General features: G+C 60.5%; 206 protein-coding genes, 1 tRNA gene and 1 riboswitch (2 of these 208 running past the window's edge). Of the genes, 108 read left to right on the forward strand and 99 right to left on the reverse strand.

All coding sequences use genetic code 11. The features are described from left to right. From tuf to RF819_RS08490, 7 genes are all read right to left on the reverse strand, one after another. A protein-coding gene (gene tuf, locus RF819_RS08460; RefSeq protein WP_078364579.1) for an elongation factor Tu crosses the window boundary here: on the reverse strand, window positions 1–1,155 show its 5' portion. Its footprint begins 36 nt before the window's first position; the window shows 1,155 of its 1,191 coding nt (coding positions 1–1,155); the start codon lies at window positions 1,153–1,155; its stop codon lies beyond the left edge, outside the window. Between the two features lie 112 nt (window positions 1,156–1,267). Beyond that, on the reverse strand, window positions 1,268–3,370 hold the full coding sequence (gene fusA / locus RF819_RS08465) for an elongation factor G (protein WP_078364580.1): 2,103 nt from the start codon (window positions 3,368–3,370) through the stop codon (window positions 1,268–1,270). A 163-nt stretch (window positions 3,371–3,533) separates the two neighbouring features. Then, a complete protein-coding gene (gene rpsG / locus RF819_RS08470; protein WP_075585502.1) occupies window positions 3,534–4,007 on the reverse strand; it encodes a 30S ribosomal protein S7 in 474 nt (157 codons plus the stop codon). A 152-nt stretch (window positions 4,008–4,159) separates the two neighbouring features. Continuing rightward, entirely contained in the window at window positions 4,160–4,537 is a 378-nt protein-coding gene (gene rpsL, locus RF819_RS08475) for a 30S ribosomal protein S12 (protein WP_078364581.1), read from the reverse strand. 129 nt (window positions 4,538–4,666) lie between these two features. Then, window positions 4,667–5,812: a D-alanyl-D-alanine carboxypeptidase family protein gene (locus tag RF819_RS08480; RefSeq protein WP_078364582.1), complete on the reverse strand. Its 1,146-nt coding sequence runs from the start codon at window positions 5,810–5,812 to the stop codon at window positions 4,667–4,669. Between the two features lie 106 nt (window positions 5,813–5,918). Then, window positions 5,919–6,296, reverse strand: coding sequence for a (2Fe-2S) ferredoxin domain-containing protein (locus RF819_RS08485; protein WP_078364583.1), 378 nt, complete (start codon window positions 6,294–6,296; stop codon window positions 5,919–5,921). A 9-nt stretch (window positions 6,297–6,305) separates the two neighbouring features. Continuing rightward, window positions 6,306–7,406, reverse strand: coding sequence for a VanZ family protein (locus RF819_RS08490; RefSeq protein ID WP_078364584.1), 1,101 nt, complete (start codon window positions 7,404–7,406; stop codon window positions 6,306–6,308). 254 nt (window positions 7,407–7,660) lie between these two features. On the opposite strand from RF819_RS08490, the gene hemB reads away from it, so the two are divergent. The 5 genes from hemB to gshB all read left to right on the forward strand — a co-directional run bounded on the left by hemB (window position 7,661) and on the right by gshB (window position 13,215). Next, window positions 7,661–8,674, forward strand: coding sequence for a porphobilinogen synthase (gene hemB, locus RF819_RS08495; protein ID WP_078364585.1), 1,014 nt, complete (start codon window positions 7,661–7,663; stop codon window positions 8,672–8,674). Between the two features lie 59 nt (window positions 8,675–8,733). Next, window positions 8,734–9,870 carry a magnesium transporter CorA family protein gene (locus RF819_RS08500; protein ID WP_078364586.1) on the forward strand — a complete coding sequence of 379 codons (1,137 nt, stop codon included), beginning with the start codon at window positions 8,734–8,736 and terminating at the stop codon, window positions 9,868–9,870. 19 nt (window positions 9,871–9,889) lie between these two features. Further along, window positions 9,890–10,786 (forward strand): alpha/beta fold hydrolase, encoded by an 897-nt coding sequence (locus RF819_RS08505; RefSeq protein WP_078364587.1) that lies wholly within the window; start codon window positions 9,890–9,892, stop codon window positions 10,784–10,786. A 180-nt stretch (window positions 10,787–10,966) separates the two neighbouring features. After that, on the forward strand, window positions 10,967–12,181 hold the full coding sequence (locus tag RF819_RS08510; RefSeq protein WP_078364588.1) for a benzoate/H(+) symporter BenE family transporter: 1,215 nt from the start codon (window positions 10,967–10,969) through the stop codon (window positions 12,179–12,181). Window positions 12,182–12,252: 71 nt separating this feature from the next. After that, entirely contained in the window at window positions 12,253–13,215 is a 963-nt protein-coding gene (gene gshB / locus RF819_RS08515) for a glutathione synthase (RefSeq protein WP_078366852.1), read from the forward strand. Window positions 13,216–13,260: 45 nt separating this feature from the next. Here gshB and RF819_RS08520 read toward each other — a convergent pair whose 3' ends face one another. Next, window positions 13,261–14,190 carry a class II glutamine amidotransferase gene (locus RF819_RS08520; RefSeq protein WP_078364589.1) on the reverse strand — a complete coding sequence of 310 codons (930 nt, stop codon included), beginning with the start codon at window positions 14,188–14,190 and terminating at the stop codon, window positions 13,261–13,263. A 237-nt stretch (window positions 14,191–14,427) separates the two neighbouring features. Here RF819_RS08520 and RF819_RS08525 point away from each other — a divergent pair, with 237 nt between their 5' ends. Continuing rightward, the gene (locus tag RF819_RS08525) at window positions 14,428–16,383 is read left to right on the forward strand and encodes a type IV pilus assembly protein FimV (RefSeq protein WP_078364590.1); all 1,956 of its coding nucleotides are present in this window, start codon (window positions 14,428–14,430) and stop codon (window positions 16,381–16,383) included. A gap of 95 nt (window positions 16,384–16,478) precedes the next feature. Here RF819_RS08525 and RF819_RS08530 read toward each other — a convergent pair whose 3' ends face one another. Next, the gene (locus RF819_RS08530) at window positions 16,479–16,712 is read right to left on the reverse strand and encodes a cysteine-rich CWC family protein (protein WP_078364591.1); all 234 of its coding nucleotides are present in this window, start codon (window positions 16,710–16,712) and stop codon (window positions 16,479–16,481) included. 149 nt (window positions 16,713–16,861) lie between these two features. Here RF819_RS08530 and RF819_RS21295 point away from each other — a divergent pair, with 149 nt between their 5' ends. Beyond that, the gene (locus RF819_RS21295) at window positions 16,862–17,128 is read left to right on the forward strand and encodes a hypothetical protein (protein ID WP_078364592.1); all 267 of its coding nucleotides are present in this window, start codon (window positions 16,862–16,864) and stop codon (window positions 17,126–17,128) included. Between the two features lie 57 nt (window positions 17,129–17,185). Here RF819_RS21295 and RF819_RS08540 read toward each other — a convergent pair whose 3' ends face one another. Beyond that, window positions 17,186–19,414, reverse strand: a complete 2,229-nt coding sequence (locus RF819_RS08540) for a malate synthase G (protein WP_078364593.1) — start codon at window positions 19,412–19,414, stop codon at window positions 17,186–17,188. A gap of 276 nt (window positions 19,415–19,690) precedes the next feature. Here RF819_RS08540 and RF819_RS08545 point away from each other — a divergent pair, with 276 nt between their 5' ends. Together RF819_RS08545 and RF819_RS08550 are read left to right on the forward strand one after the other, a co-directional pair. Beyond that, complete coding sequence (locus RF819_RS08545) at window positions 19,691–20,908, forward strand: CaiB/BaiF CoA transferase family protein (protein WP_078364594.1); 1,218 nt, start codon at window positions 19,691–19,693, stop codon at window positions 20,906–20,908. Between the two features lie 18 nt (window positions 20,909–20,926). Then, window positions 20,927–21,850, forward strand: a complete 924-nt coding sequence (locus RF819_RS08550; RefSeq protein ID WP_078364595.1) for a LysR family transcriptional regulator — start codon at window positions 20,927–20,929, stop codon at window positions 21,848–21,850. A gap of 121 nt (window positions 21,851–21,971) precedes the next feature. Here RF819_RS08550 and RF819_RS08555 read toward each other — a convergent pair whose 3' ends face one another. The 3 genes from RF819_RS08555 to RF819_RS08565 all read right to left on the reverse strand — a co-directional run bounded on the left by RF819_RS08555 (window position 21,972) and on the right by RF819_RS08565 (window position 26,781). Next, window positions 21,972–23,840 (reverse strand): potassium transporter Kup, encoded by a 1,869-nt coding sequence (locus RF819_RS08555; RefSeq protein ID WP_078364596.1) that lies wholly within the window; start codon window positions 23,838–23,840, stop codon window positions 21,972–21,974. A 152-nt stretch (window positions 23,841–23,992) separates the two neighbouring features. Then, entirely contained in the window at window positions 23,993–25,288 is a 1,296-nt protein-coding gene (gene gshA, locus RF819_RS08560; RefSeq protein WP_078364597.1) for a glutamate--cysteine ligase, read from the reverse strand. Between the two features lie 158 nt (window positions 25,289–25,446). Next, window positions 25,447–26,781, reverse strand: coding sequence for a glutamate-5-semialdehyde dehydrogenase (locus RF819_RS08565; protein WP_078364598.1), 1,335 nt, complete (start codon window positions 26,779–26,781; stop codon window positions 25,447–25,449). A gap of 263 nt (window positions 26,782–27,044) precedes the next feature. Between RF819_RS08565 and yajC the strand changes: the two genes are divergently transcribed. From yajC to RF819_RS08585, 4 genes are read left to right on the forward strand one after another with little or no spacing between them, the layout of a single operon-like run. Then, window positions 27,045–27,377 (forward strand): preprotein translocase subunit YajC, encoded by a 333-nt coding sequence (gene yajC, locus RF819_RS08570; RefSeq protein ID WP_078364599.1) that lies wholly within the window; start codon window positions 27,045–27,047, stop codon window positions 27,375–27,377. A 50-nt stretch (window positions 27,378–27,427) separates the two neighbouring features. Next, window positions 27,428–29,308 carry a protein translocase subunit SecD gene (gene secD, locus RF819_RS08575; RefSeq protein WP_078364600.1) on the forward strand — a complete coding sequence of 627 codons (1,881 nt, stop codon included), beginning with the start codon at window positions 27,428–27,430 and terminating at the stop codon, window positions 29,306–29,308. An 11-nt stretch (window positions 29,309–29,319) separates the two neighbouring features. After that, window positions 29,320–30,276, forward strand: coding sequence for a protein translocase subunit SecF (gene secF, locus RF819_RS08580; RefSeq protein ID WP_078364601.1), 957 nt, complete (start codon window positions 29,320–29,322; stop codon window positions 30,274–30,276). 15 nt (window positions 30,277–30,291) lie between these two features. After that, window positions 30,292–32,736, forward strand: coding sequence for a DUF1631 family protein (locus RF819_RS08585; RefSeq protein WP_078364602.1), 2,445 nt, complete (start codon window positions 30,292–30,294; stop codon window positions 32,734–32,736). Between the two features lie 5 nt (window positions 32,737–32,741). Here the strand turns inward: RF819_RS08585 and RF819_RS08590 are convergent, their stop codons facing one another. The 3 genes from RF819_RS08590 to RF819_RS08600 are packed head-to-tail and all read right to left on the reverse strand — an operon-like array spanning window position 32,742 to window position 35,758. After that, the gene (locus tag RF819_RS08590; RefSeq protein WP_078364603.1) at window positions 32,742–33,218 is read right to left on the reverse strand and encodes a Smg family protein; all 477 of its coding nucleotides are present in this window, start codon (window positions 33,216–33,218) and stop codon (window positions 32,742–32,744) included. 60 nt (window positions 33,219–33,278) lie between these two features. Then, window positions 33,279–34,502 carry a DNA-processing protein DprA gene (gene dprA / locus RF819_RS08595; protein ID WP_078364604.1) on the reverse strand — a complete coding sequence of 408 codons (1,224 nt, stop codon included), beginning with the start codon at window positions 34,500–34,502 and terminating at the stop codon, window positions 33,279–33,281. Window positions 34,503–34,549: 47 nt separating this feature from the next. Further along, complete coding sequence (locus RF819_RS08600; protein WP_078364605.1) at window positions 34,550–35,758, reverse strand: LysM peptidoglycan-binding domain-containing protein; 1,209 nt, start codon at window positions 35,756–35,758, stop codon at window positions 34,550–34,552. 129 nt (window positions 35,759–35,887) lie between these two features. Between RF819_RS08600 and def the strand changes: the two genes are divergently transcribed. The 9 genes from def to RF819_RS08650 all read left to right on the forward strand — a co-directional run bounded on the left by def (window position 35,888) and on the right by RF819_RS08650 (window position 46,603). Then, window positions 35,888–36,409 carry a peptide deformylase gene (gene def, locus RF819_RS08605; protein ID WP_078364606.1) on the forward strand — a complete coding sequence of 174 codons (522 nt, stop codon included), beginning with the start codon at window positions 35,888–35,890 and terminating at the stop codon, window positions 36,407–36,409. After that, entirely contained in the window at window positions 36,406–37,365 is a 960-nt protein-coding gene (gene fmt, locus RF819_RS08610) for a methionyl-tRNA formyltransferase (protein WP_078364607.1), read from the forward strand. The genes def and fmt overlap by 4 nt, the downstream gene beginning before the upstream one ends. Window positions 37,366–37,374: 9 nt before the next feature. Continuing rightward, the gene (locus RF819_RS08615) at window positions 37,375–38,118 is read left to right on the forward strand and encodes an AzlC family ABC transporter permease (RefSeq protein ID WP_078364608.1); all 744 of its coding nucleotides are present in this window, start codon (window positions 37,375–37,377) and stop codon (window positions 38,116–38,118) included. Beyond that, window positions 38,115–38,465, forward strand: coding sequence for an AzlD domain-containing protein (locus RF819_RS08620; RefSeq protein ID WP_078364609.1), 351 nt, complete (start codon window positions 38,115–38,117; stop codon window positions 38,463–38,465). The genes RF819_RS08615 and RF819_RS08620 overlap by 4 nt, the downstream gene beginning before the upstream one ends. A 140-nt stretch (window positions 38,466–38,605) precedes the next feature. Beyond that, window positions 38,606–40,132, forward strand: a complete 1,527-nt coding sequence (locus RF819_RS08625; protein WP_078364610.1) for a methyl-accepting chemotaxis protein — start codon at window positions 38,606–38,608, stop codon at window positions 40,130–40,132. A gap of 360 nt (window positions 40,133–40,492) precedes the next feature. Next, window positions 40,493–42,388, forward strand: a complete 1,896-nt coding sequence (locus tag RF819_RS08630; protein ID WP_078364611.1) for a phosphoenolpyruvate carboxykinase (GTP) — start codon at window positions 40,493–40,495, stop codon at window positions 42,386–42,388. Between the two features lie 451 nt (window positions 42,389–42,839). Next, entirely contained in the window at window positions 42,840–43,919 is a 1,080-nt protein-coding gene (fbaA, locus tag RF819_RS08635; RefSeq protein WP_078364612.1) for a class II fructose-bisphosphate aldolase, read from the forward strand. Between the two features lie 205 nt (window positions 43,920–44,124). Continuing rightward, on the forward strand, window positions 44,125–45,189 hold the full coding sequence (gene fba, locus RF819_RS08640) for a class II fructose-bisphosphate aldolase (protein ID WP_078364613.1): 1,065 nt from the start codon (window positions 44,125–44,127) through the stop codon (window positions 45,187–45,189). 493 nt (window positions 45,190–45,682) lie between these two features. Next, the gene (locus RF819_RS08650) at window positions 45,683–46,603 is read left to right on the forward strand and encodes a phosphoribosylaminoimidazolesuccinocarboxamide synthase (protein ID WP_078364615.1); all 921 of its coding nucleotides are present in this window, start codon (window positions 45,683–45,685) and stop codon (window positions 46,601–46,603) included. Between the two features lie 88 nt (window positions 46,604–46,691). Here RF819_RS08650 and RF819_RS08655 read toward each other — a convergent pair whose 3' ends face one another. Then, window positions 46,692–47,198, reverse strand: a complete 507-nt coding sequence (locus RF819_RS08655; RefSeq protein WP_078364616.1) for a threonine/serine exporter family protein — start codon at window positions 47,196–47,198, stop codon at window positions 46,692–46,694. Between the two features lie 3 nt (window positions 47,199–47,201). Next, on the reverse strand, window positions 47,202–47,972 hold the full coding sequence (locus tag RF819_RS08660; protein WP_078364617.1) for a threonine/serine exporter family protein: 771 nt from the start codon (window positions 47,970–47,972) through the stop codon (window positions 47,202–47,204). A gap of 160 nt (window positions 47,973–48,132) precedes the next feature. Between RF819_RS08660 and RF819_RS08665 the strand changes: the two genes are divergently transcribed. Further along, on the forward strand, window positions 48,133–48,714 hold the full coding sequence (locus RF819_RS08665; protein WP_078366853.1) for a DJ-1/PfpI family protein: 582 nt from the start codon (window positions 48,133–48,135) through the stop codon (window positions 48,712–48,714). A 134-nt stretch (window positions 48,715–48,848) separates the two neighbouring features. Continuing rightward, the gene (locus RF819_RS08670) at window positions 48,849–49,244 is read left to right on the forward strand and encodes a ribbon-helix-helix domain-containing protein (protein WP_078364618.1); all 396 of its coding nucleotides are present in this window, start codon (window positions 48,849–48,851) and stop codon (window positions 49,242–49,244) included. 24 nt (window positions 49,245–49,268) lie between these two features. Here RF819_RS08670 and RF819_RS08675 read toward each other — a convergent pair whose 3' ends face one another. Next, window positions 49,269–49,724, reverse strand: coding sequence for a PAS domain-containing protein (locus tag RF819_RS08675; protein ID WP_078364619.1), 456 nt, complete (start codon window positions 49,722–49,724; stop codon window positions 49,269–49,271). Window positions 49,725–49,860: 136 nt separating this feature from the next. Next, window positions 49,861–50,817 (reverse strand): thioredoxin, encoded by a 957-nt coding sequence (gene trxA / locus RF819_RS08680; protein WP_078364620.1) that lies wholly within the window; start codon window positions 50,815–50,817, stop codon window positions 49,861–49,863. 49 nt (window positions 50,818–50,866) lie between these two features. Here trxA and purE point away from each other — a divergent pair, with 49 nt between their 5' ends. Genes purE through RF819_RS08695 form a run of 3 tightly spaced genes read left to right on the forward strand, consistent with a single transcriptional unit; the run spans window position 50,867 to window position 53,602 of the window. Beyond that, a complete protein-coding gene (purE, locus tag RF819_RS08685; RefSeq protein ID WP_078364621.1) occupies window positions 50,867–51,361 on the forward strand; it encodes a 5-(carboxyamino)imidazole ribonucleotide mutase in 495 nt (164 codons plus the stop codon). Next, window positions 51,358–52,563: a 5-(carboxyamino)imidazole ribonucleotide synthase gene (locus tag RF819_RS08690; protein ID WP_078364622.1), complete on the forward strand. Its 1,206-nt coding sequence runs from the start codon at window positions 51,358–51,360 to the stop codon at window positions 52,561–52,563. The genes purE and RF819_RS08690 overlap by 4 nt, the downstream gene beginning before the upstream one ends. Before the next feature lie 28 nt (window positions 52,564–52,591). After that, entirely contained in the window at window positions 52,592–53,602 is a 1,011-nt protein-coding gene (locus tag RF819_RS08695; RefSeq protein WP_078364623.1) for an L-threonylcarbamoyladenylate synthase, read from the forward strand. Between the two features lie 13 nt (window positions 53,603–53,615). Here RF819_RS08695 and RF819_RS08700 read toward each other — a convergent pair whose 3' ends face one another. Together RF819_RS08700 and dacB are read right to left on the reverse strand one after the other, a co-directional pair. Continuing rightward, window positions 53,616–53,870 (reverse strand): SemiSWEET transporter, encoded by a 255-nt coding sequence (locus RF819_RS08700; protein ID WP_078364624.1) that lies wholly within the window; start codon window positions 53,868–53,870, stop codon window positions 53,616–53,618. 65 nt (window positions 53,871–53,935) lie between these two features. After that, window positions 53,936–55,429 carry a D-alanyl-D-alanine carboxypeptidase/D-alanyl-D-alanine endopeptidase gene (gene dacB, locus RF819_RS08705; protein ID WP_078364625.1) on the reverse strand — a complete coding sequence of 498 codons (1,494 nt, stop codon included), beginning with the start codon at window positions 55,427–55,429 and terminating at the stop codon, window positions 53,936–53,938. A 34-nt stretch (window positions 55,430–55,463) separates the two neighbouring features. Between dacB and RF819_RS08710 the strand changes: the two genes are divergently transcribed. Genes RF819_RS08710 through RF819_RS08725 form a run of 4 tightly spaced genes read left to right on the forward strand, consistent with a single transcriptional unit; the run spans window position 55,464 to window position 58,747 of the window. Further along, window positions 55,464–56,495 (forward strand): DMT family transporter, encoded by a 1,032-nt coding sequence (locus tag RF819_RS08710; protein ID WP_143541643.1) that lies wholly within the window; start codon window positions 55,464–55,466, stop codon window positions 56,493–56,495. Between the two features lie 16 nt (window positions 56,496–56,511). Next, window positions 56,512–57,210, forward strand: coding sequence for a tRNA (adenosine(37)-N6)-threonylcarbamoyltransferase complex dimerization subunit type 1 TsaB (tsaB, locus tag RF819_RS08715; RefSeq protein ID WP_078364627.1), 699 nt, complete (start codon window positions 56,512–56,514; stop codon window positions 57,208–57,210). A gap of 7 nt (window positions 57,211–57,217) precedes the next feature. Further along, window positions 57,218–57,697 (forward strand): ribosomal protein S18-alanine N-acetyltransferase, encoded by a 480-nt coding sequence (gene rimI, locus RF819_RS08720; RefSeq protein ID WP_078364628.1) that lies wholly within the window; start codon window positions 57,218–57,220, stop codon window positions 57,695–57,697. A gap of 45 nt (window positions 57,698–57,742) precedes the next feature. Continuing rightward, window positions 57,743–58,747, forward strand: coding sequence for a uracil-DNA glycosylase (locus RF819_RS08725; RefSeq protein WP_078364629.1), 1,005 nt, complete (start codon window positions 57,743–57,745; stop codon window positions 58,745–58,747). Window positions 58,748–58,761: 14 nt separating this feature from the next. Here RF819_RS08725 and RF819_RS08730 read toward each other — a convergent pair whose 3' ends face one another. After that, window positions 58,762–59,712 (reverse strand): cation diffusion facilitator family transporter, encoded by a 951-nt coding sequence (locus RF819_RS08730; protein ID WP_078364630.1) that lies wholly within the window; start codon window positions 59,710–59,712, stop codon window positions 58,762–58,764. Between the two features lie 71 nt (window positions 59,713–59,783). On the opposite strand from RF819_RS08730, the gene pyrF reads away from it, so the two are divergent. Further along, complete coding sequence (gene pyrF / locus RF819_RS08735; RefSeq protein WP_078364631.1) at window positions 59,784–60,644, forward strand: orotidine-5'-phosphate decarboxylase; 861 nt, start codon at window positions 59,784–59,786, stop codon at window positions 60,642–60,644. Window positions 60,645–60,701: 57 nt separating this feature from the next. Here pyrF and RF819_RS08740 read toward each other — a convergent pair whose 3' ends face one another. From RF819_RS08740 to RF819_RS08760, 5 genes are all read right to left on the reverse strand, one after another. Continuing rightward, complete coding sequence (locus tag RF819_RS08740; protein WP_078364632.1) at window positions 60,702–62,624, reverse strand: methyl-accepting chemotaxis protein; 1,923 nt, start codon at window positions 62,622–62,624, stop codon at window positions 60,702–60,704. A gap of 190 nt (window positions 62,625–62,814) precedes the next feature. After that, window positions 62,815–64,767, reverse strand: a complete 1,953-nt coding sequence (locus tag RF819_RS08745) for an acyl CoA:acetate/3-ketoacid CoA transferase (protein WP_078364633.1) — start codon at window positions 64,765–64,767, stop codon at window positions 62,815–62,817. Window positions 64,768–64,881: 114 nt separating this feature from the next. After that, window positions 64,882–68,010, reverse strand: a complete 3,129-nt coding sequence (locus RF819_RS08750; protein ID WP_078364634.1) for an excinuclease ABC subunit UvrA — start codon at window positions 68,008–68,010, stop codon at window positions 64,882–64,884. A 128-nt stretch (window positions 68,011–68,138) separates the two neighbouring features. Beyond that, a complete protein-coding gene (locus RF819_RS08755; RefSeq protein WP_078364635.1) occupies window positions 68,139–68,432 on the reverse strand; it encodes a hemerythrin family protein in 294 nt (97 codons plus the stop codon). Between the two features lie 66 nt (window positions 68,433–68,498). Beyond that, on the reverse strand, window positions 68,499–68,783 hold the full coding sequence (locus tag RF819_RS08760; RefSeq protein ID WP_143541644.1) for a CC/Se motif family (seleno)protein: 285 nt from the start codon (window positions 68,781–68,783) through the stop codon (window positions 68,499–68,501). A gap of 338 nt (window positions 68,784–69,121) precedes the next feature. Here RF819_RS08760 and RF819_RS08765 point away from each other — a divergent pair, with 338 nt between their 5' ends. From RF819_RS08765 to RF819_RS08800, 8 genes are all read left to right on the forward strand, one after another. Further along, window positions 69,122–70,351, forward strand: coding sequence for an MFS transporter (locus tag RF819_RS08765; protein WP_200224272.1), 1,230 nt, complete (start codon window positions 69,122–69,124; stop codon window positions 70,349–70,351). Between the two features lie 54 nt (window positions 70,352–70,405). Next, window positions 70,406–70,933: a single-stranded DNA-binding protein gene (ssb, locus tag RF819_RS08770; protein ID WP_078364637.1), complete on the forward strand. Its 528-nt coding sequence runs from the start codon at window positions 70,406–70,408 to the stop codon at window positions 70,931–70,933. 250 nt (window positions 70,934–71,183) lie between these two features. Further along, on the forward strand, window positions 71,184–72,479 hold the full coding sequence (locus RF819_RS08775) for a solute carrier family 23 protein (RefSeq protein WP_078364638.1): 1,296 nt from the start codon (window positions 71,184–71,186) through the stop codon (window positions 72,477–72,479). 192 nt (window positions 72,480–72,671) lie between these two features. After that, window positions 72,672–73,775 carry an efflux RND transporter periplasmic adaptor subunit gene (locus tag RF819_RS08780; protein WP_078364639.1) on the forward strand — a complete coding sequence of 368 codons (1,104 nt, stop codon included), beginning with the start codon at window positions 72,672–72,674 and terminating at the stop codon, window positions 73,773–73,775. Window position 73,776: 1 nt separating this feature from the next. After that, window positions 73,777–77,061 carry an efflux RND transporter permease subunit gene (locus tag RF819_RS08785; RefSeq protein ID WP_078366855.1) on the forward strand — a complete coding sequence of 1,095 codons (3,285 nt, stop codon included), beginning with the start codon at window positions 73,777–73,779 and terminating at the stop codon, window positions 77,059–77,061. A gap of 33 nt (window positions 77,062–77,094) precedes the next feature. Beyond that, the gene (locus RF819_RS08790; RefSeq protein ID WP_078364640.1) at window positions 77,095–78,381 is read left to right on the forward strand and encodes an NAD(P)/FAD-dependent oxidoreductase; all 1,287 of its coding nucleotides are present in this window, start codon (window positions 77,095–77,097) and stop codon (window positions 78,379–78,381) included. Between the two features lie 20 nt (window positions 78,382–78,401). Continuing rightward, entirely contained in the window at window positions 78,402–78,608 is a 207-nt protein-coding gene (locus RF819_RS08795) for a YgaP family membrane protein (RefSeq protein WP_078364641.1), read from the forward strand. Between the two features lie 98 nt (window positions 78,609–78,706). Beyond that, the gene (locus tag RF819_RS08800; RefSeq protein ID WP_078364642.1) at window positions 78,707–78,997 is read left to right on the forward strand and encodes a metal-sensing transcriptional repressor; all 291 of its coding nucleotides are present in this window, start codon (window positions 78,707–78,709) and stop codon (window positions 78,995–78,997) included. A gap of 70 nt (window positions 78,998–79,067) precedes the next feature. Here RF819_RS08800 and mnmA read toward each other — a convergent pair whose 3' ends face one another. The 3 genes from mnmA to RF819_RS08815 all read right to left on the reverse strand — a co-directional run bounded on the left by mnmA (window position 79,068) and on the right by RF819_RS08815 (window position 81,659). Continuing rightward, window positions 79,068–80,189, reverse strand: coding sequence for a tRNA 2-thiouridine(34) synthase MnmA (gene mnmA / locus RF819_RS08805; RefSeq protein WP_078364643.1), 1,122 nt, complete (start codon window positions 80,187–80,189; stop codon window positions 79,068–79,070). Beyond that, entirely contained in the window at window positions 80,186–80,686 is a 501-nt protein-coding gene (locus RF819_RS08810; RefSeq protein ID WP_078364644.1) for an NUDIX hydrolase, read from the reverse strand. Before RF819_RS08810 ends, mnmA begins: the two co-directional genes overlap by 4 nt. A 79-nt stretch (window positions 80,687–80,765) precedes the next feature. Then, complete coding sequence (locus tag RF819_RS08815; RefSeq protein ID WP_078364645.1) at window positions 80,766–81,659, reverse strand: AraC family transcriptional regulator; 894 nt, start codon at window positions 81,657–81,659, stop codon at window positions 80,766–80,768. A 139-nt stretch (window positions 81,660–81,798) separates the two neighbouring features. Between RF819_RS08815 and RF819_RS08820 the strand changes: the two genes are divergently transcribed. From RF819_RS08820 to RF819_RS08840, 5 genes are all read left to right on the forward strand, one after another. Beyond that, window positions 81,799–82,554 (forward strand): SDR family NAD(P)-dependent oxidoreductase, encoded by a 756-nt coding sequence (locus tag RF819_RS08820; RefSeq protein ID WP_078364646.1) that lies wholly within the window; start codon window positions 81,799–81,801, stop codon window positions 82,552–82,554. Window positions 82,555–82,821: 267 nt separating this feature from the next. Beyond that, a complete protein-coding gene (locus RF819_RS08825; protein ID WP_078364647.1) occupies window positions 82,822–84,474 on the forward strand; it encodes a Re/Si-specific NAD(P)(+) transhydrogenase subunit alpha in 1,653 nt (550 codons plus the stop codon). Between the two features lie 13 nt (window positions 84,475–84,487). After that, window positions 84,488–85,906: a Re/Si-specific NAD(P)(+) transhydrogenase subunit beta gene (pntB, locus tag RF819_RS08830; protein ID WP_078364648.1), complete on the forward strand. Its 1,419-nt coding sequence runs from the start codon at window positions 84,488–84,490 to the stop codon at window positions 85,904–85,906. Between the two features lie 164 nt (window positions 85,907–86,070). Further along, the gene (locus RF819_RS08835; protein ID WP_078364649.1) at window positions 86,071–87,744 is read left to right on the forward strand and encodes a long-chain-fatty-acid--CoA ligase; all 1,674 of its coding nucleotides are present in this window, start codon (window positions 86,071–86,073) and stop codon (window positions 87,742–87,744) included. Window positions 87,745–87,754: 10 nt separating this feature from the next. Then, window positions 87,755–88,516 carry a 5'-methylthioadenosine/adenosylhomocysteine nucleosidase gene (locus tag RF819_RS08840; protein ID WP_078364650.1) on the forward strand — a complete coding sequence of 254 codons (762 nt, stop codon included), beginning with the start codon at window positions 87,755–87,757 and terminating at the stop codon, window positions 88,514–88,516. 39 nt (window positions 88,517–88,555) lie between these two features. On the opposite strand, the gene corA is transcribed toward RF819_RS08840, so the two are convergent. Continuing rightward, a complete protein-coding gene (corA, locus tag RF819_RS08845; RefSeq protein WP_078364651.1) occupies window positions 88,556–89,542 on the reverse strand; it encodes a magnesium/cobalt transporter CorA in 987 nt (328 codons plus the stop codon). Window positions 89,543–89,870: 328 nt separating this feature from the next. On the opposite strand from corA, the gene hpf reads away from it, so the two are divergent. The 3 genes from hpf (at window position 89,871) to hprK (ending at window position 91,709) form a co-directional block, all read left to right on the forward strand. Beyond that, a complete protein-coding gene (gene hpf, locus RF819_RS08850; RefSeq protein ID WP_078364652.1) occupies window positions 89,871–90,200 on the forward strand; it encodes a ribosome hibernation-promoting factor, HPF/YfiA family in 330 nt (109 codons plus the stop codon). 81 nt (window positions 90,201–90,281) lie between these two features. Further along, the gene (locus tag RF819_RS08855; RefSeq protein ID WP_078364653.1) at window positions 90,282–90,749 is read left to right on the forward strand and encodes a PTS sugar transporter subunit IIA; all 468 of its coding nucleotides are present in this window, start codon (window positions 90,282–90,284) and stop codon (window positions 90,747–90,749) included. A gap of 9 nt (window positions 90,750–90,758) precedes the next feature. Next, entirely contained in the window at window positions 90,759–91,709 is a 951-nt protein-coding gene (gene hprK, locus RF819_RS08860; RefSeq protein ID WP_078364654.1) for an HPr(Ser) kinase/phosphatase, read from the forward strand. Here hprK and fur read toward each other — a convergent pair whose 3' ends face one another. Further along, entirely contained in the window at window positions 91,710–92,147 is a 438-nt protein-coding gene (gene fur / locus RF819_RS08865; RefSeq protein WP_078364655.1) for a ferric iron uptake transcriptional regulator, read from the reverse strand. It abuts the gene before it with no gap. 100 nt (window positions 92,148–92,247) lie between these two features. Here fur and RF819_RS08870 point away from each other — a divergent pair, with 100 nt between their 5' ends. From RF819_RS08870 to RF819_RS08895, 6 genes are all read left to right on the forward strand, one after another. Further along, window positions 92,248–92,799 carry an outer membrane protein assembly factor BamE gene (locus tag RF819_RS08870; protein ID WP_078364656.1) on the forward strand — a complete coding sequence of 184 codons (552 nt, stop codon included), beginning with the start codon at window positions 92,248–92,250 and terminating at the stop codon, window positions 92,797–92,799. Between the two features lie 9 nt (window positions 92,800–92,808). Continuing rightward, a complete protein-coding gene (gene dapB, locus RF819_RS08875) occupies window positions 92,809–93,624 on the forward strand; it encodes a 4-hydroxy-tetrahydrodipicolinate reductase (RefSeq protein ID WP_078364657.1) in 816 nt (271 codons plus the stop codon). Then, entirely contained in the window at window positions 93,621–94,271 is a 651-nt protein-coding gene (locus tag RF819_RS08880; RefSeq protein ID WP_078364658.1) for a MotA/TolQ/ExbB proton channel family protein, read from the forward strand. Before dapB ends, RF819_RS08880 begins: the two co-directional genes overlap by 4 nt. Before the next feature lie 16 nt (window positions 94,272–94,287). Next, on the forward strand, window positions 94,288–94,758 hold the full coding sequence (locus tag RF819_RS08885; protein ID WP_078364659.1) for an ExbD/TolR family protein: 471 nt from the start codon (window positions 94,288–94,290) through the stop codon (window positions 94,756–94,758). Window positions 94,759–94,867: 109 nt separating this feature from the next. Continuing rightward, window positions 94,868–97,567, forward strand: coding sequence for a leucine--tRNA ligase (gene leuS, locus RF819_RS08890; protein ID WP_078364660.1), 2,700 nt, complete (start codon window positions 94,868–94,870; stop codon window positions 97,565–97,567). Window positions 97,568–97,630: 63 nt separating this feature from the next. After that, window positions 97,631–98,128, forward strand: coding sequence for an LPS-assembly lipoprotein LptE (locus RF819_RS08895; protein WP_078366856.1), 498 nt, complete (start codon window positions 97,631–97,633; stop codon window positions 98,126–98,128). Here RF819_RS08895 and RF819_RS08900 read toward each other — a convergent pair. Next, window positions 98,112–99,227 carry an ornithine cyclodeaminase gene (locus RF819_RS08900; RefSeq protein WP_078364661.1) on the reverse strand — a complete coding sequence of 372 codons (1,116 nt, stop codon included), beginning with the start codon at window positions 99,225–99,227 and terminating at the stop codon, window positions 98,112–98,114. The two genes, RF819_RS08895 and RF819_RS08900, sit on opposite strands and share 17 nt — an antisense overlap. A 135-nt stretch (window positions 99,228–99,362) precedes the next feature. Here RF819_RS08900 and RF819_RS08905 point away from each other — a divergent pair, with 135 nt between their 5' ends. The 3 genes from RF819_RS08905 (at window position 99,363) to holA (ending at window position 102,632) form a co-directional block, all read left to right on the forward strand. Next, window positions 99,363–99,788: an Lrp/AsnC family transcriptional regulator gene (locus tag RF819_RS08905; protein ID WP_078364662.1), complete on the forward strand. Its 426-nt coding sequence runs from the start codon at window positions 99,363–99,365 to the stop codon at window positions 99,786–99,788. A 156-nt stretch (window positions 99,789–99,944) separates the two neighbouring features. Next, on the forward strand, window positions 99,945–101,540 hold the full coding sequence (locus tag RF819_RS21885; protein WP_078364663.1) for a methyl-accepting chemotaxis protein: 1,596 nt from the start codon (window positions 99,945–99,947) through the stop codon (window positions 101,538–101,540). 9 nt (window positions 101,541–101,549) lie between these two features. After that, on the forward strand, window positions 101,550–102,632 hold the full coding sequence (holA, locus tag RF819_RS08915) for a DNA polymerase III subunit delta (RefSeq protein WP_078364664.1): 1,083 nt from the start codon (window positions 101,550–101,552) through the stop codon (window positions 102,630–102,632). Between the two features lie 75 nt (window positions 102,633–102,707). Here holA and RF819_RS08920 read toward each other — a convergent pair whose 3' ends face one another. The 4 genes from RF819_RS08920 to RF819_RS08935 are packed head-to-tail and all read right to left on the reverse strand — an operon-like array spanning window position 102,708 to window position 109,767. After that, window positions 102,708–103,658: a chemotaxis protein gene (locus tag RF819_RS08920; protein WP_078364665.1), complete on the reverse strand. Its 951-nt coding sequence runs from the start codon at window positions 103,656–103,658 to the stop codon at window positions 102,708–102,710. A 57-nt stretch (window positions 103,659–103,715) separates the two neighbouring features. Continuing rightward, window positions 103,716–104,894, reverse strand: a complete 1,179-nt coding sequence (gene mltA, locus RF819_RS08925) for a murein transglycosylase A (protein ID WP_200224278.1) — start codon at window positions 104,892–104,894, stop codon at window positions 103,716–103,718. Then, complete coding sequence (locus RF819_RS08930; RefSeq protein WP_078364667.1) at window positions 104,891–105,724, reverse strand: carbon-nitrogen hydrolase family protein; 834 nt, start codon at window positions 105,722–105,724, stop codon at window positions 104,891–104,893. Before RF819_RS08930 ends, mltA begins: the two co-directional genes overlap by 4 nt. Then, window positions 105,721–109,767: a YhdP family protein gene (locus tag RF819_RS08935; RefSeq protein WP_242473087.1), complete on the reverse strand. Its 4,047-nt coding sequence runs from the start codon at window positions 109,765–109,767 to the stop codon at window positions 105,721–105,723. Before RF819_RS08935 ends, RF819_RS08930 begins: the two co-directional genes overlap by 4 nt. A 53-nt stretch (window positions 109,768–109,820) precedes the next feature. On the opposite strand from RF819_RS08935, the gene glnE reads away from it, so the two are divergent. After that, window positions 109,821–112,520: a bifunctional [glutamate--ammonia ligase]-adenylyl-L-tyrosine phosphorylase/[glutamate--ammonia-ligase] adenylyltransferase gene (gene glnE / locus RF819_RS08940; protein WP_078364669.1), complete on the forward strand. Its 2,700-nt coding sequence runs from the start codon at window positions 109,821–109,823 to the stop codon at window positions 112,518–112,520. 83 nt (window positions 112,521–112,603) lie between these two features. Further along, window positions 112,604–113,068, forward strand: coding sequence for a c-type cytochrome (locus RF819_RS08945; RefSeq protein ID WP_143541645.1), 465 nt, complete (start codon window positions 112,604–112,606; stop codon window positions 113,066–113,068). Window positions 113,069–113,158: 90 nt separating this feature from the next. On the opposite strand, the gene rfaE2 is transcribed toward RF819_RS08945, so the two are convergent. Beyond that, window positions 113,159–113,683 (reverse strand): D-glycero-beta-D-manno-heptose 1-phosphate adenylyltransferase, encoded by a 525-nt coding sequence (gene rfaE2, locus RF819_RS08950; RefSeq protein WP_078364671.1) that lies wholly within the window; start codon window positions 113,681–113,683, stop codon window positions 113,159–113,161. A gap of 85 nt (window positions 113,684–113,768) precedes the next feature. Between rfaE2 and RF819_RS08955 the strand changes: the two genes are divergently transcribed. The 3 genes from RF819_RS08955 (at window position 113,769) to RF819_RS08965 (ending at window position 117,347) form a co-directional block, all read left to right on the forward strand. After that, window positions 113,769–115,004 carry an HD-GYP domain-containing protein gene (locus RF819_RS08955; RefSeq protein ID WP_242473090.1) on the forward strand — a complete coding sequence of 412 codons (1,236 nt, stop codon included), beginning with the start codon at window positions 113,769–113,771 and terminating at the stop codon, window positions 115,002–115,004. A gap of 154 nt (window positions 115,005–115,158) precedes the next feature. After that, on the forward strand, window positions 115,159–116,565 hold the full coding sequence (gene mnmE / locus RF819_RS08960; protein WP_244899885.1) for a tRNA uridine-5-carboxymethylaminomethyl(34) synthesis GTPase MnmE: 1,407 nt from the start codon (window positions 115,159–115,161) through the stop codon (window positions 116,563–116,565). 77 nt (window positions 116,566–116,642) lie between these two features. Further along, on the forward strand, window positions 116,643–117,347 hold the full coding sequence (locus RF819_RS08965; RefSeq protein WP_078364672.1) for a hypothetical protein: 705 nt from the start codon (window positions 116,643–116,645) through the stop codon (window positions 117,345–117,347). Between the two features lie 14 nt (window positions 117,348–117,361). Here RF819_RS08965 and RF819_RS08970 read toward each other — a convergent pair whose 3' ends face one another. Further along, a complete protein-coding gene (locus RF819_RS08970; RefSeq protein WP_078364673.1) occupies window positions 117,362–117,916 on the reverse strand; it encodes an adenine phosphoribosyltransferase in 555 nt (184 codons plus the stop codon). Between the two features lie 69 nt (window positions 117,917–117,985). After that, complete coding sequence (locus tag RF819_RS08975) at window positions 117,986–119,971, reverse strand: monovalent cation:proton antiporter family protein (RefSeq protein WP_078364674.1); 1,986 nt, start codon at window positions 119,969–119,971, stop codon at window positions 117,986–117,988. Between the two features lie 58 nt (window positions 119,972–120,029). On the opposite strand from RF819_RS08975, the gene RF819_RS08980 reads away from it, so the two are divergent. The 4 genes from RF819_RS08980 to RF819_RS08995 are packed head-to-tail and all read left to right on the forward strand — an operon-like array spanning window position 120,030 to window position 122,976. After that, window positions 120,030–121,031 carry a KpsF/GutQ family sugar-phosphate isomerase gene (locus RF819_RS08980; protein WP_078364675.1) on the forward strand — a complete coding sequence of 334 codons (1,002 nt, stop codon included), beginning with the start codon at window positions 120,030–120,032 and terminating at the stop codon, window positions 121,029–121,031. Further along, window positions 121,031–121,576 carry a KdsC family phosphatase gene (locus RF819_RS08985; RefSeq protein WP_078364676.1) on the forward strand — a complete coding sequence of 182 codons (546 nt, stop codon included), beginning with the start codon at window positions 121,031–121,033 and terminating at the stop codon, window positions 121,574–121,576. Before RF819_RS08980 ends, RF819_RS08985 begins: the two co-directional genes overlap by 1 nt. Then, window positions 121,573–122,187, forward strand: coding sequence for an LPS export ABC transporter periplasmic protein LptC (gene lptC, locus RF819_RS08990; protein ID WP_078364677.1), 615 nt, complete (start codon window positions 121,573–121,575; stop codon window positions 122,185–122,187). Before RF819_RS08985 ends, lptC begins: the two co-directional genes overlap by 4 nt. 12 nt (window positions 122,188–122,199) lie before the next feature. Beyond that, window positions 122,200–122,976, forward strand: coding sequence for an SDR family oxidoreductase (locus RF819_RS08995; protein ID WP_078364678.1), 777 nt, complete (start codon window positions 122,200–122,202; stop codon window positions 122,974–122,976). 75 nt (window positions 122,977–123,051) lie between these two features. Here RF819_RS08995 and RF819_RS09000 read toward each other — a convergent pair whose 3' ends face one another. Next, the gene (locus RF819_RS09000; protein ID WP_078364679.1) at window positions 123,052–123,444 is read right to left on the reverse strand and encodes an RNA recognition motif domain-containing protein; all 393 of its coding nucleotides are present in this window, start codon (window positions 123,442–123,444) and stop codon (window positions 123,052–123,054) included. A gap of 233 nt (window positions 123,445–123,677) precedes the next feature. After that, window positions 123,678–124,808 (reverse strand): patatin-like phospholipase family protein, encoded by a 1,131-nt coding sequence (locus RF819_RS09005; protein WP_078364680.1) that lies wholly within the window; start codon window positions 124,806–124,808, stop codon window positions 123,678–123,680. Window positions 124,809–125,021: 213 nt separating this feature from the next. Between RF819_RS09005 and RF819_RS09010 the strand changes: the two genes are divergently transcribed. Both RF819_RS09010 and RF819_RS09015 read left to right on the forward strand, forming a co-directional pair. After that, entirely contained in the window at window positions 125,022–125,939 is a 918-nt protein-coding gene (locus RF819_RS09010; protein ID WP_078364681.1) for a phosphate/phosphite/phosphonate ABC transporter substrate-binding protein, read from the forward strand. Beyond that, complete coding sequence (locus RF819_RS09015; RefSeq protein WP_078364682.1) at window positions 125,939–128,473, forward strand: diguanylate cyclase domain-containing protein; 2,535 nt, start codon at window positions 125,939–125,941, stop codon at window positions 128,471–128,473. The genes RF819_RS09010 and RF819_RS09015 overlap by 1 nt, the downstream gene beginning before the upstream one ends. Here RF819_RS09015 and RF819_RS09020 read toward each other — a convergent pair. Beyond that, entirely contained in the window at window positions 128,460–129,893 is a 1,434-nt protein-coding gene (locus RF819_RS09020; protein WP_242473092.1) for a Do family serine endopeptidase, read from the reverse strand. The genes RF819_RS09015 and RF819_RS09020 overlap by 14 nt on opposite strands. Before the next feature lie 273 nt (window positions 129,894–130,166). Continuing rightward, window positions 130,167–130,364, forward strand: a riboswitch (yybP-ykoY riboswitch). Here RF819_RS09020 and RF819_RS09025 point away from each other — a divergent pair. Next, window positions 130,365–130,922, forward strand: coding sequence for a TMEM165/GDT1 family protein (locus RF819_RS09025; protein WP_078366860.1), 558 nt, complete (start codon window positions 130,365–130,367; stop codon window positions 130,920–130,922). Between the two features lie 83 nt (window positions 130,923–131,005). Here the strand turns inward: RF819_RS09025 and hyi are convergent, their stop codons facing one another. From hyi to RF819_RS09040, 3 genes are read right to left on the reverse strand one after another with little or no spacing between them, the layout of a single operon-like run. After that, window positions 131,006–131,782 carry a hydroxypyruvate isomerase gene (gene hyi / locus RF819_RS09030; protein WP_078364683.1) on the reverse strand — a complete coding sequence of 259 codons (777 nt, stop codon included), beginning with the start codon at window positions 131,780–131,782 and terminating at the stop codon, window positions 131,006–131,008. 17 nt (window positions 131,783–131,799) lie between these two features. Then, window positions 131,800–134,655 carry a bifunctional diguanylate cyclase/phosphodiesterase gene (locus tag RF819_RS09035; protein WP_078364684.1) on the reverse strand — a complete coding sequence of 952 codons (2,856 nt, stop codon included), beginning with the start codon at window positions 134,653–134,655 and terminating at the stop codon, window positions 131,800–131,802. A gap of 1 nt (window position 134,656) precedes the next feature. Beyond that, window positions 134,657–135,640: an ABC transporter substrate-binding protein gene (locus RF819_RS09040; RefSeq protein ID WP_158081249.1), complete on the reverse strand. Its 984-nt coding sequence runs from the start codon at window positions 135,638–135,640 to the stop codon at window positions 134,657–134,659. A 340-nt stretch (window positions 135,641–135,980) separates the two neighbouring features. Between RF819_RS09040 and metX the strand changes: the two genes are divergently transcribed. The 4 genes from metX to chrA all read left to right on the forward strand — a co-directional run bounded on the left by metX (window position 135,981) and on the right by chrA (window position 140,408). Further along, entirely contained in the window at window positions 135,981–137,147 is a 1,167-nt protein-coding gene (metX, locus tag RF819_RS09045; RefSeq protein WP_078364686.1) for a homoserine O-succinyltransferase MetX, read from the forward strand. After that, window positions 137,144–137,725 (forward strand): methionine biosynthesis protein MetW, encoded by a 582-nt coding sequence (metW, locus tag RF819_RS09050; protein WP_078364687.1) that lies wholly within the window; start codon window positions 137,144–137,146, stop codon window positions 137,723–137,725. Before metX ends, metW begins: the two co-directional genes overlap by 4 nt. Window positions 137,726–137,855: 130 nt before the next feature. Further along, complete coding sequence (locus RF819_RS09055; RefSeq protein WP_078364688.1) at window positions 137,856–138,977, forward strand: alkene reductase; 1,122 nt, start codon at window positions 137,856–137,858, stop codon at window positions 138,975–138,977. Window positions 138,978–139,010: 33 nt separating this feature from the next. Further along, entirely contained in the window at window positions 139,011–140,408 is a 1,398-nt protein-coding gene (chrA, locus tag RF819_RS09060) for a chromate efflux transporter (RefSeq protein WP_078364689.1), read from the forward strand. 25 nt (window positions 140,409–140,433) lie between these two features. On the opposite strand, the gene RF819_RS09065 is transcribed toward chrA, so the two are convergent. Further along, window positions 140,434–141,171 carry a TerC family protein gene (locus RF819_RS09065; protein WP_078364690.1) on the reverse strand — a complete coding sequence of 246 codons (738 nt, stop codon included), beginning with the start codon at window positions 141,169–141,171 and terminating at the stop codon, window positions 140,434–140,436. Between the two features lie 268 nt (window positions 141,172–141,439). Here RF819_RS09065 and RF819_RS09070 point away from each other — a divergent pair, with 268 nt between their 5' ends. Genes RF819_RS09070 through RF819_RS09080 form a run of 3 tightly spaced genes read left to right on the forward strand, consistent with a single transcriptional unit; the run spans window position 141,440 to window position 144,788 of the window. Beyond that, window positions 141,440–142,816 (forward strand): aspartate aminotransferase family protein, encoded by a 1,377-nt coding sequence (locus RF819_RS09070; RefSeq protein WP_078364691.1) that lies wholly within the window; start codon window positions 141,440–141,442, stop codon window positions 142,814–142,816. Next, window positions 142,816–143,883: a GNAT family N-acetyltransferase gene (locus RF819_RS09075; protein ID WP_078364692.1), complete on the forward strand. Its 1,068-nt coding sequence runs from the start codon at window positions 142,816–142,818 to the stop codon at window positions 143,881–143,883. The genes RF819_RS09070 and RF819_RS09075 overlap by 1 nt, the downstream gene beginning before the upstream one ends. Then, on the forward strand, window positions 143,880–144,788 hold the full coding sequence (locus tag RF819_RS09080; protein ID WP_078366861.1) for an arginase family protein: 909 nt from the start codon (window positions 143,880–143,882) through the stop codon (window positions 144,786–144,788). Before RF819_RS09075 ends, RF819_RS09080 begins: the two co-directional genes overlap by 4 nt. 49 nt (window positions 144,789–144,837) lie before the next feature. On the opposite strand, the gene RF819_RS09085 is transcribed toward RF819_RS09080, so the two are convergent. From RF819_RS09085 to RF819_RS09125, 9 genes are read right to left on the reverse strand one after another with little or no spacing between them, the layout of a single operon-like run. Further along, a complete protein-coding gene (locus RF819_RS09085; protein ID WP_078364693.1) occupies window positions 144,838–146,067 on the reverse strand; it encodes a DegT/DnrJ/EryC1/StrS family aminotransferase in 1,230 nt (409 codons plus the stop codon). Further along, window positions 146,054–146,461, reverse strand: coding sequence for a DMT family transporter (locus tag RF819_RS09090; protein WP_078364694.1), 408 nt, complete (start codon window positions 146,459–146,461; stop codon window positions 146,054–146,056). Before RF819_RS09090 ends, RF819_RS09085 begins: the two co-directional genes overlap by 14 nt. Then, entirely contained in the window at window positions 146,458–146,820 is a 363-nt protein-coding gene (locus tag RF819_RS09095) for an EamA family transporter (RefSeq protein ID WP_242473094.1), read from the reverse strand. Before RF819_RS09095 ends, RF819_RS09090 begins: the two co-directional genes overlap by 4 nt. A 23-nt stretch (window positions 146,821–146,843) precedes the next feature. Then, complete coding sequence (locus RF819_RS09100) at window positions 146,844–147,749, reverse strand: alpha/beta hydrolase (RefSeq protein WP_078364696.1); 906 nt, start codon at window positions 147,747–147,749, stop codon at window positions 146,844–146,846. Then, complete coding sequence (locus RF819_RS09105) at window positions 147,746–148,486, reverse strand: MtnX-like HAD-IB family phosphatase (protein ID WP_078364697.1); 741 nt, start codon at window positions 148,484–148,486, stop codon at window positions 147,746–147,748. The genes RF819_RS09100 and RF819_RS09105 overlap by 4 nt, the downstream gene beginning before the upstream one ends. After that, on the reverse strand, window positions 148,479–149,390 hold the full coding sequence (locus tag RF819_RS09110) for an HlyD family secretion protein (RefSeq protein WP_078364698.1): 912 nt from the start codon (window positions 149,388–149,390) through the stop codon (window positions 148,479–148,481). Before RF819_RS09110 ends, RF819_RS09105 begins: the two co-directional genes overlap by 8 nt. Then, entirely contained in the window at window positions 149,387–150,139 is a 753-nt protein-coding gene (locus tag RF819_RS09115; RefSeq protein WP_078364699.1) for an ABC transporter ATP-binding protein, read from the reverse strand. The genes RF819_RS09110 and RF819_RS09115 overlap by 4 nt, the downstream gene beginning before the upstream one ends. Then, entirely contained in the window at window positions 150,136–151,269 is a 1,134-nt protein-coding gene (locus tag RF819_RS09120; RefSeq protein ID WP_078364700.1) for an ABC transporter permease, read from the reverse strand. The genes RF819_RS09115 and RF819_RS09120 overlap by 4 nt, the downstream gene beginning before the upstream one ends. Further along, a complete protein-coding gene (locus RF819_RS09125) occupies window positions 151,266–152,717 on the reverse strand; it encodes an efflux transporter outer membrane subunit (RefSeq protein WP_078364701.1) in 1,452 nt (483 codons plus the stop codon). Before RF819_RS09125 ends, RF819_RS09120 begins: the two co-directional genes overlap by 4 nt. A gap of 189 nt (window positions 152,718–152,906) precedes the next feature. Between RF819_RS09125 and RF819_RS09130 the strand changes: the two genes are divergently transcribed. Further along, on the forward strand, window positions 152,907–153,632 hold the full coding sequence (locus RF819_RS09130; RefSeq protein WP_078364702.1) for a response regulator: 726 nt from the start codon (window positions 152,907–152,909) through the stop codon (window positions 153,630–153,632). A 15-nt stretch (window positions 153,633–153,647) separates the two neighbouring features. Continuing rightward, window positions 153,648–154,820 (forward strand): sensor histidine kinase, encoded by a 1,173-nt coding sequence (locus RF819_RS09135; RefSeq protein ID WP_242473098.1) that lies wholly within the window; start codon window positions 153,648–153,650, stop codon window positions 154,818–154,820. 70 nt (window positions 154,821–154,890) lie between these two features. On the opposite strand, the gene RF819_RS09140 is transcribed toward RF819_RS09135, so the two are convergent. Further along, window positions 154,891–155,394 carry a GNAT family N-acetyltransferase gene (locus RF819_RS09140; protein WP_078364703.1) on the reverse strand — a complete coding sequence of 168 codons (504 nt, stop codon included), beginning with the start codon at window positions 155,392–155,394 and terminating at the stop codon, window positions 154,891–154,893. Then, entirely contained in the window at window positions 155,391–155,876 is a 486-nt protein-coding gene (locus tag RF819_RS09145; protein WP_078364704.1) for a bacteriohemerythrin, read from the reverse strand. Before RF819_RS09145 ends, RF819_RS09140 begins: the two co-directional genes overlap by 4 nt. Window positions 155,877–155,907: 31 nt before the next feature. On the opposite strand from RF819_RS09145, the gene RF819_RS21690 reads away from it, so the two are divergent. After that, window positions 155,908–156,471 carry a hypothetical protein gene (locus tag RF819_RS21690; protein WP_242473108.1) on the forward strand — a complete coding sequence of 188 codons (564 nt, stop codon included), beginning with the start codon at window positions 155,908–155,910 and terminating at the stop codon, window positions 156,469–156,471. A 74-nt stretch (window positions 156,472–156,545) separates the two neighbouring features. Here the strand turns inward: RF819_RS21690 and RF819_RS09155 are convergent, their stop codons facing one another. The 3 genes from RF819_RS09155 to RF819_RS09165 all read right to left on the reverse strand — a co-directional run bounded on the left by RF819_RS09155 (window position 156,546) and on the right by RF819_RS09165 (window position 159,481). Next, window positions 156,546–157,439 (reverse strand): D-hexose-6-phosphate mutarotase, encoded by an 894-nt coding sequence (locus RF819_RS09155; RefSeq protein ID WP_078364705.1) that lies wholly within the window; start codon window positions 157,437–157,439, stop codon window positions 156,546–156,548. Between the two features lie 46 nt (window positions 157,440–157,485). Beyond that, the gene (locus RF819_RS09160) at window positions 157,486–158,454 is read right to left on the reverse strand and encodes an alpha/beta fold hydrolase (protein WP_078364706.1); all 969 of its coding nucleotides are present in this window, start codon (window positions 158,452–158,454) and stop codon (window positions 157,486–157,488) included. A 112-nt stretch (window positions 158,455–158,566) separates the two neighbouring features. Continuing rightward, complete coding sequence (locus RF819_RS09165) at window positions 158,567–159,481, reverse strand: LysR family transcriptional regulator (RefSeq protein ID WP_200224285.1); 915 nt, start codon at window positions 159,479–159,481, stop codon at window positions 158,567–158,569. A gap of 100 nt (window positions 159,482–159,581) precedes the next feature. Between RF819_RS09165 and RF819_RS09170 the strand changes: the two genes are divergently transcribed. The 3 genes from RF819_RS09170 to RF819_RS09180 all read left to right on the forward strand — a co-directional run bounded on the left by RF819_RS09170 (window position 159,582) and on the right by RF819_RS09180 (window position 164,138). Further along, window positions 159,582–160,472: a DMT family transporter gene (locus tag RF819_RS09170; protein ID WP_078364707.1), complete on the forward strand. Its 891-nt coding sequence runs from the start codon at window positions 159,582–159,584 to the stop codon at window positions 160,470–160,472. A 111-nt stretch (window positions 160,473–160,583) separates the two neighbouring features. Then, window positions 160,584–162,608 carry a methyl-accepting chemotaxis protein gene (locus RF819_RS21890; protein WP_078364708.1) on the forward strand — a complete coding sequence of 675 codons (2,025 nt, stop codon included), beginning with the start codon at window positions 160,584–160,586 and terminating at the stop codon, window positions 162,606–162,608. 21 nt (window positions 162,609–162,629) lie between these two features. After that, on the forward strand, window positions 162,630–164,138 hold the full coding sequence (locus RF819_RS09180; protein WP_078364709.1) for a M20/M25/M40 family metallo-hydrolase: 1,509 nt from the start codon (window positions 162,630–162,632) through the stop codon (window positions 164,136–164,138). Between the two features lie 114 nt (window positions 164,139–164,252). On the opposite strand, the gene RF819_RS09185 is transcribed toward RF819_RS09180, so the two are convergent. The 7 genes from RF819_RS09185 to RF819_RS09215 all read right to left on the reverse strand — a co-directional run bounded on the left by RF819_RS09185 (window position 164,253) and on the right by RF819_RS09215 (window position 172,466). Continuing rightward, window positions 164,253–165,371 carry a sensor domain-containing diguanylate cyclase gene (locus RF819_RS09185; RefSeq protein ID WP_143541647.1) on the reverse strand — a complete coding sequence of 373 codons (1,119 nt, stop codon included), beginning with the start codon at window positions 165,369–165,371 and terminating at the stop codon, window positions 164,253–164,255. Between the two features lie 75 nt (window positions 165,372–165,446). Beyond that, window positions 165,447–166,775 (reverse strand): ferredoxin reductase family protein, encoded by a 1,329-nt coding sequence (locus RF819_RS09190; RefSeq protein ID WP_078364711.1) that lies wholly within the window; start codon window positions 166,773–166,775, stop codon window positions 165,447–165,449. A 137-nt stretch (window positions 166,776–166,912) separates the two neighbouring features. Then, window positions 166,913–167,416, reverse strand: a complete 504-nt coding sequence (locus tag RF819_RS09195; protein WP_078364712.1) for a cupin domain-containing protein — start codon at window positions 167,414–167,416, stop codon at window positions 166,913–166,915. Window positions 167,417–167,427: 11 nt separating this feature from the next. Continuing rightward, entirely contained in the window at window positions 167,428–168,450 is a 1,023-nt protein-coding gene (locus RF819_RS09200) for an LLM class flavin-dependent oxidoreductase (RefSeq protein WP_078364713.1), read from the reverse strand. 288 nt (window positions 168,451–168,738) lie between these two features. Continuing rightward, window positions 168,739–169,791, reverse strand: a complete 1,053-nt coding sequence (uxuA, locus tag RF819_RS09205) for a mannonate dehydratase (RefSeq protein WP_078364714.1) — start codon at window positions 169,789–169,791, stop codon at window positions 168,739–168,741. A 43-nt stretch (window positions 169,792–169,834) separates the two neighbouring features. Then, complete coding sequence (locus RF819_RS09210; RefSeq protein WP_158081250.1) at window positions 169,835–171,298, reverse strand: mannitol dehydrogenase family protein; 1,464 nt, start codon at window positions 171,296–171,298, stop codon at window positions 169,835–169,837. Between the two features lie 256 nt (window positions 171,299–171,554). Beyond that, entirely contained in the window at window positions 171,555–172,466 is a 912-nt protein-coding gene (locus RF819_RS09215) for a LysR family transcriptional regulator (RefSeq protein WP_143541648.1), read from the reverse strand. Window positions 172,467–172,731: 265 nt separating this feature from the next. Here RF819_RS09215 and RF819_RS09220 point away from each other — a divergent pair, with 265 nt between their 5' ends. Together RF819_RS09220 and RF819_RS09225 are read left to right on the forward strand one after the other, a co-directional pair. Then, a complete protein-coding gene (locus tag RF819_RS09220; RefSeq protein WP_078364717.1) occupies window positions 172,732–173,775 on the forward strand; it encodes a ribonuclease T2 family protein in 1,044 nt (347 codons plus the stop codon). Window positions 173,776–173,842: 67 nt separating this feature from the next. Then, window positions 173,843–175,567 (forward strand): phospholipase D-like domain-containing protein, encoded by a 1,725-nt coding sequence (locus tag RF819_RS09225; RefSeq protein WP_143541650.1) that lies wholly within the window; start codon window positions 173,843–173,845, stop codon window positions 175,565–175,567. Window positions 175,568–175,742: 175 nt separating this feature from the next. On the opposite strand, the gene RF819_RS09230 is transcribed toward RF819_RS09225, so the two are convergent. Together RF819_RS09230 and RF819_RS09235 are read right to left on the reverse strand one after the other, a co-directional pair. Continuing rightward, the gene (locus RF819_RS09230; RefSeq protein ID WP_078364719.1) at window positions 175,743–176,171 is read right to left on the reverse strand and encodes a CopD family protein; all 429 of its coding nucleotides are present in this window, start codon (window positions 176,169–176,171) and stop codon (window positions 175,743–175,745) included. Further along, complete coding sequence (locus RF819_RS09235; RefSeq protein WP_143541651.1) at window positions 176,168–176,524, reverse strand: DUF3817 domain-containing protein; 357 nt, start codon at window positions 176,522–176,524, stop codon at window positions 176,168–176,170. The genes RF819_RS09230 and RF819_RS09235 overlap by 4 nt, the downstream gene beginning before the upstream one ends. A 190-nt stretch (window positions 176,525–176,714) precedes the next feature. Here RF819_RS09235 and RF819_RS09240 point away from each other — a divergent pair, with 190 nt between their 5' ends. Then, on the forward strand, window positions 176,715–177,665 hold the full coding sequence (locus RF819_RS09240; RefSeq protein WP_078364720.1) for a GlxA family transcriptional regulator: 951 nt from the start codon (window positions 176,715–176,717) through the stop codon (window positions 177,663–177,665). Between the two features lie 334 nt (window positions 177,666–177,999). On the opposite strand, the gene RF819_RS09245 is transcribed toward RF819_RS09240, so the two are convergent. The 3 genes from RF819_RS09245 to RF819_RS09255 are packed head-to-tail and all read right to left on the reverse strand — an operon-like array spanning window position 178,000 to window position 179,043. After that, on the reverse strand, window positions 178,000–178,254 hold the full coding sequence (locus RF819_RS09245) for a hypothetical protein (RefSeq protein ID WP_200224191.1): 255 nt from the start codon (window positions 178,252–178,254) through the stop codon (window positions 178,000–178,002). Next, window positions 178,244–178,513, reverse strand: a complete 270-nt coding sequence (locus RF819_RS09250) for a hypothetical protein (protein WP_078364722.1) — start codon at window positions 178,511–178,513, stop codon at window positions 178,244–178,246. Before RF819_RS09250 ends, RF819_RS09245 begins: the two co-directional genes overlap by 11 nt. Window positions 178,514–178,518: 5 nt before the next feature. Next, complete coding sequence (locus RF819_RS09255; RefSeq protein ID WP_242472940.1) at window positions 178,519–179,043, reverse strand: DUF6641 family protein; 525 nt, start codon at window positions 179,041–179,043, stop codon at window positions 178,519–178,521. Between the two features lie 95 nt (window positions 179,044–179,138). Between RF819_RS09255 and RF819_RS09260 the strand changes: the two genes are divergently transcribed. Both RF819_RS09260 and RF819_RS09265 read left to right on the forward strand, forming a co-directional pair. Continuing rightward, window positions 179,139–179,726 carry a hypothetical protein gene (locus RF819_RS09260; protein WP_078364724.1) on the forward strand — a complete coding sequence of 196 codons (588 nt, stop codon included), beginning with the start codon at window positions 179,139–179,141 and terminating at the stop codon, window positions 179,724–179,726. 381 nt (window positions 179,727–180,107) lie between these two features. Next, complete coding sequence (locus RF819_RS09265; RefSeq protein ID WP_078364725.1) at window positions 180,108–180,674, forward strand: tyrosine-type recombinase/integrase; 567 nt, start codon at window positions 180,108–180,110, stop codon at window positions 180,672–180,674. Window positions 180,675–181,117: 443 nt separating this feature from the next. Here the strand turns inward: RF819_RS09265 and RF819_RS20965 are convergent, their stop codons facing one another. The 4 genes from RF819_RS20965 to RF819_RS20985 all read right to left on the reverse strand — a co-directional run bounded on the left by RF819_RS20965 (window position 181,118) and on the right by RF819_RS20985 (window position 184,047). After that, complete coding sequence (locus RF819_RS20965; RefSeq protein WP_143541652.1) at window positions 181,118–181,819, reverse strand: hypothetical protein; 702 nt, start codon at window positions 181,817–181,819, stop codon at window positions 181,118–181,120. Window positions 181,820–181,959: 140 nt separating this feature from the next. Then, complete coding sequence (locus tag RF819_RS20975) at window positions 181,960–182,577, reverse strand: hypothetical protein (protein WP_143541653.1); 618 nt, start codon at window positions 182,575–182,577, stop codon at window positions 181,960–181,962. Window positions 182,578–182,616: 39 nt separating this feature from the next. Next, window positions 182,617–183,504: a tetratricopeptide repeat protein gene (locus RF819_RS20980; RefSeq protein ID WP_143541654.1), complete on the reverse strand. Its 888-nt coding sequence runs from the start codon at window positions 183,502–183,504 to the stop codon at window positions 182,617–182,619. A 105-nt stretch (window positions 183,505–183,609) separates the two neighbouring features. After that, window positions 183,610–184,047, reverse strand: coding sequence for a hypothetical protein (locus RF819_RS20985; RefSeq protein ID WP_143541655.1), 438 nt, complete (start codon window positions 184,045–184,047; stop codon window positions 183,610–183,612). Between the two features lie 320 nt (window positions 184,048–184,367). Here RF819_RS20985 and RF819_RS09280 point away from each other — a divergent pair, with 320 nt between their 5' ends. Further along, entirely contained in the window at window positions 184,368–184,724 is a 357-nt protein-coding gene (locus RF819_RS09280) for a hypothetical protein (RefSeq protein WP_143541656.1), read from the forward strand. A gap of 59 nt (window positions 184,725–184,783) precedes the next feature. Here RF819_RS09280 and RF819_RS20990 read toward each other — a convergent pair whose 3' ends face one another. Further along, window positions 184,784–185,359 (reverse strand): hypothetical protein, encoded by a 576-nt coding sequence (locus tag RF819_RS20990; RefSeq protein WP_143541657.1) that lies wholly within the window; start codon window positions 185,357–185,359, stop codon window positions 184,784–184,786. Between the two features lie 308 nt (window positions 185,360–185,667). Beyond that, window positions 185,668–186,642, reverse strand: coding sequence for a hypothetical protein (locus RF819_RS09290; protein ID WP_078364730.1), 975 nt, complete (start codon window positions 186,640–186,642; stop codon window positions 185,668–185,670). A gap of 128 nt (window positions 186,643–186,770) precedes the next feature. On the opposite strand from RF819_RS09290, the gene RF819_RS09295 reads away from it, so the two are divergent. Together RF819_RS09295 and RF819_RS09300 are read left to right on the forward strand one after the other, a co-directional pair. After that, window positions 186,771–187,736 (forward strand): hypothetical protein, encoded by a 966-nt coding sequence (locus RF819_RS09295; protein ID WP_078364731.1) that lies wholly within the window; start codon window positions 186,771–186,773, stop codon window positions 187,734–187,736. 86 nt (window positions 187,737–187,822) lie between these two features. Beyond that, window positions 187,823–188,524 (forward strand): AAA family ATPase, encoded by a 702-nt coding sequence (locus RF819_RS09300; RefSeq protein ID WP_078364732.1) that lies wholly within the window; start codon window positions 187,823–187,825, stop codon window positions 188,522–188,524. A 132-nt stretch (window positions 188,525–188,656) separates the two neighbouring features. Here the strand turns inward: RF819_RS09300 and RF819_RS09305 are convergent, their stop codons facing one another. Together RF819_RS09305 and RF819_RS09310 are read right to left on the reverse strand one after the other, a co-directional pair. Then, window positions 188,657–190,063 carry a phage integrase SAM-like domain-containing protein gene (locus RF819_RS09305; protein ID WP_143541658.1) on the reverse strand — a complete coding sequence of 469 codons (1,407 nt, stop codon included), beginning with the start codon at window positions 190,061–190,063 and terminating at the stop codon, window positions 188,657–188,659. A gap of 148 nt (window positions 190,064–190,211) precedes the next feature. Continuing rightward, window positions 190,212–190,286 (reverse strand) — tRNA-Ala (locus tag RF819_RS09310). Window positions 190,287–190,544: 258 nt separating this feature from the next. Between RF819_RS09310 and ubiU the strand changes: the two genes are divergently transcribed. The 6 genes from ubiU to RF819_RS09340 all read left to right on the forward strand — a co-directional run bounded on the left by ubiU (window position 190,545) and on the right by RF819_RS09340 (window position 199,150). Continuing rightward, complete coding sequence (ubiU, locus tag RF819_RS09315) at window positions 190,545–191,543, forward strand: ubiquinone anaerobic biosynthesis protein UbiU (protein ID WP_143541821.1); 999 nt, start codon at window positions 190,545–190,547, stop codon at window positions 191,541–191,543. 130 nt (window positions 191,544–191,673) lie between these two features. After that, window positions 191,674–192,579: a U32 family peptidase gene (locus tag RF819_RS09320; RefSeq protein ID WP_078364735.1), complete on the forward strand. Its 906-nt coding sequence runs from the start codon at window positions 191,674–191,676 to the stop codon at window positions 192,577–192,579. Between the two features lie 30 nt (window positions 192,580–192,609). After that, a complete protein-coding gene (gene ubiT / locus RF819_RS09325; protein WP_078364736.1) occupies window positions 192,610–193,104 on the forward strand; it encodes a ubiquinone anaerobic biosynthesis accessory factor UbiT in 495 nt (164 codons plus the stop codon). A 4-nt stretch (window positions 193,105–193,108) separates the two neighbouring features. Beyond that, window positions 193,109–193,696: a UbiX family flavin prenyltransferase gene (locus RF819_RS09330; protein ID WP_078364737.1), complete on the forward strand. Its 588-nt coding sequence runs from the start codon at window positions 193,109–193,111 to the stop codon at window positions 193,694–193,696. A gap of 52 nt (window positions 193,697–193,748) precedes the next feature. After that, a complete protein-coding gene (gene ubiD / locus RF819_RS09335) occupies window positions 193,749–195,233 on the forward strand; it encodes a 4-hydroxy-3-polyprenylbenzoate decarboxylase (protein WP_078364738.1) in 1,485 nt (494 codons plus the stop codon). Window positions 195,234–195,442: 209 nt separating this feature from the next. After that, complete coding sequence (locus RF819_RS09340) at window positions 195,443–199,150, forward strand: HsdM family class I SAM-dependent methyltransferase (RefSeq protein ID WP_078364739.1); 3,708 nt, start codon at window positions 195,443–195,445, stop codon at window positions 199,148–199,150. Window positions 199,151–199,422: 272 nt separating this feature from the next. Here RF819_RS09340 and RF819_RS09345 read toward each other — a convergent pair whose 3' ends face one another. Then, on the reverse strand, window positions 199,423–199,860 hold the full coding sequence (locus tag RF819_RS09345) for a hypothetical protein (protein ID WP_078364740.1): 438 nt from the start codon (window positions 199,858–199,860) through the stop codon (window positions 199,423–199,425). A gap of 201 nt (window positions 199,861–200,061) precedes the next feature. Here RF819_RS09345 and RF819_RS09350 point away from each other — a divergent pair, with 201 nt between their 5' ends. Then, the gene (locus RF819_RS09350) at window positions 200,062–200,460 is read left to right on the forward strand and encodes a hypothetical protein (protein WP_143541659.1); all 399 of its coding nucleotides are present in this window, start codon (window positions 200,062–200,064) and stop codon (window positions 200,458–200,460) included. A 3-nt stretch (window positions 200,461–200,463) separates the two neighbouring features. Here RF819_RS09350 and RF819_RS09355 read toward each other — a convergent pair whose 3' ends face one another. Further along, window positions 200,464–200,793: a hypothetical protein gene (locus tag RF819_RS09355; protein ID WP_078364742.1), complete on the reverse strand. Its 330-nt coding sequence runs from the start codon at window positions 200,791–200,793 to the stop codon at window positions 200,464–200,466. Window positions 200,794–201,058: 265 nt separating this feature from the next. Here RF819_RS09355 and RF819_RS09360 point away from each other — a divergent pair, with 265 nt between their 5' ends. Continuing rightward, complete coding sequence (locus RF819_RS09360) at window positions 201,059–201,673, forward strand: bactofilin family protein (protein WP_078364743.1); 615 nt, start codon at window positions 201,059–201,061, stop codon at window positions 201,671–201,673. 33 nt (window positions 201,674–201,706) lie between these two features. On the opposite strand, the gene RF819_RS09365 is transcribed toward RF819_RS09360, so the two are convergent. Together RF819_RS09365 and RF819_RS09370 are read right to left on the reverse strand one after the other, a co-directional pair. Beyond that, complete coding sequence (locus tag RF819_RS09365; RefSeq protein WP_078364744.1) at window positions 201,707–203,044, reverse strand: ABC1 kinase family protein; 1,338 nt, start codon at window positions 203,042–203,044, stop codon at window positions 201,707–201,709. After that, a complete protein-coding gene (locus RF819_RS09370; protein ID WP_078364745.1) occupies window positions 203,025–205,160 on the reverse strand; it encodes a dehydrogenase in 2,136 nt (711 codons plus the stop codon). The genes RF819_RS09365 and RF819_RS09370 overlap by 20 nt, the downstream gene beginning before the upstream one ends. Window positions 205,161–205,282: 122 nt before the next feature. On the opposite strand from RF819_RS09370, the gene RF819_RS09375 reads away from it, so the two are divergent. Next, on the forward strand, window positions 205,283–206,563 hold the full coding sequence (locus RF819_RS09375; RefSeq protein ID WP_078364746.1) for an iron-containing alcohol dehydrogenase: 1,281 nt from the start codon (window positions 205,283–205,285) through the stop codon (window positions 206,561–206,563). 40 nt (window positions 206,564–206,603) lie between these two features. Here the strand turns inward: RF819_RS09375 and RF819_RS09380 are convergent, their stop codons facing one another. The 3 genes from RF819_RS09380 to RF819_RS09390 all read right to left on the reverse strand — a co-directional run bounded on the left by RF819_RS09380 (window position 206,604) and on the right by RF819_RS09390 (window position 210,508). After that, window positions 206,604–208,322, reverse strand: a complete 1,719-nt coding sequence (locus tag RF819_RS09380) for a cation:proton antiporter domain-containing protein (protein ID WP_078364747.1) — start codon at window positions 208,320–208,322, stop codon at window positions 206,604–206,606. A 184-nt stretch (window positions 208,323–208,506) separates the two neighbouring features. Further along, window positions 208,507–209,268, reverse strand: a complete 762-nt coding sequence (locus tag RF819_RS09385) for a 16S rRNA (uracil(1498)-N(3))-methyltransferase (RefSeq protein ID WP_078364748.1) — start codon at window positions 209,266–209,268, stop codon at window positions 208,507–208,509. 67 nt (window positions 209,269–209,335) lie between these two features. Continuing rightward, entirely contained in the window at window positions 209,336–210,508 is a 1,173-nt protein-coding gene (locus tag RF819_RS09390) for an aminoglycoside phosphotransferase family protein (protein WP_078364749.1), read from the reverse strand. A gap of 69 nt (window positions 210,509–210,577) precedes the next feature. Here RF819_RS09390 and RF819_RS09395 point away from each other — a divergent pair, with 69 nt between their 5' ends. The 3 genes from RF819_RS09395 to rsmA are packed head-to-tail and all read left to right on the forward strand — an operon-like array spanning window position 210,578 to window position 215,186. After that, on the forward strand, window positions 210,578–213,007 hold the full coding sequence (locus tag RF819_RS09395; RefSeq protein WP_244899887.1) for an LPS-assembly protein LptD: 2,430 nt from the start codon (window positions 210,578–210,580) through the stop codon (window positions 213,005–213,007). 10 nt (window positions 213,008–213,017) lie between these two features. Then, window positions 213,018–214,379 (forward strand): peptidylprolyl isomerase, encoded by a 1,362-nt coding sequence (locus RF819_RS09400; protein WP_078364750.1) that lies wholly within the window; start codon window positions 213,018–213,020, stop codon window positions 214,377–214,379. A 39-nt stretch (window positions 214,380–214,418) separates the two neighbouring features. Then, a complete protein-coding gene (gene rsmA, locus RF819_RS09405; RefSeq protein ID WP_078364751.1) occupies window positions 214,419–215,186 on the forward strand; it encodes a 16S rRNA (adenine(1518)-N(6)/adenine(1519)-N(6))-dimethyltransferase RsmA in 768 nt (255 codons plus the stop codon). Between the two features lie 237 nt (window positions 215,187–215,423). Here the strand turns inward: rsmA and RF819_RS09415 are convergent, their stop codons facing one another. The 3 genes from RF819_RS09415 to RF819_RS09425 form a co-directional block, all read right to left on the reverse strand. Next, window positions 215,424–215,873, reverse strand: a complete 450-nt coding sequence (locus RF819_RS09415; protein ID WP_242472942.1) for a barstar family protein — start codon at window positions 215,871–215,873, stop codon at window positions 215,424–215,426. 33 nt (window positions 215,874–215,906) lie between these two features. Beyond that, window positions 215,907–216,299: a guanyl-specific ribonuclease gene (locus RF819_RS09420; RefSeq protein ID WP_078364754.1), complete on the reverse strand. Its 393-nt coding sequence runs from the start codon at window positions 216,297–216,299 to the stop codon at window positions 215,907–215,909. Between the two features lie 163 nt (window positions 216,300–216,462). After that, on the reverse strand, window positions 216,463–218,766 hold the full coding sequence (locus RF819_RS09425) for an NADP-dependent malic enzyme (RefSeq protein ID WP_078364755.1): 2,304 nt from the start codon (window positions 218,764–218,766) through the stop codon (window positions 216,463–216,465). 262 nt (window positions 218,767–219,028) lie between these two features. Between RF819_RS09425 and pip the strand changes: the two genes are divergently transcribed. Further along, a complete protein-coding gene (gene pip, locus RF819_RS09430) occupies window positions 219,029–220,009 on the forward strand; it encodes a prolyl aminopeptidase (RefSeq protein WP_244899889.1) in 981 nt (326 codons plus the stop codon). 33 nt (window positions 220,010–220,042) lie between these two features. On the opposite strand, the gene RF819_RS09435 is transcribed toward pip, so the two are convergent. The 5 genes from RF819_RS09435 to RF819_RS09455 form a co-directional block, all read right to left on the reverse strand. After that, the gene (locus tag RF819_RS09435; RefSeq protein ID WP_078364756.1) at window positions 220,043–220,483 is read right to left on the reverse strand and encodes a hypothetical protein; all 441 of its coding nucleotides are present in this window, start codon (window positions 220,481–220,483) and stop codon (window positions 220,043–220,045) included. 80 nt (window positions 220,484–220,563) lie between these two features. Continuing rightward, window positions 220,564–221,931 (reverse strand): glutamine synthetase family protein, encoded by a 1,368-nt coding sequence (locus tag RF819_RS09440; protein ID WP_078364757.1) that lies wholly within the window; start codon window positions 221,929–221,931, stop codon window positions 220,564–220,566. Between the two features lie 65 nt (window positions 221,932–221,996). Further along, complete coding sequence (locus RF819_RS09445) at window positions 221,997–223,391, reverse strand: aminopeptidase P N-terminal domain-containing protein (RefSeq protein WP_078364758.1); 1,395 nt, start codon at window positions 223,389–223,391, stop codon at window positions 221,997–221,999. Window positions 223,392–223,447: 56 nt separating this feature from the next. Continuing rightward, window positions 223,448–224,290, reverse strand: coding sequence for a nucleotidyltransferase family protein (locus tag RF819_RS09450; protein WP_425319140.1), 843 nt, complete (start codon window positions 224,288–224,290; stop codon window positions 223,448–223,450). Between the two features lie 79 nt (window positions 224,291–224,369). Next, the gene (locus RF819_RS09455) at window positions 224,370–224,669 is read right to left on the reverse strand and encodes an EF-hand domain-containing protein (protein WP_078364759.1); all 300 of its coding nucleotides are present in this window, start codon (window positions 224,667–224,669) and stop codon (window positions 224,370–224,372) included. A 220-nt stretch (window positions 224,670–224,889) separates the two neighbouring features. Here RF819_RS09455 and RF819_RS09460 point away from each other — a divergent pair, with 220 nt between their 5' ends. Next, entirely contained in the window at window positions 224,890–225,900 is a 1,011-nt protein-coding gene (locus RF819_RS09460; protein ID WP_078366869.1) for an SPFH domain-containing protein, read from the forward strand. Window positions 225,901–225,916: 16 nt separating this feature from the next. On the opposite strand, the gene RF819_RS09465 is transcribed toward RF819_RS09460, so the two are convergent. Further along, window positions 225,917–226,432: a CIA30 family protein gene (locus tag RF819_RS09465; RefSeq protein ID WP_200224485.1), complete on the reverse strand. Its 516-nt coding sequence runs from the start codon at window positions 226,430–226,432 to the stop codon at window positions 225,917–225,919. Between the two features lie 22 nt (window positions 226,433–226,454). Here RF819_RS09465 and greB point away from each other — a divergent pair, with 22 nt between their 5' ends. Beyond that, window positions 226,455–227,009 carry a transcription elongation factor GreB gene (greB, locus tag RF819_RS09470; RefSeq protein WP_078364760.1) on the forward strand — a complete coding sequence of 185 codons (555 nt, stop codon included), beginning with the start codon at window positions 226,455–226,457 and terminating at the stop codon, window positions 227,007–227,009. A gap of 133 nt (window positions 227,010–227,142) precedes the next feature. Here the strand turns inward: greB and RF819_RS09475 are convergent, their stop codons facing one another. Continuing rightward, window positions 227,143–227,616, reverse strand: a complete 474-nt coding sequence (locus tag RF819_RS09475; protein WP_078364761.1) for a MarR family winged helix-turn-helix transcriptional regulator — start codon at window positions 227,614–227,616, stop codon at window positions 227,143–227,145. Window positions 227,617–227,650: 34 nt separating this feature from the next. Between RF819_RS09475 and RF819_RS09480 the strand changes: the two genes are divergently transcribed. The 3 genes from RF819_RS09480 to ppk1 form a co-directional block, all read left to right on the forward strand. Then, complete coding sequence (locus RF819_RS09480) at window positions 227,651–228,394, forward strand: siderophore-interacting protein (protein WP_078364762.1); 744 nt, start codon at window positions 227,651–227,653, stop codon at window positions 228,392–228,394. A 136-nt stretch (window positions 228,395–228,530) separates the two neighbouring features. Beyond that, a complete protein-coding gene (locus RF819_RS09485) occupies window positions 228,531–229,031 on the forward strand; it encodes a GNAT family N-acetyltransferase (RefSeq protein WP_078364763.1) in 501 nt (166 codons plus the stop codon). Window positions 229,032–229,117: 86 nt separating this feature from the next. After that, window positions 229,118–229,455 carry the 5' end (the start) of a polyphosphate kinase 1 gene (gene ppk1 / locus RF819_RS09490; protein WP_078364764.1) on the forward strand. It continues 1,831 nt past the right edge of the window, so only the first 338 of its 2,169 coding nucleotides appear in the window; it begins with the start codon at window positions 229,118–229,120; the stop codon falls past the right edge of the window.

Raw genomic sequence — 229,455 nt, forward strand, 5'->3', positions numbered from 1 at the left:
GGTCTTGCCACCTTCACGGATAGCAAAGCGCAGACCTTCTTCCATGGCGATCGGGGCAATCAGCTTCACAGTGATCGACACGTTGTCACCAGGCATCACCATTTCTTTGCCTTCTGGCAGTTCGATGGCACCAGTCACGTCGGTCGTACGGAAGTAGAACTGAGGACGGTAGTTGCTGAAGAACGGGGTGTGACGGCCACCTTCATCCTTGGACAACACATAGACCTCACCCGTGAAGTGGGTGTGCGGCTTGATCGAACCCGGCTTGCACAGCACTTGACCACGCTGCACGTCTTCGCGCTTGGTACCGCGCAGCAAGATGCCAACGTTATCGCCCGCTTGACCTTGGTCGAGCAGTTTGCGGAACATTTCAACACCGGTGCAGGTGGTCTTCTGGGTGTCATGGATACCGACGATTTCGATTTCTTCGCCGACTTTGATGATGCCGCGCTCAATACGACCGGTCACCACAGTACCACGACCCGAAATGGAGAACACGTCTTCCACGGGCATCAGGAAGGCACCGTCCACAGCGCGCTCAGGCGTGGGGATGTAGCTGTCCAGTGCGTCAGCGAGCTTGAAGATGGAGCCTTCACCGAGGTCACCCTTGTCGCCTTCCATGGCGAGCTTGGCAGAACCATGGATGATGGGGGTGTCGTCGCCCGGGAAGTCATACTTGTCCAGGAGTTCGCGCACTTCCATTTCAACGAGTTCAAGCAGTTCAGCGTCATCCACCATGTCGCACTTGTTCAAGTAGACGATGATGTAAGGCACACCCACCTGGCGAGCCAGCAGGATGTGCTCACGGGTCTGGGGCATGGGACCGTCAGCAGCGGAACACACCAGAATGGCGCCGTCCATTTGGGCTGCACCGGTGATCATGTTTTTCACATAGTCAGCGTGTCCAGGGCAATCCACGTGGGCGTAGTGACGTGCAGCGGTTTCGTACTCAACGTGAGCGGTGTTGATGGTGATACCACGGGCCTTTTCTTCGGGCGCTGCATCGATCTGGTCGTAAGCCTTGGCTTGACCGCCAAATTTAGCCGCCAGCACGGTGGTGATGGCCGCAGTCAGGGTGGTTTTGCCGTGGTCAACGTGACCAATGGTGCCCACGTTGACGTGGGGCTTGGTACGTGTGAATTTTTCTTTTGCCATTTTTCAGTTCCTTAAAAGAGCAATGCCCGTGGATTGGTTTAATGTTTGCATGCCGTCACGAAATCCCTCGCCACGGGCAACGAGGGGTGCGACATCGCAGACAGATTCTTTTTTACTTGGCGCGAGCTGCCATGATGGCTTCAGACACGTTACGCGGTGCTTCCGTGTAATGCTTGAACTCCATCGTGTAAGTCGCACGTCCTTGAGACATGGAGCGCAGAGTGGTTGAGTAACCAAACATTTCAGACAGCGGCACTTCAGCCTTGATGGCCTTGCCACCACCGACCATGTCTTCCATGCCTTGCACCATGCCACGGCGTGAGGACAAATCGCCCATCACGTTACCTGCATAGTCCTCAGGGGTTTCCACTTCCACAGCCATCATGGGCTCAAGAATCACCGGACCAGCCTTGCGGCAACCTTCCTTGAAGCCAAAGATAGCAGCCATCTTGAACGCGAGTTCGTTCGAGTCCACATCATGGTACGAACCGAAGTGCAGGGTAACTTTGACATCGACCACCGGGTAGCCAGCCAACACACCTTGGGTAACAGCTTCGTGGATACCCTTTTCAACAGCGGGAATGTACTCACGAGGAACCACACCACCCTTGATCGCGTCGACAAACTCAATGCCCTTACCGGCTTCGTTGGGTTCAATCTTCAGCACCACGTGACCGTACTGACCCTTACCACCGGACTGACGCACAAATTTGCCTTCAGCATCTTCAATGGTTTTGCGGATGGTTTCGCGGTAGGCGACCTGCGGCTTACCCACGTTGGCTTCCACACCGAATTCACGCTTCATACGATCCACAATGATTTCCAAGTGGAGCTCACCCATACCACCAATCAAGGTCTGCCCGGACTCTTCGTCGGTCTTGACGCGGAATGACGGATCTTCCTGAGCCAAACGCTGCAAGGCAATACCCATCTTTTCCTGGTCAGCCTTGGTCTTGGGCTCAACAGCCTGCGTGATCACCGGCTCAGGGAACACCATGCGCTCCAACATAATGACCGCGCTTGGATCACACAGGGTTTCACCAGTGGTCACATCTTTCAAGCCAATGCACGCAGCAATGTCGCCAGCAACAATTTCGCTGACTTCTTCGCGCTTGTTGGCGTGCATTTGCACGATACGGCCAATACGCTCTTTCTTGCCGCGCACCGGGTTGTAAACCGTGTCACCCTTGGTCAGCACGCCTGAATAAACGCGCACAAACGTCAATTGCCCGACAAACGGATCGGTCATCAACTTGAAGGCCAAGGCAGAGAATTTTTCGTTGTCATCCGCCTTACGGGTGGTTTCTTTCTCTTCATCATCAAAACCAACCACCGGTGGCACGTCCAGCGGCGATGGCATGAGTTCAATCACCGCATCAAGCATGCGCTGAACACCCTTGTTCTTGAACGCAGTGCCACACAACATCGGCTGAATCTCACAAGCGATTGTGCGTGTACGCAAGCCAAAGGTGATCTCTGCTTCAGTCAAATCACCTTCTTCAAGGTATTTGTTCATCAACTCTTCGTTGGCTTCTGCTGCGGCCTCAACCATTTTTTCACGCCACTCTTTGGCCTTCGCCAGCAAGTCAGCAGGAATTTCTTCGTAGTTGAATTTCATGCCCTGAGACGCCTCATCCCAGATGATGGCTTTCATCTTGCGCAGATCAACCACACCCGTGAAACCTTCTTCAGCACCAATCGGAATCACGATCGGCACAGGATTGGCCTTCAGACGCAGCTTCATCTGGTCAACAACCTTGAAGAAGTTGGCACCCGTGCGGTCCATCTTGTTCACAAAGGCCAGACGTGGCACCTTGTACTTGTTGGCTTGGCGCCACACGGTTTCAGACTGAGGCTGAACACCACCCACAGCGCAGTACACCATGCAGGCACCGTCGAGCACACGCATGGAGCGCTCAACTTCAATCGTGAAGTCCACGTGGCCGGGGGTATCAATGATGTTGATGCGGTGCTCTTGGAAAGAGGACTCCATCCCCTTCCAGAAGCAGGTGGTCGCAGCCGAGGTGATCGTGATGCCACGCTCTTGCTCTTGCTCCATCCAATCCATGGTGGCCGCACCATCGTGCACTTCACCAATCTTGTGGTTCACACCGGTGTAAAAAAGAATACGCTCGGTGGTGGTGGTTTTACCAGCGTCAATGTGAGCAGAAATACCGATGTTGCGATAACGCTCAATGGGGGTATGGCGGGCCATGATGGATCCTTGGTTGATCTATATTTTCAAACTACTACGCCGCTGAAGGCTTTTGACCTCAGCGGCGCAGGGAGCAGCTTTCAAACCGGACAGCCTTGCAAGTGACACAAAGAACACAAGCACAGACTGCAGCGACGCATGAAAACCGCGCAGTAACCGCTGATTAGAAGCGGAAGTGAGAGAAAGCCTTGTTGGCTTCAGCCATGCGGTGAACTTCGTCACGCTTTTTCATGGCACCACCACGGCCTTCGGTGGCCTCCAGCAACTCATTAGCCAGACGCAGAGCCATGGATTTTTCACCACGCTTGCGTGCAGCTTCCTTGATCCAGCGCATGGACAAGGCCAAGCGACGAACAGGACGCACTTCCACTGGCACTTGGTAGTTAGCACCACCCACGCGGCGGGACTTCACTTCAACCAGCGGCTTGACGTTGTTGATGGCCACAGTAAACGCTTCGAGAGCGTCTTTATCGGGGTGCTTCTTGGCGATTTGCTCCAGGGCACCATAAATGATGCGCTCAGCAACCGCTTTTTTGCCGCCTTCCATGATCACGTTCATGAATTTGGACAGCTCGACATTGCCGAATTTAGGATCCGGCAGGATTTCACGTTTAGGGACTTCGCGACGACGTGGCATTTTTTCACCTCTATTGCTTCAGTTGGTGTTTCAACAACACCGCGAGAGTTAACAAATAAGACTCTCACTTACTCGACCCGAACCTTGGGTCACTACGTTTGTCGACTGCGCCACGCAGCAACAAACACCTTTTATACAAACAAACCGAAAGCTTATTTAGCCTTAGGACGTTTTGCACCGTATTTGGAACGCGACTGCTTGCGGTCTTTCACGCCTTGCAAATCGAGCGAACCGCGCACGATGTGATAACGCACACCAGGCAAATCCTTGACACGACCGCCACGAACCAGCACCACGCTGTGTTCCTGCAAGTTGTGGCCTTCACCGCCGATGTAAGAAATCACCTCAAACCCATTGGTCAAGCGCACTTTGGCAACTTTACGCAAAGCCGAGTTGGGCTTCTTGGGGGTGGTGGTGTAAACGCGGGTGCAAACACCGCGGCGTTGTGGAGAATTTTCCATCGCCGGGCTTTTGGACTTGATCGTTTCGACCGCGCGCCCCTGACGAATTAACTGATTGATGGTTGGCACCTGAGCCTCCTAAAAACTAAACGTCCCTAAACGCTTAAGAAAACATGAAAATAACGAGAACGTGAACCCCTTCGGAAATTCCGAAAAGCCCGCTACTATATCAGGTAGCCTTGGCGAGGGCAATGGACTTTATTTGATCCACAGCCGCACGGCATCCCACGCGCGGCCAATCACCCCCGCCTGCTCCACTTCTTGCAGGGCCAGCAGCGGCACCTCCGCCACCAATTGCCCCTGGCTGCTGACTTTGAGCACCCCGACAGCCTGCCATTTGGTCAATGGCGCCACCAGCGGCTCGGGACGCGCCACATCGGTGGACAATTTGGCAGTGCTACCAGCGGGCACAGCCACAATGATCGGCCGCGGTTGCCCCAGCCCAACCGTGGACTGGGTCCCCTTCCAGATGGCTGGCGTCACCACCGCCTGGTTGCCATCAAACAACTTGACCACCTCAAAGGCGGTGTACCCCCAGTTCAGCAGTTTTTGCGACTCGTTGGCGCGGGCGTTTTCGCTGGCCGTCCCCAACATCACCGACAAGAGGCGCCGACTGCCAATACCAGCCACATCACGGTGCGCCGTGGCAATCAGGCAATAACCAGCCGCATCGGTGTGCCCGGTTTTTAAGCCATCCACCGTAGGATCGCGAAACAGCAGGGAATTGCGGTTGTTGTCATTGGCCGCAGGTGTGCCTGGGTAGCGGTAATGTTTGATCGCGTAGTAGTGCACATAGTCCGGAAAATCACGCATCAGTCGCATGGCCAGCACACTCAAATCACGCGCTGTGGTGGTGTGGCCCGCTTCGGTCAGACCTTCCGGGTTCTTGTAACTGGTGGACTTCATGCCAAGGATCTTGGCCTGTTCGTTCATCATTTGCACAAAACGCTCAACATTGCCACCCACACCTTCGGCCAGCGCCATGGTGGCGTCGTTGCCACTTTGCACAATCATGCCCTTGATCAGGTCTTCCACCGGCACCTGCATCTTCGGGTCAATGAACATACGCGACCCCGGCATTTTCCAAGCGCGTTCGCTCACCGGCAGGGTTTGTTTGAGGTCGATTTTTTTGTTGCGCAGGGCATCAAACACCAGGTAAGCCGTCATCAGCTTGGTCAAAGACGCCGGCTCCACCGGCATGTCAATGTCTTTCTGCGCCAGGATCTGGTTCGCCGTCACATCCAGCAGAACATACGAGCGAGCAGCAATCTCAGGGGCTTGCGGGGTTTGTGCCGCAGCCGTCAGTGCCACCCAGGCAACCAGAGTCAAGAAGATTTTTTTCATGAGGGGTAAGGCGTCGACCCATCCACAGGCAGGTTACTAACTATAGTTAATATAGCTATGAGCCCTTTATACATAAGGGCTAGAGCACAATATGTCTTAAAACGAATCAGTGCCCCACGTCTGGCGGCACCAGCAGTCGCTCGACCACCTGCCCGTGTTTCAGATGGGATTCCACAATCTCTTCAATGTCAGCCTTGTCCACATAGCTGTACCAGACCGCCTCAGGGTAAACCACCGCCACCGGCCCCGCAGCACAACGGTCCAGACAGCCCGCCTTGTTCACCCGTACCTGACCTGGGCCCGCCAGCCCGGCCGTTTTCACCAACACCTTGCAGTGCTCAAAAGCGCCTTGGGCGTCAAACTGCGCGCAGCTGGTCTGGCCATTGCTTCGCTCGTTGGTGCAGAAAAAAATGTGCCGCTGAAAATAACTGGCGGCGGGCGCCTGCGTGGCAGCGGCAGCCTCTGGGGAAGTGGGATGTGTCATGCCCGAATTTTAGTTGCGCGGCTCTTTTCCCCACACCCGACTCAGCACATACAGCAGCGTCGCAAAAGGCCACAACCAACCCAGCCACTGCGCCAGCCCGTGAAAGCGGATGAACCGGCCCTGCTCCCACATGAACAAGGTCTGCTCAAAATAGGGGTCGGTCGAGGTCTGGTTGATCAGGCTCAGATCAACACCCAGCGCCAATACCGCCAGGGCGGCAGCAGCGCGCGGCGGCACGGCCAACAGCACCGCCAGCAACACCAAGGCGACCACTAAGGCACCCCGCACCGACTCACTCAACCAGACCCAGGCGTGCTCTGGCCCAAAACTCAGCGTTGCACTCAAACTGGTCACCCCCACACCCAACATCACCATCCAGATCAGGAACCACAGGCGCTTGCCAGCCTGAGCCATGATGCAGTACCCCAACAGACCCGGAACCAGCACCCCCAGCAACACACACAGCCATTCGGTCACCGGCCACAGCGGCTGCAACTCAATGTCGCGCACCGGCAACCACTCAAGAAAAGGACTGTCGGCCAGCAAGTCAGCCAGCGTGGCCTCCAGGCGTTCCATCACCTGCCCCAAACCAAACGGCACCGTGGTCGGAAACAGCAAGGCCAGGGGCCACAGCGCCAACAACACCAAGGCACCGCGTGCGTCCGGCACAAACCAGCAGGCCCGAAACCGGCTCCAACGTTGCAGCATCCCCAGTTTTTCCAGACCCCAGGCTGCCAACGCACCCAGTGCCGCGCCGGAAATGTTCAAGACCAAATCCAGGTTGGACGGCACCCGCGCGGGCAAGTAGATTTGCAGGGTTTCCATGGCCATCGACAAAACGGCGGCGGTTGGCGCCGCCAGCCACACGGCCCAGCGCAGGTGGCCGGTGCGCAGAGCGCCCAGGGTCATGAAAAACCCCAGCGGCATATAACCCAGCACATTGGAGATGACATCAAACGCGGTCCAGTACCTGGGCCAGGGTGCCGTCAGGAACAACCAGGCTGACACCCCCTGGTCGCGCCAACCCACAAACGGGTACAGGCTGGCGTAAACGATCAGGCCAACATACACCGCCGCCAGGGGCCAGGCCGAGGTTTTGTGTGCAGGCATGCTGATATCACAGGAAAGGGGTCGGGGTCATGCGGCCAGTTTAGGAGAGAACACAGAGCGGCCAAAAAAAAACCCCAGCACAAGGGCTGGGGTGGTAAGCCTATTTGCTGTCACACATCAAGGCCCCGCTCAGGGAGGAAAAGCGGGGGGCAGTAAACTGCCCGGGTCGTAATTTAACAAAATTTTTTCCTTGTTTCAAGTCAAGCACGAAATAATGTCTTTACGACGACAAAATCAAGCAAAGGAATTTAAAAATGACCCCTTACGCGCCTTTTCCCCTTGGCCGTGCGCGCCGTCTGCGCCGCGACAGTTTCACCCGCAACCTGGTCCGTGAACATGCGGTGACGGCCAATGATTTGATTTACCCGGTGTTTGTGGTGGATGGCACACAACAGCGCCAGGCGGTGTTGTCGATGCCCGGTGTGGAACGCCTGAGCCTGGACCTGCTGCTGCCGGTGGCAGAAGACTGCGTGAAGCTGGGCATCCCGGTGATGGCCTTGTTCCCGGTGATTGACCAATCCTTAAAAACCCCTGACGGCCGTGAAGCCCTCAACCCCGACGGCCTGGTGCCACGTGTGGTGCAGGCCCTCAAGAAAGAGTTTCCCGAGCTCGGCATCATGTGTGACGTGGCGCTGGACCCCTTCACCAGCCATGGCCAGGACGGCCTGATTGACCCGGACCCGGCCGAAGACGGCTACATCATGAACGACGCCACGGTGGAGGTGCTGGTCAAACAGGCGCTGACCCAAGCTGGTGCAGGTGCCGACATCGTGGCGCCCAGCGACATGATGGACGGTCGCATTGGCGCGATCCGCCAGGCGCTCGAAGCCAACCACTTCGTCCACACCCGCATCATGGCCTACAGCGCCAAATACGCCTCGGCCTTTTACGGCCCGTTCCGTGACGCGGTGGGCTCGTCGGGCAACCTCGGCAAGAGCAACAAAAAGGTCTACCAGATGGACCCCGGCAACAGCAACGAAGCCCTGCGCGAAGTGGCGCTAGACATTGCCGAAGGCGCCGACATGGTGATGGTCAAACCCGGCATGCCTTATTTGGACGTGGTGCGCCGGGTCAAGGACGAGTTCCAGATCCCGACCTTCGCCTACCAGGTGTCCGGTGAATACGCGATGCTCAAGGCCGCCGCACAAAACGGCTGGCTCGACCACGACGCCGTCATGCTGGAGAGCCTGCTCGCCTTCAAACGTGCTGGCGCCGACGGTGTGCTCACCTACTTTGCCCGCGACGCTGCTCGCTTGCTCAAGAAATAAGAGCTACTGGCCCTTTATCCATAAGGGCTAGACGGCTTTTTCTTATACAACTACTGGGCATGCGCATCTTTGCCATCCACGCGGGCAGCGTGACGGAGAACCTCGGCACCACGCTGGAGGAGTTGCGCCTGCCCGCACCCGGCTTTCTGTGGCTCAGCTGCAACCGCGCCGAATTCGAGCAGATGCAACACAGACTGCAAGCCACACTGCAGCGTCTGTGTGGCCTGCAGTTGCTGAACCTGCATGTCTCTGATCTGCTGAACCAGCAGTTGCCCTCGCGCTTTGACTACACCTCGCAATACGACATGCTGGTGTTTCGCCGTCTGGCAGAAAGCCAGGTCGATGCGACCTTGGCGCCAGCTGCGCCACGCAGCAGCAAGCGCAGCGGGCCACCCCTGCTGCGGCGCATCGACACCCGGGCCGTCGGGCTGGTGGTGTTTGACCAGCTCTTGCTCAGTGTGCACCCGGACGACTGCAGCCAGCGCGACAGTTATGCCCAACGCCTGCTGGCCGCAGGTGGCAACCCGGCCCCAGCCGCTCTGCCCGAAGGCCACACAGCGGGCGCACGTGATTTGCCCGGCAGCCCGGCCGATTTGATGCTACGCCTCGTCAACCACATGGTCGACGGTTTCCTGGCCTTGCGCCGTGAACTCAGCCACCAGCTCGACCACTGGCAAACCGAGCTGATCGACCCCAAAACCCGTTTCACCAACTGGCGCACCGTGCTCGACGCGCGCCAGACCCTGCACCAGCTCGACGAAATCTGCGACGACCAGCGCAGCGCCATTCAGGACTGGATCGAAGCGCTGAAAACCTGGCCGCAGAGTGAAGGCCACCTGGGCCAGCAAGAGCGCGACCTGCTGCAGGTGCGCAGCCGCGATGTGCTGGAGCACATTGACCGGGTGGTGCACCATGTCAGCCAGCTGGAACGCAATGCCGAGACCGCAGTGCAGATCCACTTCAATGCGCAGAGCCACCGCACCAACGAGATCATGCGCACCCTGACCGTGCTGACGGCGGTGTTCCTGCCGCTGAACCTGATTGCCGGCATTTTTGGCATGAACTTCGACTTCATTCCGCTGTTGCACCGCGCCTATGGCTTTTGGCTGGCCATGGGCTCGATGGGCCTCATCGCGCTGGGCCTGATCGTCTTTTTTTGGCGCAAGCGTTACCTGGACCGCTCGGCGGCGCGCTAGTTTGTTGCTTGTTTTGCCCATGTGGATCCTGCTCCTGAGCCTGTGGCTGTTGTGGACCCCCGATCTGGACCGGGCCGACCTGGAACGCCGTTACCTGGCCGCCCCGGGTGACCTGGTTGAGGTGCAGGGCATGAAGCTGCATGTGCGCGACAGCGGCCCGCGTGAAGCGCCAGCGGTGCTGATGCTCCACGGTTTTGGCGGCAGCCTGCAGACCTGGGACGCCTGGGCACACGCTTTGTCAGGGTCGTTGCGGGTGATTCGGCTGGACCTGCCCGGCAGCGGCCTGAGTGCGCCTGATCAAACCGGCGACTACAGCGATGGCCGCTCCATCACGCTGATCCTGGCGCTGATGGACCAGCTGCAGCTCAAGCGCGCCAGCCTGGTCGGCCACTCGATGGGCGGGCGCATCGCCTGGACCCTGGCCGCCACCCACCCGCAGCGGGTCGACAAACTGGTGCTGGTGGCACCCGATGGTTTTACCAGCCCGGGCGAAGCCTATGGCGAGAAGCCGGAGGTGCCAGTCACGCTGCAACTGATGCGCTTCACCCTGCCCAAATGGCTGCTGCGTTTGAACCTGGCGCCCGCTTACGCCAACACCAGCACGCTGACCGATGCACGAACCACGCTGTACCACGACCTGATGCTGGCGCCCGGTTCGCGCCAGGCGCTGATGGCCCGGTTGCAACAACGGGTGCTGGTGGACCCTCGGCCATTGCTGCAAAGCATCAGTGCCCCCACACTGCTGGTCTGGGGCAAGCAAGATGCAATGATCCCGTTCACCAACGCGGCCGATTACAGCCAAGCCATGCCACACAGCCAACTGCTGGCGCTAGAGGCGGTGGGCCACCTGCCGCAAGAAGAGACGCCCGAACAGTCCTTGCCCGCAGTGCGCGACTTTCTGACTCAAAAACCATAGCTTTCAGCCCAGACAAATCAAGGGCAAAGTCGAATTTTTCTCTATAAAGATGTATCTTGTGCTGGCCCATGTGAGGGGAGGCATAAAAGGCTGTCTTGAGGGCTGGCACAAGGCCAGCCGCAGCCCGGCTTGGCGGCTGCGCAGGCAATGTAAGAATCAGGCCTTATCCATAGGCCCGCCATGCAGTTTTTCAAAGACCTTTCCCCCAGTGCTTTCACCGCCGGTTTTGTCGCCGTCCTGGTCGGTTTCACCAGTTCGGTGGCCATCGTGTTCCAAGCCGCGCTGGCCTTTGGCGCCACCCCCGAACACATCACCTCCTGGATGTGGGCGTTGGGCCTGGGCATGGGTTTTTGCAGCGCAGTGCCCTCGCTGATCCTGAAAAAGCCGGTGATGGTGGCCTGGAGCACACCCGGCGCAGCAGTGCTGGCCACCGCAGGTGTGGCGGGAGGTTTCAGCATGGCGGAGGCGGTGGGCGCTTTCATGCTGTGTGCGGCACTGATCACGCTGGTGGGCGCCACCGGCTGGTTTGAGCGCGCCATGAACCACTTGCCCATGGCCATCGCTTCGGGCTTGCTGGCCGGGGTGTTGGCGCGCTTTGGCATGCAGGCCTTCACCGCAGCACAAACCAATTTGCCGCTGGTGTTGATCATGCTGCTGACCTACTTGGTGGGCAAACGCTTGCTGGCCCGTTACGCGGTGCCTGTGACCTTGCTGGTTGCTATTGCCTATGTAGCTATGACCTCAGGATTCACGGGGGCTAGCGTGCAATTTGGCTTGGCAATGCCGGTGTTCACCCAGCCGCAGTTCAGCTGGAGTGCGGCCATCAGCCTGGCGCTGCCGCTGTTTGTGGTGACCATGGCCTCCCAAAACCTGCCGGGGGTGGCGGTGATCAACGCCGCGGGTTATGGCCGCACGGCGGAGCAGCGCGGCATCCCGGTGTCGGGGGTGATCACGCTGACCGGTCTGGTCACGCTGGTGCTGGCGCCGTTTGGGGGTTATGCGCTGAACCTGGCCGCCATCACCGCCGCCATTTGTATGGGCCGCGAGGTGCACCCGGACCCGGACAAACGCTACACCGCAGCGGTGTCGTGTGGCCTGTTGTACATCCTGATCGGCATTTTTGGCACCGCCATCACCGGCGCCCTCACCGCCTTCCCCAAGGAGCTCATCGCGGCGATTGCCGGCCTGGCCTTGCTCGGCACCATTGGCTCGGCGCTGACGACGGCGCTGCGCGACGACTTCCACCGCGAGGCGGCGCTGATCACCTTTTTGGTCACCCTGAGCGGCGTGGTGATTGGTGGTGTGGGTTCGGCGTTTTGGGGGGTGATTGCCGGGGCGCTGGCACTGTTGGTGCAAAGGGCGGGAAAATCGCACTTTGACCTGCCGCCGCGCTGATCCTTGCAGCTCACCGCAGTCTCGTTTTGCGTCCCAGGCCCGATATGGCCCACCCAGAAAGTGATGTTTCCATGAAGTTGTTGTTTGTTGCCGACCCGCTCGAATCGTTCAAGATTTACAAGGACACCACCTTTGCCATGATGCGTGAGGCACAAAAGCGCGGCCACAGCATCAGCACTTGTGAGCCCACAGACATCCTGTGGCAACGTGGTGCCCCCGTGACCGCCAGCGTGCGCCACATCACGCTGACCGGCCAGAGCCCGGACTGGTTCACCGAAGCGCCACAAGCGGCCGATGCGCTACCGCTGGCTCTGAAGGACTTTGACGCCATCGTGATGCGCAAGGACCCGCCGTTTGACAGCGAGTTTTTCTACGCCACCCATTTGCTGGAGCAGGCCGAGCGCGAAGGCGCCCGGGTCTTCAACAAACCCCGCGCGCTGCGCGACCACCCGGAAAAACTGGCGATTCTGGAGTGGCCGCAGTTCATTGGCCCCACGCTGGTCACGCGTGACGCCCAGGCCATCCGGCGCTTCCATGCCGAACACAAAGACATCATCCTCAAACCCCTGGACGGCATGGGCGGCATGGGCATTTTCCGCGTCAAGGAAGATGGCCTGAATCTGGGCGCCATCATTGAAACCCTCAACAAGGACGGTGCCGAGACGGTGATGGTGCAGGCCTTTTTGCCAGCGATTGCCCAGGGTGACAAACGCGTGCTGGTGATTGGTGGCCAGCCGGTTCCCTACAGCCTGGCGCGTATTCCGCAGGGTGGTGAGGTGCGTGGCAACCTGGCCGCCGGTGGCAAGGGGGTGGCCCAGCCTTTGACCGAGCGAGATCGCGAGATTGCCCAAGCCATTGGCCCGGTGCTGGCCGCACGTGGTTTGCTGCTGATCGGGCTCGACGTGATTGGGGACCACCTCACCGAGATCAACGTCACCAGCCCGACCTGTTTTCAGGAGATTTTTGACCAGACCGGCTTTGACGTGCCTGCCATGTTTGTGGACGCCCTGGAAGCCGCCTGCGCCACTGCTTGACACACGCAGCGGGTGCTGGTGCAGGTTGCCTGTACCCGTCGGTGCTCAGGTCGTGGTCGCCATCCTGGTGCAGGCGCTTGAGGCCGCACAGGCCCGTTGGCACTGGGGCGCCGGTCCTTCGGGCACCACCGGCACCGGACCCAGCGGGTCGGTGATCGGCGCCGGGCGGGGTGGTGCAGCGCACTGGCAACTGCAATGTGCCAAGGTGCCATCCACAAACACCTTGAGTTCACCCGGGGTAAAGACCGTCCAGTCCTCATCGGTGGTTAAGGGTTCGGTCACGATGATGGCCAGACGGTCCTGCGGGCTGTTGAGCTGCGCCAGGTTCACCGTCACATCATCGTCTTTCAGGTGCACCTCATGGAACGGGTGGGCACGCAGCACGTAACACAGCTTGGTGGTGGCATGTGCCCACAGCGCCTGGCCGTTGCTGAGCAAAAAGTTGAAGGTGCCGTGTTTGGAGATCTGCGGCACCAGCTCCTGCAGGGTGCGCGTGAGCTCATCGACCGAAGGCACGTCGGCATGCGATTTGTCCAGCTCCTGCATCAGCCAGCAGAAGGCGCGCTCACTGTCGGTGTTGCCAACCGGCTTGAAATGGCCGTGCAGGTAGGGGTTGAAGTTTTTCAGGTCACCGTTGTGGGCAAACACCCAGTAGCGCCCCCACAACTCGCGCACAAAGGGGTGGGTGTTTTCCAGCGTGACCTGGCCCACCGTGGCCTTGCGCACATGGGCCACCACGTTGTGGCTCTTGATCGGGTAATTCTTGAGCATCTGCGCAATCGGCGAGGTGGCGGCGCTTTGTTTGTCGACAAAATGCCGCACACCTTTGCTCGGCAAGTCACCGTCACTCTCAAAAAACGCTATACCCCAGCCGTCGCCATGGTGATCGGTGCAGCCGCCGCGTTGTGAAAACCCGGTAAAACTCAGCGTCAGGCTGGCTGGCAAATGGCTGTTCATTCCGAGAAGTTGGCACATGGTGAGTGTTCTGGCAGCTGGGTACTGGCAAGCGAAATGTTGCACTGAGGCCCAAAGCTTATAGATTTCCTGCTATGTTTTGTTTGAAAGGGGCAAGATGGCAGAAAATAAAGCTGTCTTGCGAGTATGCTTTCAGGGTATCCGCTTGGGCTTCATTTTGTCAGATCAGCTGGTACACCTGTGCCGGTCACCGGGTCCTTTTCGATGCGTCAATCAACACAACGTGGAACAGCTGTCTTGAAGAACAGAGTCAGTTATTTTGTTGCCTTGATGGCAGTCTTGACAGGTGCGGCAGCACCAGGCCACGCGTTCACCCTGGGTGACTTGCGCGGCAGCGCGGTGGTTGGCCGTTCCCTGGATGTGTCTATTCCGGTGTTGCCCGGCTCCGGTGAAGAAGCTCTGGCGTCCTGTCTGTCGGCCGAGGTTCTGTTTGCCGACGTTCAGCAGTTGAACCCCTCTGTGACCGTGACACCTGTCACCACCGGGCCAGTTCCGATGGCCGTGGTTCGCATCAGATCCAGTGCCGCGGTTGACGAGCCCGTGGTGTCCGTGGTGCTTCGCGCCACCTGTGGTGCCGCCACGTCTCGCCGCTACGTGCTGTTGTCCGACTTTCCTGCACCCGACCTGCCCAAGGCAAGCGCCGCACCCGTCGCTGACGCCACCACACATGCAGCCCCCCCGTTGAAGGCAGCACAGGCTGACACCAGCACCTCAACATCGTCAGCAACTGCGTCCCCCGTGGTGCAAGAGGCCGCACCGGCCAGAGCACCGGTTGTTGGCAAGGTCGCCCCCAAACCGGTGGTTAAAAAACCAGCCGCGCCGATCAAGCGGGTGGCTGCGCCAGAGCCGGTTGCCGCCAAGCCGGTCCTGAAACTCGATACACAGCCGGCTTTGCCCGCACAGGTGCAAGCAGCGCCGCCCGCGAGCTTGCCGGCGTCTGCCCCCGCATCGGCACCTGCAGCGGCCCCCAGCGATGAAGTTGTGCAACAGGCCCTGCTCATTCAGGCCTTGCAGAATGATGTCAAAACCCTCAAAGACCTGGCGGTGATCAATCAGGCCAGCTTGGCGGAGTTCCAGTCCAAGCTGCGCCAAGCCGAGGCCGAACGTGTACCGATGACCTGGTTTTACCTGGTGGTGGGGCTGCTGCTGGCCTCGCTCGGTGCACTGACGTGGGTGCTGCGCAAACAACAGAAGGCCCAACAGGGTGACTGGTGGCAACACGCCCAGAAAGACGCCTCCGAAACACTGGTGATCACACCCGCCTCCACCATTCAACCTTCGGCACCGGTGTCTGAGTTTGACAAGTTCGTCAACCAGCAGGCCGCACCACTTGCCGCTGCGGCGCCCAGCACCCAACCCGAGGTGGACCCCGATCACGACGTGGACATTGATCTGGACAGCCTGGCACCGTCCAAAGAACCCACCACCTCGACCGAACCGCTGGCCGTGGTGCCGGTGGATGGGTTTGGCAGCGGCCACAACATCAATGTGGAGAGCATCTCCGACATTCGCCAGCAAGCCGAGTTTTTTGTGTCCCTGGGGCAGACGGATCGTGCACTCAACATCCTGCGCCGCCAGATCATGGAAAGCACCGAGCCCAATCCGCTGGTCTACCTGGACCTGCTGACGCTCTACCATGCGCAGGGTTTGAAAGCCGATTTCCGCGAGTTGCGGGTGGCCTTCAGACAGTTCTTCAATGTGTCTGTACCCGATTTCCCGGCCTACAACAACGAAGGCCGGGACCTGTTGGCCTACGCCGAACCACTGGCCGTGCTGACCCGGTTCTGGCCCAACATCGAAGCCATCGCTTTTCTGGAAGCCTGCATCTTCCACAACGACGCCGCCCCGATGCAACTGTCGTTTGACCTGGCTGCGTTCCGTGACCTGCTGATGCTGCACGCGGTAGCTGAAAAAGTCACCTCGGACTCGCCCTGGAAGATGACCTCACACGGCGGCCTGGGTGCTTCCAGTGCAGCGGCGGAAATGGCCGAACTGGCCATGACCATGCGCGGTCAATTTGATGAGGCCCCTGCAGGTGCCAGCCCCCTGGACGCCATGGACAGCCGGGGCGACAGCGGCCCGCTGACACTGGATCTCTCCGAGGTCAGAGCGCCGGTGCAAAGTCTGGACCTGGACCTTGACCTGGATGCACCGGGGCAGACCCAAGCTCCCCGCAACTCAGGCCTGGTGTAAACACCAACAGCAGAGAGGCACGGTCGGCGCTCTGCGCATCGACCATCCAGTACCACCGCCTTTCCCGCCAGTGATGGCACCCTGATCTGGCCTGTTCACACCTGTTTTTTCGTGGCACACGTGGCGCAGACACAGGCCAGGTGTTGGCCTGCGGCAGGAATGCTGTCGAGCAGGCCCTGGCTGAACGTGACCTGGGTGCACCAGCACAGCGCTTGCTCCTGACCGGTGACACGCTGCGCCTCCATCGCGCACTGGTTGGGTTGACCGCAGAGCGGGCACAAGGAGGCGTCGGTTGGGGTGGGGTTGGCGGCACTGTTGCTTAGCGACATGGCTATCGTTCCTTGGAAGGACTGTGTTGGTCGAGTGTACCGTTGGGTCCCAGTCGATTTCACTGGCTGCGATGGTGAGGGGCTTGTCTAAAGTGACGGTACTGCTAAGCAAGCAGCTATTTTTAGATCACCCAATGAAAGGAAAACCTATGTCAACCGTAAACGCACAACGCGTCTCTTTGATGCGAGACAACTCGACAACTTGTCGGCCCAGCGATGGTCATCTGCAAGAGTTGGAAGTAGACCTGACCAAGTACGTCAGAGTTGCGGAACACGCGGGGGAGCTGAAAAGCAATGATCAAGTGTTTCCCTTTGGCAAGCCTCTGGAAAATGTTGTGAAAGCTGGGAACAGTATTTACGAAAAAAACGGCACGCCTAAGTGCCGTTTTTCGCTTACAAGCCAAATCAGGCCCTAGCCCTTTTTATAAAAGGGCTGCCAGCTACTGATTAAATAGTAATTGCCGGTTGCAGCATCAAGCCGCCGCCTTCACCTTCAGCCGCCAGCCATGCAACAGTGGCTCGGTGTAACCACTCGGTTGGGCCAGGCCTTTAAACACCAGGTCACACGCTGCCTGGTAGGCTTTGGAGGTGTCAAAGTGGCCCGCCATCGGTTGGTACACCGGGTCACCGGCGTTTTGCGCGTCCACCACGGCGGCCATGCGTTCAAAGGTTTCTTTGACTTGGGCTTGGGTGACCACACCATGGTGTAACCAGTTGGCCATGTGTTGGCTGCTGATCCGCAGCGTGGCGCGGTCTTCCATCAGGCCGATGTTGTGGATGTCGGGCACCTTGGAGCAGCCCACGCCCTGGTCCACCCAACGCACCACATACCCCAGGATGCCCTGGGCGTTGTTGTCGAGTTCCTGCTGTTTCTCGGCCGCACTCCAGGTGGGTGTGGCGGCCACCGGGATGTGCAGCAGACCAGCCAGCAGCGCGTCATGTTCACTCTGCGCGTCGCGCTTGGCGTGGGTTTTCTCGATGTCTTTTTGCACATCGCTGACCAACACCTGGTGGTAGTGCAGCGCATGCAGGGTGGCGCCGGTGGGGCTGGGCACCCAGGCGGTGTTGGCGCCGGCTTTGGGGTGAGCGATTTTTTGCTCGAGCATGGCTTTCATGAGGTCGGGCATGGCCCACATGCCTTTGCCGATTTGTGCCTTGCCACGCAGGCCACATTGCAGACCCACCAGCACGTTGTTGCGCTCGTAGGCGTGGATCCAGGTGCTGGCTTTCATGTCAGCTTTGCGAACCATCGGGCCGGCCAACATGGCGCTGTGCATTTCGTCGCCGGTGCGGTCCAGGAAGCCGGTGTTGATGAAGGCGACGCGGCTGGCGGCTGCCGCAATGCAGGCTTTGAGGTTGACGCTGGTGCGGCGCTCTTCGTCCATGATGCCGAGTTTGACGGTGCTATCAGGCAGGCCCAGCAGCTTTTCGACGCGGCCAAACAGCTCGCTGGCAAAGGCCACTTCCGCCGGGCCATGCATCTTGGGTTTGACGATGTAGACCGAGCCCTTGCGCGAGTTGCGGATGGCGTCCTTCTTGGTCTTGGCCAGGTCGTGCAGGGCGATGGTGGTGGTGACCACCGCGTCCAAAATGCCTTCGGGGATTTCGCGCACCGCTCCCGCCTTGTCGGTGTACAGGATGGCCGGATTCGTCATCAGGTGACCCACATTGCGCACAAACATCAGGCTGCGGCCATGCAGGCGCACCTTCTTCTTGCCGTCGGGCGCGGTATAGAGGCGGTCTGGGTTGAGACCACGGGTGAAGGTTTTGCTGCCTTTGGCGACTTCTTCGGTGAGTGTGCCTTTGAGGATGCCGAGCCAGTTGCTGTACGCCAGCACCTTGTCGTCCGCATCCACCGCAGCGACCGAGTCTTCCAGGTCGAGGATGGTGGAGAGGGCAGCCTCAACCACCAGGTCAGCCACACCGGCTGGGTCGCTGGCGCCAATGGGTGTGGCGCGGTTGATGATCAGGTCCAGATGCAGCCCGTGGTGCACGAACAAGACGCTGGCCGGCGCTTTGGCATCACCTTGATAGCCCACCAGTTGGTCGTGGTCGGCCAGGCCGGTGGTGCTGCCGTCAGCGAGTTTGACGGCCAGCTTGCCACCCTTGACGCTGTAGGCCACCGAATCGATGTGAGAGCCTTTTCTGAGCGGGGCGCAGCGGTCCAGCACATAACGTGCGTACTCGATGACTTTGGCGCCGCGTTTGGGGTTGTAGCCACCCTTTTTGCCGACTTTTTGACAGCCTTTGGCCTCGTCGATCACATCGGTGCCGTACAGCGCGTCGTACAGGCTGCCCCAGCGGGCGTTGGCGGCGTTGAGTGCGTAGCGGGCGTTGAGGATCGGCACCACCAACTGCGGGCCCGCCTGTTTGGCCAATTCGCTGTCCACATGGCTGGTGGTGATGCAGGTTTTGGAGGGTACCGGCACCAGGTAACCGATGCGCTCCAGAAAGGCACGGTAGACGGGCATGTTGGTGATCGGGCCGGGGTGGGCGGTGTGCCAGGCATCCAGCTCGGTCTGCAAACGGTCACGCTCCTTGAGCAAGGCGATGTTTTTGGGTGCCAGGTCGGCCACGATGCCATCCAGCCCTTTCCAGAACTTGGCGGGCGTGATGCCGGTGCCAGGCAAAACCTGTTGTTCAACGAACTGGCACAAGTTGGCTGCAACTTGCAGGCGGTGTTTGATGATGCGTTGGGTCATGGTGGTACGTATCCGTTGATGAAGCCAAAGAAAAGAAAACCTCAACAGGGCAAGCGCGGTTTGGAGTCGTCATCGGCCGGTGCGGCCTGCTCGCGTCGACCAGAGCCAACATCCTCTGGTTTTGCCAACATTTGTTGCATTTTAGTGAGGCAAACGACCGAATTAAACGCCTGCCCGGGCACGCAGTTGTGACAAAAAGAGAGGTAATCCATCGGATAAACACGGGTTTGGGAAATAATCTGCCGCTCATCACCCCCAACGTCACCCCACAGCCCCATGACACCTTCTCCCGATACCGCCCCAACATCTTCCCGGCTACCCCTGTCTGGCCTGCGTGTGGTGGAGTTCACCCACATGGTGATGGGCCCGACCTGCGGCATGGTGCTGGCCGACATGGGGGCCGAGGTGATCAAGGTCGAGCCCATCGAAGGCGACCGCACCCGCCACCTGCTGGGCGCCGGTGCGGGTTTTTTCCCGATGTTCAACCGCAACAAAAAAAGCATCGCGATCAACCTGCACCATGCCGAAGGCGCGGCTGTGGCACGCCAATTGGCCCAGACTGCGGATGTGGTGCTGGAGAACTTCAAACCCGACACCATGGCCAAGTACGGGCTGGACTACGCAGCGCTGTCGCAGGTCAACCCGAAACTTATTTATGTGAGCCACAAGGGGTTTCTGCCCGGCCCGTACGAACACCGCACCGCGCTGGACGAGGTGGTGCAGATGATGGGGGGACTTGCCTACATGACCGGCCGCCCGGGTGACCCGTTACGCGCAGGCACCAGTGTCAACGACATCATGGGTGGCATGTTTGGCGCGATTGGCGCCTTGGGTGCGCTGATCCAGCGCGGCATCACCGGTCGCGGCCAAGAGGTGCAAAGTGCACTGTTTGAGAACAATGTGTTTCTGGTGGGCCAGCACATGCTGCAGTACGCCATGACCGGCCAGGCCGCTGCACCGATGCCTGCGCGCATTTCGCCTTGGGGTGTCTATGATGTGTTCACCGCCGGGGATGGTGAGCAGATATTCATCTCTGCCGTGAGTGATGCCCAATGGCGCACGTTTTGCCAGGTGTTTGAGCTGAGCGATCTGTTGGCCGACCCGCGCTACGCCAGCAACAACGACCGCGTGCGTGAACGCACGAGCCTGATGCCGGTGCTGCGTGAACGCCTGGCGCGTTACTCCGCCGCACAAATTGCCCAGATGATGGAGGCCAACAAGCTGCCCTACGCCCCCATTCGCAAGCCCGAAGAGTTGTTTGACGACGAACACCTGCTGGCCACCGGTGGCCTGGCCGACATCACCCTGCCCGACGGCGCGCGTGCTGGCCAGACCAGCAAGGCCACCTTGTTTCCGTTCACGATGGACGGCCAGCGCCTGGGGGTGCGCCTGAGCCCGCCGACGCTGGGCGCCCACACCCACGAGTTGCTGAACGGGCTCGGTTTGGATGACCACCAGGTGCAGGCGTTGCGCGATGCCGGTGTGGTGGCCTGAGCCTGAGGCCGACGCCGGATGAGCAAACTCAAACAACTCGAAACCTTTGTCACCGTGGCCGCACGCGGTGGACTGACCGCCGCCGCCCGGGCCGAAGGGGTGGCACCAGCCATCATTGGCCGGCGCATCGATGCACTCGAAGAACGCCTGGGTGTCAAGCTGCTGGTGCGCACCACCCGGCGTGTCACCCTCACGCAGGAAGGCAGCGCGTTTCTGGAGGACTGCCAGCGCCTGCTGACCGATCTGGACAACGCCGAGGCCAGTGTCTCGGCCAGGGGCGTACGGGCTACCGGCCACCTCAACATCACCGCCCCGGCGGGTTTTGGGCGACGCCATGTGGCGCCGCTGGTGCCGCGTTTTCGTGAGTTGCACCCCGATGTGACGCTGTCGCTCAATCTCAATGACCGGGTGGTGGACCTGGCTGCAGAAGGTTTTGACTGCGCGGTACGCGTGGGTGACTTGCCCGACTCGAGCCTGGTGAGTGTGCGCCTGGCCGACAATCGCCGCCTGTGTGTGGCCGCGCCCCTGTACCTCAAGCGCCACGGTTTACCCCAAACACCGCAGGATCTGGCCCGGTTTGACTGTCTGACCCTCTCCAGCGATGCGTCTCAGACCCGTGGCTGGGCGTTTTCACAAGCCACCAAAGACGGCACCGAGGTGGTCTACCTGAAGCCGGGCGGGCCGCTGAGCTGCTCGGATGGTCAGGTCTTGTTCGACTGGTGTCTGGCAGGTTACGGCATCGCCTGGCGCAGCACCTGGGAGGTGCAGGCCGAGGTGGCTTCGGGTCTGCTGGTGCCGGTGCTGGAGGATTTTGCTGCGCCACCCAATGGCATTTATGCGGTGTTTCCGCAGCGCAAACACTTGCCGCTGCGGGTGCGCCTGTGGGTGGACTACCTTAAACAACAGTTTTCGCGCAAAGCCTATTGGCAAGGCGCGGCTTGACACAGCCGCCTCAAACCAACTTAAAACCATAGCACCAGGCCCTTACATAATAAGGGCTTAAGCGGCTTTTTATGCAAAACGCCCGACCCAGGCTCGCACCAACGGCCTGGGCCAACCCCACTCAGATTTCGATCTTGGACCCGAGCTCCACCACCGCATTGCTGGGCAGGTTCAGGAAACCGGCCGCACCGCTGGCGTTCAGGTGCATCTGGGCGAAGAGTTTTTCTCGCCAAGGCGCCATGCCGCTGCCCAGCGTGGGGGTGACGGTGTCGCGGCTCAGGAAATAGCTGGTGGTCATCGGGTCCAGATCACAGCCTCGGCCCTTGATGCTTTGCAGCGCCTTGGGCAGGTCCGGGTCGTTTTTGAAGCCGTAATTGACAATCACCTGCCAGCAGTCATGCCCGAGTGATTCGATGGCCAGGCGTTTGTCCAGACCGATCCACGGCACCTCCTGGCTCACCACGGTGACAAACAGGTTGGTCTCATGCAGCACCTTGTTGTGCTTGAGGTTGTGCAACATCGCGTTGGGCACGGTGCCGGTTTCGGCGGTCAGAAACACCGCGGTGCCGGGCACACGGGTCGGCGGGCTGACAAATACCGCCTCCAGAAAACTGGTCAGATCGATGGCTTCGGCCTTGATCTTGGCTTTGAGCAGGCGCCGACCGTCTTTCCAGGTCAGCATGATGGTGTAGATGCCCCCGGCAATCAGCAGCGGGAACCAGCCGCCGTCCACCAGCTTGAGCATGTTGGAGGTGAAAAACGCCATGTCCACCACAAAAAACGCGCCGGTGGCCGCCAGGCACAAGAGCAGCGGGTAGTGCCAGGCGTAACGGATGACAAAAAACGTCAGCACGGTGGTGATCAGCATGTCCAGCGTGACCGCAATGCCATACGCCGCCGCCAGATTGCTGGACGACTTGAACAACACCACGGCCAGCACAATCATCACAAACAGGCCCCAGTTCACAAAGGGCATGTAGATCTGGCCGGTGTCCTTGACGCTGGTGTGCAAAACCTGGAAGCGCGGCAGATAACCGAGCTGGATGACCTGTTTGGTGACCGAAAACGCCCCGGTGATCAGCGCCTGTGAGGCAATCACCGTGGCCAGGGTGGCCAGGCCCACCAGTGGCAACAGGGCCCAGTCCGGCGCCATGTTGTAAAACGGGTTTTTGACCGCCGAGGGATCACTCAGCAGCAAGGCGCCTTGGCCGAAATAATTGAGCGTCAGCGCGGGCATCACCACCGTGAACCAGGCCAGACGGATCGGCTTTTTGCCAAAGTGACCCATGTCAGCGTAGAGCGCCTCGCCCCCTGTCACACACAGCACCACCGCACCCAAGATCAGAAAGGTGATCATCGGGTTGGACCAGGCAAAGCCCAGCGCATAGTGCGGGCTCAGTGCCCACAGAATCTCAGGGTTGTGCCAGATGTGGGACACCCCCAGCACCGCAATGGTGGCAAACCACAACAGCGTGATCGGGCCAAAAAACTTGCCGATGTCGGCCGTGCCACGCTTTTGCACAAAAAACAGGGCAAACAGAATCACCAGGGTCAGCGGGATCACCGCTTTTTTCAGGGCGGGTGAGACCACCTCCAGACCTTCCACCGCCGACAACACCGACACCGCCGGGGTGATCACCCCGTCGCCATAAAACAGGCAGGTGCCAAATATGCCCACATACAGCAGCACCCGGCGCAGTTTGGGTTTGTCCACCACCGATTGGGAGGCCAGCGCCAGCATCGCCACCAGACCACCTTCGCCGTTGTTGTCAGCGCGCAGCACCAGCGACACATACTTCAGCGAGATGATGACGGTGAGGGTCCAGAAAAAGATCGACAGGACACCCATCACGTTGTCCGTGGTGAAAGGAACGTGGCCAGCGCCAAACACTTCCTTGACGGCATACAGCACGCTGGTGCCGATGTCGCCATACACCACACCGATGGCGCCCAAGGTGAGCGCACGCAAAGTCGTTTTAGAGGTTACCAAGAATCACCAAGCCCCGGAATCATCAGGCTCCATGTCATAACAGGGCGCCATTTTGCGTCAGAAAGGCCTCTGGGTTCTGATACCCATCCAGCAGCCACTTGATCCAGGACAAGCCCAAGCCCCGACTTGTGGCCTGAAACCAACACCCAACGCTAGTCGTAGACCTCGGCTTCTGGGTCGGTGGCTTCGAGTTCGTAACTGGCCGCCAGCATCGCCAGGCGGCCCACCACGCCATACATATAGAAACGGTTGGGCAGGCTGACCCCGGGTTTCATACCGGGCTGGGGCAACTGGGTGCTGTGCTCGAACGCCAGCGGGGCATAGTCCGAGCCCGGCGCGTTGAGCGCCTCGTCCACCCCGCGCCCCGCATGCACGCGGTAGTAGCCGCCCACCACGTAACGGTCCATGGTGTAGATCACCGGTTCGGCCACGGCGTCGTTGACACGCTCTTGTGTCATCACCCCCTCTTGCACCATGAAACCATGCGGCATCAGCGGTGTCTTGCGCTCTTTGACCAGGGTATGGACCCGTTCACTCAAAGCCTGCATGTCCTTGGTATCACGCACGGTGACGATGCCCAGTTCATGGGTGCCGTGGTCGGCCTTGACGACCACAAACGGTTTTTCCTTGATGCCGTATTCCTTGTACTTGCGCCGCACGCGGGTCAACACCAGGTCCACCTGGCCACGCAGGCAGTCCAGCCCGCTGTCTTGCGACAGATCGACCGCCTCACACTTCTCGAACAAGGGGTTGATCAGCCAGGGGTCAACCCCCATGAGTTTGCCCAGCCGTTTGGCCACTTCTTCGTAGGCCTTGAAGTGGTTGCTTTTGCGCCGGATCGGCCAGCCCGCATGCAAGGGGGGCAGCAGGTACTGCTCAAAAATTTCTTCCAAAATGCCAGGCACGCCGGCGCCCAGGTCGTTGTTGAGCAGGATGGTGCAGGGGTCAAAGTCTTTGAGACCCAGGCGACGTTTGCCGCGAGTCACCGGCTCCAGGGTGACAGACGCACCACTTGGCAGATCCAGGGTGATGGTTTTCTTGAGGGCCGGGTCAATCGAGCCCAAGCGCACATTCAGGCCCGCCATGTTGAAAATGCGCGTGAGCTGAACCAGGTTTTCGAGATACTGAACGCTGTGCGGGCCATTGGTGGGCACCACCAGCAGGTTGCGCGCTTCGGGGCAGATTTTTTCGATCGCAGCCATGGCCGCCTGCACCGCCAGCGGCAGCATTTCCGGGGTGAGGTTGTTCCAGGCGCTGGGAAACAACCGGGTGCTCACCGGAGAGAGCTTGAAACCCGCGTTGCGGATGTCCACCGAGCTGTAAAACGGTGGGGTGTGCTCCATCCATTCCAGGCGGAACCAGCGCTCGATGGCGGGCATGGAGTCCAGCACACGCTGCTCTAACTCGTTGATGGGGCCCGTCAATGCGGTAATAAGGTGAGGAACCATGGACGACCTTGCGAAATAGTTGCTTTGATTCTAGGTCGGGGCGTTGTCGCTCCAACCTCCCTGACCTGACAATCTGTCTGGCACCGCGTCAGAGTGCACGGATGCGCAATAGTTCCACCACCGTCAGCCAGACACGCCTGGCTTGACGGCGCATGAGCTCACGAGCGCACTTCTCCCTGGCCCAGCACCACGTACTTGAGCGAGGTCAGGCCTTCGATGCCAACCGGGCCACGCGCGTGGAACTTGTCGGTGCTGATGCCAATTTCGGCGCCCAGGCCATACTCAAAACCATCTGCAAAGCGGGTGCTGGTGTTGACCATGACACTGGCCGAATCGACTTCGCGCAAAAACGCTTGCGCGTGCACATGGTCACGCGTCAGGATGGCATCGGTGTGGTGGCTGCTGTACTGATTGATATGGCGAATAGCCTCGTCCACCCCGGCCACCAGCTTGATGCTGATGATGGGTGCCAGATACTCTTCAAACCAGTCGGCCTCGGTGGCAGGGGTCAGCTTGAAAACTTCTTCATTCATAGCACCCTGCCCTTTATCCATCAGGGCTGAGGCACGATTTTCCTTGTAACTCTGGAGCAAGGCCAGGGACTCGGGGCAACAGCGCATCTCCACCCCTTTGGCCGCATAGATGGCCGCGATTTTGGGCAGGAAGTCCACCGCCACACCGCGCGCCACCAAAAGACTCTCGGTGGCATTGCAGGGGCTGTATTTGTTGGTCTTGGCGTTGTCGGCCACCTTGACGGCTTGGACGATGTCACACGGGTCATCCACATAGGTGTGGCAGTTGCCGTCCAGGTGTTTGATGACCGGCACCTTGGCCTCGCGGCTGATGCGCTCGATCAGCCCCTTGCCGCCACGCGGGATGATCACATCCACATACTGCGGCATGGCGATCAGCTGGCCCACCACCTCGCGGTCGGTGGTTTGCACCAGCTGCACTGCGTTCTCTGGCAAACCGGATTCAGCCAAGGCCTGCTGCACCAGCCGTGCCAGCGCTTTGTTGGAGTCAATCGCCTCGGAGCCACCGCGCAGGATGCAGGCATTGCCACTCTTGATGCTGAGCGACGCCGCTTCAATCGTCACATTCGGACGGCTCTCGAAGATCATGCCAAACACGCCAATCGGCACCCGCATCTGGCCAACCCGGATACCGCTGGGTTGCTCCTTCATCCCGATGACCTCGCCAATCACATCGGCCATGGCGGCCAGCTGCTCGCAGCCCTGGGCGCAGGTTTCGATCACCTTGGGTGTGAGTTTGAGCCGGTCCACCATCGGCGCTGCCAGCCCGGCCGCCATCGCGCGCGCGATGTCTTTGGCATTGTCGATCTGCAACGTCTCCACATTGCTGCGCAGCAGCGCCGCCAGTTTTTTGAGTGCAGCGTTTTTGCTAACTGCTGAGGCTTTTGCCATCAGGGCTGAGGCCTGTTTTGCTTGAATACCCAGGGTCTGGGTGTGCTCAGAAAGGGTGATCTCGTTCATGAGGCTATTTTGGCACGCTGCTTTGCCAACATCCAGCCTGCAGACCACAAGCTGGCGCGCGGCAAGACCGGGCCCAAAACCCGGCAACAGGCCATCACCCTGCGCTGCACGGGATACCGTTGTGTGTCATGGGGAGTCTGGCCCGGCGAAGGTTGGCCGCTTTGTGATGGCCGCATACAATGAGAAGTTGTCCTTGGACGGTCGCTCTGGGTGCTCTGCCTGGGCGGTTTGTTTATCAATTCATTGAACATCTGGAGTTATCTGTGTTTATTTCTTCTGCATTTGCGCAAACCGCGCCCGCCGCTGCCGCTTCGGGTGACATGCAATCGACCCTGATGGGCATGTTGCCACTGGTCCTGATGTTTGTGGTGTTGTACTTTGTGATGATTCGCCCGCAAATGAAAAAGGCCAAAGAGCACAAAAACATGGTGGAGTCGCTGGCCAAAGGGGACGAAGTGGTCACCGCCGGTGGTTTGCTGGGCAAAGTGAGCAAGCTGAACGAAGGTTTCATCAGCGTTGAGATCGCCAACAGCGTTGAAGTGCAACTCCAGCGCAGCTCCGTGGTGCAAGTCTTGCCCAAGGGCACCATCAAATAAGCCGTCTTGAAGCTGGCCCTGGCCAGCGTTTTGTTATCTGAAGGGCGGTCATGAATCGTTACCCGGTCTGGAAATACGTGATCATCGTGATCGCGCTGGTGGTTGGTGGGCTGTATGCGCTACCCAACTTTTTTGGTGAGTCCCCGGCGGTGCAGGTGTCTGCCGCCAAGACACTGGTCAAGGTGGATACCAACACCTTGGCCCAAGTGGAGGCGGCTTTGAAAGCAGCCGGGATCACGGTGGACCAAGTTGTGCTGGACGGCACATCGATCAAGGTGCGCCTCAATGACACCGACGCCCAACTCAAGGCCAAGGACGCCATTCAAAAAGCCCTGTTGCCCGATCCCAGCAACCCCGCTTATGTGGTGGCCTTGAACTTGGTCTCGCGTTCACCGGCGTGGCTCACGGGGCTGCATGCAGCGCCGATGTACCTCGGGCTGGACCTGCGCGGTGGTGTGCACTTCATGCTGCAGGTGGACATGCAGGCGGCTTTGAGCAAACGCGCCGAGTCGCTCTCGGGTGACCTTCGCACCAGCTTGCGTGAGAAGAACATCCGCCACAGCGGCATCAACCGCGAAGGCCAGACCATCGAGGTCAAGTTCCGTGACGCGGCCACCCGCACCCAGGCACAAGCGGTGTTCCAGGACCAGTTCACCGATTTACAAACCGCCGAGTCCGCCGACGGCGTGGATTTCAAACTGACCGCGTCCATCAAGCCCGATGCCGCCCGGCGCATCCAGGACCAGGCCCTCAAACAGAACATCACCACACTGCACAACCGGATCAACGAGTTGGGTGTGGCTGAACCGGTGATCCAGCAGCAAGGTCTGGACCGCATCGTGGTGCAACTGCCGGGCGTGCAGGACACGGCCAAAGCCAAAGACATTCTGGGGCGCACCGCGACCCTGGAAGTGCGCATGGTGGACGAAAGTGCGGAGGCGCGCGGCGCTGAAGCCGGTACCGGCATGGTGCCGTTTGGCTCGGAGCGTTACCTGGAACGCAGCGGCCAGCCCGTCATTGTGAAAAAGCAGGTCATCTTGACCGGTGAAAACCTCACCGACGCCCAACCCGGCTTTGATGGCCAGACGCAGGAACCCACGGTCAACCTGAACCTCGACGCCAAAGGCACCCGGATCTTCCGCGACGTGACCCGTGAAAACGTGGGCAAACGCATGGCGATCCTGCTGTTTGAAAAAGGCAAGGGCGAAGTGGTCACCGCGCCGGTGATCCGCACCGAAATTGGCGGCGGTCGGGTACAAATCTCGGGCCGAATGACCACGATGGAAGCCAACGACACCGCGCTGCTGCTGCGCGCTGGCTCCTTGGCCGCGCCGATGGAAATCATCGAAGAAACCACCATTGGGCCCAGCCTGGGCGCCGAGAACATTGCCAAAGGCTTCCACAGCGTCGCCTGGGGCTTCCTGGCGGTGGCGGTGTTCATGTGTATCTACTACATGCTGTTTGGTGTTTTTTCGAGCATTGCGCTGGCATTTAACCTGTTGCTGCTCGTGGCGCTGCTGTCCATGTTGCAAGCCACCCTGACCTTGCCAGGCATGGCGGCCATGGCCCTGGTGCTGGGTATGGCAATTGACTCCAACGTGCTGATCAACGAACGTATCCGCGAGGAACTGCGCAACGGCGCCTCACCCCAGGCGGCGATCCACACCGGTTACGACCGCGCCTGGGCCACCATTTTTGACTCCAACATCACCACCCTGATTGCGGGCCTGGCTTTGCTGGCCTTCGGCTCGGGGCCGGTGCGGGGGTTTGCCGTTGTGCACTGTTTGGGTATCATGACCAGCATGTTCTCAGGCGTCTTCTTCTCCCGTGGCTTGGTGAACCTCTGGTATGGGCGCAAGAATCGGCTCAAGAGTGTCTCCATCGGTACCATCTGGCGGCCTGAATCTGGCGCCACCATCAAAGCGGAATAAGGGAGAACACGATGGAGTTTTTCAGAATCAAGCGTGACATCCCGTTCATGCGCCATGCCCTGGTGTTCAACGCGGTGTCCTTGGTCACCTTTTTGGCCGCCGTTTTCTTCCTGTTTTCCCGTGGTCTGCATTTGTCGGTGGAATTCACCGGCGGCACCCTGCTGGAAGTCACTTACGCCCAGCCTGCCGACGTGGCTGTGGTGCGCGACACGGTGGCCAAACTGGGTTTTGCCGATGTTCAGGTGCAAAACTACGGTACCGCCCGTGATGTCCTGATCCGTCTACCCGCCCAAAAGGGCGTTAGTTCGGCACAACAAAGCGCCCAGGTGATGACCGCGTTGAAGGCGGTGGATGCCAGCGCCAGCATGCGGCGTACCGAGTTTGTGGGTCCACAGGTGGGAGATGAACTGGCTGCCGACGGACTCAAGGCACTGGCCTTTGTGGTGGTGGGGATCATGATTTACCTGGCCATCCGCTTCGAGTGGAAGTTTGCGGTGGCGGCGATCATTGCCAATTTGCATGATGTGATCATCATCATGGGCTTTTTTGCCTTCTTCCAGTGGGAGTTCTCCCTGCCTGTGCTGGCTGCGGTGTTGGCGGTGCTGGGCTACTCGGTCAACGAGTCGGTGGTGATTTTTGACCGGATTCGTGAGAACTTCCGTCGTTATCGCAAGATGAACACGGTGGAAATCATCAACAACGCCATCACCTCCACCATCAGCCGGACCATCATCACCCACGGGTCGACCCAGATGATGGTGCTGTCCATGCTGCTGTTTGGCGGCGCCACATTGCACTACTTTGCGCTGGCGCTGACCATCGGTATCTTGTTTGGTATCTACTCCTCGGTGTTTGTGGCGGCATCGATTGCCATGTGGCTGGGCATCCAGCGCGAAGACCTGGTCAAGGGCACCGTGGTCAAGAAAGACACCGACCCGAACGATCCCAACGCAGGAGCCACGGTCTAAGCCGTTGTTTTGAGCATGGCCACCACAGCGCAGACGCCCTCGCAAATGCAGTTGTCTGCACGAGTGCGCCAGCGCCTGGTGGCTCAGACCGGGGCGTCCCTCAGCAGCTTGCTGACCAAGGTGCAGGAGCGTTTGACGCAACTGATGGACGAGGTGGCGCCATCACGTGAGATGCAAGTACGCCGGGATGCCTGGATGGCTTTTCAACGCCAGAAGACGCGTTGGCTCGATGGCACCCTCTCTGCCTGGGAGTCGGCGCTGCTTGCTGACAAAAAAGCAGCCCGACCATCGGGCCGGGTTGCGCTGGCCGCCGATTTTGAGCTGCAGGGCACGGATGAGGTGGAGAACAAGATCATCGCATCCCGCATGGCGCTGAACCTGATGGAAAAAGGCGCCGAGCCGGTCAATGACCTGCGCAAGCGACTCAAGTACCTCAACAACAACCAGGCCTTGTCAACCCGAGACATTGTTCACCCGGAGGTCTTGTTCTTCTTGCTGGTGGAGCAGTGGGAGGCAGCGGGGTTGTCGCGCGAAGCCTTGCAACTGGTGTCGGCAGTGGTGCAGCGCCATCTCAACGAACACCTCGAGAAAGCCTACACAGCGTGCAATGAGGAGCTCATCAAGCTGGGTGTGCTGCCGGTGATTGAGTTTGGTGCCCCCACCAGCGCATCTTCTTTCGAAGACGAGCGCGAACCCCACCTACAAGTGCCCGCTCCTCCGCCTGCACCTGCCCCGAATCAACAACGCCGCGCCTCCGATCAGCCCGGGGGGGCCAACCCCGCAGAACAGCGGCGCAGCGGTGGTGTGCGGATAGGTTCACCCGCTGGACGGGTTGGCGGCATCTATGGGCGCGCCCAAGGTCTGATGGAGCAGGTGGGCCGTTTACTCAGCGGTGCGTTTCTGGAGACCCCACCCGCCGCAGGAGGCATAAGCGGCGCGTCTGCTTATGCCGCCCAAGGGTTTGTGGGGGCTGAGAGGTACCCCGGGCAGGGCGTGGTCAGCGGCCCCGGTGGGATGATCTTGCCCGCATCGGGCGCGGGTGCTGTGCGGCTGGCCTATGCCGGACCATCTGCGCCTCTGATGATGGCCTTGGCGCAGCAACCCCGGCTGCAGGATGTGCAGTTTGTCACCACGGACGGTGGCAGGCAGGTTGTGTACCCGGTGGCAGTGGCCCAGGTTGCCACCGAGTTGCGGCAGTTGTCCAGCGAACTCAAGGGCAAAGCCGAAACCGACAATGAAAAAGCCATCATCGAGTTGGTGGCCTTGATGTTTCAGTCGATCCTGCAGGAGGATCGCATTCCGCCCGGTGCACGGGTCTGGTTTGCGCGGCTGCAAATGCCGGTCTTGCGCATCGCCCTGGCCGACCCCGACTTCTTCAGCAAGCTAGACCACCCGGCGCGTCAGCTGATTGACCACATGGGCTCGTGTGTGCTGGGCTTTGACTCCAGTGGCATCAGCACCGACGCGCTGGAGACCGAAATCAAGCGTGTGGTTCAGGTGGTGGAGCAGTACCCCGAGACGGGTGACCGGGTCTACCGGCGGGTGTACGAGGAGTTTCAGCAGTTCCTGAAAAAACACCTGGCCAAAAAACCATCGGCGCAAAAGGTGATGGGGGTGGCCGAACAGCTGGAGCAGAAGGAAACGCTGGCGATCCAGTACACCATTGAGCTGCGTGACCAGCTCAAGGACATGCCGGTGCGTGAAGAAATCCGATCCTTTTTGTTCAAGGTCTGGACCGAGGTGCTGGCGGTGTCCACGGTGCGCCAGGGCAAACAGCATGAGGAAACCCTGCTGCTGAAAAAGACCGCCACCGACCTGATCTGGGCGGCCAGCGCCAAACCCAACCGGGCCGACCGCACCAAGGTGATTGCCGGTCTGGCAGCCCTGTTGCAGAACCTGCGCGACGGCATGAGCCGACTGGGCATCGTGCGTGGTGCCCAGGAAGTGCACATCAAGATCATCAGCGACACCCTGGCCGATGCTTTCATGGCCAAAACCGAAACCGTCGCCGATGCGCAGATCCAGGCTCTGGCCAAACGGTTGGCCGAGCTGGACGACTACATCAGCGACGACGGTGGTGAAGAGCTGCCGCTGGACACCGAAAACATCGAGGAACTGCTGGGCTTTGAAGCGTCCGAGCTGGATGTGGTCAGCGAAGGCGGTGAGACCGCCAGCGAGGACATGGCCGAGTGGGCACGTGAACTGGCGCTGGGTTCGTGGTTTGCCCTCAACTACAAGGACGTCACGGTGCAGGTGCAGTATGTCTGGCGCAGCCCTCTGGGTCACCTGCATTTGTTCTCCAACAATGTAGGCCACAGCTACCTGTTCCAGACGGTGCGACTGGCCGCCTATTTGCAGGCCAGCCTGCTGACACCGCAGGAAGACGAGCCCTTGACAGCACGGGCGACCCGCTCGGCGCTGGATGAAATTCGCGCCCATCCGCAGCGCCTGCTGGGCTGAAGCCCTCAGTTCGCCAGGCGCGTGCTCTGGTGATCGCAGAGTTCGTCCAACACCAGCACATCGGGCGTGCGGCGCAGACCCCAGAACACCATCAGCACAATCAGCTTGAGGTCGTCCACACCGATGGGCCCCGGGCCGGCGGCGGTGACCCGGTCCATCACCAGCTCCAGCTCCAAGGTGGGCAACGCGCCCACCGACACCAGAAAAGCCAGAAACCCCCAACCGGCTACGCCGAGCCGGCGCTTTTCTGGCGCAGACAACACCCGCACCGCGGCGGCACCGGGCAGCGGGGGTACGCCCGCCACAGGGGTTTCGGGCAGCTGCCGCGCAGCAAATCTCAAGTCCTCCAGCCACAACAACGCGGCGTCGACTTCGCTGGGGGCAAAGCCCTGGGTGTTCAAGCTGCGGTGCAAAGCCAGCAGTTCAGGGCATGCATCGCTGTCAAGGTAGTTGTCGTAAACAAACGCGAGGACTTCAAACATGGCCTCAATATACCGCCGCCCGAGCACCCCAAACCCTCAAACTGGGCCGGGAATCAGACCTCAGTCGCCCTGGCGTTGAAAGAGGCCACCCGCCAGCCGCGCCACCAAGCCGTCCAGCTCCAAACCCATCAACTGGGCTTGTAAATCGGCGGTGGCAAGCCCGGTGCGGGCTTGCAAGGCCTCCAACCCAACCGGGTCAAAGCCCATGGCCATGAGCAGCGGTGAATTCTGAGAAAAATCGGCCTCAGCCCTCATATCTTCTGGGTCAGTAGCTGCAACTGTTGTAGCTATTGGCAAACGACCCGGCCACTGTAACTCCTCCAGCACATCATGCGCCGACTCGACCAATTTGGCGCCCTGTTTGATCAGCGCATGGCAACCACGGGACTGCGCGGCGTGAATCGACCCGGGAATGGCAAACACCTCGCGCCCCTGTTCGGCCGTGAGGCGCGCGGTGATCAGCGAGCCCGATTGCAGCGCGGCCTCCACCACCAGTGTGCCCTGCGCCAGCCCGGCAATCAAGCGGTTGCGTTTGGGGAAATTGGCTGTGAGCGGCGGGGTACCCAGCGGGTACTCACTCAGCAGCAGCCCGTGCTGGGCAATGCGGTGCGCCAAATCCCGGTGCCCCCGGGGGTAAACACGGTCCAAGCCAGTGCCCACCACCGCCACGGTGACAGCCTGGTGGCTGGCACTGGCGCCGTCCAGCGCACCTTCGTGGGCGGCCCCGTCAATGCCTAGCGCCAGACCACTGACCACCGTCAGACCGGCCTGGGCAAACGATTTGGCAAACAGGCGCGCGTTGGCCGCACCTTGGGGTGTGGGGTTGCGGCTGCCCACCATGGCCAGGCTGCTGCTGGTGTCGATGGTGTTGCAAGTTGCTATGCTTTCAGAAGCTGTCTGCCCTTTGTCCAAAAGGGCTGGAGGCCTATTTTCCTTGAACGCTGCGTTGCCCAGCAGGTACAGCATCAACGGCGGGTCGTCCAGGTTCAGCAAGGCGTTAGGGTACAGCGCGTCACCCAGTGTGGCGACCCGGCGGCGTAGGCCGTGTTCTGCGTCTTGCTGCAGCCAAGACCAGGTGCGCTCCAGCAGTTCCGCCAATTGGGTCGGTTCGCTGCCCAGTGCCTGGGCTCGGGCCGGGCTCACCACCTGTTTCAAGGCGGCGCTGCTTTGTTCAAAAATCGCCTGCGGCAGGCCAAAGGCAGCCAGCAGTTTGCGGGCGCTGTCGTTGCCCACGCCCGGGGTCAGGCTCAGTCGCAGCCAGGCAGCTAGTTCGTCACGTTCCACAACATTGCTGGGGTTTGTGGCTCAAGCCAGAGGGCCAGTGGTGGCTGTTAACGCGGGTTGACGAGCCGGTCACCCACCTTGACACCGCTGACAATGTCCAGCACCAAGCCATAGGACAGCTTGTCGAAGGTACGAAACACCATCAGCAAGCCGTTGCGCTCATCGGGCAGCTTGATGTTGGTCAGCGCCTGATCGGTCTTGTCAACCATGCGGGCACCACTTTGCAAAATGGCCAGCACATGCCCATTTTCCAGCCCGTCCAGGCTACCTTTGTTGATGATCACCACCTGGTTTTGCGCCGCATTGACCACGCCCGTGCCGTAAATCGAGACGATGCGTGCGTCCACCGGTTTGGCCGGGGCATGGGGCGCATAGTTCACCAGCTGCCGGGGTGGCTCGGGCAAGAGGCGGTCGCCGACGCGGATTTCTTCCTTCACATCCACAATGTCGAAGGTCGCTGGAATCACCTCTGAAGGAGCGTCGACCGCTGACGGGGCAGAGGTCTGCGTCCCTTCGCTGCGTGACAGCAAAGCTCTGCCCAGGTAAGGCGCCTCAAAACCCAGCACTTCTCCAGTCACCGGGTCTTTGAGCGGCTTGGTGTCGCGGAAGATGCGGTAGGCTTTTTGTTTCTGCGTCGGGTCGTCCGTCAGGTCGCCCGAGCTGCTGCGCACATAAGCGCGGTCACCGCGGGTCAGGAACACCCGGCCATCCTGGGCGGCCACAATGCGTGGCGCCTGGTTCATGGTCTGATCGTCCACCACAATGCCCTCGGACAGGAAGGGTTCGATCAGGTGGTTTTGCACCGTGGGCAAGGCGTTGTCAACCACGCCTTCCATCCGCGTGCGTGGGGACAAACGCACTGTGGGGATGCCGCCGTCGCTGTTGGCCTGGGTACTCAGCCTGGCGCGGCCATTCGCGGTATCCAGATACAGCGTCTGCCCCGGATAAATCAGGTGTGGGTTGCGAATGTCAGCCTGGTTGATGCCCCACAGCTCGGGCCAGCGCCAGGGTGAGGTCAGGAACAGGCCGGAAATGGACCACAAGGTATCCCCTGACTGGATCGTGTAACGCTGCGGCGCATCAGGCCGCAAATCGGTCAGGGCCACCCCGGCGTGTGCGACTTGGTCGGCGGTGGCACGCTGCTGGGCTGTGATGGGGAAGTTCTGCGCCTGGGCAGCCCCGGCGGCCAGCCAGCCAAACGCCAGCGTGACACAAGCCAGAGGGGGGAGTGCTGCTCGAAGGAAAGTGTGCGGCATGTGGTTCGTACCTTGTTGTATCGCGTGAGATTTTGCGCCCAAGCCCTTGATTGGACAACGATTCTCACCCGGCGATTGTGCAACCAGTCAAAAATATAGCGAAAATAACGACATCGCAGGACACATACTATGGCATTACTGACAATTATTTGCTACCCAGACACCCGGCTGCACACGGTGGCCAAACCCGTGGCGGCGGTGGATGACCGCATCCAGACACTGGTCGACGACATGCTGGAAACCATGTACGAGGCCAACGGCGTGGGGCTGGCCGCTACCCAGGTCGATGTGCATGAACGGGTCATTGTCCTGGACACCTCCGAGGGGCGCGACAGCCCGCTGGTGGTGATCAACCCCACACTGGTCTGGACCAGCCCGGAAACCCACCTCAACGAAGAAGGCTGCCTGTCGGTGCCCGGCATTTACGATGGTGTGGTCCGTCATGATGCGGTCAAGGTCGAGGCGCTGGACCGTGACGGTACATCCCGCGTGATCGAAGCCGATGGCCTGCTGGCGGTGTGCCTGCAACACGAGATGGACCACCTGATGGGCAAGGTGTTTGTCGAGTACTTGTCACCACTCAAGCGCAACCGCATCAAGACCAAATTGCTCAAAGCGCAGCGCGAAGGCCGCGTTGCCAAGTTGGTTTGAAGCTGGTTTTTGCCGGTACGCCGGAGTTTGCCGCCGTTGCGCTGGCTCAGTTGCTGGCGGCGGGTCACCAGATCAGCTTGGTGCTGACCCAGCCGGACCGCCCGGCCGGGCGCGGCCTCAAATTACAAGCATCCCCGGTCAAACAGCTGGCCTTGCAACATGGCATCCCCGTGGCCCAGCCGCGTAGCCTGCGTCTGGATGGCAAATACCCCGATGAGGCCCAAGCGGCAAAAGATCTGCTGCAAGCCGCACAAGCCGATGCAATGGTGGTGGCGGCCTACGGACTGATCCTGCCGCAGTGGGTGCTGGATCTGCCCCGACACGGCTGCTTCAACATCCACGGCTCCTTGCTGCCACGCTGGCGTGGTGCGGCGCCGATCCACCGCGCCATCGAGGCCGGGGATGCGCAAACCGGCATCACCATCATGCAGATGGACGCCGGGCTCGACACCGGCGACATGCTTCTGGCACAGGCGCTGCCGATTTTGGCCACCGACACCACCGGCAGCCTGCACGACCAGCTGGCAAACCTGGGTGGGGTGTTGATGGTGCAGGCACTGCAGTTGTTGCAGCAAGGCGCACTCCAGCCGGTGCCCCAGCCCACTGAAGGTATCACCTACGCGACCAAGGTCGAGAAGGCCGAGGCGGTGATCGACTGGTGCCAGAGCGCAGAAACCATCACGCGGCGGGTGCGGGCGTTCAACCCGGCGCCTGGCGCCAGCACCGTGCTGGGGGGTGAATCACTCAAGGTGTGGGCGGCTTGCCCCGGCCCGGGCCAACCCTTGGCCGACCAGGCTTGTGGACAAATTGTGGCGCTAGCCCAGGACCACATTGCTGTAGCTGCTATGGATTCCATTGTCCACATCACCGAATTACAACGCGCCGGTGGCAAACGCCTGAGCGTGGCCGACTTCCTGCGCGGGGTGCCGCTGCAGCCTGGCACACTGCTGGGTTAGGTCCCGCCCGTGTTTTTTAAACCCTCCTTGTTCCGGCACCCCGAATTTCGGGTGGGGGTGATGGATGCGCTGGGGGCGGCGCCGGGTTTGGCCGCCTGGGCGCTGATGACCGGTGTGGCCATGGTGAACTCGGGGCTGAGCACCTTTGAGTCCTTGTTGATGGGCCTGATTGTGTTTGCCGGCAGTTCGCAGCTGGCCGCCATTCCGCTGATCGCCGCTGGCGCACCCGCCTGGGTGGTGCTGGCCACCGGCTGGTGTGTCAATTTGCGCTTTGTGGTGTTCAGCGCCCACATGCGTCCCTATCTGATGCATTTGCCACTGCGTGAGCGGCTGCTCACCGGTTATCTGCTGACCGACCTGAGTTATGTGCAGTTCACCCGGCGCTACCCGCAGCATGGCAACAGCCCAGAGCAGCTGCAGGCACAGCAGGCCTATCTGGCGGGCAACTGCGGGCTCAGCTGGGCCTCATGGGAGAGTTTCACGGTGCTGGGCATTGTGCTGGCGGGCCTGATCCCGGCGAGCTGGGGTCTGGGTTTTGCCGGTATTTTGGCGCTGCTCGGGGTCTTGTTGTCGCTGGCATCGAGCCCGCTGCGCTGGGTCAGCGCCGGTGTGGCCGGGGCGGCAGCGGTGGCAGCATTTGCCCTGCCCTTCAAACTCAACATCCTGGTGGCGATTGCCGCTGCGGTGGCCATGAGCCTGATGCTGGAGGCAGCCCACCGAGCCAAAAACACCCGGGTAGAGTCCGCGCCATGAACGCCGAAACCGATCTCTGGACGGTGCTGGTGATCCTCGGCCTGACGGTCATCACGGTGCTGACACGTTCGCTGTTTTTCCTCTCGAGCCGCCCCTGGCAGTTGCCCGGCTGGATGCAGCGCGGTTTGCAATATGCACCAATTGCAGCCCTGGCGGCGGTGATTGTTCCCGAACTGGTCATGACCCAGGGTGAGTTCATCCACAGCTGGCAAGACGCCCGGCTGTTTGCCGCGCTGGCAGGTACGGCCTGGTTTCTGACACACAAGACCCAGCGGCAGGCGGTGCTGGGCACGATTGTGGTGGGCATGCTGGTGTACCTGCCGCTGCATTTGCTTTTGGGTTGGTAGAAGCCCTGACGGCGCCGCAACGGGGCGGCCCCTAGAATGGACTGAGCCCCTCTGACACCCACCGCTGGCTTGTACAGACGTGTTTCTGGGGCTGGCTCTGAGGCCCAACCGCCTGTCTCAGGCTGATCTGAAAGAAGCCCATGAATCTGTTGTCGCCGGGAATCACATTGCTCAGGCCCTTGTCGGCCCGGTGGCGCTTTTGGGTGTTGCCGATCCCGATGCTGCTGGTAGGGCTGGTCATGGGATTCATGTGGTTGACAGCTTCGGCGCCCCACGCACCAGAAAGCGCGGTGTTGGTTTGGCTGGTGCTGGCAGGTTTGGCCATCTGGCTGTATTTGCAGCTGGCCTACGTCAGCCTCATGGGTGGCGAGGCCCAACACATGGATAGCGCCATGACCCGGGTGTCACACGGAGACCTGTCGCAAGCGGCCTCTGGCAAGGAGCCGTCCTTGGGCGGATTTGGCCAACAGTTGCAGCAGATGGTCACCAACATGTCGAGCATGGTGGCCAACATCCGCACCGCGGCCGTGTTGCTGGGGGACACCGGCAAAACCCTGGTCGAAGACACCCGCGGCCTGGCAGAACGTGCGCAGGCCCAAGGCCAGCACCTTCAGCAGACCTCGGTCCACGTCAAACATGTCAGCGAAACGGTGGCGCGAAACGCCCAGGCGGCGCAGCAGGTCAGCCAGATGACGGCCAGCCTGCACCAGGAAGCCGATTCGGCCGGTAAAAAGATGACCGAGGCCATGCAGAGCATGGGCCCGCTGGAGGTGACCTCCAAACGCATGTCCGAGATCATCGGGGTGATCGACGGTATTGCCTTCCAGACCAATTTGCTGGCGCTCAATGCCGCGGTGGAGGCGGCACGCGCCGGTGAACAAGGCCGGGGTTTTGCCGTGGTGGCGGCCGAGGTGCGCAACCTGGCCAAACGCAGCCAGGACGCGGCCGCTGAAATCCGTGACCTGATTGCCGAGTCGTCCCAACGCGTGGGTGAAACGGTGCATGGCATCAAACAGATCAACGACAGCATGGCCAGCCTGATCTCCGGCATTGGCGGCATTGCCACCAACATCAATGTCATGGCCGAGGGCAGTGCCTCACAAAGTGCTGCGCTGGAAGAAGTGGTGCACGCGGTGGGCGACCTCGACGTGCTGACCCAGGAGAACGCGGTGCTGGTCAGCCGCGCCGGTGTCAACGCTGAGCGCCTGATCAACCAGGCCTCGATCCTGGAGGTCTCGGTCGGTGACATCCGCTTGCACCAGGGCACCGCCGACCAGGCACGCCAGATGACGCTCAACGCCCTGGCGCACCTGCGCCAGGTGGGCTACGCCCAGGCGGTGCGCGACTTCCATGACCGCAGCAAACCCTTCATTGACCGCGACCTCTACATCTTCATTTTTGACCGGGCCGGGATCTACCAGGTGCACGGCGCTTTGCCCGAAAAAGACAACACCGACTTGCGTGTGATTCCCGGTCTGGACGCGGAAAAACTGATTGCCGATGCCTGGGCGGTGTGTGACAGGGAACAGGGTGGCTGGGTCAATTACGTGATCACCAACCCGGTCAGCCGCGAAACCCAGGCCAAGACCTCGTACGTGGTGCCGCTGGACCAGCAGCACCTGTTGGGTTGCGGCTGTTATCTGAACTCGGAATGGCTCAACGTCTGACCCGGCTGGCCCACACCGAGACAGCCAGGTAAGCACAGCCTGCTGCTGTCAAGCTTTCTAAAAGCATTTATATAGCAACATGCCCTTTATTTATAAGGGCCAGAGGCCAAAACCGCTCAAAATCTCAGGCTCCTTGGTCTCACACGGATACCCTCTCCTGCTGGCGTTTTCCGTTCCATTCGACTGCATTTGCAGCCGCGCCGTGTCTACGCTGCGGCTTGCGTCAATCTGCTGAAAAATATTTTTGTCAAATGCAGTTAACAAAAATCAGTTTCCTTGCGTTTGAACAGTTTCAGGTAAGGTGAAACGCTCACAATAAGTTTTGCTTGATGCAATGAAACGGTTTTACCAGGAGGTTCAATGAACGCCGAAACGCAGCATGACTTATCCCGCAATGCCCCCGCTTATGTGCGCAACCAAGGTTTGATTTCCTGGGTGGCAGAGATCGCCGCCCTGACCCGCCCCGACGCCGTGTACTGGTGTGATGGCTCGGAAGAGGAATACACCCGCCTGTGCCAGCTGCTGGTGGACGCAGGCACTTTCAAGAAGCTCAATCCGGTCAAACGGCCCAACAGCTTTCTGGCCTGCAGTGACCCCAGCGACGTGGCCCGGGTCGAAGACCGCACCTTCATCTGCTCCGACAAGAAGGAAAACGCCGGCCCCACCAACAACTGGATGGCTCCGGCCGAAATGCGTGCGCTGCTGCAGACCGGCCAGGCCGACGGCACCAAAGCCCTGTTTGACGGTTGTATGCAAGGCCGGACCATGTATGTGATCCCGTTCAGCATGGGGCCGCTGGGCAGCCCGATTGCGCACATCGGCATCGAACTCTCTGACAGCGCCTATGTGGCGGTCAACATGAAGATCATGACGCGCATGGGCAAAGCCGTCTACGACGTGCTGGGTGCCGACGGTGAGTTCGTCCCCTGTGTCCACAGCGTGGGTGCGCCTTTGACACCTGGTCAAAAAGATGTGACCTGGCCGTGCAACACCAACAAATACATCGTCCACTACCCCGAAACCCGTGAAATCTGGAGCTTTGGCTCGGGCTACGGTGGCAATGCGCTGCTCGGCAAAAAATGTTTTGCGCTGCGCATCGCCTCCAACATGGCGCGTGACGAAGGCTGGCTGGCCGAACACATGATGATTCTGGGTGCCACCAACCCCGAAGGCAAAAAACACTATGTGGCGGCGGCTTTCCCAAGCGCCTGTGGCAAAACCAACTTTGCCATGCTGGTGCCACCCGCTGGTTTTGAAGGCTGGAAGATCACCACCGTGGGTGACGACATCGCCTGGATCAAGCCCGGTGCGGACGGCAAGTTGTACGCGATCAATCCAGAAGCAGGGTATTTCGGCGTGGCGCCGGGCACCAACATGTTGACCAACCCCAACTGCATGTTGTGCCTGGACAAAAACGTGATCTACACCAACGTCGCCCTGACCGATGATGGGGATGTCTGGTGGGAAGGCCTGGAATACGACACCCCCGGCAAGGCCCTGCCATCGCATTTGATCGACTGGAAAGGCAACGATTGGACACCCGAGATCGCCAAGGCCACAGGTGCCAAGGCAGCGCACCCGAACTCGCGCTTCACGGTGTCGGCCACCAACAACCCGGCACTCGACCCCGAGTGGGATAACCCCGCAGGTGTGCCGATCGACGCCTTCATGTTCGGTGGTCGCCGTGCCAACACGGTGCCGCTGGTGACCGAAGCGCGCAGCTGGGTCGACGGTGTCTACATGGCCGCCACCATGGGTTCGGAAACCACCGCAGCGGCGGTTGGCCAAGCCGGTGTGGTGCGGCGTGATCCGTTTGCCATGTTGCCGTTCACCGGCTACAACATGAGTGACTACTTCCAGCACTGGCTGACCCTGGGTGCCGAGCTCGAAGCCAAAGGTGTCAAGCTGCCCAAGATCTACACCACCAACTGGTTCCGCAAGGATGCGGATGGCAAGTTTGCCTGGCCGGGTTACGGTGAGAACATGCGTGTGCTCAAGTGGATTCTGGACCGTCTGGACGGCACGGCACCCGCAGGGGAAGAGTACTTCTTCGGCCTCACGCCCACCTACTCGGCCATCAACTGGAAAGGCCTGGACTTCTCTGAAGCGCAGTTCAAGACCGTCACCAGCATCGACAAGGCCGCCTGGAAAGACGAGATGGCCTTGCATAATGAACTCTTTGCCAAACTGGCCTACCACCTGCCCAAGGCCTTGACCGACACCAAGGCGCGTATCGAGGCCGAACTGGCCGCCTGATGGCCCGGGGCGACCCGGGGTCAGCCGTCACAAAGCCACCGCGAGGTGGCTTTTTTGTTGGTGCGGACGCAGGGCAGCACGGACCGGGGCCAGCAGGCTGTTTCTGCGCACCGAACCCTGGTTCAGGGACATTCATGAAAACGATTACATTAAAGTTTGATGTTGGTTAAGCTTTGCTTTGGCCAGACCACGACAATCAGCGCGCAAGTGCAGATTTTTTGATATGTGACTTGCTGGAAATCATGTGGAGCGGGGTGGCGTCAAGCAGATGCCAACCCGTTGTTGCCCTTGTCAAATTTGTCCAAAATGACCGCTGCACACTGTTTTACCTCCGCCAGACGGCCCTGCGCCGCACCGGGTCGCCCAGAGACGCGCGACTTGCTGGGGTTGACCGTGTCAGCATGGCCCCGGTTTTTTCTTCCTCAACTCAACTAACTGAAAAGGATCGTCAATGTCTCAAAAAATTCTCGACGTGGTTCAACCTGGCGTGGTGTCGGGTGACGATGTGCAAAAAATCTTCGCCATTTGCAAAGCCAACAAGTTTGCGTTGCCCGCCGTGAACGTCATCAGCACCGACTCCGTCAACGCGGTGCTGGAAGCGGCGGCCAAGGTCAAGTCCCCGGTGGTGATCCAGTTCTCCAACGGTGGTGCGGGGTTTGTGGCCGGTAAAGGTTTGAAGCTCGACGGCCAGCAAGCCGCCATTCTGGGTGGCATTTCTGGTGCCAAACACGTGCACCTGATGGCCCAAGCCTACGGTGTACCAGTGATTTTGCACACCGACCATGCCGCCAAAAAGCTGCTGCCCTGGATTGACGGCCTGCTCGACGCCGGTGAAAAACACTTTGCCGAAACCGGCAAACCGCTGTTCAGCTCCCACATGCTCGACCTGTCGGAAGAGTCGCTCAAGGAAAACATCGAAATCTGCGGCAAGTACCTGGCCCGCATGGCCAAGATGGGCATGACGCTGGAGATTGAACTTGGCGTCACCGGTGGCGAAGAAGACGGCGTGGACAACAGCGGCCTGGACCACTCCCTGCTCTACACCCAGCCCGAAGACGTGGCTTATGCCTACGAAGAGCTCAGCAAGATCAGCCACCGCTTCACCATTGCCGCCTCGTTCGGCAATGTGCACGGTGTCTACAAACCGGGCAACGTCAAGCTCACCCCCAAGATCCTCGACAACTCGCAAAAGTTTGTCTCGGAAAAATACAAAGTCGCGCCCAACACGCTGGACTTTGTGTTCCACGGTGGTTCGGGCTCCAGCGCCGACGAGATCAAGGAAGCCATCAGCTACGGCGTGGTCAAGATGAACATCGACACCGACACCCAATGGGCCACCTGGGCAGGTGTGATGGGTTTCTACAAAAAGAACGAAGGCTACCTGCAAGGCCAGATCGGCAACCCCGACGGTGAGGACAAACCCAACAAGAAGTTCTATGACCCACGCGTCTGGCAACGTGCCGGCCAGCTCGGCATGATCGGCCGCCTGGAGCAGGCCTTCCAGGAACTCAATGCGGTGAACACCCTGTAAGCCACAGGCATTCGCGTTCAGAGCACAAGGCCGATGGAAACATCGGCCTTTTTTCATGGAGCTGATCAGGGTCAGGACTGTCGCTGGCCCATGTCTTGCCAGCCATCCGTCACGGAGCGGTCAGACCTAGGGTTTACTGTAAGGGTTTTGTGTGCTTTTGTATTTCAAAATACACAATTGTCAAAACCTTACCAAGGACACCACCATGGCACTTGTTTCTATGCGCGAACTGCTGGACCACGCGGCGGTCAACGGCTACGGCATCCCGGCGTTTAATGTGAACAACCTGGAGCAGGTCCAGGCCGTGATGTCCGCCGCCGACGAGGTGGGTGCCCCGGTGATCCTGCAAGCCAGCGCCGGTGCCCGCAAGTACGCGGGTGAGCCGTTCATCAAACACCTGATCCAGGCCGCCATCGAGAGTTACCCGCACATTCCGCTGGTGATGCACCAGGACCATGGCCAGAACCCGGGCGTCTGCCAGGGCGCGATCAACCTGGGCTTCAGCTCGGTCATGATGGACGGCAGCCTGGAAGGTGACGGCAAAACCATCGCGAGTTTTGAATACAACGTCGACGTCACCCGCAAGGTGGTCGACATGGCCCACGCCGTGGGAGTCACGGTCGAAGGTGAACTCGGTTGCCTGGGCAGCCTGGAAACCATGAAGGGTGACAAGGAAGACGGTCACGGGACAGATGCCACCATGACGCGCGAGCAGATGCTCACCAACCCCGAACAAGCCGCCGAGTTTGTCAAACGCACCCAACTCGACGCGCTGGCGATTGCGATTGGCACCAGCCACGGCGCCTACAAGTTCAGCCGCCAGCCCACCGGCGACATCCTCGCGATCGACCGCGTGATGGAAATCCACGCCCGCCTGCCCAACACACACTTGGTGATGCATGGCTCCAGCAGCGTGCCGCAGGCCTACTTGGCCACGATCAACCAGTACGGCGGCAAGATGAAGGAAACCTATGGCGTGCCGGTGGCAGAGATCCAGAAAGCCATCCAGTACGGTGTGCGCAAGATCAACATCGACACCGACATCCGCCTGGCCATGACCGCGGCGGTGCGCCAATTCCTGTTTGAGAACCCCGACAAGTTCGACGCGCGCGACTGGCTTAAACCGGCCCGCGAAGCCGCCAAACAACTGTGCAAACAGCGTTACCTCGAATTCGGCTGTGAAGGCCAGGCCGCCAAGATCAAAGGCGACAACCTGACGGTGGTGGCCGCCAGATACGCACGTGGTGAGCTGGCGCAGGTGGTCAACTGAGTCGACTTCAGCGCTGCGGGCAAGCCACCTGCGGGTGGCTTTTTCGTATAGAAAATGTGCTTCTACCCCTTTGATATAAAGGGGATAAAGCTATTGAATGCATAGTATTTGGATGGCAGTGGCCGGGCCATTGGGACTCGCCTCAGACGCGCTTCGCTTTGCGACATCGGCGCACCCCAATGGCCCAACCACTGCTGGCGGCGCTTCAGATCACGGCCCCGGCATTCGCAGCCAGAGAACCCAAGCCGGTCTCGGGCCATGTCAGCCAAGGCAGTGGGCCGATGTCGCAAAGCGCAGCGCGTCTGAGGCCTGCGGCCTTGGCTGACATGGCCCACCACACCGGTCAGCGCCCCCTGAACGGTTTGTGGTCTTCAAAATCAAAGCGGGGGCCAGCACATCCGATCAATCACACGCCGCCAGCGTAAAAAATTCGGCCCATTGAACCTAAACTCACCCCTTGGCTTGATTGACTTTTTTGACTGGCACCCATTCCATGACCACCCCTGCAGAAACCACCGTTCACACCTCTTCCCTGACCTCGCTGACCCTGCTGGCACGCGGCAAGGTGCGCGACAACTATGCGGTGGGGGACGACCGCATCCTGATGGTGGCCAGCGACCGCATCAGCGCCTTTGACGTGATCATGGGCCAGCCGATTCCTGGCAAAGGTGTGCTGCTGACCCAGATGGCGCTGTTCTGGTTTGACAAACTCGGCCCCAAGGGCCTGAACCTGTGCCCGATCCACCTCACCGGCGAGGCGCCTGAGAGTGTGGTGACCGCAGCGGAAGTACCGCAAGTCACCGGCCGCTCGATGTTGGTCAAGCGCCTCAAACCGATTCCGGTGGAGGCCGTGGTGCGTGGTTACCTGGCTGGCAGCGGCTGGAAGGAATACCAGGCCAGCCAGTCGGTGTGTGGTGTGCCCCTGCCCACAGGTTTGAAGAACGCCAGCAAATTGCCCGAACCCATCTACACCCCCGCCGCCAAGGCCGAGATGGGCGAGCATGATGAAAACATCACCTTTGAGAAAACCGTCGAGATGATCGGCGTTGACTTGGCCACACGCATCCGCGACATCAGCATCGCCATCTACAAGGCCGCCAGCGAGATCGCCGCGACCAAAGGCATCATCATTGCCGACACCAAGTTTGAATTTGGCCTGGACAAGGACGGCACCTTGGTGCTGATGGACGAGGTGCTGACCCCCGACTCCTCGCGTTACTGGCCGGCCGAGAGTTATGTGGAAGGTGTCAACCCGCCCAGCTACGACAAACAGTTTTTGCGCGACTGGCTGGAGACCGCCCAAGTCGGTGGTCGGCTCTGGAGCAAAACCCCGCCCGCACCGCATCTGCCACGTGAGGTCATTGACAAAACCTCGGCCAAATACCAGGAAGCGCTGACCCGGTTGACCAGCTGAGTGATGCATGAAATCAGCCTCCAGCCCTTATGCTGATTGGGCTGGCAGCTACGGTTTTAAAGGTGAAGGGCTGGTCAGAGACCAGCCCTTATTCCATCTCCACTTCCAGATTTTCATCGGGCTGCAAACGTTTGATGGTCTGTTTGCGTGAGATCAGCATCGGGATCGCCACCCCCACCGACAGCGCCAGCATCACAAAAAACGCCGACAAACCGTTGTTGACCGTGGCAAAAAAGATCTTGCTGTAGATCACCGGGTCTTTTTCGACGGTGAGCTCGATCATGCCCACCATGGCCTGGTAGGCAAAAAAGCCGGGAATCATCGGGATCACCGCCGGAATCGCAAAAATCATCGGCGGCGCCTTGCGCTGGTGCGCCGCCAGCACACTGAGCAGCCCAATCAACGCCGCACCGGCCAAGGTGGCCAGGGCCGCCACCGCACCCTGCTGCAACAGGCCGATTTTGAGCAGCCCGCCCAGAGCGGCGATCACAAAAATGGTGCCCAGCGTGCGCCGCGGCACGTTGAACAAGACCGCAAAACCGATGGCGGCACAACCCAGCCAGATGCCTTTTTCGAGAAACAACAAGGTATTCATGGCTCAGAACTTGTAGGCCACCAGGGCAACCGTCAGCCCCAGGGCAATGGCAAACGCCATGATCATCACATTGACACCACGCACGATGCCGTTGAGGGTGTGGCCATCCATCAGGTCAGAAATCGCATGGATCATCGGCACACCCGGAATCAGGAACAACACCGAGGTGGAAAACGCGTGGCTGTAGACCTCGTCAGGGTGGAAGTGGAAATAGACACCGGCCACCAGCGCGGCGGTGGCCGCAGCAAAAAAGATCGAGACGTAAAAATTGAACTTGAGCTTGATCGCTTCCTGGCGCACATACAGGCCACAAAACGAGGCCACAAACACCGCCAGCATTTCGGTCAGGTTGCCGCCAAACAGCCGACAGAACGAGGCACCGGCCAGCGCCACCAAGAGCAGCACCAGGTACCTGGGGTACAGCGGTTTGCGGTTGAGCATTTTGAGCTCCTCGGCAATCCGCGCCACAGACCACTTTTCCAGCACGATCTGCCAGCTCATGGTGCTGATGTCAGAGATCAGGTTGAAATTGAGGTGCATGCCGGGCATCCACTTGACACTGGTGAACACCTTGTTGCTGTCCGGGTAGGTCAGGGTCAACATCAGCGCGTGGTTGGTGATCAGCAGATCGGGCACACAGGCAAAGGCATTGGCGATGCGCTCCACGGTGATTTTGATGCGCTCGGTATTGGCGCCCGAGACCATCAGCATCACACCAATGTCCAGCAACAGTTCGCCCAGTTCATCGTAGTCGGATCGGTGGCTCGTGGGCATGGGTGGTTACAAGTGGCTGCTGGTTGAAGAAAGCGGCGCATTTTACGTGCCAGGTGAACCGCAGCCCGCCAAACAGACGCGGCTGTCACAACCCGCTACCACCACAAGCGCAGCAGCCCACCCAACAATGCACGGGCCGACCAACCAACAGGAGACCAACATGGCAGCCAAAAAGATACTGATGATCTGTGGTGACTACTGCGAAGACTACGAAACCATGGTGCCGTTCCAGGTGCTGCTGACCGTGGGCCACACGGTGCATGCGGTGTGCCCGGACAAAAAGGCAGGTGAGCAGATCAAAACCGCCATCCACGACTTTGAAGGCGCGCAGACCTACAGCGAAAAGCCGGGCCACAACTTCAGCCTGAATGCCACGTTTGCCGATATCCAGGCGCAGGACTACGACGCGCTGGTGATCCCTGGTGGCCGTGGCCCCGAGTACCTGCGCACCTACCCGGCGGTGGTGGCTATGGTGCAGCACTTTTTCAGTGCCAACAAACCGGTGGCCGCGATCTGTCACGGTGCACAACTGCTGGCCGGGGCAGACGTGCTCAAAGGGCGCAGCTGCTCGGCCTACCCGGCCTGCCGTTACGAGGTGGAGCGCGCAGGCGGCACCTATGCCGACATTGCCATCGACGGCGCCTTCACCGAGGGCAACCTGGTCAGCGCCCCGGCCTGGCCCGCCCACCCGGCTTGGATGGCACAGTTTCTGGCCCTGCTGGGCACCCGGATCACGCTGTAAAACGATAGGCGGTCCAAGTTGGACGGTGGAGAAGAGCCCACACAACCTGCCTGGGCCGCCCCTGGTTTGCCCGGATTGACGCCCACCCACACGGTCGGCATGCTGACTCGCACCACCACCTCTCGGAGTCGCCCATGTGCCAGGTCTTTGTCAGCGCTGATCCGCATCTGTACCAAAGCCGCGCACGCTCGGTGCGCCTGCACGGCGTGGCCACCAGCATCCGCCTCGAAAACCTGTTCTGGAATGTGTTGGATACCATCGCCCGGCGTGATGGCCTGGGTGTGCCGCAGCTGTGCACCAAACTCTATGACGAACTGATCGAGGCACGCGGCCAGGTGGACAACTTTGCGTCGTTTCTGCGTGTGTGTTGCGGACGTTACCTGGCGCTGCAACTCTCGGGCGGCATCCCGAGCGACGTGTCGATCCCGATTGCCAGCCTGAACGCGCAGCGGGTGTTGGCCACCGAGCACTGGCCGATGGCCATGCTGGCCGCCGTGCCTGCCAGCGCGGCCCAGGTGCGGGCCGCCTAGACCCAACACGAGACCTGCGCGCGCTCAGCGCGGCGCGAGCCGGTGGCGCGGCGTGGTGTCGGTGTGGGTGATCAACACGCCGGTATCCCCCTCCCACAACACCGGTGTCACCGTCATGGTGAACCAGACTTGGGCGTCGGGAGTGTGGCAGGGGTAGGTCAGGCTGAAGGCCTCGATGTCGCCGGACAACACATCGCGAATGCCCTGCACCGCCCGGCTGGTGTGTTTGTGCGGGCTGTGGCCACGTGAGGCCAGTTCCAGCTCGTTAAAGGCCTGCCCCGTGGCACCTGGGTCGGGCTGCGGGCCATAGGCCAGGCGGTATTGCCGCCAAGCCAGGTTGGTCATCACAATCTTGCCCTGTGCATCCAGCACCACCGCTTCGTCGGACAAGCCGTCCAGCATGGCGCGCAAGATTGCCTTGGGATCTTGGTGCTTGTCCGCAGCAGGCGGAAGTTTGACATCAGAAACCGGTACGTTCACGACAGATGCCCTTTACGGGTGAATCAACCCGAATTCATTCTATCGACCGAATATGTACGCCAGCTGACGTCCCGGCGCTGCCTTGCGCCCTGCTTGAGCACACAGGGTAGCCCGGCAAGCGGCCACCCGGCGCGTCTCAGTTGAGCATCATGCTCAGGCGTCGGCGGTAGGTCGAGACCAGGGCGGCCTGCGGGTCTTCGGGGGCAGCCACCTTGCCCAGCACCTCGATGCTGGGGGTGGTTTTGCCCGGCGCCGGTGCCGCGATTTTGGGTTTGGGCGGGGTGAGCAATTCCAGAATCGCCACCATGGCCTTGCGCGGGGCCTCGTCAGCCCACTTCTTGTCGCGCATGATGATTTCCAGCAGCTCGTCCATGGCGGCGGTCCATTCACCCACCGCCATCAACAAGCGGGCTTTGGCAAAACGGATGTCAAAGTCGCGCTTGTTGGCCGCAATCCGTTCGTCAAATTGCGCCTCATCCCACATCGCATAAGGGCTGGTAGCTATGAATTTGATGGCATTGAGCCACTGTGACAGCGCCTCGAAACGCAGCTTGCGCGGGATCTCGGCCAGCTTGGGCGCCAGCGCAGCCTCAGCTTCCTCGTGACCACCGAGCTGGATCAGCAGGCGCACATAGTCGTAACGGGTGTCGTCGTTGCCGGGGTCAGCGGCCAGTGCATCACCCAGTTTTTCGAGCGCGGCCTGGGCGTCGCCCGACTCCAGCAGCGCCATGGCTTCGTCGGCCTCGGCCTCGCCAATTTCCTCTGCCTCGCTGGGCAGGTGTTTGTCCAGAAAGGCCTTGATCTGGGCAGGTGTCTGGGCACCGGTGAAACCGTCCACCGGTTTGCCGCCCAACATCAGGATGCAGGTCGGGATGCTGCGGATGCCAAAGGCACCGGCCAGCTGCTGCTCGTCGTCGGCGTTGATCTTGGCCAGGGTGAAGCGGCCCTGGTAGTCTTCTTCAAGCTGCTCCAGCGCCGGCCCCATGGTCTTGCACGGGCCGCACCAGGGCGCCCAGAAGTCGATCAGGATCGGCTGGGTCATGGAGGCGGCAATCACCTCGGTTTCGAAGTTTTGCAGGGTAATGTCAATCATGGCGGTGGGGGGCTTGGGGGTTGAACGGGGTCAAACGTAAAATTCGGGGATGAAAAACATCCAAATCGGTGTGCTCATGGGTTCCAGCTCGGATTGGGACACCATGCAACACGCAGTCCATATTCTCCAACAGTTCGGTGTGCCGCACGAGTACCGTGTGGTGTCTGCCCACAGGATGCCTGATGACATGTTTGCCTACGCGCAAGACGCGGTGGGCCGTGGCCTCAAAGCCATCATCGCCGGCGCCGGTGGTGCGGCGCACCTGCCGGGCATGCTGGCGGCCAAAACCACGGTGCCGGTGCTCGGTGTGCCGGTGGCCTCCAAACACCTCAGCGGGGTGGACTCCTTGCACAGCATCGTGCAGATGCCCAAGGGCATTCCGGTGGCCACCTTTGCCATCGGCGCTGCGGGCGCGGCCAACGCCGCGCTGTTTGCGGTGGCCATGCTGGCCAACAACGACATCGTGCTGCGCGCCCGCCTGGAGGATTTCCGCGCCGAACAAACCCAGACGGCGCGCGACATGACGCTGCCGCCCACACCATGAGCCAGCCCCATTGTTTGCCGGGCAGCACCGGCTGGAGTGACAACGGACAACCCGCCACTCTGGGCGTGATGGGGGGTGGCCAGCTCGGGCGCATGTTTGTGCACGCGGCGCAGAGCATGGGCTACTTCACCGTGGTGCTCGACCCCGACACCAGCAGCCCGGCCGGACTGGTGAGCCACCAACACATCCAGCGGGATTACCTGGACACACAGGGCCTGGCAAAGCTGGTGCAACACTGTGCGGCTGTCACCACCGAGTTCGAAAACGTGCCCGCCGCCGCCCTGGCCACCCTGGCCGCGACCCGGCCGACCGCACCAAATGCCGAAGCGGTGGCGATTGCGCAGGACCGCATCCAGGAGAAAGCCCACCTGGCACGCAGCGGGGTGCCGGTGGCGCCTTATGCGGTGATCGAGAACGCGGCCGACCTGGCGACGGTGGCCGACAGCCTGCTGCCCGGTATTTTGAAAACCGCCCGCCTCGGTTACGACGGCAAGGGCCAACTGCGCGTGAGCAACCGGGCCGAGTTGGCCAGCGCCTGGGACGCCCTCAAACACGTGCCCTGTGTGCTGGAGCAGATGCTGCCGCTGGCCGACGAGTGTTCGGTGATTGTGGCGCGTGGCTGGGATGGCGCTTGTGTCCACTTTGCGCCGCAGCGCAACCTGCACCGCCAGGGCATTCTGGCGGTAACCCAGGCTTATGAAGGAAATCTGCCTCCAGCCCTTGTTGATAAAGCGGTAACAGCTACCAAAAAAATAGCTGATGAGCTGAACTACGTCGGTGTGTTGTGTGTCGAATTTTTTGTGCTGGCCGAGGGTTCGCCCGAATCTGCCGCACTCGGTGGCCTGGTGGTCAACGAGATGGCGCCGCGCCCGCACAACAGCGGCCACTATACGCTGGACGCATGTGACCAGTCGCAGTTTGACCTGCAGGTGCGCACCCTGGCCGGTCTGCCGCTGGTGCAGCCGCGCCACCACAGCGCCGCCGTGATGCTCAACCTGCTCGGCGACCTGTGGGTGAATGGATGCATCCCGCCCTGGGATACGGTGCTAGCCTTGCCCGGGGTGCATTTGCACCTGTACGGCAAGTTACAGGCCAAACCCGGGCGCAAGATGGGCCACCTGACCGTGACCGCTGCAACGGCGGCTGAGGCCAATGCGGTGGCCTTGGAGGCTGCCCGCCTGCTGGGGATCGAGGCATTTTGAAGCGACTCCAGAGGACAAGGGGGCGCCTGTGATCCTGCCCGGCAACAACGCACCATCTATAGCAAAAGCAGCAGACAGCATCAGGGCTGGCAGGCTGTTGGGCTTGCCTACCGAGACGGTCTATGGGCTGGCAGCCGACGCCGACAACGACGCTGCGGTGGCGCAAATTTTTGTCGCCAAGGGTCGCCCAGCCGACCACCCGCTGATCGTGCATGTCGCGGATGCAGCGGCGACAGCCCATTACGCGGCAGACACTCCCGACTTCGCGCAAAAACTCATGGCGGCCTTCTGGCCCGGCCCGCTGACCCTGATCCTGCCGCGCCAACCCGGTGTGGCCCAGGCCGCCGCCGGTGGCAACCCCACCGTGGGCCTGCGCTGCCCGTCACACCCGGTGGCGCAAGCGCTGTTGCAAGCCTGCGCGACACAAGGGGTGTGGGGTGTGGCCGCGCCGAGCGCCAACAAGTTTGGCCGCGTCAGCCCCACCACTGCAGCCCATGTGGCGGGTGAGTTTGGGGAGGAGCTGCTGATTCTGGACGGTGGCGCCTGCAGCGTGGGCATCGAGTCCACCATCATCGACTGCAGCCGGGGCCAGCCGGTGCTGCTGCGCCCGGGCGCCATCACGCCGGAACAGGTACAAGCGGCTTGCGGCCTCAAAGTGCTCCAAAAAGAAGAGCTATCAACCCTTGAAAAACAAGCGCCCAAGGCCTCTGGCACCTTGGACTCGCACTACGCACCCCGGGCTCGGGTGCGCCTGATGGATGCGGCGGCCATGGACCAAGGAGCCCCCTTGATGCTGGCGGAGGCGAGTTCTGCGGCTGGCCCGGTGTTGGGCATCTGGTCCCACAAGCCGCTGGCCTTGTCTGATACCCGCTGCCTGTGGCAGGCCATGCCGGTGGATGCGGCACAAGCGGCCCAGCAGCTGTTTGCCACGCTGCGTGCGCTGGATGCCCAAGGGGTGTCTCAGATCTGGGTGCAGACCCCACCGGCCACGCCCGAGTGGGACGGTGTGCGCGACCGGCTACAGCGCGCCGCGTATTGAGCGCCAGCGGCGCTCAGCGGTAGCGCAGCTTCATCCCCAGGATCATCGCGGCCAACGACACCGTGATGGCATTGGAGATCACGATCGGCCAGGCGTCCATCAGCAGGCCATAGACCAGCCAACACGCCACACCCGTGGTGAACACGCAGTACATGCCCAGCGAGATGCCGCTGACATCTTTGGTGCGGAAGGTGTGCCAGGCCTGGGGTAAAAAACTGATGGTGGTCAGCGTGGCGGCGACCGAGCCAATGATGTCAATCAAAGTCATGGGAATGGGGTTTAAGGGAAAACCCGATTGTCGGTCAAGCATGTGTCCATTTGTGTCGGCTCTGCTCAACGTCCCAAGGTGGTGTTGCCGGATGTGCCAGCCTCTGCCGCCGCCCAGTCCACCACCGCCTCCAACACCGGCCGCGCGGCGGCCGCATTGGGGTGGTTGACGATGGCCACCAGCGTCAGATGGCGGCCGTTGCTGCCATGCACATACCCGGCCACAGCCTGCACATCCCGCAGGCTGCCGGTTTTGAGGTGAGCGCTGGCCAGCGCGGCACGGCTGCGTTTGAGGGTGCCGTCCAGACCCACCAACGGCAGCGAGGCCATCAGCTCGGGCATGTAGGGCGACAGGTAAGCCACCTGCAGCATCCGGCCCAGAGCGGCAGCGCTGATGCGTGCCTGGCGCGACAGCCCGGCGCCGTTCTCGATTTGCGGCACCGCCAGCGCCTGGGTGGCGGTGCCTGCCAGCGCAATGCGGCGCTGCCACCAGCCCCGCAGCACCTCACGCGCGGCCTCAAAGCTGGCCGGGCTGCTTGCGTCGGCTTGGCGCGCCAGTGTCAGAAACAGCTGCTGCGCCATCACGTTGTTGCTGAACTTGTTGATGTCGCGGATCACCTCGGCCAGCGTGGGTGAACTCACCCAAAAACTCGGGCTGGTGGCCGGGGCGCGGCCATCCAACACGCGGCCATCGAGCTTGCCACCCTGGTTGCGCCACAGGCCTTCGATCGCGCGGGCGGCGTAGCTGGGCGGGTCGATGTAGGCCACCGGCCAGAGCTTTTCACCACAGCCCATCGGGTAACCGCCCGCCAAACGGATGCGGGTCGGGTCAGAAAAATCCGCTTGCAGACCACCACGGTAGTCCCCGCAGCCATCTGCGCTGGCACTGCCGAGCAGCGGCACGCTGCTGGGCATCTGCACCCCGGCCAGCGGCGGGTCGATCTGCACCCGCGCCACCCGGTTGGCCGGGTCGGGGGTGAAGGTCATCAGGATGGACTTGAAGTTGACCAGCAGCGCCTCGGGGCTGGCGTTGTAGGGGCGCAGCGGCTCACCGTCAAAGTCGCCCGGCTGGCTGATGGGTGGGGCAAAAGCGCTGCGGTCGAGCACGATGTCACCCGCAATCCGCTGCACCCCCAGGCCTTGCACCCGGCGCAGCAGCAGCCAGAGTTTTTCGAGCGTCAGCGCAGGGTCACCCTGGCCAGCGATCACCAGGTTGCCCTTGAGCACACCGTTGACCACCGGGCCATCCAGCCACACCGGGGTGCGCCAGGTGTAGGCCGGGCCGAGCAGGTCCAGTGCGGCGGTGGTGGTCACCAGTTTCATGACCGAGGCCGGGTTGACCAGCACCTCGGCCCGGTGACTCAGACGTGGCGCCGAGAGGCCGTTGGCATCCACCACCAGCAGGCTGATGGCATCGGGTGGCAGCTGGGCACGCGCCAGAGCGCTGCTGATCGGCTCGGGCAACGCCTGGGCGCCAGCGACCAGCGCGCTGAGACCAAGCCAGAGGGGTAACAAACAGCGGGCCAGTTGGTGGCGGCAGAGTGAGGGTGGTCGGGTCATGGGCGGATTATCCGGGCCACGGATAATGCCGCTCATGACCGATGCCCCCCACCCTCTTCTGGCCCGTTTTTCCTCCCGCACGGTAGGCATTGCTGCGGCCGTGATCACGGTGCTGATCTGGACCTCGTTCATTGTGATTGCACGGGCCTCGAACGACCCGGCTCGTGGTGGCCTGCTGACTCCGTTTGACATCGCCTACTGCCGCATTGTGGGCGCCTGCCTGATCCTGCTGCCCCTGGGGGCCTGGCTGGTGCACCAGGACCGCGCCCGAGGTATTCGCGGCTCGTCCTGGCTGCGCATCTCGCCCTTGCCGGGCCACATCACCATCAAGACCGGCTTTTTTGGCGGACTGCTCTACGCCTTGCTGGCCTACAGCGCCTTTGTGTATGCACCGGCGGTACACGCCTCGGTGCTGATGCCGGGCAGCCTGCCGCTGTGGACGGCCTTGCTGGCGATGTGGCTGCTGTCTGACCGGATCACGCCGGCGCGCGCTGCGGGTCTGGCGCTGATTGTGCTTGGCGACCTGCTGGTGGGCGGCCTGAGCCTGCTGCAGGTGTTTGAAGGCGGATCGGTCTGGATCGGTGACCTGCTGTTCATGACAGCGGCCATGTGCTGGGCCTGTTACAGCGTGCTGGCGCGCCACTACCGGCTCGACGCGGTGCGCGCCACCATCGCCATCACCACCTTTGCTTGTGTGGCCTATTTGCCGATGTACACCGCGATGGCCTTGACCGGTGTGGTCAAGTCGCAGCTGTTCCATGCGCCCTGGCGCGACCTGCTGTTCCAGGCGGCTTTTCAGGGCTGGGGTTCGGTGGTGATCTCGGGCGTGACCTTCACCCAGATGATTCGCCACTTTGGCCCGGTGCGCTCGACCATGATCACCGCCTTGGTGCCGGGGCTCTCGGCCCTGAGCGCGGTGCTGCTGCTCGGTGAACCGCTGCACTGGAACCTGGCAGCGGGCCTGCTGCTGGTGACCGGCGGCATTTTGTTCGGGGTGCGTGCGGCAGCACCGAACCCTTCTAAAAACATAGCTGTGAAGCCAGTATCCAAAAGGGCTGGTGGTTGATTTGATGGATAGACACATGAACCTCTTGGCCCTGGACACCAGTACCGAACAGATGTCGATCGCTGTGCAGCGCGCTGGTGTGACCGCGCCCTGGCAGCACAGTGCCGCCGGTGGCGCCCACAGCTCCACACACCTGATTCCAGAGATCCAACAGCTGCTGGCGCAGGCCGATCTGTCTTTTGACCAGCTCGACGCGATTGTGTTTGGCGCCGGGCCGGGCTCGTTCACCGGGCTGCGTACCGCCTGTTCGGTGGCGCAGGGCCTGGCTTTTGGGGCAAATGTGCCGGTGCTGCCGGTGGACACGCTGCTGGCCGTGGCCGAAGAAGCGCGTTGGCAGCTGTCGGGTGCGAGCGGCTTGGTGGTCACCAGCCTGCTCGACGCACGCATGGACGAGCTGTACACCGCCAGCTACATTTTTGAGAGTGATGTGTGGCGACAGATCAAGGGCTGCAGCCTGATCAAGCCGGAGAGCCTGGGCTGGGATGGCGTGGGTGTGCTGGCGGGCAATGGGTTTGCCGCCTATGGTGCGCGCCTGCCCGATGGCCCCGGTCTGCGCCTGCTGGCGCTGCCCACCGCAACGGCCATGCTGCGGCTGGCGCCGGCCTTGCTGGCCGCTGGCGGCGCGGTGCCGGCAGCACAGGCGCTGCCCACCTACATCCGCGACAAGGTGGCGCAGACCACGCTGGAACGCGCGGCCGCCAAATCTGCGACCTGAACCCGCCATGAACGCCCAACTGCAGCCTGTGGAAGTGCGCTTTGAGCCGATGCGTGAGGCCGACCTCGACGCGGTGCTGGCGCTGGAGCAACAGGCCTACAGCCATCCCTGGCAGCGGCGCCACTTTGCCGACTGTCTGGCCGGGGGCTACCAGGCGCAGATGCTGCTGGCGGGCGACACCCTGCTGGGCTACTTTGTCGCCATGCAAGGTTTTGAGGAGGTGCACTTGCTCAACCTGGCGGTGGCACCTGGCCACCAGCGCCAGGGCTGGGCCAAGGTGATGCTCGACGCGCTGGTGTTGTGGGCGCGTGGCCAGGGCCTGCAATGGGTCTGGCTGGAGGCGCGCGCCAGCAACACCCGCGCGGTGCAGGTTTACAAGGCGCACGGCTTTCGGTATGTGGGCCTGCGCAAGCAGTATTACCCGGCGGAACTCGGCCAGCGTGAAGACGCGCTGGTGATGAGCCTCAAGCTCGAAACCACGCCGTGAGGGCTTGGCCACAGCCCGGTCGGCCCAGTCGGTGAAAATCAGCCCATGAGCCTTGACCTTGATACCCGCCAACGCGCCATGCTGGCCGAGATGGGGGTGCACGTCTGGTGGCCCGACAACACGGCCCCCGATGAGGTGCTGGCCCAGGCGGCCGCAGCCGATTTACAGGCCGACAGTGACCGCCACCACGATCTTGAAAATATAGCACCCAGCCCAGACAGTGAAAGGGCTGGAGGCCAAAATCATTCACAAGCTGCGGCGCCACAGCCCAGCCTGCCCACGCAGACCAGCAGCCGGTCTGCGCCACCCAGCACAACGGCCCTACCCGCCGCGCCCGAGCAGTTGGCAGATCAGCGGCCCCCCGCCCGAGCGCGCCAGGCCCCGAGCGGCCCCGCCCCCACTGCGCTGACCCCGCTTGCGCCCGGCATCGAAACCATGGACTGGCCCACGCTGCAGGCCACGGTGGCTGCCTGTCAGGCATGCGCCATGTGCCTGGGCCGACGTGGCCCGGTGCTGGCTGCCCCACCAGACAGCCTGCGGGCCGACTGGCTGGTGCTCGGTGAACCACCTGATGACGCACAAGAGCGCGCTGGCGAACCCTTTGTGGACGACGCGGGCCTGTTACTCGACAACATGCTCAAAGCGGTGGGGGTGCAACGCCACCAAACAGGCCTAGCCGAAGAGAACAACCCGGCCCAGACCGCCTACCTGAGCCTGGTGCTCAAGTGCCGCCCGGTGGTGCCCACCACGCCCGACGCGCAGGCGCTGACCGACTGCGCGCATTACCTGCGCCGCGAAATCGCGCTGGTGCAGCCCAAGGTGATTTTGGCCATGGGTCGGCTGGCGATGCAGGTGCTGCTGAGCCAGGACCACCCACAAGGCCTCAAGTTGCCACTGGGCAAGTTGCGCGGGCAAGTCTGGCATTACCAGGGGGTGCCGGTGGTGGTGACCTACCCACCTGCCTACCTGCTGCGTAACCCGCTGGACAAGGCCCGCGCCTGGGAAGATTTGTGCCTGGCGGCCGAGGTGGCACAGGCCCCGAACCGCTGAGGGGTCAAACCGCCTCAGGCGCCGGGTGCCTGGGTGTGGTCCAGGTCCGGGCGGTGGTAGGGGTCGACGTGGGTCAGCAGGTGCAACACGCGGTGGTGCTGCATCACGCGCTGCTGCGCGGCCACGGTGATGTCGTGCGCCTGCTCCACCGTCAGGGTGGCCAGCACCTCCAGATGGGCGTCCACCACAATCATGTCGCCCATCATGCGGGTGCGGATGTCGTGCACACCACTCACACCGGGGGTTTGCTGCAGGGTCTGGCGGATGGCCTGCAGTTCGGCGTCGTCCACCGCGCGATCCATCAGGTCGTGCAAGGCGGTCCAGCCAAAACTCCAGCCCATGCGCGTGACCATGAAACCCACCAGCGCGGCCGCAATCGGGTCAAAAATCGGATAACCGGCCAGGTTGCCGATGATGCCCACCCCCACCACCAGCGAGGACGCCGCATCCGACCGGGCATGCCAGGCATTGGCCACCAGCATGCTGCTTTTGACCTTTTTGGCCACCAGCAACATGTAGCGAAACAGCAGCTCCTTGGCTGTGAGCGCCCCGAGCGCCACCCAAAGCGCACCGATGTGCACCGTGGCAATCAAGTCGGGGTTTTGCAATTTGCTGGCCGCCGACCACAACATGCCCAACCCCACCACCAACAGCAGCAGCCCCAACACCAAAGAGGCCGCGTTCTCAAAACGCTGGTGGCCATAAGGGTGGTCGGCGTCAGCGGCTTTCTGGCTGTGGTGGTTGGCAAACAACACCACAAAATCGGCCACCAGGTCTGAGAGCGAATGCAGACCATCGGCCACCAAGGCCTGCGATTTGCTCAGCACCCCGGCCACGATCTGGAGCGTGCTCAACACCAGATTGACACCCACACTGACCCAGGTGCTGCGCGAGGCCGCACGCGCACGCTCGGCGTTGTTGTACTGGGGCAGGTCCTGGGGGTCGGAAATCGGGTCGTGTTGCATGGGGCACCAAGGGGGCGAAACGAGGGGCAGTTTAGGCGCTTTGTGGCCAAGGCATTCTTACAATGTCGGGCATGAACTTCCTTGACCAACTGGGCGCGGCAGAGCGCCAGAACCAATCTCTGCTGTGTGTCGGTCTGGACCCGGACCCGGCGCGGTTTCCGGCGCACCTCAAAAACGATGCCAGCAAGATCTACGACTTTTGCGCCGCCATCGTCGACGCCACCGCCGATCTGGTAATTGCCTTCAAACCCCAAATTGCCTACTTTGCCGCCCACCGCGCCGAAGCCCAGCTGGAGCAGTTGATGGCCCACATGCGCCGCACCGCACCGCAGGTGCCGATCATTCTGGACGCCAAACGTGGCGACATCGGCAGCACCGCCGAGCAATACGCCATCGAGGCGTTTGAGCGTTACGGCGCCGATGCGGTCACGCTGTCGCCCTTCATGGGGTTGGATTCGGTGCAACCGTATCTGAAGTACCACGGCAAGGGTGCGTTTTTGCTGTGCCGCACCTCCAACCCCGGTGGCGACGATTTCCAGAACCAGCGCCTGGCCAGTGTGCCGGGGCAGCCGCTGCTGTATGAACACATTGCGCGACTGGCGCAAGGCCACTGGAATATCAACGGCCAGCTCGGTCTGGTGGTGGGCGCCACCTACCCGGCAGAAATTGAGCGGGTGCGGGCGCTGGCACCGAGCCTGCCGCTGCTGATTCCGGGGGTGGGGGCACAAGGTGGGGACGCATTGGCCACGGTCAAGGCGGGCTGGCGCAACCAACGCGCCGCAGACGGCACGGCACAGACCACCGGGCCGATCATCGTCAACTCCTCACGGGCCATTTTGTATGCCAGCGCTGGCGGCGACTTTGCAACGGCAGCACGGGCCGAGGCATTCAAAACCCGCGATGTATTGCGGGCCGCTTGCCAAGCCGCATAAGCTCTTTAATCTATAGCTATCAGCCCTTTTAGAAAAAGGGCTAGAGACCAAAATAGCTCACAACTTGAAGACCGACACGGTGTCCACCAGACCCTGAGACTGCTGGCTCAGGCTGGTGGCGGCCGCGGCAATTTCTTCCACCAGCGCCGCGTTTTGCTGGGTGGTTTTGTCCATCTGGGCGACGGCTTCCACCACCTGGGCCACACCGTCGGCCTGCTCTTTGCTGGAGCTGCTGATCTCCCCCACGATCTGGCTCACCTCGCGGATGCTGGCCACCACCTCGTCCATGGTGCTGCCGGCCTGATCGACCAACTGCGTGCCGTGCTCCACCCGCTGCACACTGGCGCTGATCAGGCCCTTGATCTCTTTGGCGGCCTCGGCGCTGCGCCCGGCCAGCGAGCGCACCTCACTGGCCACCACCGCAAAGCCCCGGCCCTGTTCACCAGCGCGCGCCGCTTCCACTGCGGCGTTCAAGGCCAAGATGTTGGTCTGGAAGGCGATGCCGTCGATCACACCGATGATGTCGGCTATACGCTGCGACGACTCGTTGATGTCTTTCATGGTGTGCACCACCTGGCCCACCACGTCACCCCCCTTCACCGCCACGGCGCTGGCCGCTTGTGCCAGCTGGTTGGCGCGTTGTGCACTGACCGCGTTTTGCTGCACGGCGGCGCCCAGCTCTTCCATGCTGGCCGAGGTCTGTTCCAGTGCGCTGGCCTGAGACTCGGTGCGGCTGGAGAGGTCGTTGTCACCCTGGGCAATTTCGACACTGGCGGTGGCCACCGCCTCGGAGCCTTGGCGCACCTGCTGCACCACATGGGCCAGCTTGTCGCGCATGCTGGCCAGTGCCTGCATCAGCTGACCGAGCTCGTTGTCGCCATACGCCTGCACCTTGACCCGCAGATCCCCCTGGGAGACCGCATGGGCCAGTTGCAATGCATCGTTCACCGGTTCGGTGATGCTGCGGATGAAGGCCCAGGACAACCACACCGCCGCCAGCAAACCGCAAAGCAGCAGCAGCGCCACAACGCCCAGGATGCGGGATTCGGTCTGCAGGCGCGCCTGGAGCTCGCCCACCATGGTCTGCATGGCCAGGCTGTTGAACGCAAACAGGCCGTCGATGGTCTGGGTAAAGGCATCAAAATAGGCCACGGCTGGCATGTTCAGCTCAGTCGCATTGATGACGCCGTCGTTGGCCAGCGCCAGGGTTTTATCCACGGCGGCGCGGTTGGCCTCGGAAGGGGCTTGCAAGGCCACCTGCATGCGCGGGTTGACACTTGTGGCAATCCCCACCTGGCGGAACATGCTGGCCTGCAGCTCCAGGGCGCGTTTGCTCAGCGCACGCAGGGTGGCTTTGCCCTCGGGTGGTGCAGTCGCCTTGGTCAAAAAGCCGCTGCCCATGGCGCGCATGATGCCTAGGTTCTCTGCCAGCCAGGGCATGTCGACCATGGTGGCGCGTACCAGCGCGTAGGTGTCGGCATGGGGTTCCAGACTCAGGCCAAATTCGTCGAGCAGTTCCTCACCAAGTTGCAGCTGGGCGGTGATGATCTGGGTGTGGCGCTGGGTGCTCTCGGCGACGTTGATGCTGCGGCCCGCCACACTTTGCTCCAGTGTGACCCAGCTTTGCTTGAGGTCGGCCCAGCGCTTTTGCAAAGCGGGCGAAACGCCAGCGGTGGCGAATTCACCCTCCATGGCACTGATCGCGGTATTGAGTTTGTCGCGCAGGGCCGGGCGGCGGGCGGCCAGTTCCTCGTTGCCATTGAGCATGCTGGCCGACATGCCGCGATGGGTCTGGCTGAACTGGATCACCTTGTTGAGCGCCACCAAGGGGCCGGTGCCCAGCAGCTCACGCTGCGCCACCTGGATGTCGGAGAAGGACCGTTTGAAGTACAAACCCGTCGGTATGGCCACCATCACCAGGGCCACCAGCCCGAGGATCAGGAACTTGTGGGCGAGCTTCATGTGTTGCAGCAGCGGCATGGGCGTCTCCTGAAAAGCGATGGAGTGACAGCGTCTCGATGCATCATACGGACAAGCGACCAAGTGCGCCAGAGCCCGTGCGTCAGAGCAAGAAATGAAGAGAAAAATAGGTGTAAACCCTTATAAATAAAGGGCAAACAGCTATCAAAAATGGAACAAGCCGCACCCCGCCAGGGAGTACGGCAACCACTCAGTCAGGCGATGCAGCAGGGTTGTCCAGCGCCAGCCGCGCTTTCAAAAAGCCACCCGTGCCGTAACGCGTGACCTGGCTGTAAAAACGCTGCGTCAAGCCCTGCACCATGCTGGAATAGGCATCAAGCAGGGTGGGCGGGATGCTGAAACTGTCGTAATTCACCACCACCGCCACCCGGTGGCCCAGCGGCGCCAGCAGATCACTGACCTGCGCCTCGATCTCGTTGATGTCATCCAGGCTGTCGATGGACAGCCCCTCAAAATTGATGAACAGCAGCCGCTGCTCGGCATTGAGTTCCAGACGCTGAGCCAGCGGTGTGCTCAGCAGGCGTTCACGCAGGCCCAGCGGCTCGGGGTGGAACAGCGCGGCCTCCATCAATTTCAGGTGTGGGCTGATGGCAGGGACAAAGTCCATCTGCTCCAGTACATCACGCTGCAGGTCCACACCGGGCGCGATCTCGATCAGCTCCAGCGCGGGCGCCTCAAAGCTGCCGATCAGGCGCAGCACACAACGCTCGGTCACATACAGCACCTGCTGGCCGCGCCGGATCGCCTCACGCGCACTGAAGGTGCGGTGCTCCACCTGGGGCACAAACTTGCGCTGCGTGCCTTCACACTCGATCCACAGGCGCCCCTCGGCCACCTGGGTGACCAGCTCACCGGCGGTGAAGCTGCCGACAAACACCACTTTTTTGGCGTTCTGGCTGATGTTGATGAAACCACCGGCACCGGCCAGGCGCCCACCAAACCGGCTCACGTTGAGATTGCCCTGGGCGTCGGCCTGCGCCAACCCCAGAAAAGCAACATCGAGCCCGCCGCCATCGTAAAAGTCGAACTGGTTGGGCTGGTCGATGATGGCCTGGGCGTTGATGGCGGCGCCAAAACTCAGGCCACCGGCTGGTACACCACCAATCACGCCGGGCTCGGCGGTCAGGGTCAGCAGGTCAAACACCTTTTCTTCGGCGGCCACAGTGGCCACACCCTCAGGCATGCCAATGCCCAGATTCACCACGCTGTTGGGGCGCAACTCCAGCGCAGCACGCCGGGCGATGACCTTGCGCTCGTTCAGGGGCATCGGCAGCATGCGGTCCAGCGGCACCCGGATCTCACCCGAGTAGGCCGGGTTGTAGGCCTCGACAAAGGTCTGCATGTGGTAGGCCGGGTCGCTGGCCACCACCACCGCGTCCACCAGCACACCAGGCACCTTGACGCTGCGCGCGTGCAGGGTGTTGCGCTCGGCCAGGCGCTCCACCTGCGCAATCACGATGCCGCCGCTGTTGCGCGCCGCCATGGCAATCGCCAGCGCCTCGAGTGTGAGCGCTTCACGCTCCATGCTCAGGTTGCCGTCGGGGTCGGCGGTGGTGGCGCGGATGATGCCCACGTGGATGGGCAGCGCCTTGTAAAACAGATAGTCGCGCCCGTCGATGCTCATACGCTGCACCAGGTCGGCCGTGGTGCGGCTGTTGATCTTGCCGCCGCCGTGAACCGGGTCGACAAAGGTGTCCAGGCCAACATGGGTCAGGGTGCCGGGTTTGCCAGCCGCGATGTCGCGAAACAGATGGGTGATCACGCCCTGGGGCAGGTTGTAGGCCTCGATCTGGTTGTCTATGGCCATCTGCTGCAGCTTGGGCACCAGGCCCCAGTGCCCGCCAATCACCCGTGCCACCAGCCCCGGGTGGGCCAGGTGGTTGAGCCCACGGTGCTGGCCGTCGCCCTGGCCGGCGGCGTAGATCAGGCTCAGGTTCTGCGGCGCACCCAGGCCGGTGTCGGTCTGCGCCTGCAAAAAACGTTGCTCCAGCGCCACCGCAATCTCTTCGGCAAAACCGATGCCGACAAAACCACCGGTGGCTACGGTGTCGCCGTCGTGGATCAGCCGGACAGCTTCTGCCGCGCTGACGACCTTGTTGCGCCGTGCCTGGTGACTGTGCAGCTCATCGATTCGCGTGTGCATGGCAGGCTCCTGCAAAAGTCAAACGGCGGGTCCGTGGCGCCAGGTCAGTCCATAACGCCGCAGCAATGATCGATGTGGATGCTGGCACAACTTGTGGCCAGCATCAAGCCGTGCTTACAGCAGTCGCGCCAGATAACGCCCGGTGTGGCTGGCCGGGTTGGCCGCCAGCGTCTCAGGGGTGCCCACACCTACCACGGTGCCACCGCCGCTGCCGCCCTCGGGCCCCATGTCGATCAGCCAGTCGGCGGTTTTGATCACGTCCAGGTTGTGTTCAATCACCACAATCGTGTTGCCCGCGTCGCGTAACTGGTGCAACACCTGCAGAAGCAGCTTGATGTCGGCAAAGTGCAGGCCGGTGGTGGGTTCGTCCAGGATGTAGAGCGTGCGTCCGGTGTCGCGTTTGCTGAGTTCGAGCGCGAGCTTGACGCGTTGCGCCTCACCACCTGACAAGGTGGTGGCGGCTTGGCCGAGACGGATGTAACTCAGGCCCACGTCCAACAGGGTGTGCAATTTGCGCTCGATGGTCGGCACGGCCTTGAAAAATTCGTGGGCGGCTTCGACGGTGAGGTCCAGTATCTGCGCGATGTTTTTGCCCTTGTAGAGCACTTCCAGGGTTTCGCGGTTGTAGCGTTTGCCCTGGCAGACGTCGCAGGGCACATACACGTCGGGCAGGAAGTGCATCTCAACCTTGACCATGCCGTCGCCCTCGCAGGCCTCACAGCGCCCGCCGCCGCTGGCCTGGCTGACGTTGAAACTGAAACGCCCCGGGCCGTAACCGCGTTCACGTGCGGTCGGCACCTCGGCCATCAGCTCGCGAATCGGGGTGAACAAGCCGGTGTAGGTGGCCGGGTTGGAACGCGGTGTGCGGCCAATCGGCGACTGGTCGACGTTGATCACCTTGTCAAAATACTCGATGCCTTCGATGCTCTCGTGTTCTGACGGCTCGTCGTGCGCGCGGTAGATGGTGCGCGCCACCGCTTTGTAGAGTGTGTCGTTGACCAGGGTGGACTTGCCCGAACCCGACACCCCGGTGACGCAGGTGAACAGGCCGACCGGGAAGGCGACGTCCACGTTTTTGAGGTTGTGGCCACTCGCGCCAATGACTTTGAGCGCCTGCAAATCACCCAGCGTGGCGTTGTGCTGCGCCTCCCGTTCGGCGCGCCGTTGTGCCGCCGGGCTAGGCGCAAAACGGCTGGGTTTGCCAGCGTTGAAGGCTTTGGGAGCTTGGGTCGGCAGCCAGGCGGTGCGCTGCACCGGCACATCAATGTTCAGCGTGTGGGCCAGGTACTGGCCGGTCAGGGACTGGGTGTTGGCTTGGACCTCGTCAAACGTGCCCTGCGCCATGACCCGCCCGCCATGCACACCAGCGCCGGGGCCGAGGTCGATGATGTGGTCGGCGGCACGCATCATGTCTTCGTCATGCTCGACCACCAGCACGCTGTTGCCGATGTCGCGCAGATGTTTCAGGGTGTCGATCAGGCGGTCGTTATCGCGCTGGTGCAGGCCGATGCTGGGCTCATCCAACACATACATGACACCGGTCAGGCCCGAGCCGATCTGGCTGGCCAGCCGGATGCGCTGGCTCTCGCCACCACTCAAGGTTTCGGCGCTGCGGTCCAGGCTCAGGTAGGTCAGGCCCACGTCGTTGAGGAACTTCAGGCGCAGGCTGATTTCACGCACCACCTTGGCGGCAATGTCGCCCTTGGCGCCGGTCATGCTGAGGCTGCTGAAGTAGGCAAAACACTCGGCCAGGGTCTGGTGGCTCAGTTCAAAAATGGCACGGGCTTGTGCACCCTCACCAATCTTGACGTGGCGCGCCTCGGTGCGCAGGCGGCTGCCGCCACACACCGGGCAAGGCTGGGTGCTTTTGTAACGCGCCAGGTCTTCGCGCACCACCGACGAGTCGGTCTCGTGGTAACGCCGCTGCATGTTGGGGATGATGCCCTCGAACGGGTGCTTCTTGCTGACCTTTTTGCCCGCATTGGCGCCAGAGTCCAGGGTGTAGGCGAACTTGATCTCTTCCTCACCGGAGCCCTGCAACACCGCCTGCTGCACATGGGGAGGTAGGTCTTCAAACGCCTGGTCAATGTCAAACTTGTAGTGCGCGGCCAGGCTCTCGAGCATCGCAAAGTAGTAGGCGTTGCGCCGGTCCCAGCCCTTGATGGCGCCGCTGGCCAGGCTCAAGGTCGGGAAGGCCACCACCCGGGTCGGGTCAAAAAATTCCTGCTGGCCCAGACCGTCACAACTCGGGCAGGCGCCCACCGGTGAGTTGAACGAGAACAGCCGCGGCTCCAGTTCAGCAATCGAGTAGTTGCACACCGGGCAGGCGAACTTGGCGTTGAAAACATGCTCTTTTGGCTTGTAGCCCTTATCGGATAAGGGCTGGGCGCTATCCATTTCTAGAACAATGGCGCGGCCATTGGCAAGCCGCAGCGCGGCCTCGAAACTCTCAGCCAGGCGTTGTTTGAGCGCGGCATAGTCGGCGTGGGCGGCCTGCACCGCCGCGTCAATCTCTGGCGCGTCACCCGCCACCGGGTCGACGGGCAAGCTGCTGGGTGGCGGGGCGTGGCGCACCTTGATGCGGTCGATCACCACGTCGATGTCGTGTTTTTCGGTTTTTTTCAGCGCCGGCAACTGGTCAAACTCATAGGCCTGACCGTTGATGCGAAAACGCACATACCCCTGCGCCTGCATGTCGGCAAACACCTCCAAGAACTCACCCTTCTTCTCGCGCGCCAGCGGCGCCAGCACCATCAGCCGGGTGCCTTCGGGCAGGGCCAGCGTGGTATCGACCATCTGGCTCACGGTTTGCGATTGCAGCGGCACATGGTGGTCCGGGCAATAGGGTGTGCCGGCGCGGGCGAACAGCAGGCGCAGGTAGTCGTGGATTTCGGTCACCGTGCCCACCGTGGAGCGCGGGTTGTGGCTGGTGGCTTTTTGCTCGATGCTGATGGCGGGTGACAGGCCTTCGATCATGTCGACATCAGGCTTGTCCATCAGCTGCAGAAACTGGCGTGCGTAGGTGGACAGGCTTTCCACGTAACGTCGCTGGCCCTCGGCGTACAAGGTGTCAAACGCCAGGCTGGACTTGCCTGAGCCGCTCAGACCCGTGATCACCACCAGCTGGTTGCGCGGGATGTCGAGGTCGATGTTCTTGAGGTTGTGGGTGCGCGCACCACGGATGCTGATGTGCTGGTGCTGCAGGGCCTTGGCAAGGTACTTGCCATCTTCAGGTGTGTTCAAAGCGGTGACTGCTCAAAAAATAGCTGGTGAAGATGCACCAGGAAACCCGCCATGATAGTGAAGTCTGGCTCGCCCGTCTCTTGCCGTGTGCTGGATCAAAGCGGGCTGCCCCGGGCCTTGAGTACGGCTCAGTGGCCGCCGAGGTAAGCGGCGAACTTGCGGTCTTCGATCAGCAGATGCTGCGCGGTGAACTCAAACACCACAAAGTGCAGCAGTTCGGTGGTGTCAAGCTGGTCGCGGGCATAACGCGCTCGCAGCAGTTGAGCGCGCTCCAGCAGTTGCTGATGCCGCGCCGCATGCGCGGCGCACCCTGGAAACTCCGAACGCGCCAGGACGGCCTCTTCGTCCTGCATGTGTTGTGCCGAGAGGGCCACAAAGGCGTCGATCTTCGCAGCGATGTCGTCCTTCGCGGCACCACTCATTATGTCAACCCGCGATGATAGTGACATCGGGGTTGGCGCTTCAGTCGCGCTGACCCCGGCCCACGCTCACACCAGTTTCCAGCCGTCAATGGCCAGGAACTTTCGGCCCAGCACTTTCCTCGCACGAATCGACAGCGGCAGCATGCTGGGAAAATCGTGTGGCACAAAGACATCGGCACCCTGGATCTGCTGCAAGCTGTGCTGATCAGGGACACGTGGTTTGCCCAAACGCACCGACGGGCAGGGCGTGATTTCGATGCAGCAGCCGTGCACGGTTTGCGGCACATCAATGACAACAGACTGCCTGCGTTCGGCAATGAGTTCAAGAGCGTCTTTTGAGAGGGTCAGCATGGTCTTCATGTCAAATAAGGTGATTGTCCGGGCAGCGTGGCGGTGTGGCAACACGCTGCCACCGATGGCAGACCCGCAGTACGAGGCGGGTGCCGGGCTGTGAAGGTGTCATCTTAGACAAGCCGTGACCTTGGGTGGCCATCTTTCTGCCAGCGGCAAGCCGCCACGCTTGTGCGGTTATCTAGACGTGGCGAACGGTTGCGCGCCGCCCACCAGCTGACGCACTGACAGGCCAAGTTCGTCTGGTGGCGCGGCCAAAGATCCGTGACAATGCCGCGCCATGGCTTGCCCTGGCAGGCGAATGATGTTTCAAACCGAGCTGCCCCTGCCATCCCAACATGCCACCCACCTTGTCACCCACCGCCACCAGCGCTTTGACACGTGCTGAATGGCGTGCCAACTTGTCTCTGGCGTCGATTTTTGGCCTGCGCATGCTGGGCCTGTTCATGGTGGTGCCGGTGTTTGCCCATGAAGCCGCGCAGTACCCCGGCGGTGACAACACCGGCCTGATCGGGTTGACGCTGGGGATTTATGGCCTGACCCAGGCGGCGCTGCAGTTTGTTTATGGCCTGGCCTCGGACCGTTTTGGCCGCAAGCCGGTGATCATCGCCGGGCTGCTGGTGTTTGCCGCGGGCAGCACGGTGGCGGCGCTGGCGCCGTCGCTGTTGTGGCTGTCGGTGGGGCGCGCGCTGCAGGGTGCCGGTGCGGTGTCGGCGGCGGTCACCGCCTTGCTGGCCGATCAAACACGGGACGAGGTACGCACCAAGTCGATGGCTTTGCTGGGCGCCAGCATGGGGCTCACCTTTGCGCTGTCGCTGGTGGTGGCGCCGTTGCTGGCGGCCTGGGGCGGGCTGGTCGCGATCTTTGCACTGACCGCGCTGCTGTCGCTGCTGGGCATCGCGGCGGTGCTGTGGTGGGTACCGCCCGAACCGTTGCAGCACCGCCACCAGCAAGAAGGTCGGGTGCTGGATGTGCTGCGCCTGCCCGAGCTGCTGCGCCTGAACTACGGCGGCTTTGTGATGCACGGGGTGCAGCTCGCCATGTGGCTGGCGGTGCCGTCGATGCTGGTGGAGGCCGGTTTGCCCCAGGCGCGGCATTGGCAGCTTTACCTGCCGGTGCTGGTTGGCTCGTTTGTGGTGATGGGTGGCAGCTTTTTTCAGCTCGAGAAGCGAGGTTATGTGCGTGCCGCGTTTTTGACCGCGGTGGCGCTGATGGCGCTGGTGCAGCTGGGTTTATGGTGGCAAATTGGCCTCCAGCCCTCTATCTACTTGCTCGGATTGCTACTGTTTTTATTCTTCTATGGATTCAATGTGCTGGAAGCCTGCCTACCCAGCATGGTGTCCAGGCTGGCACCACTGAGCGCACGCGGTGCGGCCATCGGGGTCTACAACACCATGCAGTCGATTGGTTTTTTTGCCGGCGGGCTGCTGGGGGGCTGGGCCATGCAATGGGGCGGGCCGCACGCCCTGTTTACTGGCTGTGGTGTCTTGATGATGCTGTGGTTGTGGCTGGCCTGGCCGATGAGGATGGCGCAAACCAAGACGCTGGAGGCCCCGGCCAATCCCTGATAAAGTGCGCGTTTTCAGGCAGCGTGGCCTGACTCTCAATATGGAAAGCAAACTATGGCCTCGGTAAACAAAGTGATTCTGGTGGGTAATTTGGGCCGTGACCCGGAAGTGCGTTATCTGCCCAGCGGAGATCCGGTGGCCAACGTCACCATCGCCACCAGCAGCCGTTACAAGAGCAAATCCGGCGAAATGGTCGAAGAAACCGAATGGCACCGCGTGACCTTTTTTGGCCGCCTGGCCGAAATCGCCAGCCAGTACCTCAAAAAAGGCCGTCCGGTGTATGTGGAGGGGCGCATCAAGACCCGCAAATACACGGACAAGGATGGCCAGGAAAAATACGCCACCGACATCATCGCCAATGAAATGCAACTGCTCGGTGGCCGCGAAGGCATGGGTGGCCCCGCTGGTGAAGACGATGGCTACGGCGGCGATGCTGGCGACAATTACAACAGCCGCCCGGCTCCGGCACCACGTCCCAGTGCCCCACGCCCCAGCGCTCCAGCACCGCGCCCGGCACCCGCCCCGGCCCCAAGCCGCCCAGCCAGTGGCTTTGATGACATGGATGACGATATTCCGTTCTAAATAGTACTTTTTGACACAGTAGTGATCTCAAAAAGCCCGCATTGCGGGCTTTTTGCTGTCCGAAAAACATGCTTTCCTGCTGCGAAAATACGATGTCTGTAGAAGCAAGACGCTATCGACGGAACCCTGAATCAGGGTTCTGCCAGCCCGCCATCACCAACCCATCATCTTTCAAAACCATGCCGCTTTATTGGCGACAGCGCACGCTGTCGCCCGCATAGGCGAGCGCACGACAACAACAAGGAAACCCATGAGCCTTTTGAACTGGACCGAAAAATCAACCGAGGTGCTGCAGCAAGGCGGCGTCATCGCCCCCGATGAACGCCTGCCCTGGCCCCAGACCACCGTGATGGGCATGCAGCACGTGATTGCCATGTTTGGCGCGACCGTGCTGGCGCCAATTCTGATGGGCTTTGACCCGAATCTGGCCATTCTGATGAGTGGCATCGGCACCCTGATCTTTTTTCTGGTGACCGGCGGCAAGGTGCCGAGTTACCTGGGCTCCAGCTTCGCCTTCATCGGGGTGGTGATTGCCGCCACCGGTTATGCCGGCAAGGGGCTCAACACCAACATGGGTGTGGCGCTGGGCGGCATCATTGCCTGCGGCGCGCTCTACACCGTCATTGGTGTGCTGGTGCAATTGGTGGGCACCCGCTGGATCGAGAAGCTGATGCCGCCGGTGGTGACCGGTGCGGTGGTGGCGGTGATCGGGTTGAACCTGGCCTCGGTGCCCATCAAGAACATGGCAGCCAACAATTTCGAGAGCTGGATGCAGGCGGTGACTTTCCTGTGTGTGGCGCTGGTGGCGGTATTCACGCGCGGCATGGTGCAGCGGCTGCTGATTCTGGTGGGCCTGATCGTGGCCAGTCTGGTGTACGCGGTGCTGACCAATGGGCTGGGGCTGGGCAAACCAATGGATTTGTCGAGCCTGTTCAATGCTGCCTGGGTGGGTATGCCCTCGTTTACCGCGCCGGTGTTTGACGCCAAAGCGATGCTGATGATTGCCCCGGTGGCCATCATCCTGGTGGCGGAAAACCTGGGCCACCTGAAAGCGGTGACCGCGATGACCGGCAAGAACCTGGATGTGTACATGGGCCGCGCCTTCATCGGCGACGGTGTGGCCACCATGGTCAGTGGCGCCGCCGGTGGCACCGGTGTCACCACCTATGCCGAGAACATCGGTGTCATGGCCGCCACCAAGATCTACTCCACCGCCATGTTTCTGGTGGCCGCTTTGTTGGCGGTGGTGCTGGGTTTCAGCCCCAAGTTTGGCGCCATCATCCAGACCATTCCGCTGCCGGTGATGGGTGGTGTGAGCATTGTGGTGTTTGGCCTGATTGCGGTGGCCGGTGCACGCATCTGGGTCGAAAACAAGGTCGACTTTGCCGACAACAAAAACCTGATCGTTGCGGCCATCACGCTGGTGCTGGGCACCGGTGACTTCACGCTGAAATTTGGCGACTTTGCCCTGGGTGGCATCGGTACCGCCACTTTTGGCGCGATTGTGTTGTACGCCTTGCTGAACCGCAGTTCGCGCAGCGCCTGAACCAAGCGCAAACCTCGGGCCTGCACCGCTGCAAGCCCGAGACCTGTCAACAAGCCCCGAGTGATCGGGGCTTTTTTTTGCCTGATGGACAGATGCTGGACGGGTCGGGTCGGGTGCTGCGTGCACTTGGGTGTTTGTGGCATTTTTTTTAACTTCCTCATATACTCCCCACCGTATTTCGAAGGAAACTCCATGTCCATCTCTTTTCCATGGTTCTGCGTCAAACCGATCAGATCGTGCAGGTGCTGCCTGGTTGTAGCGGGTCTGTTGTTGGCTGCCCAGGTTGGGGCTCAAACCCCGATTCAGGTTCCGGTGGCAGCGGTGCAGTTGCAAGCGGTGGGTCAAGGCTTCGAGATGGACGCGGTGGTGCAGCCCGTCAAACAGGCCACACTGTCGGCGCAGACCTCCGGTCGGCTGCTGTCCCTGCTGGTCAAAGCGGGTGATCAGGTGAAAACCGGCCAGCTGCTGGCCACCATCAATGACAGCGAAACCCAGGCCGAGGTGCAGGGCAGCCAGGCCCAGGTGGCGCAGGCGCAGGCCCAGTTGCACAACGCTCAGGCCAACTATGACCGCACGCGCGATCTGTTGCGCCAGGGTTTCATCAGCGCAGCGGCCATGGACACAGCCGAGGCCCAGCTCAGGTCAGCGCGGGCGGCACTTGACCAGGCGGCAGCGGGTGTCCGCCAAGCCCATGTGTCGCAGGGTTTCACCCGTGTGACCGCGCCTTTTGAGGGCCGTGTGTTGCAGACCGAGGCCGAGGTGGGCGACTTGGCGCAGCCGGGCAAGACCTTGCTGACGCTGTATGCCCCGCTGCCGCTGCGGGTGGAGGTGCAAGTACCGGTGTCGCGTTCAGGTGCACTCACATCCAGCAGCCAGATCGAGGTTCAGTTGCCAGCGGCCGACGGTGCCCTGCGCTGGATTCGCCCGGCACGTGTTGACCGTCTACCGGGCGCCGACCCGGTGTCGCAGACCATCGAATGGCGGCTGGAGCTGCCAGCACAAGCGGCTACAGGGCTGACGCCTGGGCAACAGGTCCGGGTGCGTTTTGCCGCTGGCCAGAAGCAACGCCTGATGGTGCCCGCTGCGGCGGTGTTGCGCCGTGGTGAGCTGACGGCGGTTTACACGCTCAGTGGCACCACTTTTGTGCTGAAAGCGGTACGGCTGGGGACCGACCACGGGCCACAGGGGTTTGAAGTGCTGGCGGGTTTGCAGGACAAAGACCTGGTGGCGCTGGACCCGGTGAAAGCCGGACTGAACGGTGCGCGTGCCCTACCCGCAGGCGCCCCGGCGCAGTGAGATGACCATGTCAAACCCTGAACCCTTGGGTATTTCCGGGCGCCTGGCGCGGGCCTTTCAGCACAACGCCATCACCCCGTTGCTGGCCTTGTTGGCGGTGTTGCTGGGCTTGTTTGCGGTGCTGGTGACCCCGCGTGAGGAAGAGCCACAGATCAATGTGACCATGGCCAATGTGCTGATCCCGTTCCCCGGGGCCAGCAGTGTCGACGTGCAAAACATGGTGGCGCTACCCGCTGAGCAGGTGCTCAGCCAGATCGCCGACATCGAACACACCTATTCGGTCGCGCGCCCGGGCATGGCGGTGCTCACGGTGCAGTTCAAGGTCGGCGTGCCCAGAACCGAAGCCTTGGTGCGTCTGTACGACGTGCTCAACGCGCATCAGGACTGGTTGCCAAGCAACCTGGGCACCCTGAGCCCAATGGTCAAACCCAAGGGCATTGACGACGTACCGGTGCTGGCGCTCACCTTGTGGAGCCACGATTCGCTGCCGGCAGTGGACCTGGAGCGCACCGCCCACGCGGTGGAGGCTGAACTCAAACGCGTGCCAGGCACCCGTGAAGTGCAAACCATTGGTGGGCCGGGTCGGGCGGTGTTTGTCTGGCTGGACCCGGCGCGGCTGCGCGAACGCGGTGTGGACGTGTTGTCGCTCAAGGCACTGCTGGCCGGGGCCAATGCCAGCCAACCGTCCGGCTCGGTGATCCAGAGCGACGTCGCCAATGGCCAGATGCTCCAGGTGGAAACCGGTGAGTTCTTGCGCTCGGTCGAGGACGTGGGCGATTTGGTGGTGGGTGTCAGCAAAGGCGCACCTGTGTTTCTGCGCGAGGTGGCGCGTCTTGAGGTGGGTGCCCAACTGCCTCAGCGTTACGTCTGGTTCACGCCGGGCGCCGCCAGCACCTCAGCTGGCACGGCAGAGCCTGCTGCTGCGGGCTCGGTGCACCCGGCGGTCACCCTCACCGTCACCAAAAAACCGGGTACCAACGCGGTGGATGTGACCCAGGCCGTGCGGGCCCGGGTGGCAGAGCTGCAAAACACGGTGATCCCTGCCAACATCAGCACCAGCATCACCCGCGACTACGGTGAAACCGCAGCGGAAAAGGCCAACAAACTGATCCAGAAGCTGGTGTTTGCCACCGGATCGGTGATCCTGCTGGTTGGGTTTGCACTGGGCCGCCGTGAGGCGGTAATTGTGGGCACGGCGGTGATCCTGACCTTGGCGGCCACCTTGTTTGCCTCCTGGGCCTGGGGTTTCACCTTGAACCGGGTATCGCTGTTTGCCTTGATCTTCTCCATTGGCATTCTGGTCGACGACGCCATTGTGGTGGTGGAGAACATCCACCGTCACCAGCAGCTGGAGCCCACGGCAACCCTGCACCAAATCATTCCTCAGGCGGTGGATGAGGTGGGTGGCCCGACCATTCTGGCCACACTGACCGTGATTGCGGCCTTGTTGCCGATGGCCTTTGTGAGCGGGCTGATGGGCCCGTACATGAGCCCGATCCCGATCAACGCGAGTTTGGGTATGGCCATTTCGCTGGGTATTGCCTTCACAGTGACACCCTGGCTGGCATTAACACTGATGCGCCCGTCGGGACACGGGCCGGAGGCAGGCCACAACCCAAACACCAGTACAAGCGCCAAGCTGCAGCGCTTTTTTGCCCGGGTGTTGACGCCGTTTCTCGACAGTGCACGCCAACGTTGGTTGCTGTTGGTCGGCATCCTGGTGGCACTGGCTTTGTCGGTGGGTTTGGCGATGGTGCAGTGGGTGGTGCTCAAGATGCTACCCTTTGACAACAAGAGCGAGTTTCAGGTGCTCGTAGAAATGCCCGCAGGCACCCCGCTGGAAAACACCGCAGCCACCTTGCAGGAACTGGGCGCTTATCTGGCGCAGCAGCCCGAGGTGTTGAACCTGCAGGCCTACGCGGGCACCGCCTCGCCGATCACCTTCAACGGGCTGGTGCGCCAGTATTACCTGCGCTCCGATGCCGAGCTCGGTGATTTGCAGGTCAACCTGGTCGACAAACACCACCGTGATGAACAAAGCCACGCGATTGCCCAACGCCTGCGCCCGGCGCTGGAGAAGATCGGGCAGCGTCACAACGCCGTGATCCAGGTGGTGGAAGTGCCACCCGGCCCGCCGGTGATGTCGCCCCTGGTGGCCGAGGTGTATGGTCCGGACGAAGCGGGTCGCCAGGCTTTGGCGGCCCGGGTGGCCAAAGCCTTTGCGGCGACGCCCGACATTGTGGGGGTGGACACCTCGTTGCAGGTCAATGCGCCGCGCGCTTATCTGCGGGTACGCCGCCAGCGCGCCGAGTCGCTGGGTATTTCGGTGGCGACCGTGGCGCAAACCGCCGCAGTGGCACTCAGTGGGGCAGATGCGGCCTACCTGCACGATGGCCAGAGCAAGTACCCGGTGCCGGTGCGCCTGCAGTTGCCACTGCAAGACCAGGTGGACCTGGCAGCGGTACTGGCTTTGCCCCTGCGAGCCAGCAATGGCCAGTTGGTGCCCTTGTCAGAACTGGTGCAGGTGGAACACGGTCTGATCGACCAGCCGCTCTACACCAAAGACCTGCAGCCACTCAGTTATGTGTTTGGCGACATGGCGGGCCAATTGGATTCACCGCTCTACGGGCTGTTCGCCATCCGGGACAAGCTGCAGGCAGCAGCCCTGCCCGGTACGGGTGAGGTGGGTGAGTACTGGATCAGCCAGCCCAGTGACCCGTACCGGCAATACGCCATCAAGTGGGACGGTGAGTCCCAGATCACCTACGAGACTTTCCGCGACATGGGCACGGCGTACGGCGTCGGTCTGATCCTGATCTACCTGCTGGTGGTGGTCCAGTTCAAGAGTTACCTCGCGCCGCTGGTGATCATGGCGCCGATTCCGCTGACCATCATTGGTGTCATGCCCGGGCATGCCTTGCTGGGTGCGCAGTTCACGGCCACCTCGATGATTGGCATGATTGCGCTGGCCGGGATCATTGTGCGCAACTCAATCTTGCTGGTGGATTTCATCGAGCTGCAGCTCACGCAGGGCATCGCGTTCAAAGACGCCGTGGTGGCCTCGGCCGCTGTGCGCGCCCAGCCGATTTTGCTCACCGGCCTGGCCGCCATGATCGGCGCGTTTTTTATCCTGGACGACCCGATCTTCAACGGGCTGGCAATTTCCTTGATTTTTGGCATTCTGGTGTCCACCGTGCTGACCCTGGTGGTGATACCTGTCCTGTATTACGCGCTGTTTCGGCGTCGTATCCAAGCGCACACAGATGCGCTGGTTTCTCTCGACTGATGTTCATCATTCCCCATAAAACAGGAGACAAACATGGCCCATATCATCATCATGGGGGCAGGCATTGGCGGCATGCCCGCCGCTTACGAACTGCGCGAAATGCTGCCCCCGGAGCACCGCATCACGGTGCTCAACATCACCCCCTACTTCCAATTTGTGCCGAGCAACCCCTGGGTGGCGGTCGGTTGGCGGCAACGCGAAGAAGTGACCTTGCCGATTGCTCCGTACCTGACACGCAAAAAAATCGGGTTTGTTGCCCAAGCTGTGACACACATCGACCCAGTGGCGAACCAACTGACCCTAGCCGACGGTGACAAGCTGGACTACGACTATCTGGTGATTGCCACCGGCCCCAAACTGGCGTTTGACGAGGTGCCCGGGGCGGGCCCGCTGTCGTCTGGCGGCGGGGGCTTCACCCATTCAATTTGCCATGTGGACCATGCGCAGGCTTTTTTTGCCGACTACGAAAAATTCCTGGCCAACCCCGGGCCGATTGTGGTGGGCGCCATGCCGGGAGCCAGCTGTTTTGGTCCGGCCTACGAATTTGCCATGGTGCTCGACACCGACCTGCGTCGGCGCAAGCTGCGCCACAAGGTGCCCATGACCTATGTCACCAGTGAACCCTACATCGGCCACCTGGGTCTGGGGGGGGTGGGCGACAGCAAGTCGATGCTGGAGTCCGAATTCCGCAACCGCGACATCAAGTGGGTCACCAACGCCCGGACCACCAGCGTCGAGGTCGACAAGATGCAGGTGACCCAACTCGATGACCTGGGCAATGCGGTCAAAGAGCATGCCATTGGCTTCAAGCTGGCGATGATGTTGCCCGCCTTCAAGGGGGTGGATGCGGTGGCGGCGGTGCCCCAACTGTGCAATCCGCGCGGCATGGTGCTGATCGACGAATTCCAGCGCAGCAAGGCCTACCGCAACATCTTCTCAGCCGGGGTGTGTGTGGCGATTCCGCCGGTCGAGGTGACCCCGGTGCCCACCGGCTGCCCCAAGACCGGCTACATGATCGAGAGCATGATGACCGCCATCTGCCACAACATCAGCAACGAGCTGGCAGGCAAGCCGGTGACCGGCAAAGGCACCTGGAACGCGGTGTGCCTGGCCGACATGGGCGACACCGGCGCCGCGTTTGTGGCCCTGCCGCAGATCCCACCGCGCAATGTGAACTGGTTCAAAAAAGGCAAGTGGGTGCACCTGGCCAAGATTGCGTATGAAAAGTACTTCATGCGCAAGCTCAAAAAAGGCACCTCCGAGCCCATTTACGAGAAATACATCATGGGTCTGCTCGGCATCAACCGGCTGGACAACTGATTTTTTACAAGGAGAGTGAGATGACGGTACAACGCTACATCATGGTGTTTGCGGGCCTGTTTGTGATGCTGTCGCTGGCCTTCGGGGTCGAGGGCAGCCCGCTGTTTGTCAGCAAATGGGCGCTGGCTTTCACCGCGTTTGTTGGTGCCAACCTGTTCCAGTCGGGCTTCACCAACTTCTGCCCGCTGGGCATCATCTTGAAGAAGCTGGGTGTGCCGGAGGCTTGAATCGGCCATGCACGCTAGACTGGATGGCAGCGTCCGGCAGCCGGGCCTGGTGTCCGCCCGTGGCGACGCTCAGCATTGGTCAACGAGGAAACACATTCATGACGGTATTAACAAACGAGACGGCACGCACTGATGTGATCAATCGGCTGCGCCGTGCCGAAGGACAACTTCGCGGTGTGCAGCGCATGGTCGAAGAGGGTGAGAGCTGCCTGAAGATCAGCCAACAACTCTCTGCCGTGCGCAAGGCGCTGGACAGCACCTACCTGCGCATGACCCTGTGTTACATGGAACAGGAGTTGCAACAGCAGATCCCGGCAGAACAGATGCAGACACCGGCCATGGAAAGCCTGCTCAAGGACATGGAAGGCCTGCTCGCCAGGATTGGCTAAGCTTACATAAAAAAAATAGCCATCCAGCCCTTATATAACAAGGGCGGATAGCTATGAATAACAGAGTATTTTAAGGCGCCTTGGCGTGGTCGATGATGCCGCCACCCAGGCACACCTCGCCGTCGTACAACACCGCTGACTGGCCTGGCGTCACCGCCCACTGCGCCTGGCTGAAGCTCAGCGCAAACTGCTCACCCGACACATCACTTAACTCACACGGCGCATCCGCCTGGCGGTAACGCGTCTTGGCGGCGAGCGCCTGCGGCCGCGGCGCGTGCCCGGCGACCCAACTGGCTTGCCCGGCTTGTAAGGTCATCGACTGCAGCCAGGGGTGATCGTGCCCCTGCACCACCCACAAGGTGTTGCCCGGCACATCCTTGCGCGCCACAAACCAAGGCGCATGGTCACCACCGCCACGCTGCGCCCCTTTGGCCTTGAGACCACCAATGCCCAGGCCCTGGCGCTGGCCCAGGGTGTAAAAGCTCAGGCCCACATGCTGACCAATGGTCTGGCCCTTGTCGTTCTTGATCGGGCCGGGTTCTTTGGCGATGTAGCGGTTCAAAAAGTCCCGGAACGGCCGCTCACCAATAAAACAGATACCGGTGGAGTCTTTCTTCTTGGCGTTCGGCAGGCCAATCTCGAGCGCGATGCGCCGCACCTCGGTCTTGAGCAGCTCACCCACCGGGAACATCGTTTTGGACAGTTGCGCTTGCGTCAGACGGTGCAAAAAGTAGCTTTGGTCTTTGGACGGGTCCAGCCCTTTGAGCAGTTCATGCAAGCCGCTGACCGGGTTCTGCCGCACCCGAGCGTAGTGGCCAGTGGCGATTTTGTCGGCACCCAGGCGCATCGCATGGTCCAGAAAGGCTTTGAACTTGATCTCGGCGTTGCACAGGATGTCGGGGTTGGGCGTGCGCCCGGCGCTGTACTCGCGCAAAAAGTCGGCAAACACCCGGTCGCGGTAGTCGGCGGCAAAGTTGACGTGTTCGATCTCGATGCCAATCACATCGGCCACGGCGGCGGCGTCGACAAAGTCCTCGTTGGATGAGCAGTAACCGGTGTCGTCGTCGTCTTCCCAGTTTTTCATGAAGATGCCGAGCACCTCATGGCCTTGCTGTTTGAGCAACCAAGCGGTCACGGCGGAGTCGACCCCGCCGCTGAGACCCACCACCACGCGCTGAGGTTTTGTGCTCATGCTGCACCCAACATGATGACGCTGGCATCGGTGTGGATCAGGTCCAGCGGAAAACGCTGGCCACGTAAATAGTCTTCCATACATTGCAGTAGCAGCGGGCTGCGGTGGCGCGCGGCGCTGGCGCGGATCTCGTCGGGGGTGAGCCACAACGTGCGCACAATGCCGGTGTCCAGTTGCCGCTCTGGCACCAACGCGCCCAAGGAACCCGCAAAAGCGAAGCGCAGATAGGTCACATCCTGCGCATCTTCCGTGCCATTGGCGGCACGCTGAGAACGCGACATGTAGACACCCACCAGATGGGTCGGGGTGAACAGGTGCCTGGTTTCTTCCAGCGTCTCACGCTGGCAGCCCTGCACCAAGGATTCACCTTCGTCCAGGTGCCCGGCCGGGTTGTTGATGCGCAGGCCCTCGGGCGTGTGTTCTTCCACCAGCAAAAACTTGCCGTCTTGTTCAATGATTGCCGCCACGGTGGCGTTGGGTTTCCATCTGTCAGTCATGCCCAAATTATCCGGGAAGCCGCCACGGGTTGGGGCATGTCGGTGGTGGCGCAAAGTCCAATGGCCTTTGAGGTTCTCCTCAGGCCATCGATGCCAGTCTCAAATTGACCGTTCTGACCTCTCGTGCTGGCGACATGCCGAACAGGCGGCCATAGTCGCGCGTGAACTGAGGAACGCTCTCATAACCCACGCTGTGCGCAGCTTGGGCCACCATCAGACCATCCGCCAACAACCTCCGCCGCGCTTCGATGAGCCGTAGTCGCTTTTGCAATTGAATCGGCGTCACCGAAGTGATGGCGCGGAAGTGTTCGTGAAACGTCGAGACGCTCATGCCAGCCACTGCTGCGAGTTCTTCAACGTGCAGAACCTGGTCATAGTTGTTGCGGATGCAGCTTATAGCCCGGCCGATACGTTGTGCATGGCTGTCTACCACCCCGAGCGCCCTGATATCCCCCGCATGCTGGCCAGTGAGCAGCCAGAAATGCAGTTCGCGCAGTAACTGCGCCTGCAAAAGGGTTAGTGAAGCTGGACGTTCGAGCAAGGCCATCAAGCGCAAGGCGCAGTCTGCGACTTCCGGCCCCGTCGGGTCAACCCGCACGGGCTGACCCATGGTGAAGGGCGCCGCGCCCATCTCCATCACCAGGCCCTCTAGGATGGCGATGTCCAACTCGAAGACGATGGAAACGTAGGGCGCCGCCACATTGGCGCGGATGATTTCGCTGACCGTCGGCGCGTCTGTCGTGATGAGCAGCGATTCACCCGCGCCAAACTCCACCGCCTGGTGTCCCATCGTTACACGCTTACGACCTTGCAGTACCAGAGCAACCAGAGGCCTGTTGATGGCGTACTGCATGGCACCGGGTACCGTCTCGCGAATGACGGTTACGCCGGGGATGGGCGTGCGTGCAACGCCATCACGATCAGCATTCGAGTCGGCGAACCGGAAAGCAATGTCGAGAAGCCTATTGGTCATGAACTCAGTTTATGCCAGGGATTGCGGTCGCGGCGCTCGGTCGGACTTTTTGGCAAGAATTGCCGATTTACGCGCAATTCCTCTGCGAGTCTTGACCTAAAAATTCATGGTCTTCAACATGAACTTTCGAGGAACCAAAATGAGCACAATTTCTTTGATCACGGGCGGCAGCCGCGGGCTGGGTCGCAACACCGCATTGAGCATCGCCCGGCAGGGCGGCGACGTCATCCTGACATACCGCACTGGTGCTGACGATGCACAAGCCGTCGTGGCCGAAATCGAACGCATGGACCGCCGGGCTGTTGCCCTGCAGCTCGACGTCTCCAGCATTTCAGGCTTTCCAGCTTTTGCCAACGCCGTCCAAGCTGCCCTGAAAGACCGATGGGGACGTTCAAGCTTCGACCACCTTATTAACAACGCAGGCCACGGCGAAATGGCCAGTTTCGCTGAAACGAGTGAGGCGCAATTTGACAGTCTGTTCAATGTGCATGTGAAGGGAGTTTTCTTCCTGACGCAGACGCTGCTGCCGCTGCTGGCAGACAAGGGGCGCATCATCAATTTCTCATCCGGTCTGACTCGCGTATCGTTCCCAGGCTTCTCCGCCTATTCGGCCGCAAAGGGGGCGGTGGAAATCCTAACCCTCTACTTGGCCAAGGAACTCGGCAGTCGTGGCATTACTGCCAACGCCGTGGCGCCGGGCGCAATTGAAACCGATTTCCTGGGTGGCGCTGTGCGCGACACCCCGGGCTACAACGAAGCCTTTGCCAACATAACGGCACTGGGGCGGGTCGGACTCCCAGAGGACATCGGTCCCATGGTGGCCAGCCTGCTTCGACAAGACAACCATTGGGTGACTGCACAGCGCATCGAGGTTTCCGGGGGGCAAAGCATCTGAGCATGCGACGATGGTGCTGAGCTGGCAGGTCGCGCGAGTTGTGGGCAATTTGGCACCAAAGCAGAGTGAGCTTTTTTACTGAAGGCTCGCGGAACGCCCCCTCGAGTGCCTGCTTTCGATCGTAACGAAAGACGGCTTTGGGTTGGCTGGCACCCATGGGGCCATGCTGTGGGAGCTGGTTCGTCCAAAAACTGTTGTAAGCTCAGCCGATTGCCTAAGAGCCATGTGTTGGCTTTGCTTTTTGGCACAGAATTAAGGAGTTATTCCATGCAAAGTGATATTGCCACTGCTGCCCAGGCGGGTCAGTCCGTGGAGTCAGGGTTGCCCGAATCTGCGAGCTTGGCGCAGTCTATCGGTGTGCCCTGCGAAATTTTTCCAGGCGAAAAACGGGTCGCTACCGTGCCCGAGGTGGTGGCCAAGCTGATCAAACTCGGCTTTACCGTGGCGGTCCAGTCTGGTGCGGGTGCAGCTGCCAATATCAGCGACGCTGATTACCAAGCTGCCGGTGCCAGCATCGTGGCAGACGCAAGCCAACTGTGGTCGACCGCCGACATCGTGTTCAAGGTCCGCCCACCGACGGCGGATGAAGTGGCCCTGATGCGTGAAGGTGGCACCTTGATCAGCTTCATCTGGCCCGCTCAGAACCCTGAGTTGATGCAACTGCTCACCGCCAAGAAGACGACGGTGCTCGCCATCGACGCCTTGCCCCGCACGCTGAGCCGTGCCCAGAAGATGGACGCCCTGACGTCCCAGGCCGGTGTGGCAGGCTACCGCGCTGTCATCGAAGCGGCCAATGCCTTTGGCCGTTTCTTCAACGGCCAGATCACGGCTGCGGGCAAAGTGCCCCCCGCCAAGGTCTTCATCGCCGGGGCCGGTGTGGCCGGGCTGGCTGCCATCGGCACAGCAGCCGGTCTGGGCGCCATTGTGCGCGCCAATGACACCCGCGCCGAAGTGGCCGACCAGGTGGTCTCGCTCGGTGGCGAATTTGTCAAGGTCGATTACGAGGAAGAAGGCTCAGGCGGCGGCGGTTACGCCAAGGTCATGAGTGAGGGCTTCCAGCAAGCCCAGCGCGAGATGTACGCCAAGCAGGCCAAAGAGGTGGACATCATCATCACCACCGCGCTGATCCCCGGCAAACCCGCGCCCAAGCTGATCACCGCCGAGATGGTGCGCAGCATGAAGCCCGGCAGTGTCATTGTTGACATGGCGGCCGAACAAGGTGGCAACTGCGAGCTGACCGAACCTGGCCAGTCCGTGGTGAAACATGGTGTGACCATTGTTGGCTTCACCGATCTGGTCTCACGCTTGGCCATGCAGTCGTCCACGCTCTACGCCACCAACCTGTTCCGCTTGTCTGAAGAACTGTGCAAGACCAAGGATGGCGTGATCAACGTCAACATGGACGACGACGCCATCCGCGGCCTGACGGTCACCAAGGACGGTGCCATCACCTGGCCAGCGCCTGCGCCCAAGCAAGCAGCGGCCCCAGCAGCCAAGCCCGCCGCAGCGCCTGCGGCCAAAAAAGCCCATGGCCACGGCGAAGCCAGTGCCCCCATGGCAGGCAACAAGCTGGCCATCCTGTTTGGTGTGGCGGCAGCGCTGTTCTGGCTGATTGGTGCCAACGCACCCAAGGAGTTCATGTCGCACTTCACTGTGTTTGTGCTGGCGTGTTTTGTCGGTTACATGGTGGTCTGGAATGTGAAACCCGCCTTGCACACCCCGCTGATGAGTGTGACCAATGCGATTTCCAGCATCATCGCGATTGGTGCGCTGGTGCAGATTTCACCGATTGCAGGTGCGACAGATCGGCCCGACAGCCTGATCACCTGGGTGGCAGCGGCGGGCATTGTGCTCACCGCGATCAATATGTTCGGCGGCTTTGCCGTGACCCAGCGCATGCTGGCGATGTTCCGCAAATAAGAAGGGGCCAGAGATGTCTTCAAGTTTGGCCACGGTTGCTTACATTGGCGCAACCATTCTTTTTGTTCTGAGCCTGGGCGGCCTGTCCAACCAGACCACCGCGCTGCGCGGCAACCTTTACGGCATGGTCGGCATGACGCTGGCGGTGTTGGCCACGGTGTTTGGCCCCCAAGTCACCGCCGCCGGTTTGCCGTGGATCATTGGCGCCATGGTGCTGGGTGGCGGCATTGGTTTGTACGCCGCACGCACGGTGCAGATGACCCAGATGCCCGAGCTGGTGGCCTTGATGCACAGCATGGTCGGTCTGGCCGCGATGCTCGTGGGTTTTGCCACCTTCATCGACCCGACGGCCAGCGCCGGTTTTGAAGGTGCGGCCAAAACCATCCACGAACTGGAGATCTACATCGGCATCTTCATTGGCGCCGTCACCTTTGCCGGTTCGGTGATCGCCTTTGGCAAGCTGTCGGGTCGGGTCAGCGGTAACCCGGTGTTGCTGCCGGGACGGCACTGGCTCAATCTGGCCGGTCTGCTGGTGGTGATCTACTTTGGTGGCGTCTTCATGCAGGCCCACGACGTGCAGGCAGGCATGCTGCCGGTGATTGTGATGACCATTGTGGCGCTGCTGTTTGGCGTGCACATGGTGATGGCCATTGGTGGCGCCGACATGCCGGTGGTGGTGTCGATGCTCAACAGCTACTCCGGTTGGGCGGCAGCGGCCACCGGCTTCATGTTGTCCAACGACTTGCTGATTGTGGTGGGCGCCCTGGTGGGCTCCAGCGGTGCGATTCTGTCCTACATCATGTGCAACGCCATGAACCGCAGCTTCATCAGCGTGATTGCCGGTGGTTTTGGCACCACCAGCACACCCAAGCCCGCCGCTGGCGGCGCAGCGCAGCCAGCCGGTGAAGTCACCCCGGTGACGGCGCTGGAAACGGCCGAGCTGTTGCGCGAAGCCAAGTCCGTGATCATTGTGCCGGGCTACGGCATGGCGGTGGCGCAGGCCCAGCACACGGTGTTCGAGATCACCAAGTTCCTGCGTGAAAAAGGTGTCAACGTGCGTTTTGGCATCCACCCGGTGGCCGGACGTATGCCGGGCCACATGAATGTGCTGCTGGCCGAAGCCAAGGTGCCCTACGACATCGTGTTCGAGATGGATGAACTCAACGAGGACTTCCCCGACACCGATGTCACCATGGTGATTGGCGCCAACGACATCGTCAACCCGAGTGCCCAGGACGACCCGAGCAGCCCGATTGCCGGTATGCCGGTGCTCGAGGTCTGGAAGGCCAAGACCTCCATCGTCATGAAACGCAGCATGGCTTCTGGTTACGCGGGTGTTGACAACCCCTTGTTCTACAAGGACAACAACCGCATGTTGTTTGGCGACGCCAAGAAAATGCTCGACGAGGTGCTGACCGCACTCAAAGCCTGAGCGTCCACCCGCCAAGCCCTGCTGACAGGGCTGTATACGCTGCCCCAGCCCCCAAGTCCGTCCTGCGGATTTGGGGGCTTTTCCCTAATTAGGGAAAACACAGACGGTGGCAGCGGCCCCGCGAGTGAGAATCCTGCATCACTTCAGAATCCGGAGACTTCCCCATGACCGACCGCATCTGGCTGCAAAGCTACCCCCCGGGTGTTCCCGCAGACATTGACGAGGGCCGTTACAGCTCCCTGGTTGAGCTGATGGAAGAAAGCTTCAGCAAATACGCCAAACGCAGCGCCTACAGCTTCCTGGGCAAGGAGCTGAGCTACGCCGAGGTGGACGAGATCAGCCAGACCTTTGGCGCCTACCTGCAAAGCCTGGGGCTGGTGCGTGGTGACCGGGTCGCCGTCATGATGCCCAATGTGCTGCAGTATCCGGCGGTGGTGGTGGCCATCCTGCGTGCTGGCTTCACACTGGTGAATGTCAACCCGCTCTACACCCCGCGTGAACTGGAGCACCAGCTCAAGGATTCGGGTGCCAAGGTCATTGTCATTCTGGAAAACTTCGCCGCCACACTGGAAAAATGTGTGGCCAAAACCCCGATCAAACACGTGGTGTTGTGTGCCATGGGGGACCAGTTGGGCCTGCTCAAGGGCACCCTGGTGAACTACGTGGTGCGCAACGTCAAAAAGATGGTGCCTGCCTACAACCTGCCCGACGCGGTGCGCTTCAACGCCGCCATGGCCCAGGCCAGCGGCAGCAGCTTCAAGAAAGTCACGGTCAAGGCGGACGATGTGGCGGTGTTGCAGTACACCGGCGGCACCACGGGTGTGGCCAAAGGGGCTGTGCTGTTACATCGCAACCTGGTCGCCAATGTGTTGCAGGCCGATGCCTGCTTCCAGCCCGCGCTGAGCCGGATTGCAAGCGGGGAGCAAATCAATTCGGTGTGCGCACTACCGCTCTACCACATCTTCGCCTTCACCGTGGGCATGATGTTTTCACTGCGGCTGGGTGGCAAACTGATCCTGATCCCCAACCCGCGCGACTTCCCGGCGGTGCTGGCCGAGCTGGCCAAACACAAGGTGCATGTGCTGCCGGCGGTCAACACCTTGTTCAACGGGCTGGCCAACCACCCGGACTTCGGCAAGGTCGACTGGTCCCACCTGGTGGTGTCGGCCGGTGGCGGCACCGCAGTGCAAAGTGCGGTGGCCAAGCTCTGGTTTGAGAAGACCGGCTGCGCCATCTGTGAAGGTTATGGCTTGAGTGAAACCTCGCCGATTGCCACCTGCAACCCGGTCAATGTGACCGAGTATTCCGGTGCGATTGGGGTGCCGGTGCCCAGTACCTGGCTCAAGTTGCTTGATGATGATGGCAACGAGTCGGCCCCGGGTCAACCCGGCGAAATCGCCATCAAGGGCCCGCAGGTGATGGCCGGTTACTGGCAGCGCCCGGAAGAAACCGCACAAGTCATGACACCCGACGGCTACTTCAAGTCGGGTGACATCGGTGTCATGGACGCACGTGGCTACTTCAAGATTGTGGACCGCAAGAAGGACATGATTCTGGTGAGTGGTTTCAACGTCTACCCCAACGAGGTCGAGGACGTGGTGTCGCAGATGCCCGGCGTGCTGGAGTGTGCCTGTGTGGGTGTGCCCGACGACAAGTCGGGTGAGGCCGTCAAACTGGTCATTGTCAAGAAAGACGCCAACCTGACCGAGGTGGATGTGCGCGCCTACTGCAAGGAAAACATGACCGGCTACAAACACCCCAAGGTGGTGGAGTTCCGCACCGAGTTGCCCAAAACCCCGGTGGGTAAAATCCTGCGGCGCGAATTGCGCAACACCTGAAGGATCTCCGTTGACAACACTTGCCATCGTCAGTGCCCTGCTGGACGAACAAAAAGGACTGCTAGACCAACTGCAACACCCCACAAAGCGGGAGCGTGCCGGGCGAACCTTCTGGTGCGGCCAGTGGGCAGGCCACGAGGTGGTGCTGGTGTTGTCCAAGGTTGGCAAGGTGGCCGCAGCCAGCACAACAGCCACCTTGATTGAAGCCTTTGGTGTCGAGCGGGTGTTGTTCACCGGCGTCGCCGGTGGCATTGGGGACGGTGTCAAGGTGGGCGACGTGGTGGTGGCCGACGCCTTCATCCAGCATGACATGGACTCCGGCCCGCTGTTCCCCCGCTTTGAAATCCCGCTCTATGGCCGCGCCACCCTGGACTGTGATGCGGCCCTGTCTGCTCTGTTGCTTGAAGCAGTTCACGCTGGATTGGCGGGGGTTGGTGACCATTTTCACCGTGATAGCTTGCTGGCATATGCGGCGGTGCACAGCGGGCTGATTGCCAGTGGTGACCAGTTTGTGTGCGATCCCTTGACGGTGCACAAGATCCGCACCGACTTGCAGTCGGCGGGCCATCAAGCACTGGCGGTGGAGATGGAGGGTGCCGCCGTGGCCCAGGTGTGTTTTGACTATGGCATCCCGTTTGCGGCGATGCGCACCATCTCCGACCGGGCGGATGCCGACGCCCACATGGACTTCTCGGCCTTTGTGCAGCAGGTGGCCAGTCCTTATGCCTTGGCGGTGGTGTCGCAGTTCATGCAATCACTACCCAAAAGATAGCTATCAGCCCTTACGAAATAAGGGCTAGAGGCCAATTTCTTATTTAAGCCAGCCGCGTTTCCTGAAGTACCACATCGGGCCCAAGGCACTGGCCACCATGAGCGCCAGGGCGTACGGGTAACCCAAGGACCAGTCCAGCTCGGGCATGAACTTGAAGTTCATGCCATACAGGCTGGCAATCAGGGTCGGCGGCAGCAGCGCCACACTCGCCACCGAAAAGATCTTGATGATCTTGTTCTGGTTGATGTTGATGAAACCCACGGTGGCGTCCATCAAGAAGTTGATCTTGTCGAACAGAAACGCGGTGTGGGAGTCAAGCGAGTCCATGTCGCGCAAAATCTGCCGTGCCTCCTCAAACTGCTCGCCGTTGAGCATCTTGCTGCGCACCATGAAACTCACCGCACGGCGGGTGTCCATCACATTGCGACGGATGCGCCCGCTCATGTCTTCGTGGCGGGCAATCGCACCCAGCACCTCACCTGCCAGCGCATCGGTGAGGTCGCCTGAGAGCACTTTCTGGCTGACTTTTTCCAACTCGTCGTAAATTTCTTCGAGGGTGTCAGCAGAGTACTCGGCATCGGCGTCAAACAGCTTGAGCAACACCTCTTTGGCATCCTCAATCAGCCCCGGTGCGCGCCGGGCCCGCATACGCAGCAGCCGGAACACCGGCACGTCTTCGTCGTGGATCGAGAACAACACACCCTTGCTTTTGAGTTCCTCGTTGTCGGTGTTCAGGATAAAGGCCACCCGCACCGTGTGCGGCTCGGCATCGTCGGCTACCAAAAAGTCGCTGCGGATATGCAGCTCACCGTTGTCTTCCTTGTAGAAGCGGGCCGACTCCTCGATGTCCTCGTCCATCGCATCTTCGGGAATCGACAGGCCGTAATACTGTTTGATCCAGCGCTTTTCTTCGGGTGTCGGGGATTCGAGGTCAACCCAGATGGGTTGGAAACGCGACAACTCTTCCAGGGATTCGATTTCTTCCTGGAACAGGCGGCCATTGGCAAGGGTGAAGATATTGAGCATGCGCTCACTCCCAAAATAAACAAAGCATCAGCGAGGGGGGATTGGGTTGGCTTCCAACCCCTGATGCATGTTTTGGGGTCGAAAGCTACCGACTAGGGTAGGTTTCCAAGAGGGGCTTCCGGTTGTTAAGAACCTTAGGATTATGGCATCGGGAAGTGCACCAGAACAAGGCGAACGCCGCAAACCCTGACACCGTTGCAGTGCAGCATGGAAATAGTTGCAATAAGCCAATCTGCGGGGCATAGTGTCATCAAGGATTCAAATTTGTTCCCCCTGTCGTTGGCCAACTTGACCGCGACTCTCTCAACCAAGCTGTAGGAGACTCCTTATGAATTTGACAATCAGTGGACACCACCTGGAAGTGACTCCCGCGTTACGGTCTTACGTCACCAACAAGCTCGACCGGATCAAACGCCATTTCGACCAGGTGGTGGATGTCAAAGTTCTGCTGACCCTTGAAAACCTCAAAGAAAAGGAGCGTCGACAAAAAGCTGAGTGCAATATTCATATCAAAGGCATCGAACTGTTTGCGGAAAGCGCCCACTCCGACCTGTATGCGGCGGTGGATGAGCTGGTGGACAAACTGGACCGTCAGGTGGTGCGCCACAAAGACCGCTTGCAATCCCACCATCACGATGCCGCCAAGCGCCTGATGTAATTTAAACTCTGGCAAGCCGCCCGCTGGTGCGTGCGGCTTTTTTTGCGTCCAATTTTTCCGGGCGCATAATTTGGGCCAATCATGAACCGACTCGCGTCTATCCTCACGACTGAACATGTGCTTGTTCAGGTGGACATATCCAGCAAGAAAAGAGCTTTTGAAGAAGCAGGCCTGCTGTTCGAGAACCTCCATGGCCTGAGCCGCGCTCTGGTCACGGACAGCCTGTTTTCGCGCGAACGCCTGGGTTCCACCGGTCTGGGCCACGGTGTGGCCATTCCGCATGGCCGTATCAAGGGCCTGAAATCACCGATGGCTGCGGTGTTTCAGTTGGCACGTCCGATTGCTTTTGAAGCGCCGGACGAATTGCCTGTGGGGCTGATGATTTTTTTGCTGGTGCCCGAAGCAGCCACGCAGAAACACCTGGAAATCCTGTCTGAAATCGCTGAGATGCTCAGTGATACAGAGCTGCGCGAAAAGCTGATGACCAGCCCGACGGTGACCGACCTGCATGGGCTGATCACAGGTTGGCAGTCGGTCCAGTCCAACTAAGCCAGCACCTTGAAACCCACTGTCATCAGTGCGGATGTCCTCTTTGAGGCGTTTCGCGCAAACCTGCGCTGGGAATGGGTGGCCGGGCTGGGCGCGTCCGAGCGCCGTTTTGATGAACTGGCGGTCCGTGCGGCGCGCTCCGGTGCCGATCTGGTGGGTTACCTCAACTACATCCACCCCTATCGGGTACAAATTCTGGGTGAACGCGAAGTCGCCTACCTGTCGGATGCCACACCCGAAGACGGTTTGCGGCGCATTGCCCGCATCGTCACGCTGGAGCCGCCGGTCCTGATCCTGGCCGATGGTCAAGCCGCACCGGAAGCGCTGATGTCGATGTGTGAGCGCGCCCAGATCCCGATGTTTGCCACCCAGGGCTCCTCGGCCTTTGTGATTGATGTGCTGCGGGCCTACCTGTCCAAACACTTTGCCGACCGCTGCACCATGCACGGCGTGTTCATGGACATTCTGGGCCTGGGAGTCATGATCACCGGCGAGTCTGGCCTGGGCAAGAGTGAGTTGGGGCTGGAGCTGATTTCACGCGGCAACGGTCTGGTGGCTGACGATGCGGTGGATCTGTACCGCATCAACCAGGACACGATTGAGGGGCGCTGCCCTGAACTGCTGCTCAATTTGTTGGAAGTGCGCGGCATCGGGCTGCTCGACATCCGCTGCATTTTTGGTGAGACCGCGGTGCGGCGCAAAAAGCGGCTACAACTGATTGTGCATCTGGTACGCCGCGAAACCATGGAGCGCGATTACGAGCGCATTCCCTACGAACCCCTGACCCAGGACGTGCTGGACGTGCCGGTGCGCAAGGTGGTGATTCAGGTGGTGGCTGGACGCAACATCGCGGTGCTGGTGGAGGCAGCGGTGCGCAACACCATCTTGCAGATCCGCGGTGTGGACACCTACAAGGAGTTTGTGGAGCGCCACCGCAAAGCGATGGAAGAATCGCCTTAATTAACGCGTTTTGCTGCGGTGCTCGCAGGCGCTGCCTCGGGTGCAGTGTGCGTACAGGCTCAGGGCGTGGTCGGCAATCGCAAAGCCTTTTTCCTTGGCGACAGCGTTTTGGCGCTGCTCGATCTGGGGGTCAAAAAACTCTTCGACACGGCCACAGTCCAGGCACACCAGATGGTCGTGGTGCTGGCCCTCGTTGAGTTCATACACCGCCTTGCCACTCTCAAAATGGCTGCGTGTCAGGATCTCGGCCTGCTCAAACTGCGACAACACCCGGTACACCGTGGCCAGGCCCACATCGGATTGTTCTTCCAGTAGCACCCTGAACACGTCTTCCGCCGTCATGTGGCGTCGGGTGCCCTTTTGGAAAATTTCGAGGATCTTCAGCCGAGGCAAAGTGGCCTTCAGGCCGGTGCTTTTAAGTTCGTCAATCTTGCTCATACAGAGGTTCCGGTTTCGCGCGCAGGTGCGTCTGGGCTGGGGGTCATGGTTGAAAACGCTGCCAGTACAATGCAAGCATCATATCGTTGCGGCCTGTCCTATGTTTGATTCCATTGTTCGTTGTGTCTGCTGGAGTGCACTTGGGGCCGCTGGCGTGATGCTTTCCGGGTGTGGCACGCTTGACAGCACCAGCAACCGGGTGGCCAGTCTCGTCAGACCCTACAAGATCGATATTGTCCAGGGTAATTTTGTGTCGAGTGAGCAATTGGCAGCCCTCAAAGAGGGAATGCCACGTGGCCAGGTCAAAAATATCCTTGGCACACCGTTGCTCACCGACATTTTCCACGCAGACCGTTGGGACTATGTCTTCACCTTCAAGCGCCAGGGGGTGGAACCCCAGGCCCGCAAGGTGACGGTGTTCTTCAAAGACGATCTGCTGGTACGTATCGTGGCCGACCCTTTGCCCACGGAAGCCGAGTTTGTGGCATCGATGGACTCAGATCGCAAGGCTGCGCCAGTACCCGTGCTGGAGATGTCACCGGAAAGCCTGAAAGCAGCCACCCCGGTCAAAACGACCCCTGCGGCAGAACCCACCAAGCCGGTCGCAGCACCGCCTGCAAGCTACCCGCCACTTGAAGACAGCGTGCGTTAACGAGGCCCCATGAGCGACTTACATCTCCACCGTATTTGTGTGGCCGGTGCCAGCGGCCGCATGGGCCGCATGCTGGTTGAGGCCATCACCCAGGCTGAGGACTGCCAACTCAGCGGTGCCCTGGATGTATCGGTTTGCCCGGCAGTCGGCCTGGACCCGGCCGCATTTTTGGGCAAAAGCAGCGGCATCAGCATCACCGCCGATTTGCCCACAGGCTTGAGCAACAGCGATGTGCTGATTGATTTCACGCGGCCAGAAGGCACGCTAGCCCATTTGGCGGTGTGCCGTGAACTGGGTGTGAATCTGGTCATTGGGACCACCGGTTTTACCGATGCCCAGAAGGCCGAGATCAGCGCCGCCGCCAAAGACATCGCCATTGTGTTTGCACCCAATATGAGTGTGGGTGTGAATGTGACCCTCAAACTGCTGGAGATGGCGGCCAAGGCCCTGTCCACCGGCTACGACATCGAGATCATCGAAGCGCACCACCGCCACAAGGTCGATGCGCCTTCCGGCACCGCACTCAAAATGGGTGAAGTCATTGCCGGCGCCCTTGGGCGTGACCTCAAAGACTGTGCTGTGTATGCACGTGAAGGTGTCACCGGTGAGCGCGACCCGTCCAGCATCGGTTTCGCCACCATCCGTGGTGGCGACATTGTGGGTGACCACACCGTGCTGTTTGCCGGTACTGGCGAGCGCATCGAGATCAGCCATAAATCTTCCAGCCGCGTCAGTTATGCACAGGGCAGCCTGCGCGCCGTGCGTTTTCTGGCCGGTCGTACCTCCGGCCTGTTTGACATGGCTGACGTGCTCAATCTGAAATGAACCTGGCACAGTTTTTCTGGCAGGGAGACGCCTTGGCACGAGGTGTGGCCCTGTTGCTGCTAGCCATGTCGGTCAGCAGCTGGGTGGTGATTCTGTGGAAAACCTGGTTGCTGCACCGCGCCAGCCGTGACGTGGATCGTTGTATCGCTGCCTTCTGGCAAGCGGGCAATATCGATGATGCACGCCAGACCATCAAGGCTTTTGACCGCGAAGCCCTTGTCGCGCCTATGGTGGACGCTATAAAAATCGAGACAACCCCAACCCTGGCCGGAGCCGGCGGTCTGCAAACCCAATTGACCCGTGTGTTGCGCAACGCCCTGCACCAGGCGCTGACCAAGTTGCAACACGGCCAGGTTCTGCTGGCCACCGTGGGTGCTACCGCCCCTTTTGTGGGGCTGCTGGGCACGGTGTGGGGCATCTATCACGCGCTGATTGGTATTGCGACAGCTGGGCAGGTCACCATCGACAAAATTTCCGGCCCGGTGGGTGAGTCGCTGATCATGACTGCAGCGGGTCTGGCGGTCGCCATTCCGGCGGTGCTGGCCTACAACGTGCTGGGGCGTTCGGTCGCGCGTATCGAGGCCGAACTCGAAGGTTTTGCCCGAGACCTGCGTGAACTGGTGGGCTACACCAGCACGCCCCTTTGAGCACGGGCTGATAACCATGTCCTTTGGTCGTCTGGATCGCAGCTCGGGTGCACAACCCATGAGCGACATCAACATGACGCCGCTGATCGATGTGATGCTGGTGCTGGTGGTGATCTTTATCATCACCGCGCCCTTGCTGGCCAGCTCCATCAAACTGGATCTGCCCAAAACCGACGCCGCCAAACCCAGCGAGGTGCCACAGGCTGTGCGTGTGGTGGTGGACGCTGCGGGCCAAGCGTTTGTGAATGATCGCCCGGTGTCGCAGGACGAACTGGCCCAGCAGTTTGCAACAGCGCAGCATGCCAACCCCGACACCGAGGTGCAGTTGCGTGCCGACAAGACGGTGCCTTACGGCCGTATTGTGGAGATCATGGGTGCAGCGCAAAAGGTCGGGCTGAACCGAATTGGTTTTGTCGCGGATGCCACGCCGACCAGCACCACATCACCTGCGGTGGCGCCCGCCGGGGGCGCACCAGGCAAACCCTAAAATCGGAGTCGTTTCGCCACATGCGCTGCGCACGTGTGGCAACCTCCGACACCTCTGTTTCAGTCACTTCCCGCCCAAGCGGCGTATCCCGCCGCCAAGATAGATCGCCATGCAAGACAAATACAACCACCTTGAGGTAGAACCCGCCGCCCAGGCCCATTGGCAGTCCAGCGACGCCTACCGCGTTTCAGAAAACGCGCTGGACGTCAACGGCCAGCCCAAGAAAAAGTTCTATGCCTGCTCGATGCTGCCCTACCCGAGTGGCAAATTGCACATGGGCCATGTGCGCAACTACACCATCAACGACATGCTCACGCGCCAGTTGCGCATGCAGGGCTATAACGTGCTGATGCCCATGGGCTGGGACGCTTTTGGCTTGCCTGCTGAAAACGCGGCGCTCAAAAACGGCGTGCCACCAGCCAAGTGGACGTTTGAGAACATCGCCTACATGAAGCAGCAGATGCAGGCCATGGGCTTGGCCATCGACTGGAGCCGCGAGGTGGCCACCTGCACACCTGAGTACTACAAGTGGAACCAGTGGCTGTTTCTGAAGATGCTCGAAAAAGGCATTGCCTACCGCAAGACCCAGATCGTTAACTGGGATCCGGTCGACATGACGGTGCTGGCCAACGAGCAGGTGATCGACGGCAAGGGCTGGCGCACCGGGGCTACTGTAGAGAAACGCGAGATTCCGGGGTATTACCTGGCGATCACCGACTACGCCGACGAGTTGCTGGCCAATGTCACCGGCGACAAGATGCCGGGCTGGCCTGAGCGCGTCAAGCTGATGCAGGAGAACTGGATTGGCAAGAGCGAAGGTGTGCGTTTTGCCTTCCTACACGACATCCAGGGTGCCGACGGCAAACTCATTGGTGGCGGGCGCATGTATGTGTTCACCACCCGCGCCGACACCATCATGGGCGTGACCTTTTGCGCGGTGGCCGCTGAACACCCGCTGGCTGTGCACGCCGCCGCCAGCAATCCAGCGCTGGCGGCCTTCATCGAAGAATGCAAAAAGGGTGGCACGACCGAGGCTGAACTGGCTTTGAAAGAAAAGGTCGGCATGCCCACCGGCTTGTTTGTCACCCACCCGCTGACCGGCAAGCAGGTCGAGGTGTGGGTTGGCAACTATGTGCTGATGAGTTATGGCGACGGCGCGGTGATGGGTGTGCCAGCGCATGACGAGCGCGATTTCGCGTTTGCACTGAAATACGCGTTGCCGATCCAGCAAGTGGTGAGCGTGGGGCAGCAGGTGTTCGACAACCAGGTCTGGCACGACTGGTACGCCGACAAAGGCGCAGGCATTGCCATCCACTCGGGCAAGTACGACGGGCTGGCCTTCAAGGACTGCGTCGCAGCCGTCGCAGCCGATCTGGCCGCGTTGAGTCTGGGTGAGAAAAAAGTCACCTGGCGCCTGCGTGACTGGGGCGTGAGCCGCCAGCGTTATTGGGGCACACCGATCCCGATCATCCACTGCGAGGACCACGGTGCGGTGCCGGTGCCCGAAAAGGATTTGCCGGTGGTGCTGCCCGACGATCTGGTGCCCGACGGCTCGGGCAACCCACTCAACAAATGTGAAGCTTTCCACGCTGGTGTCACCTGCCCGATCTGCGGCAAAGCGGCGCGGCGCGAAACCGACACCATGGACACCTTTGTCGACAGCTCCTGGTACTTCATGCGCTACTGCGATCCAACCAATGCGGACAAGATGGTGGCCGACGGTGCGGACTACTGGATGCCGATGGACCAGTACATCGGTGGCATCGAACACGCCATCCTGCATTTGCTGTACGCCCGCTTCTGGACCAAGGTGATGCGTGACCTGGGTCTGGTGAAAGTCGATGAGCCTTTCACCAAGCTGCTGACCCAAGGCATGGTGCTCAACCACATCTACAGCCGCCGCAACGACAAAGGTGGCAAAGATTACTTCTGGCCGAGCGACGTGGAGCATGTGTTTGACGACGCAGGCAAGGTCATTGGTGCACGCCTGATCAACGTCGTCGACGATCTGCCAGTGGGCACACCCATCGACTACGAAGGTGTGGGCACCATGTCCAAGTCCAAGAACAACGGTGTCGACCCGCAGGACCTGATCGAAAAATACGGCGCCGATACCGCCCGCTTGTACACCATGTTCACCGCGCCGCCCGAGGCCACACTGGAGTGGAACGACGCCGCGGTGGAGGGCAGCTACCGCTTCCTGCGCCGCGTCTGGAACTTTGGCGTCAAGTTGACCACTATGGATTTGGAAGCTGCTCGCTCAATATCCACAAGGGCTACAGGCCTGAATGATGTGGAATTCGGGAAAGAGGCCAAGGCTCTGCGGCTGGAGATCCACACCGTGCTCAAACAGGTGGACTACGACTACCAGCGCATGCAGTACAACACCGTGGTGTCGGGCGCCATGAAGATGATCAACGCGCTGGAAGACTTCAGGGCGGTGGAAACCGCGGGTGCCCAGGTGGCGCTGATCGAAGGTTTTGGCATCCTGCTACGCTGCCTGTACCCGGCCACGCCCCACATCACCCACGCCTTGTGGTCACAGCTGGGTTATGCCGGTGCCCTGGGTGATCTGCTCGATGCGCCCTGGCCGAAGGTCGATCCCAACGCCCTGACCAAGGACGAGATCGAACTGATGCTGCAGGTCAACGGCAAGCTGCGTGGCTCCTTGGTGGTCAGCAGCAGCGCCGACAAGGCGACGATTGAGCAAGCGGCCATCGCCCATGAGATGTTCCAAAAACTGGCCAATGGTGCGGCACCCAAAAAAGTGATTGTGGTGCCGGGCCGGCTGGTCAATCTGGTGGTGTAAGGAGTTCCCATGAAACCTGCTGAGTTCACATCAACACCTTCCTCTCCAACACAGGCTGCAGGCCTGTCGCGACGCAGTGTGGGCGCAGCCTTGCTGGCAGCCGGTCTGCTGGCCGGTTGTGGCTTCAGCCTGCGTGGTCAGCAGAACTTTGTCTTCACCAGCATCGCCATCCAGCCCAACCCGGGCAGCGCGCTGGTGCAGGAGCTGCGCCGCTCTTTCAAGAATGCGGTGCGGGTGCTGGAGGCAGATGCGCCGCTGACACAGGCCCAGGTGGTGCTCAAGGTGCTGGGTGAACAGCGCGAAAAAGTGGTGGTGGGTCTGAGCTCATCCGGCCAGGTGCGGGAGTTGCAACTGCGGCTGGTTGTGAAGTTCAGGCTGGACACCCCACAAGGTGACGAGCTGATCACCGACACAGAGATTTCGCAGCAGCGTGACGTCAGTTACAACGAGTCCGCCGCGCTGGCCAAGGAAACCGAAATCGCCTTGTTGTACCGCGACATGCAAAGTGACGTCGCGCAGCAAATCCAGCGCCGGCTGGCGGCCATCAAAAAGCTTCCGTAACGGCGGCGGCATCCACGCTGCGCCCGGGCACAGCGGCGGTCGGCCGGATCAGCTGGTACAGGTCCTTGGGGTCGCTCAACTGCGCCATCAGGGCAATGGGGGCACCCAGTTGCAGCGCCTGTGCCTGGGTATACAGGTAACGCAGCGCAGAAAAGTCTTCCATCGCAAAACCGACCGAGTCAAACAGGGTGATTTGGGTGGTGTTGTCACGCCCCACGGTCTGTCCAGACAACACGCGCCACAGCTCGATCACAGCAAAGTCAGAAGGCAGGTGCTGCAGGTCACCCTCGATGCGGGTTTGCGGCTCAAATTCCACAAACACCTTGGCTGCCCGCAACACATCGGCGTGGATTTCGGTCTTGCCCGGGCAATCGCCACCGACGCCGTTGATGTGCATACCGGCTTCCAGCATGTCGGTCGTGATGATGGCCGCGTTGGTTTTGTCGGCGGTGATGGTGGTCACGATGTCCGCACCGCGCACCGCTTCCCTGACACTCGCGCAGCGCGTCAGGCGCAGACCAGCAGCATCCGGGTTGGCCCGCAGGTTGGCCATCAGCTTGGCCGTGGCCTGGGGGTCAATGTCGTACAGGCGGATGTCGGTGATGTCGAGCAGGTGGTGGAAGGCCAGTGCCTGGAACTCACTTTGGGCGCCGTTGCCAATCAGCGCCATCACCCGGCTATCGGGGCGGGCCAGCGCACGGGCCGCCACCACCGAGGTGGCGGCGGTGCGTAGCGCGGTGGTCAAGGTCATCTCGCTGAGCAGCAACGGCTCGCCCGTGGCCACATCGGCCAACACACCAAACGCCATCACCGTGGGCAGGCCTTTGGCCGTGTTCTTGGGGTGGCCGTTGACGTACTTGAACGCGTAGCGGCTGGCATCGGCAATCGGCATCAGTTCGATCACACCATCAAGTGAGTGGCTCGCCACACGCGGCGCCTTGTCAAAACTGTTCCAGCGCAAAAAATCCTGGTGGATACACGCAGCCAAACCTTGCAGCGTGGTGGCAAAACCTTGGCGGCTGATGAGTGCGGCCACGTCCTGCGGGCTGAGGAACAGCGGGTTGCTGTGGTGGTTCAAGGGGGTGATGGGGCTGGTCATGACGGGTCTCTTGGGATGGGCCAAATTCTGGAAACAGATAAGAACGAGTTTGCCCGTGCATGCAAACAATAACAATCGTCAACTTTGTATAGAAATCGTCACATAATTGCCGTTTTGACAGACTTTGTTGCCACTATGGATGAAATTGACCAACAACTGCTGTCGCTGCTGCGACAGGACGCACGGCTCTCTGTGGCGGCGCTGGCGCTCAAGTTGAAGGTGTCGCGCGGCACCGTGACCAACCGCATCCGCAAGCTCGAAGACGACGGTGTGATCGTGGGTTACACCGTGCGGTTGCGCCCGGACGTGCAACACGACCAGATCACGGCCTGGATGAGCATCGCCGTGGATGGCAACCAGACCCGTGCGGTGATTGCCGCCTTGCTGGGTGAGCCCGGTGTGGCCACCTTGCATGACACCAATGGCCGCTGGGATTTGCTGGCCGAGTTGCGTGCCGAGAGTCTGCAGGAATTGGCCAAGGTGCTGGAACGCATCCGCCTGCTCAAAGGCATCAGCAACACCGAAACCAGCATCCATCTGGAAACCTACCGCCTGTCTTGATCCAGATTCGGCAGTTGCGCGCTTCTTTGACGCAGGTGGGTCGATGGCAAAGGCAATGTCACTATGATGGATGGGCGAAGTCAGCCGCTCAAGTGCTGCGTTGTGACCCAGAGTGGATGACCCCTTTGATTGGCATCGACAACAGGAATAAGAGACATGGTAAATCTGCACAACTTGAAAATTTCGACGCGTCTGTCCGTGGCCTTTGGGCTGCTGATTGCCCTTTTGGTGGTCATTGTCAGCATCGCGTTGTTGCAGATGAAGACCATGCACGCGGTGACGCTGGACATTGCCGAGCAGCAATTGCCGGATGTGGAACTGGTCAATCGCATCAAGATCAACTTCTCCAACCTGCGCATTGACGAGACCCAGCACGTCATGAACCAGGAGGAAAACGGCATGGCCAAGACCGAGCAGGCCATGAAGGAGCGCATGGGCGCCATCAAAACCGACATAGCGTCCTACAAACAACGCCTGACAGGGGCCGAGCAACAGCAGCAGATCCAGGCGCTGGAGGCGGAGTGGCAGAACTACACCACCATCCATCTGCAGATTGTGGACCTGTCCACCAAGCGCGAAAAGTTCACCGCCAGAAGGCTGCTGGAGGGTGACTCCAACGCCTCTTTTGCACGCCTCAACACCTCTTTGAACCAGCTGGGCAGCCTGACACATGACGCAGCCACCGCTGCCACGCAGGCCAGTGGCGCGACCTACGCCAACGCCCGCTACGCCATGCTGGGTGCGCTGCTGGTCTGTGTGTTGCTGGCCGTGGGCGCGGCGGTCTGGCTGATTCGCTCAGTCACTCTGCCGCTGCATGACGCCATTGAGGTCGCCAGCAGGATTGCCGCCGGTGATTTGTCACACGACATTGCGATTGACTCCAGCAACGAAACCGGGCGCCTGCTGCAAGCCTTGCAACGCATGCAAACCAGCTTGCTGGCCATTGTGGAGCAGGTCCGGGAAGGCTCTGGCAACGTGGCCAACGCCAGTGCAGAAATCGCCCAAGGCAACCAGGACTTGAGCGACCGGACCGAGCACCAGGCCAACGCCTTGCAGGTCACCGCATCGTCCATGCACACCTTGGAGTCCACCGTGCGCCAAAACGCCGACAACGCCAGGCAGGCCAATGAACTGGCCCTGACGGCATCGTCTGTCGCCATCAAAGGGGGGGGCGTTGTTGGTGAGGTGGTTGAAACCATGAAAGGCATCAACCAGTCCTCGCGCCAGATCGCCGACATCATCCAGGTGATTGACGGCATTGCGTTTCAAACCAATATTCTGGCGCTCAACGCGGCGGTCGAGGCAGCACGTGCCGGGGAACAAGGCCGTGGTTTTGCGGTGGTGGCGTCCGAGGTGCGCTCCCTGGCGGGCCGCTCCGCCGAGGCCGCCAAGGAGATCAAACAGCTGATTGGTGCCAGTGTGCAGCGGGTCGAGCAGGGCACCGAGCTGGTGGACCGCGCCGGTGCCACCATGTCAGAAATTGTGGCGGCGATTCAGCATGTGTCCGACATTGTGCGCGACATCAGCGCGGCCAGCTCAGCACAAAGCCAAGGGGTGTCACAGGTGGGTGAAGCGATTGGCCAGATGGACCAGACCACCCATCAAAATGCCGCCCTGGTTGAACAAATGGCCGCATCGGCCAACAGCTTGAGAAGCCAGGCCAATGCCCTGGTGGAGGTGGTGGCCGTGTTCAAGCTCGATACCACCACGCGCCAGCCGCGCGCTGGGCAACTGGCGCTGCTGGAAGGCTAAACTGCTTGCATGCAACTCAGCCCGCCCCAGTTATCTGCCCACCTGAACAAGGGGCTAAAAAGCCTCTACACCCTGCATGGTGACGAGCCGCTGCTGATCACCGAGGCGCTGGACGCGATCCGCGCAGCTGCCCGCACCCAGGGTTTTACCGAGCGCACGTCTCACACCGTCAGCGGCGCCAACTTTGACTGGAGTGAGGTGCTGGCCGCCTGCGGGTCGCTGAGCCTGTTTGCTGACAAACAGATCATCGAAATTCGTATACCCAGCGGTAAACCCGGCAAAGACGGCAGTGTGGCGCTGCAGCAACTGGTGGAGCAATCACGTGGCAATGACAGCACCCTGACCCTGGTGGTTCTGCCCCGGCTCGACAAGCTGACCAAAAGCAGCGCCTGGTTTGTGGCGCTGGAGAGTGGCATCACGCTCGAAGTTAACCCGGTCGAGCGTGCTGCCTTGCCGCAGTGGATCGCCCAGCGTCTGGCCGCTCAGGGTCAACGTGTGGTCGCGGGTGAAGAAGGCCAACGCACGCTGCAGTTTTTTGCGGACCGGGTCGAAGGCAACCTGCTGGCCGCGCACCAGGAGATCCAGAAGCTGGCGCTGCTGCACCCGGCGGGCGAGCTGCGTTTTGAACAGATCGAGTCGGCGGTGCTCAATGTCGCACGTTATGACGTGTTCAAGCTGTCCGAGGCGGTGTTGGCCGGTCAGGCAGCGCGGGTGCAACGGATGCTGGATGGTCTTCAGGCCGAGGGTGAGGCCGAGGTGCTGGTGCACTACACCCTGGGCGAGGACATCCGCGCGCTCAAGCGGGTCAAGGATGCCATCAACCGGGGCAGCCCGCTGCCGATGGCGCTGCGTGAACAACGGGTCTGGGGCAACAAGGAGCGTTTGTTCGAGCGCGTGTTGCCACGCCTGAGTGATGCCGATCTGGCGCAGCTGCTGCACAGCGCACACCTGGTGGATGGCATTGTCAAGGGTTTGAAACAAGCCGACTGGCCCAGCGCGCCCTGGCAGGCGTTGGCGCGGCTGGCCATGATGCTGTGTGGGCTGTGCGCCGTGGTACCCGGCAAAGCCGCTGCCGGGCAGCGGAGAATCTAAGGACAAATTGCCTTCAAGCCCTTACCCCGATTGGGGAAGAAGCTATGAATATAAAAGCAGTTGGCAAACGCGATGTCAGCGCTGCAACACCTTGCGGATGGCCTGCGCCAGCTCTTCAGCAACAAATTTGGCCACATACCCGTCGGCACCGACTTTGCGCACATGGTCTTCGTTGGTGGCGCCCGTGAGTGAGGAGTGGATCACCACCGGGAGTTTGCTGAAGCGCGGGTCCTGCTTGATGTTGCGGGTTAGGGTAAAACCATCCATCTCGGGCATTTCCAGGTCGGTCAGCACCATCGCCACCTTGTCACGGATGGTTTGACCCTGCGCCTCGGCCTCTGAGGCCATGGCCTTGAGCCGGTCCCAGGCTTCCTGACCGGACTTGGTCATGATGTAGGACACATCCATGGCCTTCAAACCCTGCTCGATCATCATGCGAGCCACCGCCGAGTCGTCGGCGGCCAGCACCACGGTACCAGGGGGCAAATGCAACTTGCCGGTGATTTCGACATCTTCGGAATGTTGTTCAGGGAACACATCGCGCAAAATCTGCTCCACGTCCAGCACCTGGGCCAGCCGGGTGTTCTCGGCGGCGCCATCCAGACGCGCAATGCTGGTCACCAGACCACCACCACGGCCTTCCGCCGACAGCACCTGCTTCCACTCCAGGCGCACAATTTCGTTGACCTCTTCCACCGCAAACGCTTGCGTGGTGCGGGCAAACTCGGTCACCAGCAGGATGCCAAGGCCCTTGGTCGGGTTGGTGCCCACGAGGTAAGGGAGGTTGATCACAGTGATCATCTGCCCACGGATGTTGGCCACCCCCATCACCGACGGTGGCGAGTTCACCATGGCGGTGATCTCGGGCATCACCAGAATCTCGCGCACCTTGAACACGTTGATGCCAAACAGTTCACGCCGGTCCGTGCCGGGTGCCTCCCCCAAACGAAACAGCAGCAGCTCAAACATGCTGTTGCTCGCCAGATTGGTGCGTTCGTCAATGTCTCGCATGGTTGATTTGTTCATGGTGTGTCTTCTGTGAAGTGGATCCGGCACTGAGCGTGGATGTTAACGTCATTGACACTATTTTGGCCAGAGCACCCAAAGTCGCACAGGTTGCTTGAGTCGCCCCGCCAACTCACCCGCTTCCTCACCCCAGCCCGCAAAATAGTCTGCACGCGTTGGACCCACAATGGCACCACCAGTATCTTGCGCCAGCACCAGCCGCTGCAAGGACAGATTCGGCCCCTCAGAGGCCAGCCAGACCGGGGTGCCATAGGGAATGCTGAGCGGGTCCACCGCGATCGAGCGCCCTGGGGTCAGGGGAACACCCTGCGCACCACGTGGGCCAAAAGCCGCATCAAAGTCATTCAAAGTCTCTTCCTTGAAAAACACCAGACGCGGGTTTTGCCACAACAACTCGGCCTGGCGTTGCGGGTTCTGGGTCAGCCAAGCGCGAATGCCTGGCCAGGAGGCATCGCGCACCTCGCCCTGGTCCAGCAGCCAGCGGCCGATGCTCTGATACGGCTGCCCGTTGTGCGCCGCAAAAGCCAGACGCACCAGGCGCTGACGGCCATCGGGCTCGGTCACACGCAGGCGCCCCGAGCCCTGGATCTGCAACAACATCGCCTCAACCGGATCAGCCAAGTACAACAACTCGCGCCCGCGCAAAGCCGCCTGTGGCTGCGCCAAGGTGTCGGCGTCCTTGCGGCTGAACCAGGGTTTGCCCGGAACCAAGCCGACCGGGGGCTGGTACAGCGGGGTGGTGAAACCCTCACCTGGCAAGCGACGTGCGGCAAACTCGGGCTCGAAATAGGCTGTCAGCAAACCCGGTGTTGCGCCCCCCTGCAGCGGCTCCACCCGGTAGGGCTGCAAACGCGACAGCAACCAGCTGCGCTGGGCCTCAGCGTCGCCAATGCTCAAACGCCGCACCTCGGGGCACAACGGCGCAAACACCGGCCCCGGACGCTCACAACTTTTGAGCCAGGCGTTCCAGGCTTCATGCAGCGCGTCTTGTTCCAAACCAGGCAGCTCAGACCAGGCCACAGGCACCCAGCGGCTGTTGCGCTGCATCAACACGGGGCCGGACGGCGCTGCTTCCGGCGCTGCGCTGCGGGCGGCGGGCGCGACGGATGGACTGGTCGGCGACACGCCGTCGGTGCGGTAGCCGGGGCTGGACAGGGGCACGCCGCCGCAGGCCACCAACAAAGCCAGCACGCCAACACTTGTGACGGCCCGCAAGAGAGACGAGGCAGTCGTCATAAAACGCGATGCGCCAGGGCGGGCAAACGGCTGCGGCATGCGGTCAAAAGTTCAAAGTCGAGCTCCGTCAGCACCACCCCAGCTTGCTGCGCGCGTTGCGCCAGCACCTGGCCCCACGGATCGATCAGCATCGCCTGGCCCCAGGTCTGGCGCCCGTTGTGATGCTGGCCACCTTGCGCGGCAGCCGCCACAAATGCCAGGTTTTCGATGGCACGGGCGCGCAGCAGCACCTCCCAATGCGCCTGACCGGTGGTGTAGGTGAAGGCGCTGGGCGCCAGCAGCAGGTGCACCCCGGCGTCGGCATAGGCCCGGTACAGCTCCGGGAACCGCATGTCGTAACACACACTCATCCCAATGCGCCAGACATGCCCATCGCGCGAATCCAGATCAAACGTCACCGGCTCGCTGCCAGCCTCCAGCACCGCCGACTCGTCATACCGTTCGGTGCCATTGTCAAAACGGAAAAGATGGATTTTGTGATAGCGCGCCATGCAGGCACCATCAGGGGAAAAGGCCAAACTGGCGTTAAAAACCCGCTCAGGGGCGGTGGCAACATCAGCACCATCGGCTCGCAGCGGGATCGTCCCGCCCACCAGCCACAAACCTTCGGCCCGGGCGGTTTCTGCCAGAAACTGCTGCAGCGGCCCCTGGCCAAAAGGCTCGGCGATGCCCAGCTTGTCGGCGTCATGTTGGCCCATCAGGCAAAAGTACTCCGGCAACACCGCCAGTTCGGCGCCACCCAGGGCAGCCTGGTGCAGCAAGTCCGCGGCTTGCGCCAGATTGCTTGAGAGACTGGTGGACGACACCATCTGGATCACGGCAACTTTCATGGGGTTTTCTCCTTGGGCAGCGCGCTGGCGCTGCTGATTTTGGTGACTCTGGGGTCGGCCCAGGAGCCGTCGATGCGAAATTGCTGGGTATTGGACTCGATCAGTGGGCGCCTCAACACCATCTGTGCCAGAAAGGTGCCCAGGCCAACGGCAGGGTTGATCACCGTGGCAATCAAGGAGGCGGTGCCGGCGTTGATCTCGGGCACCACCACCACCCGCAGGTCCTGGGTCTCCAGATCGATGTTGGCCGAACCCTCCATCAACACCGCCGCATTCACACCTTTCATCTGCAGGTTGTTGGTGCGGGCAATGCCTTGGTCCACCGTGACATCACCGCGCAAAAAGTCAAAGGCAAAACCTTCGCTGAACACATCCCGGAAATCCAGCGTCAGGCGCCGGGGCAGGGCCTGCAAGCTCAACACGCCCAGCAACTTGGCCAGGCCGGGGTCGGCTTTGAGAAACTGTCCGGAGGCCACATTCACCGTGAACGCCCCGCCCAGGCTCGGGTAATCCGGCTTGAGTGGTGAGCCCATCCAGGACACCTGTCCCTCCATCTTGCCGCTGGCCTGGCGCACCACGTCCTTCATGCCAAAGCGGCTGAGCAGCTTGCCACCGTCGTTCATGTCGAGTTTGAAACTCAGCACGGTTCGACTGCGCTGCGCGCTGCTGGCCGAACCACCTCGCCCGGGCGCCGGGGCCAGAGCATTGATGCGCGCCCAGTTCCCCGAGGTGGTCAAGGTCGCCTCCGGGGTGATCAGGTTGAGCTTGTTGAGCCGCCACTCGGTCGTGGCGCCGGCGGCGCGATTGACAGCGTCGACCTCCAGACGCCCGAGGCGCTTGCCACGCAACTCAAACTCATCCACCACCACGTCCAGTGCGGGCATGCTGGCGGGCTGGGCATCCATCAAAGCCTCCAGCTCGGTAGCGGCACCTGGCGCGATGGTCAGGCGCGACAGCCGGGCATACACCCGCCCGCCGCTGCTGGCCACCGTGGCCGCGCTGGCCTGGCGGTATTCGAGGTAACCCGCCAACTCGGTCGCCTCGACATTACCGCGCCAGACCTGGTCTTCCCGACGGGCATCCAGCGTCACCCGGTTGAAGCTGCGCCCACCGGCGGTCAGGACACCGGTGCGTACCGCCAGCACTGTGGGCACATAGGCCATGTCCACGGCAGCACTGCCCCCTGTGGCCGCAGGCGATTTGCCAAGGAGCGGTTGCAACACATCCCCCCAAGTATCAGCATTGAGCTGCGTGAGGTTGACGTTGGCGCTGACGCCCTGTGAGGGCAGCGCGGGTGAGGTCGCTGCATCGGGCCCCACCAACACCAGCCCCCGCAGCACCCGTGGTTCGGCGCGGCTCACATCACGCTCGTAGGTCAAGCGGCCAAGCCCTTCCAGGCTCAGGCTCAGGCGGTCGCGCGCGGCGGCAGCACCGGACTCACCGCTGAACATGCCAGACTGGTAGCGCAGCGGCAGGCGGGTCTGCGCCTCTTTGGCCAGCGGGGCTGGCAGGGTCGAGGCCAGACCCTGCAAACTGCTGGTCACCAGCACATCCGGGGCGCCAGCACGCCAGCCCACGGAGGCGTTGTAGGCGGCACTGCCAGTGACGTTTTGCGCCAGGCGCGAGACAAAACCCAGTTCACTGGCCTGGCGCATTCCTTCGGCGCTGGCCACCCCGGTGATGCGCAAGCTGGTGGGTACACCACGTGCAGTGGCCTCGGCCACTGCCCCGGGCAACAACACCAGGCCACCGTCCAGCCGCGCGTCACCGCCCAACAAACGCGCCTGAACCCCCGAAAGGCTGAGCCCGCTTTGGGTGTAATTCACCACACCGCGAGCACGTGTGAGTTTGGGCGTGTCGGGTGAGATCTGCACATCATTGCCCGGCAGTGACACACTGCCCGCCACTTGCGACTTGTTGATGTCGGCAATGGGCAAATCCAGCTTGAGTTTGAAGTCTGCATTGCCAGAGGCCACCGCACCCGCCAACGCATGGCCCGTCAAATCCGCCAGCGCCGAGCTGTTCACCACCCGCAAAGCGTCTTTGAGCGGACCTTTCATCTCGGCATGGACCTCCACGCGGGTCTTTTGCAGATCGTTGATGCTCACCTCGGCTTGCGAAATGTGTAGCGCGCTGCCCTCACCCAGCTTGGCCTGTGCGCCTTTGACATGCAATTGCATGCCATTGAAAAGCAATTGCCCGCTGAGTTCGGTCAAGATCGGCCAGGGCAGCTCTTTGGGGCCTTGCAGGCTTCTGGGCAGATAGGCCAGCCGAGCTTGGCTGACATCGGCACTGATCCTGAACTCGCCCTGGGCAGGCCGTGTGGCGGGTATGTCATTGATGTCGCCTTTGATGGCAAACTGCACATTTCGGGCATGGCCAGCCAGTACCGCATCACGCACATAGTTACGCGCCTGGGCATCAATCACCAGGGGCAGATAGCGGTACACGCGATGCCCCTCGGCACGGCTCAAGCTGGCCTGCAGATCAAGCACACCGGGAAAGCGGCTGCGCCCCACCGAGCTAGCAGGGTCACTGGTGTGCCATTTGATGCGCGCCTGGCCTTCTGCATCTGCGTTGCTGAACTTGGCATTGGCCACATCCACAGATATCTGCTCGCCCGCCAGCTGCCACGACACATCCGCACTCAACTGGTCAATCGGTATCACCCCGTCCTGGAAATACGCAGGCACAGCCACACTGCCGTGCACCACCGAAACCTTGGCACGCCCAGTATCCTGGTCAAAGTCCAGATCGGCATCGAGCCCCTGAACACCCGGCGCATCATCAACAGCGGCCAACGCCAGTTGCCGCAAGCGGCCCTTGGCCCGGTAGGACACGGGTGCAGTCACCGGCCCCTGCCAGCTGGCCGTGAGTGATTCAACCCGGCCCTGCGGTGCATAACGCACCAAGCCTTCGCGCAACTTGGCGTCCAGCGGCAGCCGGTCCGCAATCTGCGCCAACGCGGCCAGATCCAGCTGGTCAGCTTGCAACTCGCCATGTGCCGCGATGTTGTCCAGGGCACCCTGGGACAGCAAGCGGACATTGCCGCCCGGCCAATGCATCCCCTCTGAAGTGTCAAACACCAGCGACTCGGTCGCCACCTCAAAACCATCCGCCCACACCCGCCCGGTCAAGCGGCCCCGCACCTGCCGCAGCGACAACAGCTGCAATTCAGCCCCGAGCTTGACCGACACCTGCGCCAAAGCCAGGTCAGTCGTGACCCGGGTCACCTGGCCCTGTTTGACCTCGCCCCAGGCACGTATCGCCCCCCGGCCTTGCTGCAAATCAAAACCGAGGTCCGCAAAACGGCGCAGTTCGGACAGGTCAACCCGCCCAGAAGACGCAAACAGCTGGCCATCCCAGTCCTGCCAGCGCCCGTTGTCACGCGCCAGCAAAGGCTGCACAAACTGGCCCTGTACCGTGAATCGCTCACCCCAGGCCAGCGGCGGCGTCATGTCGATGCGCAGGTCATGGTGTCGCCCGCTGTTGCGGGCAACAAAACTCACCTGTTGCAAGGCTACCGGCTCGGTGTGCCGCATCTCGTCGGTCCAGCGCACCGTGCCACCTTGAATCGCCAGTTCCCGTTGGGAGAAGAGCCAGTTCAAGCTGTCCTGGTTGGCGCCGCCTGCGCCAGACACATCGAGCCCCGCCACCGTGAGACGACCACTGGTATCACGTCGGATGTCAAGCTGGGGCTGGTCGATGTAGAGCTGCTCAAACCCCAGATGCCAGACCGAGCGCGGCGACAGGCTCACCAGCACACGCGGCAGACGCAGGGCCACCCGGCCGGCAGCATCAAGCATCTCCACGTCGCGCAGTTCCAGCGAAGGCATCAAACCGCTGGAGTGGGCCGAGACCGCACCCACGCGCACCGGAACCCCCAGCGCCTTGCTGGCCTGGGCCTGCAGCTGCGGGCGGAAATCGCCGATTCGCGGCACAATCCACCAATGAAGCGTGGCCCAGGTCGCGCCAAACAACAGCCAGACCAGCACCGCGACGATCAACAGGCCACGCGTCAGGGCGGACCAGGTTCTCAGCAAAGTGAAAGTCGGGGGAGACAAATTTTTTGGATAAGAAGTTGCACAGCAGAATTATGACCCGCGCCTCCCTGGCTCTGCATTCCCGCTTTGCGCAGCGTGTACATCGCCGGTTTGAACAGCAACTGCCCCTGCTGGCGCCGGGCCTGCCCACACCGGAACACCTCCAGGCCACCTTTGATGCCTTGAAAAGCGCGGGACAGGACACCGGCAGTGCCTTGCGCATCACTCGGGCGCTGGTGCTCGAGCGCCTGCTGTGCCTGGACTGCGACGCCCAGGCCAGCCTGCCCAAGGTCACCCAGGCCATGACCGACCTGGCGGAATTTGCCCTGAACCAGGCGCTGACCGAGGTCTTGGCCACCCTGGACCAGACCTATGGCGCACCGATGGCGGCCAGCGGCCAGCGGGCCGAAGTGTGGATTGTGGGCATGGGCAAGCTGGGGGCGCGCGAGCTCAACGTCTCCAGCGACATCGACCTGATCTACATCTACGACGAAGACGGAGACACCGCTGGCGACGCGCTGGGACGCAACCGCATCACCAACCACGAGTATTTCGGCAAGGTGGTGCGTGCCGTCTACGGGCTGGTGGGGGATGTCACCGAATACGGCTTTGTGTTCCGGGTCGATCTGGCGCTGCGCCCCAACGGCAACTCGGGCCCGGCCGCAGTCTCGCTCGACGCTCTGGAGCAGTACCTGCATGTCCAGGGGCGCGAGTGGGAGCGTTTTGCCTGGCTCAAGAGCCGGGTGGTAGCGCCCCGGGCCAGCGTCGAGCGCGGTGCCATCCAGCCGCTGCGCCAGGTGGTGATGCCTTTTGTGTTCCGCCGGTATCTCGATTACAGCGTGTTTGACGCGCTGCGCCTGTTGCACCACCAGATTCGCAACCACGCCAGCAAACGCAGCGCGGGCCGCCCCGAACGGGCCAACGACGTGAAGCTCTCGCGCGGCGGCATCCGCGAGATCGAGTTCATCGTGCAGCTGCTGCAGGTGGTGCGTGGTGGCCAGTTTCCCGAGCTGCGCACCCGGCCGACCTTGAGCGCCTTGTCGCGCCTGGTCAAGGCCCAGCTGATGCAAAGCGACACCGCCCAGGCACTGGCGCAGGCCTATGTGTTCCTGCGCCAGGTGGAACACCGCATCCAGTACCTGGACGACCAGCAAACCCACATCCTGCCCACACAGGATGCCGATCTGGCCTGGATTGCCAGCACCATGGGCCTGGACTCGGCCCAGACCCTGCTCACACAGCTCGACAGCCACCGGGAGCTGGTGGCACAAGAATTTGACAAGTTACTCGGTGGCGGCGCGCCCGAATGCAAAGGTTGCCACGCTGGCAAAACACCCGAGGTAACAGCCAGCATGACCGAGCTGCTGCCCCAGCTCGGCGAGGACTTTCGCCAGCGCCTGACGGCCTGGGTCGAGCACCCGCGGGTGCTGGCCCTGCGCGAGGAAGCCCGCACCCGGCTGATGCGCCTGCTGTCGCGTACCGCGCAATGGGTGCGCGAAGGACGGGTGACCGAGGCCGCCGCCGTGGGACTGGTGGACTGGATGGAGCCCTTGCTGCGTCGCGAAAGTTACCTGGCCTTGCTGCTGGAGCGGCCCAATGTGCACAAACGCCTGCTGCGTCTGCTGGGCGCCGCGCGCTGGCCGGCGCGTTATCTGCTCTTGCACCCCGGTGTGATCGATGAGCTGGCGGTCTCGACCATGCTCGAAGCGCGTTTTGACGCCGCGGTGTTTGAGGCCGAGCTCGACCACCGCCGCTTGACGCTGCAGACCGCTGGTGAAGACGACGAGGAAGCCCTGCTCAACCTGCTGCGCCGGGCGCACCATGCCGAAACATTTCGCACCCTGGCGCGTGACATAGAGGGCAAGCTCAGCGTCGAACAGGTCGCCGATGACCTCAGTGCGCTGGCCGATGCGGTGTTGCGCACCACCACCCGCTGGTGCTGGAGCCGACTCAAGAAGACCCACCGCGAACAGCCCCAGTTCGGCATCATTGCTTACGGCAAACTGGGTGGCAAGGAGCTGGGCTACGGCAGTGACCTGGACTTGGTGTTTGTGTTTGACGATGACGATGAGCGCGCGTCCGAGGTCTACGCCAACCTGGTGCGCAAGCTGATCAACTGGCTGACGGTGAAAACCGGCGAAGGTGACCTGTACGAGATTGACACCGCGCTGCGCCCCAATGGCAATGCCGGCCTGCTGATCACCTCTTTCTCCTCCTACGCCAACTACCAGCAGCAGCGTGGCTCCAACACCGCCTGGACCTGGGAGCACCAGGCCATCACCCGCGCCCGCTGTGTGCTCGGTGACGCCGCCTTGCACAGCCGCTTTGAGGCCGTTCGCGCGGCCGTCATCAGCGCCGAGCGTGATGTCGAGGCCTTGCGCACCGAGATCAGCGCCATGCGCGCCCGGGTGGCCAGCGCCCACCCGATCCGCCCGGGTAAATTTGATGTCAAGTTCAGCCCTGGCGGCATGATGGACGCCGAGTTTGTGATGCAGTTCCTGGTGTTGTCGCAGTCCGGTACTCATCCGGAGCTGATGGTCAATGCGGGCAACATTGCCTTGCTGGAACGCGCCGAGGTGCTGGGCCTGTTACCCGCTGGCATCGGCCACGCGGCGGCCAGCGCCTACCGCACCCTGCGCGTGCTGCAACACCGGGCACGGCTCAACGAAGAGTCACCCCAAGTCGGCCCCGACGAATTACAGACGGAACGCCAAGCGATCCTGGCCTTGTGGCAGGCCGTCTTCGACCACTGAACCCTTTTGCGAGCGGGCCAGCGGCCTTGAACGGCTGGCGCCCGCTCTGCCCTCCAACCTCCAACCTCCAACGGCACACGCCCATGTCCAAACACTTCCCTATCACGCTGTCGCTGCTGGCTTGCACCTTGTTGCTGGGCGCCTGCAGCGACGCGGCCAAAGACACCCATCCGCAGCAACTTGTCAGCCAACGTGTTGCCATTTTCAAAAAGATGACCCAGACGCTGGAGCCTTTGGGCCTGGTCGCGCGTGGCCACAAGGACTACGTCAAACCGGTCTTTGTCGAGGGTGCCCAGGCGCTCAAAGACCTGTCCGGCCAACCCTGGGCCTTTTTCACGGCCGATGGCAACTACCCGCCCACGCGTGCCAAGCCTGAGGCCTGGAGCCAAGCAGCCGAATTCAAACAAGCACAGGACAGCTACCTGGCCAACGTCGACAAGCTGGTGGCCGTGGCTGGCAGCGCGGACCTGCCAAGCATCAGCGCCGCCGTGAATGACGTGGAAAAAAGCTGCAAAAGCTGCCACCAGCAGTTTCGCAACGAACGCTGAGCACACCCTGCAGACCGAGCCAGGGCACGAGCCACAATAGCTATCTAATAAGTAGCTATCAGCCCTTTATGAATAAGGGCCAGAGGCATATTAGGATGTGCTTCTGATTTTCTTCACGAGCGCGGTGGTGGAGTAGCCGTGCACAAAGGGCAGCGCCAGCGCCCGCCCGCCGTAAGCTTTCACCACCTGGGTCTCGGCCAGGGTCTCCATGTCGTAGTCGCCGCCCTTGACCAGGATGTCCGGGCGCACCAGCCGGATCAGTTCCAGCGGGGTGTCTTCGTCAAACCAGGTCACCAGTGAGCTGCTGGCCAGCGCCGCGATCACACAGGCGCGATCGACCTCGTTGTTGAGCGGGCGGTCCGGCCCTTTGCCGAGCCGTTTGGCCGAGGCATCGGTATTGAGCGCCACCACCAGGCTGCCACCCAGCGCACGCGCCTGCTCCAGGTACATCACATGGCCGCGGTGCAACACGTCGAACACCCCGTTGGTGAACACCAGCGGGCGTGGCAATCGCGCCAGACACGGCAACAGCTGGTCGGGCCGGCACAGTTTGTGGGTCAGTGCCCCGGGCGTCAGGGCATCGTCAAAAGCAGGAACAGAATGGGTTTGTGGCATGTATTGGATGCTATCAGGCACTGACTCTGGTTTATCCTCCCGGCACCTGCGCCACTGTGGCCTGCTGGGCATAATCAAAGCCGCTATGAACCTGGTCCCTGTCACCACCGATTCGATCCTTGTCGGGCAACCCTTGCCATGTGCCTTACTTGACCAGAATGGGGTGCTGCTGGCCAGCCCGGGCTTCATGGTGGGCAGCCGCCAGGAGCTGGAGGTCATGGTTGGCCAACGCAGCCAGATCTACATCGATGCAGACCAGGCTGAGAACCTGCGCCGCAGCTACGTCAGCCGGCTCAACAACCTGGTGCTGGAGGACCGCTCGCTGGGGCAAATTGCCGAGGTTCAGGTCTCCCCCTACGACGCCAGGCCAAGCAAGAGTGTTGATCTCGACAACGACGAGGCCGACTGGCTGTACCTGCAGCACCAGGCCCATGCCCTGCTGCGCGACCAACAGGGCGACACTTTTCTGCCACGGCTGGAGCGCCTGCAAAACGATCTGGAGCGCGAAACCCTGCGCAACCCTGATGCGGCCCTGTTTGCGCTGATCCACCTCTCGGGCAGCGAAATCCGGCACTACAGCGCCACCCACGCGATGCTGGTCTGCGTGATGTGTTGCCTGGCCGCACGTGATGTGCTGCGCTGGCCAGCAGCCCACGTGCGAGCGCTGAGCAGTGCGGCCCTGACCATGAACATCAGCATGACCGAGCTGCAGGACCGCTTGGCTGCGCAAAAAGAACCCCCCAATCCGGCCCAGTTGAAACTCATCCACAGCCATGCGCCGCGTTCGGTGGACCTGTTGCAGCAGATGGGCATCTCAGATGCACTGTGGCTGGAGGCGGTGCTCAACCACGGCACCAAATCCCCCGGACCGCTGGCACCACGCAGCGACGGCCAGCGCCTGGCGCGCCTGATCCAGCGTGCCGACATGTTTGCCGCCCGCATGTCGCCGCGTGTCACCCGTGCACCGGAAGCTCCCGGCGTGGCCATGCAATCCTGTTATTTTGATGAAAACAAACAAATCGACGAGGCCGGTGCGGCGCTGATCAAGGCGGTCGGCATTTATTCCCCCGGCACCTACGTCAAACTGAGCTCGCAGGAGGTGGCGCTGGTCATCAAGCGTGGCCTCAACACCACCATGCCCAAGGTGGCGGTGCTGATCAACCGCCACGGTATGCCCACAGGTGAACCGATTGTGCGCGACACCAGCCAGGCCGAGTACCGCATCACCAGCAGTGTGCCTTTTCGCGAGGTCAAGGTGACCCACACCCTGGAGCGGCTGATGTCCCTGACACGCCAGGTGATGGCAGAACGCCCCTGGTAAATGCCTTGGGGCTTGCAGCGCCGCAGGCCAAATACTCCTGAAAACATAGCTATTGCCGCCTGACCAACAAGGGCCAAGGCCTCAAAAGGCTTGTAAAGACCGTACACTTCAGGCCCCTTGGCCCAGCGGCCATCCACCACAGAAAGAACACACCGTGACCCTGCCACGCCACCAGGACCCGATTGCCGCCATTGCCACCGCCCCGGGCCGGGGTGCGGTCGGCATCGTGCGAGTCAGCGGGCGCGGTCTTCAGCCGCTGGTGTTGGCCCTGTGTGGCAAAGCCTTGCGCCCGCGCGAAGCCAGTTACACCGGGTTTCTGGACGGCCAGGGTGTGGCGATTGACCATGGGCTGGCGCTGTACTTTCCGGCGCCGCACTCTTTCACCGGCGAGGACGTGCTGGAGTTGCAGGCGCATGGCGGCCCGGTGGTGTTGCAGCTGCTGCTGGCGCGCTGCCTGGAGGCCGCCGCACAGCCGCAGCCCGACGGCCAACCGACACTGGCGCATCTGCGCCTGGCGCTGCCGGGTGAATTCTCGGAGCGCGCCTTCCTCAACGACAAGATCGACCTGGCCCAGGCCGAGGCGATTGCCGACCTGATCGACGCCAGCACCGAAGCCGCCGCGCGCAGCGCCAGCCGATCCCTGGCCGGCGCCTTCTCGCACGAGATCCACCAACTGCGTGACGCGCTGATCCACCTGCGCATGCTGGTGGAGGCGACGCTGGATTTCCCGGAAGAAGAAATTGACTTCCTGCGCCAATCGGACGCGCAGGGTCAGCTCACACAACTGCAACAGCGTTTGGCTCAGGTGTTGGCCAAAACACGCCAGGGCGCCCTGTTGCGCGAAGGCATCAAGGTGGTGATCGCCGGGCAGCCCAACGCTGGCAAGTCCTCCCTGCTCAATGCCTTGGCTGGTGCCGAGCTGGCCATCGTCACTGCGGTGGCGGGCACCACACGCGACAAGGTGCAGCAAACCATCCAGATCGATGGGGTGCCCTTGCATGTGATCGACACCGCCGGCTTGCGCGAGAGTGACGACGAGGTCGAAAAAATCGGGATTGAGCGCGCTTGGCACGCCATTGGCGAGGCCGATGCGGTTTTGTTCCTGCACGACTTGACCCGGCTGGATACTACAGAATACAGAGCTGCTGACGCAGACATCACCAGGGCCATGGCCGAAAAACTGCCACACACTGTGACGGTGATTGATGTCTGGAACAAGCTCGACAGCGCACCCGACAAGGCGCCCGCGCACGGCATCGCGCTGTCGGCCAAAACCGGTGCCGGGCTCGATGCGCTGCGCCAGCAGTTGCTGGCATTGGCCGGTTGGCAACCCGGCGCCGAGGGCTTGTTCACCGCCCGCGCACGCCATGTTCAGGCCTTGCAGCAAGTGCAAGGCCATCTGGAACTGTGCGACCAACACCTGGCCCAGCAGGCCCAGGCGCTGGATGTGCTGGCCGAAGAGCTGCGGCTGGCACAAAATGCCCTCAACAGCATCACCGGAGAATTCAGTGCCGATGATTTGCTGGGTGTCATATTTTCGAGTTTTTGCATTGGAAAATAACCGGGCGTCAGGCCGCCAAACAGCGGACTGACCGAGAATGCCAGCTCCTATCGGCTCGACTGCTCAAGAGGTTCACCATGTCCGTATTCAGTTGGTTGTTTGGCAAGTCCGCGCCAGAGCCCACCGCAGATGCGCCCGCTGCGACCAAGAGCACAGCACCCAGGTCTGTGCCCGGACCGAACTCGGTGGACCCGCTGGCCGACCTCAAACACCAGCGCCACGAACGGCGTGAGAACCTGTACGACGTGGTGCGCAATGTCATGTTGCGCAGCGAGGTGCTGGCCTCGCACTACAAGTTCAAGGTGCTGTCACTCGACGCACGCGGCCGCCAGTTTTTGGTGATGATTGACTTGCTGGGTGACCAGGTGCTGGCCCCAGGCCGCTGGAATGCGGTGGAGCAGCTGATGGCCATGACGGCAGCGCAGCGTTACGACCTGCAGGTCAAGGCGGTGTACTGGCGGCTGGTGCCGCACACGGCGGCAGAGGCGGCTCAACTCAGAGAGGCGCCGATGCGGGAGCCCGCGCGACCCACGGCAGCCGCTGCCACGGCTACACCAGCGCGTCCAGGTTTTGATCCGATCGACAACGACGAGGTGCTGGCCTTCAAAAAAGCCATCTCCGAGGCCTCACCTGGCACACCCGCAGACGTCAAACCCGGTCAGGTGCTGACCTCAGGGCCGCGCAAACCGGCGCCACCCCCCGGTTATGAAGACACCCAGCTGCTGGAGCCGGACGATGTGGCCTCACCGCTGAGCCGCACCCAATTCGGCGGGCTGGACTGACCGCGAGCCCGGCCTCAAACCCCTTCGAAATTCACCAGCGTGAACAGTGGCAAGCCGCTGGCACGCAGCTTGGCTGAACCGCCCAGTTCAGGCAGGTCCACAATGGCGGCGCCTTCCATGACCTCGGCGCCAAGTTTTTCCAGCAGTTTTTTGCCCGCCATCATGGTGCCGCCGGTGGCGATCAGGTCGTCGATCAGCAACACGCGGTGGCCAACCTTGACCGCATCCACATGCAACTCCACGGTGGCGCTGCCGTATTCCAGTTCGTAGGTTTCTTCCACCGTGGTGAAGGGCAGTTTGCCTTTTTTGCGGATCGGCACAAACCCCACACCCAGCTCGTAGGCAATCACCGAGCCGATGATGAACCCACGCGCGTCCAGCCCGGCCACCACGTCGGGGCGCAAAGCGGGGTCCATGTAGCGGTGCACAAAGGCGTCGATCAGTACCCGAAACACCTTGGCATCCTGCAGCAGCGGCGTGATGTCGCGAAACTGCACGCCGGGTGCTGGCCAGTCCATCACGGTACGGATGTGCTCACGAAGGTATTGGTTGACGCTGGTGTTGTACATAAAAACGACAGAGTTGGAAGATCAACCTCTATTGTGCATGGCGCTGTGGCCATGCCAGTTTGGGCAACATCAACCTTTGAGCAGTTTGAGCTCGGTCTGGCTGATGGCATCGGCCTTGCCGGAAATCACCAGGGTGTCACCCGCCACCAACACCAGTTCATCGGTAAGGGGCATGATCTGACCGGACTGGCGGCGCAGGCTCACCAGCCGGGTGTCGAGCACATCCAACGACAAGTCACCGACGGTCTGGCCGATGGATTTGGCATGGGCAGGCAATTGCAGGGTGCTCAGGCGCTCCAGCTGCGCCTCGTCGGCGTCCCCATCGTCGGCACCGCGGAAAAAACCGCGCAGCAGGCTGTAGCGGGCATCACGCTGCTCGCGCACGATGCGGATCACGCGGCGCATCGGGACACCCACCAACGCCAGCGCGTGGCTGGCCAGCATCAAGGAGCCTTCAATGGTTTCGGGCACCACCTCGGTGGCACCGGCTTTTTGCAACAGCTCCAGGTCGTGGTCGTCCTGGGTACGGATCACCACCGGCACCTGCGGTGCATGCTCCTGAATGTGTGACAGCACCTTCAGGGCGCTGGCAGTTTCCAGATAGGTCACCACCACCGCGCTGGCACGCGCCAGGCCCGCAGCCATCAAGGCTTGCAATCGCCCGGCGTCCCCAAACACCACCGAATCCCCCGCCGCTGCGGCTTGACGCACCCGGTCCGGGTCCAGGTCAAGCGCCATGTAGGCGATGTGCTCCTTGTCGAGCATACGCGCCAGATTCTGGCCACAGCGGCCGTAGCCGCAGATGATGACGTGTTTGTTGGCCTTGATGGCTTTGCGGGCGATGGTGGTCATCTGCACCGACTCCATCAACCATTCGTTGCTGACCAGGCGCATCACGATGGCGCCGCTGCGCATGATGATGAAGGGTGTGGCCAGCATCGATAACACCATGGCGGCCAGAATCGGGTTGAGCAGCTCCGGCGGCACCAGGTTGTTGTTTTGCGCCAGTGTCAGCAGCACAAAACCGAACTCACCGGCTTGCGCCAGATACAGGCCGGTGCGCAAGGACACCCCGGCACTGGCACCAAAACCTTTGGTGATCAGGGTGATCATCGCGGCCTTGAATAACACCGGCAGCGTCACCAGAATCAGCACCAGTGGCCAGCGCTCCAGCACCAGGCGCCAATCCAGCATCATGCCGATGCTGATGAAAAACAGACCCAGCAACACATCGTGGAAAGGGCGGATGTCGGTCTCCACCTGGTGCTTGTACTGCGTCTCCGAGATCAGCATGCCCGCAATGAACGCCCCCAGAGCCAGGCTCAGACCCGCCAGCTCGGTCAACCAGGCCAGGCCCAGCGTCACCAGCAGCAGATTCAGCACAAATAACTCTTCACTCTTGCGCCGTGCCACCTGGGTCAACCACCAGCGCATCACACGCGGCCCGCCCACCAGCAGCAGGGTGATCAGAACCCCAGCCTTGAACAGCGCCCAGGTCAGGGTCTCCGCCATCTGTTCGGGTGAGGCACTGAGCGCCGGAATCAGCACCAACAGGGGCACCACCGCCAAATCCTGGAACAGCAGCACACCCATGATCCGCTTGCCATGTTCGCTCTCCATTTCGATGCGTTCGGACATCAGCTTCACCACAATCGCGGTGCTGCTCATGGCCATCGCACTCGACAGGGCCAGGGCTGTTTTCCAGTCCATGCCCCACTGGCTGGGCGCCAGCTTCGCCAACACCATGCTCGCGGCGGTGGTGACCAGCATGGTCAGTGTCACCTGGAACATCCCCAGGCCAAACACATGCTGGCGCATGGTGCGCAGCTTGGGCAGGTTGAACTCCAGACCAATCACAAACATCAGGAACACCACACCAAACTCGCCCAGGTGGCGCACACCATCGGCATTTTTGGCCAGCGCCAGCGCGTTCGGGCCAATCACCACACCCACGGCCAGGTAGCCCAGCATCGGTGGCAGTTTCAGCGAACGGCACACCACCACACCGAGTACGGCGGCCAGCAGGTAAAGAAGGGTTAGATCAAGCGGATTCACCCCTGGATACTAACAAGCGATTTTGGGATGAACCCCGGCTGGCCGATAAAATGCGAGCATGAACAACCTGCCCACCTCTGCGCCATCTTTTGACGCTGACCGCGTCCTGATGCTGGCCCGAGACACCCTGGATGTGGAAGCCGCCGCAGTGCTGCGCCTCAAGCAACATCTGGGTGACAACTTTGTCAAAGCGGTCCAGCTGGTGCTGGCCAGCCCCGGACGCGTGGTGGTCATGGGCATGGGTAAAAGTGGTCACATTGGGCGCAAGATTGTGGCCACACTCGCCTCCACCGGCACACCGGCCATGTTTGTGCACCCGGCCGAGGCCAGCCATGGTGACCTGGGCATGATCCAGCCGCTGGATGTGGTGCTGGCGATTTCCAACAGTGGCGAGTCCGACGAGCTCAACGTGATCCTGCCGATGATCAAGCGCCTGGGCATCCCATTGCTGGCCATGGCGGGCAGCGCCACATCGACCCTGGCACGCCATGCCACCGTCTTCTTGAACAGCAGCGTTGAAAAGGAAGCCTGCCCGCTGAACCTGGCCCCCACTGCCAGCACCACCGCCCAGCTCGCGCTGGGTGATGCGCTGGCCGTCGCCCTGCTGGACGCTCGCGGTTTTAAGGCAGAGGACTTTGCCCGCTCCCACCCCGGCGGCGCTCTGGGGCGCAAGCTACTGACCCATGTGCGGGATGTGATGCGCACGGGTGACCAGATCCCCAAGGTCGGCCTGACGGCCAGTTTCAGCGAACTGATGCGCGAGATGAGCGCCAAGGGCCTGGGTGCCGCCGCCGTGATGGACGAGACCAGCCAAGTGCGCGGCATCTTCACCGACGGCGACCTGCGCCGACTGGTGGAAAAAGGCATCGATTTGCGCCAGACCACTGCGGGGCAGGTGATGCACCTGAACCCGCAGACGGTCAGTGTGGATGCACTGGCGGTGGAGGCCGCCGAGCTGATGGAGTTGCGCCGTATCACCAGCGTGCTGGTGCTCGATCACAACGGCCAGCTGTGTGGTGTGCTCAACAGCAACGACCTGATGCGAGCCAAGGTGATCTGATGGCACCGGCCCTGAACTTCCCCCCCGAACTGCTGCTCCAGGCACAAGGCATCCGCGTGGTCTTTCTGGACGTGGATGGTGTGTTGACCGACGGTGGCCTGTATTTTTCGGAAGGCGGCGAAACCCTCAAACGCTTCAACACGCTCGATGGCCATGGCCTGAAACTGCTGCAGCGCGCAGGCATCACCCCGGCGGTGATCACCGGCCGCGACTCCAAACCCTTGCGCCTGCGGCTGGCCGCACTGGGCATCGAACACGCGGTGTTCGGCACCGAGGACAAACGCCCTGCTGCCGAGGCCATCCTGCAGACCCTGGGACTGGACTGGACACAAGCGGCCGCCATGGGTGACGACTGGCCAGACCTGCCGGTGATGACGCGCTGCGCCTTCGCCTGTGCGCCCGCCAATGCCCAGGCCGAAGTGCTCGCGCGGGCCCACCATGTCACACAGCGGTGTGGGGGCGAGGGCGCGGTGCGCGAGCTGTGTGACCTGTTGCTGGTGGCCAGTGGGCGGTATGCCCAGCTGTTGCAAGCCTATTTGCCATGAACAGGCTGCGCTGGGCCTGGGACCGTTTGGCCTTGTACCTGCCGGTGCTGCTGATGGGGCTGCTGGCGGGCGCCACCTACTGGCTGGTGCGCAGCACCCCCAGCCCTGGCGCCGTGGCAGCGGCCACAGCGCCTCAGCATGAGCCCGACTACTTCATGCGCAAGTTTTCTGTCAAAACCTTTGATGCCACGGGACAGCTCAAGAGCGAGGTCAAAGGGACCGAGGCGCGGCACTACCCCGATACCGACACCCTGGAGATCGACCAGGTGATCATCCGTTCTTTTGATCAGGAGGGGCGTTTGACCACGGCCACCGCCCGCAGCGCGCTGAGCAATGGGGATGGCTCCGAAGTCACCCTGATCGGCAACGCCAAGGTACTACGGGCAGCCACCGTCAGCGCCACCGGCAAGGAACAACCCACACTGACCTTCAGTGGCGAGCATTTGCACGCGTTCATCAACACCGAGCAGGTCAGCTCGAACCAGCCGGTTGTCCTGACACGCGGCCAGGACACCTTCACCGCCGACAACATGGCCTACGACAACCAAACGCGTGTGATTCAACTCGACGGGCGAGTCAAAGGTGTGCTGATTCCCAGCCCCAAACGCTGATTGAATACCCACATGGCACCTCTCGTCCTGATCACCGGCGCCTCCAGCGGTTTGGGCCAGGCCTTGGCCCTGCACTACGCACGAGCGGGCTGGCGACTGGCCCTGGTTGCACGCCGGGGAGACAGCATCAAATCATGGCTTACCCCTGATGTAATAAGCGCAGATAGATATCAAATATATAGCACCGATGTAACAGATACCCAGGCGATGCAACGCATGGTACACGACTGCCTGGCACGCCAGGGTGTGCCCGATGTGGTGATAGCCAACGCAGGCATCAGCATCGGTGTGGATTCGTCACGCCCCGAAGACCTGGATGTCATAGCGCGCATTCTGGCCACCAACGTGATGGGCACAGCGGCCACCCTCGGGCCGTTCATTCCCGCCATGGTGGCACGCGGCTCCGGCACACTGGTGGGCATCGGCAGTGTGGCTGGCATCCGGGGTCTGCCCGGCCACGGGGGTTACTGCGCCAGCAAAGCTGCGGTCATCAGTTATTGCGAAAGCCTGCGCGGTGAGTTGCGCAACACAGGCGTCAAGGTCGTGACCCTGTGCCCGGGCTATGTCGCCACACCACTGACACAGAACAATGGCTACACCATGCCCTTTTTGATGCAACCTGAGGTTTTTGCAGACAAAGCGTTCAAAGCCATTCAGGCGGGCTGCAGCTACCAGGTGATCCCGTGGCAAATGGGTGTGGTGGCCAAGCTGCTGCGCCTGCTGCCCAACGCCCTGTTTGACAAGGCTTTCGCCGGACGCCCGCGCAAACCGCGCAGCAACAGCGTCTGAACCGCGCAGCAAAAACAAAAGGGTCCCGAGGGACCCTTTGTTGTCAGACCGAAGCCTGAACCAAGCAGCAAGTGCTTAGTAGCTGCTACGGCCACCGCCGTAACCACCACCACCACCACCGCCGTAACCACCACCACCGCCGCCGCCAGAGCGACCGCCACCACCGTAGCCGCCACCGCCGCCGCCGAAGCCGCCGCCACCAGAGCGAGGAGCACGGGGTTCCATCGGACGGGCTTCGTTGACCACCAGGCCACGACCACCGAATTGTTGGCCGTTCATGGCGTTGATGGCTGTTTGTGCTTCAGCATCGCTACCCATTTCGACGAAACCGAAACCTTTGGAGCGGCCGGTGTCACGTTCCATCATGACTTTGGCGCTGGTAACGGTACCGTGTTGGGAGAATGCCTGTTGCAGGTCATCGTCACGGAAGGAATAAGGCAGATTGCCTACGTAAAGTTTGTTGCCCATGAAAGGACTCCTCAAAATAACTCAAAACGCGATGGAGTCCATGACCGCTGCAACCAAACCCCTGGAGACTTAGAGAAGACGCGTAACTGGCATTCACCGCAAACCCATACCACTCCATGAAGAAGCAATATGGCGAGGATCATACGTCAAGTTACCGTTTTTCAAACTATTTTTTCATCAGTGCTTGAAATGGCCTCAATCTGTCGCCCCGATACCACTTTGTAAGTTACCCATCAGTTGTTTTGAGTGCGACGCTCACGCACAACTGGCACACGCAAATCATCGAGGTAGTCCTGCGCAATATTGACACCCGAACGCACGCCCAGGTCACCCGCATGCTGGGCCAGCCAATGGTGGGCGTGGCTTTGCCCGAGATCGTGCAAGGCATTGATCAGTGGCGCATCGGTCGCCAATTTGGTGGCCGCGCCAAGCTGCTCCAGCACCTCACCACCGTCAATGCGGTGCAGCAAAACGTCCTTGTAGTGCTCAGGGTTGAGTTTGCCCTCCTTGAGCAGGCGTTTGACAAAATCGATGGCGCGCATTTCGGCCATCAGCGCGGCATTGAAGGTGATTTCGTTGAGGCGATCCATGATGTCCACCGCGCTGGTGGGCAATTTGTCGCGCCGGATCGGGTTGATCTGCACCAGCAGAATGTCACGGCTGCTGCATTGGTAGATCAGGGGGTGAATCGCCGGGTTGCCGACGTAGCCACCGTCCCAGTAGAACTCACCGTCAATCTCCACCGCCTGGAACATCATGGGCAGGCAGGCCGAGGCCATCACCGCGCTGGCGGTGAGGCGCTCACCAGAAAACACTTCAGCCTTGCCAGTGCTCACCTTGGTGGCCACCACAAAGACTTTGAGATCCTGAAAAGCAGCCAGTCGCTCAAAGTCAATCTGGCGTTCGACAAAATCCTTCAGCGGATTGATGTCCAGCGGGTTGCTTTGGTAGGGTGACATCGAGCCTGACCAGGCACGTGCCATCGCATCCGCCCATTGCCCGGTGGGTGAGCTGTCCAGGCCGGTCAAACCGAACATCAGGTCAAACGGCGCGCGCTGCGCCTGGCTGAGAGCCCCCATGGCCACAATGCCGCTCCAGAAATTGGCCAGTGACTCGCGCGCGGCTTCACGCGCGGTGACGCTGGAGCGCCCCTGGGCCTGCGCCAGACCGTGCGCCAAGGCCACCGCGTTCATGGCCCCTGCACTGGTGCCGCTGATGCCTTCGATGTCGATGCGCGGGTCTTGCAACAGCACATCCAGCACGCCCCAGGTGAAGGCGCCGTGCGAGCCGCCGCCTTGCAGACCCAGGTTGATGCGGTGGGTGTGTGCCCCAACCGCGGGCTGGTGATCAGGATGTTTGTACATGGCTTGAGCTTAGCAGACCCTCTGTCAGACACGTCGCACAGACCATCAAAGGCACGTCAAGACGCTATTGAATACAAAGCATCACATCCTTTATTTACATGGACTTCAAGGGCATTGACCACATAACCACGCGCCAGCGCTTTCGCATTCCGGGTGGCGGTGCTAAAGTTGTAACAAACAGACGAGATTGACAAAACCGGCAGGTGGGGACACATGAAGTACTTGCAGCAACTGGTCAAAGGGGGCGCAGCACTGGTGGCAGTTTTGCTGAGTGCCTGCCAGCCTGCCTCAGGAGATCTGCCCCTGCGCTACAGCCAATCGTTGTCCCCGTCGGAGCTGCCCGTCTATCGGCTGGCGGTGTATCCGCTCTACAACCCCCGCTTGCTGGCTGCTGCCTACCAGCCACTGGTGGATCACCTCAACACCCAGTTGCCCGCAGCCCGGTTGGAGCTGGAGGCGTCACGCGACTACCCCAGCTTCGAAAACAAGTACACCCTGCGTGAACCGGCCTTTCTGCTGCCCAATCCCTGGCAGACCTTGCAGGCCATGGCACACGGTTACCGGGTGATTGCCATGGCAGGTGATCCCAAAGACTTCCGGGGTCTGGTGGTGGTGCGCCGCGACAGCGGCATCAAGGTGCCGAGCGACCTGAAGGGCAAGGCCGTGAGTTACCCCGCACCCACGGCGCTGGCGGCATGTGTCATGCCGCAGTACTTCCTGCACACCCAAGGCATTGACGTCCAGCATGACCTGCAGAACCTGTTTGTTGGCTCACAAGAGTCCGCCATCATGAACGTTTACCTCGGTCAGACAGCGGCGGGTGCCACCTCGCCACCGCCTTGGCGACTGTTCCAGCGCGACCATCCCCAAGAGGCAGGCCAGCTTCAGGTGATGTGGGAAACCGAGCCGCTGGCCAACAACTCGGTGATGGTGCGAGACGACGTGCCCGAGCAGGTCTGGCAGCCTGTGCTGGCAAACCTGCTGGCACTGTCGCACACCACGGCAGGGCAAGCCGTGTTGGCCGGTATGTCTATTGACCGCTTCCGCACAGCGGACCAGCACAGTTATGAGGTGGTGGCCCGTTATGTCAGAGACTTCGAACTGGCCGTGCGGCCCATAGAGAGCCGCTGATGCAAGACCCCCTGCACCGCCTGCTGCTGGGCAGTCTGCGCCGCCAACTGGTGACGGGCACGGTGCTCAGTGTTGCCCTGATGCTGTCTGCCTTGGTCTGGGATCTGACACGCCGCCAGCAAGAAACGCTGCTTGCCGAACAGGCTAACCAGGCCATGGGCATGGCCAATAGCACAGCCATGGCGGGAAAGCTCTGGCTGGCGTCCCGCGATGTCGGCGGGCTACAGGACCTGGTGCAGAGCTTGTCCAACGCCCCGGAGCTGCGTTACGCCATGGTGCTTGACCGCCGTGGCCAGGTGCTGGCCCACACCGAACCAGGGCGACGCGGCCACTACCTGACAGACCTGCCATCCAGCCCTCAGCTCCAGGTGCAACGTTTTGAAAACCATCTGGTGGATGTGTTCAGCCCGGTGATGCTCAACAACCGCCCCATCGGCTGGGTGCGGGTGGGTCTAGCGGGCGAGGCCTTGCAAGAGCGCCTGTCACAACTCACACGGACGGGGGTGTTCCATGTGCTGCTGGGTACCCTGATGGCTGCGGTGTTTTCAGTGTTGGCCAGCGCACTGCTCATGCGTCGCGGGGCGCCCGCCAGCGGACTTGCCCATGGGGCACAGCCGGGCCACACCGCGCAGCACGACCAGGACAACAGCGGGGCGTTTGAACGCGTGATGCTGGACTCGGTGGCGGCCGGGGTGGCGGTGATTGATCACCAAGGCACCATCCTGTCAGTGAACGAACAATGGCGGCGTTTTGCCCTGGGCAACAGCCCTCAGCCCGGCCAAGCGGCGCCACACACCGACGTCGGCACCAACTACCTGCAAGCCCGTGGCATCGCACAGACCAGTGCCAATCCGTCTTTGGCACTGGTACGCGAGGGTGTTGAGTCGGTACTGGCAGGTCGATCAACCCAGTTCTGTCTGGACTACCCCGCCGCGTCACCCGACCAGCAGCGCTGGTTCAGCATGGTCGTGCGGCCGGTGCACTTGCCCACCCACAGCGGCGCGGTGATCACCTATACCGACATCAGCACCATCAAGCTGACCGAACGCCTGGAGCAGTTTCGCGGCCATATCCTGGAGCTGATGACGGGGGATGCCAGCCTGGCAGATCTGTTGCACGCGATGGTGCTAGGGGTGGAGCAGCTGCACCCGGCCATGCTGTGCAGCATTGTTCTGCTCGATGACCAGGGGGTGCATCTGGCGCGCTCCATCGCACCGAGCCTGCCTGATTTTTACAACCAGGCGCTGGTTGGCCTGGCCATTGGTGTTGGCCAGGGCTCGTGTGGCACCGCCGCCGCCACCGCTGAACGTGTCATCGTGGAAGACATCGCCACCCATCCCTACTGGGCCAACTACAAGGCACTGGCTTTGCAAGCGGGGCTGCGCGCCTGCTGGTCGCAGCCAGTGCTGTCCTCCAGCGGGCGGGTGCTGGGGACTTTCGCCATCTACCACCGCCAGGTCCATTCACCCGCGCCCCATGACATTGCCCTGATCGAGCAGTCTGCCCGCTTGGTCAGTATCGCCCTGGACCAAAAAGCCACCCAGGACGCTTTGCGGGCCAGCGAAGACATGTTCCGCACCTTGTTCGAGACCTTGCCCACCGGCGTCCTCTATGAGAATCTCGACGGTGTCATCACCTCGGCCAACCCGGCGGCGCAGCGCCTGCTGGGCCTGACCTTGGACCAGCTGCAAGGCACCGCCTCCACCGACCCACGCTGGCATGCCATCCACGAAGACGGCAGTGATTTCCCCGGTGATCAGCACCCCATTTCGAGGGCGCTCAGGACCGGCCAACCGGTGCGCAACGTGATCATGGGCATTGCCGTGCCTGAACGCGATTACGTCTGGCTGCTGGTCAGTGCCATGCCCTTGTTCAAAGACGGCAAGCTGGCGCAGGCCTATGTGGTGTTTGAGGACGTGACCGACCGCCATGAGATGGAGCAGCATGTCAGACACATGGCGTTTTATGACGCACTGACACAGCTGCCCAATCGGCGACTGCTCACCGACCGGCTCACCCAGGCCATCACCGCCAGCCGGCGCAGCGGTTGTTATGGCGCCATGATGTACATCGACCTGGACAACTTCAAACCGCTCAATGACCGGCATGGCCACGAGTTGGGTGACCTGTTGTTGAACGAGCTGGCTCGCCGCCTCAAAGCCTGCGTGCGTGAGGTCGACACGGTGGCGCGTATCGGTGGTGATGAATTTGTGGTCATGCTGACGGATTTGGCGCCTGATCCCGCCGCATCCTGCGCACAGGCCCAGCTTGTTGCGGCCAAGATACTGGCGAGCCTGTCCGAGCCCTATGTGCTGACCTTCTGCGACACCGGCGACCAGACCCGCGATGTGGGACACCGCTGCACCGCCAGCATTGGCGTGACCCTGTTCTCGCACCGCGACACCAGCCAGGAGCAGATCTTGCAACGGGCAGATACCGCGATGTACCAGGCCAAGGGCGAAGGTCGCAATCGGGTGCGTTTCTTTGAAGGGGTTGGAGGTCTGCCGCTGGGTGATGCGACTAAGCCAGCCTGAGTGCCAGGTAGATCTTGACACCATCGCGCAGCACCAGCAGGGCCACCGACTTGCCAGCCTGTTGTGTCGCCGCGTCGACCTGGGCCAAGGTGCTCACGGTCTGGCCGTTGATCGCCAGCAGCAGATCACCGGGTTGAACACCTGCCCGGTCGGCCGCAGCAGCCACCCCCTCAATCAACAAACCCGTGTCGCTGCTGGGTCCGGGTTTGTCAGCCACTTTCGGCTGACGCAACAGCAGACCGAGCCGGTCCACCGGTCTCGGTGCGACGGTGGCGCTGGCTACCGACTGGGTCACCGGCACGGTCGCATCACCCAGCTGGACCTGCACCGTGCGCGTGGCGCCCTTGCGCCACACATCCAGTTCCATGCGTTCCCCGGGCTGCGCCAAACTCACGCTGGCAGAAAGGTCGCCTGAAAACTCGATCACTTTGCCGTTGACCGCCAGCACCACATCGCTGTCCTGCAGACCCGCCCGTTCAGCCGCGCTGCCTTTTTCCACATTGAGCACCAGCGCCCCGGCCGGTTTGCCCAGTTTGAAAGCTTCCGCCAGTGTTTGGTTGACATCCTGCACCTCCACCCCCAGCTTGGCGTGACGTACCTTGCCGGTGCTCAGGATCTGCTGTTGGATACGCTGCGCCACCGCCATCGGAATGGCAAAGGACAAGCCCTGATACCCCCCGGTTTTGGTAAAGATCTGCGAGTTGATGCCAATGACTTCGCCCCGCATATTGATCAGCGGCCCACCCGAATTGCCCGGGTTGACGGCCGCATCGGTTTGGATGAACGAGACCGAACCGTCCCCCGGCAAGGAGCGCCGGGTGGCGCTGATGACCCCCGCCGTGACCGTGCTCTCAAAACCGAAGGGGGAGCCGATGGCCAGCACCCATTCACCGACCTGCGGCGGGGTCGACGAGGTGGTGGGGGCAACCTTCAAATCACGGGCTTCGATTTTCAGCACCGCGATGTCGGTGCGCTTGTCCGTGCCCAGAACCTTGGCCATGAACTCTCTGCGGTCCGTCAGTTTGACCACCACCTCTTCCGCATCACTCACCACATGGGCGTTGGTCAGGATCACACCATCCGCGCTGACGATGAAACCGGAACCCTCTCCACGCACAGGAATGTTCAACTGCGACGGCAAACCACCAAAACGTTTCTGAAACCCGCGCAGGAAGTCACTCACCGCGTCATCCTCCTGGGTACTTTCCGCCTCATTGCCTGGGTCCTTTGCGGCGGCGCCCGCTGTCGACACCTTGCGGGTTCCGCGCACACTGATGTTCACCACGGTCGGCGAAAACTGCGCCACGATGCTGGTCATGTCGGGCAGCGCCGTGGTCCGTGGCCCAGCCTGGGCAGCGGCGGGCAGGCTCTGGGCGTAGCTGGCCTGGATGGCCCCCAAACCAGTCAAACACGCCAACATGAGGCGCAGCATCACCCTCGATGGGTGCAGTGGGAAACAACGCAAGACATTCAAAATAGATCCATTCACAGTGAAGGAGAGACAGGACGGGGCACCGAGACACGCCGCATCCAAAGTCCGCGATGATCGCCCATGCCCCACCCTGTGTCATGTCGCGGTGGTGAAGTCAACGTAAAGTTGGCACGTGTTGACAGGGCCATCCCTGCGCAACAGCCACCTGCAACAGGTCCAAAGGATACCCAGGATGGGTGCCAGCACGATACCCCTACAATGCGCGCTGTCATTGGGGAGTAGCCGCCCTTCTTCACTGAGAGGGGCTTGCGTCAACAGACTTGTCTGGCCAGCAACGGCCAACATGGCGCAAGCAGAGTCCTGCAACAGGATTTTGGCGAGACCTTTGGCTGCGCGCCTCCGTTTTTGGCCGGGGATGCCGCGCAGTCATTGGTTTTGTTTGTCCGGCCGGAGACCCTCATGGAAGCTTTTCTTGTATCCACCGGCATCGTCGCCCTTGCCGAGATGGGTGACAAAACCCAACTGTTGGCCCTCATTCTGGCGGCGCGTTTTCGCCAGCCCTGGCCGATTGTTCTGGGCATTTTTGTCGCTACCCTGTTCAACCACGCCCTGGCCGGAGCTGCCGGAGCCTGGGTGACCACCGTGCTCGGGCCGGACATGCTGCGCTGGGTGCTGGGTGGCTCGTTCATCGCGATGGCCGTCTGGATGCTGATCCCCGACAAGATCGATGACAGTGACACCCCCGCCAAACCACGTTTTGGGGTGTTTGGCACCACGGTGGTGGCGTTTTTTCTGGCCGAGATGGGTGACAAGACCCAGATCGCCACGGTGATGCTGGCCGCGCAATACCAGGCCTACTACTGGGTGATTGCTGGCACCACGGTGGGCATGATGCTGGCCAATGCGCCGGTGGTCTGGCTCGGTGAACGCATGACACGCCTGGTGCCATTACGTGTGGTGCATGTGGTCTCAGCGCTGATTTTTGCGGGCTTGGGCCTGTGGGCGCTGCTGGGGTGATGTTGGTGCGCTGAAACGTCACTTATACGTCAAAAGTGCCTCTAGCCCTTATGAAACAAGGGCAAACAGCTATCAAATCAGAATCACCTGGGGTTTTGCAACCAGCCCAGTCCGGCTTCGGTCTGGGCCAGCGGGTGGTACTCACAGCCGATCCAGCCGCTGTAGCCAATGTGGTCAAGGTGCTTGAACAGGTAGGCGAAATTGATCTCGCCGGTGCCGGGTTCGTGGCGGCCCGGGTTGTCGGCCAGTTGCATGTGGCCAATACGCGCCAGGTGCCGTTGTAGTGTGGCCGCCAGCTCACCTTCCATGCGTTGGGCATGGTAGATGTCGTACTGGACAAAGGCATTGTCAGCGCCCAGCTCATCCAGAATCGCCACGGCTTGGGCCGTGTGGTTCACCACAAAGCCCGGCATGTCAAAGTGATTGATCGGCTCCAGCAGCATCTTGAGCCCAGCCGCTTTGAACTCGCCCGCGCAGTAACGCAGGTTCTCCACCAGGGTCTGATGGACCAGCGCTTCATTCACACCTGCGGGCGCTTTGCCAGCCAGGCAGTTGAGTTGTGACACACCCAGGACCTGGGCGTAACAGATGCCGGTGGCCACACTGGCGCGAAACGCCTCATGGCGGCCCGGGTGGCAGGCCAGGCCCCGGTCACCCGCGTCCCAGTCACCCGCAGGCAGGTTGTGCAACACCAGCTGCAGGCCACACGCGTCGAGTCGCGCCTTGATCTCGGCGGCAGGCCAGGCATAGGGAAACAAAAACTCCACCGCGGTGAACCCGGCACGCGCCGCCCGCTCGAAGCGATCCAGAAACGGCACCTCGGTGAACAGGAACGTCAGGTTGGCAGCAAATCGGGGCATGGTGCGTCTGAAGGTGGCTACTGGGGCGCCAGCTGCGACGGTTTGGCAAAGGCCTCAAACCACTCGTGGTGCTCTTGCGGCCGGTGAAAGTGGTAGCCCTGAAACCGGTTGCAGCCGCGACTTTTCAAGAACTCAAACTGCGCTGCGGTCTCCACACCCTCGGCCACCACACTCAGATGCAGGTGTTGTGCCATGGCCAGCATGGTCTCGACCAGCGCCACATCGTTGGGGTCTTCTGGCAGGTCCTGGACAAAACTCTTGTCGATCTTGAGCTCGTACAGCGGCAGGCGCTTGAGGTAGGACAACGACGAATACCCGGTGCCAAAGTCGTCGATCGAAAAACGGATGCCCAGCGCCGCCAGTTCGGCCATACGGCCCATGGTCTCGGTCATGTGCTCCACCAGCAGACCTTCGGTGATTTCCAGCGTCAGGTGGGTCGGGTCGGCCCCGGTTTGTTTGAGAATGTCGCGAATGCGGGCCACAAAGTTCGGCTGGGCAAACTGCAAGGGGCTGACGTTGACGGCGATGTGCAGGCTGTGCCCGGCTGCCTCCAACCGCGCCAATACCTGGCAGCTCTGCTGCAGCACCCAATCGCCCAGCGGCAGGATCAGACGCGACTCTTCGGCCAGCGGGATGAAGGTGGCCGGTGCCACCAGGCCACGCGTCGGGTGGCGCCAGCGCACCAGCGCCTCGGCACCAATGACCACACCGTCGGCATTCACCTGCGACTGCAGAAACAGCTCAAAAGCCTGCTGCGCCACCGCCTCACGCAGTTCCTGCTCCAAGGCGTAACGCTGGGTCACGGTTTGCTGCATGTCGACCTGGAAGAAGGAGATCTGATTGCGACCACGTTCCTTGGCGCGGTACATGGCGATGTCGGCCTCGCGCATCAGGTCGTCCACCGACTCGTTGTGTTTGGGAAACAGCGTGACCCCCATGCTGGCGGCGGTGTGGTAGCTGGTGCCGTCGATCAGGATCGGCCCCTCCAGCGCCAGCCGGATCTTGTCAGCCACCGCACGCGCCAATGTGGCAGCACCGTCGGACTCGGCCGCCAGCGCGGGCAGCAGCACCACAAACTCGTCACCGCCCAGACGCGCCACCGTGTCCTCCTGGCGCAAGTAGAACTGCAAGCGGCCTGCCACTTCCTGCAGCACCGCATCCCCCAGCGCATGGCCATACACATCGTTGAGGCGCTTGAAATGGTCCAGATCGACAAACATCAGCGCACCCACACGCTGGTTGCGCCGCGCCGCCGCCGCCGCCTGGGTCAGCCGGTCCTGAAACAGCGCGCGGTTGGGCAGACCGGTGAGGGCATCGTGGTAGGCCAGATGCGCTACCTGGGCCTCGGCCTGCTTGACCTGGCTGATGTCCAGGCAATGTCCGATGTAGCCCAGAAACCGGCCCTGGCTGTCATAACGCGGGCTGCCCTGGTCCAGAATCCAGCGGTACTCGCCGCTGGCATGGCGCAGGCGGTACTCCATGGCAAAGGCCTCACGCGCCTCAAAAGCCGCCACATAGGTGGTGAAGCAGTGTTCCAAATCGTCCGGGTGCACGCCCTCGGCCCAGCCGTCACCCAGCTCCTGGGCCAGCGTGCGGCCGGTAAAGGCCAGCCAGACGCTGTTGAAATAATTGCATTTTTTGTCCAGCCCTGCGGTCCAGACCAACGCCTGTCCGGTGTTGGCCAGGGTGCGGTAATGCTGCTCGCTGTCGGCCAGCGCGCGGCGCATGCGGTACTGCTCGGTCACGTCCTGAAACACCAACACCACCCCCTCGATCACGCCCCGGGCGTTGCGGATTGGCGCGGCCGAGTCGGCCACATCGCGCCGGGTGCCATCTCGCGCAATCAGCACCGTGTGGTTGGCCAGCCCCAGCACCGTACCCTCGGTTAACACCCGTTTCACCGGGATCTCGGCGGGCTGGCCGGTGATCTCGCTCTCGATCACAAACACATCCGAGATCGGCAGCCCGCGCGCCTCTGCCAGCGCCCAGCCGGTGAAACGTTCTGCGGCCGGGTTCATCAGGGTGATGCGAGCGCGGGCGTCGGTAGCGATCAGGCCATCACCAATCGAGTGCAGGGTGATGCTCATGCGCTCCTCGCTGGTGATCAGTGCTTTCTGGGCGTCTTCGATGGCTTGCGCCATGTCGTTGAAGTCACGCGCCAAGGCGGCAATTTCGAGCGGCCCCTGCACCACAGCGCGGCTGCTCAGCTGCCCCTGTTTGAGGCAACCTGCCGCGTCTGCCAGTGCTTGCAAAGGCTGGGCGACAAACCGGCGCAGCAACAGGCCCACGGCCAGCAGCACCAGCAGGGCCAGCACCAGCCAGGGCAGACGCGACAACAAGGTCTCGTAGCGGGCCTGCTGCCAGGCCAGGTCCAGGTCCATCTCCAAAAACACCGAACCCCAGCGCGAACTGCGCACCTCGTTGCTGGCGGCAGGCAACTCAAACGGCTGCAGCACAGCCAGACGCAGCCCTTCCTCCTCGGTGCGAACCTGGGGCAGCCGCCCGGCAATCACCTGCAGGCGCCAGCCATCGTCAAAGTCGGGCAGCAGGCTTTTGGCGACACTGCCGACCCAGGCCTTGCGGTGGGCCATGAGCACCCGGCCCTGCTCGTCGAGGATCAGCACCGCCAGCACCCGCGGGTCGGTGCTGGTCTGCGCCAGATCGGAGGCCACCATCGCGGTGCTGTTTTGCAAGCCTTGTTCTGCCATACGGGCCAGATGGGAGACATGGTCCAGCGCATCCTGGCGTGCCGTCTGGGTCAGGTTGGTTTGACGTGTGCTCAGGCTGTGCCAAGTGGCAAAGCTGCTGAAAATCAACAACAGGCTGGCCAGCGCCAGTGGCAAGGCCCATTTCAGACTCCAGGGAAAACGCATCTCAAGCTCTCCAATCAGTCGCAGGCAAAAACCGTCCATCCATCACACCGTCGAGCACGGGCACCTGTTTGAGCAGCCCGGAGCGCTGCATCAGGGTCGCCACCGACTGCGCCATCGGTCGCAGTCCCGGTGCCGCCGCATCGAGCAACCGGCGGTTGTCGTCCAGGTTCATCAGGTGCACCCCCTTGAGCGCCGCCGTGAACTCCAACGCGCTGATGCCCTGCGCAGGGGCCATCAAGGCGGCAGACTGTGCGGCCGAGTTTTGCAACACCCCAAGCGCCTGAAAATAACCGACCAGCAGCTGTTTGAACACCTCGGGCGAGGCGGCCAGCGCACTGGCTCGCACCGCCAACACATCCATGATCACACCCGGAAAACGCCGGCTGTCGATCAAGCGGTGGGCCCCCTGGCGGGCCAGCTGGCTGGCATAAGGCTCAAAACACACCACCGCGTCCACCGCACCGCTGGCATAGGCAGCCAGTTGCGCGGCGCCAGCCAGCGGCAGCTTGATGACATCGTCAGGGCGCAGGCCGGCCGCATCCAGCGTGCGCGACAACAGCAGCGCACCGGTGGCGGTTTCTTCCACCGCCACACGCTGCCCGCGCAGTTGCTCCACGCGGGTGATGCCCGGGCGCGCCATCACCACATCGGCTCCGGCCGACTCGTCAAACACCATGATCACCCGCAGGTCGAGCTGACCCTCGCGCGCCACCAGCCATTCGTCAAGCGTGAGGGTGGCCGCCTCGACCTGGTCAGAGGCCAGCGCCAGCAGGCTGTCGGAGGCGGTGGTCAGCTCCAGCAAACGCAGGCTGGGGTTGTTGAAATGCCCCAGCTCGCGCGCCAGCAACAAGCCGGTGTAACCCACCCAAGGGTTGGTCGCCACCCGCACCAGCGGCTCAGCGCGCTCACAGGCACCCAAACCCACCAGCGACAGCCCGAGCGCACTGGCCAAAAGCTGGCGGCGGTCCGGGTGCAAAACAGGCATGGCGCTCCTCTCTATGGGCTGCTGGGTGGGTGAAGCGTGTGGGCTGAGAACCATGCTACCTCAGGCGCTTGGACGTTCTGGGTAAACACAGAGGCAAAGTACGAGAAAAAACTACAAAGACAGGAGCTGTCAGCCCTTTTATCAAAAGGGCGAGAGGCCTATTTGGCATCCAACATCACAAAGACTGGCCTGGCACGGCACACGACCAAGCCGGGCTGACCGGACGGTCTGGTTATACTGTTGTTGCGCCGATTTGCCAGAATTGCGGGCGCTTAACAAATACCGCTAAAGATGTCAGCCAACCCGGTTTTGCCTTTAGCGATACCGGGTTTTTTCATTCATGCAACTGATCGCTACCCCCCAGTCGATGTCATTTGCGGCCGCCTTGCCCCTGCAAAGCGGCGCCAGTCTGCGCAACTACGCGCTCAGCTTTGAGACCTACGGCACACTCAACGCGGACAAGTCCAACGCGGTGCTGGTCTGCCACGCGCTCAACGCATCACACCATGTGGCCGGGGTTTACGCAGGCCAGGCCAAGTCCGAGGGCTGGTGGGACAACATGATTGGCCCAGGCAAGCCGCTGGATACCAACAAGTTTTTTGTCATCGGGGTCAACAACCTGGGCTCCTGTTTTGGCTCGACCGGGCCGATGCACATCAACCCCGACACCGGCCAGGTCTATGGCGCAGACTTCCCGGTGGTCACCGTCGAGGACTGGGTCAACGCCCAGGCCCGGCTGCTCGACGCCTTGGGCATTGAGACCCTGGCCGCGGTGATGGGTGGCAGCCTGGGCGGCATGCAGACGCTGAGCTGGACACTGCAGTACCCCGACCGGGTGCGCCACGCGCTGGTGATTGCCAGCGCGCCCAACCTGACGGCTGAGAACATCGCCTTCAACGAGGTGGCGCGGCGCGCCATCGTGACCGACCCCGACTTCCACGGCGGGCACTTTTACCAGCACGGCACGGTGCCCAAACGCGGCCTGCGTATTGCCCGCATGATCGGCCACATCACCTACCTCAGTGACGATGTGATGAACGAGAAGTTTGGCCGCCAGTTGCGCGACGCGGTGCTGGCGCAGGCCAACAACACCGCTGGCGACCTGGATGCCGGTGCCTACAAATACAGCACGCAAGACGTCGAGTTCCAGATCGAGAGTTACCTGCGTTACCAGGGTGACAAGTTTGCCGAGTACTTTGACGCCAACACCTACCTGCTGATCACCCGGGCGCTGGACTACTTTGACCCGGCACGTGCCTACGGTGGCAACCTGAGCCTGGCGCTGGGGCGTGCCAAAGCCAAGTTCCTGCTCGTGAGTTTCACCACCGACTGGCGCTTTTCACCCAAACGCAGCCGCGAGATCGTCAAGGCCTTGCTCGACAACCAGCGCGACGTGACTTACGCCGAGATCAGCGCACGCCATGGCCACGATGCCTTTTTGCTCGATGACCCTCGCTACATGGACGTTGTTCGCTCTTATTTTGAAAGCATGGAGGTGTCAGCATGAGTGTCAGTGTGGTTGGCCAGGCCTTGGCCGAACTGGTGCCTGCGGGCTCGCGCGTGCTCGACTTGGGCTGTGGTGACGGCGCCCTGCTGGCGCATTTACAAGCCACCCGTGGCTGCACCGGCTACGGTATCGAGATTGACGACGCCAATGTGCTGGCCTGCGTGCAGCGCGGTGTCAACGTCATCCAGCTCAACCTGGACGAAGGTCTGTCGATGTTTGAGGACGCCTCGTTTGACGTGGTGTTACAGATCGACACCCTGCAGAACCTGCGCAACGCCGAGGTGATGCTGCGCGAGACAGTGCGTGTTGGCCAGCTCGGCATCGTCGCCTTCCCCAACTTTGCCCATTGGCCCAACCGCCTGAGTGTGCTGCGCGGGCGCATGCCGGTGACCCGGCGCCTGCCCTACCAGTGGTACAACACGCCCAACATCCGCGTTGGCACCCATGCTGATCTGGGCTTGCTGGCACGCGCCTGTGGCCTGAAGGTGGTCGACAGCTTTGGCATCCAGGACGGTGAGGTGTTACGTTTTGCACCCAACTTGCTGGCGGGCACCTCGGTCTACAAACTCACGCGATAACCCTCTGTGCCAGTTGGTGGCCTGGCGCACTGGCGCAAGCGACCATCTTGGCTCAAAATGGCTTGACCAAGGCAACCCGGTCTATTGTTTGGCGGGTTGTTCCAACTTTTATCTTGCTGGACCATTTGCCATGCCACACACCCACGCCACCTTGTTCAATCCCGTGCACGCCGGTGACCTGCACCTGGCCAACCGCATCGTCATGGCGCCGCTCACCCGCAACCGCGCACCGGACGCCATCCCGACCCCGCTGATGGCCGAGTACTACGCCCAGCGCGCCAGCGCCGGGCTGATCATCACCGAGGCCACCGCGATCAGCCACCAAGGCCAGGGTTATGCCGACGTGCCCGGCCTGTACGGCAGCGAGCAGATCGACGGCTGGAAGCAGGTCACCAAACGTGTCCACGCCGCCGGCGGCAAGATCGTGGTGCAGCTCTGGCATGTCGGGCGCATCTCCCACACCCGCCTGCAACCCAACAGCGGTGCACCGGTAGCCCCGTCAGCGATCCGCGCCAATGCCAAGACGGTCTTGATCCAGGACGGTGTGCCGACCTTTGTCGACACCTCAGAGCCGCGTGCCTTACAAGCCTATGAGTTGCCAGACATCGTGCACACCTACGCCGCCGCCGCCCGCAACGCGGTGGAAACCGCTGGTTTTGACGGGGTGGAGATCCACGCCGCCAACGGCTACCTGCTCGACCAATTCCTGAAGAGCGGCTCCAACATCCGCCGCGATGACTTTGGCGGCAGCATCGAGAACCGCGCCCGGTTATTGCTCGAAGTGGTGCGCGCCGTCACCGGGGCCATTGGCGCCGGGCGCGTGGGCATCCGCCTGTCGCCGGTGACACCGGCCAACGACGCGTTTGACCCTGACCCGCAGCCGCTGTTTGACTACCTGGTGCGCGAACTGGCGGGCTTCGGGCTGGCCTATGTGCACATCATCGAAGGCGCCACCGGTGGCCCGCGCGAGCTCTCAGACCGCCCGTTTGACTACACCGGCCTGCGCCGTGCCTACCGTGCGGCCGGTGGCAAAGGTGCCTGGATGGTCAACAACGGCCTGGACAAGGCTCTGGCCGAACAAGCGGTGCGTGAGGGCGCCGATCTGGTCGCTTTTGGCCGCGCCTACATTGCCAACCCCGACCTGGTGGAGCGCCTGCGCCACGGTAGCTCGCTCAATGAAGGTGACCGCAACACCTATTACGGTGGTGGTGCCAAGGGTTACACCGACTACCCCACACTCGAACAAAGCTGAGCGCAACGGCGACCTCGCCCGCCAACAACGTCCATGGGGCAGCATGATCACCAAGCCACACCCGTTGGCCAGGTGCCGTTTGGCGAGGCCTGGCGCTTCTGGCTCAAACTCGGCTTCATCAGTTTTGGAGGACCGGCCGGGCAGATTGCGCTGATGCACCGCACGCTGGTCGAGGACAAACGTTGGATCTCCGAGGCGCGTTTTCTGCACGCGCTGAACTACTGCATGCTTTTACCCGGCCCCGAGGCGCAACAACTGGCCACCTACCTCGGCTGGCTGATGCATCGCACTTGGGGTGGTGTGCTGGCGGGGCTGCTGTTTGTGCTGCCCTCGCTGGCCATCCTGATGGGGCTGAGCTGGGTCTATGTGGCTTTTGGCACCTTGCCTTGGGTGGCGGGCCTGCTGTATGGCATCAAACCCGCCGTGGCGGCGATTGTGCTGCAGGCGGTGCACCGCATGGGCAGCCGCACATTAAATAACCCGGCGCAAGCACCCGTGTTGTGGGCGGTAGCTGCTATGAGTTTTGTTGCTGTGGCGTGGCTCAACATCCCCTTCCCGTGGGTGGTGCTGGTGGCGGCCCTGACCGGCTGGCTGGGCCAGCGCTGGGGACTTGCCGAGTTTGCCAAAACGCCAAGCCACGGCGGCACGGCGCAGGCCAAGGTCGCACCAGCGCAAGTCGACACCGCTTATCTGATCAATGACCACACACCCACACCCGAACACGCCCGTTTCAGGCCCTGGCGACTGGCCCGGGTGCTGCTGACAGGTGGAGCGTTGTGGCTGCTACCGATGGCGCTGCTGCTGGCCTGGCAGGGCTGGGGCGGCACGCTGGCGCAGATGGGCTGGTTTTTCAGCAAAGCCGCGCTGCTGACCTTTGGTGGCGCCTACGCGGTGTTGCCCTATGTGTACCAGGGCGCCGTGAGTCACTTTGGCTGGCTCAGCGGCCCGCAGATGATGGACGGCCTGGCCCTGGGTGAGACCACGCCCGGCCCGCTGATCATGGTGGTGGCTTTTGTGGGTTTTCTGGGTGGTTGGAGCCAACAGGTGCTGGGTCCGCAGGCGCTGCTGCTGGGCGCCGTGTTGGCAGCCACGGTGGTGACCTGGTTCACTTTTTTGCCGTCTTTTATCTTCATCCTGGCCGGTGGCCCGCTGGTGGAATCGACCCACGGCAAGCAACACTTCACCGCGCCCTTGACCGCCATCACTGCCGCCGTGGTGGGGGTGATGGCCAGCCTGGCCCTGCTTTTTATTCTGCATGTGGCCCAGGGCAGCGGAACCACGGACCTGTTTGGCTTGGGCATCGACCTACCCGCCTTGGCCCTGGCGGGTGTGGCCGCGCTGGCCCTGTTGCGCTACAAGCAAGGAATGCTCAAGGTGATGGCCGTTTGCGCATTGGCCGGGCTGGCTTGGAAGTTGGCAGGCTGCTGCTGACCAACCGCCGAGCCAGCCGGTTAGCTTAACCGCGTGCCTGGCGCTTGGTGCGCGCGCGGATGTTGAGCGCCTCCACCGCCAACGAGAACAACATGGCCACGTAGACATAGGCTTTGGGCACATGCACGTCAAAGGCTTCGGCCACCAAGAGCGTGCCCACCATGGTCAGGAAGGCCAGTGCCAGCACCTTGATCGACGGGTGCCGGTCAACAAACTCGCCAATCGGCTTGGCGGCAAACATCATCACCGCCACTGAGGCGATCACCGCCGCCACCATCACGCCGATGTTGTCGACCATGCCCACGGCCGTGATCACAGAGTCCAGCGAAAACACGATGTCGACCACACCAATTTGCACAATCGTGCCCCAGAAAATCCCGCTACCGGCTTTGACAGTGTCGACACCGGACTGGGCCTCATCACTCTCGTGGGCTTCCACTTCCATGTAAATCTCGTGCGAGGCCTTGTAAAGCAGGAACAGGCCACCTCCCAGCAAAATCAGGTCACGGCCGCTGATCTCCTGCCCCAGCACGGTCAGCAGTGGCTCGGTCAGTGTCATCACCCAGGCCAGGCTGAACAGCAGCGCAATCCGCGACACCATGGCAAAAGCCAGACCCAGACGACGCGCCAGGTCACGCTTCTCGGGCGGCAGGCGCCCGACCAGGATGCTGATGAAAATGATGTTGTCGATGCCCAGCACAATCTCCAGTGCGGCAAGCATGAAGAAGGCAATCCAGGTGTTCGGGTCGGTGAGTAATTCCATGGGGGTGGGTCGCAGAGGCTAAAACTGGTGGAGTCTAGCGATGCGTTCAAAAGCCCCATGAGCTATGTGTTTTGTGGTCGCAGCTCCGCTGGCCCATCTGGTCATCGCGACAAGTTACAGAATTTGTCAAGCATATTCAGTGGGCTCCACGATTTACACACAAATACTCAATGCTAAGTCAAGGTTTGGGTTGCAAACTGGCATGTGCTAGCGTGTTCTGGATCGTCAGACGCTAGGTATGTGTGTAACCCCCTGGAGTCCTTCTGACATGAGTAACGACAACGCTCAGCTGCTGGCTGATGAAGCGAAATACTGTTCTTTCGGTGATACCGTGCATTACGTCAATCCACCCAAGATTTTTGATGGCTGCGAAGGCAGCTACATGTTTGATGCCGAGGGAACGCCATATCTCGACTTGCAGATGTGGTATTCGGCCGTCAACTTTGGCTACAAAAACAAACGCCTGGAAGAGGTCATGATCCGCCAGCTGCAGACCTTGCCGCAGGTGGCCAGCCAATACCTTCACCCCACCAAGATTGAGTTGGCCAAGTTCATTGCACAAGATGCCCAGGCCAAGTGGGGCAGTGCAGGCCGCGTGCATTTCAATGTGGGCGGCGCGCAGGCTATTGAGGATTCACTCAAGGTGGTGCGCAACGCCTCCAACGGCAAAAGCCTGATGTTCGCTTTTGAAGGGGGTTACCATGGCCGCACGCTGGGAGCCTCCAGCATCACCTCAAGCTACCGTTACCGCCGTCGTTTTGGTCATTTTGGTGACCGCGCACAGTTCCTTCCCTTCCCCTACCCGTTCCGCCGTCCCAAGGGCATGACCTCAGAGGAGTACTCAGAGTCGCTGGTTAAGGAGTTCGCTCGTAAGTTCGAGAATGAGTACCACGCCATCTGGGACCCCAAGACCAACCAGTGCGAGTACGCCGCCTTTTACGTGGAGCCGATCCAGGGCACAGGCGGCTACGTGGTGCCACCAGCCAACTTCTTCAAGGGGCTGAAAAAAGTGCTCGATGAGCACGGCGTGTTGCTGGTGGTTGATGAAATCCAAATGGGTTTCTGGCGCACTGGCAAGCTGTGGTCGATTGAGAATTTTGGCGTCAAGCCTGATGTGCTGGTGTTTGCCAAGGCGCTGACCAATGGGCTCAATGCTCTATCGGGTCTTTGGGCGCGTGAAGAGCTGATCAACCCTGCGATTTTCCCACCAGGCTCGACACATTCCACATTTGCAGCCAACCCCTTGGGCACGGCACTGGGTTTGGAGGTGATGAAGATGACGCACGAAGTTGACTTTGGTGCCCAGGTGTGCGACAGCGGCGCGTACTTCCTCGATGGCCTCAAGCAGCTGCAAAAACGCCACAAGGAAATTGGCGACGTGGACGGCATGGGGCTGGCGCTGCGCGCCGAGATTTGTACCGAGGACGGTTTCACGCCGAACCGCGCCTTGCTCGACAAGATGGTGGACATCGGGCTGGAGGGCAAGCTGGAGTACCAGGGCCAAAAGCGGGGTCTGGTGCTTGACGTCGGTGGTTACTACAAGAACGTCATCACCTTGGCGCCGTCTTTGATGATCACGCGCCCCGAGATCGATGAGGCGCTGGTGCTGCTGGACCAGCTCATCACGCGCGCCAAGCGCAGCTGATGCTCTGGCGCAATCAGTTAGAACCGGACGCGCTGGTCAGGCACTTTGGCGCACACCCGCCGCAAGGGTTTTCTTTGCTGCAGGGTTTGCCGGTGCCAGCCTTCATAGCCCCGTTCGATTTGCTCACCACCGCCGATGAGGCACTCAAAACCAAGGTGTCAGGGCTGCCACTTTATGAACGGTGGTCGCGCTGGCTGAGTGTGAAAACAGGCTTTGTCGGCAGCACGGTGACGGAGTACAGCCCTTTGCCGCTGGCCGGGCCCTCACCGCAGGCTCTGGCTGAGGCGGTCCGCCAAGGCTTGGGGCAACGTTTTGCATTGGCTATTGTCAAAGACATCCCCCACCAGTCGCCACTGTTGAGTGATGCCGACAACCACTACGCCCAAGCGCTGGTGGAGGCTGGCGAAGCACAGGGTTTTGTGACGGTAGAAGGCCAAGCACTGGCCTTTGTGCGTATTGACTTTGACCACCTGGACGTGTACCTGTCGCGCTTGTCCGCCAGCCGACGCCAGAACCTGCGACGCAAGCTGCGCAGCCGTTCCAGCATGCAGGTGCGGCACTTGCCGACGGGCCCGGCCTTTGCAGACGAGGCCTTGGTCGATACGTATTACGCGCTGTACGAGTCTGTATACGCACAAAGTGAGGTCCATTTTGATCGACTCACACGCAGTTTTTTGGCGGCCTTGCTGCGCGACGAGACCAGCCGGGGAATGGTCTTTGAGTACCGGCGGCAAGATACACAGGCACTGCTGGGCTGGAACCTGTGTTACATACATGACGGACGTCTGGTGGACAAGTACATCGGTCTGGCTTACCCGGCCGCTCGTGAGACCAATCTTTATTTTGTGAGCTGGATGGAAAACCTGCAGTACGCCATCCAGAACGGGCTGACACATTACGTGGCGGGTTGGACGGACCCCGAGGTCAAACGCAGTCTGGGGGCTCAGTTCACCTTCACCCGCCACCTGGTGTATGTGCGCCAGCCTGTGCTCAGGGCGCTGGCGAGGCGTTTTGTGGGTCGGTTTGAGAGTGACCGCCAATGGCGCGGTGGCGCGGGAGTGCCATGAACACGCCGGTGCTTGCGCCTGTGGTGCTGGATCTGGACGGCTCGGTCGGGCCGCTGCCTGGCGAGTTGCGTCTGGCGCTGGCCTCCGATTGGCAGGAGGCCGTACGCTTTGGCTGCAGTTTGGCGCGCCTGCGACAGTTTTCCGCTGAGCTGCAGTCCCGACTGCCCGCGTTCACCGAGCACGGCACGGTTTTCACAGGCAGCGGAGACTTTCACCATCTCAGCTGGCCGCTGATCGAGCGCTGTATTACGGCACGCAGGTGCACGTCACAACACCCATTGCGCGTGCTGGTCTTGGACAACCACCCGGACAACATGCGGTTTCCGCTGGGTGTGCACTGCGGCTCCTGGGTGCGTCGGGTAGCGATGTTGCCTCAGGTCTCACATGTCCATGTGGTTGGTATCACCTCGCGCGATATCGGCTTTGGCCATGCCTGGGAGAACTACTTGGCACCACTGCGGGCTGGGCGGCTGACTTACTGGAGTGTCGGGGTGGAAACGGGCTGGGCACGCTGGCTGGGACTGCAGCAGCAGTTCCGCTGCTTCCCCGATGCAGAAGCGCTCACCAGCGCCGTGTCTCACATGCTGTCGACCAACTTGCAAGCCACCTATCTCAGTATCGACAAGGACGTTTTCGACCCGTCCGTGGTGCGCACCAACTGGGACCAGGGTGTGTTGCAAGCGCCTCATGTCTTTGCCATGATGTCTGCCCTGCGTGGCCAGTTGGCAGGCAGTGACGTGACCGGCGACGTGTCTGCTTATCGCTATCGCACGGTGTGGAAGCGCTGCTTGAGCGCGGGTGATGGCCAGCAGACCGCAGAGATGGATGCCGCCTTGCCTGAATGGCAGGTGAAGCAAGGCGCGTTCAATCGGGAGCTGTTAAGGCAGTTGGAAAGGGCCGTCTGAACTTGGCGCGCCCAGTGGGGTGGTACGCCAACGGACTTGACCGATGGGTTTACCTGACATCAAGCACCTGCTCCAGCGCTGTGCACAGCCGCTCGAAACTCTCAGCATCCAACCAAGGACTGTTGCTGATGGACAGCACCCGTGCTGCAAAGCTGCGCGCATGGGGCAGGTCAGCAGGGGCTGTGGCGGGCACTACAGCGGCATAACGCGCGTAGTCTGCAAGCACATGCGCAAATGGCACAGACACACCGAGACCTGCGCCCCATAAACGCGCCAACGCAGCATCTCTTCGCGCCGCATCAGGCAGCAGAACCAAGATGGACGGCCAGGTTCCTTGGGCTGCGGGAACGCCTGCGCTGTCGTCTAGCACAGTAAGCGAGGAGATGCCGCGCAGCCTCGGCACGCGCTGCTGTGCTCTTGACTCGCTGTCCTCCAGCCAGGCTGGCAAGCGTGCCAGCGCCCGAACGCCCACAGCCTGGCGCCAGCGACCAACACGGTGCAAAGGAATGTTTTGCGAAAAATCGTCGCCCGCTGCGGCAATGCGGTCATTGTGTGCCAATGCACGGCGCAAAGGCCAACCATAGGCCCAGCGCAGCCCTCTCGGGTGGTACAGCGCGGTGTAGGCGAGCAGTTCGATAGAACGGCGAAGCTCCCAAACAAAGCTGGGCCGCACGATGGCACGCGCGGTGCGCTCGCAAGCAGCTCGCAAATCGGCGTCTGCCACAACCAAAGCGCCGCCTTCAAAAATGCTCAACCCCTTGCCAACGGCAAGGCTGAAAAAGACGATGTCACTGCCTGTGCCGACGCTGGCGCCCCCCACACGCGCACCCAAGGCCTGGGCGGCATCTTCGATCACCCACGCACCCTCCGCATGGGCCAGCGCACGTGCGGGTGCGGCATCAACCACACGCCCTGCAAGGTGTGTCGGCAACACGGCCAGTGTGCGCGGCCCACAGAGCGTTGCAAGAATCACTGGGTCCATGTCCAGGGCGTTGGGCATGAGCTCGCACATACGCAGCCTCAGGCCACAGTGCGCCACCGCCATGGCCACCAAAGGGCAGGTGTAGGCAGGCACAATCACTTCGGTGCGCTCGGGCGCCAGTGTGTGCAGTGTCGTGAGCGCCACGACGAGAGCGGCAGTGCCAGAGCACTCCACTTGCACCGACGAGACGCCAAGAAAACGCCCCAACATACCGGCCAAGTCCGAAGATCCACTAGCCCAAAGGTCGGTGAAAAACACGGGTAGACCAGCAGTAGGTGGCGCCTCAAGTGCCATCATGCAAGTGTGCGTTTGGTTCGGGCGCTGCGTCTGCTTCACTGCGTGCCAGGCAGGCGATACCCGCCAAGATCAGTGTTGCACCCGTCACCTGTGGCCAACCAATGTGCTCGCCAAATAACCAGGCTGACAGGATGAGCACCGTCACGACTTCCAGGTGAGATGCCGCAAATGCCGGACCAATCGGGGCATGCTCCAGCAAGGTCATCCAGGTAAAGAAGGCCCCCACGTAGCCCGCGAAGGCCCCATAGATCCACGGCTGCCCAAAAACACGCCACAACCAGGCCGAGGAAAACTCCAAAGGCAGGGCAGAATCACCTGCCAACTTGAAGCTCAGCTGTGCCAGCGTGTCGAAGGCCACAAGCGCCAGAAAACCCACAGCGTAAAAGCGTTTCATGCGCGCACCCCCACGATGGCCACCCCTGCGGAGACAAGCAAAATGCCAATCACGCGCAAACGCGATAACTTTTCCCGAAACAGGAAGCGCCCCGCGACCATCACCACCACGATGTTGATGGAGCCCAGAAGCACACCGTCGGACAGTGGCACCAGCGACAAGAAGGCCAGCCACACCAGGAACTCGGCGACATAACAGCTCACGCCAATCCACAGCCAGGGGCGCCGCATCATCCACACCCAACGTGCCAAGCCCGTCCCCGCACGGGAATCGACGGAGGCTGCTGCCTTGAAGGCCAACTGCCCAGCCGTGTCTACGAGCATGTTCAATGCCCACAACACAGCGACCAGGGGGGGCATGCTACTTTCTGTGCCGCCGAGGTTCATGCCAAACCTTGATTGGACAGTTTCTCGGCAAACGCCACGACATGTGCCAGCACTGTGCGGCGTTCACGATCAATCGTGATCATGTGGTAGCTGTCCTCCAGAAGCACAAGCTCCACAGGCGCGTGGCGCACACCCCGAACTATGGTGTGTGCATTCTCGGTCGAGGCAATATCGTCACGGCGTGCATGGATCACGAGACAAGGCGAACGCACGCGGCCCAGGTGTTTGCGCACATGTGCAGCCAGAGACCTCATCTCGATCACCGACCACCAAGGATTGCCTGGCAAGCCTGCGGCAGCACTGTCGACTGAGTACATCTGCGCAACGACACGTTCGCGCAGAGCGACATCCTTGATGCCATAGGGTGGCTGCTCCATGAACACGCTGTGGCGCCCTATGCCCAAGGCTTTGAAAAGGGGTAAAAGGAACGACAGCCGCGTGTAAAACGGGATGCTCCAACCGTCGTAGTGAAAGGTGGTGGAGAGGGCGATCACGCCAGCCACCTGCTGGGGACAGTCTTCGGCCAGCGCGAGCGCCAGCACAGCCCCCATGGACAGGCCGCAGACCAGCACCGGTCGACCCGTGACTTGCTCCAACTGGTTGGCGCCGCGCCTGACACTGGCCAGCCAGTCTTGCCAGCGGGTGGCCACGAGATCGTCTTGGGAGCCGCAGTGACCCGCCAGTTGCACGGCCAGAACGGTGAAGCCCACACGGTGCAATCCTTTGGCCAGCAAGCGCATTTCGTTGGGGGTCCCTGTCAGACCATGGACCAACAACACGCCTGTGGTGGCGTTGGGCCCATGGCCATGCAACAGGTACTCATGAGCGATGTCTGCGCTGGGCACCTGGGCAGGTTCACACGTATTTCGGCTGGCTTCAAAGGCCATGACTGCGGTGTTCATACAGCGACCTCCATGGGCTGCGGGAGCAGCGCCAGAGCTTCAGAAAAATCGGAGAAAGCGGCGTGAGGAATATGCTTGGCCACGCAGTGGTCGATCAGCTTGTATTTAGCCAACACAAAATCGGCTTTACCAGAAACACAGAAATCTGAACTGCCATCGCCCACAAAAAGCACACGCACATGGTGCGCCTGCTGCTGCTCAGCCAGGCGTTCACATTTGCAGTTGCCGCTGGCGCGCAAACAATGTGCACTGGCCCAGGGCGACTGCAGCTGCCAACTGCGCGGGCCGGTTTGAAGCAACCGGTTGGCAATCACAGGCAGGTCTGCCAGGCCATGTCTCTGAAGCACAGAATGGATGGCGTAGTCGATGCCATCACTCACCACCTGCACCAGCATGCCACGTTCACGCGCAGCCTGTACAAAGTCACCAAAGTAGGGGTCAACAACAATGGTTGAGAGATGGGCGTCGAGCTCTTCACGGTCCATGTCAAGCAGGGCCACCTGGCCTTTCATACACTCGCGCGAGCCAATTTCACCGCGCTCCCAGGCGTCCTCCAGGGCTTGCCAACCAGGTCGACCAAAGCGTTGCAACAACGAGTCCGTGACGTCGATCGTGCTGATGGTGCCGTCAAAGTCACACTGCACGATCCAAGCCGAGTCCCCAGAGGGCTGCCGGTTTGGCTGCTGGGCACGGTGACAGACATCGACCACAGACCAGGATGTGTTGCTTCTACTCATGAAAACTGACCCTCACATTTTGTCCAATACGTGCAGTGGGCGCCTGGTCAAAGTCCAAGACACACTCGATCACGCGCACCGGTCCCCGCTGGGTGTCATCTTGCAGGCGCCCATTGCCCAACACAGGGCTCATACGCACCACCCTTGCTGGCGGTAACGCTTCAGATAGGCTGTCGCCATCGGTGGTGACATGAGCTCGCAAACCCACATGCACCTGCGTGGCGTAGCTCTCGTTGAGTTCGGCGCGCACGATGAGGGGGCGACGGGGCAACAGTGTGATGACGGGCTGTGCCACAACGCGCTGGCCTGCTTGTGTGTTGACACGCACGACCGTGCCACTTTCGGGTGCGCGCAACTCCAGTCTGGCGTTTTGAGCGCGCAATAACATCAGTCGGCTTTGCGTGACATTGGCCTCGGCCTGAGATACGGTGAACTCTGCCTCCGCGTCGTGCAACAACTGTTGGGCGTCTTCGGCGCGCTGGGGCTCGGCAGCCCCTGCTGCTGCTGCCTCGGACAGTCGAGCCGCGGAACGTCGCAGTGCAGGAAGGCGCTGCGAGCGCGCTTGGAGTTTGGCACGGGCCAGTTTCAGTTCAGACTCGGCCACGGCCAACTCGGCTGCTGCGGCATTGCCCACCAGACGCAGCAGCAACTGTCCGGGTTGCACCTCCTGCCCTTCCTGCACGGCCAGAGTCTGCACCACGCCATCTTGCGCAGGTGATAGCTCCAACAACCCACCTTGCACGTCAATCTTGCCTCGGGCCATGGCAACCTCGCGCGGGCTGGATGCTGTTGCAGCGGTCGCTGTAGACGGAGCCGGTTTGGCGTTACACCCCAAGAGCAGCAGCATGGCGGCTAGCGAGGGCAGACACCTGCGGGTCAGCTGGGTCGTCAAGAGGTATTTCATGGGGCATTCATCTCAGGGGAGGAGTTTGGTTGGCGCCAGTCCTTGCGGATGACACCGTCTTCCATGCTCAGTACGCGGTCGGCATGCCGCACCAATCGAGGGTCATGGCTGACACACAGCACCGTGGTGCCGTGCACTCGAGCAATGCGGTGCAAAATATTGATGACGCGCTGGCCACTTTCGGCATCTAAAGCGCTCGTCGGTTCATCGGCAAACAACAGTTGAGGCTGTTTGGCAATGGCCCGAGCAATGGCCACTCGCTGTTTTTCGCCACCAGACAACTCTGCCGGACGCATGTGAGCCCGGTGCGACATATCCACCTCGTCGAGTGCGCGCTGAGCCCGTCTTTCACTCTCTTTGTCACCCAAGCCAAGGTAACCCAGTGGCAGCTGCACCTGCTCCAGCGCTGTGAGTGCCGGAAACAGGTTGAAACCCTGAAAGACGAAGCCAGTGTGGTGCAGCCGAAAACGCTCCAGCGCACGGGTACTGAACTGTCCGAGGTCTTCGCCGAGCGCCATCGCTTGACCTGCGTCGGGGCTTTGTAGCCCCGACAACAAAGACAGCAGCGTGCTCTTGCCACAGCCCGACGGGCCTGAAATAAGCGTCAGTTCCGCAGGATAGATGGCGACCGAGAGACCATGCAGCACGGGGACGGTCATCAGTCCTGAAACGAACGATTTGTACAACCGGGTTGCCTGCAGGCTGGGGGCCATCGCAATAGGAGGGTCGGAGGACAAGGTGTTTTTCATCGCAAAAGCAAAGCAGGTTCAGCGCGCAGCAAACCCCGAACAGCGAAGATGCCGGAGAACAAGGCCACAAGACCGATCAGCAAGGCGCATGCCACAGCCACAGCGGGGGTCATGGCCACAGGTACACCATAGACAGAGGCCAGACCAAGCAGAGCGGCGCTGGCAACTCCTGCGAGCACCAAGCCCAGGCCACCAATCCAGCACGCCTGCTCGATTACCAGCCGCGCCAAGGCAGCACGGCTGGCCCCCAGTGCGTTCAGCACAGCGTACTCACGTGCGGTGCCTGCAACGACAGCCATCAGCGATTGGCTGGTGACGACCGTGCCCACCAGACAGACAACAATGGCCATGAAGAGCACAGCCACCCCAGCGCCGGTATCAAACATCCAATAGTGCTGTGAGCGCAGAGCGAACTGCTCTGCCGTCCAGACTTCAAACGGCCCAAATCCTGCGCTGCCCTCTTGGGCCAAGTGGGCTTGCGTGGCTTGTGCAGGGCCGAGTGTTCGCGCAACCAGGTAAGTGGTGCCAGACGCAGCGTCGACTCCGCCAATCTTGCGGGCGGTGTCCAGTGAGGCCAGCACGTTGATGCCACCCAAGCCGCGTAGCCCATCGACGGCGGCCACAACACGTACGCGGTGGCCGTTGATCCAGGCGGTCTGGTCAACCTGGACCCCAAGGGCATCCAGATCTGCCCAATCCACAAGGACGGCGCCTGGTTCACGCAACGCCTCGCGCTGCCAGCGGGTGATGAGGCGCGCAAACAGCATGCCGTCAGGTGCCGTACGGATACCAGAGAGATAGACGGAAATGCCCCCCTCTCCAGCCCGCGCACTGTGCCAGTCGCCATCCACCCATTGATAGGGTTCCACCGCAGCGATAGAGGGATCCATGCGCAGACGCACTTCGACATCGGGACTAATGGTGCGCCCAAAGTTCACGCTTTGAGTACCTGGGTAGCCAGTCCAGAGGTCTGCGGTGGAGGCCTTCACATAGATCGCCGCACTGTCAAAGATGCCAAGTACCAGCGCCGCTTGCACCACCAACAGCAGGCCCGAGAAGCCCACAGCAAATACAGCGGGTACAAAACGACGCCATTCATAAACCAGTGTTTTGCGTGCGAGTGGAATCATGGCAATGTCGCGGCGTGGGCTGGGTCTTCTGACTCAGACTTTGGTAGCGGAGCTCCACCCAAGGCCTTGTAAAGCGCAACGAAGGCCAGCGCACGTGCGCTCAGGGCCATATCCAGCTCTGCCAGTGATTGCTGTTGGGCGCGCTGACGTGCCAGTGTGTCGTACTCGCTGGTCAAGCCCAGCCGGGCCTGTGTTTGCGCAGCTGTTGTGCGCTCACCCAACAAAGTGGCAGCTTGGGTCAGAGCATCAACACGAACTTGTTGGGCCGACAGTGCAGCAAGCGCTCCTTCAGTTTCTGCAATGCCATGGTGGACAGCACGACGGTAGTTGATCAGCGCTGCGTTCAGGTTTTCTTGCCGGATATCCACCTGAGTGCGGCGACGCCCCCAGTCAAAAAGCGGGATGTCGATGATCGGGCCGATCGCGGGTGCGTTGTCACTCCTGGTGCGAAAGTTGCGCGTGATGTTGTAGGCGTAGAGAAAAGACCCCCCAAGTGTGATGCGAGGGTAAAGCTCAGAGCGCGCCAACCCCAGTGCAGCAGCAGCCCTGTGCACCTCCGCCTCAGCAGCATGAACATCTGGCCGGGTACGCAACAAGTCAGCGGGCACCTGCGCCAGCGCGAACGGCGCCAGTGCGGGGAGAATGTGGTTGACGGGGGTTTGGTGCCAGACTGGGTCGAGGGAGGTGCGACCCAACAGCACAGCCAGCGCCTGGGCTGCGTTGGCACTCGCCAGTTGCAGCAAGGCCTGTGTTGCACGCACCTGCTCGATCCGCAACCGCGCTTGGGTGACCTCATCTGCACTGCCCTGATGTGTGCGAACACGCACCTCGGCCAGCGATAACGCACGCTCATCCAGAGCGGCCATCCGCTGCAGGTGAACGAGCTGCTGCTGGGCGGCACGCAAGTCCAGGTAGTTGCGTACAACGTCTGCGACAACCGACACACGCACACCTTGCGTGTCGGCACCCGCAGCCGCAGCGACGGCCTGGGCTGCTTGCCGCGCACTTTGGGCTGCCCCAAAGAGGCCCAACTCCCAGACCATGTCGATGCTGGCGTGAAAGTAGGTGTCGGTGGCTGATATGTCTTGAAGGGTTTGTATATTGGCGCTCAGCGAGGGCAAATACTGTGCAGCAGTGCGGCCGGACGCCAGCCGGGCTTCACGCAATCGGCTCTGACTCAGCGCCAGATCCAGGTTGCTGGTATTGGCCTCTTGCACCAGGGCGTCCAGCACGGGATCGTTGAAGGCTTTCCACCAATTGCGCAGATCAACCACCGGCGCATCCGTGGGGGCGGGTTGCGTCCAGGCAGAAGGGACGGACGCAGTAGCCGTCGGAGTCGATACATCCGCGCTAGGCAATGCACAGCCCGTCAAAAGAGTGGACAACGTGGCATAGGCCACAAATAAGGGGTTGCGGTTCACGCGCAGACAAGTTGGATATAACGCCATACCTTGCTAAGGAGATGCCGTCGTGTGGATAAGCTTGTATTTAAGCCGATGAAATTTGCGCAGTGATGAACGCTTCATGGAGATCGTGTGGAGGAGCTGGGGATCGTGGGTCCTCATAGATAATTGACCGCGCCAGTGCCGTTTTGGGAATCACGCGCCGTGGTTTTGGCGATTTGTCTTTGGACTCTCATGAACAGTTCCTCCTCTTTGCCTAGTCCGTTGGTTCTCGTTGTTGAGGATGAACCAGGCATATCCAGCATCTTGATGGCATACCTTGAACGTGATGGCCTGCGTGCCCAGCATTCCGGCAACGGGTTGGAGGCTTTGCGGATGTTCCGGCAGCTGCGGCCCGACATGGTGCTGCTGGACATTCATATCCCCGGCATGGACGGTTTGGATGTTTTGCGAGCGATCCGCGAAGAGGGGCAAACACCGGTCATCATGGTGACTGCACTGGCCGACGATATCGACAAGCTGCTGGGCTTGCGTTTGGGGGCAGACGATTACGTGGTCAAGCCCTTCAGTCCGCCCGAGGTGGTAGCGCGAGTGCGAGCCGTGCTACGACGCGCTCAGCCCCCGTCGGATGCCAAAGCTGCACAGCCAATCCGCGCGGGGCGCATCGAAATCAATCAGGAAGCCCACGAGGCGCTGGCCTATACGGAGGATGGCCGGGCTGTGCCACTGCCCCTCACGCTGACAGAATTCCGTTTGCTGGCTTGTCTGGCTGCACAACCCAGGCGCTGTTTCTCAAGATCTCATTTGATTGAAAACTGCCTGCCCGAAAGCGACGCGCTGGATCGCGTGATCGACTCACATTTGTCCAAACTGCGCCGCAAGCTGCAGCAGGCCGGACAGGGTGATTTGATTGAGACGGTGCGGGGTGTGGGGTATCGGCTGTGGCCTGGTGAACACTGAGCGAGTTGGGTCGCCATGAAATCACTGAAAGATTCTTTTTTTGGCCGCATCTGGGTTCGGCTCGGCTTGTACATTGCCGGGACCTTGCTGGCGACGATGGCCCTCTTGGCTGCAAGCCTGATGGTGTTCGAAGAGATTCAGTATCGCGATTTCTACCGGAGCCTGCCAAGTGCCGTGCGTGCAGAGATAGATGAGTTGAACGAAAAAGGTCAGGAAGAAAGCCCTGAGGCCATGGTTATCTACGGCCAATACTGGCGAGGTGACATCTGGTTCAGTGAAAAATGGTCGCTCGCCCTCGGTCTGTTGATCTGCCTGCCTTTTGGCTTGGGGGTTGGTTTTTTTGTCTCGCGCCTGTTTTCGTACCCTTTGGCCTCCATGGCCGAGGTTGCCACCCGCGTTGCCGCCGGCGACTTCACCATGCGTGCTCAGCCTGGCCGCTACAGAGGCGAAATGGCGGACATGCTGACCCATTTCAACCAGATGATCGACTCCTTGGAAAACATGGCGCGTGAGCGCAGAGCGACCACAGCATCGATCTCGCACGAGTTGCGCACGCCGCTGGCCGTGTTGCGTGCCCGCCTGTATGCCATTTGTGACGGCGTCATCGAGGTCGACGCCAAGGAATCCAGCTTGCTGCTTGACCAAGTCGAGTATCTGGGGCGCTTGGTGGGAGACTTGCAGACCTTGTCGATGGCAGAGGCGGGCCGCCTGTCACTCAAGATGGCGCCTCTGGACTTGATCGCGCTGACACGTGGCGCATTGGCCAGTTATGCGGATCGCATTGCGCAATATCACATGAGCTTGCAACTGCATCTGCCAGATGACTCTACCAAGGCCATCGTGAACGTAGATCCTGATCGCATGCGGCAGATTCTTTTCAACCTGCTGGAAAACGCGCTGCGACACGCCAAACAAGGCGGCTGGCTTGGTGTGGAAGTGACCGTCGATGATGCAGCTGATGAGGTGGTTATGCGTGTGAGTGACGCTGGCCCCGGCATGTCTGAAGACATGCTGGCGCGGCCCTTTCAGCGGTTTCCGCATGCACCAGGTCATGCCGGTGAGGGTCTGGGGTTGGGGTTGTCCATCGTTCAGGCATTGGTGGGGCGCCAGCATGGCACGGTCCAGGTCCACAATCGACCGGAAGGTGGAACGTGTTTTACAGTGCGCTTTCCTTCTGCTTTGGCGTAGCGGCGCAGTGGTTACCCAGTGTCCGCACCCTCAAACGAGGTTCTGGTCGCACCTCGACACGTCGCGCCGATCAGTCGGGTAGCCAGGCCCGCAAATCCAGCTCCAGAAACAGGGTGCCTTCAATCGGGTTGAACACATACCCGGGCACCGGCACAAAACCCATGGAGGCGTAGAGGGCCCGCGCGGCGCTCATGCTCGGCAGCGTGTCCAGGCGGATGGCGCGGTAACCGGCCTCTTTCGCCACCGTGCAGATCACCTGCGCCAGCCGCCGCCCCAGCTGCTGGCCACGTGCCACCGGGCGCAGGTACAGGCGCTTCATTTCACACAGACCATCTTCCAACGGGCGCAGACCCACACAACCCAGCGCCTGGCCATCGGCCCAAGCCAGCAGCAGACGACCCTGGGGTGCGGCGTAAGCGCCGGGCAAACCGGCCAGCTCCGCCTCAAAATTCTGGAAACACAGGCTGACACCCAGGCTGGCCTGGTACTCACGCAGCATCTCGCGCGCCAGACTCAGGTGTTCTGGGAAGCGGGCGTCGCAGATGTCGGCCACAGGCAGCAGCGTTGTGCTCATTTGTGTCCAAAAAAGCGTGCAAAAAAACCGCCTGGTTTGGGTGCAGCTGCCTGATGCACCACCGGGCTGCTGTGCACCGGCTGGCTGGTGAGCCATTTACCAAAGCGCAGGTCATGCGTCATGATGTGGCCAATCAACCATTTGTTCAGAAACTTTCGCATCTCCTGCACCCGATCTTCGGACCAGGCCTGGTCACTGCCCAAAAACTCGGCCACTTGCGCGGCAAACTCTTCGTGCAATTTCAGATGCTGCTCAAAGGCCGGGTAGCCGCTTTTTTCCATCAGCGCCTGCTCGTTGGAAAAATGGGTGACCACATAGTTCAGCAGTTCGTCCACCGTGTGGTCGACCGAAGCCAGGTTGAGCGCGCGCACCAGGGTGAACAGCTGTCGGTGCTCCTGATCGACTTGGTCGATGCCGATTTTGAACCCGTCGCGCCATTCGATCACGAACGGCGCTCTCGTGGGAGTTGTCTCTGGTGCCATGCGGTATTGCCCCTTCCAACGAACACGTGTGATGGGCAAATCCTACATCAGACACCAAGGGTTTCCCCAAACCATCGGGGTGAAACCGCTGGGCGCCTCAAACCAAGCGCCTGCAGAGGAGCAAAGATCTACATGGGGACTGTTCAAATCAAGCGGGCAGGGCCAGAATCTGTGGCCAAACGAGACCACTTATGGTTCTGGTGTCGTTGCCAACCTGATTCGCCTGATCTTTATGTCACCACTTGAAGCCAGAAAAATCATTGGTGCGCTCGCCAATGGCATTGACCCCGAAACGGGAGAGATCCTCCCCGCTCAGAGTGCGATCAACAGTCCGCAGGTGGTTCGTGCACTCTTCGTCGCCGTTCAGGCCCTTGACAAGGCAGTCAAGCGCGCTGAACGCGATGAAGCACTTCCTGGCAACGCGGGACGCTCCTGGTCAGACACTGAAGATAGCGAACTTCTCAAGGCCTTTGACGCAGGAGCACAAGTCAAAGCAATCGCGGCGAAGCATGGTCGCACTCTGGGCGCCATCACTTCTCGTCTTGTCCGGCTCGGAAGAATCACTGACCGTGCGGAAATAGCTTCCGGGTCTTAAAAAACCGCGCAACCAGGACCCATTAGGTCTTCAAGGAGATGGCGCGATGAGCGCCAATCTCTCAGCCCCTTCCTTTATTCCACCGAAATCGTCGCTGCCAGTGTGTGCACGCCGCCAGCCGGGATGCTGATGGTGTCTGGGCCCGCGTTGCAGGTTTCCACACACAACATCTGGCGGTGTTCACCAGCAGCCATGTCGACGATGTTTTTTTCCTTTTCTGACCAGGGGTTCCAGACCACGGTGCTGGCGCTGCCCTGTTTGGTTATGCGGATGCGGCGGCCTGTCACGCCGTCCACAATCACGCTGTCGGCGGTGGTGTCGGTGTAGATGCGGTCGGTTTCGCCGGTGAACACCACGTCGCCCTCTTGCTGGCAGACGGCAAAGTTCTGTACCTTGTTAATGTAGCTGCCACCGGCCAAGCCCTGCACCGTGGTCTGGTGGATGTCGCTGGTGGCAAAGTAGGTGTGCAAAGCCTGGTTGATGCTCAACGGTGTCGCGCCTGTGTTGCGGGTGGTCAGTGCGATGGTGAGCGTGCTGCCGACGGTGACGACCAGCTCCAGGTCAAAAGCAAAATCCCACAGCGCGCGGGTGCTGGCGTCGTCGCTGATGCCCAGACGCAGCACCAGCTGGCCGCTAGCGTCCAACTCGGCACCACGCACTTGCCAGACCATGGTGCGCACAAAACCATGCATGGGCTTGTCGGCCAACGGGCCAAACCAGGGCCAGCACAGTGGCACACCGCCACGCACGGGTTTGCCCAGTTCAAAAATCGCCGCTTTGGAGACCCAGATCACCGGCGCCTGCCCGGCGGGCTGCCAGCTCAGCACATGGGCGCCGTGCAACGCGACGCTGGCGGTGGCCAGCGAGGTGCTGATTTCGGCCACCGGCAGGCCGGGGATGGCTTCGGTGAAACGCAGGGCATTGGGCACAGCGAAGTTGGTGTTCAGGGTGTTGAGCGTTTGTGTCATGGTAAAGACCTGGGTTGAGTAAATTTACAAAAAGAGAGCATCAAGCTCAATGGTTATAAGGGCCAGAGGCCGAAATGCTTTGACAACGGGCCAGAATGGCCTGGGCCAACTGGGGCAGCAGCGCGGGCGAGAGGTCGTGCCCCATGCCCTCCACCACCAGCAATTTGGCACCGGGGATGTGGTCCGCCGTGTCCTGGCCGCCGGGCAGGGGCACCAGCGGGTCGTCGCGGCCATGGATGACCAGGGTGGGTGCGGTGATGCGGCGCAGCAAGGGGCGGCGGTCACCACTGGCGATGATGGCCATCACCTGGCGCGTCAGGCCAGCGGGTTCATAGGCGCGCCGGATGCCGCGACCAACCCGCTCGCGCAACGCTGCGTCAGACTCACGGAACACCGGGCTGCCGATGGTGCGCACGATGCGCACCTGGTTGTCGATCACCGATTCGATGTCCTTGGGCCGCGCCGGGCGGCTCACCACCACACGGCGCACATGCAACGCGGGTTGTTGCAGGCGCGGGTGGCCACTGGTGGACATGATGGAGGTCAGGCTCAGCACCCGTTGCGGGTGCGCAGCGGCCAGCACCTGGCCAATCATGCCGCCCATCGACACCCCAACGATGTGGGCCTGCTGGATCTGCAGCGCATCCATCACCCCCAATGTGTCCAACGCCATGTCGTGCAAGGTGTAGGGCGAAGGCACCGGCAGCTTGAGCACCGAGGCGGCAATGGTGCGCAGCAAGTCAAACCGCCCATGGGCCGGGGCACGGGCCGACAGGCCGCAGTCGCGGTTGTCAAAACGCACCACGCGGTAGCCGCCTGCCACCAGGGCCTGGCACAAGCTGTCGGGCCAGGCCACGAGCTGCAAGCCCAAACCCATGATCAGCACCATGGCCGGATGCGCCGGGTTGCCCAGCACCTCGTAATGGATGGGCCAGGCGCCGCTGGTGCGGCCTTCGACAGGCGCCAGCGGGGCCAAAGCGGCAGCACACGAGGGGTTGGGGTGGGGTGAGTTCATTTTCGAAACGTCGTTCCGGATTTTACGGCGTCGCCGTGGGGGTCAACAGGTCGCGTGATGCTACCCACTCTATAGCTATGGGTCCTTTGAATATAAGGGCTAACAGCCATTTTTACCCAAAATCTGCGGCGAGGCCAGCCACCACAAAGTCGATCCAGACACGCAACTTGGGCGCCAGATAACGGTTAGGCGGGTACAGCAGCCAGGCCGTCCCGGCGTAGTCGGTGACATGGGTCCAGTCGTCCAGCACCGACACCAGTTGCCCACTGGCCAGCGCCTGGCGTGTTGTGAAGTCGGGCAGGCTGGCCAGGCCCAGGTGCTGCAAGGCGCCGTCAAGCCGTACCTCGCTGTGGTTCGCGACATAACGACCAGACACACGCACCGTCACCTCGTCGCCGCCCTGGCGAAAGCGCCAGTGGCGGTCGCGTTCGTCTTCGCCCAGGTACAGGCAGCTGTGCTGGGCCAGATCACGCGGGTGCACCGGTGTGCCGTGGGTGCGCAGGTAGTTGGGGCTGGCGCACACCCGGTGATGCACCGGCATCAGCGGGCGCCCGGCCAGGCCGGGTGGTGGCGCGTCGGTGAGCCGGATCGCCAGGTCCACCGCCTCCTCAAACAAGTCCACCACCCGGTCGGTGATGATCAGTTGCACGTCCACCTCGGGGTAACGCGCCAGAAAGACCGGCATCAGCGGGTGAATAACTTGGCGGCCAAAGGCCTTGGGCATGCTGATACGCACCAGCCCACGCGGTGTGGCGCTTTGGGTGTCGCTGAGCGCCATCACCTCGCGCGCGGCAGCCACCAGGGTTTGACAGCGGCTGTAGGCGGCGCTGCCAGCCTCGGTCAGGCGCAGCTTGCGGGTGCTGCGCTCGAGCAGGCGCACGTGCAAAGCGGCCTCCAGCCGGGCCACCTGGCGGCTCACCGCCGACGGTGTCACACCCAGATGCCGCGCCGCCGCCGAGAAGCTGCCCGCGTCCACCACACAGGCAAAGACGGCCATGTCGGTGAGGTTCTCAAGCGGGGTATTCATGCGTTTGAAGCACAGCTGATGTTCTGAATCACATGATTATCACGATGTAAGAAGCAATCTAGCATCCCACCTCTGTTTCAACAACTGTCACAAGCCTTCCATGACCACCCTGCCCCTCCAACAACCCGCGCACCTGCTGCGCCTGTCCGACCTGACCCTGCTGGTCGTGGCCATGGTCTGGGGCACCAGCTATGGCGTGGCCAAAGGAGCGCTGGCCTTTTACCCGGTGCTGGGTTTTCTGGCGCTGCGTTTTGGCCTGACCTTTGTGCTGCTGTTGTCCAGCTTGCTGCGCGCCAGCGCCCAACAGCGCCGCGACGCCTGGCGCAGCGGGCTACCACTGGGGGGCTGGTTGCTGGCGATTTTTCTGTGTGAGACCTTTGGTGTGGCGCACACCCAGGCCAGCAATGCGGCCTTGCTGATCAGCCTGTGTGTGGTGATGACACCGTTTGCCCAGTGGTGGCTGCTGGGCCAGCGCCCGGCGCCCGCGCTGTTTGGCTTTGCTGCGGTCTCGCTGCTCGGGGCTGCGCTGCTCAGCGGCGGTTTGACCGGCGGCCTGGCCTGGGGTGATGGCCTGATGCTGGGCGCGGCGGTGTTGCGCGCCATTCTGGTCTGCCAGACCAGCCGGCTCACGCGCCAAAGCAGCGCCACCAGCCTGCAGCTCACCGCCGTGCAGTCCGGCGTGATCTGCCTTGGTTGCCTGCTGCTGGCGCTACTGACACGCGGCGGGTTGCCCGATTTGCCCAGCCAAATGGTCTTCTGGCAGGGCACGCTGTACTTGGTGCTGGGCTGCACCGTGTTTGCCTTTTTTGCGCAGAATTGGGCGCTCAAACACAGCGCGCCCAGCCGGGTGGCTTTGCTCACCAGCAGCGAACCTGCCTTTGGTGCGCTGTTTGCAGTGTGGTGGCTCGGAGAGTCGCTCAGCCCCCTGGGCTGGCTGGGGGCGGCATTGATTGTGCTGGCAGCGTTGTGGACCACGTGGCGGCGCCACTGATCACCCACAAGCGCCGGGCACAGATCAGGTGGGCCCATCTGGCACATAATTTGCGCGGCACTCGGCCTTGGCATGGGGAGGCGTCCTCCCCTCAAACTTTCTGGAGCAACCATGGGCTTGAAGACACACAAGAAACAATCGGTCGCTCGCCGCCTGGCGTTGCTGTCCTTGACCGGTCTGACCCTGGTTCTGATGCTGGTGGCCATGACCATCGGGGTCATTGAATGGCGCAGCGTGCATGGCCTGATGCGCCAGTCGGTCGGTGAGAAGCTGCAGGGCATTGTGGCGGTGGCCGATGCCTCCGAGCACACCAACCGCGAGATGGCGGTGCGCAACTTCACCCGGTTTCGCAACGAGTTTGACCCGGCACTCACCTACAACAAAGACACCAGTGAACTGCTGAGTTTTGGCGTGCCGGTGAACGGTGACTTCAGCTCGGTGGACCGCTTCAACAAGGACACCGGCGGTGTGGCCACCGTGTTTTCACGCAAGGGGGATGACTTTGAGCGCGTCACCACCTCGCTGAAAAAGCAGGATGGTGAGCGGGCCATGGGCACCCTGCTGGACCGCAAACACCCGGCCTACGCCCTGGCCATGGCGGGCCAGACCTACACCGGCCCGGCGCTGCTGTTTGGCAAGCCCTACATGACACATTACGAGCCGGTCAAAGACAGCAGCGGGCAGGTGATTGGCATCTTCTTCATCGGCCAGGACATCGGCCTGCAGCAGGCCGCGCTGGAGAAACAGATCATCGAGACCCGTTTTTTTGACAGCGGTGGCGCCTACCTGATCGAGGTCAGCGGCCCTGCCGCCGAGGCACGTTTTGTGGTGCACCCCACCGCCAGCGGCAAAAAGCTGAGCGAGCTGTCCCCCCAGGCCGAGGGCTTTGTGACCGAACTCATGACAAGCCCAGACGGTTATCTGCCGCAAGCCCTGCCCCTGCTCAACGGCGCCACCGATCAGCGCTGGGTGATGGTGCGCAAGCTGGAGCTGGGCAAACGCTGGCTGGTGGCCGAGGTCAGTGCGTCCGAGGCCATGGCCCAGTACTGGACCAACATGAGCCTGATATGGGCGCTGCTGGCCGCCACCGCGCTGCTGCTGGGCCTGGGGCTGTACCTGCTGGTGCGGCGCACGGTGAGCCAGCCACTGCACGAACTGGCCACGGCGGTGCTGGCGGTGGCGCAAGGGGATCTGACGCGCACCTTTGAGAGCAACCGGCGTGACGAGATTGGTGAACTGGTGACCGAAACCGAAGGCATGCGACTGCGTTATTTGCAGGCGCTGCAACAGGTACGCCACGCGGCCGAGAACATTGGCACCGCCAGTTCCGAGATCGCCAGCGGCAACCAGGACCTGAGCCAGCGCACCGAACAGACCGCCAGCAACCTGCAACGCACCGCTTCCAGCATGACGCAGCTGACCGGGGCGGTGCAGCAGTCGGCCGCCGCAGCACACCAGGCCAACCAGCTGGCGGCGTCGGCCGCATCGGTGGCAGCACGCGGCGGGGTGGTGGTGGGTGAGGTGGTCAGCACCATGGACGAGATCAACCAGAGCTCGCGCCGGATTGCCGACATCATCAGTGTGATCGACAGCATCGCGTTCCAGACCAACATCCTGGCACTCAACGCGGCGGTGGAAGCCGCCCGCGCCGGCGAACAGGGACGTGGGTTTGCGGTGGTGGCCACCGAAGTACGTAGCCTGGCCGGGCGCAGCGCGGAGGCCGCGCGTGAGATCAAGGCGCTGATCACGGCCTCGGTCGACAAGGTCGAGTCAGGCTCGCGGCTGGTGCAAAACGCCGGTGACACCATGCGCGAGATCGTTGACTCGGTGCAGCGGGTGAGTGACATCATTGGCGAGATCAGCGCCGCAGCGGCTGAGCAGTCACAAGGCATCAGCAGTGTCAATGTCGCAGTCGGTGAACTGGACCAGATGACGCAGCAGAATGCCGCCCTGGTCGAACAATCGGCCGCAGCGGCCGAGAGCCTGCGTGACCAGGCACAACGGCTGGAACAGGCGGTGTCGGTGTTTAAACTGGCGCACCTGGCCACGCTGAGCCAAACCGCTCTGGCCGCGCAGGCGCCTGCGCCCCGTTTGGGCCAGCCACATTTTCAAGCCCTGGGTCATACTCGCGGCTGATATTTCTGAGGAACTTTGGACATGAATGCACCCGTCAGCACCACTCTTTTGAACACACCCCAGGCCTTGGACCAGGTCAGCCGCGCCTGGGACCAGGACATTGTCAAACAGCTCAGCGACTACATCGCGATCCCCGCCAAGTCACCGATGTTTGACCCTGACTGGGCGCAGCATGGGTTCATCGACACCGTGGTGCGCAACGCTTTTGAATGGGTGCAGGCGCAAAAGGTGCCCGGCTTGCAGATCGAGATCGTGCGCCTGCCCGGACGCACACCAGTGCTGTTTTTTGAATTGGCCGCATCGCAAGGCGCTACACAATCACAAGCACCAAACCCTGATAACACCAGGGCTAGCGGCCAAACTGTCATGTTTTACGGGCATCTGGACAAACAGCCCGAGTTCACCGGCTGGCGTGCCGACCTGGGGCCGTGGACTCCCAAATACCTGGAAGGCAAGTTGTATGGCCGCGGTGGCGCCGACGACGGTTACGCCATCTACGCGGCGGTGGCAGCGATCCAGGCGCTGCAAAGCCAGCAGGTTGCCCACCCGCGCATCGTGGGCTTGGTAGAGACCTGCGAAGAGAGTGGCTCGCGTGACTTGCTGCCCTACATCGACGCGCTCAAACCCCGCCTGGGCGAGGTTGGCCTGGTGATCTGCCTGGACTCGGGCGCGGGCAATTACGACCAGCTCTGGCTCACCAACAGCCTGCGTGGCATGGCCAGTGGGGTGCTCAAGGTTGAGGTGCTGACCGAAGGCGTGCATTCGGGTGACGCCAGCGGCCTGGTGCCGTCGAGCTTTCGCATCCTGCGCCACGTACTGGATCGGCTCGAAGACAGCGCCACCGGCCGCTTGTTGCCCGCGCAGTTCCACTGCGAGGTGCCAGCGGACCGGCTGGTCCAGGCGCAGGCTACGGCAAACATCCTGGGTGACGAGATCTACAAACGTTTCCCCTGGGCGCATGCCGACTGCGGTGGCGCCTCACAAAGCATGCTGCCCACCACCACCGACCCGCTGCAGGCGTTGCTGAACCGCACCTGGCTGCCGACCCTGAGCGTGACCGGTGTCGAGGGGATGCCCGACCTGCAAAACGCGGGCAATGTGCTGCGCCCCTACACCGCCTTCAAACTGTCCTTGCGCCTGCCCCCTCTGGTGGACGCTGCCAGCGCGGTGGCCGACCTCAAAACCCTGCTCGAAGACAACGCGCCCTACCGGGCCAAGGTCACCTTTGACCACGCGGCCGGCGCCACCGGCTGGAACGCCCCGAGCACCGCACCGTGGTTCGAGCAGGCGCTCAACGCCGCCTCACAGAGCTGTTTTGGCGCACCCTGCGGCTACATCGGCCAGGGCGGCACCATACCGCTCATGAACATGTTGTCCATGGGTTTCCCGAAAGCCCAGATGATGGTCTGTGGTGTGCTCGGCCCCAAGAGCAACGCCCACGGGCCCAACGAGTTTTTGCATGTGCCCTATGCCAAAAAACTCACGGCGGCGGTGGCGCAGGTGATTGCGGCGGCGGCCTACGCGGCCTGAGGGAAGCCAAACCAGCCTGGGGTACTTTCCCAGGCTGAAGCATGTTTGATGCCTCCAGCCCTTATGCCATAAGGGATAGCAGCTATCAAACCAATAGGGTTTGATGGCACAGACTCAGGCAACCTCGACGCGGTTGCGTCCGGCGCGTTTGGCGCGGTACAGCGCCTGATCAGCCGCTTGCACCAGGCTGTAAAAATCCACGCCATGGTCGGCAAACGTGGCCACACCGATGGACAGCGTCGCCATGACCGGGCGGCCCGCCAGTGCCAGCGGACTCAGCTCGTAACGCTGGCGCAGCTCTTCGGCCACCGCCTTGGCCACCACGGCATCTGCGGCCACCAGCACCAGCAAAAACTCCTCGCCACCGTAACGGAACAACATGTCGCTGTCGCGCGTGCGCTCCAGCAGCAAGCGGGCGGTTTCACGCAACACATCGTCGCCCACCTGGTGCCCATAGCTGTCGTTGATGCGCTTGAAATAGTCAATATCAATCATCAGCAGGCTCAGTGGCTGCCCATCGCGGGCGCAGCGTGCCAGCTCCCGCTCCATGACGTCGCTCAGGTGGTGCCGGTTGAACAAGCCTGTCAACGCATCACGGCGTACCTGCTCGCGCAATTGGGTCTGCAGGCTCTGGATCTCGGCCAACTGTTGTTGCAAGGCCAGCTCTTTGGTTTGTAACTCCTGGCGGGTGTCACGCAGCCGCATCGAGCGTTTCTGGCTGTCCAGAGACACAAAAAACAGATACAGAGAGACCGAGACAATAGCCAGCGCCGTCACCCAGGGATCGGTCTGGGGCTGCAGTGTCCAGCCGGTGATCGACCCGGCCAACGCACAGCCCACGGCCAACAAACTCAGCGCCTCCAGCCAACCGCGTGTACCGCGGTACAGGGTGAGGTTCAGCAAACAGCCGATCACCATGACAAAGCTGATCCAAAGCGGGAAATGCAGCACCGCGATCCACGCGCCAAGACTCAGCGCATCCAGATACATGTGTCTGATTTCTGCCGCCATCGGGTCGGCGGCGCGCCGGGCAAGCCAGAAGGCCAGCTGGGGGTACACCGCAAAGTGCGCCACCAACACCAGCCAGAGCAGCGGGCTTCGGTCTTGCGGAGCCACGTGCAAACCAACCACCACCAGCAACATGGCATAACCCAGGCTGCGGTGGCGGTGGTTGACATGCACTGCCCAGTGGGTCTTGCCCCTTGGCGCAGCGGTGGGCGTTATTTCTGGCAAGTGCAACAAGGTATTTGGGGGGGGAAGGGGTGATTCTGTCAGGTGCCTGGGGCTGGCAGATCATGACCCAGAACCTCAGCGCAAGTCAAACAACTCGTCGTGAAAGTTTTTACCGGACAAGCCGCGTGTCGCAAAGTCGGTCTTGAGCGCCTGGCCAAATTTGGCGGGGCCACAAAACCAGATGTCACCCAGGCGCCAGTCGGGCACCAGCGCGCAGATGCTTTGCGCGGTGAGTCTGCCGTCCTGGGCCTCCACCAGCACATGCAGCGTCACCCGGGCTTCACGTGCGAGCAGCTTGAGTTTGTGGATGGCCAGGTGGTAGGGTGAGGCGGTGGCGTAGAACAGGTCGATGGGTTTGGCCTGCGGTGCCAGCACCAGCTCTTCCAGCCGGGCGACAAAGGGCGTGATGCCAATGCCACCACCGACCCAGATCTGGCGTTCACAGTCGCTGTCAAAGTTGAACTGGCCGTAAGGCCCTTCGATGTGGACCGGGTCACCCAGCTTGAGGCGGCTGGGCAGCAGCGTGGTGTAGTCACCCAACCCCTTGATCAGAAACACCATATGGCCGTCCCCCGTCCAGGCGGATGAGATGGTGAAGGGGTGTGCGCCCTCCACCTTATCAAAGCGGACAAACACAAACTGCCCGCTCTGATGGCCCGACCAGCGACCCTGGAGCTGCACGCCCACCTCCAGCACCCGCACGGGCTTGTGGGTATTGACCAGCGTCACCACACCCAGCACCCGTCGGCTCAGGCCAACCCGCCGCAACAGAATCACCACCGCAGCCAGGCTGCCACCCAGCATCAGCAACGCCATCACCGGGCCCATCAGTTGCCCCCAGTAACTGAACTTCATCAACACCATGGCATGGACCACCAGAAACAGGTAAGCCACGGCCAGCCAGCGGTGGGTTTTGAAAAATAGGTGGTACGGAAACCACTTGACCAGCGCCAGCACCATCAGCAACACGGCGGCGTAAAAAGCCCACTCACCCACACCCTCGGCCAGGCCGCGCTGGCTTTGCAGGAATTTGAAAATCGGGTTTGCAGGCTCGGGCGCGCGCTCATGCGCGTGGCGCTCCAGATAACCCAGGTTGGTCAGCCAGCTAGGGCTTTGTTTACACAACCAGTGCAGCGTGACCCACACCAGGCCGCTGATACCCAGCCATTTGTGCAGGCGGTACATCTTGTCCAGGCCACCGAAAAACGGCTCCAGCATCAGTGGTCGTGCGGCCAGCATCAGCGCCACACTCATCACGCCCATACCCATGATGCCGGTGAAGTTGATCAAGGCATTGCGCCAGCTGCCAAAACCCGATGGCATCTCCAAGCGCAGGTCAGCCAGCAACCACAACACGGCCAGCCCAGCCAAAAAACCCCAGAAGCTCAGTTTGATGTGTTTCACACAAGGCCCAGTCGCTGAGCACAGCCCATGTGTGCTAACCGGCTGACCCGTTGATGCCAGCGCAGTCAGCTTGACCCCAAGCGCAGAATAGTTCGGTGTGTTGGCACCCCCTGGCGCTCACGCAGTCGCCAGAGAGATCAGCGCGTCAGCGTCTGGATGAGCTGCTGGTGCTGCGGAAAGTTTGCGCTTAACGTAGCGCGATCCGCCAGACAGAAGTCGGCAAAATCAAAACCGGGCGCCACGGTGCAGCCCACCAGCGAGAAAGCGCCCCCATCAGCCACCCGGGACGCAAACCAGGTGTGGGCGGGCACCACATGCTGAAAAACCTCACCCTGGGCCACATCCGGCCCCAGGCGGGTGCAGCGCAAGTCTCCGGCCGGGTTGATCTCAAGCACCTCGAGCGCCTGCCCGGCATAAAAGTGCCACATCTCATCAGAGCGGATGCGGTGAAACGCGGAGAAGTTGCCCTGCTCCAGCAAGAAGTAGATGCCGGTGCTGGCATGTCTCTGAACCGCTGGGCCATTCTCAGCTTGGGTCACGTCCATCCGCAGCGGGCTGCGGTAGGTTTCCCGGTAATAGCCGCCTTCTGGGTGGGGCTGCAACTGCAGGGCCTGGATGAAAGTCTGGGCGTGGGTGCTCATGGGTCCTGACTTTAGCGGCTGGTGTCGACCGGGCCAAGGCCACAGGCCTTCGCGGCAATCTCCAGCGAACGCAGGCGCCGCGCTGGCTCGAACACATCACACACCAGCATCAGCTCATTGGCCTGGGTGGCCTCGGCCAGGGCCGCCAGGCCGCTGGCCACCTTGGCCGGGCCACCAATCACGGCGGCAGACAGGAAGTCGCCGATGGCGGCGCGTTCCTGCGGCTGCAGTGTCTCCATGAAGCCGGGTGTGGGTGGCTGCAACCGCTGGCGGGCACCGGTCAAGATGCCCAGCACCCGTTGGTAGGTGCTGCTGGCCAGAAACTCGGCTTCTTCGTCACTGTCGGCCGCCATCAGGGGCACCCCCACCACCACATAGGGCTGGCTCAGTGTTTTGGACGGCTTGAACAGGCTGCGATACAAGGCCAGCGCCTGGTGCAAGAGGCGTGGTGCAAAGTGCGCCGCAAACGCATAAGGCAGGCCACGCTCAGCCGCCAGTTGGGCCGAGAACAGGCTCGAACCCAGCAGCCAGATCGGCACATTGGTATCGGCGCCCGGCATGGCAATGATGCCTTGCCCGGGCTGGACAGGCCCCAGCAGCCGCTGCAGTTCGGCCACATCACGCGGAAAGTCCTGCTCTGTCTCGGCGCGGTCACGCCGCAGGGCGCGCATGGTGAGCCGGTCGGTGCCGGGGGCACGCCCCAGACCCAGGTCAATCCGGCCCGGGTACAGCTCGGCCAAGGTGCCAAAAGCCTCGGCCACCACCAGCGGCGCATGGTTGGGCAACATGATGCCACCGGAGCCGACCCGGATGTGTTGGGTGCCACCGGCGATGTAGCCCACCAGCACCGCCGTGGCCGAGCTGGCAATACCGGCCATGTTGTGGTGTTCGGCCAGCCAGTAGCGGGTGAAGCCCAGCGACTCCGCGTGCTGCGCGGTCTGCAAGGCAAGGGCCAGCGCCTGCGCCACGGTGCCACCTTCTCGGATAGCGACCAGGTCGAGCATGGAGAGTTGGAGGGATCGGGATGGGGTCATGGTGTTGAAATCTCAGAGGTGCAGGTCGGAAGGTGGAGAAACCCACCACATGCACATGGCGTGCACGATCCGTTGACACGCATTGTTGCCGCAGCCTGTAAAACCCCACACGACGCAGCCTTGATCGGCAACGTCTAGCGGCTTCGGTTGGGCTCGCTACTGAGCCCCCTGCCATCTCATATTTTGTATGGTCGTGGCGGCACATTCACATACAAAAATAGCGTCTAGCCCTTATAAAACAAGGGCCAGACGCTATCAAACTTAGCCTGAATGGATGGATGTGATCCGTCAAGCCTTCGCAGGCGCGTATTTGCTCACCGCTTCCCACAGCCCATTGAGGTACACCGCACCGAGTGCGCGGTCATACAGGCCATAACCGGGCTTGCCCGTCTCACCCCAGATCATGCGCCCATGGTCGGGACGCCAGTAACCCTCAAAACCCACGTCGTGGTAAGCCTTGACGATGGCCGCCATGTCCAGCGAGCCATCACAGGAGTTGTGGGTGGATTCAAAGAAGGTGCCATCGGGCTCGACCTTGACGTTGCGCAGGTGCCCAAAGTGGATACGGCCCTGGCCACCAAACTCTTTGACCAAGGACGGGATGTTGTTGCACAGGTCTGCACCCAGGGAGCCCGAGCACAGGGTCAGGCCGTTGGAGGTGGAGTCCACGATGTTGACCAGGCGTGCCAGGTCATCGCGGTTCTTGACAATGCGTGGCAGACCAAAGATCGGGCGCGGTGGATCGTCCGGGTGCATGGCCATCTTGATGCCCACTTCTTCTGCCACCGGGATGATGGCTTTGAGGAAGTACTCCAGGTTGGCCCACAAGCTTTCTTCGTCGACGGACTTGTAGTCGGCCAGCAGGGCCTTGAGCTCTTCGGGTTTGTAGCTGGCATCCCAGCCCGGCAGGGAGATGCCCTTCTCCGGGTCGATCTTGGCCACCGCTTCGGCATCAAAGGCCAGGGTGAAGGAGCCGTCAGGCAGCTGTTTGGCCATTTCGGTGCGGGTCCAGTCAAACACCGGCATGAAGTTGTAGCAGATCACCTTCACACCCACGGCCGCGCAGTTGCGGATGTTTTGCTGGAAGTTGGCAATCAGGCGGTCCCGGCTGGGTTTGCCCAGTTTGATGTCTTCATGGGTGGGTACGCTCTCAACCACTTCGAATTTGAGGCCTGCGCCTTCGATGCGGTCACGCAGGGCTTGCAATTTGTCGATGGGCCAGACTTCACCGACGGGCACGTCGTAGATGGCCGACACGATGCCGTACATGCCGGGGATCTGGCGGATGTATTCGAGTTTGACCGGGTCGGATTCACCGTACCAGCGGAATGTCATTTTCATAGGAGGTCTCCTGGTTGTAGGGGGCTATGGACTGTGGCTGTGCTTAGAACACGAGTTGGGTGGCCACGGCCACTTGCGGGTGTTTGGCCAGGCGCTCAAAGGCGGCCAGCAGTTCGGCTTTGAAGCCGGCATGGGCACGCAGGTCGGTGCCGAAGATTTTCTCAATCGACAGCAGGTTCTCCACCACGGTGGCGGGGTTGGTGCTGCTGCGGGCCTGGGCCAGGATGTCGGCTGACAGGGGGTCGTTGAGCACGGCGTCTGCGGTGTGAGCGGTTTTGACGGCAAAGTGCATCCAGGCGGCAATCGCGGTGGCGATCATCGGCGAAGTCAGGCCTTTGGCTTGGCGGTCACGCAAGGGCGCGAGCAGGCGCTGCGGCAGCTTTTGTGAGCCGTCGGAGGCAATCTGTGCGGTGCGGTGTTTGAGGGCGGGGTTGCGAAAGCGTTGTTTGAGGCTTTCCACGTACTCGGCCGGGTTGACACCTTTGGGGGCATGCAACACTTCACGGATCTCGACCCACAGCGGGTCCAGGATGTCGGTGATCAGGGGCAGTTGCATGGCATCGGCCACGGTTTCACGGCCGGTGAGTTGACCCAGGTAGGCCAGGGTGGAGTGCGCGCCGTTGAGGCAGCGCAGTTTCATGTTCTCCCAGCATTCGATCTCGTCGGAGAAGATGGCCCCACCGATGGTCCAGTCGGGGCGACCCATGGTGAATTGGTCTTCGATGACCCATTGCACAAATTGTTCGGTGACCACGGGCCAGGCGTCTTGCATGCCGATGGCTTGGGTGATGTGGGCACGGTCTGCATCGGTGGTGGCCGGGGTGATGCGGTCAACCATGGTGCAGGGGAAGGTGACTTTGGCTTCGATCCAGGTGGCCAGGTCGGCATCGACTTCGCGGGCAAAGGCGAGCACGGCGGCTTTGGCCAGGATGCCGTTGTTGGGCAGGTTGTCGCAAGACAGGACGGTGAAGGGCAGGATGCCTGCTGCGCGGCGGTTTTTGAGGGCCTGGACGATCAGGCCGAGCACGGTTTTGGGGCTGCTGGGGGTGTCCAGGTCAGCGGCAATGGCTGGGGCCTGGAGTTGCAGTTTGCCGCTGGCGGGGTCGAGGTAGTAGCCTTTTTCTGTGACGGTGATGCTGACGATGCGGGTGCTGACGTCGCTCATCTTGGCCAGCAGTTTGTCGGCGTCTTCTGCACCACCGAGGACGTCGATGATGGAGCCGATGACTTTGATGTTTTCACCATCGGCGCCCATTTCGGCCAGGGTGTAGAGGCCGTCCTGGGGGACCAGGGCGTTTTTCATATCCGCGGAGATGACACCAGCGCCCACAATGCCCCAGGCCAGGTCACCTGAGGCCAGTACGGCTTCGGTGAACATGGCTTGGTGCGCCCGGTGAAAGGCGCCTATGCCCAGGTGCACGATGGATCCAACCACTTGGCTGCGGTCGTAGGATGGCCGGGTGACCGTTGCGGGCAGGTGGGACAGGCTATTTTTATTCAGATGCATGGTGGCTGGCATGGGTTGGGATGTAGACAGTTTGGAGACAGCGATACGGCCTCGATCAAACCATGCCACGGTCTGGCCTGGTCCTGTTTGAGGAAACGTCACTGTTGTTGCAAGGGCAATTCCATGACCCTTGTTCGAAAAAAATTGTAGGGTTCAGCCTTGGATGCGGTCCAATGTTATTGGGGCATAGGGCGATACCTCCACAGCATGGCAGGCCGATTTGGGTGGCAAGCTCGCCGCCTGGACATCCTGGCCGCTATGGACTGAGGGCGCCTGCCAGGCCGGCTGCATAGTGGTGACGGTAATCCCGGACGCAAGCCAGCAAACCCGCCAGCAAGGGTGATGACTCGTCCTTGCGGTAAATGCAGTGCAAACCAATCATCGACGCACTGTCTGCGGCCAAAGGCCGGAACACCACCTCGGGCAACTTCAGGTTAAGGACCGATTCCGGCACCAGGGCGCTGCCAAAGCCACCGGACACCATCACCACCGCCGACACCATGTCGGCCGCTTTGTGAACAATGAGCGGGTTGATCTTCTGCAGCTGCGACAAGGCCGGACTGGCAAAAAAGATGCTCTGGTCCTGCTCACCAATCAGCGGCTCTTGCTCCAGGTCCGTCAGGCTGATGCTGGTTTTAAGCGCCAGCGGGTTTCTCTGGTTGAGCGCCACCCACAAAGGCTCTTCTCCCACCAGCTCCGACTGCAGCTCCGGCGACTCAGGGAAATAGCGGTCAAAGGCCACCATGATGCGGCCTTGCTGCAGGGCTTCCAGCTGCCGTTTTTTGGGCGCGTTGTGCAGCACCACATTGACCTTGGGGCGTGCGCGCGAAAACGCACCCAGTATGCGGGGAATGGCATTGAGCATGGGGGAGCCAAAAACGCCGATGTCGATGCGCCCCTCTTGGCCAGACGCAACACGCCGGATGTGTTCGGTGGCCAACTCGACGTGGGAACTGATGTTGTGGGCATGCCCCAGCAGCGCCTCTCCGGCCTGAGTCAGCTCAACCCCAGAACTGGTGCGGGTGAACAGCTGGACCCCCAACTCCTCTTCAAGCGCCTGGATGTGCCGGGTAAGCGGAGGTTGCGTCATGTGCAGCCGCTCTGCCGCGCGGCTGATGTTGCGCTCTTGCGCCGTCACGATGAAATATCTGAGTCCACGTATGTCCATGATGTTGTTTTCTATGCGGTGTTGCCGCGTTGTCACCTGGCGTGATCGTAGCGCCAGCACGGTCAGCCAACCACCGTTTCAACAAAACACCATGGCCACAAGACGCATGGCGCTGCCGCCCGGTTCTGAAACCATCTCACATCCCAACAAATGGGGATTGCATCGAGCGCCAGGCTTGGGTAAGCTGTTGCCGGATCAGAAGGCGCCCAACAAGCAGGCCACTGCAGATCGGGATGGGTGCCACTTCTCAGAACGGGGGAAGAACATGCTCACATCACGCTCAAGCGCCCGGGTCCGGGCCATCACCCTGCTGCCTAGCCTGCCAACATTTGGCGCAGGTCTGGCCTGGGCTCTGATCATGCTGTTGGTACTGGCCATAACACCTGCTGCGGCCAGCGAAGCGGCCCATGGCCAGTTCCGACCGTCCCGCTCGTGTGAGGCCTATCTTTCCTTTGCCAAAGGCAGCAACCCGGGTCTGGTCAAAGTGGTGCCGGGAACAGATTACGACATCCGGGAGGTCAACACACGCGAGGCCCGCTGGCTGCGCATTCAGATTCCCGAGCTCAACGAACCTCTGCGCTGGGTGGCCGCTGAATGCGGCGTGGTCAACGAGCTCACTTACGGCCGCCCACCAGCGGTTGCTGACAAGTCCTGCAGCCAGCCAGGCCTGCAAGACAGCTATGTGCTGGCCATCACCTGGCAGCCTGGGTTTTGTGAACACGTCAAATACAACGGGACCAAACCCGAATGCGACAACATGGCCGATGGTCACCTGCTTGTCTCCAATCTGACACTACACGGGCTGTGGCCCAACCGCAAACAATGCGGCACACATTACGCAGACTGCGGCAACACACCACTGTCCCTGTCCGAAGACACCGTGTCCTACATCGCACCATGGATGCCCAACTTTTTCTTCGAAAACACGTTCGGGAACTATGAATGGATGAAACACGGCACCTGCCAAACAACGATGGACGCCAACACCTACTTCCGGCGTGCGGTGGATGCTGTGCGTACCGTCAACGATGCCACCGTGGGTCAGTACATCCGCGCCAACATCGGTGGCAGGATGTCTCGTACCGAGTTCTTGCGGCTCTTCGCGCAGGCAACGGGGCTTGCCAACCCACAGAACCAGGTGGGACTGGTCTGCGCGGGTGAGTACCTGCAGGAAATTCGCATCCGCCTGCCGCTGGACTTCAAAGAGGGTATCGGCCTGCGTGAGCTGACAGGGACGGCGCCCGGCACTCAGGCCATGGGGACTGCGTGCCCCGAAGACATCCGTATCGAGGCCAGTGGCAAGAACTGAAGCGGCCTGGCAAGCCGGTTGAGCTGGCGGGATAGCGCTGTGCCCTATGTTGAGAAAGGAGTCAACCATGCCCGATGATCTCCAGATTGTTGCCAAGAGCGCCAATGCCCTTTTCAGCTTGAAACTGCACCGGGGTGATGGCATGGTTTTGCTCGCCATGAACTGGAAGTCAGCGCAGCCTCCGCGCGATTTTGTGGGTTTTGCACTCGAGTACAAAGAGCCTGACGGTGACCGCTTCTGGACGGTCAAAAACCGCATCAACTTCCCGAACCCGGACGGCAGTGTGAACCAGGTGCGCACCTCAAGCCGCCTTGCGCCCATCCAGAAATTCCGCTGGGTCCACTTCCCTGTGAACGCCGACAAAACAGGCACATTCATCTACCGGGTCACACCGGTGTTCATGCATGCTTCGGGCGAACTCAGTTACGGCGAGGCCCAGGAAGCAGGCATTGTCCTGGCGCGTGAAACCTATCCTGGGAAACTGAACGTGGCGTTCACACGGGGTTTTGTCTCGTCACAGGCCTTCGTGGACCGCTATGTCACCCAAACCGATAGCCTGGAGACGCTGATTCCCGCCAAGGCCGACGAGGGTCTCGGGTTCGTACCAAGCCATCCGAAAGCCGACGAAGCGCTGCAATGGATGGGCTTCGAGGCCCGAAAAGCGATTCTGGACACCCTGGACGCGGCCATCGCCGACACAAGCGCACTTGTGCGAGTGGTTTGTTACGACCTCAATGACCCTGCGATTGTTTCCCGACTGGAGCAACTCAAGAAACGCCTGTACATCATCATCGACAACAGCGGTGAGCACAAGCCAGAAACCTCGGCCGAGTCGCAATCGGCCAAACGCCTTGCCACCAGCGCTGGCGCCGATCAGGTCAAGCGTCAGCACATGAGCAACCTCCAGCACAACAAGACGATGGTGGTTGATGGCAAAAAAGTGAAGGCCGCCATCTGCGGCTCCACCAACTTCACCTGGCGCGGCCAGTTCGTGCAGTCCAACAACGCCATCGTCGTGCACGGCAAGAAGGCCATTCAGCCGTTCATCGATGCGTTTGAAAACTACTGGAAGAACGATTTCGCCAAAGGCTTTGGCCCCACACCATCCACAGACTGGCACAGCCTTGCGCTCACCGGCATCAACGCCCAAATCACTTTCTCGCCACACGCCAAGGAAAAAGGGGTGCTGCAAGCCATTGCCGATGACATCCTCAGCGCGAAAACTTCTGTCTTTTATTCATTGGCGTTCCTGAATCAGACGGGCGGCCCGGTCACCGACGCCATCAAGGCCGTCACCAAGAAGCAGGGAATCTTTGTTTATGGCATTTCCGACAAACGAACAGGTGGCCTGGATGTTCACCTGCCTGACGGCAAGGTGGCGCCGGTTTTTGCCGCCAACCTCAGCAAAAATCTTCCTGAGCCTTTCAAGAGTGAACCCACGGCGCTGAGCGCCAACGGCGGGGGTACCCGCATGCACCACAAGTTTGTTGTGATTGATTTCGACAAACCGAGCGCCCGCGTCTACACGGGCTCCTACAACTTCTCGAAACCTGCTGACAACGAAAACGGCGAGAACCTGCTCCTGATCAAAAACCGCCGCATCGCGGTCTCCTACATGATCCAGGCCCTGACCCTCTTCGATCACTACCATTTCCGCGTCCTGCAGGCCAAAGCCGACGCGTCCAACAAGCCCATCCAGTTGAAGAAGGCCCCCAAAGTCGGCCAAAAACCGTGGTGGGATGAAGACTACACCGACCCACGCAAAGTCCTTGATCGCGAATTGTTTGCCTAGTGGCCCCAATAGCCCTGTGTGTCTTTGACCTGCAAGGGGCCATGTCTGTCCCCGCTTTGACGGCCATCAGGTGGTAGGCGTACTTGATGCGCCCGCAATCCGTCCCGCTGGCCCGCGCGAATCTCTTTTGTGGCGGCGTTCCAGGCGATCACCGGGGGGGGGCGGCGGAATCCATTCAAAATGGTTTGAGTACAACCAGCACCGCAATCAGCGCCGTGGTCGCCATGGTGGCGCCAGCCGCAAACTGGAGGCCCGCCCAGGGCGGGCTGGTGACATCACCGGTCATTTGGCGCAGTTTGCCGGCCAACATGCCGTGCGACGCGGCAAGTGCCAATGCCAAAGTCAACTTGATTTGAAGCCATGGCATGGCCAGCCAGCCCGTTTGGAGCGCCATCACCAAGCCCAGTATCCAGGTCAGCACCATGGCTGGCGTCGTGATCGTTCTGTCCCAACGACGCACCATGAACATGAGTCTGCGTTCCTGCGGCAGGCGTAACACCGGTGCGCGGGAGAGTGCGCCCAGCAGCAGGCACAGCATCAGCATGCCACCTATCCACGTGACCATCGCCACGATGTGAAGTGCTTTGATCCAAAGGAAACTCATGATGCGCTGCCTGCCGTGTTGCCCGGTTCCTGTGCCGTCAGCAGCGATAACTTGCGGTTAAGCAAGGACACAGTGAACAACGCACCAAACGGAACCAACGCGCCACCCAACATACCTCCGATTTCCCGAACGGTCCACGACTGGTTGGACACCGCGTTGAAAACCATCCAAAGGTAGCTCAGGAAGACCATGCCATGGATCGGCCCCACCACCGACACAGCCGACGGCAAGCCGACCAGGTGTTTCAGTGGCACCGCAATACCGACCAGCAGAAGAAGGGTTGTGCCTTCGACAAGTGCCGCAGTTCGCAGTCGCCGCAGGTGAAGAAGATCGATCTGTTTTTGATGTGCCATGCTTTTGATCCTGTGAATGAACGGTATTTTTGCTGGCAGAAGTTTTTGCGACAAGTGGCTACAAAGTCAATGTTCAACAGGTTTCAGCCAATTGCTGCTTCATCAGATAAATACCTGCAAAAATATCGCAAAATGGATAAGAGCATCGCAAGGACATTGGCTTGAATATAAATAAAGTAATAATCCAGCCATGCACAAAATAGCCGTAATTGCCTTGCATGGTGTTGTTCCTTTTGACCTGTCCATCCCCTGTGATGTGTTCAGCCGGGTTCGCACGCCAGGCCTGCAAGACGCCTACGAAGTGCGTGTCTGTGGTGAAGCCAGAGACGTCAAGGCGGGCCTCTTCGACATCCGCACGCAATGGGGGTTGTCGGATGTGGCAGATGCCGACACCGTCATCGTGCCGGGCATCAGCCACCCGATGATGCCCATTGCAGATGAGGTGCTGCAGGTGCTGCGCCATGCCAAGGGCAGAGGGGCGCGTATTGCGTCCATTTGCAGTGGTGCCTTTGTGTTGGCGGCGGCAGGTGTGCTTGACGGACTGCGAGCGACAACACACTGGCTTGCCGCGCCACAGTTGGCAAGCCGCTACCCCAAGGTATTGGTGGATGCCAATGTGCTGTTTGTTGACAACGGGCAGGTACTGACCTCAGCGGGCGCAGCGGCGGGCCTTGATCTCTGCCTGCACATGGTTCGCTCTGACTGCGGCGCCGCTGCGGCCCTCAACGCCGCAAGGTTAGCGGTCATGCCACTGGAGCGGGAGGGTGGGCAGGCTCAGTTCATCGTGAATGAGCCGCCGACCTCACCCGCGGCACTGCAACCCTTGTTGACCTGGCTTGTTGAAAACCTGCAGCAGCCCTTGGGTCTGGAGGACATCGCTCAACAGGCTGCGACCAGCACCCGCACGCTCAGTCGCCGGTTTCTTGAACAGGTTGGCACGACGCCGCTGCAATGGGTTCTGGCGCAACGGGTTCGGCGTGCGCAACAGCTGCTCGAAACAAGCGCGATGTCGATTGAGCAAGTCGCCACCGAAACCGGATTCCGCTCAGCCGCTGCCTTTCGTGAACGATTTTCAAAAGTTGTCGGGGCAAGCCCACAAGCCTACCGACGGACATTCGGGCAAGGAGCAAGGGCGACGTAATCGTCGTCCCAAGGCTTGGAATTCAGCCTGCTTAACATGCAGGCGACAACAGACACTGTCGATGATTTCCAAGGCTTACTTGCTGGTGGAGAGGATGAGGATCGAACTCACGACCTCTACATTGCGAATACTTCGGACAACGAAAAACTACCTGTATTTACAACATCTTACAGTACGTTTCTCAAAGTAGTACGCTTGAGTAGTACGCAACTTTGGGAGTTAAAAAATTGGCCTCACTTGCACTCACATCGAATTTCAGCAGCAAGTCTATATCGTCGTAACTCAAGTTGCTTTCAGCAACGCTGACCTGCCGATTCTGCGGTCCGTTAACGCGTTATGTGCTGGCGCTGGGACTGGCAGGCAACTGCAATTTTTGTTTGCGCTGCGCATCGCGTTGCACGCGTTGTCTGTCGCGTTCAGCCTGTAGCGTATCGCGTGTTTTTTCCACGCTCTGCTGCAGCCCTTTGATGCGTGCTTGCTCTGGTGTTGGTGGTTTGGGTGGTGTTTGTATTTCGTGTATTCGCATCAAGTATTTAGCTTGAAACGAAAAGGCAAGCGTCGTGTTACACGACGCACGATCAGTATTCACTTGCCATTAGCAGCGTCGTTGCCGACCGATCCCATTCCGTAATCACATACAGCTTTTCACCCTGCACCACATACGCACTCAGTATGCGTTCATCGTGCTGCACAGCATGGACGTTGGAAGCAACATCGGCGGCGCTTATGTCGCCCCAATCGCCGCCAATGTGCTTGCCAAGCAGCAGCAGCGGGTTAACTCTGTGTTGTTCGCAGTGTGCCAATGCACCAGGTGTTGCGGTCACCTGGCCAAGTTCAAATAGTGCCATTGCGCTTACTTGCCAAAAGCCTTGCGCAGTTTGTCGCTGGCAGCAGTAATCACATCATCCAGTTCCCCAGCGCCAGCAGCAGCCTTCACCAACTCCAATGTTTTGACAAGTTCGCTGGCGCTGGCAACTTCAATGGTTGGCCTATTTTTTCCACCACTTAAATCCAAAATTTTGCTGCCGTATTTGATGGTTAATGACACCTTGCCATCAGCAGTGTTCCAAAACCAGGTTTTGACGCGCTTCGCCGTTTGAACGCTGCTTTTTTCACCGCTGTCCGCGTCCGTCACCACCTTCGTTTTGCTTGGTGCATAAATGCGACCTTCTGCAAGTGCCGTTGCCAGCGCGATTTGTTCATCAATGCGTTCCGCAAGTTTGTTGCGGCGAATATGAACGGGTGAAAGTTGAGTCGGTTTCTTAGCAGTTGTGAATTTCAGTGATGCAAGTGTATTAGTTGCCATATGCTTTTGCCTTTCAGTATTTGTTAAAGCAAATGCAACTATATTGTCGCCATTCAAAAGGTCAAATTTCAACCAACCTTTCTACCAGTATATTTAGCAATAATCGCAGTTCACCAAATAATTTATAAATTTATATTTGGTTATGTTTGGCGAAGATAAATAAATGCATGAAAGCCAAAACCAAAGGTCAAAAACTCCAACAAGCATACAGACAGTTCATCGCACCTTATTCTCTATATCTGCAAGTTGCAGCAACATTTACGCTCAAGCAACGAGCAAAAATTAAAGTGAAGAGATTTGAGAATTACGGAAATGAGACATATGAATTTTGGCAGAATTTGAGCGAAGACATCTTGCACAATCAAATTCATCATTTCACTGCTCGCCTCACCAGTTTGGTTTATGGCAACAAGAGAAAAAACAAGAAATATGCTCAAACTGCTAGACCATTGGTGATTGTGAGCATTGAAGGAAGAAATGTTGCAAAACGAACACACCTGCACTTGGCAATTGGCAATATTCCGAATGAAAAAATGGAGAACATTGAAGAATTGATTATTAAAGCGTGGGAAGGTTGTGACTTTGCATACAAGAAGAATGAGACAAAGTTGCTCAATGGCCCATATGGCTGGCTTAGCTATATCACAAAGGAAGTGGGATACACAGACAACGATGCACTTGACATTGTTTCATCTACTATCCCCCAATTCATTCAACAAAGCATCAGTACCGACGGTAATTTGCTAACTGCGTGAATTTTAAAAATTTGAAGGTTGCAGAGAAGTTCAAAGCACTTTATTAGATTTCTATTGGCTAATTATTTTAAGAGAAAGATTAAGAATGTCAGGTTTAGGCAACACTGATACAAAGAACGCTAGACAAACACAGAAGATGAATTGAACCACAGCGCAACAGAAAGACAAATGAAAATTGGCGACTGCAGTGAGAGATTCGAGCATGGCGCACCGCTTTGCATTGCTTTTAAAAGTCAAAGTGCGGCCACCAATGAAAAGCATACTTTTATTTGGTATTGACTAAATAATTTATGCAGTATTCAATTCAAATCATAGGTTGTCCTTCACTACCAATGGATTTATCATTTGATACACGAAATTATTTAGTATAGGAAACCAAAAATGGCACAAGCAAAAACACTCACGCAAGTTGAAATTGAACAAGTGCTTGCATACATTGCTACGCGCAGATTTGCAATGCGCAATCGCGTCATGCTGCTAACGAGTTTTTGGAGCGGAATGCGTGTGGGTGAAATTGCCAGCTTGAAAGTTGGAGATGTGATGAACACGGATGGCACGGTGAAAAATGAAGTGCGTTTGGCTGCGGAGCAAACGAAAGGTCGTCAACCGCGCACCGTCTTTCTGCCGCAGCGACTGCAAACTGAAATGCAGCGCTATATGGATGTGCGGCGTGTGACTGATGCGACGCAGCCACTGTTTGTGACCGCTGGCGCTAAGGCGTTTTCAGCCAATGTAATGGCACAGCATTTTTTCTGGCTCTATAAGAAGGCTGGCATTGCTGGCGCTAGTTCGCACAGTGGTCGCCGTTCGTTCATCACTTCATTGGCCTGCAAAGGAATTTCAGTGCGAGTGCTAGCAAGTCTTGCTGGCCATCGCAGCATCGCTGTTACCCAACGCTACATTGATGTGAACGACGATATGAAGCGAAATGCGGTGGAAATGATCTGACTTGTGCTTGATGTTGTATCGGCTAACGACGACCGTAGCCACTTGTATTAAACGTAAATTTGAGTCAAACGCCATGTCTCATACATATCTAAAAGATTGACCACTATTGATAGTACTCCAAGTACGACGATCGACAAACAACACCCAATAGCTGGCTATGAGTTAAATTGATATCCTTACAGAAAGGAGAATAATCACACAATATTTCATTTAAAATCGTTTCTTTTTTTATATCCACGTCTACGAAAGTTAATTTTCAAATTTTAAAAAGCAATATCGTACTGATCAATTATTTTTAATGACGAAATATATAGGTAACAACTATGTAAATTCTGACCATTTTTAAATAAAAGTTTGAAAATACATATCAGATTAAGCTATTTAAAATTAATTGCTTAATGTGAATGTACTTCGCTATTTGGGCGAAGGATTATTTAATATCATTAATAATTAAACATATTGGAGCAATCTAACATTCTTTTCATTGGATCATTTTTCCGCATGTTTAAAACTTTTTCTTCAGCCTCAACCCAAAATTTGTCTTTGGGTGTATTTATTCGAGTGGCCATTAAATACATACAGTATGCGGTATCTAGCACACTATAGTCACCTTTCTCGCTTCCAATTTTCAGTACTTCATTGGTTTTATTAACGCAGGCTTCTCTATTTGTATTGCAAACAATAACAATCTCTTTGTTTATAGCCGCTCTTTTATCATTTACGACTTTTTGACTTTCCTTAGCCTTGTTTCTGACAATATCTTGCTCGCAAACTGATTTCCTTGTTATTGCAGATCGTACAGCTGTTAATATATCTGAATCCACTATCTGATTGCAACCATTAATTACTACAGCACTGGGTCTTCCAAAGTTGTTCAAAATTGCATTGCAAACCGATTCGTTTAAATTTGGAGCCTCGTATTGACTACGAAATACTGCAAATTTGTCAGCATCCTCTTTTATCTGTTGTGTGTTTACACACGTGGTAAAAAGAGGAGCAATGTCTTTATTGATGGCCTCGTTCATAACCTTATGTACAATTGCAGCTAGATCATTTGTATTCTCTAGTGGATTAAAAGCAAATGCCATTTTTGATAAACAACAAACCAATAACGTAAATACTGGCAAAATCCTCAAAAAAAACATAATATCTCCAGTTAATTAACAATAAAATTTAGCGTATTTGAAGGCTTAACTGGTCATTACAACGTTGCTGTGACGCAGAAATACATTGATAGGAAGGACAATATGAAGCGCAATGCGGTGGAATTGGTTTAATTCACAAATCAATATCCACAAACCATACTCATTTGCATGTTCATAGTATGAGCTAAATATTTACCATGTGATTCAACAACTCGTCCGACAATACAATCCTGCGGTCCATTAGGTGTATCTACGCTAATGCGACATCCGCCATCTTTTCGATTATATGCACCTATAAATCCGATATTTCTCATCGAAGTTTGCCAATTCGTTGCCGACAGAGATACTAAGCCTTGCGTCATCCCACTAATTTTGCTGCAGACTTGCTCAATATCTTTAAGGGAATCAATCAATATTGGCTCATCAGACCTGGACTCAACTTCGACAGGCGGCGTTGTTGGCTTGGATTCGATAATATTTTTGGTTTTCAATTTTTCACTGATAATCCTCGCCTCTGCTGCTTTTGATTCGGCAGCTTCTCTTTCGACCGTTAATCTCCTTTCTTCAGCATCCTTAGCGATTTGTGGGTTATCTTCATAATATTTCTGCTGTGTATGCCAACCCTTCGCTTGAACCTCTTTCATTTCAGGTACGCTAGAAAATCCAAGCTTCTGTGCTTCATCAGCCTCACCGCTGCAGCCTAAAAGTACGAGCGCAGTTATTACTGCCAGTGTTTTGTTTAACCATGTAAATGGCATGATGCAATTCCTTTTAAATTTATAGGTTATTAGTGACGATTAGAAACTCGGCTTTTTGCTTTCTAATACCCATGCCTTTGCATTCACATACATCATCTTCATTCCGTCATCCGTCTCTTCAGCAATCCTCTTATCGAGCAATGCCAACATCCTTTCTTTATCCTCTGAAAATTGCCAAGCTATCCACATTGCTTCCAATGCCTCATTTGGTTTGCCTTGCTTTTGCTTAGCGATCGCTATAGGTAGCCAAATATTTGCTCGTTTCGGGTTTAGCAAGAGACCGTTGTAAGCTAACTGTTCGGCTTTGCTAACATTCCCATCTTCGTTATAGGCGAAGATAAGGTTGGACAGAATTTCCTCGTCTGCGGGGTCCGCCTCAAGCGCCTGAGTAAGTGTGGCTGCCGCGTCGGGCAGTTTGCGCTGCTTCAATGATTCCAAGCCTTCACTGTTCAGCTTGCGCGCCAACTTGCGGTCCCCGCGCTGGGGCTTAGGCATTGCGCCAATGCGACGCGCGGCTTCCATCGCACTGGCAACAGACTCAATCTTTGCCGCACCCAACATAGCTTCTGCACAAGCTCTAACACTGTCACAAGCTGATGCAGCAGCTAATACAGCAGCACTATTGGTTTCTTGCGCTGGTGACGGTGGAGTTGCAGCTACTTGGGAAACTACAGGCTCAACTTGGGATGCGGCAACGACGGGAGAAGATTCAACTACAGCAGGAGTTTGTGGTGCTGTTGCAGCAACTGGTGCTGGCTTGGTCATCTCATCAAGTTTTTGTTTTGTTTGATACCCCTTGTCAAACGCTGCTTGCATTTCATTATTGCTGGAAAAACCGAGTGCCTTATAGTCATATTCAACTTTAGAACAGCCAGCCAATAGAAAAGAAGCTAGTCCAATTGTTACTATTTTCGCTGCTATATTCATTGCAAAATTTTCCTATGTGTTTTAATAACTGCCGAACATCACGCTGACAAAGGTTGGAGTTTTTTAATGCCAAGTTATAAAAAGATCAAATTAAATATCAAATCTTTAATTGGTTTTGGCATACTGTAATGCCATATTGCACTGGGCAAAAAACATCGGTGCGATCCCTGCCATTGGGATTGATGGATGTATCTCTTTCGCTTTTTGATACGGCTTCCAGCACATATCTTCAGTCGAGCCTCCGATTCGGTTGGCTCTGACTTCTTGCCATGCAGCCCCAAGCGTGTCAATTACTTTTGCTCTGTCACTGCAATCAACGACGATGGCTCTGTTTGCGCTTGTAGGTGCTGACCCCTTGCAGACTAACTCGTAGCCCGCTGTCGCAGGAAGAGCTGTTGCAGCAGCCCCAACAGCGAATATCGTTGCAACTACAGATGAGCGCCCCAATTTTTCCAGCTTGTTCAGCTTCGTTCTCATCCGCTTCCTTTGTTGTTGACTCAACACTTCATTTAGCAAAATCGATGCAACTAGTGGCAGCATCATTTATGAGAATCTATCCGGTAATCACCTGCTTTACGTTTCATTGTTAGCCAATATGGCATTCTTCTCTGTGATCGCCGCAGGTTGTGTGAAAGTGTGCAACGCACTGGTCTACGGCTAGTGGCGCACCTATCTTCACACGTAGTCCACTCATAAGACGTTTTTTTATCTCTCGTCAAGCCATAGATGATCGCCAATTTGGCGAGCAATAGTATAGCTTGAACAAAGGCTCTATTTTTTTGTCAACAGGCTCGAGCAATGCCCGCAACCACCGCATTGCTTTGGCTGGTCAACGGCGTGCATGGTCGATATGATCTGCATCTGTGCCGTCCCAACCTACCTTCTCTCAAACCTATCTCCGGTTTTTAAACTTGGTTCAAGCAATCCGCCAAAAGGATCGTTTGTTTGCGCTCGATCCCGTAGATGAGCGCCTGCTTAACTGTTTTGCGGTGGTGTGGGTGACGGGACGCTATTTAACAGCCTCTGAAGCATCCGTTAGCGTTGCGGATGTTGCCCCGCGCACCGTGCAGCGTCGAGTGGTGTCGTTGGTGGAAAAAGGGCTGCTACGCGTGGAAAGCGACGAGAAAGACAACCGAGTCAAATATCTGTTTGCAACAGACAAGACGGCTCAGTATTTTGAAGAACTGAACAAGTGTTTAGAGCAAGCGAAACGCAGGTAGCGTAAGCAGGTTACACAGCGTGCATCAGGTTTTTCTTCATACCCGCTAATTACAAAGCACTATGCGCTGTGCGCTTGTTGCTTAAATGCATTGGTGGCAAAGTGGAAAAGCATAACGACAATAAAGCAGCCAGTGAAATCGCCAAGCGCCATTGCTGCGCCTTTTGACAGCAACTCGCTGCCCGTCGTCACATGTTGCGAGTAGTAAGCGAGATTGAGTATGAACCCATTCAGAATACTACCCAGCGTGGATAAAAATACTATATGCAAGTAGTTCAAATTGCTTAAATCCGAGCTAATTTTGAAAAACTTAGTCACACACATAACTGCAGTGTAGTAGGTTGATACACTAACAATCGCAAGCGAGAATGTAGATAAGAACGACGAATTGTCACCCCATAACCCAACACTAATATAGGCACTCGCTGCAAGAACACCAACGATTGCAGGTAAGCCACCTACAAGTATGCACAGCAGCTTGACTCCCGCAGGCACAAAAACAAGACTGGAGCCTGGTGCATACAGCATGTAAGGGTCTAAAAATTCGTTTAGCGCGAAGGAGCCGAGCAGCAAAAAACATGAAACTACAGAGATGGCAAGGTTGGCAACACTGTCGTTTTCAAGTATATGTTTCATCGTCTATATCACAATTACTGAGCTATCGTTTGTGGAGATGCTGTGCTGCACCAATCTGCACCAGCGTTCTTTTCTTAACAGTCAAATTATTCTCTGTTACTTCATCTTACACGGCCAGTGGAATACATAAGGTGTAGACGCTGACATTGCGATGCAACGGGTATTTGTCGGCTACTGCTGCATTGCTGGCGCTGGTTGTTGCGACACGCTACCAATTACTTCAAGTACTTTCATCGTCAGTCTCCCTTGTCGTCTTGTATTTATTGCGGGTGATGGCGCTGCACTGATGCTGTCGTGTTGCACGACACCTAAGAGAGCAAGTCGCTCTCACCAGAGATGAATGCAGCCATGCGCAGACGAGTCTTGCCGTCAGGCATTTTCATCTTATGCTCCACATGTTGCCTGCATACGATTTCAAATTTCAAACCCGCTGCGAATTCCCTATCCAGCCACTGCGCCCACACTGATTTGGTGCCATCTTTGCCATCTTGCGTTGCTGCGCGATAGTCAGTTTGATGTTTTAGCCCAAAAGGCTGATGCCTTGCGCTCAGCTCAATGGCATCTGTATTGGGAAAGCTGCCGCGCTCAGCATGCAACAACGAATACCGCCCTTTATATAGATAGCGACCAGTCAGTGAGTTGAGCGCATGTTTGGAGGAATTCAGTATGCTGCCATCACCGTCGCGTACTCGATGCTGGGGCGCGACTTGCAGTCGGTCGCCAATTCGCCAAACTTCAATATTGGGGTACAGCAAGCGATACAGCATCACCCAGTATTCCGCTTCGATAGTGTGCAATCGATAGCGCTTGGTATGAAGTTTGAATTCTGCCTGACTGTGAGCGGCAAGATCAAGTCCGCGTCCCGCGTGGACATCACTTAATAGCGCTTTAAATTGCTTAACGATGGTTTGCTGGCGAATGCTCAGCGGCACCTCTAAATAGAGCTTGTTGGGGTCAAACGGGTGTTCGTGCAATTGATCCAGCGCCAGCAATTGGACACTCGCTGGGCGCTTGGACTCAGCAAATATCACACGGCCAGTTGACCGCCACCATGTGTCGAAATATCTGGTGCGCAGGTCACCAAAGGATTCGGCTACTTTGGCAATTTGTGGATCAGTGGGCTTGATGCCTGTTTCTTGTGCAAACCACAGAACGGGACTCAAGCGCAAGAACGACCACCACCAGTAATAGATGCTTCGTCCTGCCTCATCCACCTCAAGTTCATCGGAAGCAGCGACAAACTTTGGAAATCCCTTAAAAAACGGCCTTCTATTTAAGTTCATGACTCTTAGTGTAGCAATCAATTTCACAAACGGCACATTGTTGCTATGAACCAGACAATTCACACATCGAGACAGCAAACGGAAGCAAATCTGCAAACCACTGTTGAGAGTTTTGAAAAGGAACTGAAATGAAGATCAAAAATGAAGCTGTTACTACTCCTGCTGCTGTCGTGCAAAGCGACATGGCTGGCGCGACTGTGAAGGTCAACGCAAAGCTTGCACCAAATGCTGAAATTGATTTGGCGGCGATCAGTGCTGAACTGACCGCAAAGAACAAGGCAGACGCTGCTGACGCAGCGGAAAAGGCATTGAAGAAAGCGGCGAGTGCAATGAAAAAGGCAGACAAAAAGAGCGAAGCCGATGACAAGATTGCGGCTGCTAAGAAGGCGGTTGTGTTTTTTAAGCAGCTGGTCACTGAACGAGAGGGTTGGGAGCAGAACGCATACAAGACCAGCAACGATCAGCTCTATGCCTTGCTGCAAAAGTGCTACGGTTTTTATAACGATATGGCGGGCAGCACTGCGGCTGCTGCAGGAAAGCGCGACGGACTGAATCGCTATATCGAGCAAAAGGGCTATAACTTTGCCAGCGCAACGCATACGCTGACGAAGATTGTCAAGTGTGTGTTTGGTGTTGATCGTCGTCGTGTCAGTGCTTATGGCATCGCACTGCGCTTTGCACTGGACAGTAAGGTTGCTGTGCAGGACCTGCCTGCATTCATCTACGACAACGGCGGCGTTGAGCAGATGCGGTTGGCTAAGTCTACGACTGCTATGACTGTGAAGCAGAAGGCAGAAGTTGCACAGGAGGCTGTGAGTGCAAATACGCTGGCTGTTGTGACAAGTGCTGATTTTGCGAACACGTTTGACGCGGGCAAGATTGGCAAGCATGTGGTGCTGATTGGGACTTGGCAGCAAGACGGAAGCGTGATTGCACGAGCTGTCGTGCAAAACGACGGTGTGGTGAACGCAGCACTGGCGAGTTACTACAGCGCGAATAAGGAAGCTGTTAAGGGCAAAAAAGTTGAGATGACGGCAGCGAATGACGACCGTGCAGCGCAGGAAGCACTTGAGCTGGCTGTGCTGGAAGCCTGACTACACATGGCAGTGAGTTGGCAACGAAAACACACGCTGCTGACTACTGCACACAAAGCACACATTAATTTATATAGGGAACAAAAATGGACATCCAAACTATCGTGCAGCGCGCTGCACCCAAATCAGTTGACGACATTGTTTTTGCCAGTGATGATGACAAGGGGTTGGTGACTGACATTGTGAGCGGCACTATGCCGTTCCCTGCATTTGGCAAGAATGGCGTCTTGCTTTATGGCATCAACGGCACTGGCAAGAGTGAATTGGCAAAACTGTTGCCAGACGCGATGGAAGCGGTAAAAACGGGCGGACAGGCATTTGCGCGCTTTGAGCGTATACAAAATGGCAACAACGGGGGCGCTTTGATTGAGCGGCTGCAAGGCCAAGCGCAGCTGGTCCCATTTGCCAGTCATAACTATTTTGTGTTGGACGAGGTGGACAATTTGACTACTTTGTCGATGCCGTCGCTGAAGTCACTGATGAATATGCCGCAGTCAATTTTTGTAATGACCACCAATCATTTCAGCAAGATTGAACTTGGGGTGCGCAATCGCTGCTACTGCATCGCTTTCAATGCGGCGCCAGCAGAGAATTGGCTGCCGCTGGCGCGGCGTATGCTGACAGATGCTGGCATTTTGACTGTCAGTGACGCAACGTTGCTGGGTGTCATTGCTACTGGCAAAGGTTCTGCACGGGATATTTTGAACGCCATCGTGCAGCTCATTTTGGCCGTGCGGCGCAAGCGGGCTTGTGAAGTCAAAGCCGCCCCCGCGCCATGTGTCGTTTAAAACGACATTGCATAACAAGCCCACCCGTCAAACGGTGGGCTTTTTTGCGTGCACGATTTGCCGCTGCGTATGCTTGCATGCGACAGCCAGCATCAACGCAACTGGCAGCAGATTTGACGCATTGGCGGGTGCTTACGCTAAAGCGACCTTTTCTAAAGACTCCCGCCGCTGCAGAATCTCAAAATCTCCGTCGTAAATGTTGCGATGGCGTCGGCGTGATTGCAGCATCGCAATGTTCATCTCGCCGCTCAACGGCTTCGCATAAAACCTGTCAATCATTTCCACACTTGTTCTTGCGTTACGCGCCAGCGCCAGCGTGTTGATGCCTTCGCCAAACAGCAGCCGATACATGATGGCCGTGTGACGCAGTGAATACAGCGTTCTGTCTTCGCCCGCTGCACTGGTTCCCAGCTTGGTGTCCCACATCAGTATTTCAAACTGGCGCTGCAACTGCTTGAGCGCATAGTCCCTGTTCGTTTTGTACTGCGGCAGAAAAACGTAGTCATCGTCACAGCTCTTGCCGTCAATCAAGCCATGTTCAACATGGTACTTTTTCAGCGTCTCATAACTGTCCACCGCCTTTTCCATCGTCGTAATGGGGTCGCTGTGATCTTTGGTTGGTGGCAGTCGCAGTCGCAAAAATGTGTATTCACCGCGCACAATGTCCACATGCTTGTGCTTCATAAACTTGATATCCGTCGGACGGATATAGCTGTTGCACATGAACACGATCAAGCGCCGCATGTCTTCCGTCATGTCCACGTTGCGCATCACCGTGCCAAGCTTGCCGCTTTTGGCGTTGGTGTTGATGAACTGCGTTTGGGTGTCGCCTTTTGCATCCTTGTACTTGCGAACTTCCATTCGCTGCCCAGCGTAGCGTTTTGCCGCACTCCATAGTCGCCTGTATTCCCGTGTCGTAAACCAGCCCCGCGCTTTGTCCTTCTTTGTGACAGTTGGGAACTCAGGCACAGATGCAATGAGTTTGCGTTTGGCGGCATAAGACAAGACTTTGGCGATCAAGCCCATGTACGCACTGATAGTGGACGCGGTGAGCTTTTGTTCGCTCAGCGTATTTAAGAAGCGCTCAAGTGCGAAGTAGTCAATCTCCCGCACTTCCACATTTCTAAAGTGCGGCGTGATAAATTTGTCATAGCGGTACACGAAGTTGTCGTAAGTGCCCTTCGCAATTTCGCCTCTTTTCAACCTGGCCTTTTCCGCTTTCAGCAGCTCTTTCAAACAACTTTCAAAACCAGTTGCTGATGCGGTGGCAGCGATGCCGTGCCGCTGGTTGTACGTGATGATGTCGTAAAACTCTTTGGCGAACGCGATGGCCTTCTGTTTGCTATCAGTTTTGGTGGATTTGCGAACGGCATTGCGCCCGACAAAGTACCGCGCCCACCAATATCGGCTGGCTTGCAGCTTGTAGATGTACAGCTTGGTTGGATAGCCTGGTATGTAGTGCTTTTCAGTAGCACCAGTCCTGTGTTTAGGCTGCGCAATCGTTGCTTTTGCGCCAGTAGTTTTCTGCACTTCAGTCACGCTTCCATCCCAAAAGCGTAATACTACGCGCCTTCACACAAAAAGGCTAGGCCGAAGAGGAAAAGTAGTACGGGTGTTTCGTACTACTTTTGACTTACTTTTTGAAGCGACAAAAAACATTAAGTCCTTGTCGTCATTGAATAAAAGGTGGTGGAAGGGATGAGGATCGAACTCACGACCTCTACATTGCGAACGTAGCGCTCTCCCAACTGAGCTACCCCCCAAGCGGTTTGAAGTCTATCAACAACGGGCGCAATTTCAAGCCATCCCAGCGGCCTGTGGGTCTCTGCGTTGCATTCATGACGGGGTGGCGCGACTTTTTGAGACTTGGTTGACCTACGTCATTGGCCGGCATGTGGTGCTTGGGTACCCTCGGCGGCTCGACTTTACCGGCGCTGGCTCCAGCGCTGCACCTCAGCCTATGAATGCCGCCATTGACTCTTCCCTGAATCTGAAGCCGGGGGCACCTGCCCAGAACCGGATGGAGCTGTTGTGCCCTGCTGGCAGCCTGCCTGCGCTGAAAGCGGCCATCGACAACGGTGCCGACAGTGTTTACTTGGGTTTTCGTGATGCCACCAATGCCCGCAATTTTGCCGGCCTGAACTTTGACGCCGCGGCCATCACCGCCGGCATTCATTACGCCCATGAGCGGGGTCGCAAGGTGCTGGTCGCGCTCAACACCTACCCGCAGACGGCCAAGGCAGACCTCTGGCGCAGCGCGATTGACCGGGCTGCCGACAATGGTGTGGATGCCGTTTTGCTGGCTGACCCGGGATTGATGGCCTACGCCGCCAAACACCAGCCGCAGTTGCCGCTGCATCTGTCGGTGCAAGGTTCGGCCACCAATTACGAGGCGGTGGATTTTTACTACCAGCATTTCGGCATCGCGCGTGCCGTGCTGCCGCGCGTGTTGTCTTTGGCACAGGTCGAACAGCTGATGGAGCGGGTGCCGATTGAGATCGAGGTCTTTGGTTTTGGCAGTTTGTGCGTGATGGTCGAAGGCCGATGTGCCTTGTCCAGCTACGTCACCGGCGAGGCGCCCAATACCAACGGCGTCTGTTCACCACCCAAAGCGGTGCGCTGGGTGGAAACACCCCAGGGCCGGGAGTCACGCTTGAACGGTGTGTTGATTGACCGTTACGCCCCGGGTGAAAACGCCGGTTACCCCACGCTGTGCAAAGGCCGTTTTGATGTGGGTGATGACCACAACTACTACGCCATCGAAGAGCCCACCAGCCTCAACACCCTGAGTTTGTTGCCCCAAATGATGAAAATGGGGGTGCGCGCCCTCAAGATCGAGGGCCGCCAACGCAGCCCGGCTTATGTGGCGCAGGTCACCAAGGTCTGGCGCCAGGCGATTGACAGCTGTTATGAGAATCCGCACCGCTACAGCGCCAAACCAGCCTGGATCAGCGATCTGGACAAGGTGGCAGAAGGCCAGCAGCACACACTGGGCGCCTACCACCGCCCCTGGAAGTGAAGGAAGAAAACGCACGCAAAACCGCCCTGGCGTCGTTGCGCCGCCTTGTCGTACAAACGCGTACTGCCTGCGGCGGCGCGCCTAGCCAGGACGGCTTTGCGAGCGTCCGCTACTACTTGAAATGTTGTCTATGAAACTGTCTTTAGGTCCCCTGCTTTATTACTGGCCACGCGCACAGGTGCTGGCGTTTTACGAATCGGTTGCCACCAGCCCAGTGGACATTGTTTACCTGGGCGAAGCCGTGTGTTCGCGCCGCCATGAGTTGCGTTTGGCGGACTGGCTCGATATCGCCAAAAAACTGCGTGATGCAGGCAAAGAAGTGGTGTTGTCGACCCAGGTGCTGATCGAATCGGGCGCAGATGTCACCGTGTTGCACAAGATTGCCGACAACGGTGAGTTCATGGTCGAAGCCAACGACATGGGCGCCGTGCATTGTGTGGAAGGCAAGCTGCCATTTGTGGGGGGCCCCCACCTCAACATCTACAACCTGCCCACCCTGGAGTGGATGACACCCCTGGGCATGAAGCGCTGGGTACCGCCGCTGGAGATGGGGCGTGATGACTTGGCACTGATCCAGCAAGGCCGCCCGGCGGGTTTACAAACCGAGGTGTTTGCCTATGGCCGTATGCCGCTGGCCTTCTCGGCGCGTTGTTTCACCGCGCGCCACGCCAACCTGCCCAAGGACGACTGCCAGTTCAAATGTATGGAGCACCCCGACGGCCTGCTGATGCGCACCCGCGAGAGTGAAGAATTCCTGGTGCTCAACGGCATCCAGACCCAGTCGGCCCGTGTGTACAACCTGCTGCCTGAAGTGAATGCCCTGCGTGCCATCGGTGTGGATGTGATTCGCATCAGCCCACAAGCGCAACACACGCTGCGTATCATCGAGCTGTTTGCTGCGGTGATGGCTGGCCAGAAAACAGCGCAAGACGCAGACGCCGAACTGCACACCCTGATGCCCGAGAAATCCTGCAACGGCTACTGGTACGGCAAGCCCGGGCTGGAACAGGTGACGCCTGCGCTGGTTAGCGCCTGACCCCTTTTTTGACACTTCCAAGGACTCACCATGCAAACATCGCCTTTTGTGTTGCCCAAACCGGTCGGCCAAGCCTTGGGACGCCTGCCCGCCTTGCCGGGTTCGATGTTGTTTGTCACCGGCCTGAATCTGGCATTGGCCAAACAATTGGCTCCCGATGTGACCGAGATGCTGGTTGGCAAAAAGTTGCGCCTGTGTGTCACCGACGCGCAGTGGGCGTTTGACTTTGTCTGGAAGAACGGTCGTTTTGCCGCCACCAAAAACACCGGCCCGGCCGACCTGACCATCAGCGCCAGCGCCTATGACTTTGTGCTGCTGGCCCGCCGCCAGGAAGACCCCGACACCCTGTTTTTCAGCCGCCGACTGGCGATGGAGGGTGACACCGAGTTGGGCCTGCTGGTCAAGAACACCATCGACGCGATTGAGTTGCCGGTGTTCAACGCAGCCAAACTCCACCCGCGCCATGTGATGGCGCAAGCGCGTGAACACTTGATGGCCCGTCTGGCGGCACTGCGGCCGCGTTGAGCCGATGACCGAAGCCGTGAGCCCGGCGCCCAAGCGCATTGTGGTGGCCATTTCCGGCGCCAGCGGTGCCGTCTATGGTGTGCGCCTGCTGCAGCTGCTGCGCGAGCTGGGTGGTGTAAAAACCCATCTGGTGGTGTCCGACGCAGGCTGGCTCAATCTGCAGCAAGAGCTGGACTTGCCCCGCGAGCAGGTGGAAGCCTTGGCCGATGTGGTTTACCCGGTGCGCAATATCGGTGCGGCATTGGCCAGCGGCTCGTTCCAGTGTGAGGGTATGGTCATCGCGCCGTGTTCGATGCGCACCTTGGCGGCGGTGGCGCATGGCCTGTCCGACAACCTGATCACCCGCGCCGCCGATGTGATGCTCAAGGAGCGCCGCCGCCTGGTCCTGATGGTGCGCGAGACCCCCTTGAATCTGGCCCACTTGCGCAACATGACCAGTGTGACCGAGATGGGTGGCATCGTCTTTCCGCCGGTACCGGCCTTCTACAACAAGCCCCAGAGCATCGCCGAGCTGGTGGACCACACAGTCAGCCGGGTGATTGATCTGCTGGGCCTGCCGCAACCCAATAGCCCACGCTGGAGCGGGCTGTAAACCCCGGGCAGCATCTGTCTGCCCTCTGACGTTTTTAACCTTCCCAGACACCATGGCTTACCACGACCTCCGAGACTTCATCACCCAGCTCGAACAGATGGGCGAGCTCAAACGTGTGGCGGTGCCCGTGTCTCCCCACCTGGAAATGACGGCAGTGTGTGACCGTACCCTGCAGGCTGGGGGGCCAGCCTTGTTGTTCGAGAACCCCACCGGCCACACCATCCCGGTGCTGGGCAACCTGTTTGGCACCACGCGCCGCGTCGCTTTAGGCATGGGCGTCAAAGACATGGCTGAACTGCGCCAGTTTGGCCATGTGCTGGCCACCCTCAAGGAACCCGAAGCACCCAAAGGCTTCAAGGAGCTGATGGGCATGGGCAACCTGGTCAAGACCCTGTGGAGCATGGCGCCCAAGGAGCAACGCAGCGCACCGTGTCAGGACGTGGTGTGGGAAGGTAAAGATGTGGACCTGGCCAAGCTGCCAGTGCAGCACTGCTGGCCCGGTGACGTCGCCCCCCTGATCACCTGGGGCCTGGTCATCACCCGTGGCCCGCACAAAACCCGGCAAAACCTGGGTGTCTACCGCCAGCAGGTGATTGCCCCCAACAAAGTCATCATGCGCTGGCTGGCCCATCGCGGTGGCGCGCTCGATTTTCGTGACCACGCCCAACAAAACCCGGGGCAGCCTTACCCGGTGTGTGTGGCGCTGGGCACCGACCCGGCCACCATCCTCGGCGCGGTCACACCGGTGCCAGATTCCTTGAGTGAATACCAGTTTGCCGGGCTGTTACGCGGCAGCCGCACCGAACTGGTCAAGGCGCTGGGTAGCGACCTGCGCGTGCCAGCCTCGGCCGAGATCGTGTTGGAGGGCCACATCTACCCCGACGCCAGCCACAAAAGTGGTTTCGAGCACGCGCTGGAAGGCCCGTTTGGTGACCACACCGGGTATTACAACGAGCAGGACTACTTTCCGGTGTTCACCATTGACCGCATCACCCTGCGCCGCGACCCGATCTACCACTCCACCTACACCGGCAAACCACCGGACGAGCCCGCCATGCTGGCGCTGGCCTTGAACGAGGTGTTTGTGCCACTGCTGCAGCGCCAGTACCCCGAGATCACCGACTTCTACCTGCCACCCGAAGGCTGCAGCTACCGCATGGCGGTGGTGCAGATCAAGAAGGCTTACCCTGGTCACGCGCGCCGGGTGATGTTTGGCATCTGGAGCTTTTTGCGCCAGTTCATGTACACCAAGTTCATCGTGGTGGTGGACGAAGACGTGAACCCGCGCGCCTGGACCGACGTGATCTGGGCCATCACCACCCGCGTCGACCCCACCCGCGACACCATGCTGGTGGACAACACACCCATCGACTACCTGGACTTTGCCTCACCCGTGAGCGGCCTGGGCAGCAAGATGGGCATCGACGCCACCAACAAATGGCCCGGCGAAACCCAGCGCGAATGGGGCCAGCCCCTGACCATGAGCCCGGAGGTCACAGCCAAGGTCGACCAGATCTGGCAGACGCTGGGGTTGTGAGTCAAATCGGTCTTTAACCCTTTCAAATAAAGGAAAGAACGCTACTGATTCAGGATTAAATAGTCTACCCATTGGCAAGACCGCAGAGGTGCATATCCTGATGAAACCCGGTCTTGCCATTTGCCAATGCACAGTTAAATGGCAGAGGGGAAGTTCAGCCAACAGTTACCATCACGACCCAATTCAAACTGAAAAGAGCAGAGCGATACATGAACGAATGGGGTTTCACCGGTGAAGTCAAGAGCTGGATCGATCAGATCGCCAAGCTCAACTCCAATCTTCCGTTTGCTGGTGCAAGGGTCGAAGATGTCGGCAAAGGCTCAAAAAAACGTCGAGACCTGACCCTGATTGACCGTGATGGTGAAGCCATCATGACCGGAGAGGTCAAGCTTCCCGACGCCCCCGACGGTGGCAGTCCTTACCGGGCTGAAGTGGTCAAAGACGCACAACAAAAAGCGCTTCGCGCGGGCGTCAAGTTCTTTTTTACTTGGAACGTCAATGAATGCGTTCTCTGGGAAACAGCAACCGCTGGTGCCGGACTGAAAGATCGCGCGTACGAACGCTGGTCCGTCATTGCACTGACCAACCGCGCGCAGCTCGAAGCCACCCCCAACCAGGCAAAGATTTATGAATGGTTGGTCACATTCCTCCATGAAGCTGCGCGCATACTGAAGTCAGGAAAGGTCGGCGGCGGACGAACGCCCGACGTCAAGTTCGTTGAGGCACTGGAAGCCGCGCTCACCGTTCCCATTCGACACACCCACGATGCCTTGGCCAAGCGCTACGTCAGCAACCACAGCTTCAAACGCGACCTGGATCAGTGGATGGTGTCGCTCGGCTGGACGGTGGTAAGTGACACGGAGGGTCTGCATGACTTGCTGGAGCGCGCCGCCAAGTTTGGCTGTTACCTCTTCGTCAACAAGCTGGTTTTCCATGAAGCGTTGCTGAAGAAATACGGCAAAACCATGGCGCCGCTGAACGCGCCGCCTGAAATCACCACAGGTGACGACCTGCAAATGCGTTTGCAGTACTTCTTTGCCGAAGCCAAAGAAGTCACCGGTGACTATGAAACCATCTTTGGTGATGACCCCAAGGACATGGGACGCCGTATCCCGTTTTACGCTGATGCCGCTGTGCAAGGCTGGCGCGGCCTAATCGACCAGATTCACGAATTCGATTTTTCCAAGCTCGATTACGAAGTTGTTGGCAGCATCTTTGAACGCCTGATCGGTCCTGAAGAACGTCACAAGTACGGGCAGTTCTACACCCGAGTCGAGGTAGTAGACCTGATCAACAGCTTCTGTATCCGCACTGGCGACGCCAAAGTGCTTGATCCAGCCTGCGGTGGCGGTACTTTTCTGGTGCGGGCCTATGCCCGCAAGAAGGTGTTGGCGGAGAACCGCAATCACCGGGATTTACTGACCGACGTCTACGGCACGGACATCTCCCAGTTCGCCGCGCACTTGACGACCATGAATCTGGCTACCCGCGACTTGGTGGAGGACGAAAACTACCCGCGTGTGGGTCGCTCAGACTTCTTCAACGTGCTGCCAGACTCACCCTTCGTCAAGCTACCGCAAAAGCTCAAGTCTGAAGGACTGGGTACCAAATATCAGAACATCTCAATCCCGCCTCTGGATGCCGTGATTGCCAACCCGCCCTATGTGCGGCAAGAAGATATTCCACGGGCAAAAATCAAACCAAAAGATGGTGGCCCTGAGGCTGGCACCAAAGAGTTCTACAGTCGACGCGTTGTGCAAATGGCCAATGCCAAGTTCTCGGGCCGCTCAGACCTGCATTGCTACTTCTGGCCGCACGCAACCACCTTTCTGAAACCAGACGGCATGCTCGGGTTCATCACATCCAGCCAATGGCTGGATGTGGAGTATGGCTTTCATCTGCAACGCTGGTTGTTGCAAAATTTTGAAGTTCTGGCGGTTCTGGAAAGCCCGGTGGAACCTTGGTTTGTGGGCGCCAGGGTTGGTACAGCAGTGACAATTGCTAGGCGCTGTGAAGACACAGCACGACGCGCAGCCAACACCGTGCGATTCGTGCAACTGAGAAAACCCCTCAATGAGCTGATCCAGAACGACGGGACCACGCTAGGCGCTGTGCTGGCTGCCGACGGATTGCGGGACGAGATCATGCACATCGCCGAGGACGTAAGCCACGCCCGCTACCGCGCCAGACTTGTGAACCAAGCAGACCTTTGGCGCGAAGGTGTAGAACTGGGTCGCATCATGCGGGGCGAAGACGCTGAAGATGCTGAAGGCACCAATCAGGAAGGTTCAGAGATCACTGACGAAAATCGGTCTAAGGACGACTACTTTGGCGGCAAATGGGGCATCTATTTGCGTGCGCCCGATCTGTGGTTTGAGCTGCAATCAAAATTCGGAGACAAGTTTGTTCCTTTAGGTCAGTTGGCACATATTCGGCGAGGAGTCACAAGTGGAAAAGACGGATACTTTTTCCCTATCGATGTCACGGCCAAATGCTTGAGCGAACTCACCAACCCAGAGACGTTTGAGCATGAGTTCGGCGTTCCACGCAAACCGGTGGAAACCGGTGAGATTAGGCTGGTCATGGCCGGTGAAAAGCGCGGTCAGTTGCACGCCATCGAAAGTGAATATCTAGAGCCCGAAGTTCACAGTTTGATGGACGTGGACTCATTTGTGGTCGATTCCTCGCAGTGTTCAAAGTTGATCTTCCTTGCACCATCAGCCGCTCCACTCAAACCGTACGCGAAAGCCTATGTCAAGTGGGGGGAGACGATGAAATATCACAACAACCCTACTTGTGAATCACGAGAAACCAGCGACTCCCATTGGTACGACCTCAGCCGCCTGCCTCGCCCGAACGTGATCCTGCCAAAAATCCAACAGTACCGGCTCATCGCATTCCTCAACCCAGAGAACTTGTACCAAAACTCATCCCTGCTAGGGCTTTATGGCTTATCAAGTGACGAAGCAGACTACTTTGCTGGGCTGTTAAACAGCACTTTTGGCGTACTACCTCGCTTGCTGTACTCACGTAGTTTAGGCAATGAGGGTAACTCCCAACTTGATGTGTACAGCGCGAAGATGCTGCCGGTTGTGGCATCGCAATCGACGCAAGGAAAGAAAAGGGTCGGTGTCGCTTTCAAAGCTATGGCGGCGCGTAAAGCAATGTCGTTCGTCCCCGAACGCCGTATGCGGCAGGCTGCATTTGAACGACAGGGTAAACATGCTGAACTCGAGTATCTGAGTGGTCTTTGCGAACTTGACATGCCAGATCGGCGCGCACTTGACCACGCTGTTCTTGAGTTGCTCGGCGTCAAAGCCAAGAAGGAACGGGAGGAGTGGATCAACCGTCTGTATGACGACTTGCGCCAGCATTTTGAGAAGGCCCGCTCCAAGGAAGAACAGGCCATCGTCAACAAAAACGCAACCAAGCGCAAAGGTGCCGTTAGTCCACAAGATTTGGCAACACAGTTGGCCGCTGAACTAAATACCCAAGAGCCCGGTCTGTTCCGCACGTACAAAGATTTCTTCAACGAGTCCAGTGTCGGTGACAGCTGGATCGCACGAGAAATTCCCGCAGATGGCACACCTGAAATGCACTCCGACCTGCATGACGTGGGTGTGCGCTTCATGCGTGGCAAAAAGCAGATCGAATTTGTCGGCTTGCCATCTGAGGCCCATGCAGCTCTGGCTGTGGTGGCAATTCAGGAGATGCGCCGGGAGACTGTTCGGCTGCCTCGTGCTGAAATGCCCTGCGCCACTTTGCTCCGTGACTACCAGGCCTTCTTGAACAAACGAAACCAGCGCTTGCGTGACACCATTGCCGAGCGGGTCGCAGACGAGGATGTCCAAGCCGTCGTTTTCGGTTTGCTCGTCGATCAGGTACGACGAGGTGCGAAAGCACCAACGGTTAGATGATATTGCTGACCATGAGCCCGGAGGTCACGGCCAAGGTGGATCAGATCTGGCAGACGCTGGGCTTATAAGGAAAATTGACCTCCAGCCCTTTTGAAATAAGGGCCGATAGATATTATTTTTATAGTTCTTTAGGCTCTCGACGGTCATCAGGCAAGCCACCACGAAGAGGGGGCAAGCGCTTCACAGCAGCCAGAGTCACGCGTGGACTCTGGTGTACTGACCCCCATGGGGGTCCCCATATAGGACACCCCGGCCTGCACCACGGTGACAGATCAGTTGACAGCAGCGCGCGCCGCCTCAGCGCGGTGCTTGGCTGCGTCGGCCTGGCGTTGCAATTCATGGGCCTCTTTTTCTGCGGCCAGTGCCTGAGCTTCTTTGGCTTGGCGGACTTCATCGGACGACTTGCCACCCGCCAAGGCAGTGCCAGCCATGGTGCCTGCGGCGGCGCCCACCGCCACAGCCCCCACCGTGCCCAGTACGCCAGGGCTGCGTTTGGCTGGTGCCACGGTCGTTGTCGGAGCCTGGGTCGCAGCCGGTGCCACAGGTGCGGCTGGTGGCGTCGGGGCTTTGGTGACGCTGTTGCGCGGCACGGGTTTCACACCGCCGAACAGACGTTTGGCCTGCGCCACCGAGGGCATGGCCAACGAAGCGATGGTCAACACCAGCATGGCGGTCGCTGGGCGCCAAGACATGTCAAAAGCAGTGGGCATGGCAACTCCTGGTTTGAAAAAAGAAACATTTGGACGCAGCGCCAAGGCCGATTCCACAATGGCCAGACCATGTTAGCGACCGAAGAAAAGACGCAATGAATCTAGGAATTGGGCGGCGCCCGGGTGTGTCGCACCGCACCGACAGCCACTGCGCTGCCGCGTATCGTCAGTCCGATTCATCCACTGAACGAAAGCCTGACCATGACCTTCACGTTTGTTTCCTGGCGTCGCCATGCCTTCGCCGTATTCACAACGCTGGCCTGCACCTCTGCAGCGCTGGCGGCCCAGCCCAATGCTTTGGCACAGGCGCAAGAGCGTTACCAGCAGGACATGGCCGCGTGCGCCAGTGGCCAGTCCTACCAGGACCCGGCCACCTGCCGCCGCGAAGCAGGTGCCGCCCTGGCACAAGCCAGGCGCGGGGACCTGGGCAACAACCCTGGGGCTTACGCCAAAAACGCGCTGCAACGCTGTGCGGCCCACAAAAACAGTGATGACCGCGTGGCCTGCGAGGCACGTATCCAAGGCCAGGGTGACATCAGCAAAGAATCCCAGGCTGGCGGCCTGCTGCGCCAGAGCACCACGGTGAGCCCGACACCCTAAACGCTAGGTCCCGCTGACCAGCGGCGCAGCCAGCTCGCGCAAGCAGGCCTGACGCGCCGACACGACCGACAGCTGTTTGCACCGCCAGAGCGCCTGGGCCTGTGCGGAGCGTGCCTTTTGCTGCAGCACACTCTGGTTCACCGCCTGGGTGACCACCGTGTGGTACACCAGCAGCAGACCAGCCGCCACCAGCACCGCCACACCTGGCAGCACCGCCGGGTGGCGAATCAGCGACCTCAGAGTTCGCCCGCCCGGACCGGGCACCGCAGGCAGTCGGCCCGGATGGCTGGACAGCGGGTTCAAAAATGTAAGTTGGTGTGGCTGATGTTTCATGGTTTTGATCGGGTGGCTGCCAACAAGCAGGCTGACAGATGCCAGCTGACTCTAGGGCCAGCCCAACTGGCTGGCTGTGCGTTGCCCCACACAGCCAGGGATATGTTTGAGCCATACCCACACGCTGATATTTGCGCGCATCAAAGTCGGGCAAAAGGACGCGTTTGGCAGCGCGGCTTGCTCGCCCATCCTGTTACAACACTTGCAAAACGGGTGGCGACTTCTGTGGCAGGCGGCTTTAAGCTGGGGTTTTCAAGGAGCTCTTATGGCCATAACACCCCACTTTTTCAACAAACGCGAGTCCGAAGCCACTACCGACCGGCATGTGGTGCCGCTGCCACAGGTGGCCAGCAAAAGCCCCACGGCCAGCACACAGGTCAGCCCGGACGCTGGCCGCAGCAACAGCAGCAACAGCAGCCACATCAGCCAGCGCGGCGCCGTCACCCCACCTGCGGGCGACACCGGTGCCGCCCCAGGCAGCATCGGCAGCAAACTCACGGTGGGGCCCAACATCAAGCTCAAAGGCGTGGAGATCACCGACTGCGACACCTTGTTTGTCGAGGGCCTGGTCGAGGCCACGATGGACTCGCGGCTGATGGAGATTGCCGAGCAGGGTGCGTTCAAGGGCTCAGCCGAGATCGACCTGGCCGAGATCCATGGCCAGTTTGATGGCGACTTGACGGTGCGGCAAAAGCTGGTGATCTACGCCACCGGTCGTGTCACCGGCAAGATCCGCTACGGCATGCTGGTGGTGGAAGAAGGCGGCCAACTCTCAGGGGACATCCAGTTTGGCACCGCCTCTGCGGCCAAACACAGCAGCGCAGACAAACCCCTGCTGGCGGTGGCCAACAAAGGGTCAAATATGCCTCTAGCCCAATAAATACAAGGGCCAATAGCTATATAAATAGGATCATCAAGCGGCGCTGGTGGACAGGTACTTTTCCATCAGCGCACGCACGTTCACACGCGCCTTGAGACGGCTGGCCAGCATGTAGACACCGCCAAACTTGCGCTGCAAAAACAGCGTGTCCATCGGCGGGATGTGCCAGAAATCGCGCTGCTCACCAATCGCCATGCCGGCATCGCGCAGGCGCAGCGCCACGTCGGTGTTGCCAAAGTCGTAGTCGCCGGTTTGGAGCAGCGGCTCCAGCGACAGCTCGAAGATGTTGATCACCGCGTCCTGATGGCGCTGCAACGCGTGCTCGTCAAAAAAGCCGATGTTGATCATGGCCTGGCGCGCGCCAGCGCGGTCACCGGCCAGGCCAGCTTGCATCAGTTGGCGGTAGGCCGGCGCCATCTCTGGCGGAAAGACGCGGGTGGCGCCAAAGTCGAGCAGGATCAGTTGCCGGGTAGAGGTGTTGTAGCGGTAGTTGGCAAAGTTGGGGTCGGTCTGCATCAGCGCAAACTCGAACAACTCGCGAAACAGCAGGCCAATCAGCAGCGTCATGAGGCGGTCACGCTCTTCCTGCGGCGCGTCCACCAGCGACTCGATGGGCACACCGTCCACAAAGTCCATCGCCAGCACACTCTGGGTGGTGAAGTCGGCGTGTAACTTGGGCACCAGGAACTCGGGCGAGTCGGCCAGCAGCTCGGCAAAACGCTGCAGGTACTGGCCTTCGCGTTGGTAATCGGCCTCCTGATGCAGCTGGCGCTTGGCCTCCGCCAACATCGGCGCGATGTTGAGCGTCTTGGGCAACACACCTGAGAGGCGCATCAGCGAGGCCACGTTGTCCACGTCGCTGTCGATGCTGCGGCGCACGCCGGGGTACTGGATCTTGATCGCCAGCTCGCGCCCGTCTTTGGTGGTGGCACGGTGCACCTGGCCGATGGACGCAGCAGCGATGGGTTGGAATAAAAAAGTTTCAAAACGTTGTTGCCAGCCGCTGCCCCAGTGGGCGTTGAGTGCGGCGTTGAGCTGGCTTTGTGGCATGTGGTGCCCCTCGGAGCGCAGGCGCCCCAGAATCTCGGCCAGCTCAGGCGGCAGCATGTCACCTGCGTCCATCGACAGCAGTTGCCCGACCTTCATCGCCGCACCACGCAACTGGGCCAGCTGGTGGGTGACCTTGATCGCGTTGGCCGGGGTCAGCAGCAGATCACTCACCGAGGGGCGTTTGCCCTGGGCCAGCTGGCGGGCGCCGTCGAGCAACATGCCCCCGGCAATGTTGGACGCCATGCCGCCAAAACGGGCCAGGCGTGACAGGCGGCCGCTGGGAACGGCCAGCGCTTTCGATTCAAACTTGCTGTGTGGCATCAACGGTCAACCTTCTGGGTGCGCGGGGGCGTTTCCTGATCTCTGTCGGAGCGACTTTGGGCAATTTGGTTCGACTGACTTGGCCTTTTTTGCGAGCCGCCAGCGCCAGCTTGCGCACCTGGGCAATGTCTTCGTCGCTGAACGGCCCGTTGACACCGCTGATGGCGGCCAACTTCATGCCGTGTTTGAGGCCGAGCTTGTAGATCTCACGCACCTTCTCCCACTCGATGGCGCGACCGACGGTGAAGTTCTCAAAGCGGCCCTCCAACGCCAGCACAATCGTCTCGGCCAGGCACGCGTAGGCCACACCTTTGGGCAGGCCGATGTTTTTCATGCGGATGTGCTCACCGGGCAGCTGGATCTCACCGGATTCGATCACCAGCACATCGGGGCGTTTGGCCACCTCGCTGGCGGGCAGGTCCAGCGGGCGCGCCACGTCGGTGATGACGCAGCCCGGTTTCACCTGCATGATGTCGAGCACCTTTTTGCCAGCCCCCGAGGTGGCGGTGACGATCATGTCCATCTCGGCGATGTCCTTGTCGGCCTTGGCGGACAGAAACAGCTGCGCGTCAGGCGTTTCACGCAGGATGGATTCTTTCAGCGCCAGCAGCTTGGCGGTCTCGGGGGACACCAGATACACCTCTTGCGCCACCTTGGCGATCAGGCGTGCGCACACCGAGCCAATGGCGCCGGTGGCACCGACCACCATGGCCTTGAATGGGATACGTTCTTTGCCACGCGGCTTGGGCAAGAGGTTCAGGCGCATCAGTGCGTCATGCGCGGCCCACAAGGCGCCGGAAGCGCTGTAGCTGTTGCCGGTGGTGATGGGCAGTGGCGAGCGTTTGGCCACCGTCACCCCGGCATCCCCCACCACCTTGGTGAAGGCACCCAGCCCCATGATCTGCGCACCCAGCCGCTGCGCGGTGGCGGCGGCATCGAGCAGCCGGCGGTAGGTGAACTCCGGGCTGTGGCGCATGATTTCCCTGGGCGTGCCGCCCACCGAGATCAGCCAGCCCTCGGCCTCGACCCCGGTGGGTGACTGGATGCCGCTCACATGGGAATAGACAAACGGCGGCGCATAGGCCATGATTCTTTCCAGCGAGTTCATCATCACCGGTGGCGAAACCTGCGACAGCAGGTCAATTGGCTTGACCTTCTTGAAATACTCTTGAGAGAGCGGGTGGATCACAAAGGCAAAACGGTTCACCCGCTTGAAGCCATTGGGGTAGAGGATGCGTGGCTCCAGCTGCAGGCCGGTGATGATCTCCAGGTAATCGTCTTCCAGAATGTCTTCGGGCGCCTTGCCGCTGGCGGCACAGATCATGGCGTCGAGCAGGTCCGGCCCCAGGCTGTGGCCGTGCAACACCGGTGCACCGTCGATCACCAGGTGCACGCCCTTGGCGGCAAAACTTGCCAGGCGCTCGTCGCTCACGGTGGAGGTAATGATGGTTTTGCCCGCCAGCTCTTCCAGACCAAATTCGTCGAGTTCATGAACCGGCGCGACGATGACACTGGCCTTTTGCATGGCCTTGCGCAGCAAAAAGCGCGTCCACTCTTTGACGGGTCCACTGTTCAAAGCCGATGGCAGCGACCAGTCCTTGACGTAATGCGCACCACTGGCATACAGCTGTAACGCCTGCAAGCTGGTCAACAACTTGGGCACCGCCAGCTGGGTCAGCGGGTCGGCAAACTGCAGGTTGCTGGTGTACTCGGCCATCGACATCGCGAGTTTGTAGTTTTTTAAACCCGAGAAAAACAGCACCCGCGCGTTGTTGAAATAGTGGCCCAGCGCCACCTGGGTGTGGCGCAATGCCCACTCCTGCAGGATGTCACCCAGCGGTCCGCCCATGGTGACTGGCGCTTTGTGCGCCACCGATTTGAGTTTGGCGCTGTCTTTGTCAACAAAGCGGTGGCTGCCCGCTTTGTAGCTGTCCTTGAGCACCCCCAGGCCAATGGCATCGGCACGTTTGTCCCAGGTTTTCACCAGCTTGCTGGCCTTGGCCAGGCTGCCGTCGGTGCCCAGGCGCTGGACATGCAAGGACTCACCCAGAAAACGGGTGTTGAACTCGAAGTTTCGGGCGCTGGACCCAAGGCTGATACCAATCACTGTTTTCATAGAAGAACATCACTCAATGCTGGTTTGGAGAGCCACAACTACACGGACGATGGCACGCAGTGCATCATGCCGCCTGTGATGGCGCGGGTGGGTGTTTCATTCTATGAAGAAGGGTAAGCGCAATGTTGGCGAATTTACTGACAAGTGGACTGCGTTCTGCGGGCTTATCGACGCTGATGCGCGCAGTTGGCGTGGCCACACGCTTGCTGCCGATTCCCCAGCCGACATTATTGGTCGGCCCGGGGGCCAGCGCACGCCTGGGGCAGGCCATCTGTGACTTTGATCACCAACGGATATTGATCGTGACCGACCCGGTGATCGCCAAACTGGGCCTGATGTTGCCGATGCTGCAAGCGCTCAAAGCCGGTGGTTTGGCCTATGTGGTGTTCGACAAGATGTTGCCCGACGCACCCGTGGCGCTGATTGAACAAGGGGTGGCGCTGTTCAAAAGCCAGGGCTGTGACGCGGTTCTGGCCTTTGGCGGCGGCTCAGCCATAGACGCGGGCAAAGCCATTGCGCTGGCGGCAGCCAACAACAAACACCCGGTGCAACTGGCGGGCTACTTCAAGGGGCTGCGCGCACCAGCGCCCATTTACGCAGTGCCCACCACCGCAGGCACCGGCTCCGAAGTCACGGTGGCAGCCGTCATTTCGGACCCCGACACCCACAGCAAACTGGTGATTGCCGACACCCGCATCGTGCCGCGCATGGCCGCGCTGGACCCGAGCCTGATGCTGGGCCTGCCACCCGACATTACCGCTGCCACCGGCATGGACGCGCTGACCCATGCCATCGAAGCCTACATTGGCCACTGGGGCACACGCTTCACAAACCAGATGGCGCTGTCCGCCGTCAGCAAAATTTTTGAGGCCCTGCCGGTCGCCTTCGCCAACGGCCAGGACCTGGCCGCCCGCGAAAAAATGGCGCTCGCCGCCAACGATGCCGGTCAGGCCTTCACCCGGGCCAATGTGGGTTATGTGCACGCCATCGCCCACCAGCTGGGTGGCCTCTACCACACCCCCCACGGCCTGGCCAATGCCATTGTGCTGCCGCATGTGCTGCGCTTTTTGAGCCCGGCGATCCAGCCACAGCTGGCCACTTTGGCACTGCGGGCCAAGCTGGGCGCCGCAGGCGAGAGTGAAGCCGCCTTGGCCCAGAAGTTTCTGGATGCCATCGATGCCTTGAACACCCAATTGGGCATTCCGCCCACACTGGCGGCGCTGCGCAAGAAAGACATCCCTGCGCTGGCCAGCGCCGCCTGCCACGAAGCCGAAACCAACTACCCGGTGCCGCGCTACCTGACCCAGGCCGAGTGTGAAAACGTGATCCGCCAGATCTTGCCGGACCCGGCCGTCACCCCAGCCGTGCTGCGGCGACGTGCCACCACCCGCAAAAAAGCCTGACCCAGACTGCCCGACAACCCAGCCCCCTGCGGGACGGGCCTCAGGCAACGGCAGCTGGGGCAGCGTTGAATTGCTGCAGGATGTGTGCACTCATGCCGCGTGCCAGCTCCTGCTCACCCAGAAACACCGTGCCCAGGCTGTCCTGGCGCAGCAGGCTGGCCTCTTCCTCGTTGTGGCTGCGCAGCACCACTGCGATGCCGGGGTTGAGGGTGGTAGCGATCTCGACCATCTTGCGCGCCTGCACCGAGTCCGGGATGGCGATGACCAGCATCGCGGCCTCGGCCACATGGGCCTGGATCAGCACATCAGGTGCCAAGGCATCACCGCTGACGGCATGAACCCCGTCAGCGCGCAAGCTGTCCACCAGGTCTCGGTTTTGCTCGGCCACCACAAACGGCACCTGGTGCGCCCGCAGGTCCTCCGCAATGCGCCGACCGACACGGCCATAACCCACCAGTACCACTTGCCCGGTCAACACCGCTCTGGGGGTGGCCACGGGCAGCTCGGCCAACGGATCTTCGCGCTGCTCCATGCGACGGGCCAACTCTGAGCGCTGCAGAATCCAGGCGCGCACGGGTTCGATGACCGCAAACACCGCCGAGTTGGCGGCAATCGAGATCAGTGCACCCGCCAGCACCAGGCTTTGGCCCTCCGTGGGCAACAGGCCCAGCGTCACGCCGAGCCCGGCCAGGATGAACGAGAACTCACCAATCTGCGCCAGGCTGGCGCCCACCGTCAAGGCGGTATTGAGTGGGTATCGGAACAGCAACGCCAGGCCGACGGCGGCCACGGTTTTCCCGACCATGATGATGGCCACCACCACCAGCAGTTTGAACGGTTGGCCCAGGATCACACTCGGGTCAAACAACATGCCGACCGAGACAAAAAACAGCACCGCAAACGCGTCGCGCAGCGGCAACGATTCTTGTGCCGCGCGGTGGCTGAACTCCGACTCGCGCATCATCATGCCGGCAAAAAACGCCCCCAAGGCAAACGACACATCAAACAGCTTGGCCGCACCAAAAGCCACACCCACGGCGATGGCCACCACACACAAGGTGAACAATTCCTGGGATCCGGTCTTGGCCACGGCCCACAACAGCTTGGGCAACACGCGACGCCCGACCACCAGCATCAACACCACAAAGCTGCTGACCTTGGCCAGGGTGATGCCCACGGTGGTCCAGATGGCCCCCGAGGAAGTCCCAACGGCTGCGGCATCGCCCGGTTCGGCCAACAGACCAGCCAGTGCGGGCAGCAGCACCAGGACCAGCACCATCACCAGGTCTTCCACCACCAGCCAGCCCACGGCAATCTGCCCGTTGATCGATTTCAGGATGCCCCGGGCCTCCAGTGCACGCAGCAGCACCACCGTGCTGGCCACCGACAGGCACAGGCCAAACACCACCGAGGCACCCAGGCCCCAGCCCCACAGGGACGCGGTGGCCATGCCCAGCAGGGTGGCCACGGCAATCTGAACGATGGCACCGGGCACCGCGATGCGTTTCACCGCCATCAGATCATCCAGCGAAAAGTGCAGGCCGACCCCAAACATCAGCAGCATGACGCCGATTTCGGCCAGCTGCCCGGCCAGGCCCACATCGGCCACAAAACCCGGTGTGGCCGGCCCGACCATGATGCCCGCCAGCAGGTAACCCACCAGCGGTGGCATTTTTAAACGCGCCGCGACCAGACCAAATAACAGCGCCAGCCCAAAAGCGGCGGCAATGGTGGCGATCAGGCTGACGTCATGTGGCATGGGTACAAAATTCCTCGTGATGGGTGGCAAAGGGTGGTGCGGCAGAGCCGCTGTTGCAACTTACCACACTCTTTTCCCGGCGTCGCCGGATTGGGCGGACTTTTGCAGCGCCACTCAAAGGTTTTTCACCAGCACAGCTGCTGCTGAAAACACAGGCCTTGGCGCACCACCGCCAAAACACCGTCTACACCAGCAAGGCGCTCAATGCGGCCAGTGCGGCGGTTTCGGCGCGTAACACCCGCGGACCCAGGGTCACCGGGTTCAGACCTGCCTGCAAAGCGGCGGCCTCTTCGGCCGGGCTCAAGCCACCCTCGGGGCCAGACAGAAAGTGGATGTCGGGTGAGTTGGCGCTCTGGGTCAGGCGTGGGACCACGGCCTCACGCACCGCCCGCGCACCCGCAGCCAAGGACAACAACAGCCCAAGCGGCTGGCCAGCAGCGGGGGCGGCGGCAACACGCTCGGTATGGCTTGGGAGCCACTGCGCCAGCGTTGCCACCGGGTGGATCACCGGCACCCGGTTGCCACCACATTGCTCACAGGCGGCCACCGCCACGCTGTGCCAGTGCGCCACCTTTTTGTCGGCACGCTCACCACTCAGGCGCAGCACGCTGCGTTCGGTCATCAGCGGCTGGATGCTGGCCACACCGAGTTCGGTGGCTTTTTCCACGAGCCAGTCCATGCGTTCGTTGGCGGGCATGCCCACCACCAGATGCACCCGCAGGGCGGGCTCGCGTTGGGTGGCCAGATAGTCGCCCACCTGCACCTGCACATGGCTGCGGCCCATCTGGGTCACGCTGGCGCTGTATTCACCCGAGCTGTCACCGGTGAATAGCGTGATGCCGTCCCCCGGCTGCAGCCGCAACACCTGCACATGGCGCGCCGCGCCCGCAGGCAGCTCCAACAAAGCGCCAGGGTGGAGGGGAGTCGGGCAGTAAAAACGCGGCATGGATGACTTTAATAACTATCAATTAAATAGCTGTTAGCCCTTTTTATAAAAGGGCCAGAGCCTGATTTTATGCTTGACGCCCAAAACCAAAAACATCAGGCTCCACAAAACCTTCGACTTTGTCGATCAGCCGAAGCAGCGGTTTGAGTTCACGGTAACGGGCGCAGGTGCTGCGGATGTAATGGATAAAACGCGGTGTGTCGGCCAGGTACTGCGGCTTGCCGTCGCGCAGCGTGAGGCGGGCAAAGATGCCGGCCACTTTGAGGTGGCGCTGCAGGCCCATCCACTCCACACCGCGGTAAAACTCACCAAAGTCGTCGCCCACCGGCAAGCCCGCCTTGCGTGCTTTTTCCCAATAACGCACCGTCACGTCCAGACAAAAGTCCTCTTCCCAGCTCAGGAAGGCATCCCGCATCAGACTGGCAATGTCGTAAGTGATTGGGCCGTAGACCGCGTCCTGGAAGTCCAGCACACCTAACTGAGCGCCAGGGCTGGCAGGGGCCATCAGAGGTTTCGCCGCCGGGCCGCCCCAAGGCGAAACGGCCCCCTCGGGGGGCAGCGCAGTACGCGCAGCGACAAGCGTGGGGGCCATCAGATTTCTGGGCATGAAATCCCGGTGCACAAACACACTGGGCTGTGCCAGATTGGTGGCAATGATCTGTTTGAACGTGTTGTCCAGCGTGAAACGCATGCCCTGGTCGATGGCCACACCCTTGTGCTGCACCAGGTACCAGTCTGGGAACAGTTCCAGCTCGCGGCGCAGCAGCGCTTCGTCGTAGGGTGGTAGCACGCCGGGTTTGGAAGCCAGCTGCCAGGTGATCAACGCGTCCACCGCCTGCAGGTACAGCGGCAAATTGGCCTGTGGTTGGGTTTGATCAATGACCTGCATCATGGTCTGGCCACCCAGATCACTCAGCAACATGAAGCCCAGAGACTCGTCCCAGGCCAGCACTTCGGGCGCGTGTAGTCCCGCGTCGTGCATGAGCTGCGCCACTTTGACAAAGGGCTGACAGTTTTCGCGCTCGGGCGGGGCATCCATGATGATGCGGCTGCCAGAGGGGCTGTTGATGCGGAAATAACGCCTGAAGCTGGCATCAGCGCTGGCCAGACGCAAGCTGTCCGGTTGCAGACCGTGTTCTGCGGCGGTTGTACTCAACCATCGCTCAAACTGCGTGGCGCGCTGCGCGTCGGTCCAAACGATGGGGCTAGGAATCAGTGGGGTGGGGTTGGCTTGGCTCATGGATAATCCATTCTACTGACCGCCTTTTTGTCCCTCTTTAATCCAACATGGCCTCTGATGCCTCGCCCGATGTTCTTTCTGATGCTTGACCCCTTCTTTCGGGCAGATGGTGGCCGTTGGCGCGAGCTGGGCCTGTGTGTGGTCGGTGGCCTGCTGGCACCGACGCTGGTGCTGGCGCAGGAGCAGGAGGGGGTCCCCATCGAACTGCTGCAACTCAGGAACAGTGCCAAGCTGGAGGAATCGATCAGCCCACTCACGCGCAGCCTGTTGCCCAGTTTTGTCTCTGGCGACACCATCTCCGGTCGCACCGATCTGGAAACCGTGGTGGAGGGCCATGCCATGTTTCGCAAGGCCGACATGGTGATCAAGGCCGACAGGCTGGAATACAACCAGCCCACCGATCTGGCGCGTGCGATCGGTCATGTGCGCATCAACCGCGCAGGCAATATTTTCGAGGGGCCGCTACTGGAGTTGCGGGTGGATGCGTTTGAAGGCTTTTTCAACACCCCCAATTACCATTTCCTCAAGAATGACGGCCACGGCCAGGCTGACCGGGTGAACTTTCTCGATGACCAGCGGGCCGTCATCCACAACGCCACCTTCACGACCTGCAAACGTGACGGTGGCCCGGACTGGTTGCCCGCCTGGATCCTGAAGGCCAGCCGGATCGGCATCGACAACGCCGAAGACGTCGGCACCGCCGAGGGGGCGGTACTGAGCTTCAAAGGCTTGCCCGTGCTGCCGATCCCGTACGTCACCTTTCCGCTGAGTGACCAGCGCAAGTCGGGCTTGTTGCCACCCACCATCGGCCTGGGCAACGTCAACGGTTTTGAGTTGGCACAACCCTATTACTGGAACATCGCGCCGAACCGGGATGCCACCATCACCCCCACACTGATGACCAAGCGCGGGCTCAACCTCGGCACCGAATTCCGCTACCTGGAGCCGGATTACACAGGCACGGCCAAAATGGACTGGATGGGCAGCGACGATTTGCGCGATCGCAGCCGCTGGAGTTTGAATGCCAACCACCAAGCCAAGATCAACAGCGACTGGGCCGACAACGGCTTCAACCTGAACCTGAACCTGAACCGCGTCAGTGACGACAACTACTGGAAAGACTTCTCCCGCGCCACGGTGACCACCGGCCAGCTGTCGGTCAACGACGCGGCGCTGGTGGCCGCCAACACCCAGCGTTTGCTGGCCAACGATGCCCAGTTGTCCTGGGCCAACGGCCCGTTCACCAGCATGGTGCGGGTGCTCAAGTGGCAAACCCTGCAAGATCTGGAAAACAGCGCAGCCAATATCGTGCCACCGTACAACCGGATGCCGCAGCTCACCACGCATTACGCGAGCGAGACCGAATCGGGCCTGAACCTGGCGCTGGATATGGACTACACACGCTTCGAATCCGATAACAAAGTATCCAACCAAAACAACGGACAGCGCCTGTTTTCTTTGATGCAGGTCAGCCGCTCCTGGCGCGCCCCGGAGGGGTTCATCACCCCCAAGCTTCAATTTCATGCCACGCAATACGAATTTGACGCTCCCTTGAGCACGGGTCAGAAGCAGGCCAGCCGGGTGTTGCCCACCTTCAGCCTGGACAGTGGCCTGGTGTTTGAACGCGACACCGAATTCTTCGGCCGCAAACTGAACCAGACACTAGAGCCGCGGGCTTTTTATGTCCACACCCCTTACCGTGACCAGAGTTTTCTGCCCAATTACGACTCGGGCGCCAACGACTTCAATTTGTCGACCATCTACACGGAAAATGCGTTTGTTGGCAATGACCGCATTTCTGACAGCCATCAGATGACCCTGGGTGTCACCAGCCGCCTGCTCGACCCTGATACCGGTGCCGAGGCAGCCCGTTTTGGTGTGGCACAGCGGATTTTGTTTGATGATCAAAAAGTGACCTTGCCAGGTGGCACTGCGCTGACCGACCGCGTCAGTGATTTGCTGCTCAGCGGCTCGGTCAACTGGGACCCACGCTGGAACTTTGGCGGCACCGTGCAATACAACCCGGACATCGAACGCACCTCGCGCTCCACCTTGAACGCCACTTACCGTCCCGGCAGTTACCGCATCTTGAACGCCGCCTACCGCTTTCAGCGTGCCAGCAGTGAACAGATCGACCTGAGCTGGCAGTGGCCACTGGCCGACCTGTGGGGCAGCAGCAAGCAGGCCATGACCATGGGTGACAGTGCAGGCCGCTGGTACAGCGTCGGGCGCCTGAACTACGGCGTCAACGAAGGCCAGATGGTCAATGCGGTGCTGGGTTTTGAGTACGATGCGAGTTGTTGGCTGGGGCGTGTGGTGTTTGAGCGGCTGCAGACCGGTACCAGCCGTGCAAGCCAGAGCATCATGTTCCAGTTGGTGTTTGTCGGGTTCACCGGTTTGGGTGTCAACCCGCTGCAGGCCCTCAAAAACAATATCCCCGGTTATCAGAGCCTGAGCCAACCGGCGGGCTCACCCAGCCGTTTCAGCAATTACGATTGAACCAACCACCATGACCCACCGTCTCAAGACCCTTTCCATGGCCATGCTGGCACTTGGTGTGCTAAGCCAGGCACAAGCCCAAGGCCTGCGCGTGCCGGATGCCACACCTGCGCCATCGCCGGTAGTTGGCAAGTCGGCCTTGGCCCAAGCGGACTTCATCGTCGCGGTGGTGAACTCGGAGCCCATCACCAACACCGAGGTCATGCGCGAGGCACAACGTGAGTACCAGCAACTGGAGCAACAGCGGCGTGCACCGCCCGATATCGGGCTGCTCTTGCCAGAGGTCCTGGAGGCACTGATCAACCGCAAGGCGCAGTTACAAACTGCGCGTGACACCGGGCTGCGCGTGGAAGAGTCGGCCATCGACCAAGCCGAACAGGCGATTGCGGCGCAAAATCAGCTGGATGTGGCCGAACTGCGCCGCCGTGTGGTGCGCGAGGGCCAGTCGGTGAGCCAGTTTCGCAGCCAGCTGTCGGATCAGATCCTGTTGCAGCGCCTGCGCGAACGCGATGTGGAGTCACGCATTCGCGTGAGTGAGCAAGACATCGACCAGTTCCTGCGTGACCAGACCAGTGCCGCCCCCACCGGCGACACCCAAATCAATATCGCGCAGATTCTGGTGGCCGTGCCTGAATCCGCCACCCCCCAGCAAGTGGATGCCTTGAAACTGCGGGCGCAACGTGCCCAAGAGCGTGCCCGCAAGGGTGACGACTTTGCTGCCCTGGTGCGGGAGTTCTCAGACGCGGTCGACCAGGCCAACGGTGGCCAACTGGGTCTGCGCAGCACCAACCGCTACCCGGACTTGTTCGTTCAAGCCACAGCGGCTTTGTCGGTGGGTGACGTGGCGGACCTGGTGCGCTCGCCCGCCGGTTTTCATATTCTCAAAGTGGTGGAAAAAGTCCGCCCCGGCGCGCCCACCATGGCAGTCACACAAAGCCATGCACGCCACATCTTGCTGATACCCAGCGCCCGCCTGAGTGAGGCCGATGCGCGCCGCAAACTCAGCGATTTCAAAAAGCTGGTGGTGACCCAGCAGGCGGATTTTGCGACCCTGGCGCGTGACAACTCACAGGATGGCAGTGCCGCACAAGGAGGTGACCTAGGTTGGGCCAGCCCGGGCATGTTTGTGCCGGAGTTTGAAGCAGCCATGAACCGCTTGGCTCCTGGTGAGGTCAGCGACCCGCTGCTGTCGCGTTTTGGTCTGCACCTGATCCAGTTGCTGGAACGCCGCAAAGTCAGCCTGACGGCAGAGCAGCAGCGCGAGGCCACCCGCGCCATGCTGCGCGAGAAGAAGCTCGACGAAACCTATCTGAGCTGGGCCCAAGAAGTGCGCGCCCGGGCCTATGTGGAAATGCGCGAGCAGCCGCAATAAAACGCCCGACCTGCACGCCCCTTTCTCCACCCCTCCCACATGAAACACATCGCGCGCAAGCGTTTCGGACAGCACTTTTTGACCGACGGCGGCATCATCGATGCCATCGTCGACGCCATTGATCCCAAGCCCGGCCAGGCCATGGTCGAGATTGGGCCGGGTCTGGCTGCGCTGACGCAACCTCTGGTGGAGCGTCTCGGTATCCTCACTGTGATTGAGCTGGACCGCGATCTGGCGCTGCGCCTGCGCGCTCACGGGCAGCTGCGGGTGATTGAATCTGATGTATTAAAAGTCGACTTTACCCTTATAAATAAAGAGCCAGATGCTCTTAAATTAAGAGTGGTCGGCAACCTGCCTTACAACATCTCGACACCGATCCTGTTCCATCTGCTGCAGTATGTGGACCTGATTGAAGACCAGCATTTCATGCTGCAAAAGGAAGTGATCGACCGCATGGTGGCGCGCCCTGCCACGGCCGCGTACGGGCGCCTGAGTGTCATGCTGCAGTGGCGTTACGCCATGGACAACGTGCTGCTGGTGCCGCCAGAGAGCTTCGAACCGCCACCCCGTGTCGACAGTGCCGTGGTGCGCATGGTGCCGCGTGACAATCCGGCCGCCGTGGACGTGGCCTTGCTCAGCGAGCTGGTACAGGTGGCCTTCAGCCAGCGCCGCAAGCTGCTGCGCCACACCCTGGGTCAGTGGCTGCAGGCCAGGAACTTTGCGGGCGAGTTTGATGTCCAGCGCCGCGCCGAAGAGGTGCCCGTGGACGATTACATCGCGCTGGCGCTGGCCGTGGCCCGAGCATAAAAAAAGCCTGACAAGTCAGGCTTTTTGAAGTGCCGGTTACTGCTTAACTGGCTGTCCAGTACCCCGCATTAAAGGGGCTGCTCATGCGCAGTGCTTGGGGCGAAATGTCCAATAACTTGTCGGTTGGCATTTTCTCGCCGTTGTCAGCTAACACTTCGTCCGCTTGGCCACTGTCCGTGGTCACGCCGTTGTTTGCCTCGTTCGCCCGTTCTGCTTGGCTGGTGTGTGCAGAACGGGCTACAGAAAAGAATAGAAACACCTGAAGGGTATTTTTCTGTCCCCCCAGTAATCAGCGGTGTCGCGGAAGATGTCGAGCAACTGCTCACGCGCTTCCTTGTCAAACTTGGCATTGGCCGGAATGTGTTCCAGCACCGCGATGAAACCAGGCTGCGGGCCCGACTTGTGGACCGGGTCGGTCATGCTGTCGTACAGGGAGTCGAAGTTCTTGCCGACTTGCACAGTCAACATGAACTGCTGGCTGATCAGATCCAGCACATCCTGCTTGCTCTGGGCATTGGCCAGGTTGGCATACAAAAAGTGATGCCCCAAACCTTGCGCTGCGGCCTGCAGATCCGGCACTCGGAATGCCCGGATAGACTGAACAATATTGGGCCGCACACCGCGCAAAGGCACGTCGGCCAATGTGGCCGGCGGCTTGAGGGTTGCCTGGTCAAGTAACATATTCATCTTCTCTCTTCTGTTCAAAGTAACAATTCAAATTCAGGGCACGATCTTGCGAAAACTCGCATAGTGATCGGCGGTGTAGTAACAGATGTCAGGTATTTTTGGTGGCCCACCACACACAATCCGCCTGGCTCCCCGATGACTCACCCCAGGAGTCGCTACGGTGTACTCCCGGTAGTAACCCCGTTTAAAAGGTGGCAACAACCTCTCCCGATTGCCAAACACAGAGCCATCTTTCTCGCTGGCAAACGGCCCGCCTTGATGAATCAACGCCAACATCTGCTCGCCCTGTTTGGGCAACTCCGTCACACGAATGGTGGCTTGGATGTTTGTCGGCGCGTTTGTTTTGGCCTGGATCGCGCCCGGTGTCAACATTGCGATCAAACATAAGCCAGTGATCACCAACTTAAATTTTTCAAACCGCAACATGGACCAGCGTTCCTTAATTACTCAGGGTAAACCCGTACTTCCAAGGGCGTAAGTGTCGTTGATTTGCCAAATAAATGCAAGCCATTGCTCAAACAATGAGCAATGGCTGTGTGGGAATACAGCCCCGTGGACCTGTTCCCTCGATTTTTGTGCTGGTGGTTTTTTATCGGCTGACGTTGGCGTCGGCGACCGTCAAGGCGGTCATGTTGACGATGCGACGCACCGTGGTACTGGCGGTCAGGATGTGCACGGGTTTGGCCGCACCCAGCAGCACCGGGCCAATGGCGATGTTGCCACCCGCGGCGGTTTTCAGCAGGTTGTAGGAGATATTGGCGGCGTCCAGATTGGGCAACACCAGCAGGTTGGCATCACCTGTTAATGTGCTGTTGGGCATCAGGGACGCACGCGACTTGCCGTCCAGGGCCAGATCACCATGCATTTCACCGTCCACATCGAGCCACGGGGTGTTGGCGCGCAGCAAATCCAGTGTGTCACGCATTTTGACGGCTGTGGGCTGGTTGCTGCTCCCAAAATTAGAGTGCGACAACAAGGCTGCTTTAGGGGTGATGCCAAAACGCTTCATTTCCTCGGCGGCCATGGTGGTGATTTCAGCCAACTGGGCGGCGCTCGGGTCGTAGTTGATGTGGGTGTCGACCAGAAAAATCTGGCGATCCGGCAGCAACAAGCCATTCATGCAGGCGTAGGTGGTCACACCAGCGCGTTTGCCCACCACCTGATCCACGTAATTCAGATGCAGCGCCAGGCTGCCCCAGGTGCCACAAATCATGCCATCCACATCACCTTTGTGTAACAGCATGGAGGCAATCAGGCTCAAGCGACGGCGCATGTCGATCTTGGCCATCTGCTCGGTGACGCCCTTGCGTTCGGTCATGCGGTGGTAGGTTTGCCAAAAATCGCGGTAGCGGTGGTCCTTCTCAACATTGACCACCGCGTAATCGTCCCCCTCGCGCAGGCGCAGGCCAAATTTCTCGATGCGCTCGGCAATCACCGCCGGGCGGCCGATCAGGGTTGGCAGCGCCAGACCTTCGTCCACCACAATCTGGCAGGCCCGCAGCACGCGCTCATCCTCACCCTCGGAATACACCACACGCTTTTTGAGACCTTTTTTGGCGGCGCTGAAAATGGGTTTCATCACCGTACCAGACGCATACACAAAACTTTGCAGCTGCTGGCGGTAGGCAGCCATGTCCTGGATCGGGCGTGTGGCCACACCGCTGTCAAACGCCGCCTGGGCCACTGCCGGGGCGATCTTCATCATCAGCCGATGGTCAAACGGTTTCGGGATCAGATATTCCGGGCCAAACACGAGTTTTTCACCCGCATAAGCAGCCGCCACCACTTCACTCTGCTCTGCTTGCGCCAGCTCGGCAATGGCGTGCACAGCCGCAATCTCCATCTCGATGGTGATGGTGGAGGCGCCTGCATCCAGCGTGCCGCGAAAGATGTACGGAAAACACAGGACGTTATTGACCTGATTGGGGTAGTCCGAGCGACCAGTGGCGATGATGGCGTCGTCACGCACAGCTTTCACCTCTTCGGGCAGGATCTCGGGCGTGGGGTTGGCCAGCGCAAACACCAGCGGTCGCGCGGCCATCTTGCGCACCATGTCGGGCTTGAGCACCCCACCGGCGGACAGGCCGAGAAACACATCGGCGCCTTCAATGACCTCACCCAAGGTGCGCGCCGTCGTTTTCTGCGCAAAGAAGGCCTTGTCGTCGTCCATCAACTCGGTGCGGCCTTCATAAACCACCCCCGCCAGGTCGGTGACATAGATGTTTTCACGCGCGAAACCCAGCTTGACCAGCAAGCTCAGGCAGGCCAGCGCTGCCGCACCGGCACCCGAGGTGACCAGCTTGACCTGCGACGGGTCTTTACCCGCCACCTTGAGCCCGTTCAGGATGGCGGCTCCAACGCAGATCGCGGTGCCGTGTTGGTCGTCATGAAATACCGGGATCTTCATGCGTTCGCGCAGCTTGCGCTCGACATAGAAGCAGTCGGGGGCTTTGATGTCTTCCAGATTGATGCCGCCAAAGGTTGGTTCAAGCGAGGCAATGATGTCGACCAGCTTGTCCAAGTCGTGTTTTTCGTTGATCTCGATGTCAAACACATCGATACCGGCGAACTTCTTGAACAGCACGCCCTTGCCTTCCATCACCGGCTTGGCCGCCAACGGGCCGATGTCACCCAGCCCCAGCACCGCCGTGCCATTGGTGATCACCGCCACCAGGTTGCCACGGCTGGTGTATTTAAAAACGTTGTTGGGGTCCTTGACAATTTCTTCACAGGGCGCGGCCACGCCGGGTGAATAGGCCAGCGCCAGATCGTGCTGATTGGTCAGTTGTTTGGTCGCGGCGATGGCGATCTTGCCCGGTGTGGGCATCTGGTGGTAATCCAGTGCCGCGCGGCGCAATTGGGCACGCTTGTCGTCAGGGTTGTTATGGGGCATGCGGGTCTCCGGCGGCCAGGAGCGTGGCGCTTGGCCACACTGTATGAGGGTAAAGGGCGCAAATTGTAGGCCCGAGCTTGGAGCCAGCCCGTGGGTGAAAACGCTTAGGACAAAGACGGCCAATCACTCGCACACACACAGCTGTCCATGTCGTGCGTTGTAACAAAGCTGTTTCACTTTTTGAGCAGATTCCCCGACAATAGGGCACTGCGTTGATATGTTTCGTTCCACTTCGTTTTTCACACCATCCCACTGACCCAACGTGCGCGACAACAAAATTGACACCTACGCCGTCACCGATTTGTTTCCACCCGTGAAACCTTATCGCAGCGGCAAACTTCCGGTTGATAACTTGCACACGCTGTATTGGGAAGAGAGTGGCAACCCGGAGGGTGTGCCGGTGCTGTTTTTGCACGGCGGCCCAGGCGCAGGCACCGCGCCCAGCCATCGGCAGTTTTTTGACCCGGCGTATTACCGCATTGTGCTGTTTGACCAACGCGGCTCGGGGCAGTCCACCCCGCTTGGCGAACCGCGCCAGAACACCACCCAGCTGCTGGTCGACGACATCGAACAACTGCGTGAGATGCTGGCCATCGAGGACTGGCTGATTTTCGGCGGCTCCTGGGGTTCCACACTGGCGCTGGCCTATGGGCAGGCGCACCCCCAGCGTTGCACCGGCTTTATCCTTCGCGGCATTTTCCTTGGCACACAGGCCGAAATCGACTGGTTTTTGCAGGGTATGCCCCTGTTTTTCCCAGACGAACACGCCCAGTTTGTGAAGCAGATCCCCGAGGACGAGCGTGATGACCTGCTGGCGGCTTATGTGAAACGCCTGTTCAGTGACAGCCCCACAGAGAACCTGCGGGCGGCCCAGGCCTGGAGCCGCTACGAGGCCAATTGTCTGCACCTGGTGCCTCGCCCTGAAGTGGCGCGCATGTTCAGCGCTGCCAGTGTGGCGCTGGGTGTCGGGCGCCTGGGCGCGCACTATTTTTGCAACAAGATGTTTTTGTCTGAAGGGCAGCTGATTGCCCAGATGGACCGGATCAGGCATCTGCCTGCCGTCATCATCCAGGGCCGGTATGACGTGGTCTGCCCGCCACGCACTGCCTGGCAACTGCGCCAGGCCTGGCCGCTGGCCACGTTCGAGGTGGTGGATGATGCTGGCCATGCGGCCTCCGAGCCGGGGATTGCCAGCGCGCTGGTGGCCGCCACCGAACGCTTCAAGCTGACCGGCAGCTTGTAAGCCGCACCGCCTGTCGGCGGCGCCTTGATCTGATCAATCGTTGTAGCGCCACGCATCCCTGGGACCGTGGCGGCCATGGTCAAACCGTCCATCCCGACGCGGGTCGCGATCTTCATAACGCCGTGGTGGTTCTCTGTGGTGGCGCGGTGCATACACCTCCCGGTACCAGCGGTCCTGCACAAAATACACCGGCTGGCCACAGGCGTTGTAACGGCGGCAATGTGTGTCCCAGTGCCGTTCGTGCCCCGGTGGCACACGCAGGTAGATCGGCTCGCGCCACACCGGCCCACGGTGTTCAATGACCACCGGCTGCGGGTAAATCACCACCGGTTGCGGCACCCGGCCAAGGTCGATACGGCCATAAAACCCGGGCTGGGAGATGTTGACCGAGACCCCCACATCCGCAGCGAAAACCGCGCTGGACAACGAGAAAGCACACAGGCAAGCGGCCAAGGAAAAGATTGGTTTGTTCATCAAACCATTCTAGGAACGACTTTGAACCGGCCTGTAAGCAGACGTAAGTGCCTGGGCCAGGCACCCACTCGCTTGAGGACTCAGACCTGGGGCAGCAAATACCGCCGCTCCCAGGCGCTGACCTCACTCTGGTAGTGGGCGTGTTCCAGCGCCTTGACCGCGCAATATCCCGTTACAAAATCATCCCCAAACGCTTGTCTGGCAAGGGCACTGTGCTGCATTTTTTGCAGCGCCTCATCGAGGCTACGCGGCAGGCCGTGGGCCTCGTCATAACCGTTGCTGGCCAATGGCGCGGAGGCTTGTAACTGTTGCTGCAAGCCCGCGAGGCCAGCTGCCAGCGTGGCGGCAATGGCCAGGTAGGGGTTGGCATCGGCACCGGCCACACGGTTTTCCACACGCCGCGCCACCGGGGCACTCGCTGGAATACGCAGCCCGGTGGTGCGGTTATCAAAGCCCCAGGCCATGTTGGTCGGTGCCTGGCTACCTGCCACATAACGCCGGTAGGAGTTCACGTTGGGGGCGAACATCAGCATCAGCTCGGGCCCGAAAGTCTGCAGCCCGGCGATGAACTGACCAAACAGCGGGCTGTCCGAACCATCCGCCAAGCTGAACACGTTGGCGCCTGCGGCATCCACCACACTGGTGTGTAAGTGCATCGAGCTGCCTGAGCTGCCCGCAATCGGTTTGGCCATGAACACCGCGTTTAACCCGTGTTTGAGGGCAATCTCGCGCGCTGCGTACTTGAACAGGAAGGCCTGGTCAGCCACGGCCACCGCGTTGCCATGCATCAGGTTGATCTCGTACTGGGTCGGGCCGACTTCGTGGATCCAGGTGTCGGCGTCGATGTGGAGCGTGACCAGCGCAGCGCGGAACTCGTCCCAGAACGGCGCGAGTTCGTTGAGCATGTTCAGGCTGAAGGCGCTCTGACCCACCTCGGCCCGGCCACCACGCACGGTGGGCGGTATCAGCGCCTGCGCTGGGTCGCTGTTGGCTGCGGTCAGGTAAAACTCGATCTCCGGCGCCACCACCGGCGTCAACCCCAGGGTCATGTACTGCGCCAGCACCCGTTTGAGCGTGCTGCGTGGCGCAAAAGTGCACAACTCACCATTGAGCTCCAGACAGTCGTGCACGGCCACCGCGCGCGCTGTGCTGGCCCAGGGCGCCAGCGTGAGCGTCTTGTAGTCGGGCAGCATCCGCACATCGGGGTCGCTGTCTGGGAACACCGGGTTGTAGGAATATTCACCGGTGACGGCCTGCATCGGGATTGCCTGGCAGATGCGCAACTCGGCACCGTCAGCAAAACGGTCCGCCGGCATCAGCTTGCCACGTGGGTAACCCGAGATGTCGGCAAACAGGCACTCCACATCCCGCACACCGTGCTGCTGGAAAAAGGCGCGAAGCTGCTCGGGGGTATTGGGCCGGGAGGTAGCGGGCTGGGACTGAGGCATGATGTAACGCGGTTGAAGGTTGAATCCACACCACCGCAAAGGGGTTGCGGCGGCACCTCGATGGTTTATCGCATCAGCGCCTCAATCTCGGCCACCGCCACCGGCACACCGCGCGTGATCAGTTCACAACCGGTGTCAGTCACGATGGCGTCGTCCTCGATGCGGATCCCGATGTTGTGGAAAGCCTCGGGCACGCCGGGCGCCGGGCGCACGTAGATGCCGGGCTCGATGGTCAGCACCATGCCGCTGCGCAAGATGCGCGCCGGGCGGTTCTTGATGAGTTCACCGGTGAGCGCGTCTTGGCGTTCACTGACTTGGCCGATCTCGCCGGGCTCGGTGTAGGCGCCGCAGTCGTGTACATCCATGCCCAACCAGTGGCCGGTGCGGTGCATGTAAAACGGAAAGTACGCGCGTTTCTCGATCACATCGTCCAAGCTGCCGACCTTGTTTTTGTCGAGCAGGCCGACATCCAGCATACCTTGCGCCAGCACCTTGACCGTGGCGTCGTGCGGGTCGGTGAAACGGGCACCGTCTTTGGTGGCGGCAATCGCCGCCTCTTGTGAAGCCAGCACCAGCTCGTACAGGGTCTTTTGCGGCCCGGTGAAGGCGCCGTTGGCCGGGAAGGTGCGGGTGATGTCGCTGGCATACCCGTCGAGCTCACAACCCGCGTCGATCAGCACCAGCTCGCCGTTCTGCACCCGGCCTGCGTCGGCACGGTAGTGCAGCACACAGGCGTTGGCGCCCGCAGCCACGATGGAGCCATAGGCCGGGTACTGCGAGCCATGCTGGCGGAACTCATGCAACAACTCGGCGTCCAGGTGGTACTCACGCACGTCCTGCCCGGCGCGCAGCATGGCCACGCAGCGCTGCATGGCGCGCACATGGGCACCGGCGCTGATGGCGGCGGCACGGCGCATCACGTCTTGTTCATGGGCGTCCTTGAACAAACGCATCTCGTCCAGCGGGCCACACAGGTCGCGTTGCTGCTCGGGGCACAGGGTGCCGTAACGCACGCGGGTGCGCAGGCCACTGAGCCAGCCGTTGATGCGTGTCTCCAGCCCGTTGTGGATGGCAAACGGGTACCAGACTGACTCACAACCGTCGATCAGGCCGGGCAGTTGTTTGTCCAGCTCGGCCACGGAAAAGGCAGCGTCCACACCCAGTGCCTCGGGTGCAGCCTGAGGGCCCAGGCGGTAGCCGTCCCAGATTTCGCGCTCCAGGTCCTTGGGCTGGCAGAACAGGGTGCTGCGGCCGTCACCGGTCACCACCAGCCAGGCCTTGGGCTCGGTGAAGCCGGTCAGGTAGTAGAAATAGCTGTCATGGCGGAACAGGAAGTCGCTGTCACGGTTGCGCTGCTGTTCGGGTGCAGTCGGCAGGATGGCAATGCCACCTGGGCCGATGTGGCGGGCCAAGGCGGCACGGCGTTGGGCATAAAGGGTGCGGGTGTCGGGTGAAGTCATGGTGTGTGTCGTGGCGAAGGATTCAAAAAGCGGGTGAGCCAGAAAAGCAAGTGTATTCAGGGCCCATTGAGCTGGGCCAGCCGCTCGGGGGTGCCAACATCGGTCCAGGGGCCGTCATACAGCTCAGCCGATACCCGGCCCGCATCCATGGCGGCACGCAACAAAGGTGCCAGCGCGGCTTTGACACCCTGCGGGTTGCCCGGCGGGATGGTGCACCAGGGCGGCGCAAACAGGTCGCGGTGGTACAGGCCGATGGTGGAATAGGTGTAGCGCGGCTGCGGATCGTCCTTGGGCAGGTTCAGCGCTTGACCCGTGCTAGTGTCCAGGCCAAAGTCACCGCGCGGGTTGTGAGCCGGGTTAGGCACCAGCCAGATGTGGGCCAGTTGGCCGCTGGTCGCAAACCGCGTCACTGCCTCCTGTGCAAATTCAAAACCTGGCGTGTAGACATCGGCCGCCAACACCCAAAACACCTCGCTCGCCGGTGAGCCCTTCTCCGGGAACAACAGCGGCAGCGCCCGGCAGATGCCGCCAGCGGTCTCCAATGCACCGCCGAAGTCACGGCCTTCGAGCGAGTAGCGCAGCTGCGTACACTCCGATTTCGATAGCTCTTCGCCCTTATCAAATAAGGGCTCAAGGCCAAAATCATCACCAAATGCCTGAACAATCCGGTTTTCCAGCCAGGCGGTGTTGATCACCACCTGCTGGGTGCCACCGCGCAGCAACGCCTCCAGGTGCCACTGCATCAGTGGTTTGCCTTGCACGCTCAGCAAGGGTTTGGGACAGCTGTCGGTGAGTGGGCGCATGCGCTCGCCCCGGCCAGCCGCCAGCAGCATGGCCGAGGCGCGGGTGTTGGGGTCAGCGGGGGTCAGCGGGCGGGGTGGGGCAAGAAAAGGTGGCATGCGGCATGGGGGCTTTGGCCCTCAAGCATAGCCCAAGGGCCGGCCCCCACGCGCTCAGGGTCAACACAATGGCGCCAACTCAGTCGGGCTGGGTGACCTGGGCCAGTTCCTGCCTGGACACCCGCCCGTCCTGGTTGCTGTCCACCGCATCAAAATTGGCCAACAGACCCGGAATGACCTTGGCCTCGACCGGGGTCAACTGGCCGTCCTGGTTGGTGTCGGCCTTGTCAAACGCTGCCAGCAAACCCTTGGCGGCCGCAGTGGGGCTGGCTGTGGCTGGTGTGGCAACGTCCATGGGTTGCGCCCACAGCGCAGCGGTGGTGCTAAGGAGGGCCAACGCTACCGTGGCAGAACGCAGGGGATGGGATTTGGCTGTCATACAAGAGCTCCGATTCAAGTGGATAGACACCCCATTGGAGCGCCCACCAGCTTCAGCAACAAGGCTTTTTGCCTGCTGTTACCCCGCCTAGCGCCTGCTTACCTCAGACGGATTTGCTTACCTTTTGGCGTTCTGGGGGAACGCCGTGGTTTGCCAGGTGCGGCCAGCGTGCAAACCAGCACTGGGTATCATGAACAACCTCGATCCCAAGGAGCAGCCCATGGCACTGATGGACTTCATCAAGAAACAGTTTCTGGACGTCATCGCCTGGACGGAAGCTGAAGACGGCACCCTGGCCTGGCGTTACCCGATGGCAGACCAGGAGATCCAGAACGGTGCGGTGCTGGTGGTGCGTGACTCCCAGCTGGCGCTGTTTGTCAACGAAGGCCAGGTGGCCGATGTGTTTGGCCCTGGCAGCCACACACTCAGCACCCAGACGCTGCCGCTGCTTACCAACCTGCAGCATTGGGACAAGCTGTTGGCCTCGCCATTCAAGAGTGATGTCTACTTTTTCAGCACGCGCCAGCAGCTCGACCAGAAGTGGGGCACACCCCAGCCCATCACACTGCGTGACGCCGACTTTGGTGCGGTGCGCCTGCGTGCCTTTGGCAACTACAGCTACCGCGTGGCCGACGCCAAACTGTTCCACACCCAAGTGTCCGGCACCCGGGAGCACTACAGCACCCAAGACATCGAGGGGCAGTTGCGTGGCCTGGTGTTGCAGAACATCAGCACGGCGGTGGCCAGCAGCGGCATTGCTTTTCTGGATCTGGCCGCCAACCAGGGCCTGTTTTCGCAAGCGCTGACCCAGCAACTGGCGCCAGAGTTTGCCAAGCTGGGCCTGCAACTGGAGAGCCTCACGCTGCAAAACCTGTCCTTGCCTGAGGACCTGCAAAAGGTGCTGGACCAGAAAATCGGCATGGGCATGGTGGGCCAGGACATGGGCCAGTTTCTGCAGTACCAGACTGCACAGGCGATGACCCAGTTGGCCGAAGGCTCGGCTGGCGGCGGTGGCCTGGCTGCCGACGGCATGGGTCTGGGCGCCGGTATGGCCATGGGCCAGGTGCTGGCGCAAAACCTTTCGGCCAGCCAACCCAAGCCGGGCGCTGACGTGAACGCAGACGCGCTGATGGCCACCTTGGACAAACTCGCCGACCTCTGCACCAGGGGCGTTCTGACGGCTGACGAGTTTGCTGCGAAGAAGGCTGAGTTGTTGAAAAAACTGGTGTGAGCTGTTGCCCAGGCGCCTAAAACACCGTCACCTGCCGGATGGCCAGTGCAAACGGCCCGGCTTTGCCGTCGGCCACCATCCAGCCAAGCTGACACACCCGCTCGGGCTGCAGCCGGGGCGCACGCGGCACCAGCCGCCCACGCATGGTGGGCCGCATGCTCGCCACCAGCACCGTGATCTCGCTCCAGCTGTCAACCGCTGGTTGAAAGCTGGCCTGGTAACTCATGCCGTCAAAGCTGGTCTCGGTGCGCACGCTGAACTTGTAGGACCGGCCGTCACCCCGCACCGTCAGGCCATAACCCGCCACACCCTGCCGCGCCAGGACCCGCGTGCTGGCCCGCACCGAGGCGAAACCACCCTGGTTCTGCAGCGACACCACCCCCTCGAACACCGCCCAGCCGGCCTCATCAAAACGCAGGCGACTACTGGACAAGCCTCCCATCACCCGGTCATCGATCGGTTGCCAGAGGGCGCAGGCCGCTACAGTATCGAACCTCAGAACATTGACCATGATGCGCCATTGTGAGCGCATGACGACCCACACCACAACACCCATGAGCAAGGCTTTCACCAAAGAGTCCGATGACAGCAACAACGACGACGAACTGCAGTTGCCGCCGTTGCCACCGGGCGGCAAGAACTACATCACGCCACAGGGTTTTGCCACCCTGCGCGCCGAACTCAGGGAACTGGTCGAGGTGGAGCGCCCGAAGATTGTGGAAGCCGTGCACTGGGCGGCCAAAAATGGGGATCGCTCCGAAAACGGCGACTACCTGTACGGCAAAAAACGCCTGCGCGAGATCGACCGGCGCATCCGTTTCCTGATCAAACGCCTGGAGATCGCGGTGGTGGCCGACCCGGCCGTGCACCACGGCCACACCCAGATCTTTTTTGGCGCGACTGTCACCTATGTGGATGACGAAGGCGTCGAGCGCAGCGTGAAGATTGTCGGCATCGACGAGGCCAACAGCGCCGCTGGTGAGGTGAGCTGGGTGTCACCCATTGCGCGCACCCTGCTCAAAGCCTATGAGGGTGATGTGCTCAAGCTGGTCATGCCCGGGCGGGTCAGTGAGGTGGAGGTGCTCAAGGTGAGTTACCCGGCGCCGTGAGGTCTCGCCTGGCCACGATACGCTGCAGCAGATCAATGCCAAATTGGCCTATAGCCCTTATATAACAAGGGTTTGTAGCTACAAAATAGATATCAACTGCGGCGTCGGAGCCACCCCCCTGTATGGCCAGGTCTTAATCGTCCAGCGCCTGCAAGTTGCGCCCCATGAGCTTGAGCAAGGCCACCAGCTGCTGCTGCTGTTCCTGGCTCAGGCCGGCCAGCGCTTTGGCTGAGAGTGCCTTGCGTTGCTGCTGAACCTGTTGGTACAGGGCATGTGCCTGCTCGGTGGGGTGGAGGCGGATCACACGGCGATCTTTCTCGTCGGGCCGGGCTTCCAGCAAGCCGCGTGTTTTTAAGCCGGCAATCAAACGCGCCAATTGCCCCTTGTCGCGCCCGGAATGCTGCACCAGCTCACTCTGTGTGGCACCCGGATGGTGGGCAAAAAACCGCAGCGCCTTGCGCTCCATCGGCCCGATGCCTGGGGCGGCCTCGTCGCCACTGGCCAGATGCCGCGCGCGCAACTGGTGCATCAGTCCGTGCAAGACCTCCAGCACATCGTCTTCGGCTGGCGAAGCCGATTGGTTGACAGTATCAACTTGTTTGCTCATAATAGATGACATTATCAACCAAATCGATCTGACCATGCAAACCATCTCCCCCACCCGCCGTATCGAACGCGTCCGCCACGAGCTGCATCTGCGTGACGTCACCGTCACCCGCATCGAGCGCCTGAGCCCGGGCTTTGTGGCCATCACCTTCGGTGGTGAGTCGCTGGCCAACTTTGTCTCGCTGTCCTTTGACGACCACGTGAAGTTCATGGTGCCTGACAGCAGCGGCAACTTGCAGCGGCGCGATTTCACACCGCGCCACTTTGACCTGCAGCGCCGTGAGCTGACCCTGGAATTCGCGCTGCACGAGCACGGTCCGGCCAGCCAGTGGGCACGTGACGCCAAGCTGGGCGACACCGCCGTCATCGGCGGCCCGCGCGGCTCGATGATCATCCCGCTGGACTACGACTGGCATCTGCTGGTGGGTGACGCTTCGGCCCTGCCCGCCATCCACCGCCGACTGGAGGAGCTGCCTGCGGGGTCGCACGCACGGGTCATCGCCCATGTCAACAACAGCGCGGACCAGCGGCAGTTTGCGTCTGCAGCCAGTCTGGATGTGCAATGGGTGCACAGCCACGACGACCTGCTTCGGGCGGTGCGCGAGCTGGTCTTGCCCGGCGGCGATGGTTTTGCCTGGGCTGCGGGCGAGGCCAGTGTCATGGCGCAGGTGCGCGATGTGCTGCTCACGCACCAACAGCTACCGCTGGCGTCCACCCGCATCTCGGCGTACTGGAAGCAAGGCACGGCAAACTACCAAAAGGAAAGTACCCACGGCTGAGAGATACAGGACAGGCGACCACACAGCACAGCCCTGTCCGTTGTCTAAAACCCTCAGCAGGGCAAATCACCCTGTAGGAACATTGCATCCAGACAGGGCTTGGGCTAAGCTGACTCCCCAAAAAAGGGAGCCCACAATGATCATACGCAGGGAAACGGCAGCGGACATCGCTGCCATCGAAGAAGTCACGATCGCGGCCTTTCAGACCCTGAGCATCAGCCAGCACACCGAGCAGTATGTGATTCGGGCCTTGCGCCAGGCCCGGGTGCTGACGGTGTCGCTGGTGGCCGAGTTCGGGGGGCGGGTGCTGGGTCATGTGGCGTTTTCACCGATCACGCTGTCCGACGGCAGCCCCCACTGGTACAGCCTGGGGCCGATCTCGGTCTGGCCCGAGTACCAGCGCCAGGGTATTGGCAAATCGCTGGTCCACGAAGGTTTGTGTTCGTTAAAAGCCCTCGGCGCCAGTGGCTGCGCCCTGGTGGGTGACCCCAACTACTACCAGCGTTTTGGCTTCAGGAACCAGCCCCAGCTGGTGTATGAAGGTATCCCCCAGGCGTATTTCCTGGTCTTGCCTTTTGTTGAACCCGTCCCCCAGGGCACAGTGCTTTTTCACGAAGGATTTAGCGCCCGCGCTTGATCCAAGCCACTTGCCACCGACACACAGATGTCATCAAAATGACATGTCAAACCGTCACACTTGGTGAATAACCGACTTAGGCCCGCATGATTGACACCGCTCCCACCCCAGACGCCACGCCTGTTCCCGCTGTTTTGCCTGCGCCTGCCAAAGCCAGGGTCAAAACCAAAACCATCCCAACGCCGGTGCCGGTGGACACCAGCTGGCTGGACCGCGATCTGAGTCTGCTGGCCTTCAATGCGCGGGTGCTGCAGTGGGCCAAAAAGACCGACGTGCCGCTGCTGGAGCGGCTGCGTTACCTGACCATCGTGTCCTCCAACCTTGATGAGTTCTTTGAGGTGCGTGCGGCCTTGTACACCAGCCTGGCCAAACCCAAGGCCGACCTCAGTGCGATTGACGCCAAGGCTCAGGAGTCCTTGAGTGG

Source organism: Rhodoferax fermentans, from assembly GCF_002017865.1.
GTDB classification, from domain to species: Bacteria; Pseudomonadota; Gammaproteobacteria; order Burkholderiales; family Burkholderiaceae_C; genus Rhodoferax; species Rhodoferax fermentans.

Excerpts from the sequence above, each read along its gene's own strand:
- RF819_RS09065 (WP_078364690.1), bottom strand. The coding sequence starts at position 141,171 with ATGGAATTACTCACCGACCCGAACACCTGGATTGCCTTCTTCATGCTT.
- RF819_RS09375 (WP_078364746.1), top strand. The coding sequence starts at position 205,283 with ATGTTGGCGAATTTACTGACAAGTGGACTGCGTTCTGCGGGCTTATCG.
- RF819_RS08870 (WP_078364656.1), top strand. The coding sequence starts at position 92,248 with ATGTTTGATTCCATTGTTCGTTGTGTCTGCTGGAGTGCACTTGGGGCC.
- holA (WP_078364664.1), top strand. The coding sequence starts at position 101,550 with ATGCAACTCAGCCCGCCCCAGTTATCTGCCCACCTGAACAAGGGGCTA.
- RF819_RS09090 (WP_078364694.1), bottom strand. The coding sequence starts at position 146,461 with ATGAAACGCTTTTACGCTGTGGGTTTTCTGGCGCTTGTGGCCTTCGAC.
- RF819_RS09415 (WP_242472942.1), bottom strand. The coding sequence starts at position 215,873 with ATGAATATGTTACTTGACCAGGCAACCCTCAAGCCGCCGGCCACATTG.
- metW (WP_078364687.1), top strand. The coding sequence starts at position 137,144 with ATGAGTGTCAGTGTGGTTGGCCAGGCCTTGGCCGAACTGGTGCCTGCG.
- secF (WP_078364601.1), top strand. The coding sequence starts at position 29,320 with ATGGAGTTTTTCAGAATCAAGCGTGACATCCCGTTCATGCGCCATGCC.
- RF819_RS08815 (WP_078364645.1), bottom strand. The coding sequence starts at position 81,659 with ATGACCAATAGGCTTCTCGACATTGCTTTCCGGTTCGCCGACTCGAAT.
- ssb (WP_078364637.1), top strand. The coding sequence starts at position 70,406 with ATGGCCTCGGTAAACAAAGTGATTCTGGTGGGTAATTTGGGCCGTGAC.
- RF819_RS09395 (WP_244899887.1), top strand. The coding sequence starts at position 210,578 with ATGTTCTTTCTGATGCTTGACCCCTTCTTTCGGGCAGATGGTGGCCGT.
- RF819_RS08965 (WP_078364672.1), top strand. The coding sequence starts at position 116,643 with ATGTCCGTATTCAGTTGGTTGTTTGGCAAGTCCGCGCCAGAGCCCACC.
- RF819_RS09015 (WP_078364682.1), top strand. The coding sequence starts at position 125,939 with ATGCAAGACCCCCTGCACCGCCTGCTGCTGGGCAGTCTGCGCCGCCAA.
- RF819_RS08920 (WP_078364665.1), bottom strand. The coding sequence starts at position 103,658 with ATGAACAAATCAACCATGCGAGACATTGACGAACGCACCAATCTGGCG.
- trxA (WP_078364620.1), bottom strand. The coding sequence starts at position 50,817 with ATGATTGACATTACCCTGCAAAACTTCGAAACCGAGGTGATTGCCGCC.
- secD (WP_078364600.1), top strand. The coding sequence starts at position 27,428 with ATGAATCGTTACCCGGTCTGGAAATACGTGATCATCGTGATCGCGCTG.
- RF819_RS08485 (WP_078364583.1), bottom strand. The coding sequence starts at position 6,296 with ATGACACATCCCACTTCCCCAGAGGCTGCCGCTGCCACGCAGGCGCCC.
- RF819_RS21885 (WP_078364663.1), top strand. The coding sequence starts at position 99,945 with ATGGTAAATCTGCACAACTTGAAAATTTCGACGCGTCTGTCCGTGGCC.
- fba (WP_078364613.1), top strand. The coding sequence starts at position 44,125 with ATGGCACTTGTTTCTATGCGCGAACTGCTGGACCACGCGGCGGTCAAC.
- RF819_RS09295 (WP_078364731.1), top strand. The coding sequence starts at position 186,771 with ATGAAGATCAAAAATGAAGCTGTTACTACTCCTGCTGCTGTCGTGCAA.
- RF819_RS09260 (WP_078364724.1), top strand. The coding sequence starts at position 179,139 with ATGAAAGCCAAAACCAAAGGTCAAAAACTCCAACAAGCATACAGACAG.
- RF819_RS09125 (WP_078364701.1), bottom strand. The coding sequence starts at position 152,717 with ATGGCGTTATATCCAACTTGTCTGCGCGTGAACCGCAACCCCTTATTT.
- RF819_RS08505 (WP_078364587.1), top strand. The coding sequence starts at position 9,890 with ATGTGGATCCTGCTCCTGAGCCTGTGGCTGTTGTGGACCCCCGATCTG.
- RF819_RS09435 (WP_078364756.1), bottom strand. The coding sequence starts at position 220,483 with ATGAACAAACCAATCTTTTCCTTGGCCGCTTGCCTGTGTGCTTTCTCG.
- rfaE2 (WP_078364671.1), bottom strand. The coding sequence starts at position 113,683 with ATGCCACAAACCCATTCTGTTCCTGCTTTTGACGATGCCCTGACGCCC.
- RF819_RS09085 (WP_078364693.1), bottom strand. The coding sequence starts at position 146,067 with ATGATGGCACTTGAGGCGCCACCTACTGCTGGTCTACCCGTGTTTTTC.
- RF819_RS20990 (WP_143541657.1), bottom strand. The coding sequence starts at position 185,359 with ATGAAACATATACTTGAAAACGACAGTGTTGCCAACCTTGCCATCTCT.
- RF819_RS08795 (WP_078364641.1), top strand. The coding sequence starts at position 78,402 with ATGACGGTACAACGCTACATCATGGTGTTTGCGGGCCTGTTTGTGATG.
- RF819_RS08500 (WP_078364586.1), top strand. The coding sequence starts at position 8,734 with ATGCGCATCTTTGCCATCCACGCGGGCAGCGTGACGGAGAACCTCGGC.
- RF819_RS08520 (WP_078364589.1), bottom strand. The coding sequence starts at position 14,190 with ATGTGCCAACTTCTCGGAATGAACAGCCATTTGCCAGCCAGCCTGACG.
- RF819_RS09070 (WP_078364691.1), top strand. The coding sequence starts at position 141,440 with ATGAGTAACGACAACGCTCAGCTGCTGGCTGATGAAGCGAAATACTGT.
- RF819_RS09320 (WP_078364735.1), top strand. The coding sequence starts at position 191,674 with ATGAAACTGTCTTTAGGTCCCCTGCTTTATTACTGGCCACGCGCACAG.
- RF819_RS08785 (WP_078366855.1), top strand. The coding sequence starts at position 73,777 with ATGACCATGTCAAACCCTGAACCCTTGGGTATTTCCGGGCGCCTGGCG.
- RF819_RS08835 (WP_078364649.1), top strand. The coding sequence starts at position 86,071 with ATGACCGACCGCATCTGGCTGCAAAGCTACCCCCCGGGTGTTCCCGCA.
- RF819_RS08955 (WP_242473090.1), top strand. The coding sequence starts at position 113,769 with ATGAACCTGGTCCCTGTCACCACCGATTCGATCCTTGTCGGGCAACCC.
- RF819_RS09075 (WP_078364692.1), top strand. The coding sequence starts at position 142,816 with ATGCTCTGGCGCAATCAGTTAGAACCGGACGCGCTGGTCAGGCACTTT.
- RF819_RS09450 (WP_425319140.1), bottom strand. The coding sequence starts at position 224,290 with ATGCCACCTTTTCTTGCCCCACCCCGCCCGCTGACCCCCGCTGACCCC.
- RF819_RS09230 (WP_078364719.1), bottom strand. The coding sequence starts at position 176,171 with ATGAGTTTCCTTTGGATCAAAGCACTTCACATCGTGGCGATGGTCACG.
- RF819_RS09370 (WP_078364745.1), bottom strand. The coding sequence starts at position 205,160 with ATGAAAACAGTGATTGGTATCAGCCTTGGGTCCAGCGCCCGAAACTTC.
- uxuA (WP_078364714.1), bottom strand. The coding sequence starts at position 169,791 with ATGAAAATGACATTCCGCTGGTACGGTGAATCCGACCCGGTCAAACTC.
- RF819_RS09235 (WP_143541651.1), bottom strand. The coding sequence starts at position 176,524 with ATGGCACATCAAAAACAGATCGATCTTCTTCACCTGCGGCGACTGCGA.
- RF819_RS09250 (WP_078364722.1), bottom strand. The coding sequence starts at position 178,513 with ATGGCACTATTTGAACTTGGCCAGGTGACCGCAACACCTGGTGCATTG.
- gshB (WP_078366852.1), top strand. The coding sequence starts at position 12,253 with ATGAAGTTGTTGTTTGTTGCCGACCCGCTCGAATCGTTCAAGATTTAC.
- RF819_RS08855 (WP_078364653.1), top strand. The coding sequence starts at position 90,282 with ATGAACCGACTCGCGTCTATCCTCACGACTGAACATGTGCTTGTTCAG.
- RF819_RS09425 (WP_078364755.1), bottom strand. The coding sequence starts at position 218,766 with ATGCCCCATAACAACCCTGACGACAAGCGTGCCCAATTGCGCCGCGCG.
- RF819_RS21295 (WP_078364592.1), top strand. The coding sequence starts at position 16,862 with ATGTCAACCGTAAACGCACAACGCGTCTCTTTGATGCGAGACAACTCG.
- RF819_RS09025 (WP_078366860.1), top strand. The coding sequence starts at position 130,365 with ATGGAAGCTTTTCTTGTATCCACCGGCATCGTCGCCCTTGCCGAGATG.
- RF819_RS08665 (WP_078366853.1), top strand. The coding sequence starts at position 48,133 with ATGGCAGCCAAAAAGATACTGATGATCTGTGGTGACTACTGCGAAGAC.
- RF819_RS08775 (WP_078364638.1), top strand. The coding sequence starts at position 71,184 with ATGAGCCTTTTGAACTGGACCGAAAAATCAACCGAGGTGCTGCAGCAA.
- hyi (WP_078364683.1), bottom strand. The coding sequence starts at position 131,782 with ATGCCCCGATTTGCTGCCAACCTGACGTTCCTGTTCACCGAGGTGCCG.
- RF819_RS09225 (WP_143541650.1), top strand. The coding sequence starts at position 173,843 with ATGCCCGATGATCTCCAGATTGTTGCCAAGAGCGCCAATGCCCTTTTC.
- RF819_RS09055 (WP_078364688.1), top strand. The coding sequence starts at position 137,856 with ATGCCACACACCCACGCCACCTTGTTCAATCCCGTGCACGCCGGTGAC.
- RF819_RS09105 (WP_078364697.1), bottom strand. The coding sequence starts at position 148,486 with ATGAGTAGAAGCAACACATCCTGGTCTGTGGTCGATGTCTGTCACCGT.
- RF819_RS08510 (WP_078364588.1), top strand. The coding sequence starts at position 10,967 with ATGCAGTTTTTCAAAGACCTTTCCCCCAGTGCTTTCACCGCCGGTTTT.
- RF819_RS08810 (WP_078364644.1), bottom strand. The coding sequence starts at position 80,686 with ATGACTGACAGATGGAAACCCAACGCCACCGTGGCGGCAATCATTGAA.
- gshA (WP_078364597.1), bottom strand. The coding sequence starts at position 25,288 with ATGGTTCCTCACCTTATTACCGCATTGACGGGCCCCATCAACGAGTTA.
- RF819_RS09290 (WP_078364730.1), bottom strand. The coding sequence starts at position 186,642 with ATGAACTTAAATAGAAGGCCGTTTTTTAAGGGATTTCCAAAGTTTGTC.
- pyrF (WP_078364631.1), top strand. The coding sequence starts at position 59,784 with ATGAACTTCCTTGACCAACTGGGCGCGGCAGAGCGCCAGAACCAATCT.
- RF819_RS09445 (WP_078364758.1), bottom strand. The coding sequence starts at position 223,391 with ATGACTTCACCCGACACCCGCACCCTTTATGCCCAACGCCGTGCCGCC.
- RF819_RS09195 (WP_078364712.1), bottom strand. The coding sequence starts at position 167,416 with ATGAGCACCCACGCCCAGACTTTCATCCAGGCCCTGCAGTTGCAGCCC.
- RF819_RS09465 (WP_200224485.1), bottom strand. The coding sequence starts at position 226,432 with ATGCGCTCACAATGGCGCATCATGGTCAATGTTCTGAGGTTCGATACT.
- RF819_RS09350 (WP_143541659.1), top strand. The coding sequence starts at position 200,062 with ATGACCTTCACGTTTGTTTCCTGGCGTCGCCATGCCTTCGCCGTATTC.
- RF819_RS09400 (WP_078364750.1), top strand. The coding sequence starts at position 213,018 with ATGACCCACCGTCTCAAGACCCTTTCCATGGCCATGCTGGCACTTGGT.
- rsmA (WP_078364751.1), top strand. The coding sequence starts at position 214,419 with ATGAAACACATCGCGCGCAAGCGTTTCGGACAGCACTTTTTGACCGAC.
- RF819_RS08620 (WP_078364609.1), top strand. The coding sequence starts at position 38,115 with ATGAACGCCGAAACCGATCTCTGGACGGTGCTGGTGATCCTCGGCCTG.
- RF819_RS09340 (WP_078364739.1), top strand. The coding sequence starts at position 195,443 with ATGAACGAATGGGGTTTCACCGGTGAAGTCAAGAGCTGGATCGATCAG.
- RF819_RS08490 (WP_078364584.1), bottom strand. The coding sequence starts at position 7,406 with ATGCCTGCACACAAAACCTCGGCCTGGCCCCTGGCGGCGGTGTATGTT.
- RF819_RS20975 (WP_143541653.1), bottom strand. The coding sequence starts at position 182,577 with ATGCCATTTACATGGTTAAACAAAACACTGGCAGTAATAACTGCGCTC.
- RF819_RS09130 (WP_078364702.1), top strand. The coding sequence starts at position 152,907 with ATGAACAGTTCCTCCTCTTTGCCTAGTCCGTTGGTTCTCGTTGTTGAG.
- leuS (WP_078364660.1), top strand. The coding sequence starts at position 94,868 with ATGCAAGACAAATACAACCACCTTGAGGTAGAACCCGCCGCCCAGGCC.
- RF819_RS08630 (WP_078364611.1), top strand. The coding sequence starts at position 40,493 with ATGAACGCCGAAACGCAGCATGACTTATCCCGCAATGCCCCCGCTTAT.
- RF819_RS09170 (WP_078364707.1), top strand. The coding sequence starts at position 159,582 with ATGACCACCCTGCCCCTCCAACAACCCGCGCACCTGCTGCGCCTGTCC.
- RF819_RS08655 (WP_078364616.1), bottom strand. The coding sequence starts at position 47,198 with ATGAATACCTTGTTGTTTCTCGAAAAAGGCATCTGGCTGGGTTGTGCC.
- hpf (WP_078364652.1), top strand. The coding sequence starts at position 89,871 with ATGAATTTGACAATCAGTGGACACCACCTGGAAGTGACTCCCGCGTTA.
- RF819_RS08700 (WP_078364624.1), bottom strand. The coding sequence starts at position 53,870 with ATGACTTTGATTGACATCATTGGCTCGGTCGCCGCCACGCTGACCACC.
- RF819_RS09140 (WP_078364703.1), bottom strand. The coding sequence starts at position 155,394 with ATGAGCACAACGCTGCTGCCTGTGGCCGACATCTGCGACGCCCGCTTC.
- RF819_RS20980 (WP_143541654.1), bottom strand. The coding sequence starts at position 183,504 with ATGAATATAGCAGCGAAAATAGTAACAATTGGACTAGCTTCTTTTCTA.
- RF819_RS09165 (WP_200224285.1), bottom strand. The coding sequence starts at position 159,481 with ATGAATACCCCGCTTGAGAACCTCACCGACATGGCCGTCTTTGCCTGT.
- RF819_RS08985 (WP_078364676.1), top strand. The coding sequence starts at position 121,031 with ATGGCACCGGCCCTGAACTTCCCCCCCGAACTGCTGCTCCAGGCACAA.
- RF819_RS08690 (WP_078364622.1), top strand. The coding sequence starts at position 51,358 with ATGAGCCAGCCCCATTGTTTGCCGGGCAGCACCGGCTGGAGTGACAAC.
- RF819_RS09330 (WP_078364737.1), top strand. The coding sequence starts at position 193,109 with ATGACCGAAGCCGTGAGCCCGGCGCCCAAGCGCATTGTGGTGGCCATT.
- def (WP_078364606.1), top strand. The coding sequence starts at position 35,888 with ATGGCATTACTGACAATTATTTGCTACCCAGACACCCGGCTGCACACG.
- RF819_RS09135 (WP_242473098.1), top strand. The coding sequence starts at position 153,648 with ATGAAATCACTGAAAGATTCTTTTTTTGGCCGCATCTGGGTTCGGCTC.
- RF819_RS20965 (WP_143541652.1), bottom strand. The coding sequence starts at position 181,819 with ATGTTTTTTTTGAGGATTTTGCCAGTATTTACGTTATTGGTTTGTTGT.
- RF819_RS09095 (WP_242473094.1), bottom strand. The coding sequence starts at position 146,820 with ATGCCCCCCCTGGTCGCTGTGTTGTGGGCATTGAACATGCTCGTAGAC.
- RF819_RS08820 (WP_078364646.1), top strand. The coding sequence starts at position 81,799 with ATGAGCACAATTTCTTTGATCACGGGCGGCAGCCGCGGGCTGGGTCGC.
- RF819_RS09215 (WP_143541648.1), bottom strand. The coding sequence starts at position 172,466 with ATGGACATACGTGGACTCAGATATTTCATCGTGACGGCGCAAGAGCGC.
- RF819_RS09240 (WP_078364720.1), top strand. The coding sequence starts at position 176,715 with ATGCACAAAATAGCCGTAATTGCCTTGCATGGTGTTGTTCCTTTTGAC.
- RF819_RS08970 (WP_078364673.1), bottom strand. The coding sequence starts at position 117,916 with ATGTACAACACCAGCGTCAACCAATACCTTCGTGAGCACATCCGTACC.
- RF819_RS09440 (WP_078364757.1), bottom strand. The coding sequence starts at position 221,931 with ATGCCTCAGTCCCAGCCCGCTACCTCCCGGCCCAATACCCCCGAGCAG.
- RF819_RS08930 (WP_078364667.1), bottom strand. The coding sequence starts at position 105,724 with ATGAAAGTTGCCGTGATCCAGATGGTGTCGTCCACCAGTCTCTCAAGC.
- RF819_RS08565 (WP_078364598.1), bottom strand. The coding sequence starts at position 26,781 with ATGAACGAGATCACCCTTTCTGAGCACACCCAGACCCTGGGTATTCAA.
- rpsG (WP_075585502.1), bottom strand. The coding sequence starts at position 4,007 with ATGCCACGTCGTCGCGAAGTCCCTAAACGTGAAATCCTGCCGGATCCT.
- mltA (WP_200224278.1), bottom strand. The coding sequence starts at position 104,894 with ATGACGACTGCCTCGTCTCTCTTGCGGGCCGTCACAAGTGTTGGCGTG.
- RF819_RS21690 (WP_242473108.1), top strand. The coding sequence starts at position 155,908 with ATGGGCAAATCCTACATCAGACACCAAGGGTTTCCCCAAACCATCGGG.
- mnmA (WP_078364643.1), bottom strand. The coding sequence starts at position 80,189 with ATGAGCACAAAACCTCAGCGCGTGGTGGTGGGTCTCAGCGGCGGGGTC.
- RF819_RS08755 (WP_078364635.1), bottom strand. The coding sequence starts at position 68,432 with ATGAGTGGTGCCGCGAAGGACGACATCGCTGCGAAGATCGACGCCTTT.
- RF819_RS09265 (WP_078364725.1), top strand. The coding sequence starts at position 180,108 with ATGGCACAAGCAAAAACACTCACGCAAGTTGAAATTGAACAAGTGCTT.
- RF819_RS08980 (WP_078364675.1), top strand. The coding sequence starts at position 120,030 with ATGAACAACCTGCCCACCTCTGCGCCATCTTTTGACGCTGACCGCGTC.
- lptC (WP_078364677.1), top strand. The coding sequence starts at position 121,573 with ATGAACAGGCTGCGCTGGGCCTGGGACCGTTTGGCCTTGTACCTGCCG.
- RF819_RS21890 (WP_078364708.1), top strand. The coding sequence starts at position 160,584 with ATGGGCTTGAAGACACACAAGAAACAATCGGTCGCTCGCCGCCTGGCG.
- RF819_RS09110 (WP_078364698.1), bottom strand. The coding sequence starts at position 149,390 with ATGAAATACCTCTTGACGACCCAGCTGACCCGCAGGTGTCTGCCCTCG.
- RF819_RS20985 (WP_143541655.1), bottom strand. The coding sequence starts at position 184,047 with ATGATGCTGCCACTAGTTGCATCGATTTTGCTAAATGAAGTGTTGAGT.
- RF819_RS08600 (WP_078364605.1), bottom strand. The coding sequence starts at position 35,758 with ATGCCGCACACTTTCCTTCGAGCAGCACTCCCCCCTCTGGCTTGTGTC.
- RF819_RS09035 (WP_078364684.1), bottom strand. The coding sequence starts at position 134,655 with ATGCGTTTTCCCTGGAGTCTGAAATGGGCCTTGCCACTGGCGCTGGCC.
- RF819_RS09385 (WP_078364748.1), bottom strand. The coding sequence starts at position 209,268 with ATGCCGCGTTTTTACTGCCCGACTCCCCTCCACCCTGGCGCTTTGTTG.
- RF819_RS08480 (WP_078364582.1), bottom strand. The coding sequence starts at position 5,812 with ATGAAAAAAATCTTCTTGACTCTGGTTGCCTGGGTGGCACTGACGGCT.
- RF819_RS08530 (WP_078364591.1), bottom strand. The coding sequence starts at position 16,712 with ATGTCGCTAAGCAACAGTGCCGCCAACCCCACCCCAACCGACGCCTCC.
- RF819_RS09040 (WP_158081249.1), bottom strand. The coding sequence starts at position 135,640 with ATGCCTGTTTTGCACCCGGACCGCCGCCAGCTTTTGGCCAGTGCGCTC.
- RF819_RS09200 (WP_078364713.1), bottom strand. The coding sequence starts at position 168,450 with ATGACCCCATCCCGATCCCTCCAACTCTCCATGCTCGACCTGGTCGCT.
- RF819_RS09345 (WP_078364740.1), bottom strand. The coding sequence starts at position 199,860 with ATGCCCACTGCTTTTGACATGTCTTGGCGCCCAGCGACCGCCATGCTG.
- RF819_RS09455 (WP_078364759.1), bottom strand. The coding sequence starts at position 224,669 with ATGACAGCCAAATCCCATCCCCTGCGTTCTGCCACGGTAGCGTTGGCC.
- RF819_RS09485 (WP_078364763.1), top strand. The coding sequence starts at position 228,531 with ATGATCATACGCAGGGAAACGGCAGCGGACATCGCTGCCATCGAAGAA.
- RF819_RS09180 (WP_078364709.1), top strand. The coding sequence starts at position 162,630 with ATGAATGCACCCGTCAGCACCACTCTTTTGAACACACCCCAGGCCTTG.
- purE (WP_078364621.1), top strand. The coding sequence starts at position 50,867 with ATGAAAAACATCCAAATCGGTGTGCTCATGGGTTCCAGCTCGGATTGG.
- RF819_RS08760 (WP_143541644.1), bottom strand. The coding sequence starts at position 68,783 with ATGCTGACCCTCTCAAAAGACGCTCTTGAACTCATTGCCGAACGCAGG.
- RF819_RS08660 (WP_078364617.1), bottom strand. The coding sequence starts at position 47,972 with ATGCCCACGAGCCACCGATCCGACTACGATGAACTGGGCGAACTGTTG.
- RF819_RS08670 (WP_078364618.1), top strand. The coding sequence starts at position 48,849 with ATGTGCCAGGTCTTTGTCAGCGCTGATCCGCATCTGTACCAAAGCCGC.
- RF819_RS09355 (WP_078364742.1), bottom strand. The coding sequence starts at position 200,793 with ATGAAACATCAGCCACACCAACTTACATTTTTGAACCCGCTGTCCAGC.
- RF819_RS08765 (WP_200224272.1), top strand. The coding sequence starts at position 69,122 with ATGCCACCCACCTTGTCACCCACCGCCACCAGCGCTTTGACACGTGCT.
- RF819_RS08825 (WP_078364647.1), top strand. The coding sequence starts at position 82,822 with ATGCAAAGTGATATTGCCACTGCTGCCCAGGCGGGTCAGTCCGTGGAG.
- RF819_RS08905 (WP_078364662.1), top strand. The coding sequence starts at position 99,363 with ATGGATGAAATTGACCAACAACTGCTGTCGCTGCTGCGACAGGACGCA.
- RF819_RS08995 (WP_078364678.1), top strand. The coding sequence starts at position 122,200 with ATGGCACCTCTCGTCCTGATCACCGGCGCCTCCAGCGGTTTGGGCCAG.
- RF819_RS08550 (WP_078364595.1), top strand. The coding sequence starts at position 20,927 with ATGAGCAAACTCAAACAACTCGAAACCTTTGTCACCGTGGCCGCACGC.
- RF819_RS09460 (WP_078366869.1), top strand. The coding sequence starts at position 224,890 with ATGGCACTGATGGACTTCATCAAGAAACAGTTTCTGGACGTCATCGCC.
- RF819_RS09365 (WP_078364744.1), bottom strand. The coding sequence starts at position 203,044 with ATGCCACACAGCAAGTTTGAATCGAAAGCGCTGGCCGTTCCCAGCGGC.
- RF819_RS09145 (WP_078364704.1), bottom strand. The coding sequence starts at position 155,876 with ATGGCACCAGAGACAACTCCCACGAGAGCGCCGTTCGTGATCGAATGG.
- RF819_RS09155 (WP_078364705.1), bottom strand. The coding sequence starts at position 157,439 with ATGACACAAACGCTCAACACCCTGAACACCAACTTCGCTGTGCCCAAT.
- RF819_RS09360 (WP_078364743.1), top strand. The coding sequence starts at position 201,059 with ATGGCCATAACACCCCACTTTTTCAACAAACGCGAGTCCGAAGCCACT.
- RF819_RS09380 (WP_078364747.1), bottom strand. The coding sequence starts at position 208,322 with ATGCCACATGACGTCAGCCTGATCGCCACCATTGCCGCCGCTTTTGGG.
- RF819_RS08730 (WP_078364630.1), bottom strand. The coding sequence starts at position 59,712 with ATGCAACACGACCCGATTTCCGACCCCCAGGACCTGCCCCAGTACAAC.
- RF819_RS09390 (WP_078364749.1), bottom strand. The coding sequence starts at position 210,508 with ATGAGCCAAGCCAACCCCACCCCACTGATTCCTAGCCCCATCGTTTGG.
- ubiD (WP_078364738.1), top strand. The coding sequence starts at position 193,749 with ATGGCTTACCACGACCTCCGAGACTTCATCACCCAGCTCGAACAGATG.
- RF819_RS09420 (WP_078364754.1), bottom strand. The coding sequence starts at position 216,299 with ATGTTGCGGTTTGAAAAATTTAAGTTGGTGATCACTGGCTTATGTTTG.
- chrA (WP_078364689.1), top strand. The coding sequence starts at position 139,011 with ATGGGGCAGCATGATCACCAAGCCACACCCGTTGGCCAGGTGCCGTTT.
- RF819_RS09475 (WP_078364761.1), bottom strand. The coding sequence starts at position 227,616 with ATGAGCAAACAAGTTGATACTGTCAACCAATCGGCTTCGCCAGCCGAA.
- RF819_RS08880 (WP_078364658.1), top strand. The coding sequence starts at position 93,621 with ATGAACCTGGCACAGTTTTTCTGGCAGGGAGACGCCTTGGCACGAGGT.
- rimI (WP_078364628.1), top strand. The coding sequence starts at position 57,218 with ATGAACGCCCAACTGCAGCCTGTGGAAGTGCGCTTTGAGCCGATGCGT.
- RF819_RS08900 (WP_078364661.1), bottom strand. The coding sequence starts at position 99,227 with ATGACCAGCCCCATCACCCCCTTGAACCACCACAGCAACCCGCTGTTC.
- RF819_RS08540 (WP_078364593.1), bottom strand. The coding sequence starts at position 19,414 with ATGACCCAACGCATCATCAAACACCGCCTGCAAGTTGCAGCCAACTTG.
- RF819_RS09005 (WP_078364680.1), bottom strand. The coding sequence starts at position 124,808 with ATGTACAAACATCCTGATCACCAGCCCGCGGTTGGGGCACACACCCAC.
- RF819_RS08740 (WP_078364632.1), bottom strand. The coding sequence starts at position 62,624 with ATGCCGCTGCTGCAACACATGAAGCTCGCCCACAAGTTCCTGATCCTC.
- RF819_RS09220 (WP_078364717.1), top strand. The coding sequence starts at position 172,732 with ATGCTCACATCACGCTCAAGCGCCCGGGTCCGGGCCATCACCCTGCTG.
- RF819_RS09000 (WP_078364679.1), bottom strand. The coding sequence starts at position 123,444 with ATGGGCAACAAACTTTACGTAGGCAATCTGCCTTATTCCTTCCGTGAC.
- RF819_RS09010 (WP_078364681.1), top strand. The coding sequence starts at position 125,022 with ATGAAGTACTTGCAGCAACTGGTCAAAGGGGGCGCAGCACTGGTGGCA.
- RF819_RS08585 (WP_078364602.1), top strand. The coding sequence starts at position 30,292 with ATGGCCACCACAGCGCAGACGCCCTCGCAAATGCAGTTGTCTGCACGA.
- pntB (WP_078364648.1), top strand. The coding sequence starts at position 84,488 with ATGTCTTCAAGTTTGGCCACGGTTGCTTACATTGGCGCAACCATTCTT.
- RF819_RS08945 (WP_143541645.1), top strand. The coding sequence starts at position 112,604 with ATGTCCAAACACTTCCCTATCACGCTGTCGCTGCTGGCTTGCACCTTG.
- hemB (WP_078364585.1), top strand. The coding sequence starts at position 7,661 with ATGACCCCTTACGCGCCTTTTCCCCTTGGCCGTGCGCGCCGTCTGCGC.
- metX (WP_078364686.1), top strand. The coding sequence starts at position 135,981 with ATGCAACTGATCGCTACCCCCCAGTCGATGTCATTTGCGGCCGCCTTG.
- RF819_RS08650 (WP_078364615.1), top strand. The coding sequence starts at position 45,683 with ATGACCACCCCTGCAGAAACCACCGTTCACACCTCTTCCCTGACCTCG.
- corA (WP_078364651.1), bottom strand. The coding sequence starts at position 89,542 with ATGCTCAATATCTTCACCCTTGCCAATGGCCGCCTGTTCCAGGAAGAA.
- RF819_RS09020 (WP_242473092.1), bottom strand. The coding sequence starts at position 129,893 with ATGTTGGCGTGTTTGACTGGTTTGGGGGCCATCCAGGCCAGCTACGCC.
- RF819_RS08625 (WP_078364610.1), top strand. The coding sequence starts at position 38,606 with ATGAATCTGTTGTCGCCGGGAATCACATTGCTCAGGCCCTTGTCGGCC.
- RF819_RS09120 (WP_078364700.1), bottom strand. The coding sequence starts at position 151,269 with ATGATTCCACTCGCACGCAAAACACTGGTTTATGAATGGCGTCGTTTT.
- RF819_RS08885 (WP_078364659.1), top strand. The coding sequence starts at position 94,288 with ATGTCCTTTGGTCGTCTGGATCGCAGCTCGGGTGCACAACCCATGAGC.
- RF819_RS09210 (WP_158081250.1), bottom strand. The coding sequence starts at position 171,298 with ATGCATCTGAATAAAAATAGCCTGTCCCACCTGCCCGCAACGGTCACC.
- fbaA (WP_078364612.1), top strand. The coding sequence starts at position 42,840 with ATGTCTCAAAAAATTCTCGACGTGGTTCAACCTGGCGTGGTGTCGGGT.
- fur (WP_078364655.1), bottom strand. The coding sequence starts at position 92,147 with ATGAGCAAGATTGACGAACTTAAAAGCACCGGCCTGAAGGCCACTTTG.
- ubiT (WP_078364736.1), top strand. The coding sequence starts at position 192,610 with ATGCAAACATCGCCTTTTGTGTTGCCCAAACCGGTCGGCCAAGCCTTG.
- RF819_RS09100 (WP_078364696.1), bottom strand. The coding sequence starts at position 147,749 with ATGAACACCGCAGTCATGGCCTTTGAAGCCAGCCGAAATACGTGTGAA.
- RF819_RS08545 (WP_078364594.1), top strand. The coding sequence starts at position 19,691 with ATGACACCTTCTCCCGATACCGCCCCAACATCTTCCCGGCTACCCCTG.
- RF819_RS09080 (WP_078366861.1), top strand. The coding sequence starts at position 143,880 with ATGAACACGCCGGTGCTTGCGCCTGTGGTGCTGGATCTGGACGGCTCG.
- RF819_RS08790 (WP_078364640.1), top strand. The coding sequence starts at position 77,095 with ATGGCCCATATCATCATCATGGGGGCAGGCATTGGCGGCATGCCCGCC.
- tsaB (WP_078364627.1), top strand. The coding sequence starts at position 56,512 with ATGAACCTCTTGGCCCTGGACACCAGTACCGAACAGATGTCGATCGCT.
- RF819_RS08745 (WP_078364633.1), bottom strand. The coding sequence starts at position 64,767 with ATGCACACGCGAATCGATGAGCTGCACAGTCACCAGGCACGGCGCAAC.
- ubiU (WP_143541821.1), top strand. The coding sequence starts at position 190,545 with ATGGAGCTGTTGTGCCCTGCTGGCAGCCTGCCTGCGCTGAAAGCGGCC.
- glnE (WP_078364669.1), top strand. The coding sequence starts at position 109,821 with ATGACCCGCGCCTCCCTGGCTCTGCATTCCCGCTTTGCGCAGCGTGTA.
- RF819_RS08780 (WP_078364639.1), top strand. The coding sequence starts at position 72,672 with ATGTCCATCTCTTTTCCATGGTTCTGCGTCAAACCGATCAGATCGTGC.
- RF819_RS09115 (WP_078364699.1), bottom strand. The coding sequence starts at position 150,139 with ATGAAAAACACCTTGTCCTCCGACCCTCCTATTGCGATGGCCCCCAGC.
- dapB (WP_078364657.1), top strand. The coding sequence starts at position 92,809 with ATGAGCGACTTACATCTCCACCGTATTTGTGTGGCCGGTGCCAGCGGC.
- greB (WP_078364760.1), top strand. The coding sequence starts at position 226,455 with ATGAGCAAGGCTTTCACCAAAGAGTCCGATGACAGCAACAACGACGAC.
- dacB (WP_078364625.1), bottom strand. The coding sequence starts at position 55,429 with ATGACCCGACCACCCTCACTCTGCCGCCACCAACTGGCCCGCTGTTTG.
- RF819_RS09300 (WP_078364732.1), top strand. The coding sequence starts at position 187,823 with ATGGACATCCAAACTATCGTGCAGCGCGCTGCACCCAAATCAGTTGAC.
- RF819_RS08710 (WP_143541643.1), top strand. The coding sequence starts at position 55,464 with ATGACCGATGCCCCCCACCCTCTTCTGGCCCGTTTTTCCTCCCGCACG.
- fusA (WP_078364580.1), bottom strand. The coding sequence starts at position 3,370 with ATGGCCCGCCATACCCCCATTGAGCGTTATCGCAACATCGGTATTTCT.
- RF819_RS08725 (WP_078364629.1), top strand. The coding sequence starts at position 57,743 with ATGAGCCTTGACCTTGATACCCGCCAACGCGCCATGCTGGCCGAGATG.
- RF819_RS09160 (WP_078364706.1), bottom strand. The coding sequence starts at position 158,454 with ATGAACTCACCCCACCCCAACCCCTCGTGTGCTGCCGCTTTGGCCCCG.
- RF819_RS08800 (WP_078364642.1), top strand. The coding sequence starts at position 78,707 with ATGACGGTATTAACAAACGAGACGGCACGCACTGATGTGATCAATCGG.
- RF819_RS09480 (WP_078364762.1), top strand. The coding sequence starts at position 227,651 with ATGCAAACCATCTCCCCCACCCGCCGTATCGAACGCGTCCGCCACGAG.
- RF819_RS08590 (WP_078364603.1), bottom strand. The coding sequence starts at position 33,218 with ATGTTTGAAGTCCTCGCGTTTGTTTACGACAACTACCTTGACAGCGAT.